Source organism: Streptomyces capitiformicae (genome assembly GCF_002214185.1).
GTDB classification, from domain to species: Bacteria; Actinomycetota; Actinomycetes; order Streptomycetales; family Streptomycetaceae; genus Streptomyces; species Streptomyces capitiformicae.
Genome location: NZ_CP022161.1, coordinates 9336230 through 9564804, shown reverse-complemented (window position 1 = coordinate 9564804; position 228575 = coordinate 9336230). Strand labels below are relative to the sequence as shown.

The window sequence follows — 228575 nt, the reverse complement described above, 5'->3', positions numbered from 1 at the left end:
CGTGGCGGAGACCGCCAGCCGCGCGGCGAGCACCGAGTCGGTGTCGCACCGGGGACCGGTCGTATCGAGCATGGTGGGTCTCTCCGTCAAGGTCGGGCCGTCAAGGTCGGGCCGTCAGGGTCGGGGTCACAGATGCCTGGTGTCTCGGCCGGTTCTCAGGCGGGCCGCTCCGCGCCGGAGCCGGCCGCGGGGAGCGTCAGCGCGGTGAGCACCATGCCCTCGCCCACCAGCCACCGGCCCGTCAGATCCACGGCCCCGCCGTCGGCCGCCCGTATCAGCGCGGGCGGCAGCGGCACGAGGAGCCGGACTGCGAAGGTGCCACGCTCCAGGCCCGCTGTCGCTGTCTCACGGGTGAAGCGCAGCCGGGCGTCCTCGAACCCGAGCGGTTTGCGGGTGAGGGGGAACCACACCTTGTAGACCGCTTCCTTGGCGCTGAACAGCAGCCGGTCCCAGGGGATTTCGGGCGCGGTGCTCGTCAGCCGGGCGAGGTCGGCCCGTTCCTCGGGCAGCGACACCGCGTCGAGGACACCGTCCGGCAGCGGGCCGGCCGGTTCGGCGTCGATACCGAGACCGGCCAGATCACGATCGTGGGCGACCGCGGCCACCCGGTAGCCGTCGCAGTGGGAGATCGCCCCGACCACGCCGGCGGGCCAGTCGGGCGCACCCGAGGGGCCCGGCAGCAGCGGGGCCGCCGTGCAGCCGAGCGCGGCCAGCGACAGGCGGGCGCAGCGGCGGCCCGTGGCGAACTCCCGGCGCCGCTTGTCCACCGCCCGGGCCACCGTCGCGGCCTCCTCCGGGAACAGCGGGGGAGCGGCCAACTCGCCGCGCACCTCGGTCACTTCGACCTGCTCCGGCAGCAGTCGGCGCATCAGCGGCGTCATCGGGTACCTCGCCGGGACACGGCGGCCCGCCGGGGCAGGATCTCCCGCAGCAGCGGATCGGGTCTGCCGCGGGCCTGCCACTCGCGCGGGTAGCCGAGCGACACCTCGCGGTGCGGCACCCCGTCGTGCCAGGTGGTGCGGGGGATGTGCAGATGGCCGTAGACGACGGTGGCCGCCCGGTAGCGGCGGTGCCAGTCGTGGGTGGCGGTGGTGCCGCACCACAGCGCGAACTCGGGGTAGCGCAGCACCCGGGTGGGCTCGCGCACCAGCGGGAAGTGGTTCACCAGGACGGTGGGCAGCTCCGGCGGGCAGGTGTCCAGCCGTTCACGGGTGTACGCGAGGCGGGCCCGGCACCAGGCCGCGCGGTCGGGGTAGGGGTCGCTGTGCAGGAGGAACTCGTCGGTGGCCACGACTCCCGCCTCCTCCGCCCGCGCGAGCGCGTCGGCGGTGCCGGTGGCACCCGGCGGCAGGAACGAGTAGTCGTACAGCAGGAACAGCGGCGCGATCACCACCGGCCCGTCCGGGCCAGGCCACTGGGCGTACGGATCCTCCGGCGTCAACACCCCGAGGGAACGGCACAGTTCGACGAGGGAGCGGTAGCGGGCCTCGCCGCGCAGCCGTACCGGGTCGTCAGGGTGCGTCCACAGTTCGTGGTTGCCGGGCACCCACACGACGCGGGCGAACCGCTCGGCCAGCAGCCGCAGCGCCCACTCGACGTCGGCCGTCAGCTCTCCGATGTCCCCCGCGACGATCAGCCAGTCGGAGGGGTCGGCAGGGTACAGGTCCTGGACGACCGCCCGGTTCTGCTCGTAGGCGACGTGCAGGTCGCTGACCGCGAAGAGCCGGCCGCCCGCGGGGTCGCGTACCGCTTCGCCGTCCGATGTCCGCGGATTCGTGGTGCTGGGCATGCCGAACTCCTCGCTGCGCGTCCGGCGCCTCGATTCGCGTCCGGCGCTCAGATTTATGCCATCGGCCCACCCGTTCCTTCAATGCGTGACCGGCATGCCGGGCCAAGGACAAGGGATTCGCCCAGACTTCCCGCCGTGTGAGGCCTGTGAATTTCAGCGTCCCCGATAGTGGGAAGACGTCCACCTGAGCAGGCAACTGCTCCACAGTCGATCACAGCGGCAACAGCCGATCGCAGAGGCAAAGAGAGAAAAGGGAGTGGAAGCAGCGTGAGCGTGAGCCCCCATGACGACGGCCTGTGGTGCCGGCGGTTCCAACCGGCGCCCGACGCCGCCCACCGCCTGATCTGCTTCCCGCACGCGGGGGGCTCGGCCAGCTACTACGTGCCCGTCGCCACCGCCCTCGCCCCGCACGTCGACGTCGTCGCACTGCAGTACCCGGGCCGCCAGGACCGGCGCAGGGAACCGCTCGTCGACGACATCGGCACCCTCGCGGACCGCGTGCACGAGGCGCTGCGCGGCCAGGACGACCGTCCGCTCACCTTCTTCGGTCACAGCATGGGCGCGCTCCTCGCCTTCGAGGTCGCCCGGAGATGCGAGCGGGACGGCCGCACGGCTCCCGTGCGGCTCTTCGTCTCCGGCCGGCGGGCGCCCTCCCGCCATCGCGACGAGAACGTCCACCTGCGCGACGACGACGGCGTCATCGCCGAGGTCAAGGCCCTGAGCGGCACCGACGACCGGCTGCTCGGCGACGACGAACTCCTCCGCATGATCCTGCCCGCGCTCCGCGGGGACTACCGGGCCGTGGAGACGTACCGCTGCCCGCCCGGCGTCACGGTGGACATCCCGGTCACCGCCCTGGTCGGCGACAGCGACGCCAAGACGACGATCGACGAGGCCCGCGACTGGGAGAAGCACACCACGGCCGACTTCGACCTGCGGATCTTCCCCGGCGGCCACTTCTACCTCAACGACCGCGCCGCGGACGTGCTGAACGTCCTCGACGAGCACTTCGCGGCACGGAGCGTCCCGGACGCAGTCTGACCGGAGCCCTCTGACGGAGCTGTCTGACGGCGCCGCCCGACGGGGCGGCCCGCCACCGACCTCAGGCCACCCCCTGGGGATACACCTCCCCGGCGGGTGGCCCGGCGATCGCGTCCGTCACATCGAACAGCCCCGAGTCCTTCAACGCGGCGATGAGCCCCGGGCGGCCGGACGTCGACATCTTGCGGTAACAGCTCGTCAGATGTTTCTCCACCGCCCGTCTGGAGACCCCGAGGGCATCGGCTATGGCCTGGTTGGTCAGCCCCTGCACCGCCATCTGGGCCACCATCCGTTCCGCCGGCGTCAACTGCGCCAGGGCCGCCCCGTGCGCCGCCGCCCCACGCACCGCCGCCCCGCGCACCGCCTCCGGCCCCAGCATCTCCTGTGCCCGGGACGCGACCCAGGACGCGTCGCACGCGACGGCCAGGTCGTACGCCGCACGCAGCGCCTGCTCCGCCTCGTCCGGCCGGTGCGGGGCCACCGTCTCCGCGAGTCGCAGCTGGACCACCGCCCGCGTGTGCAGATCGGCGGAGGCCTCGAGTACGTCCGCGGCGTCCCGCAGCAGACCCGCTGCCGCCGCCGTCCCCGCCAAGGAGGCCCGCAGCGCCAGCGCGCGGCCCAGGGGCGCCGGGGCGCCCCACTTGCGGGCCCGCTCCAGATACCGCGCGCCCAACTCCTCGGCCCGTTCGGCATCGCCCATGCGCTGGTGCACCCGCGCGGCCAGGTATTCCCAGGGCGCGAACGCGGGATTGCGCCATCCCGACCGCTCCAGGACGTACCCGGCCTCGGTGTAGTGCTCCAGCGCGAGCGCGGGCTCCTCGCGGCGCTCCGCCTCCATGCCCCGCACCAGGGTGCGCAGCCCCTGGAACCAGCAGTTCTCGGCCGGCCCGCGCAGCCGGTCCGGCAGTGCGGCGGCCAGTTCAGGCTGCCGGGTCCGCAGCGCCACCATGATCAGGGCCATCGACGAGAGCGTGGTCATCTCGTCCGCTCCGGCCACCGCGCAGGCCTTGACCGCCCGTGCCTGCGCCTCGGCGAGGCGGCCGTGGGCCACCAGGACGAGCGCCTGCTGGCTGAGGATCACCGACTCCTCCAGCCGTCCGCCCCGTCGCACCGCGTCCTCGAGGGCCGTGTCCAGCCACGGCGACAGCCCCTCCACCGAGTCCGTGCTGACCGCGACCGGCACCGTCAACGGCACCAGGGTGTGCACCTGGGCGGCGGTGGCGGGTGTGTGGTCGAGCACCTGTCTCGCGAGCCGCGCGATCCGGGAGGAGGGGACGTCGGCGGCAGCGGCCGCCGTGTGCAGCAGCGCCGCCACCAGCTCCCGCTCGTCCCCGCGCGCGGTCTCCGGCCGTTCGCCGAGGCGGGCCAGCCGGCCCGCGGCCGAGGCGAGCACCGCCGGATCGTTCTCGCCGAGGTGCTGCAGCCGTGCCTCCAGACGCACCGCCAGCCGGCGTAACCCGGGCGGCAACGCGTCGGCGGGCCCCAGCTCCTGTGCCGTCTGCCGGAGCAGGTCCTCCAGCGACAGCAGACTGGTGCCGATGGCCACGGGAGTGAGCGTCATCAGCGCCTCGGCGCGCGACTGAGGGCCGGACAGCAAGTGGTACGCCTGGGTGATGTGCCGGACCGCGACCGACGGGGCGAAGCTGCGTTCCACGGTCGCCAGTTCCACCAGCAGCCGGGCCCGCTCCTCGCTGCACGGCGGGCTGTCCCGCAGCGCCCGGCGCAGATAGCGGGCGGCGGCCACGGGGTCGCCCCGCAGTACCGCCTCGTCCGCGGCGACCCGCAGCTCCGCCACCGCCTGTTCGTCCAGCAGCGAGGTCACCGCCACCAGATGGGTGGCCACCCGTTCGGGGTCCAGGCCCCGGTAGCGCAGCAGATCGGCGGCCCGCAGATGCAGCCGGTTGCGCTCGCTCAGTGGTGTCGCCTCCTCGATGACCTCGTACGCGGCCCGATGGGCCAGCCGGACCCCCTTGCGGCTCACCAGGGCCAGACGGCGCAGTTCCGCGAGACCGCGACTGCTGTCCACGTCGTCCAGCCCGGCCAGTTCGCCCACCACCCGCGGGTCGGCGTCGTCGCCGAGGACCATCAGCGCCCGGGCCACGGCCAGCGCCCACGGCTGCATCTCACGCAGGCACAGCAGCAGCCGCCGGCGCAGCGCAGGCGGCACCAGCGTCGCCACCTCGGCCGCCTGGGCGGCCGACGGTGCGATGCCCCGGCTCTTGCACTCCTGGAGCAGGGACCTCACATGAAGCGGGTTGCCACGGGTCGCTTCGTGGCAGGCGGCGGAGAACTCCGCTGCGGGCGGAGCGCCGAGGTGCGCCATGATCAGCTTCTGCACCCCCGCCGCGCTGAGGGAGGCCGGGAGCAGGGTGTGCTCGGCGGTCGCGGTGATCGCCCGGACGGCGGGCGGTTCCACCGTCGGCTCCCCCTCGCACACGGTCACGACCACGAGGATCCCCACGGACGTCTCCTGCGACGCCAACTGGACGAACAGGTCCAGCGATCCGTCGTCCGCCCAGTGCAGATCGTCGATGAGCAGCACCAGGGTACGGTCCTGGCTCATGGTCGCCAGCAGGGCCGGCAGGGCGTACTTGGCATTCGCGGTGTGCTGCTGGGGCGCCTCCGGATCACTGGCCAGGAAGGCCAGCGCGGGCCGGGTGGCCGGCGAGCGCCAGCGGCTCGGAGCCGATCTGACGGCCGGCTCCAGCAACTGCCGTACGACGCCCAAGGAGAAGTCGCGTTCGGTGGGCGCCCCGTAGGCACGCATCACCAGGGGACGCCGAGGCGCGGAGCCGGACGGCCGGGCCGCGTACTGGGCGGCCAGTTCCCCGATCTCCGTGAGCAGGGCCGACTTTCCGGTGCCCGGCGGGCCGCTGATCACGATCAGGGACCCGGTGCCCCGTGCGGCGAGCGTCAGGGCCTCAGCGGCGATCTTCAGTTCGTTTTGCCGCTCCAACAACATGACAGCGGCCTCCTTGCACGAATCGGTCCAGCGGTGGGGGGTGGGGTGGAGCGTGGTCATGCGTGCGGGATCAGGGTGCGGCGGTGCGACCGTTCCCGGTCTCGTCCTCGGAGCCGGGCGATCCGGCCACTCGGGACGCGTGGTGCAGAGCGGCCGTTTCACGTGTCACTATCGCCTGGGCGAAACGCCGGGGAGCCGGTGTGGGGCCGAGCCGCCGCAGCGCGCGTTCGATCGCCCCGGCATACCCGGGCACGGGGGAGGCGAAGCGCTGCCGCAGTTCGGCCCAGCTCCTGGTGGAGTCGGTGCCCCAGCGTTCGGCCAGCCGCAGCTCCTCGGTGAACAGGGCCGTCGCACGCGCACCGTTGTCGCACGCCGCATGGGCGAGCGCCGCCAGCGAACGCCAGGCGTAGGGCGCCGGGCTCACCCAGCCGCGGTCCGCCAGCCGGCGGCCGCACTCCTCGGCCTCGGCCAGGGCCTGGTGCGGACGGCCCTGACAGAGCAGCAACTGCGCGCGGGCGTAAAGAAGTTGGGTCCACGGCACACTCAGCTCGACTCCGCGCGGCAGTTCCTCACGGGCCAGCCGGTCGGCCTCGGCGTACCGCTCCTGCGCGACCAGCAGCTGGATCCGTGTCGCCCGCAGCGAGGTCAGCCGGGTGGGATGCCAGAGCGCGGGCGGCACCAGGGAACAACACGCGGCGAGGTCGCGGGCACAGGCGTCCGGGTCACCCGCCCGCAGGCTGAGATCGGCCCGCAGCATCAGGCCCAGCCCCACGAGCGCGGTGCCGCAGCGCCGCCCGGCCGCGGCGAGCGCCCGGTCCAGCGCGTCACGGGCCTCGTCGTGCGCGTCCGCGAGGGACAGCGCCCAGGACGCGACGAGCCGCGGGTACAGAGCCCCGTCCTGCTCCACGGCGAGCAGCCGACGCGCCAGGTCCAGTACGACGGTGGCGTCCTCGCCCTGCTTGGACCGGCCCCAGATGGCCGCGGCGAGCATCGCGGCGGAGTCCTGCGGGCTGGGCGCTTCACGGGGATCCCGCGCGTCCCGACCGGCGCCGGCCGGCCCCAGCTCGGGACGCCCGGGCCCCCGTTCCGCCGTCACCTGCGAGAACAGGGACGATTCCACGACCTCGTCCGCATCCGCCTCGGCCTTCGCGCGGACCTCCGGCGTCCACTCGTTACGGACGTACAGCAGATCCACGGCGGCGACGCGCACCCCCGGACGGGCGCCGGGGCACTTGAGCAGCTCGGCGATCCTGCGGCCCGCCGCCTCGGGGGCGGTCATCGCGTACGCCTGCGCCGCCTCCAGCAGCACTTCGGGGCGCTCCACGTCGTCGAGCGGCTCGGCCAGGGCCCGCTCCAGCAACGCGGCCGCCTCGTCGTACCGGCCCTGTGACCGCAGAGCGCAAGCGGCGCGGCGCAGCACCCATGGCACCCAGGGGTCGCCCAGCGGCATGGCGGTCGCCAGCAGCAGGGCGGACAACCCCTCGTCGTCGGCGCCGTGGCGATGCGCCCAGCGGGCGGCCGAGGCGTGCAGCTGTCTGCGGTCCTCGGCGTCCATGCCGGACAGCGCCCCCACCGTGCAGTTCGTCGGCCGTGGACACGGCGGATCGCCGAAGTCGATCAGGCCCCGCACCCGTAACTCCCGTAGCGCACTGGGCAGTTCGGCCTCGTCAAGGCCCACAAGCGCCGCCACCCGGTCCACCGCGAGCAGCCCCCGGCACACCGTGAGACCACGCAGCAGCGCGAGCGCCCCCGGGGCGAGACTCCTCGTCGACTCGGTGACCCGCTCCCGGTACGCGGTCGCGATCCCGTGGCCGAACGCCGTGCGTAACTCCGAGGCCCGCAGCTCACCGGGCTCCCGGCGCATCTCCTCCAGAGCACGTGTCAACAGCCACGGGTTGCCGCCGCTGAGCCCGGGAGCCTCGTCCCACCACACGTCGTCCGCCGACTCCGCGACGGGCACGTCCGCCGAGCTGCACAGAGCACGTACGTCCGGGGCACTCAGTGGCCCGAGTTCCAGGAGCAGACCCCGGCCGCCCTGGAGCATGGCGGCCTGGTCGATCAGCTCGGCGCACGGGTCGGGGAACTCCCCCCGGGTGCCGGGCACGGTCAGCAGCAGCCCCAGCGGCGCCGTGCCGAGCCGGCGCAGCAGCGTCCCGATGACCTGAAGCGACTCCGGATCCGCCCACTGCACGTCGTCCAGGGCCAACAGGGTGGGACGCCGCGCGGCGTTGAGCAGATCCCGACACCAACCGTGCACCGAGCGCGTGGCGGTGGGCGTCCCCTCCGCCGGAATCCGGGGCAGACGCAACTGCCGTACGAACGCGTAGGCGGCGTGCGCGTACTCCGCCGAGCCCTGCGCGGTCAGTACCTGGACGCCGGCGGTGCGGGCGAAGGCCACGCCGCGGCGCAGCAGGCGGCTGCGGCCGTGGCCCGGAATGCCGTGGAGCACTGTCGCGCCGGGGGTGCCCTCGGCGAGCTCGGCCATGCGGGTCAGCAGTGCCGCCTGCTCGGCGTCGCGCCCGCGCAGCGGAGTCAGACGGTCCTGGGCCGGGGTACCGCTGTACGACAGCGGCCGACGGCCGGGTGCGGCGCTCAGCGTCCCTCACCCCCCGCGAGGCGGGCTCGGCCCGCGGCCGGTTCCCGCAACACGTCCACCAGCTCTTCCCGACGGCTCACGCCGAGCTTCTGGTACGAGTTCGACAGATGGAGCTCGACCGTGCGCCGGGTGATGTACAGGGCGTCGGATATCTCGCGGTTGGAGCGGCCCGCCATGGCCAGCCGTACGACACCGCGTTCACGTTCTGTCAGGGCGTCCCCCGGGTGGCCGGTGCGCCGCCGGGGCCGGCCGCCGGCCTCGGCGAGCCGGAGCCGGATGCCTTCCGCGGCGTCCCCGGCCCCGCACCCGATCATCAGGTCCAGCGCGGTCCGCAGCCGGGGCCGGGCGGCCTTGGCGTCGCCGGCGTCGAGGAGCGCCGATCCCAGGGCGTACTCGGCGCGCGCCCACAACAGACGCGCCCGGGACTCGGCGAACAGGGTGCATGCCTCGTCCAGCAGTCGGTGTCCGGCTCCGCCGGGCGTGGCCAGCCCGCGGCCCAGCAGGGAGAGCGCGGTACCGCGCGGGGTGCCCCAACGCCGGGCGAGCGCGCCGCCCTCGGCGGCGATGCGCCGTGCCTCGTCCGGGCGCCCCAGTTCGCCCAGCAGGTCGGCCGCCTCCAGCCAGCAGGGCAGTACCGTCGGGGCCGCGGGGACCCCCCGTGGTAGGGCCCGGCCACTGGCCCGCAGCGCCACCAGTGCTCCGTTCCGGTCGCCGTGGGCGCGGCGGATCGCGGCCCGGGTCCACCAGTACACGGGGTGGACGTAGAACACCGGCCGCAGTTCGGCGGGGTCGAGCTGGGCGAGCAGGGCCTTGGCGGCGGCGTATCTGCCGCGCTGGGCCAGCGCATAGGCGAAGACGACCGTGGGGGACACGGTGTCCGGTCCGGGGGTGCGCCGCTCCAGCTCCAGGGCCTGGCGGCAGTCGACTTCGGCCGTCGGCAGGTTGCCCGTGTCGCAGTGCACGAGCGCCCGGACGGTCAGCGCCTTGGCCCGGGTCGGGTCGAGTTCCCCGCGCGCCGGGCGGCCGAGGACACGGTCGAGCGCGGCGAGCGCCGCGGTGTTGTCGTCGGTGAGGTGCGCGGTGAGCGCGGACGCGACCAACGACAGCTCGTCCAGCGGGGTGCCCGAGGAGGTGGCGGACGCCGGGAGGGTGAGCTCTGGTGACGGCGAGGGGTGGCCGCTGAGCACGGACAGCGCGGCGTGGGCCGACCGCAGCCAGCGGTTGCCCGGGTCGTCGGGGGTGTCGCCGAGCGGATCGGCCGCTGTGGGAGAGCGCTCTCTGACCCAGCCGAGGGTCTCCTGCCTGAGAGCTCCGCTCAGTAACAAGGCGCCTTCGAGGGCGGCGCGGCGCTCCTCGGGGACGGTGACGGACTGGGGGACGGTGATGGCGTCGGGCACGGTGATGGATTCAGGGAGGGCGGCGGTATCGGGTAGGGCGGCGGTATCGGGGAAGGCGGCGGTATCGGGGAGGGCGGCGGTATGGGGGAGGGCGACGGTCTTCGGAACCGACACGGCCTCGGCGTGGGCCGGGCCGTTCAGGACGTGGCCGAGGAGGCGGGCCGCCTCCTCGCCCCGGCCGAGCGCGACGAGGGTGTTGGCGTACAGCAGGGCGATGGTGGCCAGTTCGTGTCCATCGGTGCTGGTCATCAGCAGCGAGTTCAGATGGGGGAGGGCGATGGCCGGCGCGGTGGCGCACAGGATCTCGGCGAGCCGGTTGCGGATCCGGCGCACCGTGTCGACGTCCTGACCGTCGCCGATCTCCAGCGCATGCGACAGGTAGCGCACGGCACGGGCGGGCGAGTCGGTGTCGAGGGCGGCGCTGTAGAGGGCCTCCAGCATCCAGGGCGCGGCGCCCTGCCGGAGCCGCAGCAGGACATCGGCCACCTGGGTCGGCGGCCGGCCGGCGTCCTCCAGCAGCCGGGCGGCCCGCTGGAGGAGGTGATCGGCTTCGTCCTGCGAGATGCCGTGCTCGAACGGGGAGGTGGGGCCGTAGGACTCTCCGCCGGTGCCGGTGAGGAGCGCGGTGTGGAGGTCGGCGAGGTCGTCCAGGACCCGTCGCGCGGTCGGCAGCGGTATCCGCAGCAGCTCGCTCACCAGCTCCGGGTCGGGAGATCCCAGCGCGGCCACCGCGGACAGCACCGCTGTTTCCGAGCCCGAATACGGGAGGGGAGAGGGCACTGAGACCGTATCCGTTGTCGGCCCGGGCGTCCTGGCCTCGGCGGCACCGCGCGCGTCGGCGAAGACGTGGACGGCGGCCGGGATGCCCAGGGAGTGCTCCACGCACTGGCGTAACAGATCGGGGGCGGGACGTCGGCCCAGCCGCCGGGTGAGGACCTCGGCGGTCTCGCCGTCGGTCAGGGGGGCCAGACAGATCGTCGTCCAGGCGTGCTGGGCGAGCAGTGAGGCCAGGGCGGGGGGTTCGTCGACGGCCGGGGCGGTCGGTGCGGTGACGACCGTCAGCAGGGGAAGTCCATTGGATCTGCGGAGTACGTAGTCCAGGCTTCTCAGGGTTTCCGGGCGGTACCGCTGCGCATCGTCCACGGCGAGCACCACCGGCCCGTGCCGGGAGAGGTCCACGACTTTCTCGTGGAGGCGGCGCGGCGACACGGGGTCGTGCGAGGTGCCGTCGTGCCAGGTGCCGTCGGGCCCGCCGGCGCGCAGTACGCGGGCCCGGGAGGCAGCGGCCGAGCAAAAGGTCCGTAACAAGGCGCTGCGGCCGATGCCGGTGGGCCCGGTGAGCAGCACCGCGGAGGCCGGCCCGGAACAGGCTCGGGGTATGTGGTCGATCAGCGCCGAGAGCGGGGCGGATCTGCCCGCCAGTGGTTCCTCCGGGCCCATGACCGGGGGCGCCGAGGGATGTGCGGGGGAGGCGAGGGGGAGGTTCACGTTGCCACCGAATGATCTGGGGGGGGAAATGGCTCGGTGCTGTGCGAAGAAGTGAAAGGTCGAAGAACTTCTAGGCTTCGGGTAGGTGGTGGAACCGTCCCTCACCAGGCGGTTCCATTCGGCGTCGGGGTGCGCCTTCGCAACCGGGCTTGAAATTCTTCATCTCTCCCATTCCATTCCGATTCCACCGGCAGGGTCAGGGCGGCATTGTTTCCATCTGTATTTCGATGGGTTCCTGTCGCATTCCTGTCGCATTCCTGTCGCAAGCCTGGCGCGGCGGGCGGGTGCGGCCTGGGGAAGCGCTCTCAGGCCGTGAATTAATCTTGAACCATCAAACATGTCCAGTCAATGTGACGCCCTGCCCAACGAATGGATTCGAGCCGATTGAAACGTTTTATTGGCCGATTCCTGCCCGAATTGCTCTGAGTCGCGCTCGGTGGCCGAGGGATCTATCCGCGTAACTCACTCCGCGTCGGCCGCGCTCCGTACCTCGTCCACCAACTCCGCTTGTCGCAGGATGTCCTCCGCCGGCCCTTTGAAGTCGGTTTCGTGCAAAGCATTGCGGGCGAACTCGGCCACCAGTGAGGCGAATTGGTGCCCAGCGGGCAGTGTCCGTTCCTCCACATGGTCCTGCCGCCGCAGCCGCAGCACCGGCCGCAGCGTCGGCGGCGCGGTGAACGCCCGGTCGAGACTGATGCTCCCCTCGCTGCCCCACAGGGTGCACGTACAGCGGTACGAGTGGTCGAAGCCGAACGCCAGTTGACCGGTCCGCCCGTCCGGGTCCCCGACCAGCGCAGCCCCGGCGACATCCACCCCGGTACCGGGATCGACCCGCAGCACCGCGCCGCGCACCCATACCCGCGGCCCCAGATACAAGCTGGCCGCCCGCAACGTGTACACACCGGCGTCCAGGAGCGCGCCCCCGCCCAGCCCCGGGTCGTACCGGATGTCGTCCGCGGCCAGCGGCGGAAACCCGAACTCGGCGGTGACATGCCGGAGTTCACCGATCGCTCCCTCGTCGACAAGGGCCCGTACGGCGTCGTGCTGACCGTGGTGGAGGAACGCGAAGTTCTCCATCAGCAGCCGGTCGGCGGCGTGGGCGGCGGCGACCAGCTCGGCCGCCTCGGACCCGTCGACGCACAGCGGCTTCTCGGCCAGTACGTGCTTGCCCGCCGCCAGCGCCCGCCCGATCCACTCCGCGTGCAGGGCCGGCGGCAGCGGTACGTACACGGCGTCGATGTCGTCGCGGGCCAGCAGCGCGGCATAGCCGGTGACCGCCGCACAGCCGAACCGGCGGGCCACCGCCTCGGCCTTGTCCCGGCTGCGGCTGGCCACCGCGACCAGTCGCACCGACGGGTCGGCGACCAGCGCCGGGATGGTGGTGCGCTGCGCGATGGCCGCGCAGCCGAGCACACCGACGTTCAACACTCGCTCCGCCACGGCCGCGTCCATGTCCATGCCCGTCCGATTCCTTCCGTCCGATGTGCCGGTTGGCACGGTCAGGCCGGTTCACTGTCCCGGCCCTGGAGGCAGGCAGGCCTGCCGGCGAGCTGATCCCCGGCAGGCCTGCCCCATACGCCGATCCGTCGGCTATGCCGATCCGTCGGCTATGCCGATCCGTCGGCTATGCCGATCCGTCGGCTATGCCGATCCCTCGGCTACGCCCCTCCGAACTGCTTGTCGATGAAGTCGAAGAGGTCGTCGTCGCTGGCGGCGCCGAGTCGCTCCTCGACTGCCTGGGCCGAGGCCTCCGCGCCCCCACCCTCGCCGCCGTGGGCGCCGTCCAGGCGGGACAGCAGCCCGCGCAGCCGCTCCGCCAGTGCGGTACGGATCGGGTCGTCGTCGGCGATGTCGCCCAACGCGCCCTCCAGGCGGGTTAGCTCGGCCAGCACCGGCCCCACGGCCGCGGCGGCCGACGGTTCCAGCTCCGCCCGCAGGTGCTCGGCGAGCCCGGCCGGGGTCGGGTAGTCGAACAGCAGGGTGGCCGGCAGCCGCAGCGCGGTGGCGGCATGGAGCCGGTTGCGCAGTTCGACGGCGGTCAGCGAGTCGAACCCCATTTCCAGGAAGCCGCGTTCGGGGTCCACGGCGTCCGAGTCGGCGTAACCGAGGACCGCCGCCGCCTGGTCCCGGACGACGTCCAGCAGCACCGTGAGCCGTTCGCCCGCGGTCAGCTCCGCGAGCCTGTCACGCAGCCGCTCGGCAGGCACGGGACCCGTACCGGCGGCACCGGAACGGCGCTGGGCGGCCGGCTTGACGAGGGACCGCAGCAGGGGCGGGACCTCTCCGTCCGGCGTCCGCAGCCCGGCCGTGTCGAACCGGGCCGGGACCAGCAGGGGCCGGTCGACCGCGACGGCGGCGTCGAACAGGCCGAGTGCCTGCTCCGACGTCATCGGCACCACCCCGCCGCGCGCCATCCGCAGCAGGTCGGCCTCGTCGAGCTTGCCCGTCATCGCCGACCGCTGCTCCCACAGCCCCCATGCCAGCGACTGGGCGGGCAGGCCGTGGGCGCGCCGCTGCCGGGCGAAGGCGTCGAGGAACGCGTTGGCCGCCGCGTAGTTGCCCTGCCCGGAGCCGCCGAAGATGCCGGCCAGCGAGGAGAACACCACGAAGCCGCGCAACTCGCTGTCCCGGGTCAACTCGTGCAGATGCAGCGCGGTGTCGACCTTGGCGGCGAGCACGGTGTCGAGCCGTTCCTGGGTGAGGGAGCCGATGACACCGTCGTCGAGGACACCCGCGGTGTGCACCACGGCGGTGAGCGGGTGCCCGGCGGGCACACCGGCGAGCAGGGCGGCCAGGGCCGCACGGTCCGAGGTGTCACAGGCGACGAGGTCGACCTGGGCGCCGAGCCCGGTCAGTTCGTCGACGAGTTCCCGGGCACCGGGCGCGTCCGGGCCACGACGCCCGGCCAGCAGCAGATGCCGGGCACCGTGCCGGGTGACCAGATGGCGGGCGACAAGACCACCGAGCGCACCGGTGGCGCCGGTGACCAGAACGGTTCCGTCCGGGTCGAGCAGCGCACCCGGCGTGGCATCGGTGAACTCGGTGAACTCGGTCAGCCGCATACGGACCAGCCTCGGCACCCGCGACTCACCCTTGCGCAGCGCGACCTGGGGCTCGTCGTGCCGGGCCGCGGGAAGCAGCGCCCCGTACGACTCCTGCGCACCGTCCCAGTCGAGGAGCACGAACCGCTCCGGGTTCTCGGACTGCGCCGTCCGCACCAGCCCCCAGACGGCCGCGGCCACCGGATCGGGCGCCCGGTCCCCGTCGTGCACGGACATGGCGTGCCGGGTGACCAGCACCAACCGGGTGGCGTTGAACGTGTCCTCGGCGAGCCACCCCTGGAGCAGCCGCAGCACCCGCCCGGTCACCTGCCGCACCGCGGCCGCCGGATCGGCGTCCTCCGCGGGCCCGGCGCAGCCGTCCCCGGGAACCGGTACGGCGGCCAGCACCGTCCCCGGCACGGGCACGTCACCGGCGGCGACGGCACGCGCGAGGGCGGCCAGGTCGGTGTGGTGGGTGGCGGCGATCCCGGTGGTGGTGAGGGCCTGCCCGAGGGCGGGATCGCCGTCACCGTCCAGGACGACGAGACCGCCGATCGCGGCACGGGCCGGGGCATCGGCCGGGGTCACCCATTCCAGCTCGTGCAGATGCCGGGCGGCAGTACGCGCGTCGCCCACCTGCCCGGCGGGCAGCGGACGCAGCGTCAGCCCGGCCACCGTGGCGACGGCCCGGCCCTCCGGGTCGGTGACCCGCAGCGCCACCGTGTCGGGTCCCGCCGGGGCGAGACGCGTCCGCAGTGCGCCGGCACCCGCCGCGTGCAGCCGTACGCCGGACCAGCTGAACGGCATGAGCCCGCCGCCGGACGCGGCGGAGGCGGTCAGCCCGACCGTCTGCAGGGCGGCGTCCAGCAGCGCGGGATGCAGCCCGTATCCGGCCGCGTCGTCGGCGGCCTCGGCAGGCAGCTCGACCTCCGCGTACACCTCCTCCCCGAGCCTCCAGGCGGCGGTCAGCCCCTGGAAGACGGGCCCGTACGCGAAGCCGTTCGCGGCGAACCGGTCGTACAGCTCGTCCACGGCGACCGGCTCGGCACCCCGCGGCGGCCACGGGACCGGCGGGACGTCGTCGACCGGTGCCGTGCCGGGGCCCGCCGGGGTGAGCTGTCCGAGGGCGTGCCGGGTCCAGGGCTCGTCGTCCGCCGCGTCGTCAGGGCGGGAGTGCACGGTCACACCGCGCGCCCCCTGTGCGCCGGGTTCACCGACGGTGACCTGGAGGTGGACGGAGCCGTGTTCGGGCAGGACGAGCGGTGCCTCCAGCGTGAGTTCGTCCACGGTGGCGCAGCCCACCCGGTCGGCGGCCAGCAACGCCAGTTCGAGGAAGGCCGTGCCGGGCAGGATCGCCGTACCGGACACCCTGTGGTCGGTCAGCCAGGGGTGGCTGCCGAGCGACAGCCGCCCGGTGAGCAGATACCCGTCACCGCCGGCGAGCGCGGTGCCCGCGCCCAGCAGCGGATGCGCCCCGTCGGCCAGCCCGGCCGAGGCGAGGTCCGGGGTGCGCGGGGCCGCGTCGAGCCAGTACCGGTCGCGCTGGAAGGCGTACGTCGGCAGCTCGGCCCGGCGCGCCGCCCGCCCGGCGAAGTACCGCGCCCAGTCGGGGCTCACGCCGTACGTGTGCAGTGTGGCGAGGGCCGTGGTCAGCGCCACCTCCTCGGGCCGGTCCCGGCGCAGCAGCGGCGTGGCGACGACGGCGCCGTCCGGGTCGGTGAGGCAGTCACGGGTCATGGCGGTGAGGATCCCGTCGGGACCCAGCTCGACATACGCCGTGACGCCCTGCCGTTCGAGGGTGGCGACGGCGTCGGCGTAACGGACCGTGCCGCGCACATGCCGCACCCAGTAGTCGGCACCCTCCAGCTGCCCGGAGTCGGCGAGTTCACCGGTGAGGTCGCACACGACGGGCAGGGCCGGGGCCGCGTACGTCACCTCGCGGGCGACGGCCGCGAAGCGGTCCAGCATCGGTTCCATGCGCGGTGAGTGGAAGGCGTGCGACACCGTCAGCCGCTTGGTGCGCAGCCCGGCCGCCCGCCACGCCTCGGCCAGCTCCGCCACCGCGTCCTCGTCACCCGAGACGACCACGGACACCGGCCCGTTGACGGCGGCCACGGACACCCGGCCCTCGTACGGGAGCAGCGCCTCGACGACCTCCGCCTCACCGGCCTGGACGGACACCATGGCGCCGCCGTCCGGCAGCTCCTGCATCAGCCGGCCGCGCGCGGCGACCAGCCGGCAGGCGTCACCGAGGTCGAGCACCCCGGCCACATGGGCGGCGGCCAACTCGCCGATCGAGTGACCGACGACGACGTCCGGCCACAGCCCCCAGTGTTCCAGCAGCCGGAACTGGGCCACTTCGAGCGCGAACAGCCCGGCCTGCGTGTAGGCGGTACGGTCCAGCAGCTCGGCCTCCGGAGTGCCGGCCGGGGCGAACAGCACCTCGCGCAACGGCCGTTCGAGCTCACGGTCGAACTCGGCGCACACGGCGTCGAGGGCGTCGGCGAACTCCGGGTACGCCGCGTACAGTTCACGCCCCATCCCCGGCCGCTGGCTGCCCTGCCCGCTGAACAGGAACGCGGTACGTCCACCGCGCCGCCGCTGTCCGCGCACCAGCCCCGGCGCCTCCCGGCCGTCGGCCAACGCCCCGAGCGCGGCGAGGAGTTCCTCCCGGTCCCGGCCGACGACGGCCGCCCGGTGGTCGAACGCGGCCCGCCCCAGGGCGAGCGAGCAGGCGATGTCACCGGGGGCGTCGTCGCCTTCCTGCCGTCGCGGATCGGTGAGGTGGGAGAGCAACCGGGCGGCCTGGGCCCGCAGCGCCTCCGCGCTCCGCCCCGACAACACCCAGGGGACCACGCCGCCGGAGACGACGGTCAGGGGCGCCGCCTCCGACGACGTGGCGTTCTCGGCGGACGGCGTCTCCGACGATGTGGCGTTCTCGGCGGGCGGCGTCTCCGACGATGTGGCGTTCTCGGCGGGCGGCGTCTCCGACGATGTGGCGTTCTCGGCGGGCGGCGTCTCCGACGATGTGGCGTTCTCGGCGGACGGCGTCTCCGGCTGGGCGGGCGGCGCCTGCTCCAGGATCACGTGGGCGTTCGTGCCACTGATGCCGAACGCCGACACCCCGGCCCGGCGCGGCCGGCCGGTGTCCGGCCACTGAACGGGCTCGGACAGCAGGGACACGGCACCCTCCGCCCAGTCGATCTGCGCCGACGGCCGGTCGGCGTGCAGGGTGCGCGGCAGCGTCCCGTGCCGCATCGCCAGCACCATCTTGATCACACCGCCGACACCGGCGGCGGCCTGGCTGTGCCCGATGTTGGACTTCAGCGCGCCGAGCAGCAGCGGCCGGTCCTCGGGACGGTCCTGCCCGTACGTCGCCAGCAGCGCCTGCGCCTCGATCGGGTCGCCCAGCCGGGTACCGGTGCCATGCGCCTCGACGGCGTCCACGTCGGCCGGGGACAGCCCGGCGGCCGCCAGGGCCTGCCGGATGACCCGCTGCTGCGCGGGTCCGCTCGGCGCGGTCAGCCCGTTGCTGGCACCGTCCTGGTTCACCGCGGAACCGGCGAGCACCGCGAGCACCGGGTGACCGTTGCGGCGGGCGTCGGACAGCCGCTCGAGCAGGACCACACCGACCCCCTCGGCCCAGCCGGCGCCGTCGGCGTCGTCGGAGAACGCCTTGCAGCGCCCGTCCGCGGACAGCGCCCGCTGCCTGCTGAACTCGATGAACGTGTCCAGCGAGGAGATCACCGTCACCCCGCCAGCCAACGCCATCGTGCACTCACCCGAACGCAGCGCCTGGGCGGCCATGTGCAGGGCCACCAGCGACGAGGAGCACGCGGTGTCGACGGTGACGGCAGGGCCCTCCAGACCGAAGGTGTAGGCGATCCGCCCGGACGCCACACTGCCGGCGCTGCCCGTCGCCAGATAGCCCTCGAAGTCCTTGGGCGCGTGCTGCACCCGGGAGCCGTAGTCGTGGTAGTTCGAGCCGACGAACACCCCGACCGCACTGCCGCGCAGCACACCCGGATCGACACCGGCCCGCTCGAACGCCTCCCAGGACGTCTCCAGGAGCAGCCGCTGCTGCGGATCGACGGCCAGCGCCTCACGCGGACTCATCCCGAAGAACTCCGGGTCGAAGTGGTGGGCGTCGTACAGGAATCCACCGCCACGGGCGTAGAAGGTCCCCGGGCGGTCCGGATCCGGGTCGTAGGCCCCCTTGAGGTCCCAGCCACGGTCCTCCGGGAACGCCGACACGGCGTCCCGGCCCTCCGCCAGCAACCGCCACAACGCGTCCGGGCTGTCGGCCCCGCCCGGGTAACGGCAGCTCATCGACACGATGACGATCGGATCGTCGTCCGTCGCCACCACCCTCGCGGGAACCGCCGGCGTGGACTCCACTCCGGCATCCGCCTCCCCGAACAGCTCCTGGTGCAGCTTGCGGGCGAGCGCCGTCGCGGTCGGATGGTCGAAGACCAGCGTCACCGGCAGCCGCAGTCCCGTGGCCTCGGCGACGCTGTTGCGCAGCGCCACCGCGGTCAGCGAGTCGAAGCCGAGGTCACGGAAGGCCCGCTCTTCGTCGACGTCCTCGGCACCGGGGAACCCGAGCGCCGACGCCGCCAACGACCGTACGAGACCCAGCAGTTCACGCCGCCGCTCCTCATACGGCAACGCCGCGAGCCGCGCCGTCAGCGTGTTGTGGTCCTCGTCGCCACCCGGCGCGGGCGCGGTGCGCGCGGCCACCGCCGCCCGCACCTCCGGCAGGTCCGCGAGCACCGGCGCGACGGCGTCGGAGTGCGCGAACGCATACGTCTCCCACCGCACATCCGCCACGGCCAGCACGGGCTCGTCGCCCATGACGGCCTGCTCCAGCGCCGTCAGCGCCGACTCCGGGTCCATGGCGGGCATCCCGGTACGCGCCAGCCGTTCCCCCGTCTCACCGGAGGCCAGACCACCACCGCCCCAGGCACCCCAGGCGACCGACGTCGCGGGCAACCCGTCGGCGTGCCGCTGCCGCGCGAGCGCGTCCAGGAACGTGTTGGCGGCGGCGTAACTGCCCTGCCCGGGCCCACCGAGGGTCCCGGCGAGCGAGGAGAACAGCACGAACGCCGACAGATCGAGGTCCCGGGTCAGCTCGTGCAGCAGCAGCGCCGCCGCCACCTTGGGCCGCAGCACCGTCTCGGCCCGCTCGGGCGTGAGCGCGTCCAGCACACCGTCGTCGAGCACCGCGGCCGCGTGCACCACGGCGGTGAGAGGCATGTCCTCCGGTACGGCGGCCAGCAGCGCGGCGAGCTCATCGCGGTCGGCGACATCACAGGCCGCGACGGTCACCCGGGCACCGAGCCCGGTCAGCTCGGCCTCCAACGCGTCCGCCCCGGGCGCCTCCGCACCCCGACGCCCGACCAGCAGCAGATGTACGGCACCGCCGCGGGCGTGGGCCAACCGCCGGGCGACCTGAGCCCCGACGCCCCCGATCCCACCGGTCACCAGCACCGTCCCACTGGGCGCCCAGCCCCCAGGGACCGCGTCGGGCAGCCCGGCCCGCACCAGACGCCGGGCGAGGAGCCCGGAACCCCGTACGGCGACCTGGTCCTCCTCGACCGCACCCGACAGCACGGCCACCAACCGGCCCACGGCACGCTCGTCCAACTCCGCCGGCAGATCGACGAGCCCACCGAAGCGCTGCGGATACTCCAACGCGGCGATCCGGCCAAGCCCCCACGCCTGCGCCTGCGCGGGTGCCACCAGCCGGTCGGCACGCCCAGTGGACACGGCACCCCGCGTGGCGATCCACAACGGCGCCCCGACCCCGGCGTCACCGAGCGCCTGCACCAAGGCGGCGTTCAGGGCGAGCCCGCTGTCGAGCGCACTACCCGGGGTGTACGGGGACTCGTCCAGCGCGAGCAGTGACAGCACACCGACCGGCTGCACCGGATCCCTGTCACCGCTCATGGCGGAACGCACCAGGGAGGCCAGCCCGACCCGGTCGACACCGCCGGACACCTCGACGGTGACGAGGCGGGCACCGTGGGCCGCCAGACCCCGGTAGGCGGAGGCGATGAGGTCGGCGTGAGGGCCGCCCTCGTACTCGCTCGGGACGACGACCAGCCAGTCGCCGGTGAGCTGTGGCGCCTTCGCGCTCCGACCGATCGCTTTCCAGATCACCTTGTAGCGCCAGCCGTCGATCGCCGAGCGGGTGGCTTCCTGCTTGCGCCAGTTCGAGAGCGCGGGCAGGACCTCGGCGAGCGGTTCGCTGCCAGGCAGTTGCAGGGTTTCGGCGAGTGCTTCAAGGTCTTCGCGTTCGACGGCTTCCCAGAAGCGTGCGTCGATCTGCCGGCGGGAGTCGAGAGCCGGGGCTGGGGTGGTCTTCTCCAGCCAGTAGCGGCGGTGTTGGAAGGCGTAGGTGGGGAGGTCGACCGTCTGTGCTTGTTGTCCGTTGAGCGGCGACAACTGCCGTGCGTCCCCCACCAGTTCACTCACACAGGGATCAACGACCCGGAACACCTACCGTTTCGGATCAATAGACCAGAAAGAGCAGTTGGACGGCGACGAGTACGTCGATGACTCCGCACCACTCGGCGAACGTACGGGAGACGACCTTGTCGAGCCGCAGGTGCACGAAGTCCCAGACACCGTGGAAGAACCAGCCGGCCGCCACCAGGTAGCGGCCCAGGTCCGGATCCACCGCGAGCCCGGCCAGCGCGAGCCCGCAGAAGACGAGCGCGCCGAGGGCCTGGACCCCGAAGGTGGGCCGCCCGTGCGGGGTCCCGAGAACTGCGCCCCGGACCAGGACGGCCGCGGCGAGGGCGACGAGGGCCGTCGACGGGGCGACCAGGTCCTGGAAGGGGAGAGCGAACACGAGCACCACCCCGGCTCCGAGCACCGGCCAGGTGGCCTCTGCCTTTCCGATCTGATGGACGACCAGGTAGATCAGAGGCAGCAACGGCAGGGTCTCCGCGAAGCCGCCGACGGCGTCGGCCACGTCCTGCGATCCGGACGCGATCACGTTGAGTGCGACGAATGCGACGGCCAGGGCCGTGGGCCAGCGCCGCTTGAGCATCGTGGCCGCGTGCGGTCCGTCCGCCGTCGCGTGCGGGGCAGGAGTGGACATGGGAACCCTCCATTGGGTACCGGGACGGGGTATCTCTCGGACCCCTTCAGCCTGCGCCCCCGCCAAGCCCGCCAGTAGTGTCGAATCCCCGTGCCCACGCGTGGAGTTGTCACGTCCGCGCATGACATTTGTCATGCGGCCTGGGCCACAATGGCCCGGTGGGGGACGATGCGATCGATCGACGGGCCGCGGGGCTGACGAGCTTCCGGCGCTACACGTGGTGGACCGTGCCGGGCATGACCGTGTGTGTCCTGGCCGTCTTCGTCGGCGCCTGGGTCCTCGACGGTGACGTCCCGCTGTGGGCCCGCGGCCCGGCCGCCGGGGCGCTGGCGGTCGAGGTGTGGGCGAGCGTCGTACTCCTGAGCCGTCGGCTGGCGCTCCTCCCCGTGCCGGACGCCGCGTCTTCCGAACCGCCCCTGGGTCTGCTGATCACCGCCGGCGTGGCCGGAGCCGTGCTCGCGGCCTTCCCCCTGGCCCTGCGCGACTACGGGCTTTGGCCGGTCGCGCCCGCCGTCGTCGTGGCGATCGTCGCCACGTATCTCCCGCCGCGCCGCAGGCGAGGGGTGATCGCGGGCGCCGTGGTCCTCGCGCCGCTGCCCGGGGGAGTGGTCAGTCTGGTCGAGGGGGACGGCGAGTTGGTGTACGCCGCACTGTTCCCGCCCGGGCTGGTCGCCTTCACGGCGTGGGTGACGCTCGGCCCGCTGTGGGCCTGGGACACGGCACGGCGGCTGGACGAGGCACGGCGGCTGGAGGCGGAGCTGGCGGTCAGGGAGGAGCGGCTGCGGTTCGCCGCCGATCTGCACGACATCCAGGGCCACCACCTCCAGGTCATCGCGCTGAAGAGCGAGTTGGCGGCACGGCTGGTCGAGGTGGACCCGGCGCGCGCCGCCACGGAGTTGAAGGAGATACGGCAGCTGTCGGTGGATGCCCTGAGCGACACGCGGGCCGTGGTGCAGGGCTACCGTCGTACGTCGCTGGACGACGAGATCGGCAACGCGACGCGGGTGCTTGCCGCGGCCGGCATCGACGCGAGGACGAACCTCGACCCCGCCGCCGTGACCCCCGGCCTCACGGACTCCGCCCGGCACCTGCTCGGTCGGGTGATGCGGGAGGCCACCACCAACGTGCTCCGGCACAGCCGGGCCGATTACGCCGAGGTCGACTACCGGATCGCGGACGGTTCCGCCCGCCTGCGGGTGATCAACGACGGCGCCGAGGGGCATCCCGCCGGCCTCGACGGCACGGGACTGCGATCGCTCGCCGAGCGGCTGGAGGCGGCGGGCGGCGAGCTGACGTGGCACCAGGACGGCGACCGCTTCGTGGTCGCGGCCGCGCTGCCGGTGAGGCCGCCGGACCTTACGCGGCCATCGGAATCACCGGAGCCGACGCGATCGCCGAAGTCACACATGTCGAGGAGATCCACGCGATCGCCGAGCTCGCCGGTGTCACTGAAGCCCACGGACGGAGCCGCCCGATGATCCGCCTGCTGATCGCCGACGACGAGGACCTGCTCAGAAGCGCCCTGGCCGCCCTGCTCGGGCTGGAGCAGGACCTCACCGTCGTCGCCGAGGCGGCCACCTCGACCGAGGCGGTACGGCTGGCCCACGAGCACCGCCCCGACATCGCCGTCCTGGACCTGGAGATGCCACCCGCCGACGGGCTGCGCGCCGCCGAGGAGATCCAGGCCGAACTGCCCACGCGGATCGTCCTGGTGACCCGGCACGCCCGACCCGCCGTACTGCGCCGGGCCCTGGCCGCCGGTGTGCGGGGCTTCGTCCCCAAGACGACCCCGGCGGCCCGGCTGGCCGAGATCATCCGCGACATCGCCGCCGGCCGACGCTATGTGGACCCGGACATCGCCGCCTCCGCACTGACCGAGGACGACTGCCCGCTCACCGGCCGCGAACTGGAGATCCTGCGCGCCGCGCGCAAAGGCGCCTCGATCGCGGACATCGCCGCGGAGGTCCACCTGGCGTCCGGCACGGTTCGCAACTACCTCTCCTCCGCCATGTCCAAGCTGGGCGTCCCGACCCGGCATGCGGCCGCCCAGCGCGCCTGGGAGCAGGGCTGGATCTGACGTCACTCGTCCGAGGGGCCGATCCGCCGATGTCCCTCATCCGGTGTTCGCCCGCGCCGAGAATCCGGCCATGGAGACTGCTGGGCGGACTCGGCGGGGCGGTGCGGTCCATCTCGTGCTCTCGGTCGGCGGCATGATCGGGGCGGTGTGCCTCGCCGTCCGTTTCGACCTGCGGATCGCCGAGACGCTGGCCGGCTGTTGCCGTCCGTGGGCGGCATGTATCTGTCTTGGGCGACTTTGCGCGCCGAGCGGAAGGAGGCGCGTACCGCCTCCCATGCGGCGCGCTCAACGATCTACGCCGCCGCCGTCGACGGCGGCCGCACCCGAGGGGGCGAGAAGCTGCGCCTGCTCACCAAGGACGGGCTGGCCTCCGCCGCGATCGAGTTGGACCGGGGGCAGGAGGAGATGGGCGGCATGCCCAAGAGCGTGGGCCGCTCGGGCGCCTCGCACGCGATGACGGTCAACGAGACGGCCATCGCGATGATCCGCCCGAAGCCGGACCTTCACCTGGTGGCCGGGCAGCCGGCCGAAGCCATCGCGGCCGCCCAGGCCTGTCGACACGCCCGACGGGATCGGCAGCATCACCTCCTACGCCACCGAGGTCGCCCTCCTGGCGACGGGCACGTGGAGGAACCCCGGCGTGGGAGATGCGTGGGCGGACATCGTCCTCATCGCCCCGGAGGTGGGGCTGCCGCTGCTGTTCATCGAGACCGACAACTGCTTTGAGGACGCCCCCCGGATGGGAGTGTCCAGGGAGCCAGGGAGCGGCGCAGGGCGGCGGTGGTGCTCTGTCCGCCCTGTGTCATCAGGGTGAGCCTTTTTTGCTGTCACGTCGCTGTGGCGGGCCCGGTTTACCAGGCGGGCATCATCGGCGCGGGGTAGTGGTCGCCGGCCGCGCCGTTCGGCAGAGCGAGACGATCAGACCCAGCCCTTCAGGGGTGAAGGTGAGGTGTGCGGCGGCGACGTTCTCGGCCACGCGCTGAACCGTCTGCTCGATCTCCTCGTAGTACAGCCGCAGGTAGTCGGCGACCAAGGCGACCACCAGGCCGTTCTTGCTCCCGAACAGTGAGTAGATGGCGCCTTCAAGGTGTTGCTCGCCGCCGCCTACATCGTCGGCGCTGCCTCGCTCGGCCGGTTGAATCCGCCCTGCGACCCCGCGTCCGAGTGACGAATCAACTCGCCTGGCTGAACGGAGCGTTGGCCGCGGTCACGCCGCCGGGGGCCGCCTCGATCGGGCCAGCGGCACGCTCCTGTCAAGCCACACCGCACCGAACGGACTGCGACCGGCGGGCGACACATCAAGGACCAGCCACCACAGGCGAGTTCGGCCCGTGCACGCCCGCCGGTCTCCAACATCCTGACATTGACGCGAAGAAAGCCGACCCGCTTTCAAGATCTCGTTGGCCCGCCGCAGTTCGGCGTTCTCGGCCCGCAGCCGCTTGATCTCCGTGGCCTCCTCAGACGTCGTGCCGGGCCGCTGACCGGCGTCCACCTCCGTCTTGCGGACCCGCATCCGCACCGTTTCCGCTGCGCCGATGCCCAGCTTCGCCGCGACTGCCTTCATCGCGGCCCACTCGGTCGGATAGTTCGGACGGACCTCCGCGACCATGCGCACCGCACGCTCACGAAGCTCAGCAGGGTGGGGTGGGGGGAAGGACGTGCCACGACTCGATCCTCTCAGGGAATCGAGCCTCCATCAGACCCGGAGCGGTTCAGTCGCGTCATGCCCAGGAGTGACAGACGCCCTCATCACCGCCTCAAGTGCGCCACACTGGAGGGAGGCGTCCGACGCCGTCGCCCAACCCTCCCTGACCGCGGCCCAGTTGCGGGAGATCACTGGTGTACTCGCCTCCCCCTGACCCGGACACCGAACAGCGCATGCGCGCCCACCACGCGCACACCGGGCAGGCCCTGGACGTCCAGGTGGAGCCGGGCGCGGAGTTCTGGGGTTGGGCCGGGCGCACCCTGGGTGCCCCGGCCCGCACCGCCGCCGGGCAACCGGCGTGGCTGCGGTTGGTGTCCTCTCCGGAGGACAAAGCCTCGGGGAAGCTGTGGGACGGCGCCCTCGATGCCCAGCACGCCTTCGGCGACCTCGACGGCTACCGGCCCGCTCTCCAGGCCGTCCACGACGCCGTCGACGACGGCACCGCCTACCGGGCGGAGCGGTCGGTGCGCGTCGACAAGCCGGTCCTGTCCGACGACCCGATCCTCCAGCACGACCTCCAGCTGCCGGACTCCTGGTGGGCCGACCTCGCGGGGACGCTTCAGAAGGTGTCGGCCGTCGACACCGACCGTGTCGCCGTACGACAGCAGTACGTGGGGCGGGCCATCCCCGAGTTCGTGGGCATCCTGGTCCCGGCCGTCTCCCGTTGGACAACAGCCGCTCGCCGCGCGAGCCGCCCACGGCTTCCGCAACCCACCAACCAACGCCCACGCAGACGCTGCGTCACCACCCGCCGAGCCCGAGGCCACATCCACCCCGCCTGAATTCGAAGACTCCGCAAACCTTCCCGCCGGAATTTGTCGTTCGAGGCCCGGCGGAAAGGTCTGCGTTTGGGAATCGCTCCGGCGTTCATCTCTATGCGCGGACGGAGTGCACCGTCGTGTCGCGCGTATTGCGGCTAGATGCTTGATCCGCCGCCGGAGGTGTTGCTCCACCAGGCGCTGTAGGCGTTCAGCGAGTACCGCTTCTGCACGCCGCTGGTCGAAGTGATCTCGAGGCCGAACTGCATCGTTTCGAAGGTGGTGTTGCGCAGGAGGTTCTGCGACGCGGCCCATCGCCAGACCGCCGAGGCGTCGATGGTGCCGGTGTTGCTCTGCTGGGCGGGGATGAGCTGCAGGACGTTCCAGCCGGGATCGGCCTGCCAGACCGACGCGTACCGGACGCCGCCGATGGTCACGTTGGACGCGATCTGCCTTCCCCAGCCGCCTGCCGTCCCCCCGGACCAGCTGGTGAAGACCATGATCTCGTCCTGGTTGCCGGCCGACCAGATGTCGCTCGTCCAGTTCCAGTGGTCACCGCCGGCGACGGGAGTCGACGACGTGTTGTACCAGAAGCCCGCCGAGTTCAACTGCGACAGCGGCGTCTGGGGCCGGACCGAGGTGTTCGGGTAGGACTTGATCCCGCCGCCGGAGTGGTTGGCATCGACGTACCAGGACTTGATGCTGTTGACGGTCAGGCACTGCGTGCCGTGGTTTTCGCCCCAGATGTTGTTGTAGATCGTCCAGGTGCCCTGGGTGTACTGACCCCACCGGTCGCAGGTGGAGTACACCTGGGCCTGCGCCGGAGACGCGAAGCTCAGGAACCCGACGATCACGGCGACGATCAGGGCCAGCCGACCGAACCCGGCCGACTTGCTGCTGATGGATTTACGGGCTTGCCATCTCATGTGTCCCTCCAAGGACGGCGATGGGTTGTTCCGGACCCCCCGGTCTGGTGGCGGACTCTGGCGCCGCGAGGTGTCGCTCGTCGGCGAGTCCGGGCTCGGGACGGCGCGACCCAGCCCCGTCCGAGGTGCTTGCGCAGTTGGCCGACTGACCGGCTTGATGGCCGGCCCTGGGCGAAGTGAAGAACTGCGGGAACGGTGCTCGGTCCCCTTACCTTCCAAGCAACGGGCTTGCCAGACGCAGGGTGCGAAGTGTCGAAGCGCTTGCGTCTGCGGACAGTAATGACGGGGCGTCTGAACAGCAAGACTCTGCGCAGGAAGACACATTTCTTTCACCTGCGGACATCATTGTCGAAGCGCTTCGAAAACTTCGGCCGCGCCCGCCACCTGGCCTTCACGGAACCGCTACTGGCCCTGGTGGATGTGGCGGAAGGTGCCGGGGCACGTGCCGATGTGACGGGTGAAGAACTTCCCGAAGTTGGTGGGGTCGGGAAAACTCAGACGGCGGGCGATGATCGCCACCGGCTCATCCGTGTGCGCCGGCAACCGATGCACCTCCAACGCGACACGGGCATCGATCACATGCTTCACCAGCTGTCCGGTGGCAGCCATGCACGCACGGGCCAGGGTCTTGACCGTTAACCCAGACGGTGCGCGTGCCACCGGTCGTCCCCGGCCGCACATACCGTTGCACCTGTGCAGATCACCATCATCGGCGTCCGGAACATGGCCCGGGGAATCGCCACACGGGCCCCGTCGGGCGGGCACACAGCGACCGTCACCGCCAAGGATCCCGCCAAAGCCGCGCGATGTGCCTCCTCGAGTTGTGCGCCCTCACTGCCCATCCGCCCGCCTCTGGTTTGCCGCCATCCGCGAGGCCACTGCCAAGGCGCCACCGCTGCCATGCCCCAGCCTGCCGACGAGCCCGCCCGGCCGGCCAACCGGTGGCTCACTCTGCCCGAACTGAGCAGTGTGCATCGTGAAGTTGCTGGTCACCGGTCTGGTGTACGCGGGGTTGGGGGTATTCGTGCTGGTCGTTGGTTGATGACTTCGGTGAAGATCATCGGTCTTCGGGCTGCTTCGTGGTTGGTGAGGACCAGCATGGCCCTGACCAGGGAGGTTGCCCATTTCCGGTCGGTGCGGACCTTGCCGAGCGCGCGCCAGTTCGTCAGGAGAGCGAAGCCGTACTCGACCGGCGCCCGGACGGCGGCCAGCGCTGTGTTGGACAATCTCTGGCTGCGGGGCAGCAGCCGGTTGCGGGCCGCCTTGTAACCGCCCGCTGAGTGGGGAGTCGGGAACGTTGGACACGCGAGTCGGTCGCGGCGGGTCGACTGGCGACCGGCAGGGCTGGCCCCGCCCCGACCGGTAGGGCTGGCCCCACCACGGATTCTCGGGCGCACCGGCTCGTGCCGCGCCCTCACCGTTCCTAGCGTTCTTGCATGACGGAAACGCTGCGACCGCGCACCCAACCCCGGTTACTTGATGTCGACGCGCTGCGCGGGTTCGCGCTGTTCGGCATCCTTGTTGTGAACCTTGCGTACTTCGCCTCCGGCTACCCGTTCCATCTTGTCGCCGATCCGGCGCATGGCTCCTGGCTGGACGACTCCGTCGAGTTCGGGGTCCGGTTGCTGTTCGAGATGAAGTTCTACCTCCTGTTCTCGTTCCTGTTCGGCTACAGCTTTACCTTGCAGCTGGCCGCCGCGGGCCGTGCCGGCGCGGACTTCACCGCGCGGTTCGTCCGCCGGCTCGGCGGGCTTTTCGTGCTCGGCGGCCTGCATGCGGTGCTGCTGTTCCAGGGTGACATCCTGACCACCTACGCTCTGCTTGGCCTTGTTCTGCTTGCCGTGCACCGGATCCAGCCGAGGACCGCGGTCATCGCCGCGGGGGCGATCGTCGGTGTCATGGCGGTCGGGATGGCCGTGGCTGCGCTGGCTGGCGTCGAATTGGTTACCGACCAGGGCGCCGCGCTCGCCGGCGGTCGCGTGTCGACCGATGCGCTTGCCGGCGGCCTGGGTTCGGTGATCGGCGAGCACCTGCGCTCGCTGCCGACGATGGCCGGAAGTCTTGCTGTGCAGGGTCCGCTCGCGCTTGCCGCGTTCCTCGTCGGGCTGGCCGCCGGCCGGCGGAAGTTGCTCGCCGACGGGATCGGCAGGCACACGGTCGCGCTGCGCCGACTGGAGCTGGTCGGGTACCCGATCGGGCTCGCCGGCGCGCTGGTGTTCGCGATCGGCGGCGGCACTGTGGGCCTGGCCGGGCTGGCGGCGAGCATCCTGACCGCGCCGTTGCTGGTCGGCGCCTACGTGGCGACCCTGCTACGGGTGTTCGCCACCGCGCGCGGCGGCCGGCTGGCACGGGCGCTCGCGCCAGCCGGCCAGATGGCGCTGTCGAACTATCTCGGTCAGTCTCTGCTGGGCGTGCTGATCTTCACCGGCGTTGGGCTCGGGCTGACCGGAGACACGCCGCCGGCGGTCGTGCCGGTCGTCGCCGTCGGTATCTTCGTGGTCCAACTGGAGCTGAGCCGACGCTGGCTCGCGCGGTACCGGTACGGCCCGGCCGAGTGGGTACTGCGGGCCGTCACGAACGCGGAGCGTCCCCGGATGCGCCGCTGACCTCTGCCGACAAGTCACACACTCCCGACAGAGTCGCTCACTGAGCGGTGTGCGAGCTGAAGTTGCTGGTGACGGGGCTGGTGTGTGTGGGCATCGGGATGCTTGTGCTGGTCGCCGGCAGATGACTTTGGTGAAGATCGTCGGTCATCGGGCGACTTCGCGGTTCGTGAGCACCAGCAAGGCCCGGACCAGGGCGGTCGCCCAGGCGGGGGCGGTGCGTACCTTGCCGAGGACGCGCCAGTTCCTGAGGTGGGCGAAGCCGTGCTCGACGGGTGCCCGGACAGCCGCCAGTGCTGTGTTGGACTGCTTCTGGCCTCGCGTCAGAGGCCGGTTCCGGGCGGCCTTGTAGCCGGTGATCACCGCGGGGTTTCGGTGTCGGGGCCGCTGTCGTCGAGGCCGACGAATCCCAGGTCGGCGATGGCTCCGAGCCCGACTTCCCGCAGTTCCCGGGTGAGCTTGTTGTGCCGGCAGGCGGTGATGTCCGAGGTGCGCCCGGGGCGGGCCGCCGAGATCCACAGCAGCCGGCCCCGGTGGTCGGTGAGGGCGATCACGAGCAGGCCGTGCCATTTGTTCTTGCCGGAGTAGTTGTTCCGGTTTGCTTTCCCGGTTCTGCGCCGGGTGCGAATCACCGATCCGTCCAGCAGTACGATGCCGCCGCCCATCCGGGCGATCCCGCTTGTGGAGCGACGGCTTCAGCTGGCCCCACCGGACAGGTGTAGTCGCTCGTGCCGGGGCCGCTTCGTGCCGTCATTGATCTTCACGAATCGGGTCACTCTCGGGCCGCCACACAGGGGCCGATTGACGACGTCACAGCCAGTCAGACAGCGTCCCGCGCCGGTTGGCGAGATCCAGCCCCGGTCGGCGGGTTTGCGCAACTGCCCTCGAACCGGCTCCACTTTCGCCGGTGTCGTCTCCTGCTGGGACCACTCCCGGACTCCGTTGCCTACCCTTCGCCCATGACCGGCCCACGCAGATGGATCCTCGCGATGGCCGCCGCGCTGATGACGGCGGGCTGCTCCAGTTCCCCGGACGCTGCGCCACCGGCATCGGTCCCGGCCTCGTCCAGCGCATCGACCACACGCCCGAGCGCCACGCCAACCTCGGCCTTCTGCCTTAATCTGTCGACCTTCCAGGTCGGCGTCGTTGCCTACAGCGCCGAAGTGGGTGCGGCGATTGAAGGGGAGCCGTTGGACTTCAAAGAGCTGCGGAGGAAGGCCGCCTTGATCGCCGAGACCGGTGAGCCGATGCAGGCGAGCGCGCCGCCGGACATCGCCGAAGAGTTCCGTACGGTGCTCAAGGCGATCGATACCTCGGCGAGCAATTTGAAATCGGGCGCCAACGCACGTGATGTCCTGGATCCGGTCTACGGTGAGCGCAACCGTCCCGCCTTCGAGGCGGTGAATGTGTGCCTCGGTTCGCACGTCCTTGGTGCCGGTGTCGAGTTCCCCGGCTTCTATAACCGGTTCCTGCCGGTCAGACCGCGGTGAACTGCCAGTGCTGGGATGTGCTCCCGTTGCAGGTGAACTGCACGGCGGGCGTGCGCCGGGCGGTGGCCCCGGCCTTGGGGGACAGGCACTTGCCGCTGACCTGTGCCTGCAGCTGGTTCCAGCCCAGGCCCGCCGGCAGCGCCTTCCAGCGCTGGGCGGAGCCTCCGTTGCAGGGCCACTGCCAGATCTGGGCATTGTCCTGTGTGGAGCCGTTGCTCACATCCAGGCACTTGCCGCTCTTCTTGTTCAGCAACGTGTGGGTGCCGTCGCTATTGGGCACCGACGTCCACTTCTGTCCGTCCCCGTCGTTGCAGGTGTAGAGCTGGAGGATGGCGCCGTCCGTCACGCTTGCGCCGTTGACGTCCAGGCACATGCCGCTCTTGTGGATCACCTTGAAGTAGCTGCCGTCGGCCGCGGCCGCTGCGAGGGTCCGGCCGGCGGCGGCTGCGTTCGTCATCCCCGAGGCGCCCGTCAACAGTGCCGCGGTGGCGGCGAAGACCAGGCCGACGCGTCTGCGCTGGTGGGTCATGGTGGTTCTCCTCTCGTGGGCGGTGCCGCCGGAGCCCGGTCCGCGCTCCGCCCGTTCGCTTGGCATGTACTGTGTCGCCAACGCTGGCGGGACGAGCTGAAAGCGAGCTGACCTCTCGCTGAAACCGCCAGGTCACAAGGGGGTTTCATGCAGGTCCGGCTGCTCGGGCCGCTGGACGTCGTCGTGTAGGGGCAGCCGCGCCCGCTGTCCGGGTTACGGCGCAAGGCGGTCCTCGCGGTGCTCGCGCTGCACGCGGGCGACGTCGTCAGCACCGACCGCCTGATCGAGCTGGCGTGGAGCGGGCGGCCCACCGGGATCAACACCGTGCAGAGCCATGTGTCGTATCTACGCCGGGTTCTCGGCGGCCGTTCGGCGATCACTGCCCGTTTTCCGGGCTATGCGCTGGAGTGGGACACCGACGCGGGCGCCGCCGAGCGGCTCGTGCGCACCGCGCGGCACTCCTCGGACCCCGCCGCCGCTGCCGCGCTGCTGCGGTCCGCGCTGGCGTTGTGGCGGGGGCGGCCGCTGGTGGACGTGGCCGAGGTGCCGTGGCTCGCCGAGCAGTCCGACCGGCTGGCGGAGCTGGAGTCGGAGGCCCGTCGTGCGCTGGCCGACGCCCGCCTGGCACTCGGCGAGCACATGCGGGTACTGCCGCAGCTGCGGGACGCAGCCGCTGACCACCCGTTCGACGAACGGGTCCAGGGGCAACTGGTGCTGGCGCTGTACCGGTCGGGACGCCAGGCCGACGCACTGGTTGTTCTGCGCGAGGTACGCACCCGGCTGGCCACCGAACTCGGCATCGATCCGGGCCCCGCGCTGCGGGAGCTGGAGGCGGCGGTCCTGCGTCAGGACCCTTCGCTGGCGCCGCCGGGATCCGTCGTCGACATCCGAGGCGGTACCGCACCCGTTTCCGGCCAAGCCGCACCCGGCTGCGCGCGGGCCGCATCCGTCTGTGCGCGAGCTGTCTGCGCGCGAGGCGTGTCCAGCGGCCCCAGGCGGCCGCTGGTGGGCCGGGACCGGGAACTGGCCGTCCTGGACGGGCTGTTGGCTGACTCGGCGTCGTCACCCTTCCTGGTGGTCACCCGGGATCCGGGGATCGGCAAGACCCGGCTGCTGACCGAGCTGGCGGGCCGGGCGCATTCGGCGGGCCGGGTGGTCCTGTGGGGCCGGGCGACGGAGTTCGAGCAGCAGGTGCCCTTCGGGATCGTCGCCGACGCGTTCGCCGACCTGGGAGCGCAGAGCCTGCGGGGCCTGTCCGACGATGACGTGGACCTGCTCCGGGGCATTCTGCCCATGCTGCCGCAAGCGGCCGCGGCGGTTGCCGCCCGCGAAGGGCTGGGCGCGGAGCGCTACCGGCTGCACCGCGCCGTACGGGCCCTGCTGGAGGCGCTGGCCGAACCCGCAGGGCTGATGCTCGTCCTCGACGACATGCACGACCAGGGCTCCGCCGAGTTGCTGGACCATCTCCTGCGCCATCCCCCGCGCGGACAGGTACTGGTGACGGTGTCGTACCGGACTCGGCAACTGTCCGGCCGACTACGCCAGGGACTCGGACGGGCCCTGAAGGACGGCCTCGTCGAGACCGTCGACCTGGGCCCGCTCAGCCCCGACGCCGTCGACGCGATGCTGCCCGCCCGGCTGGCCAGCGCGCGGCGACGCGAAATCCACCAGGCGGGCAGGGGAAACCCGTTCTACGTACTCGCGCTGGCCGCCACCAAGAAGGCCGACCCCGACCGGACGGGCGGAGAGGAACTGCCCGCCCAGGTGCGGGCCGCGCTGACCGCCGAGCTCGACGCCCTCGCCGAGACAGAGGTACTGGTGGCCCAGACAGTGGCCGTGGCCGCGGACACCGCCGAACCCGAACTGGTGGCGCGTACGGCCGGCCTGGGCATCGACGACGTACTGAAGGCGCTGGACACCCTCACGGCCCGCGACCTGCTCCGCCCAATCCAGCACACCGACCGGTTCCGGTTCCGCCATCCCCTCGTACGGCGTGTCGTGTATGACACGGCAGGTCCCGGCTGGCGTATCGCGGCCCACGCCCGTGCGGCCGCGGCGCTGCGCGAGCACGGTGCTTCGGCGGCCGAGCGGGCCCACCACGTGGAACGCTCGGCGCGCCGCGGCGACCAGGAGGCCATAGCGGTCCTGCGGGAAGCCGCCTTTGGTGCCCTGCACAGCAGCCCGGCCTCCGCCGCCCGGTGGCTGGCCGCCGCACTGCGCCTGGCGCCCCACGACGGCGAGATGGCGCCGGTCCGGCTGGACCTGCTGGGCCTGCGCGCGCAGGCGCTGGCCCTCACCGGCCAACTGGAGCAGAGCCGCGAGACCATCTACGAACTGCTGCGGCTGCTGCCGGCCGAGGCCGGCGGGGTCCGGGCCTCGCTGGTGAGCCTGTGTGCCTCGAACGAGCGGCTGCTGGGGCGCCACGCCGAGGCCAAGGCACTCCTGGTCACCGAGCTGGCGCACCACCCGCAGCACGACGCCCGCGCCACCGCGACGCTGCTGGTGACCCTGGCCATCGGCCATCGGCCATCGGCCATCGGCCATCGGCTGGAGGCACACCTCGACGACGTGGACTGGCCGGAAAAGGCGTTGGAAGCCGCCCGCCGTACCGGGGTACGCCCGCTGCTGGCGGGCGCGCTGGCGGCACGGGTACTGGCCGATCAGGGGGGCGGCGAGGTCGACCTGGAATCACTGGGCCGGCTGGATGAGGCGGCCACGCTGGTGGACGCGATGCCGGACGGCGAACTGACCCAGTTGCTGTGTTCGGCCGTGTGGCTCGCGACCGCCGAGATCGTCGAGGAACGCTCCATAGCGCGGTTCGGCACCTGCGGCGGGCACTCGACCTCGCGCGCAGCAGCGGCCAGACGCTTCTCGGCGGCCAGATCCGCATCCTGCTGGCCATGGGGCACGGACTGACCGGCAACCTCGGCGAGTCCGCGCAGGACGCACGCGACATGGCCGAACTCTCGGGCTCCCGCCAGTCCGTGGCCACCGTGACGGCCTGGCAGTGCTACCTCGCCGCCCTCCGAGGGGACCTCGACCTGGCGTTGCGGCTCAGCGAGGAGGTCATGGAGGTCACGGGCGGACGCCGGGAGTTCCTCGCCGGCATGGTCTTCGGGCCGCTCGCGTTCGTCGCCCTGCACACGGGTGACCCGCCGACCTGCACCGAGATGCTGACCGGCGCGCTGCACCGCCCCGAGCCGGTCGGCGTCGCGTCGATCGACCGCATGGTGTGGTACAACCTGCTCGCCGAGGCGGCGGCCCTGCTAGGGCGCCCGAACGAGGCGGCGTCCTGGGCCGACCGCGCCCAATCGGAGATCCGTCCTTGGTCGCCACCACGGCGCACAGACCTCGCCCACACGGCACGCGCCCACGCACTATTCTCCACCAGCCCGGCATGTGCCCTCGACCATGCGAAGGCGGCCACAGCACTCTTCACGTCCGTCGGCGACCCGGTCGCAGCCGGCCAGGCCCACCTCCTGGCCGGCCGTGCCCTGAACACCCTCGCCAGACCCCACGAGGCCCGCACGACCTTCAGCAGGGCCCGCACCCTCTTCGACGGCTGCGGCGCCCGCTTCTTCGCCCTCAAGGCCCTGGACGAGGAACATCCTGCCGGGTAGACGGCCCGGCCAGGGCGGCCGGCCACGTGCCTTCGCGACGGCGTACGCCCCTCGGGCTTTATCAGTGAGTCCTGACACCGGTTTGTCGATCGCCGAGCGACGCGCCCGGTGCCGGCGCAGAGTGATATCGCCATCGTCGACCGCCTCACCTTCGGGTGGGAACATCATCGACAGGCGGCACCGAGTCCTGCCCGTCTGGGCATCACCCAGGCCCGGGCCGCAGCCCAGGACACCACCGCCAGCCGACCTCGCACCAGGCACCTTCCGGGTGCCGCATTCGCCGCAAGGGGAGCAGCAGTGAGCCGGCCCGGCAAGCAGCGGCCGGTCAGGGCCTGGCTGATCACCCCCCGCCCTGAACGCCGACCGGTTCGAGAAGGCCAAGGCCTTTCGGTGCCGACGTCGCCTTGGCCGACCCGCAGGACTTTGTCGCCGGCACCGCGCAAGGCCGCCGCTCGTACGACGGCCGCGCGCTTCCTTCGCGCGCAGACGGCCAGCGTGCCGGTTCCGGGGCTGCGGGTGAACTCGCCTGTCACCGCCGGCGGCCTGCACGATCTCAAGGCAGTCCTCTTCCGTCTCCGGCTCACACCCGGAAAATCGCCGTGATCTTCACCGGCGGCCGAGATCGAGTGACGGTTTCCTCCCGCCGACTCGTTCCCAGCGTCCAGCAATGCGCCACGTCCTGACCCGAGGCGGCAACAGGAGGGGGCCCGCACCGACGCAATGCGGGCCCCTGCGAAGCGGGGCGTGAAGGCCACCGCAAAGCCGCTGAGGGGACCGGCCGGTTGGCCAGGAAACTGGGCACCTAGCTGCGGTCCAGCGTCCTGGTGGTGGACGGGGTTGGCTATCAGCCACTGGAACGAGCGGAGGTGAATCTGGTCTTCCAGGTGATCTCCAAGCGCTGTGAGAAGGGCTCGATCATCCTGACCTCGAACAAGACCTTCAGCGAATGGGGCCAGGTCTTCGGCGACGCGGTCCTCGTCGCTGCCATCCTTGACCGCCTCCTGCACCACTGCGATGTGATCTCGATCAACGGCCCGAGCTACCGCCTGAAGAACCGCCTTGTAGGTTCGCAACTCGGATGTCCCTTTCTCATTGCGGGTGGCCCGTGTCTGGCCCATGGGACACCCATGTGAGACGAACGATGGCGTCTTCTGTCCCGTCTCGCTGAGCATGGACAAGTCTCACCGATCTGAGCGAGGCGGCCTCGAGTCTCATGTCCGGTGGCTGTTGTCGAGGGTGCGGTCACCCACAAGGGTGAAGCTTCTCTGCGCGGCCATCCTGCGGCCGGCGGGCACGAAGGCGGTCGATGCCGCCTTGCTGCTGGCTCGGACACGGGTGCCCGAGCCGATGCGGCCTGGCTGGGCGGATGGGTTACGCATGTCGGCCTCGCTGATCCCGCACGCCCGCCTGATGAGCATCGACGCCCGGCTGGAGCACGCCGCGGCCAAGCCGGTGATCGTCCCGGACACGATCGTCGTCGACCACGGCAAGGTCTTCATCTCCGACACCTTCATCGCGGCCTGCCGGACACTGGGCATCTCGCTCCAGCCCGCACGGCCGGCCACCCCGACCGACAAGAGCGTGGTCGAGCGCACCTTCTCCTCGATCAACACCCTGTTCTGCCAGCACGTCGCCGGCTACGTCGGCTCCAACGTCACCCGCCGCGGCCAGGACGTCGAGGCCGTCTGGACCATTGCGGAACTTGCCGACCTCTTCCAGGAGTGGGTTGTCGCCTGCTGGCAAACCCGGCCCCACGACGGGCTGCGCAGCCCGTTCCTGCCCGGCAGGGCCCTGTCGCCGAACGACGTCTACGCGCTGCTGGTCTCCCGCTCGGGACACCTGCCGATCTGCCTGAGCGGGGACGACTACATCGAGCTGCTGCCGGTGGAGTGGCGGAAGATCAACGACTACGGGATCACGATCGACTACCGCACCTACGACTGCTGGGAGTTGGGCCCCTACCGGCGCCAGCCGTCCGGGGTCGACGTTACTGAGTTCGGCATTTCAGGGTGACGATGGTGAGCCGAGATGCGCCTTGTGATGGGTACTGGACCAGCTTGGTCGTATGCGGAGTGCAACTTCGTCGCCGAGCTGCTCTCTCCCTGCTGGAGGGCTCGGCCGGACGCAGGTGGACAACCTTCAGGTTTGGCTCCCAGGACTTCAAGCAGTAGTTCTCACATCCGCGGGGTGCGGGTGAGCAGCCGGTCGATTTCAGCGAGCACGCGGTCCACATGCGGACGCACCTGCGCCTGCAATGCATCGCTCCAGCTCTCCTCGGAGTAGCGGCAGTTGAGATAGAGCTGCCGGGCATGCTCGATGGCGGCGCGGTGCTCGGGCGGGAGCTGGGCGAGGGCCCAGTCGGCGGCGGCGTCCTTCGACTTGATCTGGCCAGTGGCGAGCGTGGTCCAGATGCGGGCGAAGGCCAACAGGACGTTACGGGTGTCGCTGTCCAGGTCGTCGAGCAGGCCGGGGATACCCGCCACGCTCGCCCGGACCAGGTCGGCCTGCGGAACCGGGTCGAGGACCTGCGCAGGGCGCGGGCCGGTAAGGGGGTGGTCGCCGGTCAGCGCCATGGTGATCAGCAGGGCCAGATCGGGCATCGGCTCCGGCTGAGGGACCTCCCCGGCCTCGTACTCGGCGCGCAGCCACTCGCCGTAGAGGAAATCGCCGGTCGGTGGGTACCGCCACGGCCGGACCTCGGACTGGACGACCACAGTGAGCTCGACCGGGCGGACCCTGTTTCGGGAGCCGGAGATCCGCATCAGTCCATCGAGGAGTGTCCGTCGATCCTGCTCGTCCATCCGCCGCCGGGAGACGACCAGCACGTCCACGTCGCTGGCCGGCCTGAGTCCACCGAGCACGGAGGAGCCGTGGAGGTAGGTGCCGATGACATCTTGGCCCAGCACACCGCCGACCAGCCCCACGATCTCCTGAACCTGATTCACTGCACCAGCGTCTCCTGTCATCCTCCCGACTGCACCGCATTATCTGACTTCGGCTGGTCAGGGAGATGTGGGAATGTCGAGAGCGAGGCCGGTTCCGGTAATGAAGCCGTCGAGGGTTTCTGGCCGGTGCTGGAGGCGTTTGAGCCGGTTGCGGACGAGCGTTTCCAGGCGGTCGAGGGCTACGACGGCGAGATTGGCCAGGCTGCGTTTGACGTGTGCCCATACCCCCTCCACGGGGTTGAGGTCGGGCGAGTAGGCGGGCAGCAGGAACACCGTCAGCCACTCACGCTCGGCGATCAGCTCACGCATGGCGTGGGAGACGTGGGTGTTCAGGCGGTCCCACACCAGCACGATCGGCGCCTTGACGAGTTGGTGCGTGCCGTCGATCAGCGCGATGAAGTCGCGTTCGCCCATGCTACGGCGCTTACCCTTGCCGGCAGAATGGGTGCGCAGGCGGTGGCACAGCCGCGTGCGGGAGCCAGGTCGCATAGCGATCAGTCCGGCCACGGACAGGCGTCCCGAGCGCCGCCCGCTCACCGTCACCTGCGGTGTGCGACCGTGCCGGCCCCAGGTGCGTCCTCTGGGCGGCCGTCGGGTGAAGCCTGCCTCGTCCTCGAAGCAGATGTAGCCTCCGCAGGCCGCCCGGGCTCTTTTACCTCGGCCCAGGTCGCCTCCTTCCAGATGGTCACGGCGTTCTCATCACGCTCGGCGACCCGCCGTGCGGGCACCTGCGGGCTGAAGCCGAGCCGGTGCATCAGCCTCGTCGCCCCGGAGACGCTGTAGGAAACGTGGAACTTCCTGCCTATCAGCGTGGCCACCCGCGCCGCCGTCCACACCTGGTCCTCCACCCAGCCATGCGCGGCCGGTCCCTGCTCCAGGTAGGCGGCCAGCTTCTCCAGGCAACGCGGCGACAGACGGCATCTCGATCCACTCGGGCCGCGTGAGGCCAGAGCCTGCGCACCGCCGTCTCGCCACAGCTGGTGCCACTGGTAGGCCGACTTCCGGCTCACCCGCAGGCACCGTGCCACCTCCGGCGGCTTGATCTTCTGCTCGAACAATTCGGCCGCCTGCATCCGTACCGTCTCCCGGCGCTGACGTCCCCCAACGGTCAGCCCGCCCCCATCCGCATACCTCACACACCACGGAATACAACCAACCCCGCAGATGGATCCGGAACTTCAGCAGAGATCACCCTGACGAGCCGAAGTCAGTAAAGGCAATCTCTGGGAGGTCCATTACGACCCCTACGACCTCTCGCACGTCTGGGTACGCGACACCCGGGCCGGAGGATGGGTCACCGTCCCGTGGACCCGGCTGGGCACGGTCTCGGCCCCGTTCGCCGACTTCACCTGGCGCCACGCACGGTCACTCCTGGCCGCGCGGGGAGCGGACACCACCGACGAGGGCGCCATCGCGGCGGCGGTCGAGGATCTGCTGACCCGGGCCGGGGCAGGACCGGACCGGCGGATCGCCGCCCGCACCCGGGCCGCCTCCGCGATCCCCGGCCGCCCGCCCGCAGAGGTCTCACCGGAGACGGTCGAGGAGCCGGAGCATGTCACCGTCCCGCCGGCCGCCACCCCGAAGATGCTGGCCATCGAGTTCGCCCGGTTCATCGGCCTGCCTCTGCCGTCCCGCTACAGCCAGGTCGAGGTCACCAACAAGGTCTGTGATCTGCTCTGCACCCTCGGCTGCCGTCTCGTGCTCATCGACGAACTGCACAATCTCGACATCGGTACGCGGGTTGGCGCCGAGGCATCCGACCAGATCAAGTACCTCTCCGAGCGCATCCCCGCGACCTTCGTCCTGGCCGGTGTCGATGTCGAGGGCACCGGTCTGTTTGCCGGACGGCGCGGCGGACAGATCGCCAGCCGCTACAGCCTCATCCCCACCAGCCCATTCCGCCACAAGACCGAGGAACAGCGCAGCTCTTGGCGATCGCTGGTCGCGACACTGGAGGAATCCCTGCGGCTGCATGCCCACCGGCCGGGCACCTTGCTGAAGCTGAGCAGCTATCTTCACGACCGCACCGGCGGCATGATCGGGAGCCTGTCCCACCTCGTCCGCGAAGCCGCCCTGGACGCCATCCTTGACGGCAGCGAGAGAATCACCCGGGCGTCGCTGGAACGGGTCGACCTGGACGAGAGCGCCGAGCAGCAGAACCTCCCGCGAGCACGCCGGCGCCGGACCCGCATCGAGAAACGGACCGCGTGATCACCCGGCTGCGGGCGCTACCGCTCAGGCCGCCGCCCGTTCACGGCGAGACGATCGGCTCCTACCTTAACCGGCTCGCCGACGCCAACCACCTCACCATCGGTCACCTCTCGTCCCTGATCGGCCCGTCGCGACAGCACCGCCGTGACGACAACCGGGTCGGCTACTGGACCCCGGAGGGGCTGTCGCGGCTCGCCGCCCTGACCAGCCGGAGCCCGGCCTCCCTGATCCACGCGATGCCCCCACTCGGCACAATCGTGAACCCGATCCGGCGGCTGCCGCTGTCCGCCACAGAGGAGGTCATCGAGCCGCGGCGCCGCCCGGCCTGCCGCCCCTGCATGGCCCGCCGCCACGTCCGCGGTCTCGTCATCCGCAGCACACCGCACCATGAAGGCGTCTGCCACCGGCACCGCCGATGGCTCCTCGGAGACGAACAGCACAGACTCACGCGACTGCCTGAGGTTCTCCAAGCCAACCGCCGACATCAGCGGATCGCTCGCAGAGGAACCCACCCCTCCACCGCGCTGGCCTACGTCGGTGCCCGCGACCGCCTGATCAAGTGGTTCACCAACGAAGTCGGCAGCCCGCTGCTTCGGCAGCGTTGGAACCGCCGACTCGACGCGCTGGGCGAGGACCCGTTCGGTGATCCCCACCGTCCCTCCGAAACCCGGATCGAACTGGTCGCCTATCCCGAAGTCGTCGTTCTCACCGGCCTGTTCGCCTCACCGCACTGGCGAAACCACCCCCGGCTGCCGACCGAGACGGCACAACGCTTCGGTATCGCTCCCCAGGAACTCCCGTCGGACCTGGGCCGGAAACGTGACTGAGCGCCTCATGGCCGCGGGGCCCGGGATCGGCTGGGCCGGTGTGTCAGACCCAGCCCTTACGATGCTCAGCTGTGACCGATGACGTGCTCAACTACTGGCAGCCCGGCCCCTTTACGACTTTGGATGCGGCGCAACTCCCGCTCATCGAGGGACTGCCAGACGACCCCGTCGGCATCTGCGCCGCCGTTCAGGGACTGGTCATCCAGCCCACAGACGCCGCGGCGTTAGGGATTCCCGAGGACCGGATCGCAGAGAAGAACATCCGGCCGGTCAACGAACTGATTGCCGCGCTGACTGCCCTGGATCCGGCTCCACTGCACCGGCCTCGAACGCCCGAAAAGCGGGTGATCGGCACCTGCCGGCACTTCGCCACGATCGCCTGCGCGATCCTGCGGGCGCGAGGTGTCGCCTCCCGCGCCCGGTGTGGTTTCGGCACCTACTTCCAGGAAGGGCGCGGCTTCGACCACTGGATCACCGAGTACTGGGACGATGGCCAGCGCCGATGGGTACGCGTCGACACCGAACACCTCGGCAAGAACTTCGTCACTCGCCCAGACGACCTCGCTCCGGGCGAGTTCCTCACGGGCGGCGAGGCATGGGCCCAATACCGAAGCAGCATGATCGATCCGCACACATTCGGGGTGGTCGGCACCGATCACGCCTGGGGTCCGCATGAGATCAGCGGCAACGTCGTCCGCGACCTCGCCGCACTCTGCAAGCAGGAGACACTGAACTGGGACGAGTGGGGCCGCATGACCGCGGCCTACGAGGGCAAGACCGGACCGGACTACGACCAGCTGATCGACGTGGTCGCCGGCGCATGCTCCAAGGACGATCCGTCGGCCTTGATCCGTCTGTCCGCCAACCCGGACCTGGCCGTTCCCCAGCACATCATCGGTTGAGCGAGCTCGGGAACCGACTGGCGGAGGTTCAGTCGACGCCGAGCGCCGCAGTGGCCAACTGCGGCGCGCAGCCACAGGAAACTGCCACCTTGAGTGCGAACCCTGAAAGCAGGCGTCTCACCATCCTGACGATTCCCAGCTCAGGAAGCACCACCCCGCCGTGATCGATGAGACGCGCACTCGGCGCTGGCCGCAGCCCTTCCGGGACGCCTCGTCTCGCCCTCCGTGAGTCGCGACTCAACCTGTCACCCCGCAGGTCAGCGGCCTCACTCCTTCAAGATCTAATGAGACGGGACATCTTCGCGTAGCGCTGAGCGGGGAACCCGAGCGACAGTTGGTTCTTCTGGGTCAGCTCGCGCCGAGCAGGGGAACGCCGTGCCCTCAGGCGCGGGGGTGTGACGCCACTGCCCGAGATCCGCGGACTGTGCACCAGGTCGGCCCGACTTGCCCGATGTGCTCTGGGCTCGCGAGGCCCATGCGCATCAGAGGGCACAGGTAGCTCATGGCCCGTTCAACTCGCCTATGGCTAGCGGGCTTTGTGTGTCCAGGTTCTCTGGCCCGGCTGGGTGGCGACTGCGTATCCCGCATCTCGGATTTCATCAGATGGTGTGGTTCATCTGTGGTTTAGCCGTTTCGCTGATCTTGTCCGCTGATGATCGAGGAGTGCCCGGTTGCCGGCTTGGGGGAACGTGTTCGTGGTCTCCGGCGTGCCTGGCCGCATGCACTGTCCGACCAAGAGAAATGGTTCATCGTGCATTTGACTCCGCATGAGCGGGAGCGCCTGTTGATCCATGTCGCGGCCGACGTTGCGCAAAGGCGCCGCGAGCGCGGGCTGCGCCTCAACTATCCAGAAGTGATGGCTCTGCTGACGGTGCACGTCTTTGAGGCGGCGCGCGACGGCAGGACGGTCAGCGACATCATGGACTCGGGTCGGCAGTTGTTCACCCGTGATGAGGTGATGGACGGCGTCCCGGAGATGATCAAGAACGTCCAGGTGGAGGCCACCTTCCCGGACGGCACCAAGCTGGTCACCATCCACGACCCGATCCCGGAGGGTGCAGAGGAGAGCGAGGACCACTCGGTCCACCCGGGCAAGGTCGAGCACCCCCAGCCGCCCCGCAAGCCAGGCTCCCCGGTCGACTGTGGCGACAGCGGTGACTCGCCTGTGTGTTGCGACGAGGACGACACCGTCTCCCGGTTCGACGCGATCTACTTCAACGTGCACCTCGACGGGGACCAGCAGGGCGTCAGTCTGCAGAGGGACGCCACCTCCTTGCCGGGGCCGGGAAGGACGAAGATCAAGGTGAAGAACGAGTCGGACCGCCCCATTCAGGTCGCCTCCCACTATCACTTCGCCGAGGTCAACCCGGGGCTCAAGGTCGTCAGCATCGAGGTCCCTGCCGGTCAGACAGTCCCGGATGACCGCAGTCTGTGGAACTGCGATGCGGCGAAGGGCCGACGGCTCAACATCGCCGCCGGCACGGCCGTGCGCTTCGAGCCGGGCGACGAGTGCTGTGTGGAACTGGTGCAGATCCAGGGTGATGTCACGGCCGGCGGCAGCAACACCAGCGACCTGACCAAGATCCAGGGACTGCGCGAGGGGATCGTCCGATGAGCAATCAGGGACAAGCCCCCGGCCAGGCGCCGAAGCTGGTGAAGGGCCGGCCGAAGCCGAGCAATGAGCTGATGCGGGCGGATTACACCGCGCTGTACGGGCCGACCACGCGGGACCGGGTCCGGCTCGCCGACACCGACCTCGCTCTGGAGATCGAGGCCGACTGGAGCGGAGGCCCTTCGTACAGCGGCAATGAGATGGTCTTCGGCGGCGGCAAGGTGATCCGCGAGTCGATGGGAATGTCGCACCTCGCCAGGGACGGGAGGGACGGCAAGGGCAAGGCCACGGACCACAGGCCCGTGGACACCGTCATCACGGGCGCGCTGATCCTCGACTGGTGGGGCGTGGTCAAGGCCGACATCGGCATCCGCGACGGCAGGATCGCGGCCATCGGCAAGGCGTACAACCCCGAGACGATGGACAAGATCACGAGCTTCGAGATGCCGGATCGTGGGCCTACGCAGGAAGCCCCGCCGGTGACGCCGACAAACTTCGTCATCGGGCCGAGCACCGAGGTCGTCTCCGGCAACGGGCGGATCCTCACCGCGGGGGGTGTGGACACCCATGTCCACTTCATCTGCCCCGGGGAGATCCACGAGGCGCTGGCTTCGGGTGTGACCACCTTGATCGGCGGCGGCACCGGACCGGCCGAGGGCAGTACCGCCACCACCGTGACCCCGGGCGCATGGCACATCAGGCGGGTCTTCGAGGCGCTGGATGAGTTCCCGGTCAACATCGGCCTGCTCGGCAAGGGCAGCACGATGAACGAGCACGAGCTCAACGCGCAGGTGGACGCCGGTGTCTGCGGCTTCAAGATCCACGAGGACTGGGGCGCCACACCCGCGGTGATCGACCGGGCCCTGGATGTCTGTGAAGAGCGCGGTGTCCAGCTCGCTCTGCACGCCGATTCGCTGAACGAGTCGGGGTTCCTGGAGAGCACGCGGGCGGCCTTCACCGGCGACGGCAGGGACGCCGGGGGCAAGTTCACGAAGAAGAAGGCACGCTCCATCCACATCTTCCATGTCGAAGGTGCCGGCGGCGGTCACGCGCCGGACATGATCGAGCTGGTCAAGGAGCCGAACGTGCTGCCGGCCTCGACCAACCCGACGCGTCCTTTGACGGTCAACACCGTCAAGGAGCACGTCGACATGATGATCGTGTGCCATCACCTCAACCCGGAGATTGAGGCGGACATGGCCTTCGCCGACTCCCGGATCCGGCCGTCCACGATGGCGGCGGAGGACCTCCTCCACGACATGGGTGCCATCTCGATGATGTCCTCGGATGCCCAGGCGATGGGGCGCATCGGCGAGATGATCATGCGTACCTGGCAGACCGCGCACGTCATGAAGGCGCGCTACGGCCCGCTGCCCGAAGACCTGCAGAGCGCGAAAGTCCGAACGATCCGCGAGGACAACGAGGACCACAAGGACAAGCAGCACTCCTTCAACGACCAGCAGCGGCAGCCGAACGACAACTTCCGGGCGCGCCGGTACGTCGCGAAGTACACGATCAACCCGGCGATCACGCACGGCATCGACGGCCACGTCGGCTCCGTGCAGACGGGGAAGCTCGCCGATCTGGTGCTGTGGGAGCCGAAGTTCTTCGGCGTCAAACCGCACATGGTCCTCAAGGGCGGCCAGCTCGCGTACGCGCAGGTCGGCGACGCCAACGCGTCGATCCCAACGCCGCAGCCCTACCAGCCGCGCCCGGTCTGGGGCTCCACCGGCCGCTCCCCGGGACACAACTCGGTGAACTTCACAGCTCCGGGCGTGGCCGGCAACCTGAACGGAGACGGCACCGGCAGTCATCCGGGTCTCGGTCTCGACAAGGACTTCGTGGACATCACCAGCACCCGGCACGTCACGAAGGCCGACATGAAACTGAACGACACCGTGCCCGACAGCCTCGAAGTCGACCACAACAGCTTCGAGGTCACCATCGGCGGCGCGACCACGACCGACACCCGCACCGAACTCAATGGTGCGACCGTGCCGCGCTCCTACGTCACCGAAGTACCCCTGGCACAGCGGTACTTCCTCTTCTGAAACCGCCCCCTGCCCGGCCGCCGGAGCAACAGCACCGCGGCCGGGCCCCCGGGCGGGCAGGCCGCGCCCGCCGACGCTCGACACACCTTCCGACCCTGCGAAAGGCAGCCGCTCACCGATGAGCCGTGCAGCCCTGCTCCTGCTGGCCGACGGCCGCTTCCCCGCCGGCGGGCACGCCCACTCCGGCGGCGTCGAAGCCGCCATCGCCCACCAAGCCGTACACGACACCGACAGCCTTCAGGCATTCTGCCGCGGCCGTCTGCACACCACCGGCCTGACCACGGCCGGCCTGGCCGCCGCAGCCGCCGCCGGAGTCGACCCGCTGCTGCTGGACGCCGCCGCCGACGCACGCACCCCCGCCCCCGCGCTGCGCGCCGTCGCCCGCCGGCTCGGCCGGCAGATGATGCGCGCAGCCCGTGCCACCTTCCCCTCCGAGGAACTGGAACGGCTGGCCGCCGAACGTCCCCAGGGCGCCCACCAGCCGCTCGTGCTGGGCCTCGCCGCCCGGGCCGCCGGGCTCACCCCACTGGACGCCGCCCATGCCGCCGCGTACGAGAACGCCGGCGGCCCGGCCACCGCGGCAGTGCGCCTGCTCAGCCTCGACCCACTCGACGCCTCCGGGCTGCTGGCCCGCCTCAGCCCCGACATCGACGCCGTCGCCGAAGCTGCCGCCCAGGCCGCGGACCGCGTCGCAGTCGAGGGCATCAACGCCCTGCCGTCGGCGTCCTCGCCGCTGCTGGACATCACCGGTGAACAGCACGCCGCCTGGACCATCCGGCTCTTCGCCTCCTGACACCTTCCTCTGCCCCCCTGGAGTTCTTCGTGCACCTCGACCACCCCGATACCATGCCGCAGCGCCACACCCACAGCGCCGAGCCGCTCCGCCCCGACGGCCGCCGAGCCTTCCGGGTCGGCCTGGGCGGGCCCGTCGGCTCCGGCAAAACGGCCAGCGTCGCCGCGCTCTGCCGCACCCTGCGCGAGAGCTGGTCCATCGCCGTCGTCACCAACGACATCTACACCCGCGAGGACGCCGAGTACCTGCTGCGCGAGGCCGTGCTGCCGCCCGAGCGGATCACCGCGGTGGAGACCGGCGCCTGCCCGCACACCGCGATCCGCGACGACATCTCCGCGAACCTCGAAGCCGTCGAACACCTGGAGGAGACCCTCCACCCCCTCGACCTCGTGCTCGTCGAGTCCGGTGGCGACAACCTCACCGCAACCTTCTCCAAGGGCCTCGTCGACGTGCAGATCTTCGTCATCGACGTCTCCAGCGGCGACGACATCCCCCGCAAGGGCGGCCCCGGCATCACCACCGCCGACCTCCTCCTCGTCAACAAAACCGACCTCGCCCCGCACGTCGGCGCCGACCTCGCCACCATGGCCGCCGACGCCAAACGGCAACGCGGCGACCTTCCCGTTATCTTCACCAGCCTCACCTCCGACGGCGGCGTCCGCGAGGTCGCCGACTGGATCACCGCCCACCTCACCGAGTGGCACACCAAGGCAGCCGTATGAACCCCGCCCCACAACTCACCACGGACCAGGCAGCGTTGACCGGACCACTCTCGGGCACCGACGCGCCCACCGGGCACCCGCACGGAGTGCGGGCAACAGCCCGCATCCACGCCACATACAACGGACGCACCACCACCCTTCCGCAGCTACACAGTGACGGCCCGTTCCACCTCCGACGCATGCGCACCGACAAGAACACCGCCAAGGTCGGGATCATCGGCGCGATGAGCGCCCCCCTCGGCGGCGACCGGCTCACCATCGACGTCACCGCCGGGAACCGGGCCGCCCTGGAGATCACGACAGCCGCCGCCACACTCGCCCTGCGCGGCCCCACCACCGCCCCAGCCCACTACGACGTACGGCTCACCGCCGGCGAACACACCAGCCTGCGCTGGCTGCCCCAGCCGCTGATCAGCGCCGTCGGCAGCAACCTCCGGCAGACCTACACCGTCGAACTCGCCACAACCTCCCGGCTGTTACTGCGAGAGGAACAGCTCCTGGGCCGGGCCAACGAGGAAGCGGGCCACCTCGTCAGCCGACTCCTGGTCCACCGCGCCGGAAGACCACTGCTCGACCAGCAGACGGCATACGGGGACCCAGAGCCCGGCTGGGACGGCCCAGCCGTCCTGCACGGACACCGCGCTGTCGGCCAACTCCTACTCGTCAACCCGGAGATGGACACTCCCCGCGACCCCGTCCTCCTCCGCCAGGGCTCCCGGGACGGGTGCGCCGTCCTCACACCGCTGGCCAACGGCCCGGCACTGCTCGCCACCGCCGTCGCACCAACCTCCTCGGCCCTGCGGGAACTCCTCGACGAAGCCCTCGCACACGCCCTCCACAAGTAGCCGCCGCCCCTCGGCCGACGGCCCTCGTCCTCACCGCAGCCACAACCTTCCGCACGGTGCGCCGGCAGCGCTAAAGGACAAGATCGTGAGACAGAAATGCCGCGTCCCTCGAATGAGACGGTGAGTGAAACCCAGGTCACCACGTTGGAACAGGACATTCCGATTGCGGGCCTACACGCCTCAAAGCCATCGAGCGCGAGACCGAAGTCGCCTGATACCTCTACACGTTCATCCGTACGCGACTCTGCACCTCAGCTCGTACGCCGACAGTAGGCCGCGTTGAAGTGCGTCTACATGGCGATCATGGCCACCGGCGACCTCGGCGCGCATCCCTCGATCCCACCGGCAGGGGCCAGGCCCGCTGGACCATGCGCTGGAAGACCGCGCTGAACGCCTTCGACATCACCTTCGACGGTCGACTCTCAGCAGTCCGCCAGTAACCCAACCACCCTGGTCACGCCGTTCATTTGACAGACCCTCACTCGGGCGCGGATAGGGTCGTGATCGTCCGCGAGCGGGGGGCGACGGCGCATCGAAGATGAGGGTCCGCGGGCCTGTCGGCCGCCCCCGCACCTGGCCGGATGCCGTCGCCGGGGACAAAGTCCACTCATCCCGGGACAACGGGCCCCAGTATCGCGAAGATGTCGCGTAGTTTGGGCTTGCTGTTGGCAGCCGTTTGTCGAATGCCTTTCTTGCCGGCCGGTGTGACGGCGGTGGCGTGGTGTTCGGCCTTGCCGACGCCCAGGCCGAGGTATACATCGATGTCGCCGGTGTCGATCACGTGCGGTGTCCTCCGGTCGTACTCGTCCGGCCCTGCCGCGGCACGGATCGCCACTGGGCGGTCTGTCAGTGCCTCCGGAGCCGGTGACACCACCCCCCAGGCCATGCACACGACAAGGGTAGGTAGTCATGAATGCCAGCTCTGAAGGCCAGTAACGCCGTTGTAGGGCTACGAAGACGGTAATGCCGGGGGGAGTGGCTGTTGGGTGGCATAACAGTCGTTGCCCTGCCAGTGGCTCATCGCCCCTTGCGCCAGTGCTCGAAACGCGGCTCGGGCGTGCACTCCAGGCTGTACGAGGGGAGTTCCTCGGCGAGCAGTCTGCGCAGGAACTCGACCATGCCGCAGGGGACGACCTCGCAGGTCTGCGAGCCATGACGGGCGAAGAGCAGGACGGGCCACTTGTCGGGGTCGGGATCGCTGGTCAGCCAGCACAGCATGTCGGCGTGGGACGTGTAGCCCCAAGCGAGGATGTGCTCCGGGTCCAGGTCGAGACCTTCTTGGTCGGCGCCCTCCTCTTCCCAGGTCAGACGAGCGTTCCCCGTCTCGTCCTCGAAGTCGTCGGGGGAGTGCTCGTAGGCCCCGGTGGGAAACGGCCCGAGGATTGCGACCTCGCCGATCTCCTCCTGCGAGCCGATCCCGCCGACGCCGTACACGGCCATGAACTCCATGTAGTCCCGGGGGAACCTGGTCCCCCACCGTGCCTCGGCCGCCTTCCAGTCGATGTCCTCGCCCGCGCCGGGGGGCGGAGGCAGCAGCTGCTGCAGTGCGGTCATCCCCGTTGGTTCTTCCATGCCGGTGCCCCTTCGAACAGGCCTGCGAGAGTCTGGTGCTCCAGTTTCGCAGCGAAGGGGTTCGAGCCGCTGGCGAATTGGTGGGTGATCGAGCGGACCTCGGGCTAGCTGATGCAGCACCGTCGCCTGGCGCGGGACTGCGAAGCCCTCCCGCAGAGTCCCGCACGATGATCCACTGGGCGGTGGCCGCACGTCGTCCTGGCAGACACGGGGGAGCACCTGCTCGACAACCGCCTGAAGGCGCTCGCCGCCGCGGTGCGCGGCATCACCATCGAGATCTGGGCGACTACCCTGCTCCGGCTCCAGCGCGGTGAGCCCTGGTACGAGATCGGCCTCGACGATCCGGACCGGCGCCGCTCGCGTGACCCCGAACCGGTCCAATCGAGCGCATAGGGTGTCGGCATGTCACTGAGCCACATGGTCCTCTCGTCCGGTCGTTCGATCGAGCTCACCGAGCTGCGGATGTCCTCGACCTATCGGGGGATGCTGGAGGGCTACCCGTGCAAGCGCATCAACGACATGAAGGTCAGTGGCCTCCGGCGGGAGGCCGAACGCGCGTTTTCCTTCGCGCCGGTCCATCTCATTGCGCCCTTCCGCGAGTACCCGGACGAGACCGCTGGCCCCTTCGGCCCTGTTGAGGTGCTGCCCTCAGTGGCTCGCATTGGTGTTTTCAGCTCGACAGCGATCGCTTCTGAGCTCGACCCGGTGCTGCGCCAGTGCGCTCTCACCGTGGCCTGGTTCCAGTCCGCCCCGGATGTACCGTCGGGCGAGGACGCTGATCTTGTTCTTCGCAGCATTCGCTGGGAAGAGCTTGCCCAGGACTACGAGCTGTAGTGGAGGCATGGCAGGATCGCGGCCATGTCCCTCGTGCAGCCCGTGAGGGCCGGCTCGGCGACGTCTTGGACGCGCGGATCGGGATGTGCTGCGAACCGCTGAAGCCGAGCCCTCTTCACAGGGGCGAGTCGGCCTGCGTTGTTCCACGTCTCCGCCTCGGCGCCATCCGATGTGCGCGCCACCTCGCTCAGCACCTGGAGGGTCCGGCTCGCCTGCTCCGAGTGGGCTCGGAGCAGGCGAGCCGCCCACTGTTGGGCTTCCTTGCGGCCGGCGCCCGGCCTCGGCCGGGCGGAAGACGCGTACCGGCCGAGGAAACGATGTGGTCGAACTGGAGCGGCAAGAGGCGGGCGAGGAGGTCGTCGGTGACGGGGAACTGCCAACGCCTGGCCGATCACCTGCTGTTGATGCTCACCCCGCGTCCTGCGCAGCCCACCTCGCACCGGGACGCCCGACTGTTCGGCCTGCTGCCACAGGACCAACTGCCCGCAGCCGAGGCACGGCTGCAGGAGACGACCGTCGTCCGCTCGCCCAGCGTCTCGACCCCGACTGCATTCCCGCCCCCTGCGGTGTGCCGCAAGACCTCGCCCACCCACCGCTACGACGTCGCCGCCGTCAGCGCTCTCGCCGGCGGTCGCCTCGGCGCCCGCGTCGACGAAGGCCGCGCCGCCCTTGCTGACACCCCGCCCCGCCCGCGGCCGCCTCAGGGCTGGGAGGTTGGTCCCGAAGCTCAGGGCCGTTCCGTCGCGATGGTCGGTGACGGCGTCAACGACGCGGCCGCGCTCGCCCAGGCCGACCCGGGGGCTCGCCGTGGGCAGCGGCACGGGCGCCGCGATCGAGGCGGGCGGCCCCACCCTCGTCCAAGTGATGTGTGTGCCGCGGCGGACGCCATCCGCCTCGCTCGCCGGACGATGGGTACCATCCGGTCCGACCTGTTCTGGGCGTTCGCCTGCAACGTGGCCGCGCTGCCGCTTGCCGCGGCCGGCCTGCTCAACCCGGTGATCGCCGGGGGCGGCCATGACCTTCTCGTCGGTCTTCGTGGTCGGCAAGCCCCTGCGCCTGCGGACGTTCCGAGCCACCGGCGGTCTGAAGAGGTCCGGGAAAGGTCAGTCCGTGACGACGAGCAGTTCGTTGCGCCCACTGCGCCATCGGATGGTGACAGCCCCGTCGGCGACCGCGACGTCCAGTACGGTGCGGGAGTCGACCCGCTCGGGTGCGGTCAGCTCCGGCAGCCGCAGGGTGTGCAGCGGGCGTCCGGTGTCCGCGTCGAGGACGAGCAGGTCGGCACCGGTGAGGGTGTCGGCGTCCCCGTATCGGAAATCCTTTTGGCGGACGACATATACGCGGCCGTTGGCGATCGCGGGCTCGCCGAACGCCTGGCGGGACGGAGCACGTAGCGTCCACAGCGGGTGTCCGTCCTCGAGGTCGTAGGCACTCAGCACAGTGTTCGAGTCGATGTCGTAGATCTCCGGGTCAAGGTACGAGACCAGGAGTCCGTCGCCCGCGACGGTCGCCCAGGTCTCCCTCACCCGGATCTCGCCCCGCTCAAAGACCCCGGCGCGGCTCACGTCGAGCAGGTCGACGCGCGGGATGAGCCGGTCCGGGTCGAGGGCGACCAGGGTGGCCTCGTCGCCGACGACCAGGTCGTCCGCCAGGGAAGGCCGCTCCCACAGCAGGGCGCCGGTGCGGTCGTCGACGCCGAGCAGGAGTTCGGCGCTCTTCTCGACGTCGGGCGTGGTCGAGGGCTGGCCGGCGTCCTTCTTCGGGGCGCTCAGCGTGTCGCAGCTGACCCGGATCACGGTCAGGTGATCCGGGAACGCGTAGGCCGACAGGATGGGCGTTTCGTCGCAGGAGCGGCGCGGCTTCACGGTCCACAGGGTGCGGCCGTCGAGCTCGGAGAGGGCGCGCAGGCTGCCGCGGACGTCGATGACGACTTGGCCGCGGCCCACGGTCCCGGTCGCGGGGCGACGGCTCTTGGCCCCCGGAATCCGGGTGTGCCACAGCGGCCTGCCCGTCCGCAGGTCGACGGCGGTGAGCTTCCGGTCGGGGAACCAGATCACGACGGTGCGTTCCGACGCCTGGAGCCACGCCCCCGTGACGGTCGTGTCCCGGCGCTCATAACGCCAGTACCGCTCGCCGGTCCGCAGGTTCACCGCCCGCACACCGGAGTCCGTCGACCGCAGCCCCAGTCCGTGCACCAGGACCTCGTCGCCCGGCGTACGCCGGATGACACGCTCGGGCGTGGCCTGGGCGTCGGCCCCGAGCGCGGCGGGGAAGGTGCCCCGCGCGCCGGTCACCAGGTCGGGCTTCTTCTCGGTGGTCGCCGACCGGTCGTACCACTGCGCCAGCAGGACGAACGCGGCGCCGAAGGCCACGACGAGCAACAGCGTGTCCCAGGCCGAGCGGCCCATGCGCACGCGCGCCACGCCACGAATCACCGCAGCCCCCAACCCGGCAGCGCGCCCGATCACCACGACCGGCGGATGAGGGATCCTGCATCACCCACGCACCGCCGGGCAACCCCCGTCCGGTGAGCGTGCACCCGTCGGCGGAGAGGAAGCCGCGCGGGAGATCGATGCGTCCCTTCGTGCCGGAGACCGAGGCGGCCCCTGCGTTCTCGGCCCCGATCGAGCAACTGAGCGTGGCGACGGCCCCGCTGTCGTACCCCAGCACCGCGCCGGTCGTCTCGTCGACGCCTTCCGGTGTGAGGTCGGCCCACGCCTCGACGTGGTCGGGGGCGCCCAGGATCAGGTGTGCGAGCGCAACCGGGTAGACGCCCGCGTCCAGCAGAGCGCCCCCGCCCGCCTGCGGGTGGCGCAGCCGGTGCGTGGGGTCGGCCGGGGCGACGAACCCCAGGTCGGCCTGGACGCATCGCACCTCACCGATCGCGCCCGCGCGGACGAGTGCGGCGACCCGGCGGGCGGCCGGCAGGCAGTACGTCCACATGGCCTCCATCAGGAACAGGCCGCGGGCGCGGGCGAGCGCCACCAACTCGGCGGCCTCGGCCGCGTTGAGGGTGAAGGGCTTCTCGCACAGGACGTGCTTCCCCGCGTCCAGGCACAGCCGGACGGCCGCGTGATGCGCCGCGTGCGGGGTCGCGACGTACACGACGTCGACGTCCGGGTCTCCGGCGAGCCGGGCCCAGCTGTGGTAGGCCCGGGGGACGTCGTGCCGCTCGGCGAACCGCCGCGCCGACGCCTCCGAGCGCGACCCGACCGCGAGCAGTTCCGCGTCGGGCAGCGGCGTCAACTCCTGCGCGAAGGCGGCGGCCATGGCGCCGGTCCCGAGAATGCCCCATCGCACGGTGCCGTACCTCCGTCGTCGGTGCCACGGTCGGCGGCCGACCGGAACGCTGCGAGTCGTACAACTTCCCCGGCCGGTACATCCGGCACTACAACCACCTGCTCTACACCCAGCCGGTGACCACCACCGTCGGCCGGCAGGACGCCACCTTCTACAAGGAGTAGGCCCCGTCCCGTTCACGTTCCGCCTGCGCGTCACTCCAGGGCTTCAGCCCTGGGTGGCGCGCAGGTTCCGTATGCGCTCGTACAACTCCGCGTCGTGCGCGTTGACGATCACCAGGTCGGGCTCGGCGCGGTGGTGGAGTTCGGCGAGGCGGGCGTGGTTGGCGCGGACCTGCTTGAGGTCGTACGCCACGAGTCGTTCCATGACGCGCAGGACGGCCGGCGCGGTGGACGTGCGGTCGAGCGTGCTGCGGTGGAAGAAGGCGTCGCCCGCGTGCAGGATCCAGTGGCTGCCGGCGTCGACCGCGACGCAGGTGTGACCGCGGGTGTGGCCGGGGAGGGGGACGAGGACGATGCCGGGGGCGATCGTGTCGAGTTCCCTGGCCGCCGCGAAGCCCCGCCACCGCTCGCCGCCGGGCCCGTGCTCGACGAACCTCGGCCCGTGTGCCCACTGGGCCGCGCGGTAGCGGAACCGCTCCTGCCGGGACGGAGAGGTGACCGATCCGAGCAACTCGGCCGCTGTGACGTGCACTTGGGCGTGGGGGAAGTCGGACAGACCGCCGATGTGGTCCTGGTCGAGGTGCGTGACGACGATGTGCCGTACGTCGTCCCGGTCGAACCCAAGCCGTTCGACCTGCCGGGCGGCGGTCTCCTCGCGGGCGAGGGCCGGCTTGAGGAGGTGGCGCGTGGGTCCCAGTCGCCGCCCGGGTTCCGCGATGTCGTCGAGGCCGAACCCGGAGTCCACGAGGACGAGGCCGTCGCCGGTCTCGATCAGCAGGACGTGACAGACGATCCGGCCGGCACCGGGCGGGAGCATCGTGCCGCAGTTGAGGTGGTGGACCTTCATGGCCGGAGACTACGGGGCGGACTCCGGTGCCGGGAGACTGCGGGGCGGACTCCGGTGGTGTGACCTGAACCAGCCCCTACTGGTAGGCCATGACGACCAGTTGGGCCCGGTCGCGGGCGCCGAGCTTCGTCATCGCGCGATGGACGTGGGTGCGCACGGTCAGCGGGCTGACGTACCGCTTCTCGGCGATCTCGTCGTTGGAGCGGCCCTCGGCGGCCAGGGCCATGACCTCTCGCTCCGGCGGCGGCGGTGAGCTCGTTCGCGGCGACCTTGTACGTGACGGTCGCGTACGCCGTCGAGCCGTCCTGGCTGACCGCCTGGGCCTGGAACGGGTCGACGGCGTTCGTGACCTGCGAGCCGTCGGCCAGCTCGGCCACGGCCTGCTCGATCGCCTCCTTGTTCTCGGTGGCGGTGACCTTCTCACCGCTCGGCGCGACGAACACGACCCGGGCGGTGGCACCGTCGGCCGTGACGCCCGGGAAGCGCTCCTCCAGCAGGTCGAACGCCTTCTGGGACTCGATGCCCGGCATGGAGAACTCCTCGTCGGAGGCTCCCGGGGCCTTGAGGGCGCCGAAACCGACGGCGCCGACCCGCTACTGAGAACGCAGTACGACGCGGCCGCCGGGTCAGCCCGGGGTATGACCGGAGCCCCGCCTACATGGCGTGCAGGGTGTCGCGCGAGGCCTTCGTGAAGTCCTTCAGCGCCTGCCAGAACGGCGAGTAGCAGGCGTCGAAGCGAGCTGCGGCACCGGTGTCGCCCTCGATCATCGCCGCGATCGATTTGTGAAACGGACTCGTCGAACGCCGGACCTTGTTGGCGAGCTCGGCGACCTCCTCGGGCCCCTCCAGCGAGACGATCCACGTGAGATGCCGCAGGCCCGCGTACTCGTCCCGCTGCTGGTCACGCAACCGCCGCAGCTCCTCGATGTGCTCCGGCCCCAGCCCGCCCTCGGCGTCCCGGCACACGTCGGACACCTTCCAGTGCACATCGTTCAGCCGCTGCGCCTGCTCGATGAAGTCCGCGTACGCCGTCCGCCGGGCCTCCCGCAGCCGCTGCACCCGCTGCGCGTTCGTCGTCGTGTCCGCCTGGATGCGCGCCGCCCGCGCCGTCCCCCGGCTGGTCACCCAGCTGGCCAGCACGGCGGTGCCGGCGGTGAGCGAGGCGATCCAGAACGCGCTGTCAGCCACGGCGGGACCCCAGCGAACGCGCGGTGACCCCGGCCAGGTGGGTCGCGAAGACCTCGCGGGCGTCGGGGGTGAGGGTGCGCAGCGCCACCAACGCCGTGATGACCACGTCGCACAACTCCGACTGGACGTCGTCCCAGGTGTGGGTCGTGCCCTTGCGCGGGTTCTGCCCGGTCGCGCCGATCACCGCCTGGGCGACCTCGCCGACCTCCTCCTGGAGCTTCAACATCCGCAGCAGCAGGCCTTCTTGACCGCCGTGCGGTTGGTCGGCCTCCAGCCAGGCGTGGAGAAGGGTGATGGACTGCCAGAGGCCGTCGGTGTGGGGGGAGTCGGTGTCGGGGAAGTCGGTCAGCTCACTCATGGGCGCAGCCTTCCACGCCCCTGTGACAATGGGCGCTCACTCCTCGAACAACGGGTCCTGCTCCCCCTCCTTCTCCTTCCGCACCCGCTTGATCCGCGCCCCCACGACCAGCGACGTCACCGCGGCCGTACCGGCGAGCGCCACGGGGACCATCCAGCCGCGGTCGACGATGTGATGGAGCGCGTGGTCGAGGGAGAGCCGGCCGGGCCCGGCGATCGCGAGGCCGGCGGCGGCGAGGCCGAGGGTCGCGGCGTACTCGTAGCCGCCGCTCGCGTTGAAGAAGCCGTTGGGGGTGTGCACCGCCGCCGCGCCCGCCATGGCGCCCGCCGCGGCGGCACCGGCCCCGGGCGTCGCGAGCCCGAGGGCGAGCAGGGTGCCGCCGCCCGTCTCGGCCAGCCCGGCCGCGGTGGCGCTCGCCCTGCCGGGGGAGTAGCCGACGGACTCCATGAAGGCGCCGGTCCCCTCGATCCCGCCCCCGCCGAACCAGCCGAACAGCTTCTGCGTCCCGTGCGCGGCGAGTACACCGCCCGCGCCCAGACGGAGCAACAGCAGCCCCAGATCACGTCGGTCGAATGAGGTCATGACCACTCCCGGACAGCCCGTGTGAATGTCCCCTCCCGCGTATCCACCGTCGCACCGATCACACCTGTCCGCCCTGCCCGAGCGGCCGTTCGGGTGGCTGTGCGGTGGCGTACCCCTGGGAACGGTGTGAGGCTGACCGGCATGACGATCGCACCAGCCAAACTCAGTGACCCGACCGTCCGGGCCTTCGTCAACGCGGTGAACGCGAACGACGAGGAGGCGTTCATGACCCTCCTCACCGACGACGCCACGATGTCGGACGACGGCTCCGACCGGAACCTCGCCCAGTGGGCCGACCGGGAGATCTTCTCCTCCCATGGCCACATCGAGGTCCAGCACGAGTCCGACGGCGGTCGCACCATCGTCGCCAACTACCGCAACGACACCTGGGGCGAGATGCGCACCGCCTGGCGCTTCACGGTGGCGGAGGACGGCAGGATCAGCCGCTTCGAGACGGGCCAGGCCTGACTTCCGCTCATATGGCTACAGGGCTTGCCTTCGAGTGCACTCCAACTCCTAACGTCCCTGGGCATGGAGACGAACACGGAGATCAACTCGCACACAAGGCAGCTCGGCCGCAGCGGAATCCAGGTCAGCGCCCTCGGCTTCGGCTGCTGGGCGATCGGCGGTGAGTGGACGGATACCGAGGGGCAGCCGCTGGGCTGGGGCAAGATCGACGACGAGGAGTCCGTACGGGCGATCCACCGCGCCCTCGATCTCGGCGTCACCTTCTTCGACACGGCCGACGTGTACGGCACCGGCCACAGCGAACGTGTCCTCGGCCGCGCCCTCGGCAAGCGCCGCGCGGACGTCGTCGTGGCCACCAAGTGGGGCAACATCTTCGACGAGGCCACCCGCACCCGCACCGGCCAGGACGACACCCCGGCCCACGCCCGCCGCGCCCTGACCGCCTCCCTGGACCGTCTCGGCACCGACCACGTCGACCTCTACCAGCTCCACATCTCCGACGCCGACCCCGAGCGTGCGGCCCAACTCCGTGACGCCTGCGAGGAGTTCGTACGGGAGGGTCTGATCCGGGCGTACGCGTGGAGCACGGACGACCCGGACCGCGCCGCGGTGTTCGCCGAGGGGCCGCACTGCACGGCCGTACAACACCGGCTGAACATCCTCCAGGACGCGCCCGAACTCCTCGCCCTCTGCGCGGAGTCGGACCTGGCGAGCATCAACCGCAGCCCCCTCGCCATGGGCCTGCTCACCGGCAAGCACTCCGCCGGGCGCGCCCTGGAGGCCGGCGACATCCGCAACGCCCCGCCCGCCTGGCTGCCGGGGTTCACCGCGGACGCCGGTGCCGACCCGGAGTGGCTCGGCCGGGTCGAGGCGCTGCGCGAGATCCTCACCAGCGACGGCCGTACGCTCGCACAGGGCGCCCTCGCCTGGATCTGGGCCCGCAGTCCGCACACCGTCCCCATCCCCGGCTTCCGCTCGGTCGCCCAGGCCGAGGAGAACGCGGGCGCCCTCGCGAAAGGGCCGCTCGCCGTGGACCAGGTGGCCGAGGTCGACCGGATCCTGGAGCGGTGAACGGCTCAGTACGGCGGGCAGCCGTCCCGCGCCCGGTGCTTACCTCGCGGTCCCACGCGAGGTCCGCCCCCTTCCGGATCGCGGAACGGCTGCCACCTCCCCCCTCGGTGTGGCCAGCGGAAGCCATCGCCTCCAAGTGTGAAGCTCTCGTGGAGACGAGCCATGAGCATATGCCTGCCACGTGCTCGAATGGCCCGGAGTGAATCCCTCCGTTTGTGCAGATTGAGTAGCCGGGGTCCTGGCGGCGGCTCAGTCACTGATGCGCGCGATGGGCAGATTCGTCCCGCCGATACGCCGTAAACGTGACGTGAGGGGACGTGATGGTGAGACAAAGCCGCCAGCTGGTGCGCCCGTGACGGCCGGCGGTGCGTCCCGCCCGTGACGGCGCCCGGTGCGTCGCGCCTGTGACGGTCGGTGGTGCGTCGCGCTCGTGACGGTCGGTGGTGCGTCGCGCTCGTGACGGTCGGTGGTGCGTCGCGCTCGTGACGGCGCTCGGTGCGTCCCGCCCGTGACGGCCGGCGGTGCGTCGCGCCCGTGACGGCCCGACCTGAGCGACTCCCGCAGTCGCTCAGGCTCGGGTTCACCGAGTGAAGACCGCCCGCGCGATCTCATCGGGGGCGGCGCTCGCCTCGGCGATCAGCTCCCCGGCGGCGGACCAGATCCCCGAACGGCCGGACGTGCGGTCGAAGCCGCCACCGGTCGGACCCGCGAAAGCCGCCGTGGCGACCCACACACCGTGGTCGGCGGCGACCCGGCGGGCGCGCTCGCTGTGAACCTCAGCCTCGTGATCGGCGTGGACAACCCCGGCTACATAGCCGTCGATGCCCAGCGCGGCCGTCTTCACGGCGTGCTCGGGGACGCCGGTGTCGCGGCAGACGGCAAGCCCCAGCCGCCACCCGTCCACCTCGATCACGGCGGGCTCACCGGGCACGAAGCGGACGGCCTCGCCGCCGTGCAGGTAGACCTTCCCATAGGCCACGCGCGCCCCGTCTCCGTCCACAGCCAGGATGCCGATGCGCGGACCCGGCACAGGCGCGCCGACCAGGGCCAGCGTCCCGGTCCCGGCGCACGCGGCGACGATCGGAGCCAGCCGTGCGTCGTCCGGGGAGACCGGCGCCGCGTCCAACTCGTATCCCGTCAGCGACATCTCGGGGAACACCACCACCCGTGCGTCCGCTGCCCGAACCGCCTCCGCGTGGGCCAGTGCGTTGGCCGTCACGTCGTGAGCCGCGCACCTCGGCTGCGCCACCGCGATGCTCAGCGACTGCTCCACCCTGAACCCCCCTCGGCGAATGGCGCGATCATCCCATACAGCGGCCGGCGCGAGCAGTTGCGCCCGCACCGCCGGGTGGCAGGGCGGTTTGGCCGCCCTGCCGGTCCCGACTCTGCCTCAGCCCCGTCCCACGTACGGCATGGTCGTCGCCATGACCGTCGCGAACTGCACGTTCGCCTCCAGCGGCAGCTCCGCCATGTGCCGCACCGTACGGGCCACATCGGCGACGTCCATCACGGGCTCGGGCATCAGGGTCCCGTTCGCCTGGAGCACGCCCTTCCGCATGCGCTCGGTCATGTCGGTCGCCGCGTTGCCGATGTCGATCTGGCCGACCGCGATGTTGTACGGCCGGCCGTCCAGGGAGAGTGACTTGGTCAGGCCCGTCAGAGCGTGCTTGGTCGCGGTGTAGGCGACGGAGTGCGGGCGGGGCGTGTGCGCGGAGATGGAGCCGTTGTTGATGATCCGGCCGCCCTGCGGGTCCTGCTCCTTCATCTGCCGGTACGCCGCCTGAGCGCACAGGAACGCCCCGTTGAGGTTGGTGTCCACGACGTGACGCCAGGCGTCGTACGGCAGCTCCTCGACCGGCACTCCGCCGGGGCCGAACGTGCCCGCGTTGTTGAACAGCAGGTCGAGCCGCCCGAACCGGTCCCGCACGGCGGCGAAGAGCGCCGCCACGTCGTCGGGCTGTGAGACGTCCGTACGGACGCACGGCGCATCCGCCGCCCCGGTCCCCGCCTCGGCCACGGTCTCGGCGAGCTTGTCCTCCCGCCGCCCCGCCAACGCCACCGCCCAGCCGCTGCGCAGCAGCTCCACGGCCACGGCACGCCCGATACCAGAGCTCGCACCTGTCACGATCGCGATCTTCGTTCGCTTGGTCGTCATGGGCTCGCAGCGTAGGGGAGGGGCCGCATCGGGCCGCGTAGACGAGGCCCGCGCAGACGAGGCCCGGCATCCGGAACTCATCCGTCCGACACCCCGCTGTTGTGTATGTGACAGAAGATCGTCGAACCTGGCCACTCCAATGCCAAGGACAACAACCGTCAGGGGAGGGCCAGATGACACCCGCAGCCCAGCACTCACCCGAACTCCGCGCCGCCGCACGGCACTTCGACCGCCGCCGCTTCCTCACCGTCACCGGTGCCGCAGCCGCGCTCGCGTTCGCCACGAACCTTCCGGCGGCGGGCGCCGCGGCCGCCGCCCCACTGGACGCCGCGCGAATCACCGAGAACCCCTTCACCCTCGGCGTGGCCTCCGGCGACCCGCTGCCCGCCTCCGTACTCCTGTGGACCCGGCTCGCGCCCAAACCGTACGAGCCCGACAGCGGTCTGCCCGCCGAACGCGTCGCCGTCCACTGGGAGCTCGCCCACGACGAGAGCTTCCGATGGACCGTCAGACGAGGCACGGCCACCGCCCACCCAGAGTGCCACCACACCGTCCACGTCGAGGTCGGCTATCTGGACCCCGGCCGCGTGTACTACTACCGCTTCCGCGTCGGCACCTGGATCAGCGAGACGGGCCGCACGCGCACCGCCCCCGGACGCGGCGACAAGGGCGGGACGGCCTCCGGGCTCAGCTTCGCCGCCGTCTCCTGCCAGGCGTACTCCGGCGGCTACTACACCCCCTACCAGCACCTCGCGCAGGACGACGTCGACATCGTTTTCCACCTCGGGGACTACCTCTACGAGTACGCGGTGAACTCGGTCGGCGGCAACCGCAAGTACACCGACCGCACCCTCCCCGACCTCTTCAACCGCGAGACGGTCACCCTGGAGGACTACCGCCTGCGGTACGCCCTCTTCAAGAGCGACCCCGACCTGCGGGCCGCCCACGCCGCGCACCCCTTCGTCGTCACCTGGGACGACCACGAGACCGAGAACAACTACGCGGACGACATCCCCGATAACGACGTGCCGCCGGAGGAGTTCCTGCTGCGCCGCGCCGCCGCGTACCGCGCGTACTGGGAGAACCAGCCGCTGCGCACCCCGCAGCAGCCGTCCGGCCCCGACATGAGGCTCTACCGCCGCCTCCACTGGGGCCGCCTCGCCCAGTTCGACATACTCGACACCCGCCAGTACCGCTCCAACCAGGCGCAGGGCGACGGCTGGCAGATACCCGGCCCCGAGTCCGCCGACCCGTCACGCACGATGACCGGCGCCACCCAGGAGCGCTGGCTGCTGGACGGCTGGGCCAAGTCCGACGCCGTCTGGAACGTCGTCCCGCAGCAGGTCACCTTCTCCCAGCGCCGCGACGCCACCGGCGACAACTACAAGGTCTCGATGGACTCCTGGGACGGCTACGCCGCCTCCCGCGAACGCCTCCTCGCCGGCGCCGACGCCGCCGGCATCGAGAACCTCATGGTCCTCACGGGCGACGTCCACCGCGGCTACGCCTACGACATCAAGCGCGACTTCGACGACCGCTCGTCCCGGACGGTCGGCACGGAGCTCGTCGCCACCTCCATCAGCAGCGGCGGCAACGGCTCCGACAAGCCGGCCAACTGGGACACGTACATGACCGCCAACCCGCACATGCGCTTCTACAACGGACTTCGGGGGTATGTCACGGTCGCCCTCGGCCGCACGTCCGCCCGGGCCGACTTCAAAACAGTCCCGTACGTGACGACCACGGGGGCCGGTATCTCCACGGCGGCGTCGTTCGCGGTGGAGGCGGGCAAGCCGGGGCTCACACCGGCGTAGTCACCGTCACCAGCTCGTCGCCCCGACGGTCGTCCTCGCCTGGATGCTCGCCGGGATAGCGGACGCCGACGCGGTCCCGGATCGCGTCGAGCGTCCGCATCACGGCGAGGGTGCCGTCGAGGGGGACGAGGGGGGACTCGGTCTCGCCGGCGCGCAGGGCCCGCATGACCTCGCCGGCCTCGTGGCGGAAGCTGTTGCGGGGGCCGTCCGCCGGGTCCGCGGTGAAGGTCTGCGGCTCGCGGCCGTCTTGGTGCAGGACGAACCGGTCCGGGTAGAAGAAGCCGTTCGGAATGTCGATACGGCCCTGGGAGCCGGTGACGGAGGCGGAGGTCGCCGTACCGCCGACGATGGAGCAGTGCACCGAAGCGATGGCACCGCTCTCCCAAGAGAGCAGTGCTCCTGTTTGGAGATCAACGCCCTCGTCGGAGAGCACCGCTCTCCCTGTGACGTCCGACGGCTCCCCGAGCAGCAACTGCGCGAACGAGACCGGGTACACACCGAGGTCCAGCAGCGCGCCCCCGCCCTGCGCCGGATCCCGCAGCCGGTGCGACGGCGGCAGTATCCCATTCCTCGCCTCCGGCAAGAGGTGCCCGGCAAGCCCGAAGTCGGCCTGCACCGTCCGCACGTCACCGATCGCGCCGTCCCGCACCACCTCGGTGAGCCGCCGGACCAGCGGATTGCAGTACATCCACATGGCCTCCATCAGGAACCGCCCGCGCTCCCGCGCCAGCCCGACGAGTTCCTCCGCCTCCCGCACGTTCAGCGTGAACGGCTTCTCGCACAGCACGTTCCGCCCCGCCTCCAGACACATCCCGGCGGCGGCCCGATGCGCCGAGTGCGGCGTGGCGACGTACACCACATCCACGTCCCCGTCCTCGGCGAGCGCACTCCAGGAGCCGTACGCCCGGGGTATCCCGAACCGCTCCGCGAACGCCTTCGCCGACTCCTCGCTCCGCGAGGCCACCGCCACCACCTCGGCGTCCGGCAGATCGACCAGATCGGCCGTGAAGGCCGCGGCGATGCCCCCGGTCGCCAGAATCCCCCAACGCACACGCCCGTCGTTCGACATTGCCACCCCTGTCCTCCCTGCCCCGGCGGGAATGTGACCCCGCCCACGTCGTAGGAGCTGAGAGCATAGGTGGCGGACTCAACGAAAAGGGAGGGGCACATGCCCGAGGGGCACATACCGGGCTCGGCGGCGGCCGAGCCGCAGCTGGTCGCCCAGCCCGACGCCGTCGACGCGAGGCGTACCTCCGCCCGCCGTACCGGTCTCCTCGTCACCCTCATCCTCGGCGGACTCACCGCCACCCCGCCCCTGGCGATGGACATGTACCTCCCGGCGCTGCCGGAGGTCACCGACTCGCTGCACGCCCCCGCCACCACGGTCCAGCTCACCCTCACCGCGTGCCTCGCCGGTATGGCGCTCGGCCAGTTGCTGATCGGCCCGATGAGTGACCGCTGGGGCCGCCGGCGCCCCCTCCTGCTCGGCCTCGCCGTCTACATCCTGGCCACCGCCCTGTGCGCCCTCGCCCCGAACGTCGAGACCCTCATCGCCTTCCGTCTGGTGCAGGGCCTCGCCGGCTCGGCAGGCATCGTGATCGCGCGGGCCGTCGTACGCGACCTGTACGACGGCGACGAGATGGCCCGCTTCTTCTCGACCCTGATGCTCGTCTCCGGGGCGGCCCCGATCGTGGCGCCGCTGATCGGCGGCCAGATCCTCCGGGTCACGGACTGGCGGGGCGTCTTCGTCGTCCTGACCGTCATCGGCGTCGTACTGCTGGCGATCGTGTGGGTGCGGCTGCCCGAGACGCTGACCCCCGCCGACCGGCACGGCGGCGGCATCGGCGAGACCCTGCACGCGATGCGCGGCCTGCTCACCGACCGGGTCTTCATGGGGTACGTCCTCGCCGGCGGCTTCGCCTTCGCCGCCCTCTTCGCCTACATCAGCGCCTCCCCGTTCGTGATCCAGGAGATCTACGGCGCCTCCCCGCAGACGTTCAGCCTGCTCTTCGGCGTCAACTCCGTCGGCCTCGTCATCGCCGGCCAGATCAACGGCAAGGTCCTGGTCGGCCGGGTCAACCTGGACAAGGTGTTCGCGGCGGGCCTCGCGATCGTCACCCTCGCCGCGACCGCCCTGCTGCTGATGTCCACCGGAGTCTTCGGCGAGGTGGGCCTGGTCCCGGTGGCGGTGGCCCTCTTCGTCCTGATGTCCGCGATGGGCATCGCCCTGCCCAACTCCCAGACGCTCGCCCTGATGCGGGTACGCCGCGCGGCGGGTTCCGCGTCGGCCCTGATGGGTACGTCGTCCTTCCTGATCGGAGCGATAGCGTCCCCCCTGGTCGGCATCGCGGGCGAGGACACCGCCGTCCCCATGGCCGTCGTCCAACTGACCGCGACACTGGTGGCCGCGACCTGCTTCGTGGCACTGTGCCGTCCTTGGAACAGGAGTACGACGGTGGAGGGAGCAGAGAGCTGAGCGCGCCGAGACTGCGCACGGACACCCCGGAACGGGCCGGACTCGACCCCGAGGAACTGCGCCATCTCGTACGAGGGGTGCGCGCGCTGACGGAAGGCGACCGCCCCCGGGCCCCCGCCGCCGTCGTCCTCGCCGGCCGCGGCCCCTTCGTAGCCGTCGAGGAGGCGGCGGGCTGGGCGGTCCGCTACGAGTCCTACGACGAGCGGACGGACACGGGCGTGGAACTGCCGCCCGGCTCCTGGATCCCCGCGAGGCCGGACACGCCCTTCGACCTGGCCTCCCTCACCAAGCTCTTCACCGCCGTGGCGGCGGTCCAGCAACTGGAACGCGGCACCCTCGGCATCGACGCCAAGGTGGCCGCGTACCTCCCCGACTTCACCGGCGCCGCCGAACACGGCCTCACCGTCCGCCATCTCCTCACCCACACCTCCGGGCTCCGCCCCGAACTGCCGCTGTACGACTGCCCGACGCCGGACGCCCGCCTGGCGATGCTCCAGGCGGAGCCCCCGATCGCCCGGCCCGGCACGGCGTACGCCTACTCCGACCTGAACCTCCTGCTCCTCCAGCACGTCCTGGAACGTCTGACGGGCCGGGGCCTGGACGTCCTCATCCGCGACGGCATCACGCACCCCCTGGGCATGACGGCCACGGGCTTCGGCCCCTGCCCGGCCGCGGCGGCCACCGAGGACCAACGCCACCCCTGGGCCAAGGCCGACCGGGGCATGCTCCGGGGCGAGGTCCACGACGAGAACGCCTGGACACTCGGCGGCGTCGCCGGCCATGCGGGCCTCTTCTCCACGGCCCGCGACCTGGCCGTCTTCTGCCGCACGCTCCTGGCGGGCGGCTCCTACGGCCCCGCCCGCATCCTCGGCCCCGACTTCGTCGAACTCCTCCTGACCCCACCGGCCCTCGGCTTCGCCCTCGACCAGCCTTGGTTCATGGGGGAGTTGGCGGGGAGGGGCGCGGCGGGCCACACGGGCTTCACGGGTACGTCCCTGGTGCTGGACCGCGCGACGGACACCTTCCTGGTCCTGCTGACGAACGCGGTGCATCCACGCCGCCGGGATCCGATCAACGCGTTCCGGGCGGCGGCGGGGACGCGGGTGGCTCGGGCGGTGCGGGGGCTCAGAGACCGATGACGTGCAGGCGGTCGCCGCACAGCTTGGTCAGCTGCGGTATGCGCCTCGTGGTCCGCTCCGGGCGCTGGACGCGGATCGTGGCGCGGTCGTCCCTCGTAGAATCACCACGTGAACGCCCCCCTTCCCCCCGCCGACATCCTCCGCACCGCCCTCGTCACCCTCCTCGACGGTCTCCCGCCGAAGGCGGCCGCGCAGGCGGTGGAGCGGCTGATCGTGAACTATCGGGGGCGGACGCCGACGGACGCCCCGGTGCTGCGGGACCGCTCCGACGTCGTGGCGTACGCGGCGTATCGGATGCCGGCGACGTTCGAGGCGGTGTGCTCGGCGCTGGAGGCGTTCGCGGCGGCGGTGCCCGGGTGGGTGCCCGGCGGTCATGTGGACGTCGGGGGCGGTACGGGTGCGGCGACGTGGGCCGTGAACGCGACCTGGGAGGGCGGGCGGCCGGTGACGGTGCTCGACTGGGCGGAGCCGGCGCTGGCGCTGGGGCGGGAGATCGCCGCCGCGAACCCGGAGCTGAAGGCCGCAGAGTGGCAGCGCTCTCGTATCGGATCGGCGCTCACGATCGAGAGCACTGATCTCGTCACCGTCTCGTACGTCCTCGGCGAGCTGACCGACGCCGACCGCACCGCCGTCGTCGACGCCGCCGCGACCGCCGCCCAGGCCGTCGTGATCATCGAGCCCGGCACCCCCGACGGCTACACCCGCGTCATCGAGGCCCGCGACCGCCTCATCGCCGCCGGCTTCCACATCGCCGCCCCCTGCCCACACAGCGCCGCCTGCCCCATCGTCCCCGGCGAGGACTGGTGCCACTTCTCCGCCCGGGTCAGCCGTTCCTCCCTGCACCGGCAGGTCAAGGGCGGCTCCCTGGCGTACGAGGACGAGAAGTTCAGCTACGTCGCCGCCACCCGCTTCCCCCCGACCCCGGCTCCCTCCCGCGTCGTACGCAAACCGCAGATCCGCAAGGGCCAGGTCCTCCTCGACCTCTGCGAAGGCCTCTCCGAGACCGGTCCCGTTCCCGCCCTCACCCGCACCACCGTCACCAAACGCCACGGCCTTCTCTACAGGGCCGCCCGCGACACCGGCTGGGGAGCCGCCTGGCCGCCACCCAGCGGGGACGACGACCAGAGCTGAAGCGGTCTCAGCCCACGGACGGAGGCCGGGGGCAGGAGGGCGGAGGGGCGGGCCGCCCCGCGTACTGGACGCGCCGCCGAGGTGGTGGCCCGTAAATCACTTGCGGCGCGCATGCGTCCTCGGGCTATGTCATCGACCATGACCACGCAGACCACGAAGACCGCGAAGACCGCGAAGACCGCGAAGACCGCGAAGACCGCGAAGACCGCGAAGGCCGCGAAGGCCGCGAAGGCCGCGCAGACCGCGCAGACCACGCAGACCACGCCGTACCTCGAAGAGATAACCCCCGCCAACATCGAGACCGCATTCGACGTCCGCATCCGCCCGGACCAGGAACACCTGGTCGAGCCCGTCGCGAAGTCCCTCGCCGAGGCGTACGTCTACCCCGGCGTCGCCTGGCCCCGCCTCATCCGGGACGGCGACCGCGCCGTCGGCTTTCTCATGGCCTTCCTCGACATCGACTGGAAGGGCGACGGCAGCGGCACCGACATCCGTTCGGGCCTCTGGCGCCTCAACATCGCCGCCGGCGAACAGGGCCGGGGATACGGCCGTTTCGCCGTGGAATCCGTCGCCGCCGAGATCCGCCGCCGTGGCGGCAACCAGCTCTTCGTCACCTGGCACCCCGGCCCGGACGGCCCGGAACAGTTCTACCTCGGCCTCGGCTTCCGCCTGACGGGGGAGACCAGCGGCGGCCAGACGGTGGGCGTGCTGGAGTTGGGCGAGTGATCACCACCAGCCTGGGCTCTCGGTACGAGTTCTGCTGGATGGACCTCAAGACCCGTGACCTCCCCGGCACCGCGGCCTTCTTCTCCGCTGTCCTGGGCTGGCGCTTCGCGGTGGACGAGGAGGACTGGCGCCGGGCCACGAAGATCGCCACCGTGGACGGCCATCGCATCGGCGGCGTGAGTGACCTCGCGAACTCCGTCTATCCGCCGGGGACGCCGCCCCACCTCGCCCACTACCTGGCGGTCGACGACATCGACCGTCGCGTCGAGACGGCCACGGCGCACGGCGCCCGTCTCGTCGTCCCGCCCTTCGACGCCGGTGACCAGGGCCGCATGGCCACGCTCACCGACCCGACGGGCGCCGCCTTCTCCCTCTGGCAGCCGCACCGGTTCACCGGGTGGGAGTTCCCGCCCCACGCCGCCGGTGCCCCGTACCGCATGCTTCTGGCCTGCGAACAGCCGGATCTGGCCCGGCACTTCTACCGCGAGGTGACGGGCACGGACTTCGTCCACGCCGACTTCATCGAAGCCCGTGGACCCGTCGAGACCGCCCCGCAGTGGGAACTCGCGGTCGGCGTCGACGACTTGGACGCCGTAGCCGAACGTGCGCGTGGCCACGGTCGGGGCCGCTTTGCCCAGTCCGGAGAAGGCGGTCGATCCCTGTTGCGACTGAGCAGCCCGGAAGAGCTGACCCTTCTGGTGGTCGGTCTCCGGAACCGCTGAGCAGGCGCGTCCGCCCCGCCCGGCCCCCGGTGAGGCCGGGCGGGGCGGACCCGCTCCTGTTCATGACGTCTCGCCGGTCGTGCCTTCCGAGTGCGTACGTCCTTGCTGTCGTTTCTCCTGGAGCTTGCGCAGCAGTTCGCGCTTCTGGGTCTGAGGGTCGAGGCCGCCGCCGACGCGGCCGTTCGGGTTGCCGCCGCGTAGGGCCTTGCGGCCGAGGTTCCTGCGGGCGCCGCCCACTCCCAGCATGTTTCCTGCTCCACCTCGGGACATCAGCAGTCTCCTCTTGTGACGATACGGTTCGTCTCGCTTTCTGGCTTCATCACTGTCAGGCGAGACGGACCGTCTTGTCAACTGATAAATTCGGGGCATGGCCAAAAAGACCGCCCCCGACTCCACCCGCCGCAGCGAGAAGTCCCGCCGCGCCATCTACGACGCCGCCCTCGCCCTCGTCAGCGAGGTCGGCTACCAGAAGACGACCATCGAGGGCATCGCGGCCCGTGCGGGCGTCGGCAAGCAGACGATCTACCGGTGGTGGTCGTCCAAGGCGGACGTCCTGCTGGAGGCGTTCATCGACCTGAGCGCCCAGGCGGCCGAGGCCGCGGCCCACCCCGAGGCCATCGGGGAGCAGGCGGAGTACGAGATCCCGGACACCGGTGATCTGGAGGCCGATCTCAAGTTGGTCCTGCGGGCCACCGTGGACGAGCTGCTCGACCCCAAGTTCGAGGCCCCCTGGCGGGCTCTGGCCGCCGAGGGGATGGTCAACCAGCGGCTCGGTGCCGAGCTGGTCGGAAAGCTCCTCGAACCCCAACTCCAGTTGTACGTCAAGCGCCTGCGTGCCGCCCAGGAACAAGGCGCCGTACGCCCGGACATCGACCCGCGCATCGCCCTCGAACTCTTCGTCTCGCCCCTGGCTCAGCGGTGGCTCCAGTACGCGGGCCCCATCTCGTACGAGTACGCCCTGCACGGCCTCGCGCCCCGCTGAGCCCGGTCAACTCCCCTTCCTGTCCCGCTCAAGTGTGACCAACCGACCAGAGGGTACTCGGCAGTGGATCGTAAATACCGCCAAAGCATGCAATAGCCCACCATCCCTGTCCCGCTCCGGCATCGCCCCACCTACCCCGGATGGGTGCTCCGGCCCCCCGGAGCGCAGGATGGTGGGAGCATGGGGCATGCTGTCCGCACCACAGCGAGGCGAGGGGACAGATGAGCGCGACGTTCGGCGGCCGGACCGGTCGGCAGGGCAGGATCTCCGAATGGCTGCGCGCCCGCCGCACAGGCCGCCCGCTCCAGGAGACCGCCGACGACGCCGACCGTGAGACGCTGCTGCTCGCCACCGCCGCTGCCGGACTCCCGCTCGCGCCCGCCGCGTACCCCTCGGGCTACCGGTGTTCCTGCGACCGCGTCGGCTGTCCCACCCCCGCCCGGCACCCGGTGTCCTTCGCGTGGCAGACCCAGTCCACCACCGACCGCGCCCAGATCGAGCGTTGGGCCCGGCATCAGCCGCAGGCCAACTTCATCACCGCGACCGGCATGGTCCATGACGTACTCGACGTTCCGCTCACCGCCGGGCGGCAGGCGTTGGAGCGACTGCTCGCCTCCGGGATCGAGGTGGGCCCCGTCGCGGAAGCGGAGTCCGAGGCCGACGACGGACGGCTCCTCTTCTTCACCCTCACCCGCGGTACACCCGAGGACGAGGACGAGTGGTGGCCCTGCGAACTGGACTGCCACCCGGAGACCATGGACGAGCATCCCGGCCTGCGTTGGCACTGCCGCGGGTCCTACGTCCTCGTACCGCCGGCCCGGCTCCCCGGCGACCTCGCTGTCCACTGGGTACGCGGTCCCGAGCACCCGCTGCCGGATCCGCTGAGCCTGCTGGAGATCCTCACCGACGAATGCGCCCGGCACGCGGGCGAGGAGCCGGACCGCACCAACTCGCCCTGGCCCCTGCACGGTTAGGGCCCCCAGAAGCTATTCGCCCTTCGCCCCCGTGAGCCCGCCCACCTGGCTCAGGAACTTCACCTGTCGGTCCGCCGCCGTCTTCGCCGGATCGAGCACCGCCTGGTTGGAGACGAACTCCAACGTCAGCGACTCCTTGGGCTCACCCGTCATCAGCGCCTTCACGGCCGCGTCGTTGACGGGGATGTCGACGCCCTGCGCGGCCGTCTGCTTCTGGTAGTGGCGGGTGGTGAAGAAGACCATCGCCCCGCCGTCCGTGGTGCGCAGCCCGATCGGCGCGTAGTCGCCGTTCGTCAGGGGCTCGTCGATGTACTGGCGTACGATGCCCGGCCGTTCCGCGTTCTGCCGGCGCTCCGCGCGCTCCTCCGAGGTGTACACCCCGTCCGCGAAGACGGCGCTGTCCTCCCTCAGATACGTCACGTACCGGTCGGGCAGTTGAGCGGGGGCGACGGCGAGAGCGGGGTCGTCGGGGGTGACCACCTGGGCGAAGCCGTCCTCGTCCTTCTGGAACTCGGGCATCTCGTCCGCGGCGACGATCGTGAGGAACGACACCTCCCACAGGTCGTCCAGCCCGTCCCGGGTGAACACGAACACCCAACGACCCCCGGAATTGCCCTTGTTGGCGGCGGCGTCGGCCACGAACCAGCGCGGCCAGGCGGCCTTCTCCGGGATCGTGTACTTGACGTCCGTCAACTCCAGCGGCACATGCTCGGGGTTGCCGCTCGGGTTGATCTTCGCGCCGGAGCGGAGCTTGCCGCCGTCGATGTCGGCGAGGGCACCGGTCACCCGGTCGGCGTCCAGGGACTGGTCGTACGCCTTGTCCGCCGCGTTGTACGCGGTGGTGAAGTCCTTCAGCGCACCGGCGGCCTCCGACGGTGTCGCCGTGGCGACGATCTCCAGGTCGCCACGGACCACCACACACCCGCTCGCCGTCAACGACAGCGCGGTCACCGCCGTGGTCACCAGCACGCCGCGGCCGTACGAGCGGAGCCAGGCCGGCCCTCCATGCCTACGAACCGGACGAACCTCACGAAGCCTTCGTGGGCTCCGAACCCCGAGAACCCTGCTCATCAGGAATCTTCACCTTCCCCTTCCCGGAGGCGAACCCTACCGGGGCGAGGAACAGCGCGAGCGTCGGGATCAGATACAGGGGCCAGACCGTGACTTGGAGGATGGTCGGGGCCGGCTGGAAGTTGAACACGCCACCGCCGGCGGCCTGTCCGCCGCGATCAGCCCGTCGTGCAGGATCGCCACCCGGTCCGCGTACGCTGCCGCGAGCGCACCTGGGCGATGGAGGCGCGGCCGGAGAGCCAGGTGACCAGGGCCCCAGATCGTGCAGGACGACCACCACGGCGTCCCCGGCCCGCGCCCGCTCCCGGCACACCCGCAGCACCAGCTCCTGATGGCGCAGGTCCAGCGCGGCGGTCGGCTCGACCAGCATCAGCAGCGGGGCCCGCTGGGCGCGCACCCGGGCCGGCGCGACCCGGGCGCGCTCGCCGCCGCTGAGCGCGGAGAAGGGCCGGACCGCGAACCCGGTGACCTCCGTGACGGCCATCGCCTCCGCCACCGCGGAGTCGTCCTCCTCGTACGCCCCCGGCTGCCGCGCCCAGGGCGCCCTCGAAACAGCTTAGGCTAGCCTTACCTGTCTCCAGTGCCCGGCCGCCGTGTCGTCCGACCAGCGCCCGATGATGTTTCAATGCGGGAGTGACTGACTTCGACGTGCTGCGGGTGTTCTGCGGGCCCGGCGGCGGATACGGCAACGAACTGGGCGTCGTACGTGAGGGATCCGTACTGCCCGACCGCGAGGACCGCCAGGCCTTCGCCGCCGAACTCGGCTTCAGCGAGACCGTGTTCGTGGACGACCCCGAGCGCGGTGTCCTCGACATCTACACCCCCACCCTGCGCCTGCCCTTCGCCGGCCACCCCTGCGTCGGCGCCGCCTGGCTGCTCGACGTGCCCGAACTGGTCACCGAGGCCGGTGTGGTCGGGGCCCGGCTGGACGGGGAGTTCAGCTGGATCGAGGCCCTGCCGGAGTGGGCCCCGCCGCGCACGTTCCGCCAGTACGCCTCCCCGGCCGAGGTCGACGACCTGGAGGTCCCGCCGCCCGGCGAGTGGATCTATGCCTGGGCCTGGGAGGACGAGGCTGCGGGCCGTATCCGCGCGCGGGCCTTCCCGGGCCGCGGCGACGGCATCGACGAGGACGAGGCCACCGGCGCGGCCGCGCTGCAGCTGACCGCACGACTGGGCCGTGCCCTCAATATCGTCCAGGGCACCGGCTCACAGATCCTCACGGCTCCGCAGCCGCACGGGTGGGTGGAGGTCGGCGGCCGGGTGTTCCTGGAGCGCCAGCCGGAGCCCGGCCATGGGCTCACGGGGCTCCCTGGGCTCACGGGGCTCCCTGGGCTCACGCGGTGAGGGGGAACTCCTCGCCCAGCGCCCGGAACACGGCCGTGTTCAGCGTGAACGCCCGCTTGCACTCGCTCACGATGCGCTGCTTCTCCAGGTCGTCCGCCCGCACCCGGTCCAGCAGCTCGCGGTAACCACGCTTGAACGCGGCCGGGTTGGCGATGTCCTCGAAAACATAGAAGCGGACCCCGTCGCCCTTCTTGGCGAAACCCCAGGTCTTCTCGGCCCGGTCGCGGATGATCTGTCCGCCGGAGAGGTCGCCGAGGTAGCGCGTGTAGTGGTGGGCCACATAGCCGCCGGGCCACGTACGCGCGCACTCGGCGACCCGCGCCGCGTACACCTCGGTCGCCGGCAGCGCGGAGAGCGCCGACCGCCAGTGCGGGCCGCGCAGATGCCTCAGGTCCCGCTCCAGCGCCGTCAGCCGCATCAGCTCGGGCTGGATGAACGGCCCGGCGACCGGGTCGTCGGCCAGCGCCCGCGCGCCGCTCTCCAGCGCCTCGTACACGAACCACAGCTGCTCGGTGTAGCGCGCGTAGGCGTCGACGCCGAGTTTGCCGCCCAGCATGTCGCCCATGAACGTCGTGGTCTCCGCCTCCGTGTGCTGCTCGTGGGACGCGGTGCGGATGATCGTGGAGAACGCCGTGACTGCCGTTTCTGACCCCGCGGCGGAGCCGCTATCGGATGCGGTCGACGCGTTCATGAAGGCCTCCGGTGCCGAAGTGGAATGACGAGAACCTGCCCATACTTTCGATGGTTAGGCTTACCTAAGTCAACAGGTTCCCGACTCCCTGTCGGTAAAACCGTACCCCGGATCCCGATCAAGCTCACCTGGATCGGCATGAAAAAGCCCGCCGTCCGGAGGGAGCCGGAGGGCGGGCCGAGGAAGGGTGGGTGGGGAGGCCGGGAAAGGCAGGTCAGCAGGGGTTATGGAAGCGTGAGGATCTCCGCGCCCGTCTCCGTCACGACCAGCGTGTGCTCGAACTGGGCCGTGCGCTTGCGATCCTTGGTCACGACCGTCCAGCCGTCGTCCCACATGTCGTAGTCGTGCGTACCGAGCGTGAGCATCGGCTCGATCGTGAACGTCATCCCCGGCTGGATCACGGTCGTCGCGTGCGGGGAGTCGTAGTGCGGGATGATCAGCCCCGAGTGGAACGACGAGTTGATCCCGTGCCCCGTGAAGTCGCGCACGACCCCGTACCCGAACCGCTTCGCGTACGACTCGATGACCCGCCCGATGATGTTGATCTGCCGGCCGGGCTTGACGGCCTTGATGGCGCGGGCGAGGGACTCACGGGTCCGCTCGACGAGCAGCTTCGACTCCTCATCCACGTCCCCGACGAGGTAGGTGGCGTTGTTGTCCCCATGGACGCCACCGATGTACGCCGTCACATCCAGGTTGACGATGTCGCCGTCGCGCAGCACGGTCGAGTCCGGGATGCCGTGGCAGATGACCTCGTTGATCGACGTGCACAGCGACTTGGGGAACCCGCGGTAGCCGAGGGTCGACGGATAGGCGCCGTGGTCGCACATGTACTCGTGGGCCACCCGGTCCAGCTCGTCCGTGGTGACTCCGGGCGCGATGTGCTTGGCGGCCTCCGCCATCGCCCGCGCCGCGATCCGCCCGGCGATCCGCATCGCCTCGATCGTCTCGGGCGTCTGCACCTCCGGTCCGGTGTACGGAGTCGGGGCGGACTTGCCCACGTACTCGGGTCGGCGGATGTTTGCGGGGACGGAGCGGGTGGGGGAGAGCTTCCCCGGTGCGAGCAGTGACTGGCCAGACATGCCAGCGAGTTTAACCAGCGGCTGTGGGGGACCATGTCGGTGGCGATCGGATACGAATCGGATGCGATCGGTCGGTGAGAGGAGCTCGAGTCATGCCCCTGTTCAAGCGGCGTACGGCCGGCAAGCCCGGCGAGTGGTTCTATTGCCTGGAACACAAGAAGGTCGAAGAGGGCCCCGACTGCCCCGGCAAGGACCGCATGGGCCCCTACGCCACTCCCAAGGAGGCCGCCCAGGCGATGGAAACGGCCCGCGACCGAAACGCCGAGTGGGAAACGGACCCCCGCTGGCACGACGCCCCGGCCTCGGGCCCGGACCCCGACTGACGGAACGGCGACGAGCCGCTTGGCAGTCACGAGCGGTGCGGGGGTGGGAAGGGCTGTGACCCGCAGTCGCCGACGGCGGCCGGCCCTCACATGAGACCCGCACCTGTCGCTTGGCAGTGGGCCATGCTCAGCCGCGGCCACCCCCGGAGCAATCGGTTTTCCCCGCCCCGGGCGGTCACCACCGCGCCGGCGGCGGTGCGGTCAGCTGGTCGGCCAGGCGGGCGAGCCGGTCGCGCAGGCGGCGTCGGCCTCGCCGAGGCGGCAGGGACGGTTCGCCCGCCGCCGCGCTCACCAGATGCTGGACCGTGTCGAGGTCGACGTCCGGGTCGGGCGGTGCCGTCAGCGACTCGTGGGCCAGGACGGCCAGGTCCCGGTCCCCGGTGTCCAGCGCGAGCACCCTCGCCCCGGCGCGCCGCGCGTCGTGCACCCGTTCCAACAGGGCGGCACCCGGCGCGGACGGGGCCACGACCAGCAGGGTCTCGCCGCGTCGGGCCGCCGAGACCCGGCCCAGCCCGACCGCCAGATGTGAAGGGTCAGAGGGGCGCGAGGCATGGCGTACGAGCGTGGGGGACAGCTCCGGCGTGCCGGACCACGCGGCCTCGTCCACCAGGTGCGCCGCGAGATGCCACGGCTCGTACTCGGCGGTGCCCACGAGCAGCAGCCCACCGCCGTACGACACCACGGACCCCCGCAACGCCTCCGCGAACCGCCGGGTGGCCCCCAGCCACTCGGTCCCGGCGAGCATCTCCCGCAACAACGCGACCCGTACGGTGTCCATGCGCCCGCATCCTGCCGCAACCGGCCACTCGTGACCCAGAGTTCACCGGAAATTCGCCCGAGCGGGGCACCCAGGCCGCACCGGGACGACCCGCAAACCACCCAAGGAGCCCCTCGTGCCCCGCACCCCCACCACGACCCAAACCCTCACCACCCCCGACACCAGCGTCCCCTTCCGCGCAGGCACCGACGGCTACGCCAGCTTCCGTATCCCGGCCGTCGTCGCCGCCCCCTCCGGCGCCCTGCTCGCCTTCTGCGAGGGACGGGTCGGCGGCCGGGAGGACTTCGGGAACATCGACATCGTGGTGAAGCGGTCGACGGACGGCGGCCGGACCTGGGGCCCGCTCCAGGTCGCGGCCGAGAACGGCGACGCCCTCGCCGGCAACCCGGCCCCGGTCGTCCTCGACACCGGCCGGATCCTCCTCGTACACGTCCGCAACGCGGCCCTGGCCACCGAGGACGCCATCCGCCGAGGCGTGGTGAGCGCGGCCGACGGCCGGCGGGTCTGGGTGCAGCACAGCGACGACGAGGGGGCGACCTGGTCGAGTCCCAAGGAGATCACCGAGCAGACGAAGAAGGCCGAGTGGCGGTGGTACGCCACCACCCCGGGCCACGCCCTCCAGCTCTCCACCGGCCGCGTCGTCGTCCCCGCCAACCACTCCCTCCCGCCGACCGGGAAGGACAACGGCACGGAGGGCAAGTACAACGGCGGTCACTGTCTGCTCAGCGACGACCGGGGCGCCACCTGGCGCATCGGCTACGTCGACGACAACACCGACGGCTACATCAACGTCAACGAGACCACCGCCACCGAACTCCCCGACGGACGCGTCTACTTCAACACCCGCAACGACTCCCCGGCCCCCGGCACCCGCGCCGACGCGTACTCGCAGGACGGCGGTGAGAGCCTGGTCAAACCGTTCCGGCCGCAGGCGGGCATCACCGGCCCGGTCGTCGAGGGCAGCGTCCTCCAGCTCCGCGATCCCGACCTGCTCCTCCACTCCGGCCCCGCCGACCCCGGCTTCCGCGCCCTGATGGCCGTCCGCGCCAGCACGGACCACGGAGTCACCTGGCGCCTCGCCCACACCGTCGACGGCCTGCCCGCCGCGTACTCCGATCTCGTACGCGTCGACGAGGACACCGTCGGACTGCTCTACGAGACGGGCGACTTCAGCGCGTACGAGACGATCACGTTCCGCCGGATTCCCGTGACCTCCCTCACCTGATCCGGCCGCTCCCGGCCTCCGTCCGCGCACGTAAAGTCAGCCCATGACCTCTACTGACAGTGCACAGACGACCGCCCCCGCCAAGACCCCGGCCAAGGACCCCTTCGACCTGCCCGACGTCTCCGGGCTGGTCGTCGGTGTGCTCGGCGGCACCGGCCCGCAGGGCAAGGGGCTCGCCTACCGTCTCGCCAAGGCGGGGCAGAAGGTGATCATCGGCTCGCGGGCCGCCGACCGCGCGCAGGCCGCCGCCGAGGAACTCGGGCACGGGGTCGAGGGCGCCGACAACGCCGAGACCGCGCGCCGCAGCGACATCGTGATCGTCGCGGTGCCGTGGGACGGCCACGGCAAGACCCTCGAATCCCTGCGTGAGGAACTGGCAGGCAAGCTCGTCGTCGACTGCGTCAACCCGCTCGGTTTCGACAAGAAGGGCGCCTACGCGCTGAAGCCGGAGGAGGGCAGCGCCGCCGAGCAGGCCGCCGCCCTGCTGCCGGACTCCCGCGTCACCGCCGCCTTCCACCACCTCTCCGCCGTCCTTCTCCAGGACCCGGAGATCGAGGAGATCGACACGGACGTCATGGTCCTCGGCGAGGAGCGGGCCGACGTCGAGATCGTCCAGGCGCTGGCGAACCGCATCCCCGGTATGCGCGGCATCTTCTCCGGCCGGCTCCGCAACGCCCACCAGGTCGAGTCCCTGGTCGCCAACCTGATCTCCGTGAACCGCCGCTACAAGGCCCACGCGGGGCTCCGCCTGACCGACGTGTAGCCGATACGCGTACACGTACGGGCATGGGGGACACTGGACGCCGTACCACCCCGTCCGACTGTCCTGTCAGGAGCCGACCCCCATGCCCCGCCTCGCCCTGTACGCCCTCGCCGTCTGCCTGCTCGCAGTCGCCGCTGCCGTGGTCTCCTTCGCCCGGGGCAGCTGGCTGGGTGTGGTGTGGGTGCTGATGGCCGGACTCTCGTCCAACATGACCTGGTACTACGTCCGGCGGGCGAAGCTGGAGCGCGAGGCGGCCTCCGCCACCTCCTCCCCCTCGGTCACAGACTGAGGCGTCACAGACCGAGGCATCACAGACTCAGACACACGTCGCTGTCCTCGCGCCAGAAGCGGTACAGCCGGAAGCCGCAGTCGGCCAGTACGTCCTGCACACCCAGCGCACGCATGAACGCGTCGATCGCGTCCCAGAACGCCTCGTTCACGGTGGGGATGAACAGCACCGCGAACACCAGCAGCAGCCCGAAGGGCGCCAGCGGCTCCACCTGGCGGCGGATCTTGTACGACAGCCAGGGCTCGATCACCCCGTAGCCGTCCAGGCCGGGCACCGGCAGGAAGTTCAGGATCGCCGCCGTGACCTGGAGCAGCGCCAGGAAGGCGAGGGCGAACAGGAACGCCGCCGGCACCCCGTCCGTCACACCGAGCCAGAACGGGGCCGTGCAGACCGCCGCGAACAGCACGTTCGTCAGCGGGCCCGACGCCGAGATCAGGCTGTGCTTCCAGCGGCCCTGGATCCGGCCGCGCTCGATGAAGACCGCGCCGCCGGGCAGACCGATACCACCCATGATCACGAAGATCACCGGCAGCACGATGCTGAGCAGGGCGTGCGTGTACTTCAGCGGGTTGAGCGTGAGATAGCCCTTCGCGCCGATGGAGATGTCACCGCTGTGCAGGGCGGTACGGGCGTGCGCGTACTCGTGCAGACACAGCGAGACGATCCACGCCGAGGTCACGAACAGGAAGACGGCCAGCCCGGGTTGCTCGGAGAACCCGGTCCAGGTGGCCCATCCGGTGACCGCCATGACGGCCACGATCCCCACGAAAACGGGGCTGATCCTCCGGTCGCTCCGGCGGGACGCGGCGGTGGTCATGGGGCTCCTAGGACTCTCGATCGCACTGCTGGACGGACTGGACTGCCCGACGGTACCGGGCGCAAGCCGAAAACGTCTCGCGGGTATCTCCGAGTTCCTAGCAAGGTGGGCATACGAACTCGATGTACCGGACACCGGCACCCGACCCCGACAGAGACAATGGACCCCGTGCGCTACCGCATCCTCGGCACCACCCAAGCCCAGCACGCCGACGGCACCCCCGTCCCGGTCGGAGGCGCCCGGCTGCGCGCCCTGCTGACCGTGCTCGCGCTACGGCCCGGGCGTACGGTGCCCGCCGCCGCGCTGGTCGAGGAGGTGTGGGCGGCCGGTGACCCACCCGCGGACGCGAGCGGCGCGCTCCAGGCGCTGGTAGGGCGGTTGCGCAGGACACTCGGCCCCGACGCGGTGGAGTCCGTGAACGGCGGCTACCGCCTGGCGGCCCGCCCCGACCACGTAGACCTGCACCGTTTCGAACGCCTGGCGTCGGAGGGAGCCCGCGCCCTCGCCGACGGCGACGCCGCCCACGCCGCGGTCGTCCTCGACGACGCCCTCGCCCTGTGGCAGGACCCGCCCCTCGCCGACCTCCCCGACCGCACCGCCGAGGCAGCCCGCTGGGAAACCCGCCGCCTGGACGTCCGCCGCACCCGCCTCACCGCCGCCCTGACCCTCGGCCAAGCCGAGACCGCCCTCCCCGAACTGACCGCCCTGTGCGACACCCACCCCTTGGACGAGCCCCTCCACTCCCTCCGCCTACGCGCCTTACACGCCACGGGCCGCACCGCGGAGGCCCTGGCCGAGTACGAGCGGATACGCCGAGTCCTGGCAGACACCCTGGGCACAGACCCGGGCCCGGACCTAAGAGCACTCCACGCAGAGCTCCTGACACCCGGGGCAGCGCCCCGTGAGGGGCGCGGGGAACCGCGCGAGCAACCAACGACAACCCGCACGCGCCACACAACCCGCACCCCCGAGCTCTCAGGCGAAGCGGGGTCGAAAGGGCAGCCGCCCCTGGGGATGGGAACGGGTAGGGGCGGCGGGGGCGAAAAAGCCCGCCCAGGAAACCTCCCCGCCCGCCTCACCTCCTTCGTAGGCCGAGACGCCGACATCCACACCATCCGAGACGACCTCACCACCACCCGCCTGGTAACCCTCCTCGGCCCCGGCGGCGCCGGAAAGACCCGCCTCTCCCAGGAGGCCGCGGAGGCCGTCGCCCACTCCATGCCGGACGGCGTCTGGCTGGCAGAACTCGCCCCCGTGGACGACCCCGCCAACGTCCCCGAGACCGTCCTCACCGCCCTCGGCGCCCGCGAGACCGTCCTGCGCGGCGCCGGCGCCGAGGAGATGCGCGTCGTGGCCGACCGCCACGACGACCCGCTGTCCCGCCTCACCGAACACTGCGCCAGACGCCGCATGCTGATCGTCCTCGACAACTGCGAACACGTCGTGGCCGCCGCCGCCCACCTCGCCGAGCACCTGCTCCAACGCTGCCCGGCCCTGACCGTGCTCGCCACCAGCCGCGAACCCCTCGGCGTACCGGGCGAGTTGGTACGCCCGGTGGAACCCCTGACGGAACCCCACGCGCTGCGCCTGCTCGCTGACCGGGGCGCCGCCGCCCACCCCGGATTCACCGTCGCCGACGACCCCGAGGCCGCCGCCGAGATCTGCCGCCGCCTCGACGGCCTCCCGCTCGCGATCGAACTGGCGGCGGCACGCCTGCGCATGCTGACGCCCCGCCAGATCGCCGACCGCCTCGACGACCGCTTCCGGCTCCTCACCTCCGGCAGCCGCACCGTCCTCCCCAGACAGCAGACACTGCGTGCCGTCGTCGACTGGTCCTGGGAACTGCTCGACGAGGACGAACGGGACGTCCTGCGGCGGCTGTCGGTCTTCGCCGGCGGCTGCGACCTCCCCGCCGCCGAGGCCGTCTGCGGCCCCGCCGCACTGGACGCGCTCGGCTCGCTCGTCGACAAGTCCCTGGTCGTCGCGGCCCCTTCGCCGGTCTCTTCGGCGAGCGCGGGTGGCGGCGGGATGCGCTACCGGCTCCTGGAGACCGTCGCCGAGTACGCCGGCGAACGCCTCACCGAGGCCGGCACCCGCCCCGCCGCCGAACGCGCGCACCTCACGTACTACCGCGAACTCGTCCGCACCACCGACCCGTTGCTGCGCGGCACGGGACAGCGCGCGGCGATCGACCTCCTGGAGCCGGAGTACGAGAACATCCGCACCGCCCTGCGGCACGCCGTCGCCGGGCGGGACGAGCAGGAGGCGCTCTGTCTGACGCTGTCGCTGGCCTGGTACTGGCAGATGCGCGGCCTGAAGAGCGAGGCCAGGCACTGGTCCAGCCAGGTCAAGGAGCTCGGCCCGAACCCCTTCACGGCACCCGCGCGCCCGGTCCCGGACCTGCCCGACCGTATCGTCGACAGCCCGCCGCCGATGCGCCCCGACATCCTGGCGGAGGCCCGGCGCGCGGCACATCTGCTCCATATGGCCTGCATGGACATGGAGTTGTCGGCCTGGGAGACCCCCGAGGCCAAGGAGAAGCTCCGGGTCATCGCCGACACCTACCGTCCCGGCCAGCCCCAGACCTGCCGCTTCCCGGGTGCCATGTGGTTCTACGCCGTACTGCTGTCCGGCGACATGGAGCGGGTGCGGGCGATCCTCGACGAGAACATCAACACGTCCCGTGAGCTCGGCCTCACCTGGGAGCTGGCGCAGTCCCTGCAACTGCGGGCCAACATCCTCGCCAACCGCGGCGACTGGGTCGGCGACGCCACCCGCGACGCCGACGAGGCGCTGGAGCTCTTCGACCGGCTCGGCGACGCCTGGGGCTCCGCCGAGGCGCTCTCGGCACGCGCCGAGGCCCTGGAACGCCAGGGCCGCTTCGCGCTCGCCGCGGCCACCTACCAGCGGGCCATCGAGTACGCCGAACAACTCGGCGCCTTCGCCCAGTTGACCCTCCTCAGCGTCCGCCTGGCCGCCGTGCTCATCGAGGGCGGCGAAGGCGAGCGCGGTGAGAAGATGCTGGTCGACGTGTTGGCGGACAGGCCCCCCGCCACCAACGAGGCCCTCCCCTCGGCCCTGCTCTGCCTGGCGGTCCGCCTCGGCCGCACCGGACGCGTGGACGAGGCCCGCGAGCAGATCAGGCTGCTGCGTGAGGACTTCGAGGCACACACCTTCGTCCTCTTCGCCGGGTACTTCCTCGGCGTCCAAGGCTGGCTGGAGGCGGTGGCCGGGAACCACGACGAGGCCCTGGACTTCATGCGCCGGGCGATGGAACGGAGCCTGGACCCGCTGGCCCTCCTGGTCACGCCCCATATGCCCGCCATCCATCTCGCCACCGCCGCCCTCGTCCTGTCGAGCGCCGACGGCGGCCGCCGCGCCCTCGACGCGGCCCGCCTTCTCGGCGCCGCCGACGCGCTGCGGCCACCCGGCCACTTCCCCAGTCCGCTGGAGATCGAGACCCGCACCGACGCCGAGGCCGCCACCCGGGCCGCCCTGCCGGACGACGAGACGTACGACAGGGCGTACACCGAGGGCGGCGGCCTCACGGTGGAGGAGGCCGCCGCCCTGATCTGACCGGCAGAGTCCAGCCGTCCGTCAGCTCTTCGTACGGAACTTGTGGATGGCGACCGGTGCCATCACCGCCGTGATGGCCACCGACCATCCGAGCGTCATCCACAGGTCGTGCGCGACCGGCCCGCCCACCATCAGTCCGCGCGCGGTGTCCGCGAGCGTGGACAGCGGGTTGTAGTCGGTGAACGCCTGGAGCCAGCCCGGCATCTGCTGCGTCGGCGCGAAGATCGAGGAGCCGAACTGCAGCGGGAACAGCACCAGGAACCCCATCGCCTGCACGGACTGCGCGCTCTTCATGATCACGCCCAGGGTGAGGAACACCCACATGATCGCCGAGGCGAACACCGTGGACAGGCCCACGGTCGCGAACAGCCCGGGCCAGTTGGTGATGTCGAAACCGACCAGTACGGCGACGATCATCAGCACGGTGGTCGCGAACAGCATCCGCGCGATCTCCACCGAGATCTTCGCGAACAGCACCGAGCCGCGCCCGATCGGCAGTGACCGGAAGCGGTCCATGACACCGCTGTTGAAATCCTGGCAGAAGCCGGTGCCGACGCCCTGGGACAGGGTCATGCTCATCATCGCGATCATGCCGGGGATGACGTACTGCACATACCCGTCCTGACCGCCGCCGAGGGCCTGCCCGATCGAGCCGCCGAAGACGTACACGAACAGGAGCGTGAAGATGACCGGCATCAGCAGCGCGTCGGCCATCGACTCCGGGTCCTGTCGGATCCACAGCAGGTTGCGGCGGACGAGCGCACCGGTGTGACGCAGGTGACCGCGCAGCGGAATGCGGACGTCGTCGGTGGTGGCTGTGGCTGTGGTGGCGCTCATACGGCGACCTCCTCGCGGGTCTCGGCGGGCGTGGCGTCCTGCGGGGTACTGGCCCGGTGGCCGGTGAGGGACAGGAACACCTCGTCCAGGCTGGGCAGTTCGGTACTGATGGAGGAGATCGTGATGCCGCGCGCGGTGACCGCGCCGATCACGGCGGTCAGCTGCTCGTCGCTGAGGATGGGCACCAGGACGTCACCCCGCTCTGCGTCCACGGTGGTGGTGGCGAGCCCGGTGATGCCCAGTTCGTCCAGCTCGCGGGCGAGCGGCCGCAGCCGCACCGGGTCGGCCGGCCGCACCCGCAGCGTCCGTCCGCCGACCTTGGCCTTCAGTTCCTCGATGGCGCCGCCCGCGATGACCTTGCCGCGGTCCACCACGGTCAGCTCGGAGGCGAGTTGTTCGGCCTCTTCCATGTACTGGGTGGTGAGCAGGACGGTGACCCCGTCCCCGACCATCCGCTTGACCTCGTCCCACACCTCGTTGCGGGTGCGCGGGTCGAGCCCGGTCGTCGGTTCGTCGAGATACAGGACGGTCGGCCGCCCGATCATCGACGCGGCGAGGTCGAGCCGCCGCCGCATACCACCGGAGTAGGTGCTCGTCGGGCGCTTGGCGGCCTCGGTGAGGGAGAACCGCTCCAGCAGTTCGTCGGCCCGCGCGCGTGCCTCCTTGCGCGGGAGATCGAGCAGCCGCCCGATCATGTACAGGTTCTCCCAGCCGGGCAGCTTCTCGTCCACGGACGCGTACTGCCCGGTCAGCCCGATCACCCGCCGCAACTGCCGCGGCTGCCGTACGACGTCGTACCCCGCCACGATCGCCTGCCCGGCATCCGGCACGATCAGCGTGGACAGACACCGCACCAGCGTCGTCTTCCCCGCCCCGTTCGGCCCGAGCACCCCCATCACGGTGCCCTCACGCACATCCAGATCGACACCGTCCAGCGCCCTGGTCTCCCCGTAATGCTTGACCAGCCCCCGCACGGTGACAGCGCCCTTCGCGCCGCTGGTTTCCTTGTCGATTCGCGTCATGGGGACGACTCTGCCGGTTGCCACCGACAAACCACCGACATCTCCCCGACAGCCCCGACAGCCCGCCGACGGGGCATGCGCGCGACAGCCGTCCCGGCTTCTCCTCGGCAAGGTCCTGGTCACGGGCATTGCCCGCCCAGGTGCTCGTACACCGTGGGAACGGCGGCAGTCGCGGCATGGATGGTGTGCCCGGTGTACCGCTCGTCGGGCTGGACCGGGAGCAGCGCCGGCAGTACTTCACCGGCTCTCTGTCCAGACCCTCCAGCTTCTCCAGGTGCCTGCGCAGGCAGTTGACCGAGCGAGCGAGGAACTGCGCGTGCACCCACTGCTCGGTCTCGGCCTTGCCGGGCGCCAGAGCCCCAGCGGTGAGACCGAGCCGGGTACGGGCTTCAGCAGCCCTGGCCAGCGCGCGCACCGCCAGGCCATCCCCCTTGGGCAACCCAAGGGTGGCCTTCTCGAGCGCGGGGACCAACAGCGTCAGCTCGTCCCGGAGGAGCATGACCAGGTAGCACGGCACCCGCGACGGCGTGGCGGGCAGTTCCTCCCGGGCAAGCACCAGCGCCGCAGCGTCTGATCTCCGGCAGGCACCAGCGCACCCTGTACCCCTCCGGACAGCCCTCGCTCCACGACGACTCCACCAGGGCGCAGCGCCTACAGCTCTTGAGATGGTCGCCGAATGTCCACCAGTCCGGCCCCTTGGGGGCGGCTGTCCTTGGTGTGTCCCCGGACGTTGCGGCAGTGGTCACAGTCGCTCCCCCTTCGACCTCTTGTTGGCCGCTGCCACGCCCGCACTCAGCGCTTCCATGAGCATGAGCAACCGCAGGTCCCCGGGATCCGCATCCCACTCCCGCCCACCGCCGACCGGCCGCAGCTGCACGTAAGGGCCCTCAAAGCCCATGATCTTGCCGAACCGCTTGGTCCTCATGTACTCGACGGTGTCGCCGAGCTTCGGCCTGTACTCGGTCATCGTCACCGTGCCTCCTCTGCGGGGAGACCGGGCGCCCGATCTGGCATGCGCGTTCCCATCTGCCGGATTCTGTGCGTGGGACAGATGGTGGTGGCAGGCAAGGGCCACAAGTACCCCAGTGAGGGGCAGCGCCTTTGCCGCTCAGATGGCGGAGCACCACTCGGCGAAGTTCGTGAGGCTCTCCGAATCGGCTCGCTTCAATCGACGGATCGTGGCGGCGTCCTCACGGACCCAGGAGTGTTCGCGGGTGTGCTGTGGGGCGATACGGCGGGCGACCGTCAGCGACTCGAAGGCGTCGTCCGCGAGGCCGGACCACAGCTGAGCACGGGCGAGTTCGATGTAGAAGCCTGATCGCCGCTCGGCCGGAAGGCCATTAGGCGGACTCCACTCGCTCGCGATGCCGAGCGCACGCCCGACGTGCTCGTCTCCGAGGCTGACCGCGACGGACACCTCGTGGATGCGTACGGAGTCGGGGCCGAACGCGGTGCCGTAGTACACGCCCTCAGGCACCCGATCGGCCAGGGCGCGAGCCTCATCGAGATGTGTTGCCGCGGCCGAGGCATCGCGTGCGCGTCCGGCGATGACGGCCGCCCGCATGTGGAGCGCGCCCTTCACCGCGATCGAGGGAGCCGCGACGGGTGCCGGGGCCGCGTCGAGGGCCTGTTCCAAGGCGCGCAGTCCGGGGCCATGGGCGCGCGCCGCGAAGAACGTCTCCGTCCGCACGTAGGCGACGGAAGCGGAGAGCAGCGGATCACCGGCTGCGGGAGCGGCCCATCGCATCAGGTCGACCAGACGGGCCGACAGGTCCCGTGCCCCGAACTTGTAGGCAACGGCGTCCGCGGAGCTGGCGGCATCCCGCCATGTTGCGAAACCGCCGCCCGCCCTCCGACTCAACCCTTGCTTCACCTATCGAGATTCGATAGATTTCCATCGTAGCTCGATGGAAGGATGGGGCATGGGAAAGCTGGCAGTGCGCGCGCTGCGCGCCGTGCTCGTGGTGGTGCTCACCGGCACCGTGTTCGTACAGGCATTGATGGTGTGGGCGTTGGTCAGCGGGAGTGACCCGGAGGACGGGTCGCTCCCGCTGACCCCGCTGCGCGTGATCACGATCCTGGGCATCGGGACGGCCCAGGTCGCCCTGGTCTGTGTATGGCGACTGGTAACGATGGTGCGACGCGGAACCGTGTTCTCCCACGCCGCCTTCCGGTACGTGGACGTCATCATCGGCGCGATCGTTGCGGCTGCTCTCGTGTGGTTCGCAGTCACGGCCCTGAATGCGCCCGGCCAGCGGGACGACCCGGGCGTCACCCTCATCATGGGCGGGATTGGCGTGGCCATCCTGGGAGTCGCGCTCATCGTGCTCGTGCTGCGGATGCTGCTCGCCCAGGCCGTCGCCCGCGACGTCGAAGCGGCCCAGATGCAGGCCGAGTTGGACGAGGTGATCTGATGCCGATCGCCGTCGACATCGACGTGATGCTGGCCAGGCGGAAGATGTCCGTGGGTGAACTCGCTGACCGCGTAGGGATCACGCCCGCCAACCTGGCGGTACTCAAGAACGGCCGCGCCAAGGCGGTGCGCTTCGCGACGCTCGCCGCGCTCTGCGAGGTGCTCAAGTGCCAGCCAGGCGACCTGCTGCGCTGGGAGGCCGAGGACACCGCGGGCGAATGAACCGTGCCTGCCGACGCGTCATCGCCGATCCCGCTTGCCTTTGACCAACTCCGCGAGCATCCCGGGGCCGTACCCGGGGAGATCCCGGGCCTGCTGGAGCGTCTGGCCGAGGTGCCCGACCCTCGCGATCCGCGCGGCGTACGGCACGCTCTGGTCGTCATGCTTGCGCTGACCGCGTGCGCGGTTCTGGCCAGAACGACCTCCCTGCTGGCGGTGGGTGAGTGGATCAGCGACGCCCCGCCGTCCGTCCTAGAGCGTCTCGGCATACGGCCCGATCCGCTATTCCCGAAGCGGTGCCTGCCGGCGGAGGCGACGGTGCGTCGGCTGCTGGGCCGCATCGACGGCGACGCGTTGGACCGGGCGGTGGGCCGCTGGCTGCCGACCGGCGCGCTGGGGCCGACGGCCGGCTGCACGCAGTGGCGGTCGACGGCAAGACGCTACGCGGAGCGGCCAGAGCCACGGGCCGCAAGATTCATCTACTCGCCGCCTGCGACCACCTCTCCGGCCTGGCCCTGGCCCAACTCGACGTTGGCGAGAAGACCAACGAGATCACCTGCTTCCAGCCTCTGCTGGAGACCCTCGCCGATCTGGCGGGCGTGGTCGTGACCAGCGACGCCATGCACACCCAGCGCGAGCACGCCAGCTACCTGCTCGGCCGAGGCGCGCAGTACATCGTGATCGCGAAAGGGAACCAGTGCGCCACGAGGCGCTTTGACACATCCCCGCCGCAGGCGGGACAGACTCGAAGGGAGGTCTGCTGGGTCCGATGGCTGGTACCTGCACCACCTGCGGACACCCCCTGCCCAGCCCTCGGAGCAGCCGCAGACAGCCCACAACCTAACGAAGCACTACTACCAGCTGGTCTTCCAGGACAGCTGCCACATCGTCATCATCGTCGCCACATCGATGACGTTCTCCAGACCGGCGATCTCCTCGTTCGCGGCCGTGTACGCCTTGCCCTGCCACAGCGGAATCAGCCGCGCGTCGTCCACGAGGATCTGCTGGGCCTTCTCGAACTCCTCGGACACGGCCCCGCGGTCGCTCTCCGCGCGGGACCGCGGCAGCAGCTCGTCGATGATCTCGGGGGCGTCGTACGGGGTGCCGAGCGCGTTCTGCTCGCCGACGAACGGCGCGATGAAGTTGTCCGCGTCGTTGAAGTCGGGGTTCCAGCCACGCCCGAACACCGGGTACTCGCCCTTCTGGTAGCCCTCGAAGTAGTCCTTCCAGGGCCGGCTCTTCAGGGTGATCGTGAACAGGCCGGATGCCTCGAGCTGTCGCTTGAGCTCCTCGAAGGCCGGCTTGGTCTGCGAGCCGTAGCGGTCGGTGGTGTACCAGAGCGTCAGCGGGACGCGCTCGGTGATGCCCGCTTCCGCGAGGATCTTCTTGGCCTTGTTGGCGCTCGGGTTGCCGTAGTCGTCGAAGAAGCCGGTCGTGTGCCCCACCAGACCCCTGGGGATCATGGAGTACAGCGGCTCGACGGTGTCCTTGTAGATGTTGTGCGCGAGCGCCGGGCGGTCGAGAACCTGGGCGACCGCCTTGCGGACGGCGGGGTTCTTGGCCCAGGTGTCCTTGGCGGGGTTGAAGACCAGGTAGCTGATCTCCGTGGTGGCGTTCTCGACGATCTGGAGGCCCTGTTCATCGTGGTTGGCCTGGATGTCCACGATGTCCTCGGCGCCGAGGCCGCGGTAGATGACATCGATCTCCTTGGCCTTGAGGGCCTTGACCTCCTCGGCCGAGTCCGAGAAGTAGCGGATGGTGATGCCGCTGTTCTTGATGTCCGCTATGCCCTGGTAATTCTCGTTGGTGGTGAGCTCGGCGGTCTCGCCCTCCTTGAAGGAGGACAGGTTGTACGGCCCGGAGCCGGTGATCTTCCCGTCCTCACGGAGCTTGTCCGCGGGGTACTCCTCGGGGTCCACGATCGACATGGCGGGCGTGGTGAGCACGAGCGGGAAGGTGGCGTCGGGCTGGCTGAGGTGGAAGACGACCTCGCGGTCACCCTTCGTCTGCACCCGGGAGAGCGTGGTCAGCAGACCCGCGGGCCCGCCGTTGACATTGATCTTCTTGATCCGGTCGAACGAGTGCTTGACGGCCTTGGCGTCCAGCGTGTGCCCGTTGGAGAACTTCAGGCCCTCGCGCAGCGTGCAGCTGTACGTCGTGCTGTCGTTGTCGGTGAACTCGCAGCTCTCCGCGGCGTCGGGCTCGGGCTCGGTACCGCCGGGCGAGTAGTTCAGGAGGGGCTGGTAGACGTTGCGCATCAGCTCCCAGGAGCTGTCCCAGGCAGCAGCCGGGTCCAGGGTGCTGGGCGGGCTGGTGGTGCCCACGACAATCGGATCCGCGTCTTCGGAGGCGTCCGAGGAGAACACACCACACCCGGCCACCATGGCTATGGACGCGATCGCCGCGAGAGACGGCAGGTATCGGTTCCGGTTGAACACGTGCATGCTCCTCGAAATGCCGTACGCAAGTGGCCGAACGATACCGCAGGCCCCGCCGGTCGCTCCCGCCCGGCTGGCAGTACCCAAGGGCCTGTCCGGCGGACCAGGCCTGGGACGCGGGGTCTGGCACGCACATCTGCGCATTCCAGCCGCCATTGCCTGAAATCGGATTCATCCGCCGGACAGGCCCTTGATCGCCGTTTGTGGCGACTTCGTCAAGCCTATGTGTGGGTTGCGGGCGGGCACCGGTGGTATCCGGTGAAAGAGCCACCGGTGCCCGCCGCAGTGTGTCAGCCGACTCCGGCGTTGAGGAAGATGCCGCCGTCCACCACGAGGGTCTGGCCGGTGATCCAGTCGGACTGCTCGGAGGTGAGGAACGCGGCGGCGCCGCCGATGTCGGAGGGCACCCCGAGCCGGCCGAGCGGGTAGGACGCGGCGGCCTCGGCCTCCCGGCCCTCGTACAGGGCCTGGGCGAACTTGGTCTTCACCACGGCCGGCGCGATGGCGTTGGCCCGCACCTTGGGCGAGAACTCGTGCGCCAGCTGCACGGTCAGGTTGATCATGGCGGCCTTGCTGATGCCGTACGCGGCGATGAACGGCGAGGCCGAGACCCCGGCGACGGAGGCGATGTTGACGATCGCGCCGCCGTTGTCCTTCTGCCAGGCGTGCCAGGTCTTCTGGGCGAAGCCGAGGGCCGAGACGACGTTGGTCTCGAACACCTTGCGCGCCACGTTGAGGTCCATGTCGGCGATCGGGCCGAACACGGGGTTCGTACCGGCGTTGTTGACCAGGAAGTCGACGCGGCCGAAGGCTTCCATGGTGCGCTCCACGGCGAGCGCCTGGTGGGCCTCGTCGTGGGCCTTGCCCGCCACACCGATGACGCGGTCGGCGCCGAGCTTCTCGACGGCCTCCTTGAGGGCGTCCTCGTTGCGGCCCGTGATGCACACCCGGTCGCCGCGCGCGACGAGGGCCTCGGCGATGCCGTAGCCGATGCCGCGGCTGGCGCCGGTGATGAGGGCGACCTTGCCCGAGAGCTCGGGGAGTTCCACCGAAGTCATGTTCCCGATCCTTTAGTTGAGCGGTCCGCCGGCGACGTACAGCACCTGACCGGAGACGAACCCGGCGTCCTCGCCCGTGAAGTAGGCGATCGCTCCGGCGATGTCCTCCGGCCGGCCGACACGCTGGACGGGGATCTGGGTCGCGGCGGCGGCCTGGAAGTCCTCGAAGCCCATGCCGACGCGGGCGGCGGTGGCGGCGGTCATGTCGGTGACGATGAAGCCGGGCGCCACGGCGTTGGCGGTGACGCCGAACTTGCCGAGCTCGATGGCGAGGGTCTTGGTGAAGCCCTGCAGACCGGCCTTGGCGGCGGAGTAGTTGACCTGGCCGCGGTTGCCGAGCGCCGAGGACGAGGAAAGGTTGACGATCCGGCCGAACTTGGCGTCCACCATGTACTTCTGACAGGCCTTCGACATGAGGAAGGCGCCGCGCAGGTGCACGTTCATGACCGTGTCCCAGTCGGACGCGCTCATCTTGAACAGCAGGTTGTCGCGGAGCACACCCGCGTTGTTCACGAGGATCGTAGGCGCGCCCAGCTCCTCGGCGATGCGGGTGACGGCGGCCTCGACCTGGGCCTCGTCGGAGACGTCGCAGCCGACCGCGAGCGCCTTGCCGCCGACGGCGGTGATCTTCTCCACGGTGTCCTTGCACGCGGCCTCGTCGAGGTCGATCACCGCGACGGCACGCCCCTCGGCGGCCAGTCGTACGGCGGTCGCGGCGCCGATGCCACGCGCGGCACCCGTGACCACGGCGACACGCTGCTCAGTGGTGGACATTGCTGGCTCTCCTCGCCCTTTGGGATGCGGCACCGGCGGCCACCCATCGGGTGAGCGACCGCTTAGTACCTTCAGCACACGTGACGCTAGAAGTCCTGGCACCCGGTGTCAACGCTCCACCAGGTGTGATCCCTTACCGCGTCTACGCCGGGGCCTCACTTGACCAGCAGATCGAGCAGCCGCGCGGCCTCCGCCGCCGGGTCCGCGGTGAGCCCAGTGTGCACGGGTCCCGCCTGCACGACCGTCGATCGGGGCGCGACAAGCCAGCGGAACCGCCGCCCGGCGTCGTCGTGGGCGGCCTGCCCCGCCGCCTCGCCCCCGGCGCACACGCCCTCCACGGCGCGCAGCGCGGCCCGCACGCCCGCCACGTCCGCCCCGGGGTCCAGGGCGAGCAGCTTGGCCTCGTCCAGGTGCGTACGGGCGGCCACGAGGGCCCGGGAGCGGCTGTAGACGAGGACGCCCGCGTTGAAGCACTCGCCGCGCTCGATACGCGGTACGACCCGCAGCAGCGCGTACTCGTAGACGTCCTGCCCGGTCGCCCCGGTCCCCAGGAATCGGTCGCTCACTTGATCCCCTCGATGCGTTCGTGAATGCCGGTGGCCCGCGCGAGCAGCGGCTCCGCGTACGCCCGCCGCAGCGCGTCCGGCGTGTCGAAGCCGGGCTCGCCGGCCAGCCACACGTCCGGGATCTCGGCGGTGACCTCGGCGAGCAGTTCCTCGGTGACCAGGGGCGCGAGCTCCGCGGCGGCCGCCGCGACATCGGGGCCGAATCGGGCGAGGGCGTGGTCGGAGGCGTCGTACGGCTTGGCGGCGGAGGCGCGGGCGCCGGGCCAGTGATGGTGCCAGATCATGGTGGCGCCGTGGTCGATGAGCCACAGCTCGCCGTGCCACATCAGCAGGTTGGGGTTGCGCCAGGAGCGGTCGACGTTGTTGATCAGCGCGTCGAACCAGACGATCCGCCCGGCCTCCTCGGGGCTCACCAGGAAGGCGAGCGGATCGAAGCCGATCGCCCGGGTCAGGAAGTCCATGCCGAGGTTGGTGCCGCCGCTGGACTTGAGCAGCTCCTGAACCTGCTCGTCGGGCTCACCGAGGCCGAGGACGGGGTCGAGGTCGACGGTCACGAGGCCGGGGACGCGCAGTCCGAGCCGCCGGGCCAGCTCACCGCAGACGACCTCCGCGACGAGCGTCTTGCGGCCCTGTCCCGCGCCGGTGAACTTCAGGACGTACATTCCGCGGTCGTCGGCCTCGACGAGCCCGGGGAGCGAGCCGCCCTCTCGCAACGGCGCGATGTACCGGGTCGCGCTGACTTCCTTGAGCATCGCCCCAGGTTACTGGTGGTCGCGCGGACCCTCGTGGGGCGACCCGTCGGGTCGGGCCGCCGACCGACAGGTGAACGACAGCTCTGATTAACGCCGTACTCATCCCGGACAGGCCAGGATGTGGCCACTGCCTGAACGTTCAAGCACCTGCTCGTCGTATTCCATGGGCGAACGTGCAAAGCCATTTCGGAAGGAACCGTCAGTATGACCAGCGAAACGATGAAACCCGCTTCGATTCCCGGCCGCCGCACCGTCATGACGGCGGCCGGCGCGGCGGGCCTCGCCGTCGCGCTGACCGCGTGCGGGTCGAGCGACGACTCGTCGAGTTCGTCGGCCTCGGGCGGTGGCAGCGAGCTCGCCAAGACTTCCGACATCCCCGAGGGCGGCGGCAAGATCTTCGAGAGCGAGGGCGTGGTCGTCACCCAGCCGGAGGCCGGCACCTACAAGGCGTTCTCCGCGACCTGCACCCACAAGGGCTGCGCCGTGAAGTCCATCGCCGACGGTGTGATCAACTGCCCCTGCCACAACAGCAAATTCTCCATCACCGACGGCAGTGTGAAGAGCGGCCCGGCGACCAAGCCGCTGCCCGCCAAGGAGATCAGCGTCAGTGGAGAGTCGATCACGCTGGCCTGACGTTCGTCAGGTACTCAACTCCGCCGCCGGGGCCGTCCGAGACAGCCCAGCACCTCGTCAGTGGTCGCGACCGTGGCGACCAACGCGAGGGTGTGGCGGATCATCGCGGGGGTGTAGTCGGCAGGCACCCCCGCGATGGCGTCCCCGGGCACGACGACGGTGTAGCCGAGGTTCACCGCGTCGAACACCGCGTTCGGGACGGCCACGTTGGCCGAGACGCCGGTGACGATCAGGGTGCGGCATCCGAGGTTGCGCAGCAGCGCGTCGACATCGGTGCCCGCCAGCGGGGACAACCCGTGCAGCCGCCGTACGACCAGATCCTCCTCGGCGACCTCGATGGGCGGCGCGACGCGTACGGCCCCGGTGCCCGTCAACTGCCGTACGGGAAGCCGTTCGGCCGCGCGGAACAGACGGGCGTTGCGGTTGGCGCCTCGCCCGTCGGGCCGCCGCTCGGCGACGGCGTGGACGACCTGCACCCCGGTCTCGTGCGCGGCGGCGACCAGCCGCGCCACATTCCCGAGCACCCCCGACGAGCGTACTTCCTCGGCGAGTTCGGGCAGCGCACTGCCCGGCCCGACGACACCCTGCTGACACTCGACGGTGAGCAGCACGGCGACGGCGGGATCGAGCAGCTCGCCCAACTCCCGGAGCCTCTTCGCCCCGCTCGCCCCACTCTCACGTGACGGCATGGCGTCCCCTTGTCGCCGACGGTCGGGCGGGGGAGCGTAACTCCCCTTGCGTATCAACGGAAGACGAACGATGCTCTCCTGACGCCCTGTCAGCCGAGGGGGAGCAGCCATGGCCGTCACTCAGCGCCGGGGCAGGAAGATCATGATGGAGCCCGGTGAGCTGGACGAGTTCCTGGGCGCGCAGCGGACCTGCCGGGTCGCGACGGTCTCAGCCGACGGAGCCCCGCACGTCAGCCCGCTCTGGTTCGTGTGGGACGGCACCTCGCTGTGGCTGTACTCGATCACCCGAAGCAAGCGCTGGGCGGCCCTGCGCCGCGATCCGCGCGTCGCCGTCGTGGTCGACGCCGGCGAGGAGTACGGCGAGCTGCGCGGCGTCGAGCTGTCCGGCACCGTCGAGGTGGTCGGGGAGGTTCCCCGCACGGGCGCCCCGAACCCTGAACTCATCGAGGTGGAGCGGCTGTTCGCCCGCAAGAACTTCGGCCTCGACGAGATGCCGCACGACGGCAGACACGCCTGGCTCCGCCTGACCCCGGACGCGATCGCCTCCTGGGACTTCCGCAAGCTGGTGGGGTTGGCGCCCCTTCAGTGACCTGTACGGGTGATCTGTACGGGTGATCTGTACGGGTGATCTGTACGGGTGTGCCGTCGGTGCAGGACCCATCGACGTTACGGTCCGCACGCCGCCCCGGCCACCTTGAGCGCCGCCACGGCCGCCCTGATCGACGGCCGCCGGTCGGCGTCCGCGCGCCACACCGCGTAGACGCTCCGGTGGACGCGGTGCCGCACCGGCACGGTCCGTACCCCGCCCGGCATCGGGTCGCGGCCCAGGCGGGGCGCGATGCACACACCCAACCCGGCGGCGACCAGGGCGAGTTGGGTGTGGTGCTCACCGGCCCGGTGGGCGATGTGGGGCTCAATGCCGTTGGCGCGCAGCGTGTAGAGCAGCCATTCGTGACAGAACTCGCCCTCGGGCCAGGCCACCCACGCCTCGTCCGCCAACTCCTCCAGATCGATCTCTTCCCGGCCGGCCAGCGTGTGGTCCTCGGGCAGCGCGACCTCCACCGGGTCGTCGAGGATCGAGGCCCGGGCGAGCCCTTCGGGCACGGGCAGCGGCTTGTTGTACCAGTCGAGCACCACGGCCAGGTCCGCGTCGCCCCGGATCACCGCGCCGATGGCGCGCTCCGGTTCCAGCTCCCGCGACCGCACGCGCAGCGCCGGATGGTCGTCCCGCAGCGCACGGAAGACCGCCGGAAGCAGCCCCCGAACGGCGGTCGGGAACGCCGCCAGCCGCAGGTCACCGACGACCTGCCCCCGCTGTGCCTCCAGGTCCGCCTGGGCTAGCTCGACCTGGGACAGGATCCGCGCGGCATGGTCGGCGAGCAGCCGCCCCGCGTCGGTGAGGCGCACCCCCCGACCGTTCTTGGCGAGGAGCTGTTGCCCCACCTCCCGCTCCAGCTTGGTCATCTGCTGAGAGACGGCCGAGGTCGTCACATGCAGCCCTTCGGCCGCGCCACTGACCGAGCCGTGCCGGGCGAGGGCGTCGAGGGTACGCAGGCGCTCCAGATTTAACATGTAAGCAATGCTACGAGATTCAGCTCAGCAAATCTCGCTTGTGCTACGAGATTGTCCGGGAGCATCGTTGCGTGCATGACCGCCATGACCCCCACCCGAGCCCCCGCACACGCCCCCGCACGCCGCCGCGCCACCGTCGACTGGCGACTGCGCTTCGCCTTCCTCGCCCTCGTCTGGGGCTTCAGCTTCCTCCTGATCAAGGTGGGTACGGAGGCCTATGCGCCCTTACAGGTCACCTTCGGTCGACTGCTCTTCGGCACGCTGGTCCTCGCGGCGGTGATGGCGGTCAAGCGGGAGCGGCTGCCGCGCTGCGCCCGCACCTGGGGCCATCTCACGGTGGCGGCCCTTCTCCTCAACGCGCTGCCGTTCTCCCTCTTCGCCTTCGCCGAGCTGACGATCCCGTCCACACTCGCGGGCATCTGCAACGCGACCTCACCCCTGTGGGGCATGGCCCTGTCGCTGGTGGCACTCTCCGAGGACCGCCCGACGAGGGTGCGGGTCGCCGGTCTGGGTCTCGGCTTCCTCGGCGTCCTCACGGTCCTCGGCGCCTGGCAGGGCTTCAACGGCCTGGACGCCACAGGCACCGCGATGGCCCTCCTCGCCTCCCTCAGCTACCCGATCGGCTGGATCTACGTCCGCCGCACCCTGGCCGGCAGCGACCACTCCCACCTCTCCCTCACCGGCACCCAACTCATGCTGGCCACCGCCCAACTCGCCTTCGTCACCCCGCTGTTCACCACCGTGCCGAGCAGCTTCCCGATCCTGCCACTCCTGGCGATCGTCACCCTGGGCGCCCTCGGCACGGGCGTCGCCATGCTCGTCCAGTACGGCCTCGTCTCCGAGATCGGCCCGACGACGGCCCAGATGGTCACGTACTTCATCCCGGTGATCGCCACGGCCGCAGGCGTCGCACTGCTCGGCGAGTCCCTGACCTGGTCGACACCGGTCGGCGCAGCCATCGTCCTGGCGGGCGCGGCCCTCACCCAGGCGAGGCCGCGCACCCGACACCACCTCTGACGGCTACCCACGCCCGGACACCACCTGCCACACCTGCCCGCTCCCGGACACCGCGCCCCTCACGCGTACCCGCCCCCACCGCCGAACACCACGCCACACTCCGCACCGAGTCCCTGACCTGGTGTCAACACCGATCGACGCGACCACCATCCCGACAGACGCATCCCTCACCCAGACAAAGCCGCACACCCGACACCACCCCGACCGCTACCCACACCCGACACCACCCCGACCGCTACCCACGCCCGGACACCACCTGCCACACCTGCCCGCTCGCGGACACCGCCCCTCACACATACCTGTCCCCATCGCCCGACACCGATCCGATCGCCGAGGCGACCGCATCCGCTACCCGCCCGATCTCCTCGTCCGTGAGCGTGGAGATCGTGATCCGGATGCCCTGTGGGGCGTTCATCCGGAAGCGTGCGCCCGGCGCCACGGCCCAGCCGGCGTGCAGGAGTCGGGCGACCGCGCCGGTCTCGTCCGGGACCCGGATCCACACGTTCATCCCGCTGACCCCGCACGCCTCGACCCCCCGTCGCGCGAGCGCGCCGATCAACGCGTCCCGCCGTCTGCTGTACGCCACCGCCACGACCCGCGCGTCCACCGCCCCGCCGGCCCGCAGCCGCACGACGGCCCGCTGCACCAGCCGGCTCACCCAGCCCGGCCCCAGCCGCTGCCGTCCCCGCACCCGGTCGACGGTGGCGGCGTCGCCGGTGAGCACCGCGAGCCGCAGATCGGGGCCGTACGCCTTGGCAACCGACCGCACGAACGCCCAGTGGTGCGTGACCCCGGCCAGTGGATGCAGGGCCTGGTCGACGATCCGATAGCCATGGTCGTCCTCGATGAGCAGGGTCTCGGGATGTTCCCGGAGCACGGACCGCAGGGCACGCGCGCGTGCGGCACTCACCGCCGCTCCGGTCGGGTTCTGCGCCCGGTCGGTGACGACGAGGGCGCACGCCCCGCCTTCCAGAGCCCGTCGTACGTCGCCGGGGAGCGGCCCTTCGTCGTCGACGCCGACCGGGACGACGCGCAGCCCGAGCGCGGGCACGAGGTCGAGCACGCTCCCCCACCCGGGATCCTCGACCGCGACGGCGTCCCCGGGCTTCAGATGGACGGCGAACACCCGCTCGATGGCGTCGAGCGACCCGGAGGTGACGGCGACGGGCCCGTCCGGCACCCCGTCGGCGTCGAGGTCGGCCCGCGCGATCCGCGCCAACTCGGGCTCCACGGGTCCCGCCCCGTAGAGCACCGGCTCGCGGTCGCCCTGCGCGGCGGCGGCCGCGAAAACCTCCGCGAGGGGCGGCAGCAACGCCACATCCGGATTGCCGTCGGCGAGGTCACGCACCCCCTCCGGCACGTCCACCCTGATGTACTCGCGCCCCGTGGTGGCGGGCCTGGGCCGCACCCGACTCCCGCGCCGCCCGGCGGTCTCGATGACCCCGCGCTCGCGCAGCGTGCGATAGGCGGCCGCGACGGTATTCGGATTCACCCCGAGTCGCTCCGCCAACTCCCGCATGGGAGGCAGCAGTTGCCCCGGTTCCAACTCCCCCGCACCCACCGCACGCTCGACGCTCGCCGCAATCTGAGCTGCGCGCCGACCCGTGATCACGTATTCTCCTAGCACAAAACAAATTATGCACTAGTGCAATAGTGACCGCAAGAGACGCAGGAGACAGCAATGCAGGAGATCGCGACGCAGGGGACCCAGCAGCCGACGCCGCCGAGGCCCGCTGCCTACACCCCTACCGACCGCACCGTCCCCACCCGGTCCGCGCAGAAAGCCTCGTACGACAAGGAGCTGGTGCACGCGATACTCGACGAGGGGTACGTCTGCCACCTCGGCTTCGTCCGTGACGGCGCCCCGGTGGTACTGCCCACGCTGTACGGACGGGTCGGCGAGACGCTCTACGTGCACGGCTCGACGGGCTCGCGCCCGCTGCGGATGACGGGCCAGGCCGACCCGGGCCTCCCGGTGTGCCTCACGGTCACGCACGTGGACGCCCTGATCCTGGCCCGCTCGGGCTTCCACCACTCGATCAACTACCGCTCGGTGGTCGTGCACGGCACCGCCCACCAGGTCACCGACCCCGAGGAGCGGCGCATCGCCCTCGATGCCCTCGTGGACCACGTCGTCCCGGGCCGCTCGCGGGACTCCCGGCCCGCCAACGCCAAGGAGTTCGCCGCCACCGCCGTGATCCGGCTCGACCTGAACGAGGTCTCCGCCAAGACCCGCACCGGCGGCGTCAACGACGAGCCCGAGGACCTCACGCTCCCCCACTGGGCCGGCGTCGTCCCCCTCCGGAAGGGTTACGACACCCCGATCCCCGACCCGTCTCTGGCCCCCGGCACCGAACTCCCCGACTACCTCAAGGCCTTGTGATGCTGAAACGCCCCTGAGACGCCCCGCGCAACGACACCGCATGACAACGCCGGCTCACCACCCACGACTTCGGCCAACTGGCCGTCAACGGCCTGCCCGGCGACCCGCCGTACGTCCAGCCCACGCACTTCGTCTACGACCCCGGCGACGGCGACGGCGAGCACGGCACGACGAGGCGGCAAGCCAACACCAACTGAACCGACGGGGCCTATGGCCACCGGCCCGCTGAGCGCGCCACTAAAGGGGCGCGGGGCTGTATCAATGTGCGGCTCCGCCGCGCGGGCACGTGCAACCACACACAACCCGCACCCCGCCAACCCCCAAAGCCCCCAAAGCCCCCAAAGCCCCCAAAGCCCCCACGAGGCTTACCGCCTACTCCTCACCACCAACTCCCGCTCAACCCCCTCCCCGCCGGACGCGACCACCCCCGCCGCCTCCCCGGACCGCTGCGCGACGAACGCCCCCACCAGCACACCCACCCCACCCACAACCTGCGGCGCCGACAGCCGCTCCCCCAGCAACACCCACGCCAGCACCGTCGCGACCACCGCCTCAAGACACGCCACCACCCCCGCCACCTGCGGAGACAACCGCCGCACAGCCACCACCCCGGTGACATAGGCGAGCACCGTGGCGATCAGCACGACCCACGCGAGCAGCAACCAGGCGGCGACCGGCGCCCCATCCATCCGCACGGTGCCGCCCAGCACCGCCCACTCCATGCCCCACGGCCGAGCGACAACAGTGAGCACGGCCGCCCCCACGAGCAGTCCGTACGCGATCACCCCGAGCGGATCCGGCGCCGCCTCCCCCGCCTCGCTCCCCTGGTCGGACAGCACGAAGTACCCGACCTGACAGCAGGCCGCCCCCAGCGCGAGCAGCAACCCCAGCACGTCGAAGCTCAGCCCCGACCACACCTCCACGACACAGGCGAGGCCACCGACCGCAAGGACGACCCCGACGGCGGCGGCCCTCGTCACCGGCCTCCGCTGCACGAACCGCACCCAGCCGAGCACCAGCGCCGGCGCGAGGTACTCGACGAGCAGGGCGACTCCGACGGGTATGCGGGCGATCGAGGCGAAGTAGAAGGCCTGGACACCGGCCACAGCCAACAGCCCGAACCCGGCGAGCAGCGCGGGCCGCCGACGCACCAGCTCCCGGTGGCGCACGGCGAGCGGCAGCATCACCAGCGCGGCGCCCGCGACCCTCAGCCACACCACGTGGAGGGGATCCAGCCCCGCTTCGATGAGCGGCTTGGCCGCGGTACCCGATCCACCGAAGGCCACCGCCGAACCGAGCGCGAGCCCCAGCCCGACGCCCCGCCCCTGACTCCCCTGACTCCCCTGACTCCCCTGAGACGTATGCACCGGCACATGATGACAGGCGTCGACAGGAGCGTCACTCCAGATCACTCCTGTCTCACCGGTCGGACGCCGACCCCGATCGGACGTCACCCAGCTGCTCGATCCGCCGCGCCAGCGCCCCCACGTCGACCCCGGTCCTCCTCAGCACCTCCACGGCCCGCGACGCCGGCACCGCGACGATCACGGCGAGCAGGTCGACCCCATGGACCCGCTCCTCGCCCCGCCGCACGGCACGCTCGTACGCCTGCGCCATGGCCCGCGCCGCCACCGGCGACCAACCCGGTGTGCCGGGGACCCCCGGTACGGCACCGGCATCCTCGACGCCGATCTGCCAACGCAGTCCGTAACCGATGCTGCGCTGCACCAAGTAGCCGAGCAGCCGGGCGACCTGTCGGCCGTCGAAGACCGCGCGCACCTCGGGGTCGGACTCCACAAGCGTGTGCAGCAGATGAGCCGTGTCGATCTGCCGGTCCCCGTCCCGCAGCGCCCGTCTGCGCGCACCGGCGATCACCGAGGCCAGCTCATCGGTGAGCCCGACCTCGAGCTCCGCGTGGTTCGGGCCATGGCCTACGGCCGACTGCCGGGGAATACGGGGTCGCACACCCTCACCCCATCAGCCCCACCGTCGCCCAGTCATCCACGACAGGAAGCATCTTCACGTCCACCACAGGCTGCGTAGGGACGACACTCATCTCCTCCCTGCGGATGAGATCCACTCCTCCTGACGGTTCATCAGTATTGAATGTTCCGGCCCTCACGGCTACGTTCCGCGACACCACCGTCCGAGACGTCCGAGTCGAAGGGGTTGTCGCATGGCCGATGTCAGCGCGGAGGCACGCATCGAGGCTCCCGCCGAGAAGGTCTGGGCCCGGCTCGTCGACTGGTCCGCGTATGGCGAGTGGAACACGACGCACACCGGTTTCCCCAAGGGCGGCCCGGAGACGCTCGAAGTGGGTGGCACCTTCCAGGAGAACCTGAAGCTCATGGGCTTCCCGGCGGAGGTCGAGTGGACCATCGCCGAACTCGAACCCGCCCGGGTGCTGGCCATCCGCGGCAAGGGCCCGATGGCCGTCGACCTCGCCACCCGCTACACGCTCACACCGGACGGCGACGCCACCACGGTCCGCATCGACGGCCGTTTCACCGGCGCTGCCGTCTCCCTGATGGCGGGCAAGCTCAGGGACTCCGCCACGGCCGCCCTCGACGAGTCACTGCGCAAACTGGGCGCCCTGGTGACGTGAGGCGGCCGCACGGCCCTCCCGACCACCACACACGGGAGTGCCCCGCGGAAAAACTCCACGGGGCACTCCACGCTCTACCGCCCGCCGCCCGCCGACCGCCGCCCGCCGACCGCCGACCGCCGACCGTCAGTCCTCGTCGGCGAGGATCAGGTACAGCTTCTTGCGGGCTTCGTTGATCACCGCCAGCGCCTTGTCGCGCTGGTCCTTGCTGCCGGTCTTCCAGACCTGGCCGAACGCCTCCATCAGGCCGAAGCCGGCCGTCCGGATCTCGCTCAGCGCCTCCCAGTCGACCCCTCGTGAGGCCTCTTCCCAGGGGGCGTCGGAACCCTCGTCGGCCGCGGCGCGACCGGCCTCGGTGAGCGAGAACAGCTTCTTGCCGCCCTCGGTCTCGCTGGCGATCAGCCCCTCGTCCTCCAGCAGTTGAAGGGTGGGGTACACCGAGCCGGGGCTGGGCTTCCACGCCCCGCCGCTGCGCTCGGCGATCTCCTGGATCATCTCGTAGCCGTGCATGGGCCTGTCCTTGAGGAGGGCCAGGATCGACGCGCGTACGTCACCTCGCCGTGCCCTTCCCCTGGGTCCGCCTCGCCCTCGTCCACCCCAGGGGCCCGGGCCGAAAGGTCCGAAGCCACCGGGCCCACCATGACCCGGCCCGAAGGGCCCGAAGGCGGCGCGCAGCGCCTCGACGTCACCTCGACCGCGGGAGTGATCCCCACCACGGCGTCCATGCCCACGCTCGAATCCGAAGTCCTGTCCACGGGAACGCATCGCAATCACTCCATTCCATTTTTGATCTGTCGCGATGCTTCAACGATATATCGGAACCTGTCGCCCGGCAAGGCCGCAAAAGAAGTCGTCCCGCACTGCGAGGAGTTCGGGCGCCCCATGCCCAGCAGCTGCGAGCGACAAGGCACGCCGCAGCAGCAGCGGCGCGGCCACACGAACGAGAATCAAACAAGTCAGACGGGGATTGGCTTCGAAGAACCGGTCCAGCCACCCGGAATTGGCCTTGGCCGCGGCCCTCGTCCGCCGTCTAACGTCGCCCCATGCGTATCCGTATCGTCGACGCCTTCACCGACCGCCCCTTCGCCGGCAACCCGGCCGGGGTCCTCCTCCTCGACGCCTTCCCTGACGACGCCTGGCTGCAGAACGTGGCCATGGAGGTCAACCACGCCGAGACCGCGTTCACCCACCCCCTCCCCGAGGGCGCGGAGGCGGACTGGGCGCTGCGCTGGTTCACGCCCGTCGCCGAGGTGGCGATGTGCGGCCACGCCACACTGGCCACCGCGCACGTCCTCAGCACCACGGGCGCCCACGAGGGCCCGGTGCGGTTCGCCACCCGCAGCGGTGTCCTCGTCGCCACGCCCCGGCCGGACGGCTCCCTCACCCTCGACTTCCCGACCGCTCCCCTCACCCCGGTCCCCACTCCGGACGGCGTCGCCGAGGCCCTGGGCGCCGCGCCGCTAGGCGTGTTCGACACCGGCCCCAACGTGGGAGACCTGCTGATCGAGCTGGCCGACGAGAAGACGGTCCGCAGTCTCGACCCCGACCACCGGGCCCTCGGTCGCTTCTCCGAGCGCGGCATCATCGCCACCGCCCGCGCCGCGGACCCCGCCGCCGGCCACGACTACGTCTCCCGCTGCTTCTTCCCGAACGTCGGCATCGACGAGGACCCGGTCACGGGCAGCGCCCACACCGCCCTCGCCCCGTTCTGGTCCGAGCGCCTCGGCAGCCCGGACCTCACCGGCCTCCAGGCCTCCCGCCGCTCGGGCCTCGTCCGCACCGAGCTGCGCGGCGACCGCACCCTGCTGTCCGGCCATGCGGTCACGGTCATCGAGGGCGAGCTGCTCACGCCGTAGGCAGCCAGCCCACCTTCCCGGCCAGCAGCGCGTATCCCACGAACGCCCCGATGTCGAGCAGCGAGTGGGCCACCACGAGCGGGCCCACTCGCCCCCACCGCCGGTAGAGGTAGACGAAGACCACGCCCATCACCATGTTGCCGATGAACCCGCCGATGCCCTGGTAGAGGTGGTACGACCCGCGCAGCACCGAACTGGCCGCCAGCGCGCTCCCCGGCGACCAGCCCAACTGCTGGAGCCGGCGCAGCAGATACCCGACCACGATCACCTCTTCGAGGACCGCGTTCTGGATCGCGGAGAGGATCAGCACCGGGTACTTCCACCACACCTCGGGCAGCGCCTCCGGCACCACCGTGAGGTTGAAGCCGAGCCCGCGGGCCAGCAGATAGAAGGCGATGCCCGTGCTGCCGATCACCGCGGCGATCGCCGCCCCGCGACCGAGGTCGGGCCATGGCTTCGTCCGGTCGAACCCGAGTGCGCGCAGCCCCGAGCCCTCGCGCAGCAGGAAGTGGGCGACCAGTGCGACGGGCACCAGCGCGGTCGTGATCCCGAAGAGCTGCCACGCCAGGTCGAGCCACGGCCGGCCCGGCGCGGCCGAGGCGTTCATCGTGGCCGCCTGGTCCTTCAGCCCTCCCGGTTTCGTGACCGACCCGATGAAACTGATCAGCGCGGACACCCCACTCGCACCGAGCGACAGCCCCAGCACGAGCAGTGTCTCGTCCCTCAGAATCCGTCGGGTCGGCCGCTCCCTCGGCACAGCACCGTCCACAGACTCCGCCTGCCCCTGCACCCACGCCTCCAGTTGTCCGGTCCCGCCGAGGAACCATCATCACCCGCGGCGCTACGGATCTTTCCGGCGGCGTACCTCCAAGGCCTCCCACCTCGGTGCCGGCGCCCCACCGGCGGCGTACGTCAGGGCCCGTCACCCCAGCGGCACCGGCTCCGGCAGTCCCACCGGCCAGGTGTGCACCGACTCCCCGGAGCGCATCAGCTCGCAGTACCGGCGTGTGGTGGCGGCCAGCGCGGCGTCCCGTCCGAGGCCCTTCGCCAGCGCCCGGTGGAACGTTTCGACCTGCCACGATGCCCCATTGACCCGGCGCCGGCAGCGGTCCTCGATCACGCCGAGGTAGAAGTCCCGGTCGACCGGCTCGACACCCCACGCGTCCAGCCCCGCCTCGGCGAGCGGCAACAGTTCGTCCCGTACGAGGTGCACCGCGTCCACCGGCCCCACCCCGCCGTACCGCCCCCGTCGCGGCCACTGCAGCACTGCCTCGATCCCGTGCCGGCACGCCTCATCGAAGTTGGCGGCGGCCACCTCGAACGGCATCCGGGTCCACACCGGCCGCGACTCCTCGGCGAGAGCGCGTACGACCCCGTAGTAGAAGGCCGCGTTGGCGATCACGTCCGTGATGGTCGGCCCGGCGGGCAGCACCCGGTTCTCGACACGCAGGTGCGGGACCCCGTCGGCGATGCCGTACACGGGCCTGTTCCAGCGGTAGATCGTGCCGTTGTGCAGGGTGAGTTCGGCGAGCGAGGGCACACCGCCCGCGTCGAGGACACCGAGCGGATCCTCGTCGTCGCAGATGGGCAGCAGCGCCGGGAAGTAGCGCAGATTCTCCTCGAAGAGTTCGTAGGCCGAAGAGATCCACCGCTCCCCGAACCAGGTGCGCGGCCGCACGCCCTGGGCCTGGAGCTCGGGCGGCCGGGTGTCGGTGGACTGCAGGAACAGCGGTGGCCGCGACTCCCGCCACAGCTCGTGCCCGAAGAGGAACGGTGAGTTGGCACCGATGGCGACCTGCGCGGCGGCGACCGCCTGGGCCGCGTTCCACACATCGGCGAACCGGCCCGGGGTGACCTGGAGGTGCAACTGCACCGAGGTGCAGGCGGCCTCCGGCGCGATCGACTTCGAGGTGCAGACGAGCCGCTCGACGCCGTCGATGTCGAGGGTGAAATCCTCACCGCGGGCGGCGACGATCTGATCGTTGAGCAGCGTGTAGCGGTCACCGGCGGAGAGGTTCGAGGAGACCAGGTCGTCACGATCGAGGGTGGGCAGAATACCGATCATCACGATTCCCGCGTCCACCTCGCCCGCTTTCCGGTCGGCATACGTCAGGGAGGTGCGCAGCTCCTCGGAAAGCTGGTCGAATACCCTGCCGCCCAGCCGGTGTGGAGCTATGTTGACTTCCAGATTGAACATGGCGAGTTCTGTTTGGAAATCTCGGCTCGCTATCCGCTCGAGTACTTGCGCATTCATCATTCTGGGCAGGCCGTCGGCTCCGACGAGGTTCAGTTCGATCTCCACACCCATGAGATTCTTGGGGCGGTCGAACCGCTTCTCCTCCAGCAGCCGCGCCAGTCCCGCCAGGCACTGCCGCAGCTTCTCGCGGTAGACCTGACGGTCGGACAGGCCGAACGACCCCGCCACGACCTTCTCCCCCATCGAAGTGTCCCTCCTCGGATGGGCAGGCCGACGAGCCGGCCACTGCTGTCCCGGGTCCACGGATGATGATGCCCAGGCAGAGCCACCGATAACGTCCCGCACAAGACCTGCGCACGCTAGGCTGAGTGCGGTCATCTCCGACGATATTCACTCGGCGTGCTTCTGGCACATTCACGGGGCATAAATCGGCACGGTTCAGAACGCGCTTTCCGTCTGGCGTCGTTTCGTGAAAAGCGCCGATGCGAACCGGCCGTCCGCTACGCGACGGTAATGCGAGGTCATCGACGAGTACCCACTGAGAACCGGGATGATTCCCGTGTTTCGGTGACCGGATACCGCCTTGCTGTTCATATTCGGGACGGCTAGACGAAACATCACCAGAACACGCATCATATAAACTCCGCAAACGAGGCTGAGAGTCGGCAATCGCGGTCCTCGGTCCTGCCGTCAGGCCACGCACGGCAGACCTTCCCACGCACCCGGACCCCGGGCACCCGTCTCTCCGATCCCCGAGAGCTGACAGCGCCGTCCGCCCCCGCCCTCGCTCCACCGTGCCTGTCGAATGAGAGGCGACCCACCATGCCGCTGCATGTCCCCCCGGCTCCCGCGCCCGCCCTGCGCACCGTCCTCACGGCACTCGGTTCTCCCACCGCCGTCCGCGAGGCGCGAACTCCCTCGCTGCAGAGCGCCCAGGGCCCCGCCACACCCGATCTCCCGTTGCCCGTCCACGTCCTCGACCGGATCACCCCCGAGGGCGCGGGCACCACGCGGCTCGCCGGATGGCGTTTCCTGATCCACTGCCAAGGCCGCGCCGTGGCCGCCGCCGAGACCCGGCTGACCCCCGACGGATGGGCGTTCTCGCATTTCTTCGAGGGTCCGTACATCGCCTCCACCGAGCGCGCCCTGCGCCAGGCCGAGACCATGCAACAGCCCTACCAGCCACGCCTGTTGTCGGTGCCCGAGCTGTACATGCTCACGCTCTGGCTGCACGCCGACCACACCGCCGACGGTGCCGCCGGCCACCCGGCACCGACCGACCTCCTGGTCCCGCTGGCGCCGGCCCCGCCCGGCATCGCGGCCCACCGCCCGCACCGCGTCGCCGATCTGCTCCCCGTCCTGACCACTCGGCTCACACCCGTCCCACTGCTGGGTTCGCCCGCCTGAGTTCAGAACCGCTTCAACCCTCGGTCCGGAACCGTTTCAGCCCTTCGCACCGCCTCGTACCCCGCTGCCGATATACCGGTAGCGGGGTACTCGTTTACCACTGAGGGATATTCCGCTCTTCCGCGCGGCAATACGCTCGTACGAGCCAATCCTCGAGCCCTGCCGACCGGACTAGCCCCATACGACCACTGGGAACCACCCGAAGGGACAGTGCAGTTGGGATGAACCCTCCGCGCGGCTGAAGCGTCATCAACCTGTGAGGAGCGGTGCTGCGAAATGCCTGCGGATTGACGCCCGTAGGGCAACACTGGGACCGGACCGAATAATCACCACGGGGGGCGGTCATGAACGAGGCTTCAAGCCGCGCAACAGACGCGACAGCCAACTCATCACACACGACAGAGCGAAAGATCCCAACAACCATGTGCCAGCACCAGCCACTGTGCCCGACAGCCGCATCCGCCGACCGGGAAGGCGCCCGACTCGTGGCGCACCACCCGGAGCAGGGCTGGAGCCTGCTGTGCAACGGCGTTCTGCTCTTCGAGGACACCGGTGAGCTCCTGCCGGACGGCCAGATCATCGCCCCGCACCGCCCGCTGGGCACCGACAAGGTGATGACGGCCGCCTGAGCCGCACTGCACGTGCGCACAGGGCGGGCGTCCCCGCACAGGACGCACGCCCGGACACATGAGGGGCCGGACCGGAGAAACACTCTCCGACCCGGCCCCGACGCGTACCCGCGGGTGACTACTCTTCGTAGGCGTCCAGCGGCGGGCAGGAGCAGACCAGGTTCCGGTCGCCGAAGGCCTGGTCGATCCGGCGCACCGGCGGCCAGTACTTGTCGGCGGGCGTGACCCCGGCCGGGAAGACGGCGTCCTCACGGCTGTACGCGTGCTCCCACTCCCCGCCGAGCGCCGCCGCCGTGTGCGGGGCGTTCCGCAGCGGGTTGTCGTCCGCGGGCCACTCGCCCGAGCCGACCTTCTCGATCTCCGCGCGAATCGCGATCATCGCATCGCAGAACCGATCCAGCTCGGTCAGGTCCTCCGACTCCGTCGGCTCGATCATCAGCGTCCCGGCCACCGGGAACGACATCGTCGGCGCGTGGAAGCCGTAGTCGATCAGCCGCTTGGCGATGTCGTCGACGCTCACACCCGTCGCCTTCGCCAGCGGCCGCAGGTCGACGATGCACTCGTGCGCGACGAGCCCGCCCGGGCCGGTGTACAGCACCGGGTAGTGCGGCTCCAGTCGCTTGGCGATGTAGTTGGCGCTGAGCACCGCCACCTGCGTGGCCCGCTTGAGCCCCTCACCGCCCATGAGCCGCACATACGCCCACGATATGGGCAGGATGCCCGCGGAACCCCAGGGCGCCGCCGAGATCGGCCCCACACCCGTCTCCGGGCCGGCCGCGGGCTGCAGCGGGTGGTTCGGCAGATACGGCGCCAGGTGCTCGCGCACCGCCACGGGACCGACGCCCGGACCGCCGCCGCCGTGCGGAATGCAGAACGTCTTGTGCAGGTTCAGATGCGAGACGTCACCGCCGAAGCGCCCCGGCTTGGCGAGGCCCACCAGCGCGTTGAGGTTGGCACCGTCGACGTACACCTGCCCGCCCGCGTCGTGCACCTGCGCGCAGATGTCCGCGACGTGCTCCTCGAACACACCGTGCGTCGACGGGTACGTGATCATCAGCACGGCCAGCTCGTCGCTGTACTGCTCGATCTTGGCCCGCAGATCCGCGACGTCGATCTCACCGTCCTCGGCGGTCTTCACGACGACGACCTTCATCCCGGCCATGACGGCGCTCGCGGCGTTCGTCCCGTGCGCCGAGGACGGGATGAGACACACCGTCCGCTGCTCGTCACCGTTGGCACGGTGGTACCCACGTACGGCCAGCAGCCCGGCCAGCTCACCCTGCGAGCCGGCATTCGGCTGCAGCGACACCTTGTCGTAGCCGGTGGCCTCCGCCAGCCGCTCCTCCAGCTCGCGGATGAGGGTGAGGTAGCCCTGTGCCTGCTCGGCGGGCGCGAACGGGTGCAGCTGCCCGAACTCGGGCCAGGTCACCGGCTCCATCTCGGTGGTCGCGTTGAGCTTCATCGTGCAGGAGCCCAGCGGGATCATGCCCCGGTCCAGCGCGTAGTCCCGGTCGGCGAGGCGCCGCAGGTAGCGCAGCATCGCGGTCTCGGACCGGTGCGAGTGGAACACCGGGTGCACGAGGTACTCGTCGGAGCGCAGCAGCGCCTCCGGCAGCGCGTCCTCGACGGCGGCGTCGAGGGCCTCGACGTCCCCCTCCAGCCCGAACGCGGTCCATACGGCGCCCAGCTGCGCCCGCGTGGTGGTCTCGTCACAGGAGATCGACACCTGGTCGACGTCCACGAGGTGCAGGTTCACCCCGTGCTCCCGCGCTGCCGCGACGACCTCGGCGGCCCGCCCCGGCACCCGCACGGTGAGGGTGTCGAAGTAGGCGCCGTGCACGACTTCGACTCCGCCGGCCGTGAGACCGGCGGCCAGGACGGTGGCGTACCGGTGGGTACGCCGCGCGATGGTCCGCAGCCCCTCGGGCCCGTGGTAGACGGCATACATCCCGGCCATCACCGCGAGCAGCACCTGAGCCGTACAGATGTTGCTGGTCGCCTTCTCCCGGCGGATGTGCTGCTCCCGCGTCTGCAGGGCGAGCCGGTACGCCTTGTGCCCGTCCGCGTCCACGGAGACGCCGACGAGCCGCCCGGGCAGGCTGCGCGCGAACTTCTCCCGTACGGCCATGTAGCCCGCGTGCGGCCCACCGAAGCCCATCGGCACACCGAACCGCTGCGTCGTACCGACGGCGATGTCAGCACCCAGCTCACCGGGCGACGCCAGCAATGTGAGGGCGAGGAGATCGGCCGCGACGGTGACGAGCGCTCCGAGCTCATGAGCCTGCTCGATGACCGGCTTGAGATCGCGTACGACACCGGAGGCGCCCGGGTACTGGAGCAGCACGCCGTTGATCTCACGCGAGGCCACGTCGGCCGGAATGCCCTCGCTCAGGTCGGCGACGACGACCTCGACCCCGGTCGGCTCGGCGCGGGTCTCGATCACGGCGATGGTCTGCGGCAGCGCGTCCGCGTCGACCAGGAACAGGCCCTTCTTGTTCTTCCCCATGCGCCGGGACAGCGCCATGGCCTCGGCGGCGGCGGTGCCCTCGTCGAGCAGTGAGGCCCCGGAGGTGGGCAGACCGGTCAGATCGGCGACCATGGTCTGGAAGTTGAGCAGTGCCTCGAGCCGCCCCTGCGAGATCTCCGGCTGATATGGCGTGTAGGCGGTGTACCAGGCCGGATTCTCCATCACGTTCCGCAGAATGACGGGTGGCGTGAACGTCCCGTAGTACCCGAGCCCGATCATCGAGCCGAGCACCTGGTTACGGTCCGCGAGCGAACGCAACTCTGCGAGAACCTCTGCCTCGGTACGCGCGCCCGGCAACTCCAGGGCCTCAGCGTTCTTGATCACATCCGGGACGGCGGCGGCCGTCAACTCGTCGAGCGAGCCGTACCCGACCTGCGCGAGCATCTTGGCCCGGGCCTCGACGTCCGGTCCGATGTGGCGCCGTTCGAAGGGGATTCCCTGTTCAAGCTCCGAGAGCGGCATGCGATGGGCGGTCATTGCGGAGGCCTCCTGGTCTGACGCGACCTTCGAGGGGCACCACGGCACGGGTGCCCGGACGGCCTCCCCCTCTGTCATCTCAACCTGAGAGCTTCACCGGTCCAGGCGCGAACCGGCTTTCACCGTCGGTGAGAGCGGAAGCCGTCGACACCCGCTCTGCTTTCCAGAGTGACCTCGTCCGTGCGGTACGTGGGCCTGAGAGATTCCGGGGAGGATTTGCTCCTTCGGCGCCTCCGATGATGTCCGGAGGACTCTCCCGCACGGGGTCAACAGCCGCTGCCAGCGTATCAGCGCGGTCCATGAACGTGCCTCGAGTGGCCGCCTTTCCCAATGTGCCTTTTCGTAGTGGTGAGAGACGATTTGCAACCCCTTTGCGACCACTTGGAGGGCACGTGCAGACCGACATCGATCCGCGCAACCTGATCGGCCGCAAGGCGTTCGACCGCAAAGGCACCAAGCTCGGCACCGTCGACGAGGTCTACCTCGACGACGCGACCGGCATCCCCGAGTGGGCCGCGATACGCATGGGCCTCTTCGGCCGCGACGCGTTCGTCCCCCTCGAGCCCAGCGAACTCATCGAGGGCACCCTCCGAGTCCCCTTCGACCGCTCCCTCATCAAAGACGCCCCCGACTTCGGCGTAGGCCGCCACCTCTCCCCCGAACAAGAACTCCAGCTCTACCACCACTACGGCCTGGACATAGCCCCTCCACCCCCGCTCAACCACAACTCCACGAACACAACAACCCAGGAGGACCCCTGACCAACCCCCAACACCTAAATCACCAGTCCCACAAGGGGCATCCCCCCCCCCCCCCCCCCCCCCCCCCCCCCCCCGCCCCCCCACCCCCCCCCCCCCCCCCCCCCCCACCCCCCCACCCCGCCAGCCCGCCCGCCCGCCAGCCCGCCAGCCCGCCAGCCCGCCAGCCCGCCAGCCCGCCAGCCCGCCAGCCCGCCAGCCCGCCAGCCCGCCAGCCCGCCAGGACAGCAACTTCTCCCACCTTCCGAGCGTTACCCACCGCGCCGACAGGGCTGCCCCTCTCCCGCCTACCGGGCTTTTCCTCCCGCCCCCACCAGGGCAGCCACCTCGCCCACACACCGGCCTTTATCTCCCGTCCCAGTCAGGGGCTGCTGCGCCTCCTTCGCCCACCAGGCTTTGCCTCCGGGGCCGGTCATGGCTATTGCATCCGCCCACCACCCCACCGGCGGCTTGATTCCCCGCCCACCAGAGCTGCCACCTCCCCCACCGCACCCACCGAGGCCAGGCCTTACCTCCCTCGTCTTCCCATCCCGCCGCAACGGCGCTCAACCGCGACATCGTCGGCCGGCGGTCTACAACGGTCCTCAGCCCTCCGCCCCGGACCCCAACCTCGACTCGCTCTCCACCACTCGCCCGGGCTCCGACGACGACTCCACCGGCCCGCCCGATATCAGCGGCAACGGATCCGCCGGCTCCAGATCAGGGTCCTCGGTTCGAAACGTCCGCACCCGCCCCGGCTCCGACCCGGGCGTCTCGAACCGCACAGTGACCCGCCCGAGCCCACTCCCCTGTACCCACCCATGCCCGTACTCGGCATGCCGCACGTCGCGCCCCGCCCGCCACTGCCGCTCAACAGACACACTCTCCTCAGCCACGGCCTCCTCCACCGCCTCCTCCTCAAGGGGCTCCGGCTCCCCCGCCGCCTGCGCGAACAGATCCTCCTGCGTGTAGTCGGCGAGCCCGCTGACCCCCACCCCGAGCAACCGCACGCCCCCAGTCGTGTCCACGGCCTCCAGCAGCCGCCCCGCGGCCTCCCGCACCACGGCAGGGTCGTCCGTCGGCCCCCGCAACGTCTCCGACCGGGTCAGCGTCGAAAAGTCATACCGCCGCACCTTCAGCACGATGGTCCGCCCCGAGAGCCCGGCCCCCCTCAGCCGCCGCACACACCGATCGGCAAGCCGCTGCACCTCCAGCCGCACCCGAACCCGGTCATGGATGTCCACGTCGTACGTGTCCTCCACCGACACGGACTTCGTGTCCCGCTCGGCCACCACCGCCCGGTCATCGCGCGCCAGCGCCATCGCGTACAGCCCATGCCCATGGGCCTTCCCCAGCAGTCGTACGACCTCGTCCTCTCCCGCCTCCACGATCTCCTCGACGGTCGTGATCCCGGCCCGCCGCAGATGGTCCCCGGTCGCCGGCCCCACCCCCGGCAGGATCCGCACCGACATCGGCCCGAGCAGCGCCCGCTCGGTCCCGGGCTCGATGAGCACAAGACCGTCCGGCTTGGCCTGCTCGGAGGCGATCTTCGCGAGCATCTTGGAGGCAGCGAGCCCCACGGATCCGGTCAGCCCGGTCACCGCCCGAATGTCCGCGCGCAGCTTGGCCCCGACGAGCCGCGCCGACGCCTCGTCCCAAGCCGCACTCCCCGCCTCCAGGTCCACGAACGCCTCGTCCAGGCTGAGCGGCTCCACCAACGGCGACAGCACCCGCAGCAGCCCCATGACCTGCTCGCTGATCGCCCGGTAGAAATCGAAGCGCGGCATCAAATAGGCCGCATTGGGCGCGAGGCGGCGCGCCTGCGCCATCGGCATCGCCGAGTGCACCCCGAACACTCGGGCCTCGTACGAGGCAGTGGCGACCACACCACGCGGCCCGAGCCCACCCACGATGACGGCCTTCCCACGCAGGCTCGGCTTGGATGCCTGCTCCGCCGAGGCGTAGAAGGCATCCATGTCGAGATGCAGAATCGTGGGCGCGGTTCTCACATTTCCGATGCTGCCTTATGCCACTGACAATGCCCCGCTATAGCCGACCCGACAGCAACCGCATACCACCTGGCGCCCCGCTCCGCCAACGGCTCTCAGACAGCCCTGTTACGCCTCCGCGCCAGCTCGTCCGCGGGGTTGTGACCGACCAACGTCTCCCCCGTGTCGACCCGCTCACCATGCAGCTGCGAGAGAGCGCTTTCCACGTCATGCCAGACCACCCCGACAGCGATTCCGAAGATCCCCTGGCCGCCTTGGAGCAGAGCGTGTACCTCGTCGGGCGAGGTGCACTCGTAGACCGTGGCACCGTCGCTCATCAGCGTCATCCGTTCCAGATCGCTGAAGCCCCGCTCCCGGAGGTGCTGGACGGCGGTGCGGATGTTCTGCAGCGACACACCCGTGTCGAGGAACCGTTTCACGATCTTCAGGACGACGACGTCCCGGAAACTGTAGAGCCGCTGCGTCCCCGACCCATGAGCGGGCCGTACGCTCGGCTCCACGAGCCCGGTGCGGGCCCAGTAGTCGAGCTGCCGATAGGTGATGCCGGCGGCCGCGCACGCGGTAGGACCGCGGTAACCGACGTTCTCGTGCGGCTCACGCGCCGCCTCCGCACTGTCCTGCACAGTCGTGGGCCGCTGCGGGACGTAACCGGCCGCGCTGCCGTGAAGCGGGTACGGGCCGTTCTCCCCCAGCTTGCGTCCGGGGGCACTCCCAGCCGTACCGTCGCCGCTGCTTCTCACGCCGACCTCCGTCCTTGACCTGCCTTCTCGACGGTAGGCAGCCACCAAGGGTGCGTCAACGACCGCCACACTCGGCACGCCGAGTGATAATCACCCTGAGAGTGGTTTCCCGTGCCCTTCCGCGGGGAAAGGCTAGCCGAATGCGCTTTCGCCGAGCCGCCCGACTCCGCAATGACTCATGTCATGTGCCGAGTGCTCAGCCTCTCCGATACCTCGGACGAGCCGCCTGACGCCCCACTCGCCTCCGGCAGTCGCCCGACACACCCGCCGCCCGGTTCTTCGCAGGGCGCCCGTGCTCACGAGGGCTCCGACTGATACTTCCCCTCGGTCTGCCTCTTATCCGCCGCAACGGCGATCAGCCGCAAACGCAGACCGGCAACCCACGGCGGCCTCAGCCCCGAGACCGCACCCCGGCCGAGCACACTCACCAACCCTCGGCTCTCGGCGCGGCCGCCCAGATCGCTTCTTCGCCGCGCCCCACAGCCTCACTGACTGTTCGTGCCGAAGTCCTCGGGCGAGATCTGGTCGAGGAACTCGCGGAACTTCTCCACCTCGTCCTCCTGCTCGTCCGGGATCGCGATGCCCGCATCGTCGAGCACCCCGTCGCTACCGAAGATGGGCGTCCCGGTGCGCAGCGCCAGCGCTATGGCGTCGGAAGGCCGAGCACTCACCTCCACCCCGCTGGCGAACACCAGCTCCGCGTAGAAGACGCCCTCACGCAGGTCCGTGATGCGCACTTCCGTGAGCTCCTGACCGACGGCCTCCAGCACGTCCTTGAAAAGGTCGTGGGTCAGCGGTCGCGCGGGGGCCATGCCCTGCTGGGCGAAAGCGATCGCCGTCGCCTCCCCTGGCCCGATCCAGATGGGGAGGTAACGGTCGCCTCCCACTTCACGCAGGAGCACGATCGGTTGGTTGGAGGGCATTTCGACCCGGACACCTACGACATCGAGCTCGTTCACACAGCAACCCTAGGCCGTGCTCGGGATGTTTGGGTAGTCGGGCACAGATCGGCCGACCGATCCGCCACAGGCGAACACCCCGCCTCAGCGGAGTCGCACACCCAGCGCGCTCCGCACGAGCGCGGCGTGCAGCTTGACCGTGAGCCCAGCCAGCTCCCTCGTACGATCCTCCGCATGCGCCCTGGTCTGCGGATTGCGGTGGCGGCGCAGCGGGGCCACGACCTGGTCCACGAGGCCTGCCTCACGGTCGGCTGCGGCTCTCATCACCCTCAGATGCCTCGGCTCGATTCCGAACCGCCCCAGTTCCACCACAAGCGTGGCGATGGTGAGGGTCTCGGCGTCGTACGACCCGTCCGGCAAGGCGGCCACGAGCCCGTACGATTCCCACTCGGCCAGCTGCTCCTCGTCGATCCCGGCGCCGGCCAGCAGCTCGGTACGCCCGATCCTGGCGGCCGCGGGCTCCTCCGGCTCCCCGAAGAGTGCACTCAGACACTCTCCGTCACCGACGTCGCGCTGGCGCCCCACCGCAGGCAGACGCACGTCCTCACCGCGCTCCAGAGCCTCCAGGTGCTCACGGATCACCTTCAGCGGCAGATAGTGGTCCCGCTGCATCCTGAGGACGTGTCCGAGGCGCTCGACATCCTCGGCGCTGAACTTCCGATACCCCGAGGGGGTTCGCTGCGGCTCGATGAGCCCCTCCGACTCCAGGAACCGGATCTTGGAGATCGTGACTTCGGGAAACTCCTCACGCAGCACGTTCAGCACCGTACCGATGCTCATCAGGCCACTGTCCGCGGCGGCGGTGCCGTGGTCGGCACCACCGCTCGTTGTTCGAAGCATGGACCTTCCCTGGAGTCCCCCCGGACGGAGCCCGGGTGAGGGTCAGTAGCCCCGCTGGCTCGCGTAGAAGACCAGCCGGTACTTGCCGATCTGCACCTCGTCACCGTTGTGCAGGGCGACCTGGTCGATCCGCTCACGGTTGACGTAGGTGCCGTTCAGGCTGCCTACGTCGGCGACCGTGAACGAGCCGTCCTGACCGCGGCGGAACTCCACGTGGCGACGCGACACGGTCACGTCGTCGAGGAAGATGTCGCTCTGCGGGTGGCGGCCGGCCGTGGTCAGATCGCCGTCCAGCAGGAAGCGACTGCCCGCGTTCGGACCGCGGCGCACGACGAGGAGTGCCGAGCCGAGCGGCAGCGCGTCGACGGCGGCCTGGGCCTCGGGGGAGAGCGCGGGCAGCTGGGTCTGACCGGTGACCTCGGAGTCGTAGGCCTCGAGGCCGGAGATGGAGATCGTGGAGGTCGTCTCGGACGGACGCTCGGCGGCCGCGCCGGCCCGCAGCGGAGCACCGCAGTTCGAGCAGAAGCGGCTGTTCTCCGCGTTGCGGTTACCGCACCTCGTACATACCAGGGCCGACATCGACGGATCCTCCTGCCGCGGCTGCCCCGCCGGGGCATTGGACGTGTACGGGTCAGAGGCAAACCCTCCACCCGTACTTGAGGTTGACGGTTCCCCGAAACCTATGCGGCCGGACTGGGCAGGGTCAACAGACGGCGCGCCCTGACCTCCGGAAATGTCACCACCCGGACCAGCGACCTGGTCGCGGAACAGTGGGCGGTCACCGCCCTGCCCTTCCGCTTCCGATGGCTGCGCGCGGTGGCGGGAGGTCGCGTTGTCGCTGCCCTCTCGCGCGCTCTTGCCGAACAACTTCGCAAACAACTTCACGGGCGATTCCCCTTGACCGAAACAGACCCGCCCGTGGGGCAGGACGAACCCTGACTGAACACACCGGCCGACCCGGACATCCTCACAACGTCCGTTTCCACCAGACAGTTTCCACCACGCACCACCCATTCGGTGCGCCGACCCCCCGCAACCTCATGCCCTCGCCGGACGGCCCCTATGCACCTGCGGTTCACTGGGAGGACGACCGAGCGTAGTCAGGCTGCTTCGCGGCCCGCAAGGCGTCCACGACGATCTTGTCCGCCCGCTCCACGGCCACGGTGGCCTGCTCCTTCTCCAGTGTCTGCACCACGCCTCCGGGGATGTTCAGTGCGGGCTCGAGGTCCTGCGGGTTGCCGATGACCTTGAAACGAAAGGGCTGGGTGATCTTGTTCCCGTCGACACTGATTCCGTCGCCGGAATCGGTCAGGTAAGTGTTGGCGACGACGCGTACGCCGTTCACCTGGATCGCCTCCGCGCCGGCCGCGCGCAGCTCCTGGATCGCGTCGAGCAACATGTCCGCCTCGACCGTCCCCTTCGTGTCGTTGATCGTCAATGTGATGCCGGGCCCCTGCGCGGCCACCGTGCCCGCCAGAATGCCGAGTTGCCGTTCCTTCTCGACCGTCTGCTTGCGTGCCTCCTCGGCCTGGTCCGAGCTGTTCTCCAACTCGGTGCGCTGGTCTTCGAGACCCTGCTTCTCCTCCTCCAGACGCTGAGTACGGTCATCCAGTTCATCGAGGATGCGTACGAGATCTTCCTGACGTGCCCCGCGCAGGGCGCTGTCGTCGTTGTTGGAGGCGACCTGGACGGCCAGGCCGAAGCCGAGGCCGAACAGCAGGAGGGCCACGATGAGTTGGGCGCGCGTGAAGCGCGGCGGCCACAGCCCTTGAGCCAACCGCTGCCGTCCGGTGGGCTTGCTCTCTTCCTCCCGCACCGCCTCGCCGGGCTCCTCGGCGGCCACCGGAGGCACCTCTTGGGGAAGTTCCCTGCGCAGCCGAGTCGTCGGGGTGTCGTCCTTCTCGCTCATCGGCCTCACGCCCGGAACACGTGCCGACGGATCGCCGCGGCGTTGGAGAAGATACGGATACCGAGGACGACCACGACACCAGTGGACAGCTGTGCTCCGACGCCCAACTTGTCACCCAGGAACACGATCAGGGCGGCCACGACGACGTTCGACAGGAACGACACCACAAAGACCTTGTCGTCGAAGATGCCGTCCAGCATCGCGCGCAGACCGCCGAAGACGGCGTCGAGCGCCGCCACGACGGCGATGGGGAGATACGGCTCGACCACCGCCGGTACCTCGGGCCGGACCAACAGTCCGGCCACGACTCCGAGGACGAGGCCCAGTACGGCGATCACGATGTGCCCTTCTCTGTGCTCGGTTCTGCTGTTCGTACGATCACGCTCGGCGCGGCCGGCACCGTGATGTCGCTCTCGACGGAGATGCTTGTCCGGATTCCGAAGTTCTCTTGGAGGGCGTGAAGGTACAGCCCGTCGGGGCTGTTCTGGAACCTGGTACTCAGCCGCTGCCCGTCCCCCACCGCGAGGACCGTGTAGGGCGGCGCCAGCGGCTTGTTGTCGACCAGTATCGCGTCGCCCGCGGCCCTGATCGCCGACAGCGCGGTGAGGCGCTGCCCGTTGATCGAAACCGCCTCGGCGCCCGACTGCCACAGCCCGTTGACGACCCGCTGCATGTCCCGGTCACGCACCCGCCCGGTGTCCGAGAATCCGGACGTCTCACGCGGATCGCCGTCACCGCCCTGGCTGGCGTCCTTGGAGTCGTTGACGACGAGCTTCACGCCTGGGCCGTGCACTTCGACGGCGCCCGCCAGGATGCCCACCAGCTCGCTCTGGTCACTCCCGCCGTTGTCCTTGAGGGCCTCCCGCTGCCGTGCGCTCACGTCGTCGCGGAGTCCGTCGACGGTGTCCTCGAGCTCGTCGGCGGCCGCGGTCTCCTGCTGAATGCGATCGACGAGTTCCTCGCGCTCCTTGGCGACCACAGGAGCGCTGACACGCGCCTGTGCCGCGCCCACCGTCACCACGAGGGCGGCGAGCACCAGGCCGGCCGCGAGCCCCAGCTTCGCCCGCACCGTTTTCGGCATGCCTTCCACGCCTGCGGCCTTCTTGCGAGCGGCGGCCTCGGCGTATCCGTCGTCGAGGCTGTGGTCCATGACGTTGGTGAGCAGCGACATGGAGGCGTCCGGACGCGACGGGCGCGTGGGTGTGCTCCGAACGGGGGGCTGCTGCGGCATGCCGCACATCGTCGCACGTCGCGGCCACTACCACCGAATGGCCCCAGCCGCGTGCCGGACAGGCCCCGTTGGGGGCACTTGTCCGGCACGCACGCGTGAGGGACGATTCAGCGTCCGGCGCTGTCCACGACCGCCGACCACTCGTCGAGCAGGGCCTGCGCCGAGGCGTCGTCAGGCCCTTCCGCCCACAGATGTGTGACGGCCTCGGCCGGATCCGGCAGAACCATCACCCACCGCCCATCGGTCTCCACGACCCGCACCCCATCGGTCGTGTCGACAAAACGATCCCCAGCCGCCTCCACGACCCGCCGCATCACGAGCCCCTTGACGGCCCACGGAGTCGCAAGATCCCGCTTCAGGACATGCGCCCGCGGAATCCGCGCGTCGATCTGGCTGAGCGTGAGCTGCGTCCTCGCCACGAGCCCGATAAGCCGCACAAAGGCCGCAGTACCGTCGAAGACGCTGCTGAACTCCGGCACGATGAACCCACCGCGCCCGTCCCCGCCGAAGATCGTCGTCTCGTCCCGACCGACCCGCGTCAGGTCGTCCGGCGAGGTGGTCGTCCACTCGACCTGCGTGCCGTGATAGGCCGCGACCTGCTCGGCGATACGCGTAGTGGTCACCGGCAGCGCCACCCGCCCGCTCCTCCGCTCGGCAGCCACCAGATCGAGCATGACCAGCAGGGCCCGGTCGTCCTCGACGATGCGCCCCTTCTCGTCGACGAGCGACAGCCGTTCACCGACGGGGTCGAACCGCACACCGAACGCGGCCCGCGACGACGCCACGATCTCGCCCAGCCGCACCAGCCCCGACCGCCGCATATCGGCCGTCTCCGTCGGCCTCGACTCATCAAGGCCGGGGTTGATCGTCAACGAATCGACGCCCAGCTTCCCGAGCAGACTCGGCAGCACAAGCCCGGCACTGCCGTTGGACGCGTCCACGACGACCTTGAGCCCCGACTCAGCGATTCCTGTCGTGTCGACATTCCGCAACAACGAGCCGGTGTACGAATCGAAGACACTGGCCGGGAAGTGCAGATCCCCGATCTCCCCCGGGAACGCGCGCCGGTACTCCTGCCGCGCGAACACCCGGTCCAGCTTCCGCTGACTGGCCTGCGAGAGATCCGCCCCCTGCCCATCGAAAAACATGATGTCGACAGAGTCCGGAACCCCGGGCGTGGTCCGGATCATGATCCCGCCGGCACTGCCCCGCGCGGTCTGCTGCCGAGCCACCGGCAGCGGTACGTTCTCGAGATCCCGTACGTCGATGGCGCTGGCCTGGAGCGCCGAGATAACCGCCCGCTTCAGCGCACGCGCGCCTCGGGAGTGGTCGCGGGCGGTGGTGACCGTGGAGCCCTTCTTGAGCGTTGTCGCGTACGCCCCGGCCAGCCGCACGGCCAGCTCTGGGGTGATCTCGACATTGAGGATCCCGGACACCCCACGGGCACCGAACAGATGCGCCTGCCCACGGGACTCCCAGATCACCGACGTGTTGACGAAAGCACCGGCCTCGATCGTCTTGAAGGGATAGACGCGTACGTTCCCCTGGATGATCGATTCTTCTCCGACGAGGCACTCGTCACCGATCACCGCGCCGTCCTCGATCCGCGCGGCCCGCATGATGTCGGTGTTCTTTCCGACCACACAGCCACGGAGATTGCTGTGCTGGCCGATGTAGACATTGTCGTGAACAACGGCCTTGTGCAGAAAAGCCCCGCTCTTCACGACCACATTCGAGCCCACGACGGTGTGCTCACGGATTTCGACACCGGCCTCGACCTTGGCGTAGTCGCCGATGTACAGAGGCCCGCGCAGCACCGCGTCGGGATGCACTTCGGCGCCCTCGGCGATCCAGACGCCCGGCGAGAGTTCGAACCCGTCGAGCTCGACGTCGACCTTGCCCTCCAGGACATCGGCCTGCGCCTTCACATAACTCTCGTGCGTACCGACGTCCTCCCAGTAGCCCTCGGCGACAAAGCCGTAGACCGGCTTACCCTCCTTCATGAGCTGCGGGAAGACATCGCCGGACCAGTCGACGGGAACGTCGGCCTCGACGTAGTCGAAGACTTCGGGCTCCATCACATAGATGCCCGTGTTCACGGTGTCCGAGAAGACCTGCCCCCAGGTCGGCTTCTCCAGGAACCGCTCGACTCTTCCCTCTTCGTCCACGATAGTGATGCCGAATTCCAGCGGATTCGGCACACGCGTCAGGCATACAGTGACCAGCGCACCCTTTTCCTTGTGGAAATTGATGAGCTCGGTGAGGTCGAAGTCGGTCAGGGCATCACCGGAGATGACGAGGAAAGCGTCGTCCTTCAGCGCTTCCTCGGCGTTCTTGACGCTCCCAGCAGTACCGAGTGGCTTCTCCTCATTGGCATAGGTGAGCTCCATCCCGAGCTCCTCGCCGTCCCCGAAGTAGTTCTTGACGAGTGACGCCAGGAACTGGACAGTTACGACGGTCTCATTGAGCCCATGCCTTTTGAGCAGCCTCAGCACGTGCTCCATGATCGGGCGGTTCGCCACGGGCAGGAGCGGCTTGGGCATGCTCGAGGTCATGGGGCGAAGGCGTGTGCCCTCGCCTCCGGCCATCACGACGGCCTTCATGTCGGAAGCGTCCTCCTTGAAGAGACGACGGTCTAGCCGACTTCACCCGTCCAGATTGTCCCGCACTTTTCCGACGCGGGCCATCGAGCCACTAACAGCCGCCCAATCAGGCGGGCTCAATCGGCCATGGCGTCCGCCCTGACAAGTCGGCGGACCTGAACCACGTAGAGGATTCCTGCCCACCAGTACAGCGTTGTACCCCATCCAGCGAACGCCCATCCGAAAATAGCAGCGAGTGACGAGATCCATCCACTTCCGTCACTGAGCAACAGCAACGGGAAGGCATACATCAGGTTGAAGGTAGCCGCCTTCCCAAGGAAGTTCACCTGCGGCGGCGGATAGCCGTGTCGCCTGAGGATGCCCACCATCACCAGCAGAACCAGCTCTCGCAAGAGCAGTACAGCGGTCAACCAAAGTGGCAGAATCTCGCGCCACGTGAGACCCACCAAAGTCGACAGAATGTAGAGCCTGTCGGCTGCGGGATCGAGGAGCCGGCCAAGGCTGCTGATCTGGTTCCAGCGCCGGGCCAGCTTGCCGTCCAGATAGTCACTGACGCCGCTCAGGGCGAGCACAAGGAGCGCCCAGCCGTCGGCCTTCGGGCCGCCGAACTCGGGCCAGAGAATCAGCCACAGGAAGACGGGCACGCCAACGAGCCGCGCCATGCTGAGGATGTTCGGGATGGTGAGGACCCGGTCCGTCTGAACCCGTGTCTCCTGGACCTCCACCCGGGGGCCTCCTGTGCGAAATGAGCCAACGATGCTCCCTGACCTTACCTCAACGCAAAAAAGCTCTGGCTCTTGGGCGTCGCACCCAAGAGCCAGAGCTCTAAAAGGAGTTCGGCGGTGTCCTACTCTCCCACAGGGTCCCCCCTGCAGTACCATCGGCGCTGTAAGGCTTAGCTTCCGGGTTCGGAATGTGTGTCGGACCGTTGGCCGTCGGCGCCATTCTCGACGGTGCCGGGGCCGGCGTACTGAGTCCCGTCCTGGCGATCGGCACCTTCCTCGCCTCGCTGCCCCTGCTGAGGATGACGGTGGCCAGTGGCGAGGCCGCCGACGAACCGCAGCCCGGACGCGTGCCGACGGCCTGAAGACACCGTCCCGACCTCGCGGAACAGCCGCTGCCCCTGTCCGATGTCAGGGGCAGCGGCTGCCTGTGCGTTGAGGACCGGTTGCCTTGGCCACGGGGCGCAGACGCTGCTCCGGCGAAGAGATGACGCGCCGGACCGGAGGTCTACGACCGGCCCTTCACCGCGGATCGGGCACCTTCCGGCCGGCCGACGTCCGCGGCTCATCGCCGGGTAACGGCGACAAGGGCGAGGCCGGCCCGTTCCGCCCTGCTGTCAGCTCTTCGGCAGGGGCACGAGTTCCATTCGGCCTCCGGCGAGAGCGACGACGGCGGAGACCAGGGCCTGCAGACAGGTGAGCTCGGCTTCCTCGTCGGGCAGTGAGAGATGCTGCGCCGAGAGGCCGTCGAAGCCGGCCAGGAAGAACCGGGCGAGGGTCTCCGCCGGCTGGGCGAGCTGGTGACCGGTGCGCTCGGCCGCCTCGGTCACCAGCTTCGCCGTCACGGCCGTCACCTCGCCGTAGTGGCCCTCGAGGGCCTCCTGCAGCCGTGGTGTCCGGAGCGCGAACATGGACAGTTCGGTGAGCAGCTGGTGGGCGGTGGGCTGCTCGCGCACGGTCTGCCACAGGGCGGCGGCGAGTGTCGCGACCGTCTCCTCGAAGCCGGCGTCCGCGGGCGCCGCCCGTTCGACCTGTGCGATCAGATCATGGGTGAGCTGCTCCATGACGGCCCGGTACAGATCTTCCTTGGTGCCGAAGGTGTAGTGCACCGTTGCCTGGGCCACGCCCAGCTCGGCCGCGATGGCGCGGGTGCTTCCGGCGGCCACGCCCTCCCTCGTCATGAGGTCGATGGCGGCCTTGATCAGCTGAGGACGGCGCTCTGCCGCGGATACGTGAGCCATGCAGACATCATAGCGACTTAGTCCAGTGAATGAATCGTTCGATCAGGTCACGTTTCCGGCACTCCTTCTGCGGCTGAGGTCGCGGGGGTCGGTCTCTGCCGTGCTCGCGGCAACGAGGTGGCCGGCCTCGGCCGCGATCTGCTCACGGAGAAGGGCTACGAGCACCGCCTGAGCTCGCCCGTGGAGAACGGCTCCACAGCCAAAGCAGCGCTATCAGGGACGCGATGGACGGCCTCGCCGCGACCGTGAACGGCTGCTGGGCCTGACGCGAACGTGCGCCGCGGGCGCGGATGCCCGGGGCGCACGTTCGGTGTGAATGCCTCCCCTGGAGGACCCTCGACACCCGCGGTCTGCGGCGCGAGGACGCGATGACAGGCCGGTACGGCACCGTGAGGCTGCGTCGGCCCGGTCGGTCTGCAGACCGACCGGGGGACGGCTGCTTTCCGCGCGGCCGAGGAGCGGCTCCGCCATGCGTCCGCTCGCCTGGATGGCATCCCGCCAGGCCGACGCCGCCACATGAGCCAAGCCGGCTTCGCGCAGCGCGAGGTACCCGTCGTCGCTGACTCGAACCGGTGCCTCTCCCAGTTGGTCACGAGTCTTGGCATAAGGTGCGGTCGAGTTGATGTTCGGACCGTTCATCCATGCTGAGCAAAGGGCCGGTCAGTCATGCCGTTCACGGTGCCGCAGGCGGTGATACGCCGAACTGAAGGCTGGCTTGTCCGGCGGGGTGCACCCACGATGATCGAGGGATACGGCTTCGTCGATCACGTGCTCCCCCGCATGCTGCCGTCGCTGGCCTTCGTGGCGCTGGCCAGCCTGGCCTGGCTCGTCCCGCTCAGATCCGCGGGCTCGCACGGGTGGATCCTCCTCGGTGGCGTCGCCGTGATGACGCTGGCCGCGTGGGGCACAAGTACCGTTCTCGTCCGGCGGCTTCCCCGTTTCTCGCGCAGAGCCGCCATCGCGTTCCTCGCCGCGTACGCCACGATGCCCGTCGCCGTACCTCTGTTGCAGCTCGCCGTCGACGGAGCCGTCACACCGCCGGGCGGCAACGTGGTCGGGCTGCTGGGTTTCGTGATCTTCTTCGCCGCCGCGTTCGTCGCCACACTTCTGGCCACCACCTACGGTCTCGGCACACTGCTGCGTCGGGCGGTCCGCCACTCGGTCTTCGACCTGCGCAACAGCGTGCACCTGCTGGGCCGGGCGCTGCCCGCGTTGCTCTTCGTCACGCTCTTCCTGTTCTTCACCGGCGAGTTGTGGCAGGCCATGAACCGGCTGGCGTGGTGGCGGGTCGTACTCGTCGTCGTGCTGTTCGCCGCGATCACCGTGCTTGCCGCCGCTGCCCGCCTGCGTGACGAGATCGGCCGGGTCGAGCAGGACCTCAGCCGGCCCACGCTCGCGGCGGCGTGCCGGGACACTCCCTTGGCCGGTGTGCGGGTCGAGCAGCTGGCGCCCGACGGTCAACTGCCTGCAATGCCGCGAACGCGATGGCCAAGGCGCTGTACGGTGACGCGTCCGGCCGCCCCGAGGAGGAACACAACGTCGTCTGGCGCTACTTCACGGACCCCTCCGCGCGGGAAGCTGTTCCCGGCCGAGGACCGTGACCGTGCGGCCGCGCGGCGGTGGCGGATCTGCGTGCCACGCTCGCCCGCCGCCCGGACGACGCGCGGCTGGCGGGGCTCGTACGCCGGCTCCGCGCCCGGAGAGAGGAGTTCTCGGCGCTGTGGGACACCCACGACGTCGCCGTACGCCGCGCCGACGTCAAGCGCTTCCTGCATCCGGTCGTCGGCCCGCTGGAGCTGGACTGCGAGGTACTGATGATCCCGGAGCGCGACCGGCGGCTGGTCGTCCACACCGCCCGCCCGGGCAGCGAGTCCTACGAGCGGCTGGCGCTGCTGCGCGTGGTCGGCGTCCAGGACCTGACCCGTGGCTGAAGCCGCCACGCCGGGTTCGCCGACGCCGCGGCAGAAACACAGCTCCGGCCGCGGCCGGTCACCAGCGACGCCCGCCGCTCCCTGCACAAGGGCGACATCGACGGGCCAGGCAGGGCAGCCCCTGCCGAGCGCCGGTGTCGGAGGACTGGTCAGACACCCCATGTCGTTTGGTGTCAAGCGGCATGGGGTGGGGCGTGGTGCGACCAGGCGGTCGCTTCGTCGTAGTGGGTACGGGTTTTGAGGCAGCCCTGCGGGTCAGAGCAGTTCCGAGATCGGATTCCCTCCCCGCCTGAAGGACTCTGCCGAGAATTCCGCGAATCGGGGTGTCAGGCCGCGACGGCGGCGGTGCGGACGCAACAGCGGGCCCAACCCGCCACCTCCTCATCACGGGCCAGGGTGTGGATGGCGTTGACCTTCTCCTGGGTGGACACCGGCTTGGCCACTTGATGCCCGACCCGTCGCTTGGCCGCATCCGGAGTCCACCGACGGCGGCCGGTTGCCTCGTCCCGTGGTGGGTGCGCCAGTGTCGAACCGCTCGTCCTCGGCCGCGACGTTCGCCAGCGTGCGATGGTTGTCAGAGCGGGAGCAAGCCCTGCTTCCTTCTTACGGCGCGGGCCAGTGGCCGATTGCCGGGGTGCGGTCGCCGATGTCTTCGGTGACGCAGGTGTTGCGCTGGCGTCCGAGGTAGGTGATGGAGCTGTTGATGACGTCGCCGTCCTTGAGGAAGAGGCCGCCGTGGTGCATGCCGTTGCCGGGCGGGGAGCCGGCCAGGAGGAGGTCTCCGGGGAGCAGCCGGACGCGTTCGGAGGCGTAGGCGACGAGGGTGGCCATGTCGAAGATCCAGTCGCTGACGGGCCAGTCCTGCATCACTTCACCGTTGACGCTCAGGGTGATGCGCACGGTGTCGTCGATGTGCACGAAGGCGGCGGGTACGACGAAGGGGCCGGCGGGCTTGAAGGTGGGCTGGTGCTTGGCGATCCAGTCGTAGCCCCAGGGGATGTCGGTGCGGCGGAAGAGGTCGACGGTGCCGAGGTCGTTGACCATGGTGTACCCGGCGATCAGACTCTTGGCCTCCTCGACGGTGGCGTAGCGCGCGGTCCTGCCGATGACGCCGGCGATCTCCAGTTCCCAGTCGGGCTGGTTGCCGAGCGGGGGCAGCAGGACGGGGTCGTCGGCACCGGTGAGGGAGGAGTGCAGGCCGGCCCACAGGAAGGGGACGCCCTCCTCGGCCCGCTTCTCCATGAAGGTGTAGTTGCGTTGGAAGAAGTCCTCGTCGCTTTCACCGTCCAGCCGGTTGTGCTGGTTGAACTCGTTCTTCGTCAGCATCTGGGCGGAGTGGGTCCTGTTGTTGGCGCCCGCGCACAGCAGGTTGGGGTGCGCCAGGGGCGGCAGGATCCGCAGGCCGTCCAGGTGGAGCTGAGGGTCGGCGGTGTCGCTGAGAGAGAACAGCCGGTCGAAGTTGCGCTCCCAGTCGTCGAAGATCGCGTGGGTGTCGGTGAAGTGGGCCGACACGTCGATGACGCGGGCGTCCGGCAGGACCAGGGCGGGGAAGACACGGGTGTCCTGGGCGAGGGTGGCGATTCCGAACGTGTCCTCGCGTAGTCCCGTGGCGGGGTTGATGTCGGCGGGAGTCTGAACCATGGTTGTTCCTCTTTCTTCCTGCGGGCCGTGAGGGGAGGGCGCGTGCGGTGCCAGGGCCCACGCGCAGGCGCGGCGCGGTGTGGTGCGTGGGATCGTCAGGTGGTGATGTCGCCGACTTCGAGTCCTTCGAGCTCCTTCACGTAGGCCAAGCAGAAGGGCAGGCTGAAGCCGCCGGCGAGGCTCAGGGCGAAGTTGAACACCAGGAAGGGGTGAGCGCCCTCGGCGACCAGCCACCGCAGGTCCCGGCCTACCAGGGCAGCTGCCTCCTGAGGCGTCAGCCCGTAGGAGGCCAGGAAGTCTTCCGGGCCGGTGGTGAAGGCGTCTGTGTTCCCGGCGTCGCGGTAGACATCGAAAAGGACCTTGTTGACCGCGTACCGGTTCACCGGGCGCCTCCGTTGAGGGTCTGCTCGTTCCACTCCAGGAATCCGGTCGGCAGCTGGGTGGGGCCGTAGGTCAGCTCCGACCAGTCGGGGCGGCGTTCACCGACCATGCCGAGGGCGAAGATGTAGTCGAGGAAGCCGGGCGTGCCGTTGCCGAAGCTGTAGAGGTGCTCGAACGTGGACTCGGCGACGAGTTCGTCGATGTCCCCGTGGTGCAGCCGGTGCCAGGTGCTCTTGTCCCAGTCGGTCAGAGGCTGCTGGGCGAAGCTGAGCATGGTGGGGCTGCCGATGCTGTTGGTCATGTGGCCGCTGGTGACCACTGCGACCCGGGTGTCCGCGTCGAAGGTCTCGATCAACTCCCGTACAGCCAGGCCGAGTTCGTGGAAGCGTCGGCCGGGCGGGATGGGCGGGACCATGACATTGGTGAACAGGGGGATGACGGGGGTGTCCTGTTCGGGGCGAAGCAGCGACAAGGGCACCACGAAGCCGTGGTCGATGGTGAACTCGTTGGAGTAGGACAGGTCGAAATGGCCCTCGACGCCCTTGTTCAGCAGATGCCTGGCCAGGGCGCCCTCGATCTCGACGTCGTAGTCCTCCAGGCCGAAGGCATCCCGTTCGTGAGGGAAGGGCCCGGTGGCGCGCTGTGCCTTGCCGATCAGGAACTGCGGCATGTTGTCCATGAACCACTGGTTCAGGTGGTCGCCCGCGACCATGACGATGACGTCCGGGCGCGCGGCGGCCAGGCGTTCGCGCAGCAGGGCGAAGGCGTCCAGGGTGCGTATCTCTCCCTCGTGGAGAGTCTCCCGGCGGTTGCGGGTTGCGGGTTGCGGGTTGCGGGTCGCGGGGATCGTGGGGGTCGTGCGGGACGCACATCACTTCGACGAGCCGGGCCATAGAAGCCTTCCGGAAACAGGGGGATGGGTGCCCTTCGGTGCTCTTCGGCGGCCTGGGCCAGGCCGGTTACCCAGAGAGCAGGCGGAGGCGAGGACGTGGCCGGGGGTCCTGCGGCGGGGGGCCACGGCGCTAGGCTAGGCATCCTTCAACTGATAAGGGAATGCGATATTTCCTATGCCCGATATCGGTGGTGCCGATAGTGAAGTACGGTGTCCGTCGTGACCCGGAACATGGACTTCAACCTGCTCAGGGCCCTACAAGCCCTGCTGGAGGAGCGCAGTGTGACGCGCGCTGCCGAGCGGCTCGGCCTCAGCCAGCCAGCCGTCAGCGGAGCCCTGAGCAAACTGCGCCGCCACTACGACGACGAGCTGCTCACCCGGGTCGGCAACAGCTACCAGCTCACCGCCCTGGCCCAGCAGTTGCTGGAGTACGCGGCGGGTGCGGCGGCGATGGCGGACCGGGTCTTCTCCCTCCAGGCGGACTTCGACCCGGCCACCTCCGAGCGAGCATTCACCGTGGCCGTCTCCGACTACACCGCCACCGTACTGGGCCAGTCCCTCTCCCGGCTGCTGAACGAACGTGCCCCGAGAGCACAGCTGCACCTGCAGCAGCTGGCCCCGGACGTCATGGACCGGGCACCGGAGTCGTTGCGCTCCCTGGACGCCGTTGTGCTGCCGCACAGCCTGCTGACCGACGTGCCCTACCAGGACCTTCTGCGCGATGAGTGGGTCTGTGTCACCGCCCAGGACAACACGGCCGTGGGTGAGGAACTGACGGTGGAAGATCTCAACGAGCTGCCGTGGGTGTTCTCGTTCCGCCGTCGCACCGCCCTGACCACCGCCATGCGGGAACTGCGCATCCACGGCGTCGAACCGCGACCCCAGATCGTCATCGAGAGCTATGCCGCACTGCCCTCGTTCCTGATCGGCACCAACCGGATCGCGCTCATCCAACGCCGCCTCACCGCGAACACCACCCTGCGAGTCCTGCCGTGCCCCGTTCAGCTGGCCCCCCTGCTGCTGGCCCTGTGGTGGCACCCCTCGCACACCGCCGACGCGGGGCACCAATGGCTGCGCCAGCTCTTCGCCGACGCGGAGGCCGTCGCCGGCCACCCGGCATGAAGCGCATCCGTGCCGCCGATACGCACATCACAACTTGCGATGCATCAGGCAGTTCCCACCACACGGTTCGTCGTCCACAGTCGGGACAAGCCCCGAACCGAGCAGCTGACCCGTTGAGGTGTTGACCGGGCTTCCCCTCCCTTTCCACCTTTCTTCCTCTCTGGAGGCGCGCAGTGCCGCACGCCCGTTTCACCCTCCCCATCGAGCTGGGCCTGCCCGAGCTACGCTCGTCGGGCTCCGCAGCCTCCCTCGTCGCCCGCCTGGCCGCCGGAACGATCATCCTTGGCCACGGCCTGGAAAAGCTCGCAGATCCCCAGGGATTCCAGGGACTGCTGCGGAACTACCTGGGCATCGCCGCTCCCGAGGTACTGGGCTGGCTGGTCGTCGTGGGTGAACCGCTCGCCGGCCTGGCCCTCGTCGTGGGCCTGCTCTCGCGCGCCGTGGCTGTGGTGATGACCTTCCACATCGGGCTGGCCATAGCCATGGTCGCGCGCACCACCGGCTTCCTGACCCCGCACGACGGGCGCGAGGCCCTGGGCGCCGGTTACGAGTTCCACATCCTGCTCGTCGCCCTGCTCTTCGTGGTGCTGTCGACCGGCCCCGGCCCGCTGTCTCTCGACCGCCTCCTCGGCCTGGAGCCCCACCCCGGGCAGACGGGCCGGCTCACCCCCACACAGGTGGCCGCCGCCTACGCTCTGGCCTGCGCGGTGGTGTGCACTGTCCTGGCCGTGGTGGTGAACGGGTCCCTCATCGGGATGCCGTCGGGGGAGGGCCGCAACACCCTCCACCACGCTTTCACCGGACTGGTCGCTGGACTGCTGGCCGGCTTCGCCGCCCTGTTCGTCCACCAGAAGCGCACCGCTCGTACAGCGCCGGACACCGCACGGACGAGCCCGCTGCCCGCCGCGGTGAAGGCTGCACTCACCGGCGGCGTCGCAGGAGCCGTCATGAGCGCCCTGATCAACCACCTGCTCATCGGAATGCCCGCAGCCCCCGACCAGAACACCGCCAACCACGCCATCACCGCCCTGATCAGTGGCTTCCTCTCCGCCTTCGTGGGGCTCCTGTTCCACCAGCGATCCTCAGCGCACGCCACCGGCACCACCGAGCGCGAAGCCGGACCCTCTTCCCGCGCCGTGACGGGGAAGAACACCGCACCCTAGTGATGGCCGAGAGTGGCGTCCGTGCCGGTGTCCAGCATGGTGTGCACCGGATTGGTCCGTCGGCGTCAGCCCTTCCGCGGCCCGTTCATGTCGAAGGACTGTGAGAGCGAGAAACTGACGCCTCGCCGGATGAGGGCGGCTCCCTGGCGGCGTTCGGCCTCGTCGAGGATGTTCAGAGTGCCCAGGACGTCGTCCTCGCCCCAGCGGCCCCAGTTGGAGAAGCGTGAGGTGGCCGCGGCCATCGCGGCTTCGGGGTTCGATCGGTCGATCTGGACGGTCATGTGTGGTGCTCCTTGGCGGCTGCTGGCCTCTCGGACATGCTCGAGGCGCGAAGACCGGCGTCCGGGGCCGCTGGGCAGCCTGTTCCGTGACGGAAGCGGTGGAGGAAAAGGGCTCAGAGAGCCCGGTGTCATGAGTGCTTGGCGAAAGCGAGAGCCTGCGCTCCGGCGTATTCAGCGCGGGAGCCCAACTCGGCCTCGATGCGCAGCAGACGGTTCCACTTGGCGGTGCGCTCGGAGCGGGTGGTCGAGCCGACCTTGATCTGGCCGGTTCGCCAGCCGACGGCCAGGTCCGCGAGCCAGTCGTCCTCGGTCTCACCGGACCGGGCGGACAGCACGGTCCCATAACCGGCGGCGTGTGCGCTGCGGACGACGGTGCGGGCGGCGTCCAGCGTGCCGGTCTGGTTCGGCTTGACCAGCACGGCGTTCGCGACCCCCTGGTTGATGCCGCGGCCGAGTCGGTCCAGGTCGGTGACGAAGAGGTCGTCCCCCAGCAGTTGCCGTCCCGCGAGCCGCCTGCTCGCCAGTGACCACCCGTCCCAGTCGTCCTCGGCCAGGGCGTCCTCCAAGGAGACGATCGGGTAACCGGCACACCAGTCGGCCAGCTCTTCCACCAGCGCGGCCGAGGTCAGCTCGCGATCCTCCGCGGCGAGCCGGTAGGAGCCGTCCTCTTGCTGGAACTGGGTGGCCGCGATGTCGATGGCGATGCCGACGTCGTCGCCGGGACGTAGTCCAGCCCGTTCGATGCCCTGGACAAGCATGTCCAGCGCCGTACGGTTGCTGGGCAGGACGGGACCCAGGCCCCCCTCGTCGGCGACGAGGGCAACGGGAAGGCCCCGTTCGGCCAGGATGTCCGCAGTGCCGGCTCGCACGCGGGAAGCCCAGGAGATGGCCTGCGCGAAGGCAGTCGCTCCCAGGGGCACGGCGAGGAAATCTTGCACGTCGAGAGCACGCCCCGCATGCGCGCCACCCGAAATGATGTTGATCATCGGCAGCGGGAGCAGGGGAGTGGTGCCGGGTTCGGCGATGGCCTCGTACAGCGAGACGCGCCGGGCATCGGCGGCTGCACGTGCCGCCGCCACGGACACGGCCAGAACCGCGTTGGAGCCCAGACGCCCGAGGTCGGCGGTTCCGTCCAGGGTGCGCAGGGTGGTGTCGAGTTGCCGTTGGTCGGTGGCGTCCAGACCGCGTACGGCGTCGGCGATCTCGCCGGTCACGTTCGCCACGGCGCGGCTGACGCCGTTGCCGCCGTAGCGGGCGTCGCCGTCACGGAGTTCCCTGGCCTCATGCCGGCCGGTGGAGGCACCCGAGGGCACCGTCGTTGTGCCTCGGCCGCCGCCCGCCAGGGCGACTTCGCATCCGACAGTGGGCTTGCCGCGGGAGTCGAGTGCCTCCCAGGCGAACAAGCAGGTGATGAGGGTGTCGTTCACTTCAGGTACTCCCAGGCATCGGTGACGAGTGCAGGCGGGTGGTGCAGGAGGTCGCGGCCAAGTGCGCGGGCGCGGTCACGCGTCTCCGCGTCGAGGTAAGCGGCGGGACTCTTGCCGTCGACCCGAGCGAGAACGACACAGGCGGTCTGCCGAACGAGCTGGGCGGGGTCGAGGGAGACCACCGCGTGAGTCTCGGTGAGCAGGGTGCGGAGGAAGATCTGTGCCGCCTCGGCGTACGACGCTGCGTAACGAGGCTCGTTGAGCGTCTTGAGCAGCAGGTGGCCGATGGCCCAGGCGGGGTCGAAGGTCGGGTCACCGACGTGTGCGACCTCCCAGTCGATCACCCACACGCCGCCCCCGGCGGGGTCAGCGAGCACGTTCTTGGGCGTGTAGTCGCCATGCACCAGGCAAGTTCGCGCGTCAGCCATGACGGCGACGGTCTCGTCGATCGGCTCGGCCAGGTCTCGATGACGCTCGCGGACGGCTTGATGGAAGGGATCTACGCGCAGTTGCCTGAACACCGTCAGGTCCGCGAATTCGGCTACCAAGAGCGGATCCTGGGCGGTCGTACGCTGCCAGGTGCCGAGCACACGGCCCAGTCGTTCGGCGACTGACAGGCTTACGGCGCCGGCGAAGAGGTCGTCCCGCCAGGTGTGCCAGCTGTGGGGCGCACGCTCGATCACCAGATACCCGTCGCTCAGATCGTGCACCTGCGGCACCGACGTCGGGGTGAGACGACCGGCCAGGCGCAGTGCGCGGCCCTCGGTGTCCAGACGCGCCGTGTCGGCGGTCCACGACTGGGCCACGCGCAGCTGACTCAGGGCACGTTTGACCACGACATCGAGGCCAGGACCGGTGGCGGCGAAGACGTCGTTGGAGACGCCGCCCGTCAGCGGCCGGATGGTCAGGGCGGAGTCCGCAGCGGCGAGACCGCGACGCACGAGGTGTTCGGTGAGTGCCATCGCTTGTTCGGCGCTGGTGCTCTGGACGGTCATGAACGGTTCTCCAGGGCCGTGCGCAGTGTGGGACTGTCCAGGACCGCGGGGTTGACGACGGTCGCGGGTGTGCGCCCGAGCAGCACATCGGCCGCGTTGGTGGCCGCCTTCCTCGCCAGCTCGGCCAGGGAGCCGTCGGACGAGAAGGCGACGTGCGGGGTGACCACCACGTTGTCGCGGCGGCGCAGCGGATGGTCCATGGGCAGTGGTTCGGGATCGGTGACATCGAGGCCGGCACCGGCGATGCCGCCACGGCCCAGGGCCGAAACCAGCGCCTGGGTGTCCACCAGCGGTCCCCGCGCGGTGTTCAGCAGGACGGCCGTCGGCTTCATCGCGGCGAGTTCGGCGGCACCGATCAGGCCCCGCGTGTCCTCGGTAAGCGGACAGTGCAGCGAGACCACGTCAGCCTCACGCAACAGCTCCTCCAGTGAGGAGGCGTTGCGCACGCCATCGGGGACCCCGCCTGACCGCCGCCGCAGGGCCACCACGTCCATGCCGAGTGCCTGCGCGCGGGGGATCAGGGCCCGCCCTATGGTGCCCAGGCCGACCAGGCCGAGAACCTTGCCCCGCAGCCGCGTCGGAGCCGGTACGGCGCTCCCGTCCCATTCGCCGCCGCTGATCTGCCGTGCCAGGGGGAGAAGACGCCTGGACAGGGCCAGGAGCAGCAGCAGGGTGTGGTCCGCGACTTCCTCGGAGCAGTAGTCCGGGACGTTGCTGACGATCATGCCGAGCCGTGTCGCGTGGCCGACGTCGATGTTGTCCACGCCCACGCCGTAGCGGGCTACCGTGCGGCAGTTCGGCGCGGCGTCCAGGACCTCCCGGGACACCTTCGCGAAGCAGGTCAGGATCGCGTCGGCGTCCTTGGCCAGCCGGATCAGTTCCGCGCTCTCACCGGTTTCGGCGACGATCAGTTCGGCGTCCACCGGGGCGAGTACGCCAGTCTCGACGTCCAGCGTCGGCCAGGCATGGTCGGTGACGAGCACCTTGAACGTGCTCACGGTCGGCTCCAGGGCTGAAGGTCGCGGGGCTTGGTGCCGGCGACGACGCGGTTCCGGGTTTCACCGAGCAACTCGACGCTGGTGGTGACGGTGTCACCCGGCTGAAGGGGCCGGTGGAAGTCATCACCGTGCCGACCCCACATCTCCGCCAGGACCTGTCGTTCGCCTTCGACTGGCAGCGGCCCCCCATGCGTACCCGCCTGAGACAGCTCGTCGTCTCGGCCGCATCCGCCTGGGCAGGTGCCGGACCCCAGCAGGTCTCCCGGGCGGATCCACGTGCCCCGCGAGGCGTAGGCGGCGAGGGCTTCGAAGCTCCAGGCCATGGTGTCCAGTCGGTCGCTGCCGAGGAGCTCGCCGTTGACGCGAACCTCCATGGTCAGGTCGAACGACGCTCCCGAGCGTCGCTCTCGCAGCACGTCGACGGTGACGAAGAAGCCGCCGAGCGCCGTGGCGGTGTCCTTGCCCTTGGCCGGACCGAGCCGCATCCGCATTTCGTGGAACTGCACGTCCCGCGCCGAGAAGTCGTTCAGCACCACGAAACCGGCGATGTGCGACGCGGCCTCTTCGACGCTCAGGTCACTGCCGGCCGCTCCGACGACGGCCGCCGCCTCCAGCTCGTAGTCGAACCGCTGCGCCCCGGGAGGTACAGGCACGTCGTCGTGCGGACCGATCGTCGCGTACGGGTGGGAGAAGTAGAACGTCGGTATCTCCCAGAACTCCGGGGGGGTGCCCCCGGACGGATCCAGGGTTTTCACGATGCCGGCGGTGTGTTCGGGGAATATCGAGAAGTCCCGTACGGTGGGCGGATCCAGCGGGGCCATCAGGTCGGCCGTGGTCAGGGGGGTGACCCGGAGCCTGGTCCGCAGGGCGGTGGCTGCCGTGTCAGCCAGGCGACCGTCCTCGGCGAGCAAGGCCGGCAGCTCACTGTGCGCGGGTAGATCGACCAGATGGTCCTCGGCATCCAGGACGGCGAGCCGTGGGCCCCGCTGCGTCCGGTGGCGGGCAAACCGCATCACGCCTCCTTGTGCGACTCTGAGCGCTGATGCTAGGGAGGCCGCGAGACGGGCGGAAATACACAGTGTGATTGGCTGGCATAAACGCTGCGTATACATCTGCGCCAGGGACGGCACGGGTGCGCGCTACATGTCGTGAGCCGTGGCGGCCCGTGCCGCAGTACCAGTGAGCAGGTGATGAGCGATGAAGCTCGGCCAAGTGGACCTCAACCTCCTCGTCGTCCTCGACGCCCTGCTGCGTGAGCAGAACGTGACCCGGGCGGCGGAGAGGCTGCACATGACCCAGCCGGCCACCAGCACCGCTCTTGCCAGGCTCAGGAAGGTGCTGGGTGACCCGCTGCTCGTGAAACAGGGGCGGCACATGCAGCTGACGCCGCGGGCCGAGACGCTCATTGAGCCGGTACGCAGCGTGCTGGCCACGATCGAGCAGACCATCGTGAGGCCGCCTGGCTTTGATCCCGCCCGCGACAGCCGGGTGTTCGCCATGACAGCCAGTGACTACATCGGCGTCGTGCTGATCAGACCGTTGCTGAGTGCCCTTGCCAGCCTGGCACCGCACCTCCGACTCGATCTCGGGCCGATCAGCGAGCGATACCTCACCGCACTGCAGCGGGACGAGATGGACCTGGCCGTCCTGCCCGACCGGCTCGTCGCCGACGACGACCTCGCGGACTGCTCCCGGATGCCCGTGATCGAGGACCGGTTCGTCGGCGCCGTCTGGAAGGAACACCCCCGGGCCGAAAAACGGCTCACCGCTGAGCTCCTCGCGGCTCACCCCTACCTGGCCTACCAGCCGCCCGGGGGCAACAGTCTGGTGGAGGAAGATCTGGACGCAGCCTCGGTGCAGCGCCGGACCGAGGCCACCGCCAGCACCTTCACGGCCATGCCGTTCATGCTCGCGGAGACAGAACTCATCGCGATCATCCCGGAACGCCTCGGGCGCAGGGTCGCGGACGGGGCGGACATCGTCCTGCTTGAGACCGACATCGACCTCCAGCCGCTGCGCCAGTCCGCCTACTGGCACTCCAGGCGCGACGCCGACCCCGGGCACCGCTGGCTGCGCGAACAACTGCTGGCCGTCGCCCATGCACAGACGGCGGTCGCACCCTGTGACGTGCCCAGACGCGACGGCCGCGGCACAGGTCCAGCGATACCTCGTATTCACAGCGTTTATTTCCGCCCGCCCCGGCATCGTCACTAGCGTCACCGGCGGATGCGAAGGAGAACGCAGTGAAGCGCTGGGTGGAAGGTCATGCCCTCGGCACCTTCTCGAACGGTCAGGACCGGTACGCCGGTCTGATCGTCGGGGACCAGGTGATACGTCTCGACCGTTTCGGACTCGTGGACCCTCCGGTGACGGTCAGAGCGCTTCTGGAGCATTGGGATGCCGTTCGCCCCAGACTGCCGGAGATAGCGGCGACGGCTGGTGAGGCCTCCGCGCAGCCGCTGGCGCAGGTGCGTGTTCACGCTCCTGTCGAGCCGCGTCAGATCATCCAGGCCGGCGCCAACTACCGATCCCACGTTGCCGAGATCATCGTCTCCGGCCGTGCCGCCGACGACCCGCGCTCCGACGACGAACTGCGCCGCGCGGCAGAGGAGATGATGGACGAGCGGGCCCGCACCGGAAGCCCGTTCTTCTTCACCGGTATGGCATCCGCCCTGTGCGGCCCCGACGACGACGTCATCCTGCCGGACGAGGCGCACCAGGTCGACTGGGAAGTCGAACTGACCGTCGTCATCGGCAGAACCGCCCGGCGCGTGCCGCCCGAGAAAGCCATGGACCATGTCGCCGGATACACCGTCTGCAACGACATCAGCGCCCGTGACCTCCAGTTCCCCGCCGAACACCGTGCCCTGGGCGGCGACTGGCTCCGGTCCAAGAACCGACCGACCTTCCTGCCGTGCGGACCGTTCGTCGTACCGGCCGACCTCATCGCCGATCACCGCCAGTTGCAGTTGACGCTCGACCTCAACGGCGAGCGCAAACAGCAGGACACCGCAGCCAACCTCCTCTTCGACGTGCCTACATTGATCGCCGAGGCCTCGGCGGCCACGACGCTCCACCCGGGCGACCTGGTCCTCACGGGCAGCCCCGCGGGCAACGCAGGCCGCTGGAAGCGCTGGCTGCGCCCCGGCGATGTACTGGAGGCCGCGATCACCGGGCTCGGCGGCCAGCGCAACACCTGCGTGGCGGAGAAGGTGTGACCACGCCGTGGGTGAGACGCGACGTGTGCGCGACCTCGTCGTACGCAAGAAGCGTCCAGCCGGCGCCCGTACCGTGGAAGTCCTGCTGTCGGATCCGGACGGCGGAAGGCTGCCCAAGTGGCCGCCGGGAGCACATATCGACCTGCTGCTGCCCAACCGGCTGATCCGTTCGTACTCCCTGGCCGGAGAGCCTTCCGATGCCGACTGGCGCCTGTTGATCAGGTGCCCGCCGCCCGTGGACGAGCGGGGCGCGGCCGCCTCGGCTTCCGTGTACGTGCGGGACGTCCTCGCCGCCGGAGACCGGGTGAGAGCACGTGGGCCGTACGACCGCTTCCGGCTGGCAGGAGCAAGCGCCTATCTGTTCCTGGCCTCGGGTGCGGGGATCGCACCGCTCCTGCCGATGGCTCGCTTGATCGGCACGGCCCGCGTCTACCCGTGGTCCCTGATCCATGTCGACCGTGGGTCGGGCAACGGGGCACTGCGCAAAGAGGTGCTCGCCCTGGGGCCGCCTGCCTCGGTCAGCGATGGCCTGGATATCGACGCGACGCTCAGTGCGGCCGCAGCTGGGACCGCGGTGTACGTCTGCGGGCCGGACCACTTCGTGGCCGCGGTGGAGAAGGCCGCGCAGCAGACTCCACGCATACAGGTGAACAGGCAGCGCTTCGACGCGGCGGCACTCCGTGAGGGCGCCGGTCGCCCCTGCGACATCGTGCTGGCACGGCGTCACGAACAGGTCCACGTCGAGGCGGGCACTCCCATCCTGACCGCGCTGCTCGACGCCGGCGTCGACGTGCCGTACGCCTGTGGCGCCGGAATCTGCGGTGCATGCGCCGTGCGGGTTGTCGAGGGACGGATCGACCACCGCGATTCCGTACTCAGCAGGTCGGAACGCGACGCGGGAAATTTGATCATCACCTGTGTCTCGCGTGCGGCAGACGACGGGATCGTCCTCGACTTGTGACGCCCCCACGGGCCCGGAATCGGGTGAGGGCAGCGATCTATTCGAATTCCCGCATGCCAGCAATAGAGGACAACTATTTCCGCGGTGTTACCGCTTGCTTCTAACGTCGCGTCAACACAAATTCCCTGCGCAACACCGCCGTCAGGCGGGGAGTGGAGAACCCTGATGGGAGAGATCGCCAAACTCGGTTACGTGGGAGTCGAATCCCCCGACCACGAGGAGTGGCGCACCTGGGCCCCGAAGGTGCTCGGATGCATGCTCGGTCCCGACGGGGCGGACGGCGCCGTACGCGTCAAGATCGACGATGCCGATTACCGGATCTCCGTGCACCCCGGCACGGAGCACAGGTTCGCTTACGCGGGCTGGGAAGTCCTGAACCACCGCGACCTGGACACCGCCGTGAAGCGGCTGGAGAACGCCGGCGTCAAGACCGAAGTCGCCGACCAGGCGACCACCGAAGCACGCGGCGTGGACCGGCTGGTGCACTTCGAAGACCCCTTCGGCCAGCGCCTGGAGCTGTACTGCTACCAGGACTCCGGCTACCGCGACTGGGACCCGCCCCGGCCGCACGCCGGGTTCGTCACCGGCGACCAGGGCCTTGGCCACGTCGTCTTCGCCGTGCCCGACGCCCGCAAGGCGGTGGACTTCTACGTCGACGCCATGGGCTTCCTCACCAGCGACATCATCACGCTCAAGGAGCCGCTGGGACAGATGTGGTTCCTCCGGGCCAACCCGCGCCACCACAGCGTCGCTCTGCTCGAAGTGCCCAACTCGCTCGGCCTGCACCACGTCTACCTGGAATCCCGCAGCCTGGACGACGTCGGTTACTCCTACTACGACGTCCTGGGCGGGGACGAGAACCCCGACCTGCTGATGAACCTCGGACGCCACATCGGGGACCAGACAGTGTCCTTCTACATCCACTCGCCGGCCGGCTTCTTCATCGAGTACGGCTGGGACGGCCTGGCCATCGACGACCTGGAGCGCAGGTCGCCGCACTTCATCAATCTGCGCAAGGGCAAGCGGCCAGAGATGTGGGGACACAAGTTCCGCTTCCAGCCCAACGAGACGGTCAAGCCCTACCTGTCCTGACGAGGAGGTCCGAGGGGGCACTCACCTTCGGGCCCCAGCACCACGAACGCGAACACTCGCGTTTGACGACGAATCGGCTCGGAGGGAGCACGACGATGCCCGCAGTCAGCACCGTACTTGTTGTGGGAGGTGGTACAGCAGGTACCGCCGCCGCGATCCTGCTCGCCGAGGCGGGCGTCGCCGTCGACCTCGTCGAACTCAAACCCGACATCACCGCCCTGGGATCGGGTATCACCCTGCAGGGCAACGCGCTGAGGGTGCTGCGGCGGCTCGGAGTATGGGAGGACGTGAAACGCGGGGGGCACTCGCACAATCAGCTCGCCCTGCGCGCAGCCGGTGCCGCGGCTGGCGTCATCGTCAAGCTCGACGTCGATCGGACCGGTGGGCCGGACCTGCCCGCCACCGTCGGCATGTACCGTCCCGCGCTGGCACGCATCCTCATGGATCGCGTGGTGGCGATGGGAGTGAAGGTCCGCACAGGTACGACGTTCGCCGACCTCACGCAGGACAGCACGGGAGTGACCGTAGAGTTCACCGACGGCTCGACCGGACGTTATGACCTGGTGGTCGGCGCCGACGGGATCCGCTCCGCGACGCGGCAGGCGCTGGGGATCGACGCGGACATCCAGGGGGAGAGCCTTGGCGCGTGGCGAGTCATCGTGCCCCGCCCGGCTTCGGTCAGCCACACCGAGCTCTACTACGGCGGACCCTCTTACATCTCCGGCTACTGCCCGATCAACGACCGGGCCATGTACGCCTATTTCACCGAGATCGCGCAGGACCGCATGCGGACGACCCCGGAGGAAAAGCTCGCCATCGTGCGCGGATTCGCCGAGCACTATCACGGTCCTTGGGACGAGATCAGGGAAACACTGACCGACCCTTCCGCCATCCACTACACCTGGTTCGAGTCCCACCTGCTCGACGGGCCCTGGCACCAGGGCCGCGTGCTCCTCATAGGCGACGCGGCCCACGCCTGCCCGCCCACCCTCGCTCAGGGAGCCGCCATGGCCCTGGAGGATGCGCACGTGCTGACAGACATACTGGTGAACAGAGACCGGGTGAGTGACGAGGTGCTGGAGTCGTTCACGATGCGCCGACTGCCCAGGACCAGGGCCATCGTGAAAGCCTCCCGGCAGATCGTGCGCTGGACACTGGCCCGGGACCCGGGCGACGTACCCGCCTTGCAGGCTCAGATCGCCGCGCTGGTGACGGAACCTGCCTGAGAAGCTGTCACCGGCCTGTACGGGGGGAATTCGCGTATCGACCTTGCGCCTGAGCGGTGCACGACCTTGTTCGTTGGTGTGGTTATCTGAGGCCGAAGCCGCCGACGGCCAGGCAGGCTCCGTCGGGGATGTCGGCGAGGCGCCTCGTCGGCGCTTGGGCGGGCCTTGTCCATGGGCGAGAGGGCCTTTCTGCTGGTTCGGGTGCCCGGCGGCGCGGGGCGCGTGATTCGGTTTCCTGGCGCACGGCGTCCGAGACCGGCTCGGCGCCGCTGTGCGCGGTGAGGCCGCCGTCGATCGGGGTCTCCACGGCGTTCACACAGATCGTGCGGGGCCCGTGTGCACGGCCCGCCGCCCGGCGACCAGCAGCCCGAGCGCGATTGCCGCGGTGGTCAGGCCCAGCAGGCCCACGGCACCGGCCAGCGTGCCGACCACCGACTCGACGGCGAGCAGCACCAGCGGGCACACGAAACAGCCACCGAAGTAGGCAGATGTCCACAGCCCCGTGCCCCGGCCGCGGTCCTCGTACTTCAGCCGGGACATGGCACTGGTGAGGAGCGCCGGCAACAGCATTCCCGTACCCAGGCAGTTGATCACTGCACCGACGGCCATCAGCGGGATGCTGTCGGCGAGGAACATCACCCCGAAGCCGGCCGTGCAAACCGCGAAGATGACGGGCAGCATCGGGTCGGGGGAGCGCTTCAGCCGGGCGAAGGTGATCGCTCCGGCCACCGTGGCGGCGCTCGCGCCCGCGGTTGCCAGACCAATGACACCGGTGTTCTCCACACCGAGGTCATCGAGCAGGTACGACATCTCCGCGGGAACGGTGTAGAACACCATCGCCCCGAAGAAGGTAAGGGCGCAGATGCCCGTCATCTGCCGCCAAGGGAAGGGGCGATGGGCCGCCGGGAGACCTTCCACGGCTGTCTTTGGGACCTCGCGCACCGTCGGGCCGGGCAGGGCGAAGGCCAGCACCGGGGCGAGCAGCAGGCTCACCGCGTACACCCAGAACGGGACCCGCCAGCCCGCCGCACCGGCAGCACCTCCGAGCACGAAGAACGCCGTGGCGGACGCGGAGGCGCACATGGTCTGCAGGGCGAGGTACTTCACCCGCCGCCGGCCGGAGTAGTAGTCGCCGATCAGGGTGGTGCAGCAGGTCATGATGGCAGCCTCGGCGACGCCGACCAGGGCGCGGCTGGCAATGATCGCGCCCAGCGAGTCCAGCCAGAGCGGTGCGGTGCCGAACAGCGCGTACAGGACGGTCGCCACCAGCAGCAGACGCTTGCGGCCCACGCGGTCCACGATCACTCCGGCGAACGGTGCCAGCAGCGCAAGTGCCAGTGCCGGAATGGTCAGCGCGAGGGGCACGAGCGCCGTGGCGCCGGGGGTCGAGGCGAAGTGGTCCTGCATTTTCGGCAGCACAGGAGCGATCAGTACCGCCCCCAGCACGGGCAGACAGCTGCCCGCCATCAGCGCGCTCACCCGAAGCAGGTGTGCCGGGCCCGACACACTCACGCACGGCGGGGCCAACTCGCCGATCGCGGCGGAGGGCAAGGGAACGGAAGCAGGCATGGCAACTCCCAGGGACGGTGTGTGCAGTGGGCATGCCGTACAGGCGCGGGCGGCGTTCGGCATGCTGGGAGGACGTCACGCCGACGCAGAACGGGGACGCGGCGTGCAGGTGGGACGACTATGCGGCCTCGGGGGCCCGCCGCCCACCCTCCGTGCGATCGGTATGCCCGATCCGGCTCATCCGCGCGACCGATGCGGTGTCGTGGCCTTGAGCAGGTCGGGTTGTGCCGGCGGAGTCCGGTCCGTTCAGGGACGGGGACGGCTTCGGGGACGACGGCGTCCGGTCGGGAGGGGTACCGGCTCGGGGCCGGGGATGACGGTGTTGCGGACGGAGCCGAGGACGTCCGCGGTGAGGGTGACGGTGTCGCCCGGCTTCAGCGGCGGCGGGATCCGCTCGCCGCGGATGCCCCACAGTTCGGCCAGGCAGCCGCCGTTGCCGCAGGTGCCCGAGCCGAGCACGTCGCCGGCTCGGACGACGGTTCCGCGTGAGGCGTAGGCGATCATCTCCTCGAAGGTCCAGCTCATGTTGGACAGCAGGTCCTTGCCGACGACCTCGCCGTTGATCTCCGAGGTCAGGGCGAGGCGCAGGAAGCCGTCGGCGTCCCGGTACGGCTCCAGCTCGTCCGGGGTCACGAGGTGGGGGCCGAGGGTGGTGGCGGTGTCCTTGCCCTTGCAGGGGCCGAGTCCGACCTGCATTTCGTGGACCTGGAGGTCACGGGCCGACCAGTCATTGAACAGGGTGTATCCGGCGATGTGGTCGCGCGCTTGCTCGGGCGTCAGGTCACGGCCCTCGCGGCCGATGACGACCGCGACCTCGAGTTCGAAGTCCAGCACCTTGCTGCCGGGCGGATACGGGACGTCGTCGCGCGCGCCGATCAGGGCTTGGGGGTTGGTGAAGTAGAAGGTGGGTGCGTCGTACCACGCCTCGGGTACGCCGCGGTCCCCGGAGCGCCGTACGCCCTCGATGTGCTCTTCGAAGGTGTAGAAGTCGCGCACGGACGGCGGTTCCAGGGGCGGAAGCAGCCTTACGGCGTCCAGCGGGACCGGGTCCGCGGTGGGTGGGAGGTCCGTTGCCGCTCGCGGGAGGCCGGAGCGGATCAGGTCGAGCAGTGTCGTGCCGTCGGGGAAGGGACGTATGGCGGCACCGTCCAGCACGCCGCAGTGGCGGCGGCCCTGATACTCGTATGTGGCGAAGCGCATGGGGGCTCCAAGGGGCTGGGCCGGGGCGCGGCGGGCACTCAGGGCAATGAGCGGGGGCATCGCCGCGCCCCCGGAGTAGGGAGGATCAGACCGGCGGGGCGATGAAGCAGCCGCGGTCGGGGTCGTTGAAGGACTCCTTGGCGACCAGTTCGTTCACGGGGTTGGCCGTGCCCCACTGGTCGGAGACCTCGTCGGTGGAGAAGTCGTAGACGTGGGGGTGCCAGGTGTCCTCGTCCAGCTGCTCCAGCTCGGTGGTGTACTCGACGGTGTTGCCGTGCGGGTCGTGGAAGTAGGAGAAGGTGTTGTCGCCCGCGTAGTGGCGGCCGGGGCCCCAGACCTTGTGCACCCCGGCGCGCAGCAGTCGGCCGGTGCCGCGCATGTACTCGTCGATGCCGCGCATCTCGAAGGAGATGTGGTGCAGGGAGGTGTGCGGGCCCTGGGCGATGGCCATGGAGTGGTGCTGGGAGCTGATCCGCATGAAATGCATGGCCTCGCCCATCTTGGGGTGCCAGAGGGTGTCGGAGAGCCGGAAGCCGAGGTGGTGCTCGTACCACTCCTTGGTGGCGCCCAGGTCGGGGGAGTTGATGACGACGTGCGACAGCTTGACCGGGATCGACTCCTTCTCCTCGATCTTGCGGTGCTGTCGTGCGGCGACGTCGGCGGAGACCTCGATGGTGCGGCCGTCGATGTCGAAGAAGCGGAAGCCGTAGCCGCCGCCGGGGGTGTCGACCTTGCCCGGCTGGGAGATCAACTGCACGCCGCCGGCGAGGAGTTGCTCGGCGAGGGTGTCGACGTCGGCCGGGCTGGCGGCGCCGTAGGAGATGAGGTCAAGGCGCTTGTCCTCGGCCTTGCGCAGGCGCACGATGTACTGCTCGGGGCTGCCCTCGGCGGCGAGGAAGGAGATGCCGGAGTCCTCGGCGACCTTGGTCAGGCCCCAGATGCCGGCGTAGAAGTCGAGTTGTTGGTCGTAGTCGGGAACGGCGAGGTCGACATGCCTCAGGTGGGTGAGCAGACGCTCGGTCATGAGTGGGGCTCCTGTTCGAGTGGCCTCAGGTGAGGCGCAGCAGCGATGCCGCGTTGGCACCGCGAATGGCGTGGAAGTCGGGGTCGGGCAGGTGAGCGGCGCGCAGGGCGGCCAGTGGGTCGTCGGCCCCCATGTCGAAGGGGAAGTCGGAACCGAGCAGCACCCGGTCGGCGCCCGCGATCCGGATCAGCTCGCGCAGGACGGACGGGTCGTGGACGAGCGAGTCGAAGTACAGCCGCTTGAGGTAGCTGCTGGGTGGGCGGGCGCAGCCCCTGGCATCGGGACGGACCCGCCAGGCGTGGTCGGAGCGGCCGATGTGGGTGGGCAGATAGCCGCCCCCGTGCGCGGCGATCAGCTTCAGCTCCGGGTGGCGGTCCAGGACGCCGGAGAAGATCAGGTGGGAGAGCGCGACGGCGTTCTCGGTGGGCTGGCCGACGGTGTTGGACAGGTACCACTGGTCCAGGCGTTCGTCGAGGGTGCAGCCGTAGGGGTGCAGGAACAGCACCGCCCCGGTCTCCTCCGCGCGGCTCCAGAAGGGTTCGTATGCGGGGTCCGACAGTTCGCGGCCGGGTGCGTGCGAGGAGATCTCGACACCCGACAGGCCCTGCTCCAAGGCGTGTTCGAGAGCCTCGACGGCCAGGTGCGGGTGCTGGAGCGGGACCAGCCCGAGGCCGCGCAGCCGCTCCGGTGCCTGCGCGCAGTGTGCCGCGACACCGGTGTTGGCCAGCTCCCACACGGTGCGGGCCAGCTCCTCGTCCGCCCAGTAGTGGTAGTCGGGGACGGGAGACACAAGCTGTATGTCGACACCGCAGGCGTCCATCGCGGCCAGGCGGGCTGTGGCGTCGGTCAGCATGGGGATGCGTTCACGGATCATGGGCCCACTGACGGCCTGGGCCTTTGGGCCGGTGCGGCGGGCCTCCAGAGCGCGGGCGGCGGCGCGTTCCGGCCACCCGGCGACGGCCTCCTCCAGCTCGGGGAGTACGACGTGGGCGTGGACGTCGACAGTCAAAGGGCGCGCAGCGCTTCCTTGGAAGGGCGGTGGTGGGAGACGGGTGGGCGGTGTCACGGCAGTTCCGTCAGCATGGTCATCGTGCGGCCGATCAGACCGGGCACGTCGGCGTCGCGTACCCCGTCCAGCTGCCACCGGCAGATCTGGACGGCGCCGTCCACGACCAGCCGGACTCGGGGGATGCGCCGCTCGTAGTAGGCCGTGAGCAGTTCGTCGTCCCAGTCGTCGCGGCCGGCGAGCAGCTCCGCCAGGACCAGGGCGTCCTCCAGGGACATCGCCGCGCCCTGGGCGAGAGTGGGCGGGCAGCTGTGCGCGGTGTCACCGACGAGCACGACGCGGCCGCGGTGCCAGGAGCCCTCGACCAGATGCCGGGTGAACACCGTGTAGTTGACTTTCTTCGGATCGGTGATGGACGCGCGGATCTCGTCCCAGGCACCGCCGTACGGCTCGGCGAGACGCCGCATCTCCTCGGCGTAGGCGTCGGGGACGAGGCTCGCGCGTTCCCGCTGGGGTTCCACCAGGTACGCGTAGAGGGAGTCCGGGCCGGTGGGACAGTAGCCGGCGATGTAACAGGGTCCGCCGTAAGCGAGGTCAGTGCGCTCGACACGTGCGGGACGAGGGGCGCAGACGCGCCAGATCCCCATGCCGACGGGTTCGGGCCGCTCGCTCATGCCGATCATGGCGCGGGTCGCGGAGTGCAGTCCGTCGGCGGCGACGACCAGGTCGTACCGGCCCGACGTGCCGTCGCTGAAGGTGACGTCGACACCTGCGGCGTCCTGTTCCAGCTGCTGGACGGTGGTGCCGAGCCGGACCCGGGCACCGGATCTTCGGACCGCGTCGATGAGGATGCGCTGGAGGTCCGCCCGCTGCATGCCGACAACCGCGGGCAGGTCCCCTCCGCCGGTGCGGTGATGCGCGTCGACGTGCAGTACCGTCCCGTCGGGAGCGGTGATGCCGAGCGCGTCGAACCCGAAGCCGTGCTTCTCGACCTCCTCCCACACGCCGATCTCGCGCAGGACGCGCAGGGCGTTGCCTTGAGTGGTGATTCCGGAGCCGTGGACGTTCCAGTCGGCCCTGGCTTCGACGAGGTCGACGCCGATGCCGGCTTTGCGCAGCAGGACGGTCAGGCCGTTTCCTGCGGTGCCGCCGCCGACGACGAGGACGGTGCGAGTGTCGGTCATGGGAACTCCCTTGTTCCTCTGGCTGCGCGATCCAGCCACTTCACGGCGATCGCGCCGATCCAGCTACTTGACGGCGATCGGGTTGACGGGGGAGCCGACGGCTCCGGTGATGGGCAGGGGTGCGGCGGTGAGCCAGAACTCGTACACGCCGTCGTCCGCGCAGTCCGCGGCGAGCGCGTCGAGGTCCCACATCTCGCCGACCAGCAGGCCCATGTTGGGGATGACGACCTGGTGCAGCGGCTGGAAGGCGCACTCGAACTCGTTGGGCCGGACCTCGAAGCCCCAGGTGTCGGTGGCGATCGCGGCGATCTCGCTCGTGTGCAGCCAGCCGGCGGTGGTGAAGGACAGGCCGGGTGCGTCACCGCCCGCGTAGTCGCCCCAGCCCTCACGGCGCACCCGGGCCAGCTGCCCGGTGCGCACGAGGACGATGTCACCCCGGCCGACGATGACGCCGTGTGCCTCGGCCGTGGCCGTCAGATGCTCCTCGGTGATGGCGAAGCCGTCGGGCAGCTCTCCCCCACTGTCGGCTCCGCTCGAGCGGGAGGTGCCCCCACCGACGCCGAAGACCCGTCCCACGTCGAGGAGGACGCCGCGCCCGGCGACGTGCGGGGCCATGTGCTCGATGCCGGTGACGAGGTCACCGTCGGCGGTGACGACCTTCTGCGCGTCGCGTCCGTTCCACGCCTTGCCGTGGTCGAAGACGTGGCCGAGTCCGTCCCACTGGGTGGAACACTGCAGCGGCATCGTGATGAGGTCGTCGGCGCCGCCGATGCCGTGCGGGGAGCCCTGGTTGCCGAGGGCGGCGTCGGTGCCGGTCATCAGCATGGTGTGGATGGGGTTGGTGCGCCTGCGCCAGCCCTTCTGCGGGCCGTTCATGTCGAAGCGCTGCGAGAGAGAGAAACTCACCCCGCGCCGGCCCAGGGCCATACCCTCGCGGCGTTTCGCCTCGTCGAGGAAGTTGAGGGTGCCGAGCACGTCGTCCTCGCCCCAGCGTCCCCAGTTCGAGTACGCCTTCGCGGCCCCGGCGATCGCGCCCTCGGGATCGCGCCGGTCCAGGCTCACGCCGGTGTCCCCGCCACACAACGGGTGCGCTGCACACCGAGCCCGGTGATGGAGCCCTCCATGACGTCGCCGCCCTGCAGCAGGCGCCCCCAGTGGATGCCGTTGCCGGCCGGACTGCCCGTGAGCACCAGGTCACCGGGCAGCAGCCGGGCAGCCTGGGAGATGTACGACACCAGCCGGGCGATGCCGAAGAGCATGTCCTTGGTGGACTCGTCCTGCATGGTGTCGCCGTTCAGCTTCAGCGTGACCCGCAGGTCACCGGGGTCCGCGACGGACTCGGCGGGGACGATCCAGGGGCCGAGCGGGGTGAAGCCGGGAGCGTTCTTGCTGCGCAGCCAGTCGGTGCCGATGCCGGGCATGTCCTGGCGGAAGACGGAGGCGCGATCGGTGAGATCGTTGGCGATCGTGTAGCCGGCGACGTACTCCAGGGCCTCCTCCACCAAGACCCGGTGGGCGGGCCTGGCGATCACGGCCGCCAGCTCCAGTTCCCAGTCCGGCTGTGCGGCCCATGCGGGGAGCACCACGTCGTCGTACGGGCCGGTGATCGCGCTCGGCAGACCGATGAACACATACGGCAGGTCCTCGCGCGCCCGCCGGTCCATGACCTCCGCGAACTTTGTCCGCGCCTCCTCGACCGTGCGGGGGTCGTCGGGGGAGCGGTGGGCGACGGCCAGATCGATCACGTGCTGCCGGTAGTTGGCGCCGGACTGGAACACCTGCCGTGGCTCCACCGGGGCATGCACCCGCAGGCCGTCCAGCGGCAGCCAGTCGCCGGCCGTGTCCGCGGCCAGAGTGCGCAGACGGGGCAGCACCTCATCCCAGCCCTCCAGCAGCGCGCGCACGGTGAGCTCCGGCGCGCCCAGAGCGGCACGCAGGTCAAGCACGCGGCGGCCCGGCACGACCAGAGCGGGGAACGGATCCCGGCCCTGTGCGCTGACGGTGCCGAGCGCGAAGGAGCCGGAGAAGGCCGGCGAATCAACATCACGTTTCACGGATGTGTCCTCTCGGTGGCGGTGCGACTAATCTGGCCGCACCGCATCCCATTGGGGAAATCGATTCGCCGGATGAAGCCCATCGGCGGCACCGATGAGCTTCTCGTCTCTCGTCTCTCGCCTTGCGGCGGGTGACCAGCCCTCGGGAGCGCCATGCACCTGGCCAGCCTCGACCTCAATCTCCTGGTTGCTCTGCGCGCTCTGCTGGAGGAACGCAACGTCACCAGGGCCGGACAGCGCATCGGGCTCAGCCAGCCCGCGATGAGCGGCGCCCTCGCGCGACTGCGCCGGCATTTCGACGACGAACTCCTCTTCAGGACCGGCAACAACTACGAGCTGACCGCCCTCGGCCAGGCGCTGCTGGACCGCACGGCCAGGGCCTGCGACATGGCGGAACGGGTCTTCAGCAGCCAGGCCGAATTCGACCCGGCCGAGGACCGCCACGAATTCAAGATCATCATTTCGGACTACGCGGTGACGGTCTTCGGCACCGAACTGACCCGCACCATTCACGCGGAGGCGCCCGGGGTCCGGCTCCACTTCGAGCTGACTCCCGCCACGGTCACCGAGGAGACAGCCGCACTGCTGAGCACCACCGACGGGCTACTGCTGCCGCACGGCTTCATCAGCGGTTACCCGGCGGTCGACGTCTTCCAGGACCGCTGGGTCTTCGTGGTCTCACAGGACAATACGGAGGTGGGCGACGAACTCACACCGAACGACCTGACCCGGCTGCCCTGGGTGACATACCGGCGGCTGTACGACACAACATCCACGCGACAGCTGAGCATGCTCGGCATCGAGCCCCGCTCGGAGGTCTCCGCCGACACCTTCCAGGCACTGTGCTTCCTCGTCGCCGGAACCGGGAGAATCGCTCTCGTCCAGGCCAGGCTCGCCGAGCGGCTGCGGGACGCCGCAGGCATTCGGATCATGGAGCCGCCGCACGGCACGATGCCCCTCCACGAAGCTCTCTGGTGGCACCCCGTCCACACCCACGACGCGGCGCACACGTGGCTTCGCGAGACCATCGCGCGGGTCGCGAAACGGATGGCAGAGCGCTCACAGGAGGGGTGACCGGGCTTTCCCTCAGGGCACCGACGGCCTCGGCTCGCCTTCCTCACCTGCGAAAACGCGGAGCTGTAGGGCGAGCGTGGAGTAGTAGCCCACCAGGGTCGTCAGCTCGAACAGGCCGCGCTCACCGATCGCCGACACCGCCGCGTTGTACTCGTCGTCGCCCAGGCTGCCGGAGCGCAGCAGGGCGGCCGTGGTCCGCAGCGCGATGCTCTCGTCGGGATCGGTCAGGGCCGGCAGCGCACCGGAGCGCAGGGAGCCGAGCTCCTCCTCGGTCAGACCGCAGGCACGCCCCACGGCCTCGTGCGCCTCTCGTTCGAAAGCGCTGCCCCAGTGAGCGGCGACGAGGAGCACGGCCATCTCCCGGACACGGTCGCTGAGCGAGGACCGATAGCGCACCGCCGCACCCACGGCCTGCACAGCGGCGCCGACCGGAGGGCTGAGAAGCATCGCGTTGAACGGTCCCCGAAGCCGTCCTTCGCTGTCGGTGAGGGCGAAGAGCTGGGGACCGGCGGCACGTGGGCCTCCGGATATGGCCTGGTAGACCGCGGCCTGTTCCTCGGTCAGATCGCCGGGGAGAAACCCTGCAAGGCGCGCGACCATCGTCGCTCCCTTCGTTCGACGACGGGGAACTATAGCCCGCTGTGGCCCGCGCGCCTCACACAGCGATTCCGTCAGCCCTCACGGCGCAGAGCGGCCGGCGTCGTACCGAAGTGGGCGCGGACCACTCGGCTCAGGTGCTCCTGGTGGGAGAAGCCGCACGCCGCCGCAACCTGCGCGATGGGCATGGAACCCGCGCGCAGCAGGCGGGCGGCCTGCTCCACACGCACGCGCACGAGGTACCGGTGGGGAGGGCACCCGACGCGGGCCTTGAAACGCCGGGCGAACTGGCTGACGCCGAGACCCGCGGCCGAGGCGAGGTCCTCCAGCGACAGCGGCTCGGAAAGCCGGGCGTCGATGAGCTCCCGAACGGCCGCGAACTGCCGGTCGGTGAGCCCCACCTGCCGCCCCGCCCGCTCGCCGACCCTCCCCCAGCCTCCGGCCGGGGGTGCCCCCAGCCGCACGCTGTGGCGACGGGCCAGCTGGGCCGCGGTCATGAGCGCGAGCTGATCCGCGTAGGCGCCGGCACTGGGCTCCCAGCGCCGTACAACACCGTCGAGGGCCAGAACCAGCTGCTCCAGGAGCGGATCCGTGGTGCCGAACTCCTCCTCCAGCCGTACCGGCCGTCCACCCTCTGCGGTCGCTTGGAGGACCGCGTCCGACAGGTAGACATGCACGGTGTTCAGATAACCGCCGAGTTCCACGTCCAGCTCCGTCTCGGCCGGATGCAGGAACAGACCGCCGGGCGGCACCTGCCGCGCGGCCGTCAACCCGCGGCGTCCCCTGCGGACGGTGACGGGCCCGTCCAGATGCAGGATCACCAGGTGGCTGCCGGCTCCCTGAAAGGCATCCCGGTACGGCAGCTCCCGCTGCGTCGACACATACAGCCCCTCCCAGCCCAGACCCGCACTCGTGCGGACGGGACGCACCCCTGGCCGAACCAGTATTCCGTGGGTGTCACCGAGTCCCATCTCGCTCATGCGGCCCTCCTTCGCGGCACAGTCTCGCTGCCTTCCGTACGGGCGGGCAAGCACGGACCAGGCGGCGGCCGACGCCGTTTCTGTGCAAAGCGATGCCGAGATTGTGCAGGAACACCGGTGCACGGCCTCGAATACTGCGACAGACCCCCTGACCCCCGCAGCACGGAGAGCAGCTTCATGAGGAGTTTTGTGCACACGGCCAGCCCGAGCCGGGTGGTCTTCGGCGCGGGAACACTCCCGCAGGTCCGCGATGAGGCCGAACGGCTCGGCGGGTCCCGGGTACTGCTCCTCTCCGACGGATCACCGGTCCTGCGCAAGGACACCGAACGCCTCCGTGAAGTCCTCGGCGACCTGGTGGTGGCCGAGTTCGACGGCGCGGCCATGCACACCCCCGTCGAGGTGACCGAACAGGCCCTGGACCTCCTGCGCGACCAGCGGGTGGACTGCCTCGTGGCCATCGGCGGCGGCTCGACGACCGGCCTCGCGAAGGCGCTGGCGGTCCGCACGGACCTGCCCCAGATCATCGTGCCGACCACCTATGCCGGTTCCGAGGTCACCCCCGTGCTCGGCGAGACAGCGGACGGCCGCAAGGTCACCCGGTCCTCACCCGCGATCCTGCCGAACACCGTCGTATACGACGTCGAGCTCACCCTCGCTCTCCCCATCGCCATGTCCGTGACCAGTGGCATCAACGCCCTGGCCCACGCCGTGGAAGCCCTCTACTCGCCGGACGCCGACCCCGTCACCGACGCCATGGCCCTGGAAGCGGTCGCCGCCATCGGCCGAGCCCTCCCCACCCTCCACGACAACCCCTCGGACATGGCGGCACGCGCGGAGCTGCTGCAGGCGGCATGGCTGTCCGGCAACTGCCTCGGCGCCGTCGGCATGGGACTGCACCACAAGCTCTGCCACACACTGGGCGGCACCTTCGGCCTGCCGCACGCCGAGACCCACACCGTGATCCTCCCGCACGCCATGGCCTACAACGCACCCGCCGCCGAACAGACGATGGAACGCATCGCGCACGCCCTGGGCGCGCCCGACGCCCCCACCGGCGTCTTCGACCTGATCCGCCAGGTCGGCGGCCCGACGTCACTACGGGATCTCGGCATGGCCGAGGCCGACCTGGACCGCGCGGCGGAACTGGCCACCGCACAGCCGTATCCGAACCCGCGCGAACTGACCCGCACCGGCCTCGCCGACCTGTTGCGGGACGCCTGGCACGGCCACCGCCCGCAGGCGGCGGCCGAGTCCGTTCCCGACCTGCGCGCGCTGACCGACGAGGTCGCGGCCAGCTTCGACGGCTGCACGAACCCGCGTCTCAGGCAACTGCTCACCGATCTCGCCCGCACCCTGCACGCCTACACGATCCGCAACGACCTGACCCCCAACGAATGGCAGCGGGCCATCGACTTCCTCACCGAAGCCGGCCACATCACCACCGACACACGGCAGGAGTTCATCCTCCTCTCCGACACCCTCGGTGTGTCCAGCGTCGTCGATGCCCTCGCCAACTCCCGTACACCCGACACCACTTCCTCCGCGATCCTCGGACCCTTCTACGTCGCCGGGCCGCCCGCCGCCGAACACGGCACAGACATCGCAGGAGACTTCACGGGCACGCCGATGTGGGCGGACATCACAGTGACCGACCAGGACGGGAAACCGGTCGCCGACGCCGTCGTGGACGTCTGGCAGTCCAACGAAGACGGCTTCTACGACGTCCAACTCCCTGACCTGGACGGGCCGGTACTGCGCGCCCGGTTCACCACCGGCGCCGACGGGCGGTTCACGTTCTGGTCGATCCTGCCGTCCGCATACCCGATCCCGGACGACGGCCCGGTCGGCAAGATGCTCTACACCGTCGGACGCCACCCCTACCGTGCACCGCACGTGCACTTCCTGATCAACGCCCCCGGACACCAGCCGCTGATCACCCAGCTGTTCGTCCGGGGCGGAGCCTACCTCGACGGAGCCCCCGGCCAGCGCGACGCGGTCTTCGGCGTCAAGGACGACCTGATCACGGACTTCGTCCGGCAAACCGGCCCCACACCCGACGGCCGACCTGTCGACGGCGAGTGGCGCCAACTCGCTTTCACCTTCCGCATCGCCAGTCTCGGGCACTGAGCGCCCATCCCCTGACGGATTTCCACAGATCTTCACGGAGACAGCATGAGCACGCCTGAAAGCTACGACACCGATGTTCTCGTCGTCGGCAGCGGACCCGCCGGCGGAACCGCCGCCCTGCTGCTGGCCACCTACGGTGTGCGCACCCACCTGGTCACCAAGTACGGATGGCTCGCCGACACCCCACGGGCCCACATCACCAACCAGCGCGCCATGGAGGTCTTCCGCGACCTCGGCATCGAGCAAGAGGCCCTGGAGAAGGGCACACCGAGCCACCTGATGGGCGACACCGTCTTCGCCACCTCACTCCTGGGCGAGGAGATCGGCCGCATCCGCACCTGGGGCACCGGCGACGAGAGCCTGACCGAATACGCCTCCCAGAGCCCCTGCCAGATGATCGACCTCCCGCAGACCTACCTGGAGCCCATCCTCCTGGCAGGCGCCGCCAAGCGCGGCGCCGTGGTCCGGCTCAACACAGAACTCGTCGACTTCGAACAGGACGCGCACGGCGTGACCGCACGCCTGCGCGACCGGCCCAGCGGCACTGAACACACCGTCCGCGCCCGCTACATGATCGGCGCCGACGGCGGCCGCAGCATCGTCGCGCAGAAGCTGGGGCTGCCCATGGAGGGGCAGATGGGCAAGGCCGGCAGCATGAACATCGTCTTCAGAGCCGACCTCGGACAGTACGTCGAACACCGTCCCAGCGTCCTGTACTGGATCATGCGCCCGGGCGCCGACGTCGGAGGCATCGGCATGGGCCTGCTGCGCATGGTCCGACCCTGGAACGAGTGGCTCATCGTCTGGGGCTACGACATCGACAACCCCCCGCCCGCGCTCACCGACGAAGCCGCGGCAGCGATCGTCCGCGACCTCGTGGGTGACGACGAACTCGACGTGCAGATCGACAGCGCCTCCCTGTGGACCGTCAACCACGCCTACGCCACCCGGCTCCACGCCGGCCGCGTCTTCTGTGCCGGGGACGCCGTCCACCGGCATCCGCCGTCCAACGGCCTCGGCTCCAACACCTCCGTCCAGGACTCCTACAACCTGGCGTGGAAGCTGGCGACCGTCCTCAAGGGACACGCCGGGCCCGAGCTGCTGGACACCTACTCCGACGAACGAGCCCCCGTCGCCCAGCAGATCGTCGAACGCGCCAACCTCTCCCGGGACCAGTTCCTGCCCCTGTTCGAGGCCCTCGGCGTCGTCGGCGGCGACGAGGAGGGCATCACCAAAGCGCTGCACGCGGCCCGGCAGCCGGACGCCGACGGGGCGAAGAAGCGGCGGGCCATCCGCGAGGCGATCGAACTGAAGCACTACGAGTTCAACGCCCACGGCATCGAGCACAACCAGCGCTACAAGTCGGCCGCCGTCATCCCCGACGGCACCGCCGAAACGATCACCCGCGACAACGAACTCTTCGGACGCCCGACCTCCCGCCCCGGCGCGAAACTGCCGCACGCCTGGCTCGTGGACCACAGGGGCGGGCGCATCTCGACGCTCGACCTGGTCGGCAGGGGCAGGTTCTCCATCGTCACCGGCCTGGCCGGAGCCCCGTGGGCCGACGCCGCCGACACCCTGGCCCGGGAACTCGGTCTCGACCTGCGCACCGTCGTCATCGACCGCGACGCGCACGACGCGTACGGCGAGTGGAGCCGCCGCGCCGAGATCGACGAGGAGGGTGCGCTGCTCGTCCGCCCCGACGGATACGTGGCCTGGCGCCGGCCGGACGGCGCCGCCGACATCACCGAGGCGACCCGACTGCTGCGGGAGGCGCTGACCATGGTGCTCCGCCGACCCGCATGACGTGCAGCACACGCTGCATGACCTTCGCCCACCTGGCGGCGTCTGCTCCTGACCCGCTCGCCTCACCGTGGGAGCTTCGCTGTGCGTTCGGGGTGGGCCGAAACGTGATGTACCGCATCGCGGTGTGAGACGAGATGCCGAACAGGCGCATCAGGCGAAGCGGGTCGTCGACCTCGAACGCCTCGTCGCGGATCCGGTCCTGCCGCAGCGTCGGCATCGTGAGTCCGGTGGACCGGAAGAGGTTGCTGAAGGTGGTGCCGATGGGCGAGTGAGTGGTGTCCACCGCGGTAGCGGACGATGCTTCGGTAGGTGCGGCCGGTGTACTCCCATTTGCCCTCTCCGCGCACGATCAAGGGGAGAGAGCTCAACCACCACAAAACACAACCAATCGGAACGCCCGCAATCAAGAAGAGGAAGACCGGCCCTCTCCGGGCCCCACGGCGATCAACTCGCGCTCTCCCCAGCACAACGTAGCCGCCACCATCGCCCATGCCCCACAACCAACGACGCAGATCACGGGGCCCGCGTGGCCCGCAGCGCGCCCCCGCCAACCAAGAAACACCGCGCCACACCCCCTCCGTACGCGAGAATGAACACGAGTCAGCCCCTCACGCATGCCGAGGAACCGCGCGATGACCGCCAGTCCCACCGCAACAGAACACACCGGGCGTCTGGCCCTGCGCACCGACCAACAAGAGGGCCTCGCCAACACAATCCGCCACCTACGCCGCCCGCGCACCCGCGGACACGCCGTCTCGGCCTGCGGCACCGGCAAGACCCTCTTCGCACTGCGCGTCGCCGAAGAACTCGGAGTGCGACACCTGGCAGTGGCAGTACCCAGCCTGGACCTGGTCGCGCAGTGGGCGGCAGCGGCTCGCGCGGACGGCCGCCAGGAGCCGATGATCACGGTCTCCTCGCTGCGCGCCGAATCACACCCGCTCCTCGCCGAAGCCAAGGTCGACTCGGCCAACGCGGGGAGTACCTGGCCTACTGGCTCGCCCGCCACCCCAAAGCAACGGTCTTCTTCACCTACGACTCGCTGTCCAAGATCGAAGAAGCCCAACACTCCGCGATCTTCCCCGCCCCCGTCTTCGGCCTGCTCATCGTGGACGAAGCACACGCCACGGCCGGCACCTGGGAGAAGAGCTGGACCGCGCTGCACGACAACGAACGCATCCCTGCCGAGCGCCGCCTCTACCTCACCGCCACCCCCTATGTATGGGAAGCCCCACGCCTGACCGAGCCGCCCACCACCAGGGCGCAGCCCAAGCGCACAGCCGCCACAGCACCGCCCTGGGACGACCCGGCACTGCTGGCCACCATGGACCAGCCGCAGATCTTCGGCCCCCGCCTGCACACCTACTCCCACGCCGACGCCATCGATGACGGCGTCCTGGCCGACTACCAACTCGTCGTCCCCACCGTCACCGACACTGAACTGCACACCGCGCTCACCGACCCGGAAGCCGGGCCCACCGCGCGCCGCACCACAGCCCTGCACGTGGCCATCCTCAAAGCCATGCGCGAGCAGGACCTACGGCACGTGTTCGTCTACTTCCAGCAGATCGCCGACGCCGCCGACTTTGCCCGCCAGTTCGCCCACACCCTGCGCACCCTCCCCGACGAACTGCGCCCCGACTGGGCGGACGACGTCGTCGTGCAGTCCATCGACGGCACCCACAGCCCCCGCCGGCGCGCCGACATCATCGCCCGCTTCACCGACGCCGACCGGGCCGTGCTGGCCAACGCCAAAGTCCTTGGCGAAGGGGTCGACCTGCCGGCCGTCGACGCCGTCGTCTTCGCCGACCGCACCGCCAGCGTCCGCCGCATCGTCCAGGCCCTGGGCCGTGCCCTGCGCAAACCACCCACCGCCACGACGAAGACGGCCAGCTTCGTTGTCCCCGCCTACATCCCGCCCGGTGCCGACCCCACCGACCTCCTCGGCACCCCCTACGAAGCCCTCTGGCTGGTCACCTCTGCCCTGCGCCACCACGACCAGACCATCGCCGCCCGCGCCCCCCGCGCCAAGAACCAGCACCCCGCCCGCGACTCCCACACCTACATCACCCGCCGCTTCCGCTTCGACCACACCCTCGACCCCACCGCGATCGCCCGCGCCCTGGACCTGCTCGTCTGGCCCTCCCACGGCGCCGTCCTGTCCGCCCCCCGCCGCGCCGGCCTAGCCGCCGCCATCCGCTACCAAAGCGAACACAGCCACCTGCGCGTGAGCGCCGACTACGAGGACGCCTACGGCTACCGGCTGGGGCAATTCATCACCGGCCAGCGCACCGCCTACCAGGCAGGCGCCCTCGATCCCGAATGGATCGCCGAGCTCGAGGATCTCGGCATGATCTGGGACGACCACGAGGCCACCTGGCAAGGCCACCTGGCCACCGTCGAGACCTTCCACGCCGAACACGGCCACCTTGCCATCCCCACCCAACTACCCGGCGGCCAATTCCTTGCCGACCAGCGCGCCCTGGCCCGAAAGGACCGCCTCACCCCCGACCGCGACAACCAGCTCACAGCCCTCGACCCAGACTGGAAACTCCCCTACGGCCCCGACTGGCATCGCAAGTACCATCTGCTGCGCCGCCACCTGGAAGCCGGCAACCACCCCAGCACGCTGCGCCGCGACACGGTCATCCACGGAGTGAAGGCGGGCAGCTGGCTGCACCGCCAGCTCACCAGCTGGCCCGACCTCGACCCCGGCCGGTGCGACCTGCTCGCCCGCATCGGAATCACCCCCGGCCGCGCCCTCCTGGACCAAGAGCACGCCGCGGGCAGGCCGAGCACATCGCGGCGGCGCACGTTCGCACAGACCACCGAGATCCTCGGGCTCTTCGTGGCACGGTGGGGACGCACCCCCGGGGCCCGAGAGTGGATCGAGGTGGACGGCGACCGTGCCATGATCGGCCCCTGGTTCGCCAAGGTCCGCACCAAGCTGAACGCTGATCAACTACCCTCAGCGCAAGAAGAGTTGGTGTCCGCTACCCTTGCCCAGCACGGCGTCGATCTGGTCCGTGCTCCCGGGACCATCGGGCCATCAAACGGCTGAGGTTTGGCCGCTGAGCTCAGTGCGACAGCAGACGCGTTTCATGTGCTCCCGGGTCCCATCTCCGGTAAGCGGGGGAGTGGCAGAACTCGAATACTCCAAAGTTTGGGAGACAAGGAAGCAGCGGCACACAGGATTGGCACGGCTCGACGTTCTAGTTGTAACTGACGAGCCGTCACCAAGCACCCAGTCGGATAGAGCAACGACCGCCGACCCTTGCTGCTAGCTGAATTAACCTGCACCCCGGTCATGTTGGACTTGAAAGCGAAGGTAAGTCGGGGAGGAGGCACGATCGCGGAGCGATCGGGACAACGCCACCGACGCGCACGGCAACCACCACTCCGCCGGACGCGAGCGCGACGTCCCCTGGGTGGCCATCACCCCCGTCGTCCACGCCATCCGCGCACTGGAGCGCATGGTCGAATGCGGCGAGCTGCTGTTCGCCCACGCCGTGCACGGCGCCATGGCCGGCCCCAGCACCGGCTCCCTGCGCTCACCCGCCCTGCGCGTGAGGATCGAGGACTTCGTCACCTGGGCAAACGCCGAAGCCGCCCGCCACCGCGTGCCCGGCGAAGTGATCCCGCCCGACCCGCACGGAGCGGTCGGCACAAGGCGCTTCCGCCGCACCCTGGCCTGGCACGTCGCCCGCCGCCCTGGCGGGCTCGTCGCTCTCGCCATCCAGTACGGCCACCTACGCACCGCGCTGGTCTCCGAAGGCTATGCCGCGCGCAGCCGCGACGGCATCCACGAACTGATCGACATCGAAACCGTCCGCGCCGTCGCCGACACCGTCGCCGACCTCAACGACGACCTCCAGTCAGGCGGCGGCCTCTCCGGCCCGGCCGCCCGGCGCGCCATCAAGGCCACCGCCCGCGCCCCGCGCTTCGAGGGCACCGTCATCAACGCCACCACCGCCCGCCGCCTCCTCGCCAACGACGACGCCATGCTGTACGACAACCCGCAGGCGCTCCTGCTGTGCCACTACAAGCGGGAACAGGCCCTGTGCCACCGCACCGGCGTCCGCGATTCCCCACGGCTCGATCACTGCATGCCCGGCTGCGGCAACATCGTCCGCACCGACCACCACGCCACATCACTGCGCGACCGCGCCGACACCCTCGACAGACAGGCCACGCACGTGCCCCAGCCGATCAGTGAACGGCTACGCGACCACGCCGACCGCCTACGCGGCATCGCCGACACCCATGACCGCACCCGGATCACCCTGAAGGACCCCACCCCGTGAGCGGAACAGCAGACGAGCGCGACCGCATCCGCGCCGCCATGGACCGCATCCTGACCGGCCGACCCGAGCGCTCCAACGGAGCCCTGACCATCGTGGCCCTCGCCATCGAGGCCGGCGTCCCCCGCAACGCCCTCACCCAGCGCCACCTCGACCTGAAGAACGAGTTCTACGCCAAGGTCAAAGAACGCGGACAACCCACCGACGCCGAGACCCGGCTCCGCAAGCAAGTCGTACGGCTCAAGGAACTCCGCGAGAAGGACAAAGCCGAACTCGAACAACTCCGCGCCGACGTTCAAGGTCTGGTCCGGGTGGTCAACCAACTGACCTTGGAAAACCGGCAGCTGCGCGGACTGCTGTCAGCTCCCGACCCGGCCGTCCATGTCCTTCCCGTCCACTCCCGTATCCGCCTACCGTTCCGAGCAGCTCGGCAGGATCGCCACCGCTACGGCCGGCACTGCGGCCAGGACCAGCCAGGGCACGGCGGCCGGGAGGCCCAGATCGAGCAGGGAGCCCGTCGCCGAGCTGCCGATAAGGACGATCAGGCCGGAGACGGAGGACAGCGCGCCGGTGTAGAGGCCGATGCGGCCGTCCTCGGCGAGGTCGGGCACCCAGGCGCGGTCGGCGGGGACGACCAGCATCTGGCCGAGGGTGAGCAGGACGACGTACCCGGCGGCGGGCAACAACCCGGCCACCCCGTCCAGTCGGCGGGCCGACGGGCACGACCCCGAAACCGGCCGCGATGAGCAGCAGCCCGCCGATCATTGAGCGGCGCAGGCCGAGCCGGTCACCTGCCCAGCGTGTGATGGACAGGTGGGCACAGACGACCAGCAGGGAGGACAGGGCGAACAACCAGGAAAGGGCTGCCTGGGAGCCGGTCGCGCGCTGTACCTCGTCCGGCAGAGCGAGGTACAGCTGGTTGTAGGCGAGCAGGTGGTCCGGGTTATGTCACCCTCCTCCCTCTCGACCGAAATAATGACGTCCCCGATGGCCACCCGCTCGGTGGTAAGCCGGAAGAAGCCCTGGGCGGGCGGTTCCACCCGCAACGACGCCTAGAACGCCGGGTCGACCCGGGACGGATCACAGGAAACCTGGGGCGCGCTATACGGCTTCGCCTTCACTGAGCCGTGTCGCAAGCCGACGGCGGCCGAGCAGCAACCCGCCGGCCGTCAGAGCCGAGGCGAGGCCGAGGAGGCCGACGGCGTGGGCCAGGCTGCCGGTGGCCGACTCCAGGGCGATCAGGACGAGCGGGCAGACGAACTCGCCCGCGAAGAACGCGGCCGTCCACAGTCCGGTGCCGCGGCCTCGGTCGGCGTAGTCAAGCCGGGACATCGCGATGGTGAGCAGTGAGGGCAGCAGGATTCCGGTGCCCAGGCAGTTGAGTACGGCACCGGCGATCACCACCAGCGGGCTGCTCGCCAGGGCGATCACCACGAATCCGGCCGCGCACAGGGCGAAGACCAGGGGCAGCCTGCCGGCAGGGTTGCCCGCTAGTTTGGTGAAGGCGATGGACCCCGCCACGGTGGCGGCGCTGGCGAGGGCGGTGGCCAGGCCGATGACGCCGGTGGACTTCACGCCCAGGTCGTCGAGCAGGTAGGACATCTCGACGGGCACGGTGTAGAAGACCATCGCGCCGAACACCGTGAGCGTGCAGATGCCCGCCAGCCGTCGCACGGGGAATGGCTTCTTCTCGGCCGCTGGCTCTTGGGGCACCCCCGCGCTCTCGGGCCGGGGCTTGGACAGGGTGGCGGCCATGGCGGGGGCCAGCAGCAGACCTATGGCGTACACCCAGAAGGGCGCGCGCCAGCCCGCTGAGCCGGCGGCGCCGCCGATGACGAAGAACGCGGTGGCGGAGACGGAGGCGCACATGGTCTGCAGGGCGAGGTAGCGGTCGCGCACGGACCCTGTGTAGTAGTCGCCGATCAGCGTGGTGCAGCAGGTCATGATGGCTGCCTCGGTGATGCCGACCAGCACCCGGCTGACCAGGATGGCGTCGAGCGAGTCCAGCCACAGCGGGGCGGTACCGAGCAGCGCGTACAGCGCCGTCGCCCAGACGAGCAGGCGAACGCGGCCGAGGCGGTCCACGATGACGCCCGCGAAGGGGGCCAGCAGTGCCAGCGCGAGCGCCGGGATGGTCAGGACGACGGGGACGAGGGTCTTGGCGCCGGGTACGGCATCGAAGTGTTCCTGCATCTTCGGCAGGACCGGCGCGATCAGGACGGCGCCCAGCACTGGCAGACAGCTGCCGGCCATCAGCAGCGTGGCGCGCAGTGGGCCCGCGTTCGCGGCGCTCGGGTGGGTCTTGTCGGTTGGCGCGGGCAGGGAAACGGATCTGGACATGCCGGACTCCACGTGTGGTGGCAGGGTGGGGCGCCGTGGCGTGGGCGTGGCTGTGCCGCGCCGTGGGGCGCCGATGCACCCGAGGGATCGCGCCCAGGAACAGCGCACGTCAGGAACTGCCCCGACTATGAGCCAGCCCACTCCCGTCGCCTAGCCTTCGCGCCATCGAACTGCCGGATCCCCTCATCCGCTCAGCGGATGGTCTGCTGTTTCTTGGCCGCCGCCACGCGCGCCGCGGTCTCCCGCAGCCAGATGTGCGCGGCGTCGCGGGTGTGCAGGGGATGCCACCACAGCGCCTCCTGCAGCGGTACGGACTCGTAGGGCGGTTTCATGATCCGTACCGGTGCGGTTCCACGGAGGCGTTCGGCGAGGAGTGCGGGGATGAGGGCGATGCGACGCGTGCCGGCCACCAGGAAGGGAAGCGTCGTGAAGCTGCCGACGGAGACGTCCACCCGTGGTTCGATGCCGAGCATCCCGAGCTGGCGGACCGCCGGTGAGTCGTAGGCGCGCAGGTACGTCACCCACGGCAGCCGCGCCACGTCCTCACGGGTGAGGTGATCACCCACCTCGCGGTTGTCCTCGGCGACGAGGAAGACCCAACCGTCCTGGAACAGCTCGGTGGCGGGGAAGTCGCTGATGATGCCATGCGGCATGATCATGCCGTCGACGGTGCTCAGCAGCGCGCCCGGCTCCTCACTGATGCCGTTCGGGATCTGCACGAAGCGCACGCGGATGCCAGGGGCCTCACGGTCGAAGGCGCGGGCAAGGTCGGCCCCGAAGACGGTCACCGCGTAGTCGGTGGCGGCGAGGGTGAATTCCCTTGACTCTGCGGTCGGATCGAAGTCGGCCTGACTGGTGAAGAGGCGTTCCAACAGGCCGCAGGTCGCCATGGTGCGATCGAGAAGGACCTCGCCCAGGGCCGTCAGCTCGTAGTGACCGCCGACGCGGGCGAGCAGCTCGTCGTCGAAGTGCCGGCGCAGCTTGGCCAGAGCGGCGCTCATCGCGGGCTGACTCAGGCCGATGCGCCGACCGGCCCGCGTCACATTGCGCTCCTCCAACAGGGCGCGCAGGGCGACGACCAGGTTGAGATCAAGACTTGCCAGGTTCACGGCGCGCTCCAGCAAAGACGACGACGATCCCGCCCCCATCAGCAGGACGGATGATCGGATCCACATAATCAATTTCTCAGATCGGGTGAGGTGCGGCCACATTAGTCCCATCGCAATCAGGAGGACACGTCCGTGAAACCCGCAGCCACGTCAGTCCTTTTCACCGGTCCCTTCGCTCTCGGCCGCCTCTCCGCCCCCGACGGGGTCCCGTTTCCCGCCCTGGTAATGCCGGACGGCCGCGCTCTCGACCTGCGCACCGCCTTCGGTGAACAGGTGGTTACGATCCGCACGCTCCTGGAGAGCTGGGACGAGGAAATGCCCCGTCTGCGCGCCCTCGCGGCGGGCGAGAGGGCTGCTTGGCAGCCGCGGGAGGGCCTGCGCGTGCACGCCCCGGTCGAGCCCCGGCAGATCTTCCCGCTCGGCCTGCAGCGCCCCCGATGTGTCGAGGAGTGCGCGTGAACCGGCATGATCCCGAGGGCGCGATCGCGGAGGCCGCCAAGAAGTACTCGAACTGGGGGCGTTGGGGCGAGGACGACGTCCTCGGCACCCTGAACTTCCTCGACGAGGCCAAGCGGCGCGAGGGTGCCGCTCTGGTGCGGCGGGGCGCGAGCTTCTCGCTGTCGCAGTCCTTCGACATGAACGGCCCGCAGAAGGGCTGGCGGCGTCGGACCAACCCGGTGCACACCATGCTCGACACCGGCACCGACGCCGCCCTCGGCAACCAGGGCTTCCCGCACGGCATCGGCGGCGCCGACGACGTGATCGCGATGCCGCTGCAGTGCTCGACCCAGTGGGACGGGCTCGGGCACATCTTCGACCACGGCAAGGCGTGGAACGGGCGGGCGGCCGAGAAGGTCGTCACCTCCGACGGCGACCTGGTCACCGGGATCGAGCACATGGCGCCGTACGTCGCCGGGCGCGGCGTTCTCCTGGACGCCGGACGGGTGATCGGTGACCGTGGGGGCACCTCCCGCTCGAGCGCAGCCGAGAGTGGGGGAGAGTTGCCCGACGGGTTCGCGATCGCCGAGGAGCATCTGACCGCGACCGCCACGGCGCACGGGGTGACCGTCGGACGTGGTGACATCGTCCTCGTCCGCACCGGTCACCTCGCCCGCGCCCGGCGCGACGGCTGGGGCGACTACGCGGGAGGGCCGGCGCCCGGCCTCTCCTTCACCAGCGCCGGCTGGCTGCACGGCACGGAGATCGCCGCCATTGCCACCGACACTTGGGGCTTCGAGGTGCGGCCCAATGAGTTCGAGGGCGCCTTCCAGCCGCTGCACCACATCGCCATCCCCAACATGGGTCTGCTGGTCGGCGAGATGTGGGACCTCGACACGCTCGCCGCGGACTGCGCGGACGACGGCGTCTACGAGTTCTGGCTCACCGCGGCACCCCTGCCCATCACCGGAGCCGTCGGCTCACCCGTCAACCCCATCGCCGTCAAGTAACCCACGGGACAAGGGAGTTCCCATGACCACAGCCCGTAGAGTCCTCGTCATCGGCGGCGGCTCCGCCGGCAACTCGGTGACGATCCTGCTCAGGCGCGCCGGCCTCACCGTCGACCTCATCGAGGCCAAGCCCGACTGGAACGCCACCACCGGCTCCGGGATCACCGTCCAGGGCAATGCCCTGCGTGTCCTGCGTGAACTGGGTGTCTGGGAGCAGGTGGAAGCCTCCTGCTTCCCCTTCGGCTCGCTGGGCATCACCGACCTGGGCGGCACCCTCCTGCACGTCTTCGAGGACATCAAGACCGGTGGGGAGGACCTGCCCGCCACCGTTGGCATGCAGCGCCCCGAGCTCCAGCAGATCCTCATCGACGCGGTCCGCGCCTCCGGCGCCACCGTCCGTCTGGGCACCACCGCTGAGAACCTGGAGCAGGACGCCGACGGAGTCTCGGTGCGGTTCAGCGACGGCACGAACGGTCGCTACGACCTGGTCATCGGCGCCGACGGCCTCAACTCGGCCACTCGCGCGGCCATCGGCATCACGGCCGAACCCGAACCCACAGGCCAGGCGATCTGGCGCACCCCCGCACCGCGCCCTGCCGACGTCACCCGCACCGACCTGACGTTCGGCGGCCCCGCGTACACCGCAGGGTACTGCCCGACCAGCGAGACCACTCTCTACGCCTACGTCGTCGAGGCATGCCGCAGCCGTGACGCGGTCCCGCCGGAGTCGTACGCGGACGAGATGCGCCGCCTCGCCGACCATTACGGCGGTGTCTGGCCCGAGATCGCCAAGCACATCACCGACCCAGCGAAGATCAACTACACCTGGTACCACCGGTTGCTGGTCGAGGGCTCCTGGCACCGCGGCCGGATCGTCCTGATCGGCGATGCCGTCCACTGCTGCCCGCCCAGCCTCGCGCAGGGGGCGGCCATGTCGCTCGAGGATGCCCTCGTCCTCGCCGAGCTGCTCACGAGCGGACGGGACTGGGACGACGAGCTGTTCCATGCCTACTACGAGCGTCGCATTCCCCGGGTGCGGACAGTCGTCGACGCGTCCGTGCAGCTCGGCCAGTGGCAGCTGGACGCAGTGCACGGCGACATGTCGGGGCTGATCGGCCGGTCCATGACCTTCCTCAAGGCGCTCCCCTGATGCGACTCACCGTAGATGTGCACGCGCACGTCCTGCTGCCCAAGGTCGAGGCCGTGGTAGCCGGCCGGTCCAGACCCGCGGCGGCCCAGGAGGTCGAGGCCCGCCGCCAGGGACCGGTCGCCCTGGCCGTCAACGGGACGATGCTGCGCGAGCCCAGGTCGCGGCCGACCGACGTGTCCGCCCGACTGGCCGCCATGGACGCGCAGGGCGTGGACGTGCAGGGCGTGGACGTGCAGCTGGTCAGTCCCTCGCCATCGCACTACCACTACTGGGCGGACGAGAAACGGAACGAGGAGATCTCCAGCCACGTAACGGGACGCGAACTGTCGGACACGGTCTACGAGACTTTCTGGTCACGAGTGGAGAAGACGGGCACGCTCGTCTTCCTGCACTCCTGGCTGCACCCTCGACGAACGTCTCGACCAGTGGTACCTGTCCGACACTGTCGGCCAGCTGACCGAGAACACTGTCGCCCTCTCGCACCTCATCTTCTCGGGGGTGTTGGCCCGCGCCCCGAGCTGAAGCTGACAGCCGCGCAAGGGGGCGGCTGTCTCCCTACGCACATCGGCCGATCCGACCACGCCTGGACAGCCCGTTCCGACGTGGGCGCGGGCTGCGCCCGCCTGCATCACTGCCGCAGACGCCGACCGGGTCCTCCTGGGCTCCGACTACCCCTTCGACATGGGCACCGACGACCCCGTCGGCGCTCTGCGTGCCGCCCCCTGCCTGACGCCGACTTCGACGCCGTGCGCGGCGGCAACGCGGCCGCGCTGCTCAACCTCACCTGAGAGGACACCCACGATGAACCGCCTGCTCACCCATCTGCGGCACGTTGACCTCGCCGTGCCCGATTACGACAAGCAACTCGACTTCTACGGCGGCGTATGGGGCCTGACCAAGGTCGCCGAGGACTCCGGTGTCTCCTTCCTGGCCGCCGAGGGCTCCCCCGAGAACTACGTCGTCCGGCTGCGCAAGGCTGACGAGAAGCGGCTCGACCTGATCTCCTACGGTGCGGCTTCACCGCAGGACGTGGACACCCTCGCCGAGCGGCTGCTGGCCGGCGGAGTGCAACTGGTCTCCCAGCCGGGCAAGGCGGACACCCCCGGCGGCGGTTACGGCTTCCGCTTCTTCGACGTCGATGGGCGCACCATCGAGGTCTCGGCGGACGTCGAGGTGCGACAGCATCGCAAGATCGAGGAGAGGGAGTCGATTCCGGTCAAGCTGTCGCACGTCGTCCTCAATTCGCCGGACCTGAACAAAACCCGGGAGTGGTACGAGACTCACCTCGGTTTCCGTCTCTCCGACACTCTCTGGCATCCCCGCATGGGCGAGGCCATGCACTTCATGCGGATCAGCAACCAGCACCACTCGATGGCCATCGCGCAGGGCCCGCACACCTCGCTGCACCACGTCTCCTTCGAGATGCGCGGCATCGACGAGTACCTGCGCGGCTCCGGCCGGGTCATCCGTGCGGGCTTCAGGAAGCTCTGGGGCCCGGGGCGGCACACGGCCGGCGACAACACGTTCACCTACTTCCTCGATCCGCACGGCAACACCGTCGAGTACACGACGGAGCTGGAGGTCCTGGACGAGGACACCTGGCACCCGCACGTCTACGACTTCTCCGATCCCGACATCGCCGACCAGTGGGGGACGGCCAACCCGATGAACGAACTCGTCGCCAAGGAGTCGTTCAACGACGTCGACCGCGGCGTGTTCGTCGCCCCGCCCGTCTGATCCCGAGCTCCGGGGGCGCGGTGGCCCTGTCAACTGCCCTGACGCTCCACGCCGCGCCCCCGGCCCACCACCCGAAGACCGCGTAGTCCCGGTAGTCCCGAAGCCTGGAGCCGCACATGCGCTTCGCCGCGTACGAACACCAACACCAGCGCCGTGTCGCCGTCGTCGGCGAGGACGGCCGGCTGCACCCGGTCCCCGGCGAGTGCACGCTCACCGAACTGATCGCGTCCGGCGGTCTGTGCGAGGCAGGCACAGTGGCCCTTGAAGCTCCGGCCGGCCCCCATGTCTCCGAGGTGCGGCTGCTCCCCCCGCTCCAGCCGCCCACCGTGCGCGACTTCGTCACCTTCGAGGAACACGTCGAGGGTGTACGACGGTCTGTCGACGGGGCCTCCGGGGTGCCCGAGCAGTGGTACGCGGCCCCGACCTTCTACTTCACCCAACCCGTACGCAGTGTGCGGCCCGCACGAAGACATTCCCATGCCGCCGGGTTCGAGCGTGCTCGACTTCGAACTCGAAGTCGCCGTCGTGATCGGCAAGGAGGGCCGCGACCTCACCCCCGAGCAGGCCCGCGACCACATCGTCGGCTACACCATCTTCAACGACTGGTCCGCCCGCGACCTGCAGTCCGCCGAGATGAAGGTCGGCCTCGGCCCCTGCAAGGGCAAGGACACCGCCACCACCCTCGGCCCGTACCTGGTCACCACCGACGAGCTGGAGAAGTACCGGGACGAGGACGGCTTCCTGCGCCTCGCCCTGACCGCCTTCGTAAACGGTGAGCTGGTCGGCGAGGACCTGCTGTCCAACATGAGCTGGACGTTCGAGGAGATGGTCGCCTACGCCTCGCGCGGCACCTGGGTGCGCCCCGGTGACGTCCTCGGCTCGGGCACCTGCGGCAACGGCGGCTGCCTCGCCGAGCTATGGGGCGTACGGGGCAGACAGGACCCACCGCCGCTCAAGCCCGGCGACACGGTCACCCTCACCGTCGAGGGCATGGGCAGCGTCTCCAACACCGTGGTGGCAGGCGCCGATGCGGTGCCGCTCCCGCCCGCACGGCGCCGATCGCGGGAGCGGCCATGACCGACCTTCACTCGAAACGGCTGCTGGGCAAGGTCGTCGTGGTCACCGGCGCGGCTCGCGGACAGGGCGCCACGGAAGCTGATGCACTGACCCGCGAAGGCGCGCGGGTGATCGCCACCGATGTGAGGGAGGCTCCCGGCTGCCGGCGCCTCGACGTCACCAGCGGGAAAGACTGGACGGAGCTCGCCGCCGACCTGCGCGAGGCGTACGGGCAGGTGCACGGCCTGGTCAACAACGCCGGCGTCACCTGGCGGGCCCGGCTCGGCGACGTACGTCCCGAGGACTTCGACCGCGTTCACGCCGTCAACGTCACCGGCCCGCTGCTGGGCATGCAGCACCTCGCGCCGCTGATGCCGCCCGGCTCCTCGATCGTGAACGTCGGCTCCTCCGCCGCACTCACCGCCCACTACCCGGTGGCGTACACGGCGAGCAAGTGGGCGCTGCGCGGCCTGTCGAAGACCGCCACGCTGGAGCTCGGCCCCCGAGGCATCCGCGTCAACACGATTCACCCGGGCTACATCGACACCGAGATGACCGCCTCCGACGCCCCTGCCTTCCGGGAGGCCAACATCCGCGAGACTCCGCTCGGCCGCACCGGCTCCGTGGACGAGGTCACCCCGCTGGTCGTGTTCCTGCTGTCGGACGAGTCGTCGTTCATCACCGGAGCCGAGATCCCCATCGACGGGGGCCTCACCGCACACGGCGGCGTCAAGTCCGTCTCTGACGCACTGCGATCGGAGGCACCGTGAAACGTCTCGACGGCACGATGGCCCTGATCCCCGGCGTCGCGTGCGGCCAGGGCCAGGCCGCGGCGATCTGCTCGCCGACGACCACCCACATGCGGCACGTCGCCCGCGACATCCCTCCGCCGACCGGCGCCAACCTTGTCGTCCGCGGCGGCTGGTCCGCCGTCCTGCACGGCGTCAACCCATGAAGGGACCCTGCACATGAACAAAGTCCGCGGCAGCGCCGCTGAGGCGATCGCCGACATCCCCGACGGCGCCTCGCTCGCCGTCGGCGGCTTCGGCCTCAGCGGGGTTCCGGAGATCCTCATCCGCGCCCTGTACGCGCAGGGCGCGGGCGGTCTGAAAGTCGTCTCCAACAACTGCGGGGTCGATGGCCGCGGCCTCGGTGTTCTCCTAGCCGCGGGCCGCATCGCCCGGGTGACCGGCTCCTACGTGGGCGAGAACAAGGAGTTCGCCCGCCAGTACCTGTCCGGGGAGTTGGAGGTCGAACTCGTCCCGCAGGGCACGCTCGCCGAGCGGCTGCGCGCGGGAGGCGCCGGCATTCCGGCCTTCTACACCCCGGCCGGTGTCGGCACCCAGGTCGCCCGGGGCGGACTGCCCTGGCGGTACGCCCAGGACGGTTCGGTCGCGGTGGCCTCGCCGCCCAAGGAGACCCGCGATTTCGCGGGCCGCGCGTACGTCCTGGAACACGGCATCACCACCGACTTCGCCCTGGTACGGGCCTGGCGCGGCGACCGCCACGGAAACCTGGTCTTCCGCAAGGCCGCCGCCAACTTCAACCCGTCGGCCGCCATGGCCGGGCGGATCACCGTCGCCGAGGTCGAGGGGCTCGTCGAACCGGGTGAGCTCAGCCCCGACGAGATCCACCTGCCAGGTGTGTTCGTACAGCGCGTCGTGGCGCTCACCGCCGCAGAGGCTACCGACAAGCAGATAGAGAAAAGGACCGTACGTTCATGAGCTGGACCCGCGACCAGATGGCCGCCCGCGCCGCCGCCGAACTCACCGACGGCTCCTACGTCAACCTCGGCATCGGCCTGCCCACCCTCGTCCCCGGCCACCTCCCGCCCGGTGTCCACGTCGTCCTGCACTCCGAGAACGGCATCCTCGGCACCGGCCCCTACCCCACCGACGACGAGGTCGACCCCGACCTCATCAACGCCGGCAAGGAGACCGTCACCGTCCTGCCCGGCGCTTCCTTCTTCGACTCCGCCCTGTCCTTCGGCATGATCCGCGGCGGCCACATCGACACCGCCGTCCTCGGCGCCATGCAGGTCTCCGCCCACGGTGATCTCGCCAACTGGATGATCCCCGGCAAGATGGTCAAGGGCATGGGCGGCGCCATGGACCTCGTCCACGGGGCCCGCCGCGTCATCGTCCTCATGGAGCACACCGCCAAGGACGGCTCACCGAAGATCGTCGAGGAGTGCACCCTGCCACTCACCGGCGAACGGTGCGTCCACCGGATCATCACCGACCTCGGCGTCCTCGATGTCACGGACGACGGCCTCGCCCTGGTGGAGACCGCGCCCGGCGTCACCGTGCAGGACATCACCACCCGCACCAACGCACCGCTCCTGTTGGAGTCCGCACACGTCGCCTGCTGACAACAGCGTGTCCCCTCCCCTGGCTCAAGGAGCCCTGATGACCCTCTTTATCACCGACGCCGACGTCAGAGCCGCCTTCGACTGGGCCGACGCCATCGCCGCGCTCCGCAGCGCTTACAGTGCGCCACCCGACGAGACGCGCTTCCCCTCGCGCACGATGGCTCGCGGAGACGGCCTGTGGCTGCGCACGCTCAGCGGTGTGCCCGGCGACGGTGGCCCCATGGGCGCCAAGTTGATCGCCGCCTCGCTGCGGCATCGGCGCGCCTCGTATCTGATCCCGCTGTTCGATCAGGAGAGCGTGGAGCTGACCGCGCTCCTGGACGGCCACTCGATCACGGGTTTCCGTACGGCGGCCACTTCGGCGCTCGCCGCCGACCTGCTGGCCCCCGCCGGCCCGCTGCACGTCGCTGTGATCGGCTCGGGCTTCGAGGCGCAGAACCACGTCCGGGCTCTGGCGGCGATACGCACCCTGTCGTCCGTCACCGTGTTCAGCCCCAACCCGGCCAGCCGCACCCGGTTCACCCAGGAGCTCGCGGATCTGGGGCTGCCGCTCGCCCCCGTGGAGAGCGCTGAGGCAGCCATTGCTGACGCCGACCTGGTGATCTGCGCGGCCCGGTCCCGCGACGAGCAGCCGACACTGCGGGAGGCACCGGCCGGGGCGACCGTTGTGTCGATCGGGTCCACCCTGCCCGAGCAGCGCGAGCTGGCGACCGAGGTGATCGCCCGCGCCAAGGTGATCGTCGCCGACATGGTCGAGGAGGTCGCCCATGACACGGGAGATCTGATCGCTGCCAAGGAGGCGGGCGTCGACTTCGCCGGGAAGGTGGTCTCGCTCGCCGACGTCGTCTCCGGCCGCACGACCGGCCGGCCGGCACACGACCCGGACGCGGTCGTGATCTACAAGTCCGTCGGCTCGGCCGCGCAGGACCTCGCCGTCGCCGCGATGTGCACCCGGCGGGCCGCCGAACTGTCCCTGGGCACCAAGCTGCCCGTCACCATCTCCCCGGTCTCGAAGTGAGCAACCCCGTGAGCAGCCCAGTGCGCCGAGAACTCGACGATCCGTCCCTGCTGAAGACCGCCGCGTACGTCGACGGCACCTGGATCACCACCACCGACTCCTTCCCCGTGCACAACCCGTCCACCGGCGACCTGCTGGCCGAGGTACCGCTCCTCGACGCCGCGCAGACCGCCGCGGCCATCGACGCGGCGCACCGCGCGCTGCCGGCATGGCGGGCACGCCCGGCCAAGGAGCGGTCCCGGCTCCTGCGGCGCTGGTTCGACCTGGTCACCGCACATGCGGAGGACCTCGCCCGGCTGATCGTCTTGGAAGAGGGCAAGCCCTACGCCGAAGCCCTGGGCGAGGTCGCGTATGCCGCCTCGTTCCTGGAGTGGTTCGCCGAGGAGGCCAAGCGCATACGGGGCGACGTCATGGAGGCGCCGGAAGCCTCGCGCAGGATCGTCGTCCTCAGGGAGCCGGTCGGCGTGTGCGCGGCGATCACCCCGTGGAACTTCCCCGCCGCGATGATCACCCGCAAGGCGGGTCCCGCGCTGGCCGCGGGCTGCACCATGGTCCTCAAGCCCGCCGAGCAGACCCCGCTGACCGCCCTCGCGCTCGCCGAACTGGCCGACCGTGCGGGCATCCCGGCGGGCGTGTTCAACGTGGTCACCGGCGACCCGCGCGAGATCGGCCCCGAGCTCACGGGCAACCCGCTCGTTCGCAAGATCACCTTCACCGGTTCCACCGAGGTCGGCCGACTCCTGCTGGCCCAGTCGGCGCAGACAGTGAAGAAGACGTCCATGGAGCTTGGCGGCAACGCACCCGTCCTCGTCTTCGACGACGCCGATCTCGACGAGGCCGTCGAAGGCCTGATCGCCACCAAGTACCGCAACACCGGCCAGGCGTGCATCAGCGCCAACCGCGTCTACGTACAGGACGGCATCTACGACGCGTTTGCGAAGAAGCTGGCCGCGCGGGTCGCCGCCCTCGCCGTCGGCGACGGCTTCGACGCCGACGTCCAGCAGGGCCCGCTCATCGACGAGGACGCGGTGGCAAAGGTCGAGTCCCACGTCGCCGATGCCGTCGCCCACGGCGCCACCGTGTTGCACGGCGGCAAGCCCCACGCGCGCGGCGGCCTCTTCTACGAGCCGACCGTCCTGACCGGCGTCACCGCCGAGATGGCCGTCACCCACGAGGAGACCTTCGGCCCGGTGACCCCGCTGGTGCGGTTCACCGACGAGAGCGACGCGATCCGCATGGCCAACGACACCGAATTCGGCCTCGCCGCCTACCTGTTCGCCAAGGACGCCGAGCGCATCTGGCGCGTCGGCGCCGCCCTGGAGGCGGGCATGGTCGGCATCAACACCGGCCTGATCTCCAACGAGACCGCCCCCTTCGGTGGCATCAAGCAGTCGGGCATCGGCCGCGAAGGCTCGGTCTACGGCCTCGACGAGTTCCTGGAGCTCAAGTACCTCGCCTGGGAAGGCGCGAAAACCCCCCAACCCTGATCACCGAACAAGGAGCACTCCACCATGGCCCGTTACACCCGCGCCGAAGCCCGCGACTGGGCGCGCGAGAACCTCGTCGGCGTCGTCAACTGCACCATCCCGTCCTTCACCGGCGACCTGAAGAACATCAACGAAAAGGCGATCCGCCACGACACTCGGCGCGCCATCGAGCACGGCTTCATGGGCACCCTCGGCGTCTCGGAAGTCGCCATCCAGCTCCCCGAGTACCTCGACTTCCTGCGCATCATCAAGGACGAGGCCGGCGACCGGCTGCTGCTCACCCATCACGCCAGCTGGAGCACGCTGGAGCAGAACCTCGAGGCCGTGAAGGGGGCGGAGGAGGCGGGCGCCGAGCTGGTGCTGCTGTCGTACCCGCCGAACTTCTACCCCGAGTCCGAGCAGGAGATCTACGACTACACCAAGGCCGTCTGCGACGCGACGAACCTCGGCGTCATGCTCTTCCCCATGTATCTGTGGGGCTTCAGCCCCCGCATCCACCCCTCCGACATCCCCGTACGCCTCATCCGCCGTCTGATCGACGACTGCCCCAACATCGTTGCGATCAAGGCGGAGGGCGGCTTCCCCAGCATCCAGAGCGTCATCGAATGCCACCGGCACTTCGGCGACGAGGTGGTCATCTCCATGCCGATCGAGGGCGAGCTGATCCCGCTGTCCCAGATCATGCCGATCCAGTTCTCCGCCACCAGCGACCACGAGTACTACGGCCCGATGATCCCGCGCGTCTTCCAGCTGCTGCGTGAGAGCAAGTACGACGACGCCGCAGACATCTACTGGCAACTGCACCCCGCCCGCAAGATCAAGGGAGGGCTGGCCCCGGCGCTGCACGGCGGGGCGTTCATCAACCGGCAGGCGTGGAAGTTCCAGGGCTGGCTCCAGGGCTACAACGGCGGCCCGCTGCGCCAGCCCACCCAGCGCATCCACGACGCGCAGATGACCGCCCTGCGCAAGGGCCTGATCGACGCCGGCCTGGAACCGAGCATGGACCCGTTCCGCGAGTTCTTCATCGGCCGCAACCCGGCCTGAGACGCCGTCGGCCCGCCGCGACGACGTAGTGACATAAAGTCGGCGGCGGGGACGAAGGCTGCTCGACGACGCGGTGCGGTGCACCGGTCGGTGCACCGGCGAGGAGGTCCCCGGGGGCCGGCAGGCCCAGCAGCTCAAGCAGGTCCTCGCCCGCTGCCCCGCCCTCGACCGACCTACCGGACAGGTCCGCGCCCTCGCCGAATCGATGAACGACCGCCGGACCAGGAACTCGGTCAATGGACAGAGCCCGTGCAACGCCACAAGGGGCCGGTGGGCATCGGGTGGGCGGCCTCGGCGCGCAGGCCGTCGAGCATGAAGGCGATGCTGCGGCGCCATGCGTCGGGGGCCGGCGTCCTGCGCCGCCTTGGTGAGCAAGGCAGTGGTGGCGAAGATCTTCTAACCCCTTTCCAGCGGGACGATCTGATCGGGCAGCTCGGGCCACCGCCCTCAGCCCCCGCAGGACCGCCGACTGTGGAAAACGAGGTGGGCCGACGAGCGTGCGGGTGCCGTGTCGGGCAGCCTTGCGGGCGGCGCTACCGCCGTTGGCGTAGGTGATGTCCACCAGCTTCGTGCCCGCCGCAGGGGCGGTGACGCCGGTGAACGTGGGGGTAGTGGCGGTGGTGGTGTCCTCGTACGTGGAGCCGGTGGCCTCGGTGCCGGAGACGGTGAGCAGGGCCGCGTCGTTGGCGGGGACGGAGGTGGTGTAGCCGGTGGTGAACGAGCTGGCGTCGGTACGGGTCCAGGCGTTGCGTACGCCGGCGGATGCCGAGGTCAGGTCCAGGTCGGCCCAGCGGACGGTGGTGTTCGCGGCGGAGCCGGTGCGGTGAACAGCAGCACCGCGCGCTTGCCGGTGCCGGAGAGCACCTTGCCGTACACCTGCAGGCCCCGGGTGTCCTCGGCGACCTTGTCGCCCGGCAGACCGCGCGAGTCCTGGTCGACGGCGAGGACCTCGGGGTTGGTGAAGATGTCGCGCGAATCCGTGCTCGGTGTTGCCGGTACGCGCGAGCAGATCGTCGTCGAAGTGGCGGCGCAGCCGGGCCAAGGCCGCGCTCATCGCCGGCTGACTGAGCCCGACGCGATGCCCGGCACGGGTGACGTTGTGCTCCTCCAACAAAGCCCGCAGGGGCAGGGCGGGGTTGAGATCGAGGCCGAAGAGAGAACACGACACCCAGAACGAGGCCGCTGCGGCTGCGGCATGTGCGCAGAGGACCAAAGAACGTGCGCCGGTGTCGCGATGAGGAACCGGCGCTCACGGCTTCGCGTCGGCTGGGTTCAGGACTCGATGTGTTTCCGCAGAGCGGCCACAAGCGTTCCCACCTGGTCGGTTCTGGCCGCGGCCCCAAAGATGTAGAGATCGGGCCGCAGTACAAGAACCTGTATCCCGTTCTCCTTCATGAAGTCGGAGTAGACCCCTCCAACATCGATGACCTCGTCCTCACCGACGACCGAATCAGACGTCAGGGTCACGAAGGACGTATCCACGCTGTGGAGGAATGCCAACGCGGCAGCACCCAGGAATTCCCGGGGATCTCCCGCCACGCTGATAATGCGGAAACCCAGCGTCGGCAGCAACGCGTCCAGGTGGGCTTGGACACCCTCACGTTCCACGAACCCCTGCGGCGACATCTTTCCGGAGAGCGCCGCCTGGTCGGGGTCGTGCGGCTTCAGCCCGGTCTCCAGCGGGAACTGGTTTCCGGCGGGCGGTGCCTGGCGGCCGGAGCGATATGCCTCGTCGCGCGCAGCGGCCTCGTCCGTGTCCACGACGAAGGTCGTGTCACCGATGGCCTTCGAGGTCTCGATCCAGATCCTGCTGTGGGGAAGCCGCTCATCCTCGTAGCTGTTGAGGAACGCGTCCGGTGCGAGGCCCCGCAGCACGAGGTCCAGCTTCCAGCTCAGATTCCTGGCGTCGCGTATGCCGGTGCGCATTCCCATCCCCATATGGGGAGGCATGGTGTGTGCCGCGTCGCCTGCCAGGAAGACGTTGCCCTGACGGAACTTCTTGGCGAGCCGCGCTTCGAACGCGTAGAAGGTCTGGCTCAGGACCTCGACGTCGTTCGCGGTCAGTCCCCACCGGCCGAGGACCTCCCAGCGCAACTGCTCGCTCTCGAAGTGGGCGCGGTCCTCGTCCGGGAGCAAGGCCCAGCCGAACCGCCTCCGGCTCTTGCCCATGGGCAGGGCCGCGATGTCACGTTCCGGGTCCATGACCATCCACAGATCGTGGTTGCCGAGGGCGAAGGTGCCCTCGCCGATGGTCACCGGGTGCTGGGAGAAGTCGACGTTGGAAGCGACATCGCAGTTGGCCCAGGTCCCCTCGAACCCGAAGTCGTGGCGCTCGATCCCCAGGATCTCGCGCACCCGGCTGTTCGCGCCGTCTGCGGCGATCGCGTACGTGGCGGTGAGCCGGACGATCTCCCCGGTGCCGCGACGCCGGCCGTCATCGCCGATCTCCTGTCGCTCGGCCTGGATCTCGACCCTGCCGCCGAGGTCTCGTAGGTCCACCACCTCGAATCCTCGGCGCAGTTCGACCGACGGGCAGTCGGCGACTGCGCCGTCGAGCGCCGCTTCGAGGTTGGGCTGCCAGGACTGGTAGTCAGTCCCGTAGGCGATGGAATCGTCGAAGGGGGAGGGCGCCTCGGCCAGCGGCTGACCCTGGCCGTTGATGACATGGACGCAGTACAGCGGGGTGTAGTCGTCGAAGCTCTCCCGTGCTCCGACGGCGTCGAGTAGACGCAGCACCTCCTGGTCGATGTGCGTGGCACGTGGGCCCTCATAGAGGTTCGGGTGCCGCTCCAGGACTACGACCCGGTGGCCGGCGCGGCCGAGGAGTGCTGCCGCGCACTGTCCTACCGGCCCGTAGCCGATGATCGCGACGTCGAAGTCGCCAGTGGAGAGTTTCGTCACTTGGGATCAGCTCCGTGAGAATGCTGGAGACCGTATTACGGCCGCGTTCTGGTGTCGGTATGTCTCGTGGAAGGGGACGGCGCGGTCCGGGGCCACGCGGGAAAGGCAGGTCGGACCGGGTCAGCGGTTGTGGCCGACCGCGTTCTGGAGACGGACGGGCACCCGGTCGAAGCTCCCGCCCACCAGGCCCAGGTCGTTGTGGGGCTCGCCGGCGAGCTCGATGTACGTCGTCCTGGCCAGGATCTCCTCCAGGACGACCGTCATCTCCAGGCGGGCCAGCGGGGCGCCGATGCACTTGTGGACACCGTGCCCGAAAGCCGAGGTGGCGGTTCGGACTCCGGTCGAGGTCGAACTCGTCGGCGTCCTCGAAGACCTCGGGGTCACGGTTGGCGGCGGCGAAGTTCAGCCCGACGGAGCAGGCCCGCGGAATGGCGCGGCCGTGCAGTTCCATGTCGGTGGCGGACAGCCGGCCGAGTTCGTGCAGGGGCAGGTCGAGCCGGAGCGTCTCCTCCACGGCACGCGGGATCAGATCGGGCCGCGACCGCAGTGTCTCCTGCAGTCGGGGAACGGTGGCCACCCGGAAGATCGCCGCCCCGAGTGCCTTCGCGATGGTGAAGAACCCGGCGGCGATCATCTGGACCCCGATCTCGGCGACCTGTCCGTCGGTGAGGGCGGCGCCGTCGATCTCGGCGGTGAGGGCACCGCTGATCATGTCCTCGTCGGGGATCGAGCGGTGCGGTGCGGCGCTGCGCCACGACAGCGCCGATATGTCGCGCGAAGACGCCGAACACGGCCTCGGCTCGCGTCCCGCCTCGTCGGGCAGGTGGAGCAGCGCCGCCAGGGCCTGCGTCGGCAGAGGCCTGCAGTGCGCAGGGACCACGTCGGCCTCCCCGGCGGCGAGCAGCGACTCGATGTGCTCGACGGCGTAGCGCCGGATGAGCGGCTCCAGCGCGGCATGCGGTTCGGCCGGACGTAGTGGCTGAGCATGCGCCGGAACGGAGTGTGCTCGGGCGGGTTCAACGTGATGGGGATCTGGTCGCCGAGCGACACCCCGATGAACGGGGTGACCGAGGGATCGCTGCGGAAGCGCGCCGTGTCCAGAGCTACGGCGGTGACGTCCGTGTACCGGGTCAGGGTCGCGTGTACCTCGAGGGCGTCGCTGAAAGCGACCGGGCACTCGCGGCGCAGACGAGCGTATTTCGCGTATCGCTCGGGCGAGCGGAGTCCGCCACCGCGGGAGCGGCCTTCCCGGTCCTCCTCCGGATACCAGTCCGGCTCGACATGCACCTCTGCGTCGGGCGACATGTGATCCTCTCCTCAGGCAGCTCGCGTGGTGGCGGGCCGGGCCCGCCGGTCGACGCTCAGTCGGTCTGGAAGGGGCCGTAGTGGAGCTTGCGGTCGCGTGGCTCGGCGACGCAGCGGTTGCGCTGTCTGCCGAGGTAGGTGATCTCGCTGTCGATCACGTCGCCGTCCTTGAGGAAGCGGCCGTGGTGCTTGCCGTTGCCGGGGGGTGAGCCCAGGAAGATGATGTCGCCGGGGAGGAGGTTGACCCGCTCGGAGGCGTAGGACACGAACTGGTTCGGGGCGAAGATGACGTCGTTGGTCGGCCAGTCCTGCATCACCTGCCCGCTGACCTTCAACGTCGTGCGGATGGTGTCGTCCAGGGTGAAGAACTGAGCGGGGACGACGAGCGGGCCGGCGACCTTGAAGGACGGCTGGTGCTTGCTCATCCAGTCGTAGCCCCAGGGGATGTCGGTGCGCCGGAAGATGTCGATGGTGCCGAGGTCGTTGACGATGGTGTAACCGGCGATCATGTCCGTCGCCTCGTCGGGGGTGACGTTGCGTCCGGTGCGGCCGACGACCACGCCCAGTTCCAGTTCCCAGTCGGGCTCGTCACCCAGGGCCGGCAGGATCACGTCGTCGTTGGCGCCGGTCAGCGAGGAGTGCAGGCCCGCCCAGAGGAACGGCATGCCTTCCCGGGACCGGCGCTCCATCAACTCGTAGTTCCGCTGGAAGAACTCCTCGTCCGTCTCTCCGGGCTTGCGGTTGTGCTGGTTGAACTCGTTCTTGGTCAGCATCTGCGCCGAGTGCGTCTTGTAGTTGGCGCCCGCGCCGAGGAGGTTGGGGTGGCTGAGCGGCGGCAACGGCCGCAGGCTCGCCAGCGGCCTCGTGGTACGGGAGGCGTCGGCCCACAGGTTGCCGACCAGCTGGAGGTTGCGGCCCCAGTCGTCGAACACCTCGTGCAGATCACGGAAGCGGTCCGACAGGTCGGTGACCGTGCCGTCGGCGCCCACCAGGGCGGGGAAGCTGCGTTCTCCGTCGGCGAAGGTGCCCAAGGCGAACGTGTCCGCGCGCAGCCCGGTGGCGGGGTCGACGGCGTACTCGGGGGCGCGGCTGGCCGGAGTGGTGTCGGTCATGGCGATCAGGTCTCCAGGTCGGTGGCGTCGAGGCCCTCGAGCTGCTCGATGTAGGCGTCGGCGAACGGATGGGTGAAGCCGCCGTTAAGGCGCAGGGCGTAGTTGAAGAGCAGGAAGGGGTGGACGCCGAGCAGGTAGAGCCCGCGGATGTCGTTCGCCGTGAAAGCGGCACGCTCCTCGTCTGTGAGGTCACGACCGGCGAAAGCGGTGTCCGGCTCCGACCTCAGCGTCTCCGCCAGGTCACCGTCGGCGGCGATCTCCCACAGGAGGCGGTTGGCGGCGTAGCTCACGCGACGTTCACCTCCGCCCGCGGAACTGCGATGCCGGCACCCCAGGCGAGGAATCCGGCGGGAGGGCCGAACCTGCTCGCGATCATCTCGGCGTAGGCGGGCACCTCACCGCCGACGGCGCCGAGCGCGAACAGGTAGTCCAGGAAACCCGGCGTTCCGTTGCCGACCGCGGCGAGGGCCTCGAACGTGCTCTCCTCCAGCAGAGTCTCGGTGTCGCCGGCCAGGAGCTGCGACCACACCCGCCGGTCCCAGGCGTTCTCGGGCTCGGTGACGAAGTCCATCATCTGCGGTCCGCCGATCGCATTGGTCAGGTGACCGCTGGCGATGATCGCCACCCGGAGGTTCGAGGGGTGCGCCTCGATCATCTCCACGACGGCGGCACCGAGGTCGAAGAAGCGGCGCCCTGTGGCCACTGGCGGGGCCATGACGTTGGTGAAGATCGGGACGACCGGCAGGTCCTGCTCCGGCCGCAGGAACTGCAGCGGCACGGTGAACCCGTGGTCAAGGAGGAAGTCATCGCTGTAGGAGAAGTCGATGCTCCGCTGGAACCCCTGCCGCAGCAAGTGGCGTGCCATGTCACCTTCGAGCGCGGAGTCCCACGCGGGCAGGCCGAACATCTGCTGCTCGTGCGGGAACGGGCCCCGCGCCCGGGCCGCCTTCCCGATGAGGAAGGTCGGCATGTTGTCGTAGAACCACTGGTTGAAGTGGTCGCCGGACACCACGACCAGAACGTCGGGCTGCGCCGCCGCCAGCTGCTCGCGCAGCACGGCGTATTCGGCGATCGTCCGCCGCAGCGGCTCGGGCGCCGCCGGTCCCTCGGCGACGACTCGGGAAAACGTCGGATCGTGCGGCACACACAGCACCTGCACTACGGAAGCCATGGATCACCTTTCACCACCGCGTCGCCCGGACCGTGCGGCGATGGACGACGGTTCGAAGAAGTTCGACCATCTTGATCAGGGGGAACTCCAGGCAGGAATAGGCAGCTGGTTATACGACGCATTGAAGCGGTGGATATTGAGCCCTCCACCTGCGGGAATCGCGCTACGGCCTTGGCACGCCGTGTGTGCTCGCAGATGATGACGCGCGAGGCAGCGCAGAGTCGCGAGGCCGGACGGCGGACGGAGAGATGCAGTGTCCAAAGAACCATCGGCGCGCGGGGCCGGAGAGGGATACGGCCCCGAGCCGTTCCTCCAGGTGCTGCGCAGCCAGGACCTCGTCACCCTGCCGGTACTGCGCGCGCTACTGATCGAGCGCAGCGTCACCCGCGCGGGAGAGACCGTCGGTCTGAGCCAGCCGGCGACCAGCGCCGTGCTTGCGCGGCTGCGCCGACGGTTCGGGGACCAGCTGCTGGTACGCGTGGGCCGGCAGTACGAGCTCACACCGCTCGCGGCCAGCCTCCTGTCCAGGCTGGAGACGGCCACCGAGGCACTGGAGCGTCTCTTCGGCGACGAGTTCGACCCCGGCACCACCACCCGGCGGTTCACCCTGGCGGTCTCCGACTACGTGGTCGCCGTGATGTCCGAGGAGCTCAACCGGATCCTCGCCACGGAGGCTCCCAGAGCCACACTGGACATCCAGCAGTTGACTGCCGCAGCCCATCTCGACGCCGACACCCTGATCCGGCACGCCGATGGCGTGGTCCTGCCGCACGAGCTGGTCCAGGGATATCCCGGCCAGCCGTTGCTGGAGGACCGCTGGGTGGGCATCGTCGCCAACAGCAACACCGTCGTCGGCACGGAGCTGACCCTCGAACACCTGGCCACCCTGCCCTGGGTCAGCCCGCTCAGCCGAATGGACCCCGGGTCGGCCACCGAGCCGCTGCGCCGGCTGCGGTCACTCGGCATCGATCCGCAGATCGAGGTGACAACCGACAGTTTCGTCTCAGTGCCGTTCCTCGTCGCGGGCAGCAACCGGATTGCGTTCCTGCACGAGCGGCTGGCGCACCGGCTCACGCCCATCGTCGCCGTCCGCGTCCTGCCCAGTCCCGTGGACGTCAGCGTCGCGCTCTCGCTGCGGTGGCACCACCGGCTGACCGAAGATCCAGGGCACCTCTGGTTCCGCGGTGTACTGCAGCGGGCCGCCCAACAAGCGATGAGCGCCGCTGACTGATGAACAGGCGCCCTCACAGTGAGCCTTTTCCAACCTGATGTTGCAGGTCACGGGGCTGGCGTGGGACGGGGCGGGGTGCTCGGGCTGGCCGGGTCCTTGATCGACAGTATGTGATGGTCCGCCAGCAGGAGGATTGCGCCGGCACCTGGATCGTGCTGCTCTTTCGTGTGTCCTACCAGAGGGTGCCCGGTCCCGCGATGACCCAGTTGGCGGCGACAGGCTTGACCCAGAAGCTCAATGCCACCTCGATTATCTGTGCGCGGTAGGTGATCTCAACGTAGAAATGGCTGCCGGTGTCGCCCCAGTGGAAGTCTGCGAGATTAAGTTCGCCGAGCCAGGACAGATCCTGCTCCCACTCGTCGGCAGCAGGGCTTCTGCTCGCCTCGTCCCCATCGGCGCTTGCTTCGACGGACCCGGTCCACAGCGACTTGAGCACAGGACGGACCGCGCTGTGGTCGATGAGCTGTTCGGCCTCAGGGATCCTCCCGGCTCGGAGCAGGCTGAAGTAGCGGCGAACGACAGCTTCGACGTCCGCCTTGGCAGGGTGCTCCGTCCAGGTCCTCACCGCGAGATCATACGAGTTCGGTGACTGCCTCAGTCTGAGCTGGCCAGTTGGAGGGTGAGGACGGCTTGGACGATGTTCGTGATCCGGGTCGTTGAACAGCGGAGTTTGCCAAGGAGCCGCCAGGACTTGAGGGTAGCGATGGCTTGTTCGACCAGTGCCCGGATCTTGGCCTGGGACCGGTTGACGGCCTGCTGGCCAGTGGACAACTTCTCCCAGCGGCCTCGGAAAGGGTGACGCACCGTCCCGCCTGCGCCCAGGTAGCCCTTGTCCGCCCAGCAGGCGATGCCGGCCTGGGCAGAGCGTCGATGACGCCGTGCTCGCGTGCGGCCCGTACATCGTGGACCGCTCCGGCCAGGGCCGGTGAAGCCCACAGCAGTCAACCCCTCGGATCGGCTATGACCTGCACGTTCATGCCGTGCTTCTTGAGTTTGCCCGAGAAGAAGGGCCGGTCGGCGGCGATCCGGTCGATCGGTAGAAGTGTCCCGTCCAGGATCAGGTACGCCTTCATCGACGCGGCCTGTACTGCTTCGGCGAGCGTGGGGGCGAGGGTGGCCAGGAGTTCGACGGCCTCGGTGATGTACCGGTAGACAGTGGTGGTGCCGATCCCGAAACCGGCTGCGAGCTGGGCGTAGGGCTGGCCATTGCGGAGGTGGGCGAGGGTGAGCAGGGCCTGTCGGCCCGCGCTCAGGCGCCGCCACCGGGTCCCGAGAGTGCGCCGGCGTTCCTTCAGACGGGCGACGAGGAAGCGCAGGGCAGAGCTGGACACGTTGACGCCGGACGGGTAGACAAGCATGCGAAGCCTCTGGTGGAGACGGTTCTCTTGGTCGATAACCCATCTACCAGGGGTTTCATCCGCCTGTCAGGCCAACTGGCCATCCCGCGCGGGAGGTTGGAAAAGGCTCAGTGTCTGCCTGTCTGAGTATGTTCCCAGCGGTGGGAGGAGTAGACGCCGTTTCTCTCTCGCTCTCGGAACGTTGTGGGAGGCTGCCGTGCTACAGGAGCTGCAGGACGTCATCAACGGCACCTCTGCCGAGGTCGGTGTGCCGACGTCGCTGACGGACACTCGCTTGAATTCTCTCGTTTTCGGACCTTACGACGATGCCGAGATCGATTCGGTGCGTCGGCAGGCGCTGCTTCTGCGGTCGACGCCCGAGTGTGTACGCGAGTGGTTCGGCCGCTACGGCATCGACACGGCGACGGCCCCGGTGCGTATTCCGGCGGACCCGGAACGCGAGCTGGCCAGTCGGGTCGTGGTCCCCGCCCGCCGGGCGTCGAGTCCGCCTGTCGACGAGTTCACCCACTGAACGGATTCCATGAACTGGCGGCATGCGCTCAACACGCAGAACTTGACAGGGAAGCGAAGCGGAAGGTGTGCTCCGGATCGAAGCGGCTGCGTATCGCGCTGATCAGCCGCCGCAGCCCGCCGTCCGCCGTCCGCCGTCCTGGCGATGGCCTCCCGGACGGAGAGCCGACTGAACCGCGGTAGAGATCGTCTTATAGGGCCGCCTTATAAGCCACATCGGGATTGAGTCTTGGACGCGCTGCCCGGCCCGCTGCTGCAATCGGCCTATGACGAACCAGAACCACCGCCTCGCCCTCGCCCCCGGTGACGGCCTCCGGGCCGAGGTCCTGCCGCCCGCCCGGCGATGGCCGAAGGCGCCCGTCCCCTTCTACGGCGGCACCGCCTGGTTCCTGCCGTCCGGCGGCGCCTGCGACAAGGCGAAGGACGAGTCGTTGTGAGCCGATACCGACGGCGGTGAGAGTGCCCGGACTTTCCGCGGCGTGGCCGTGGCAAATCGCACCGCCCTGGCGGCTCGTGCTCGCTCGCCCCCCTTGCCGCAACCCCACACATCCCGCACGCCTGAACACGCTCCGAGAGAAGGCCCGGCCTGCCATGACCGCCGTAGCGCACCGCAGCGAGCACGACCTGCTCGGTTATCGCGACGTCCCCGCCGAGGGGTACTGGGGCATCCACACCCTGCGCGCCCGGGAGAACTTCGCCATCACAGGCACGCCGATTGCCGCCTGCCCGCATCTGATCGACGCTCTGGCCGCCGTGAAGGAGGCCGCCGCCCTGGCGAACGAGGAACTCGGCCTGCTGGATCCGAGGAAGGCGGCCGCCATTGTGGAGGCGTGCCGTGAGATCCGTGAGGGCAAGCTGCACGACCAGTTCGTCGTCGACGCGATCCAGGGCGGCGCTGGCACCTCCACCAACATGAACGCCGACGAGGTCGTGGCGAACCGGGCGCTGGAGCTGCTGGGGCACGCCAGGGGCCGGTACGAGCACCTGCACCCCAACGAGGACGTCAACCTCGGCCAGTCGACCAACGACGTCTACCCGACCGCGGTCAAGATCGCGACGGTGTTCGCGGTGCACGGCCTGCTCAGGGCCATGCTCGTACTCCAGGACGCCTTCGCCGCGAAGGCGGTCGAGTTCCGGAACATCCTCAAGATGGGCCGCACCCAGCTCCAGGACGCGGTCCCGATGACACTCGGTCAGGAGTTCTCGGCGTACGCGGTCATGATCGAGGAGGACCGCAGCCGGCTCTCCGAGGCCGTGGAACTCATTCAGGAGATCAACCTCGGTGCCACCGCGATCGGCACCGGCCTCAACGCCCCCGCCGGCTACGCCGAGGCCGCCCGCCGCCACCTCGCCGCCATCACCGGACTGCCGCTGGTCACCGCCGCCAACCTGGTGGAGGCCACCCAGGACTGCGGCGCGTTCGTCCAGATGTCCGGTGTACTCAAGCGGATCGCGGTCAAGCTCTCCAAGAGCTGCAACGACCTGCGCCTGCTGTCCTCCGGGCCGCGCGCCGGGCTCGGCGAGATCAACCTGCCGCCCGTACAGGCCGGTTCGTCGATCATGCCGGGCAAGGTCAACCCGGTGATCCCCGAGGTCGTCAACCAGGTCGCCTTCGAGGTGATCGGCAACGACGTCACCGTCACCATGGCCGCCGAGGCCGGGCAGCTCCAGCTCAACGCCTTCGAGCCGATCATCTGGCACTCCCTCTCGAAGAGCATCACGCACCTGCAGCGCGCGTGCCTGGCGCTGGCCGAGCGGTGCGTCGCGGGGATCACGGCCAACACCCAGGCGCTGCGGGCGGCGGTGGAGAACTCGATCGGCCTGGTCACCGCCCTCAACCCGTACATCGGCTACGAGGCGGCGACCGGCATCGCCCAGGAGGCCCTGGCCACCGGACGCGGGGTCGCCGAACTCGTCCTGGACAAGGGCCTGTTGCCCGCCGGCGCCCTCGCCGAGCTGCTGTGTCCCGAGGCCGTCGCGGGACCCGGTCAGGCCCTGGTGTGACGTGATCAAGCGCGACCCCGACTGACGTTCCCCCCAACTACCCGTAAGGGAGCAGGAATTCGCCATGTCCCTACCCCTCCATGCCCAGACGCGGCCTGTCCCCGAGGCCGCGGTGCTTCAAGGGCTTCCCCCGGTGCGTGAGGTGAGCGCCGCGGAAGTGGCCGCCCGGATATCCGGCGGTCCCCGTCTCGTCGTCCTCGACGACGATCCGACCGGCACCCAGACGGTCGCCGACGTGCCCGTACTGACGTCCTGGTCGGTGGACGACCTGCGCTGGGCGCTGCGCCAGGACAGCGCCGTCTTCTTCGTCCTCACCAACACCCGCAGCCTGCCTGCTGAGGACGCCGCCGCCCGCAACCGCGAAGTGGTCCGCGCCCTGCACGCGGCCGCCGCGGCCGAGGGCACCGGCTACGTCCTGGCCAGCCGCGGCGACTCCACGCTGCGCGGCCACTTCCCGCTGGAGACCGACGTCCTCGCCGAGGAGCTGACCGAGCTGGGCGCAGGTGCCCCGGACGGTATGGTACTGGTCCCCGCCTACATCGAGGCGGGCCGGCTGACCGTCGGCGCGAAGCACTGGATGCGGACCGCTGACGGGCTGCTTCCGGTCGGGATGAGCGAGTTCGCCCGCGACGCCACCTTCGGCTATCGCAGCTCCTCGCTGCCCGAGTGGGTCGAGGAGAAGACGGGCGGACGCATCCCCGCGGACAAGGTCCTGCGCGTCACTCTCGATGACCTGCGCGGCGGCGGCCCGGCGCACACGGCGCGGCTGCTGTCCTCGCTGCGCGGCGGACGGGTGGCCGTGGTCGACGCGGTGTGCGACGACGACCTGCGGGTGCTCGCCCTGGCCCTCGCCGAGGCGGAGCAGGACGGCACGCGGCTGCTGTACCGGGTCGGGCCGTCCTTCGTCAGGGCCCGCGCCGGACAAGCCGGACGGGCACCGCTCACCCCCGCCGAACTGCGCCCGCTGCGCAGCAACGCCGCGCCGCACGGTCTCATCGTCGTGGGGTCCCATGTGGCGCTGACGACACGGCAGTTGGACCGGCTGCGGGAGCGAGGCGGGATCACCGAGTACGAACTCGACGTGGCCCTGCTGCTGGACGAGGAGCGGCGTGACGCCCACATCGCTGAGGTCTCGGCCGCGGCCGCCGGCGCGCTGGACTCGGCCGACGCCGTGATCCGCACCTCTCGCACGCTGGTGACGGGTGCCGACGCGGACGACAGTCTGGCGATCTCCCGCAAGGTCTCCGCCGCGCTCGTTCAGGCCGTGCGCCAGGTCAGCGCCGCCCGGCGGCCCGCTTTCGTCGTCGCCAAGGGCGGTATCACCTCCAGCGACACCGCCACCCACGGCCTTGAGATCCGCCGTGCCTGGGCCCGGGGCACGCTGCTGCCGGGCATCGTCTCGCTCTGGGAGCCCGTGGACGGCCCCGCCGCCGGCATCCCCTACATCGTCTTCGCCGGGAACGTCGGGGGCGCCGACGCCCTCGCCGACGCCCTCGACCTGCTCAGGAGTGCCTGATGCTGCTGCACGGAACCGATGCCCTGAAGGAGGCCGCGGCCGCCGGTCACGCCCTGCCCGCCTTCGTCGCCTACAACCTGGAGACCGTCCAGGGCATCACGGCCGCCGCCGAGGCAGCCGGAGGGCCGGTGATCATCCAGGCGGGCTCCAGTCCCTTCAAGCACGCCGGCCGCGAGGCCCTGATGCGGCTGGCGCTGGACGCCGCCGCGCGCTCCACGGCCCCTTGCGGAGTGCACCTCGACCACAGCCGGGACCTGGACGAGATCACCGCCTGCCTCGAGGCGGGCTACACGTCCGTCATGATCGACGGCTCCCACCTGCCGTTCGCCGAGAACATCGCGCTGACGAAGGAGGCGGTCCGCCGGGCCCGCGACCACGGCGCCTGGGTGGAGGCCGAACTCGGTGCCCTCCCCGGCGACGAGGACGTCTCCACCGACGCCGTCGCGCACACCGCGGCGATGACGGACCCGCGGCAGGCGGCCGAATTCGTGGCCGCGACGGGCGTGGACGCACTCGCCGTCGCCGTCGGCAACGTCCACGGCTTCACCCAGCACCCGGTGCGCCTGGACCTGGAGCGGCTGGCCGCGATCCACGAGGCCGTAACCGTCCCGCTCGTCCTGCACGGCGCCAGCGGTCTGCCCGTCGAGGAGCTGCACGGCGCCCTCGCCCGAGGCGTCGCCAAGGTCAACGTCAACGCCGAACTGCGCCGCGCCTACCTGGAGGCCACCCGCACGGCCCTCCCGTCCGCGCTGCCCGGCGCCGACGTCGTCTCCCTGTGGGCGGCGGGCCGCGACGCGGTCCGCCGCGCCGCCCTGGACGTCATCGGCCGCCTGAGCCCCCGCACCGAGGGGGCTGACACATGACCTGAACGCGGCCCCGCCCGCCTGGAGCCCACCGCACCGACGGACACAAGACCGTCGTCCCCCCTCCAGCCGTGCGCGCTGCGCGCACTTCGCACCGCTCTGCCCCGCACTCTCGTGCCCTCCTGGGCACGCGGGCCGACAACACACCCTGTTGGAGACATCATGTCCACCACTGCCTCGATCGCCATACTGCACACCAGCCTGCTGTTCGTCGACGCCGATTCGGTCATCAACGAGTACCTCTCGGAACTCGCGCCGGACGCCAAGGTCCTGCACTTCGTCGACAGCGACGTGCTCGCCGCCGTGGTGCGCGACGGTGGGGTCTCACCTGCCAGCACGCAGCGCATGGTGCACCTGGCCCAGGCCGCGGAGTCCGCGGGGGCCGACGTCATCTTCTCCGCCTGCTCCTCGGTCGGTCCGGCCATCGACGTGGCCCGACGCCTGGTCTCCGTCCCGATCGTCAAGATCGACGACGCGATGACCGCGTCAGCGGTCGAGACCGCGGGCGCCATCGGCGTCCTGGCGACGGTCCCTACGACACTGCCCCCGACCCGTGCCCTCGTCGAGGAGAAGGCCAGGGCGGCCGGCCGCGACATCACCGTCCAGGAGCAGCTGTGCGAGGGCGCTTTCCCGGTGCTGATGTCCGGTGACCGCGACCGCCACGACGCGATAGTGCTGGACGGGGCACGGGCGCTGGCCACCGAGGTCGACGTGATCGTGCTGGCCCAGGCGTCCATGGCACGGCTGGCTCCCGCGATCGCCGAAGCCGTCGGCAAGCCCGTGCTCTCCAGCCCGCGCAGCGGAACGGAGAACGCGGTGCATGTGCTGCACGAGCAGACGGCTGAACCTGCCCATGCCACAGCGAGGGCCTGGGAGACCACGCAATGGCAGGGAGGCTGCGGAGCGAGGTGATTTGGAGCACTGACCGTGGCCGTCCCCGGCCGGAACACGAGGAGCCAACATGCCGAGGTTCGCAGCGAACCTGTCCATGATGTACAACGAGCACGATTTCCTCGACCGCTTCGCCGCGGCCTCATCTGATGGCTTCCAGGGCGTCGAGTACCTCTTCCCCTATGCGTACGACGCCGCCGAGCTGCGCCGCCGGCTCGACGACCGCGGCTTGGAGCAGGTGCTCTTCAACGCGCCTCCCGGAGCGTGGGAGTCCGGGGAGCGCGGGACGGCGGCGCTGCCCGGACGCGAGGCGGAGACGCGTTCCGGGGTCGACCGGGCGCTGGAGTACGCGGCGGCACTGGACTGCCCGCGGGTACACCTGATGGCCGGACTGGTACGACCGGACGCGACACCCGGCGAGCGGGCCGAGCACCGCGACACCTACCTGACCAACCTGGCGTGGGCCGCGGAACGGGCCGATGCGGCGGGCGTCGACATCCTGATCGAGCCGATCAACGGCCGCGACATGCCCGGATACTTCCTGAGCACCCAGGCCGAGGCCCACGCCGTGGTGCAGGAGGTGGGAGCCTCCCATCTCAAGGTGCAGCTCGACCTCTACCACTGCCAGATCGTCGAGGGCGACCTCACCACGACACTGCGCCGCGACCTGCCGACCGGCCGGGTCGGTCATCTGCAGATCGCGGGCGTGCCCGACCGGGGTGAGCCCGACCAGGGGGAGTTCAACGTCCGCCACCTGCTCGACGTGGTCGACGAGCTGGGCTTCGACGGGTGGATTGGCTGCGAGTACCGCCCCCGCGCCGGCACGAGCGAAGGTCTTGGCTGGCTCGACGACTACCGCAGCCACCGAGCAGAAAGCGCACGAGGCTGAGCGGTACGGCCTCGACCCCGACCTGGTCACCTTGGCCAAACCTCCACCACACAACTCCTCACCGCCGCCCCGGCCGCCCGGGCCGCCGCCCATGAGGCCGTCGCCCGCATCGGCGGCGGCCGAGCGGGCGCCCGAGGCACCATCGACGTCCACGACCCGAGCCTCCTCGGCACCGTCACGGTGTCCGGGCCGGGCGCCGGGCGCATCGAGACCGCCTACGCCCTGCTCTCGGACATCATCGCCATCCGCCGACGCCACGCCGACGACTACGTCGCGCCCACGTGCCCCGTTCTGAAGGAGACTCACCGTGTCTGACACCGTCGTACCCCCCAGCATCGAACTCGGCGCCGACACGGCGCCCGTGCACAACCCCTACACCGGCGAGGTCATCGCCTCGGTCCCCACCGTCGACGCAGGCGCCATCGGCGGCATCCTGCAGCAGGCCAGGTGCGGGCGCCGCACCGCCGCCGCGCTGTCCCGCGCCTCCAGAGCCGCGGTCCTGGAACGCGCCGCCCGCCTGATCGAGCAGCGCGCCGAGTCCTTCGCCCAGCTGATCGTCAGCGAGGCCGGCAAGACCATCACCCAGGCACGCAAGGAAGTCTCCCGCGCCGTCAACACCCTCTCGCTGTCCGGAGCCGAGGCACGGCGCAACGCCGGCGAGGTCATCCCCTTCGACTCCCACGAGGGCTCCGAGAAACGGCAGGGCTGGTTCACCCGCGAACCGCTGGGCGTCATCGCCGCCATCACCCCCTTCAACGACCCCCTCAACCTCGTCGCCCACAAACTCGGCCCGGCCATCGCTGGCGGCAACGCCGTCATCCTCAAACCCTCCGCGCTCACACCGCTGTCCGCCCTGCGGCTGGTCGACACCCTCATCGAGGCCGGCCTGCCCGAGGAGATCGTCACCGTCGTCAACGGCGACGCCGACATCGCCGCCGCGATCGTGGCCGCCCCCGACGTGCGCATGGTGTCCTTCACCGGCGGATTCGCCACCGGCGAGGCCATCGCCCGCACCGCCGGCCTCAAGAAGCTCGCCATGGACCTGGGCGGCAACGCCCCGGTCATCGTCATGGACGACGCCGACCTCGACGAAGCCGTCGCCTCCTGTGTCTCGGGCGCTTTCTGGGCCGCCGGCCAGAACTGCATCGGCACCCAGCGCATCCTCATCGCCGGCGAGGTCTACGAGCGCTTCCGCGACGCCTTCGTCGCCCGCACCAGGCTGCTGCGCGTCGGCGATCCACTCGACGAGCGCACCGACGTCGGCCCCATGATCACCCCGCAGGCGGCGGCCGCCACCCGGGCCAAGGTCGACACGGCGGTGGCCCAGGGCGCGGTACTGCTGTGCGGCAACACCGTCACCGGTTCGCTGTACGCGCCGGCAGTCCTGGAAGACGTCCCGCCGGCCTGCTCGATCTGGCAGGAGGAGGTGTTCGCCCCGGTCGTCGTACTCCAGCCGTTCACGTCCTTCGAGGACGCCATCGAGCAGGCCAACGCCATCGACTACAGCCTCCACGCCGGCATCTTCACCGCGCGCCTGGACCGCGCCCTGACCGCGGCCCGGCTGCTGGAAGCAGGCGGAGTGATGATCAACGACTCCTCCGACTACCGCTTCGACGCCATGCCGTTCGGCGGGTTCAAGTACGGCAGCATGGGCCGCGAAGGCGTGCGCTTCGCCTTCGAGGAGATGACCCAGCCCAAGGTCGTCTGCATCAACCACATCACCGAAGGGGTGCGATGACCGCCTTCCGCACCGACCGCTACTTACTGGGCAGCGGCGAGGCCGGAGGAATCGTCAGATCTGTGGATGGTGCGCAGCTGACTGTCTGTAAGTAGCAGCCTCATGGATTCAGTTGGAACGATCGCCTGACGCCCTGACAGCAGAAGGGTGCCTCCCACCTGGGGTGATCTGGACTGTCTAGATCAAGAAGACCGCGAGGGAGAGGCACCCGACGGGCGAAGAATGCCGGCTGGGATCATCGGCTTGCCGTGCGGGCCGGCGCCAAGAACCAGATCGGCCGTGCGGGCGTGGTGCTGCTGCGGAAGGTCGCCGACCGCGTCGGCCTTGGCCACTGCCTTGAATGCGGCGTTGCCGAGGGCACCGGTCCGGGCCGGCGGGACCGGGGCACGGCGCTGGTTCAGCCGGCCCGCGCAATCATGCTCGGTGCGACGAACATCTCGGAGGCCGAGCACTCCAGTACCACTGGCGGGCAGTGTTCAGCCAGCCGGTCTCAAAGAGCACTTCGCGCCGTGCTCCGGCGGCGATCGACGCCCCCCGTCGCGGGCCCGGATCGAGCGCGCCCGCGCCGCGATACGCCGCGTGGTGTGGACGCTGCTCACCCTGCGACTCGGCGGCTCCTCCTGGATCTCGGTGTGCGGCCGCGAGTTGGCCAACTGGTACGTCCTGGACCTGGACGCGACCGTCGTCACCTGCACCAGCCGCAGGGAAGACGCGGCGGGCACCTTCAAGGGCAGCTTCGGTCACATGCCGCTGAGTGCGTGGTGGCCGACACCCGTGAGCGCGTCGCCATGCCGCTGCGGCCGGGCACCGCCCCGGCCAACGACGTTACCGACCACAAGGCGGTCCCGGCCTCGGCGTTTCGGCGGCTCCGGCCGCCGCTGTGGTCGAAGCTGCTGGTACGGATCGGGACGGCGCGGCCTCCAAGCCACGCCCTGCTCGCTCATCGGGGAGCCGACGAAATGCGGCACGCCGGGGGGCGACGGAATGCACGGGTCGGGTGTGGCTGGGCGAGACAGTTGTCATCAAGCGCTTCCAGTGGCTTGCACTTCAGCGCTCCGTTGAGCGCGGTGGTTGTCACCATCTGGGCGCTGAAGTTTTTCACCTTCTAAGGTCAGGGTCGCCATCCGCGCTCACGCCAGACGGCGCAAGCGCAGATGGCGATGCCGGCCACCGTAGGGGTTCGGATGCCGGAGCGGCCCGCCTGAAATAGTCGAGGGGAATCGCCTCCGGCACGAAGGGCTCGCCGTTCGCTTCCCCGCGACCCGGGCTCGCTCCCGTGCGGCAGAGTCTTTGACCCGTAGCAACGTGTTGAGTGCTGCCTAGTGGGTGTCCATCCCCAGGCGGGTGGCGTCCTGGTCGCTGGCGGGCAGGTTGGCGCCGGTAGAGACGCCGGCGTTGTTGATCAGGACAGCGACGTCGCCGGTGGCCGGGACAGCGGCGGCGACGGAGGCTGGGTCGGTGATGTGGAGCGCGATCGGCTTGGCACCAGGCAGTTCGACCTGGTCGGGGTTGCGTGCTGCGGCGTAGACGGCAGCGCCGCGGCTGAGCAGTTCGGCGGCGAGGGCGCGGCCATGTGGTTGGCTCCGGTGACGAGGGCGGTGCTGGCGCGCAGGTCCACGGAAGGCTCCTGGTGCAGGTTGAGGTGGCGGGGGATGGGGGTGCCGGTCAGGCCGGCAGCTGGTTCAGCTTGCGGATCTGCCGGTCGAAGGCCCGGGAGGGGACAAGGCGGCGGAGGGCACTGACGCGTCCGGCGGTCGGTCCGGCGGGGTAGCGGAGCTTCGGCTTCGGGTCGGTCGCCGCGGCGACGATCGCCTTGGCGACGGTAGCGGGATCGTCGCCGTCCTTCATCGCCGCGGCCATCACGCCCTCGAAGACCTGCCGCTGCTGCTCGTAGACCGGCAGAGGCGTGGCGGGTTGTGGGGAGTTGGCCTCGAACGCGGTCCTGGTCACGGCGGGTTCGACGAGCAGTACGCGGACGCCGTGCTGGCGGACCTCGTGATCCATGGACTCGGAGTAGCCCTCGACGGCGTGCTTGGACGCGGCGTAGGCGGCCATGTACGGCGCGGGGACGAACCCGAGGACGGACGAGATGTTGATGATCCGGCCGCGGCCCTGGGCGCGCATGTGCGGCAGGACCGCCTTGGTCATGCGGATCAGGCCGAAGACGTTGATGTCGAACAGCTGCTGGTCCTGGGTAAGGGAGCGTTCCTCGCCGGCGCCGGCGGAGCCGATGCCGGCGTTGTTGACCAGGACGTCGATCCGCCCGAACTTCTCGATCACGCGGTCGACCGCGCGGGCGACCGAGGTGTCGCTGGCCACGTCGAGGTCGAGGAACGTCACGCCGTCGCGGTGGGCTTCCCCGGAGGTTCGGCGGCTCGTTCCGACGACCTCAAATCCTGCGTCGACGAGCGCGAGCGCGGCCGCCTTGCCGATGCCTGACGATGCTCCGGTCACGAGTGCTACCGGCCGGTTTGTGGTCATGTTGGGGTCTCCTCAGCGATTGGATTACGACCGTAATGCAATTACTCTAGGATGGGAGTCTGCAAGCGGCAAGCGGCCCCCTGGGCGGAGCGACGAGGAGGAGTGCGTGGCGCGCTACACGAAAGATCACAAGCAGGCGACGCGGCAGCGGATCATCGACGCGGCCGGCCGCCGGTTCAAGAAGGACGGCATCGACGGTTCCGGGATCTCAACGCTGATGTCGGACGCGGGGCTGACCAACGGCGCCTTCTACGCCCACTTCGCCTCCAAGGAGGACCTCGTCGCGAACGCCGTCGCCGACCAGTTGGGCATGCAGAACGCCAGCCTTGAAACGCTGGCGCATGGCCGCGCCGGGCTCGAACAGTTCGTCCGCGCGTACCTGTCCCCCGGACACCGCGACGACCCCGAGAACGGCTGCCCCACCGCCGCCCTGCTCGACGAGATCGGACGCTGCACGGACGCGACCAAGCAGGCGTTCACCGGGGGCATGCTGGCCGTTATCGACGACATCGCAGCCCGGCTGGCACCCGACAACCCTCCCTCGGCACGCGCGCAGGCGCTCAGCGTCTTCGCCATGATGGTCGGGACGCTGCAACTCTCCCGCGCCCTGGCCGACCCCAAGCTCGCCGACGACGTCCTCGACCAGGGCGTCCACAACGCCCTCGCGCTGCTCGACGCCTCACCTGTGCGGTAGCCCGCTCTCCGCCTCGTGGACGAGCCTGGCTGCCCCACGGAAGGCGGCGCACAGGCGCTGCTGCCCACCAGAACCCACCGCGGCATGATGAAGTACCCCGCGCGAGACCTGGCTGCCAGCCACAGATGACGGACACCGCGCCCAGGCGACAACCATTCCGCTCAGTCACATCCCCGCGACCTTCACGGTCTTCCCCATCACACTCGAAGTCTTCGCCACCAGCCGGTTCCCACTCCGGGAACCGGCCGCGACCACCCGTACCGACGACGTCGGCGTACGGCGGTTCAGCGGGAATCTCCACACCTCTGCGCGGGATCGTCACCTCGCAGTGGCTGCGTTTCACCAGGTCAGCGCACGTCGGTTGGCCTCATCTCCAACAGCTGTCCCCGAGCCGGCGCCGGGTGCGCCGGGTGCGCTGGGTGACCGGCTGGGCCGTCAACGCCACGGTCGAGCAGGCCATCGCGCTGCTGCCGGCGAAGGTGTGGACGGCCGCGCTGCGGCAGGACGGCAAGGTCCACGCGACCAAGGGACCCGCGGCGACATGGTTTCTTACCCGGTCGCCGAGTTGACCGGCCTGCGCGACCTGAGCGGCTGGTCGACCGGGATTCGGCTGGCTTCGCTCTTCTCTGTGGTCAACCGCGGATATGGCCGAAGGCTTCTTGCGCCTAGTCGGATGCGGTTCTCCAGGCTTGTCAGTCGCGGATGGATCCCGTGCAGTGAGATCACCAGGGTCGAAGCTGCCGGTGGCTTTCTGCTTGTGGTGCGCACCGTTGCCCTTACGGTGCTTCGCACGCTCGGCCGGACCATGCCGTCGGGCCGGCCGCCACGTTCCGCTGCCGCCTGCGCGAGGCGCTGGAGAACTGGCGGTGCGCTTCGCCACCCACCGCCTGCGGGCCGCGGGCGCGCGGAGGGCCCCTCTTCGATCTGGGGCTCTTGGTGCGCCCGCCTGCCTTCCACGCGGCGACGCCGAGCAGTACGGATGGGACCGGCGGCAGCCGCCGGTCCCATCGCCACATACCCCGTCGCTGAGCCGCATTTCTGCCACAGCGTGGTCCTCAGGGCATCGAGGACATGTGTCTGCTGGGCAGGTTGCCCTCGCGAGAGGTCCCGACGCCGATCGTGCCCTGCGGCGTGGGCGTTACGACACGGTCAGGTAGATCTTGCGCACGGTTTCGATGGTCTTCCAGACACCGACGTAGCCCGGCTTCATGACAAAGCTGTCGCCTGCCTTGTAGATCACCGGCTCGCCGCCTTCCGGCGTGAGTTCGGCGACGCCGGAAAGGATGTGGCAGAACTCGAAGGTCTCGCCCTTGACCGAGCGCGTCTCGCCGGGTGTGGCTTCCCAGACACCCGTGTTGATCGTTCCCTCACGGGCGGTGTCCTGGGCCCAGGTCTTGTACGTCGGGTCGCCGGAGATCAGGCGTTCCGGCAGCGGGCCGGACTCGCTGGGTGCGAAGGAGGGATCGGTGTCGATGGTCTTCAGGAGCGACATGCTTTTTCCTCTGTTGGTGTCGGGAGCTATGCGAATCGAGAACGGGCATACCAGGCGTCACCGGGTCGAGTTCGACCCGGCTGAACGTGCATCTGGGAGCAGGGCCTGACGGCTGCGCTCCACGGTCACGGCGCGCAGCAGGTCGGCGAGCCTCCCGGCACGCAGCAGGCCTGTGTGCTGAGCAGTTGGGCCACGCGCGGTCGGCGGCGGGGACCTCCTTGGCTTCCGGTGCTGCCCAGGCCGGCTGTCGGGTCAGCGGATGCGGTCCAGCGTCTTGTAGTAGGCGCCGGCGAAGGGCAGGAACCAGGCGGTGCCGTTGTAGAGGGGGATGCGGGGCGGGGCGATGTCGCGGACGGGGCTGGCCTCGGGGTGGCCGTCCATCACCTCGGCCATGACGTGGCCCATGTGGGTGGCCATCTGCACGCCGTGGCCGGCGTATCCCATGGAGTAGTAGACGCCGTCCTCGCTCTGCCCGGCGTGCACGATGCGGTCCATGGCGAAGCCGACGGAGCCGCCCCACACGTACTCGATCTTCGTGCGGGAGAGCTGGGGGAAGATCTCGCACATCTCACGGAACAGAACCTGTCCGCTCTTTTTGTCCGAGGTGGGGTCGGAGGGTGCGAAGCGTGCGCGGCCGCCGAACAGCAGCCGGTTGTCCGGGGTGAGCCGGAAGTAGTGGCAGACCTTGTTGGAGTCGACGATGAGGCGGGCCTTGGGGATGATGTCCCGGGCGAGCTCCTCGCCCAGCGGCTCGGTGACGATGATGAAGCTGCCCACGCAGACCTGCTGGCGGCGCAGCCGGGGGAAGTTCTTGTCGGTGTAGGCGTCGGTGGCCATCATGACCTGCCCGGCACGGATCACACCGCGCTCGGTGCTGACCTCGAACCGGCCGGCGGCGGTACGCCGCACGCCGATGGCCGCGTTGCGCTCGTGGATCTCGACACCGGTGCGCTCGCACGCCTCGGCCATACCGCGCACGAAGCGGCCCACGTGCAGTGCGGCGCTGAACGGGTCGAGCAGGCCGCCGTGGTAGGCGTCGGAGCCGATCTCGGAACGCAGCTCGGACTTGCCGATCAGCGTCGTCTCGTGTCCGAAGTACTTCGCCAGGTCGCGCTGCTGGGCCTTCTTGCTCTCGAAGTGCGCGGGGCGGGAGGCCACGCCCAGGCGTCCGACGCGACGGAACTGGCAGTCGATGGACTCCTCGTTCACGAGCCGCTCGACGGTGTCCACGGCCTCGCCGTAGGAGTTGTAGATCTCGCGGGCCCGCTCGGGGCCGTACCGGCGGATGGCCTGGCCCACGCCGATGGTGAAGCCCAGGTTGGCCATGCCGCCGTTGCGGGCGGAGGCACCGGAGCCGATCTGTCCCTTCTCGACGAGGGTGACACGGGCGCCCTTGCGGGCGGAGTGCAGAGCGGTGGACAGACCCGTCAGGCCGGCGCCGACGACCACCAGGTCGGTGTCCTCGGTCAGCGGCTTGCCGGACCGGTCGGGAAACGCCCCAGCGGTTTCTATCCAGTAGGGAATCGTTTTCATGTCGGGTCCTTAGCGGGGAGTTTCGAAGAGGGGGCGGGGCGCGGCCGGGCACCACCAGAAGCCCGGCGACGGGGCCGCGGTCGCTGATCAGCGGGGGCTCGATCCGATCAGCGGCACAAAGCGGTTGCGGGACGCGGGCCAGGAGGGCCGGCCTCGCGCAGTGGGCGCGGGATCAGGTCGACGACCAGGCCGACGCGGGCCGGCCCCCGCAGGCCGTCGTGCGCCTGCCGTCGGCGTCATCGGCGCGGGGACCCTCCCCCGCCGGACGACGAGGAGGTCCTCGCCTTCCGGGCCGAGCGAGCCGTTGGCGGTCATGTGCAGCAGGTGCCGCTGAGCGGTGGCGGCGGTGGTCATACCGTCTCGCCTCCAGGGTTGGCGACCCCTGCCGTGTTCTCGACCGAGAGCAGGGAGCCCTGTCGTCCGGAGCCGATCCAGCGGACCAGGGCCACCAGGCCGAGGGCGAGGATGGCGAAGGCGGTGAGGAGCGCGCTGACCGCGGTGACGCTGGGGTCGATCTCGAAGGTGAGGGAGTTGTAGACCCGCACCGGCAGGGTGACCGTGTCGACGGAGGAGAGGAACTGGGAGATGTAGAACTCGTCGAAGCTGGTGATGAAGGAGAAGATCGCCGCTGCGATCATGCCGGGTGCGGCCAGGGGGAAGGTGATGCGCCGGGCGATCGTGAGCCGGCCCGCGCCCATGCTGGCCGCGGCGTCCTCCAGGCGTTCGTCGATGCCGCGCAGGGTCGCGATCAGGATCAGCACCGCGATCGGCGATACTTGCTTCCCACCTGGTGCTACTTCCTCTGGAACCTCTAGATCCCAGTCTCCAGGTGTCCACGATCAAGGGGAAGCTTCAGCCTGCTGGATGCCCCAACTCCTGGACGCGGTCCGCCGCCACACCCGCTGACCACCGGCCGGAACCGGCCAGGCGTCTTGCGCAGCGCGCGGCGGCCGCGGCTCCGGCCGCGCCAGGAACCTCGCAAGAGCACCGGCGTTTTCACTCTTCAGGGGCCGCTGTCGACGCCACGCCTCGCCAGACGAGTGGCAGCAGTCCTGCCGCCAGGGCGGTCTTGAGCGCGTCGGTGATGAGGAACGGGGTGACTCCCAAAGCGATGGCCTGTTGGGCGCCGAGGTTCAGGTCCATGGCCAGCCCCACGATTCCCGCCAGGTAGATGACTGCATTGCCCAACGTCATCAGCCCGGCGGTTCCCAGGACGCCGCGGTCGATGCCGCGGCGGGCGAGTTCGCCGACGAGGGCGGCGGCGAGGACGAAACCGACGACATAGCCGAAGCTGGGGCCGCCCAGACCATGGGTGTGGTTGGCGAACCAGGGCACTCCGGCGGCGCCAGCGGCGAGATAGAGCAGCATGGCCGACGCCCCGCGAACGGCACCGAGCGCGGTGCCGACCAGCAGGACCGCGAGGGTCTGGAGGGTGAAGGGCACGGGGCTGAGCGGTGTGTGCAGGGAGACCTGGGCGCAGAGGCCGGTGAGGCCCGCGCCGCCGACGACGAGAAGAGCGTCCCGCAGGAGGGCGGATCCGGGGACTAGGTCGGCAAGGACTCCGGGATGGGCGCTCGGTCGCAGGGAGGCGGTCGTGGTGGTCATGTCGGTACGGATCCGTTCTCGGTGGGGTGGGAGCGCGGGGCGGGCAACAGGGTGATCAGCCCGCCCACGCCCTCGACGGTGAGATGCGGGCGCTGCTCCGAGGACAGTGTGGTGAAGTGGTTCGCCGCGTGGATGCCGGTGGTCACCGCGATGCCGATAGCCCCGGCACGCCGGGCCATCGCCATCTCCAGTTCCGGGTCGTCTCCAACGACGGCGAGGTGTTGCGGGGCGACGCCCAGTCGGCGCGCGGCGCAGCGCAGGCCGGTGAGTGAGGGCTTGCCCACGACCTGTTCGGTGACGCCCGTGACACTGCTGACCATGGCGCAGATGGCCCGGGATGTGCCCAGTGCTCGACCGTCGGCGCTGGCGAAGAACACCGACTGTGAGCTGCTGTACAGGGTGGCGCCTCCGAAGACGGCGTGGCAGGCGGCTTCCAGGTCGTCCATCGTGAACTCGCGGTACCAGCCGACGAGCACGGCGTCGGCTTCCGGCTTGCCCTTGGGCTCGACGATCTCGATGCCGGCTTGGCGAAGCGGCTCCTTCAGGCCGTCGCCGCCGAGCACCAGCGCGCTGCGGTGTCCCATGGCCAGGAAGTGGTCGACGGCGCTGGTCGCCGGAGTGAGCATGGCGTCGTCCGGCAGGTCGAAACCGATGCGGCGCAGCGTCTCGGCGTAGGCCTCCGGGGTGCGGGCGGTGCCGTTGGTGAAGGTGACCCAGGGCAGGCCGCGGGCGGTGAGGTCGGCCGTGAGTTCCAGGGCTCCAGGGAGGGGGGTGAGCCCGTGGTTGCGTCGGTCGCCCAGGACGAGCGTGCCGTCCATGTCGAAGACGACGCCCCGGACGGCCCGCAGACGGCCAGTCAGGTCGTCGGTCTCATCAGCCGTTTCGGCGGTCACGCGGGCGGCAGCCTCGTCAGACGGGTCGGCGGTCACGGTGCAGCTCCAGTCGGAAGTCGGGCCGGTCGAGGATCAGTTCGGGTGTCGCCGGGCGTGTCCGTAGGCCTTGGAGCAGGTCGAGCACCGGTTTGACGTCGGGGTTGTAGTGCCGTCGGGCCGGACCGGCGGCCACCATGGCGTCCACCTGCTCGGCGGGCATGGTGGCCCGCAGCAGCAGTTCTTCGTCGCTGATGCCGCGCGGGAGGCGCCGACGCAGTTCGGCGACGGTGGGCGGGGGCGGTTCGGCGGCGAGTTCCTTCGCCCGGGGCCGTCCCAGGATGCGGTCGGCGACCTGCGGGTCCACGGGGGCGGTGGGGCGGCCGAAGCTGCCCAGCACGTACCGGATCACCGGGTCGGAGACGTTCTCGTAGCGTTCGGTGCCGATCACGTTGTAGAGGGCCTGGGTGCACACCATCTGCGGGAAGGGGGTGACCATGATGGGGTGGCCGAGTTCGGCGCGGACGCGGGTCACCTCCTCGATGACCGCGTCGAAGCGGTCGCTGAAACCGAGTTCGTCGAGCTGCCGGTGCAGGGTGGTCATGACCCCGCCTGCGACCTGGTGGCGCATGAACGCGGCGTCGTAGTCCCGGGGACCGCCGACGGGCAGCCCCTCGGCCGCCGCCATGCCGTCGAAGTAGTCGGCGACCACGCCCAGCAGCCGGTCGTCGACGTCCACGGTGTGGCCGATTTCGCGCAGATTGGCCACGACCTGCTGGGCGTTGGGCAGGGACGTGCCGCCAGCAAGAGCCCCGCAGGCTACCTGCAGGGCCTGTACGCCCAGGTCGGCAGCCTTGAGGTAGGTCAGGCCCGGCAGACCGATCGTGCAGTGGGAGTGCAGCTCCAGCGGTGTGCCGACGAGCTTGCCCAGGACGGCCGGGATCAGTGTGGCGGCGCGTTCCGACGTCAGCAGCCCGCCAGGATCCTTGATGTAGACCCGGTCGATGTCCGGGCAGGCGGCCATCTGCGCCGCGAGCGAGGCGTAGTGGGCGTCGTCGTGGACGTCGCTGACAGTGAAGGTCAGTGCTCCGACGATCTCGGTGGCCCCAGCTGCTCGGATCATGCGCGCGGACTCGCGTACGGCGTCCATGTCGTGCATGGGGTCCAGGACGACGTACCGGGTGACCCCGTTGGCCACCAGCCGGTCGTAGACCAGTTGCATGAACTCGGGGTGGGCGACTTCCCAGGAGATGAAGCGCAGCCCGGTGCCGATGAACTGCAGAGGGGTGTTCGGCATGGCGCGGTGCGTCAGCCGTATCCGCTCCCACGGGTCCTCGCGGTGGGTGCGCACCGCCATGCCCATGTGGGTGCTGGAGGTGTAGTCGAGGGCGCGGAAGCCGACCCGGTCCAGGACCGGCGCGATCTGGAGGATCTTGCCGGTGTCGAGTCCGGTGGCGCTCCACAGGCTCTGGTTGCCGTCGCGCAGCGACACGTCGACGAGCTGGATGTCAGCCACGGCTGCCTCCTGCCGGGTGGTCGCGCAGGAAGCGGGTGAACCATGCGGTGTCCACGCCGCCCTCGGCGAACTCGGCCTCCGCCAGCACCTCTTGGTGCAGCGGGATGTTGGTGCTGACCCCGTCGACGGCACACCGGGCGAGGGCGGCGCGCAGCCGTGCCAGCGCGTCGGCGCGGTCCCGGCCGTGGACGATCAGCTTCGCGAGCAGCGAGTCGTAGTACGGCGGTACGCTCGCACCCGCCTGGAGATGTGTGTCGATCCGGATGCCGTCACCGAGCGGCCAGACCGCCTCGGTCACCGTGCCGGGGCTTGGCTGGAAGTCGCGGGCCCAGTCCTCGGCGTTGATCCGGCACTCGATGGCGTGTCCCGTGAAGGACACGTCCGCTTGCCCGAAGGAGAGCGATCGCCCCTCGGCGACGGCGAGTTGCTCCGCGACGAGATCGAGTCCGGTGATGGCCTCGGTGACCGGGTGCTCGACCTGGATGCGGGCGTTCATCTCCAGGAAGTAGAAGGTGCCCCGGTCGACGTCGACCAGGAACTCGACCGTGCCCAGGCCCCGGTACTCCAGATGCTTGCCGAGGGCCACCGCGGCACGGTGCATCTCCTCGCGCAGGGCCGGGTCGAGAGCGGGCGCGGGCGCCTCTTCGATCAACTTCTGGTAGCGGCGCTGCACGGAGCAGTCGCGGGTGCCGAGGTGGACGACGTTCTCGCCGTCCGCGATGAGCTGGACCTCCACATGCCGCCCGGTGGCGACGAAGCGTTCGAGGTAGACGCGGGGGTCACCGAAGGCGGCGCCCGCCTCGGCGACGGCCAGATCGACGGTGGCGGACAGATCCGCCGGATCATGCACCTGCTTCATGCCCCGGCCGCCGCCACCGCCGACCGCCTTGATCAGCAGGGGGAAGCCGATCTCCGCGGCAAGCCGGGCCGCGTCGGCTGTGTCCTCCAGCGCCCCGCCGGGTACCACTGGCAGACCGGCCGCCACGGCATGCCGACGGGCCTCCAACTTGTCGCCCACTGAGGCGAGTTGTTCCACCGTGGGGCCGATGAAGACGATCCCGGCCTCAGTGCAGGCCCGGGCCAGCCGCTGGTTCTCGGAGAGGAAGCCGTACCCGGGATGGATGGCGTCGGCGCCGGCGGTTTTCGCCGCCGTGAGGACGGCGTCCACGTCCAGGTAGCTGGCCGAGGGTGGGGCGGGGCCGAGGCGCACCACCCGGTCGGCCAGCCGGGCCGGTATGGAGTCGAGGTCGGCGTCGGAGGCGGCGAGCACCGCCTCGATGCCGAGCCGTCTGCACGTACGGATGATGCGCAGGGCGATCTCACCCCGGTTGGCGATCAGAACGCGTCGCAGGATCACGGCGCCACCCCTGTCGCCAGTGGGTCGATGAACATGAGCACGGCACCCTGCTCGGCGAACTCGCCGTCCCCCAAGACGATTTCGGCCACTGTGCCGGAGGCCTCCGCGTACACGGAGTTCATCAGTTTCATCGTCTCGACGATCCCGACGACCGTGGTCTCGGTGACCTCGTCCCCGATCTCGACGAAGGGTGCCGCGCCGGGTTTCGGCGCCCGGTAGAAAGCACCGGGCAGAGGTGTACGGACCCCGGTCAGGCCCTCGCGGGCGGGCTCAGTCTGCCTGTCCGCAGCTGCCACGCCCTGGACCGCGGGTACTTGTCGGTCATCGACCAGCACCGGTTCGGCTGTCGTGCGTGCGGACTGTGTCCACGCGCCGTCGTCGCCACGGCAAAGCGACAGTTCGAACCGACCCGTACGCAGATGGAGGCGGTCGACCTCCATGCCGTCGATGATCCGCAGGATGTCCTGGACGTCCTCGCCGGTCAGGTTCACTTCGTACTCCCACCGGGGCCGGAGCCCGCGCCGCCGAGCAGCGACAGCACGTGGTCGAACGCCCTGGCCTTCGGCGAGGCCGTCGGGGCCTTCTCCCGGCTCGCCCAGACGGTTTCGGGGCGGCTTTGGAGCAGGTAGATGTTGTGGCCGGGGGCGAGGTTGCGGGAGATCGCCCACTCGATGTCCTGTGGTGCCCCGTAGTGGGACTCGACCTGCCGGCCGAGCGTCACGAGTTCGTGGATCTCCTCGTCGGACAGACAGGGTTCGTCCCGGAGGTATTCCGGTACGTCCTCCTCCAGCACCCCGGAGCCGCTCGGGTCCATCCGGTGCTGTCGCAGCTTGGCCGAGACGGTGCGGGAGCAGATGTCTCCGGTGACCTTGCCGACCACGTACTTGTCGGGTGTCACGTCACCGCTGACGAGAGCGGACCCCAGGCCCCAGGACGCTTCCAGGGCGACGACCGAGCGGTCGCCGGTGAGCGGGCTGCGGGTGAACATGACGCCGGCGCAGCGCGGGTCGATCATGCGCTGGACGACGACGGCCATGGCGAGGTCGTGTTCCGGCAGGCCGAGGCGACGCCGGTAGCTGACCGACTCGACGCTGTAGAGGCTGGCCCAGCAGCGGCGGACGTTCTCGACAAGGGCGTCCTCGCCGCGCACCCACAGGTAGGTGTCCTGGAGGCCGGCGAAGCTGGCGTCCTCCGCGTCTTCGCTGGTGGCGCTGGAGCGTACGGCGACGGGGGCGGGCTCACCCGGGGTGTCGGACTCGCTGTCCAGGTCGCGGTAGTGGCCGCGGATCGCCGCCGCCACCTCTTCGGGCAGTTCGGCCGCCTCGATGCGCTCCCTGACGGGTGTGACCACGCGGGTGATCGCCTCGGTGTCCTCGGAGTCCAGCGCCTCGATGGCGGTGCGGATCTCGCCGTCCGGGTCGAGGGCGCCGAGGAAGGCATCGAAGGCCGTGGTGGTGACGACGTAGCCGGGCGGTACGGGGGCGCCGGCGAAGGTGAGTTCGCCGAGGCTCGCGCCCTTGCCGCCGACCGTGGGCCGGTCCGTCAGCCGCAGTTCCGCGAACCGGCGGACATGAGGTGAGGTGTTCATTGTCGTGCTCCCCACGCTCAGTCGAGGATGGTGACGATGCCGCGGTCGCCGTCCACGCGCAGCCGCTGGCCGGTGGTGATCCGCTTGGTGGCGTGGCCTGTGCCGACGACGGCGGGCAGCCCGTACTCACGGGCCACGATCGCCGCGTGCGACATGGTGCCGCCGATGTCCGAGACGGCGGCCGCGATCTTGCCGAAGACCGGGCCCCAGCTGGGCGCGGTCACCGGACAAACCAGCACCTCGCCCTCCCGTACCTGGCCGATGTCGTTGGCGCTGAGCAGCACCCGGGCGGTGCCCTCGACGACGCCCGGCGAGGCGGCGAAGCCGCGCACCTCGTGATCGCCGTCCGCGGTCGGTGTGGACCAGGCCTGGATGGTCTCGGCGGTGATGCCCCACAGCATGCGGACCGCCGGGTCGTTGAGTACCTCGGGGACCGGTCCCAGCGCGGGCGGCGGGGACCAGCCCGCGAGGGCTTCCAGCATCCGCTTGCGCTCAGCGACCGTCTCGCGCACGTGTGCCGAGCCCACCGGCTTGCTCCCGGCCGCCCAGGCGAGCATCACGTCGGTCAGGGCCTGGCCGACCTCGGTGTGGTTCAGCTGGAAGACGTCCTCGGCGTCGGCCAGGACCCCGTGGTCATGGAGCAGCTCACCGAACTCGCGGACCTTGGCGAAGAACTTGGTGGTGAAGTAGTGCTCGCAGTAGAAGTTGTGGTCCTCGACGAAGGGGAAGACCACCCGGGCCAGGCCCAGCATCTGGTCGAAGGCGGCCTGCTCCTCCTCTCCGGCCAGCAGGGAGCGATACTCCTGGGCGATGCGCTCGCGCTCGGCCGTGAGCTGTTCGGTGGGGCGGTCGAGCAGCTCGCCCCTCCTGGCCTGGTCGACATAGCCGGGCAGCGCCGCGAACGGCACCGTGAGGTCGTCGTTCCAGCTGCGGTGGTGATGGTAGAAACCGGCGCCGGTCGACATGTTGAACCACGGCTCGCGCACGGCGTCCATCGCCTCCAGCCAGCTCCGGCCGCCGTCCCCGCGGGCGGCGAGCGCGGCCAGCACCTTGTCGGGCTCGCAGCCCTCGACGAAGAGATCGTCGACGCCGTACTCGACCGCCAGCTTCGCCAGCTTCTTCAGCTCGTCGTCCGGGCGGTAGAGGATGACGTCGATCCCCGCGACCATGCGGGCCACGTCCTGGTCGGGGATCTCCGGGAACGACGTCTTGCAGAACTCGAAGAACACGACGTAGGCGCCGTAGCCGAGCATCAGAAACTCGGAGTGGTGGTGCCACATCTTGGAGTACAGGTCGATCAGCCGGTGGTAGTTCTCCCGGACGTAGTGGTTCTGGGCCACGCCCTTGGCCTGGAACACGACCTCCGGGTCCTCGAACTCGGGCAGCCGGGGCACCTCGATCCGTTGCACCTCGTCGATCAGCGCGGTGATGCGGGCGACCCAGCCCTGGTAGAGGTCGTCCCAGTTCTCGTAGTAGTACCCAGCCCGCTCGCTGAACTCCGCGAGCCTGTGCTGGATCTCCTCGGGGTCGGTGACCGGGTTGGCGGTGATGTAGACCCGGCCGTTGACGATGCGGTGCTCGATGCCGAGCGTGGTGGGGAAGACGAACATGCGCGCGGTGTTCGCGCCGATAGCGGTGTAGGGCGCCTCGGCAGTGATGGCGTCGAACGCGGGCATCGGCTCGGGGAAGTGCATCGCGTTGTAGAACCAGAACCGCTGGTCGTCCCCGGGCTGGAACCGGGTGTAGTACGGGTACATCGACGCCCAGCCTTCGGCGCCCGCGACATCGGTCAGTTCCGAGGGCAGTGGGAAGCGGGGGGCGGTTCTGTCATCGTTCACGGGGCTCTCCAGGGTGTGCGGCTCAGGCGGTAGGGAGCGGGGTTCCGAGGGTGGTGCGGCTCAGACGGTGGCGGTGGCCAAGGGGTAGTCGCGCTGGGTACGGGCGTAGCGGGCGAGGGCGTCGAGCGCGCGCGGGTCGGCGACCGCGCTCGGGTCGGCCGCCTGTTCGACGGGGGTGCCGAGCAGGATGCGGCGCGCCGGCACCTCGAGCTTCTTGCCGGTCAGGGTGGTCGGGACGGCCGGGACCTGGATGATGCGGTCCGGTACGTGGCGGGGGCTGTACTCGCGGCGGAGTCGGTCCCGGATCGTCTGCCGGAGGCCGGCGTCGAGGGTGACACCGTCGGTCAGGGCGACGAACAGCGGCATGAAGAACTTCTCGTCCGGCAGGTCGAGGCTGACCACCAGGGCTCCCGTGACCTGCTCGAGGGCTTCGACGACCCGGTAGATCTCCGCGGTGCCGATGCGCACGCCCTGCCGGTTGAGGGTGGCGTCGGCGCGGCCGAGTACGAAGCAGCCGCCGCGAGCGTTGACCTTGAAGAAGTCGCCGTGTCGCCAGGCGCCCGGGAAGTCCTCGAAGTACGTACGGCGGTACCGCTCGTCGCCGTCCGGGCCCCAGAACGTGACCGGCATGGACGGCAGCGGCTCCGTGATCACCAGCTCGCCGACCTCGTCCACGACCTGGCGGCCGTGCTCGTCGTAGGCGTACGCGGCGACCCCCAGCGAGCGTGCCTGCATCTCGCCGGCGTAAACGGGCAGGGTGGGCACACCGCCGACGAAGCCGGTGCAGCAGTCGGTGCCGCCGCTGCCGGTGGCGATCCACAGGTCCGCCTTGACGTTGCCGTAGAACCAGGCGGTGCACTGGGGCGACACCGGTGAGCCGGCGGGCATGACCGTGCGCAGGGCGGACAGGTCATACCGTTCGCCAGGGACGATGCCGGCCTTGGTCATGAGGTCGACGTAGGCGGGGCTGGCGCCGAAGAAGGTGGTCCGGGTGTCCTGCGCGATCCGCCACAGCACGTCCGGCTCCGGGTGGGCGGGGTTGCCGTCGTAGAGCACCGGGCAGGCGCCGACCAGCAGGGAGCTGATCAGGAAGTTCCACATCATCCAGCCGGTGGTGGTGAAGAAGAGCGGCCGGTCGCCCTCGCGCAGGTCCATGTGGAAGGTCTGCAGCTTCAGCTGCTCCAGCAGGATGCCGCCGTGCCCGTGGACGATCGCCTTGGGCAGTCCGGTCGTACCGGAGGAGAAGAGCACCCACAGCGGGTGGTCGAAGGGGACGTGCTCGAATTCGAAGTCTTCGGCGGGAACGGGCGGGTGGTCGAGGACCTCGTCCCAGCGCAGGCCGCCGACGGCCGGCGGCTCGTCCCCGTCGTCGAGGACGGGGAGGTGGATCACGTGCTCCAGGCCGGGAAGCGCGTCGGCGATGCGGCGCACCTCGTCCCGGCGGTCGAAGGTCTTTCCGCCGTAGCGGTAGCCGTCGACGCAGAAGAGGACCTTCGGCCTGAGCTGGCCGAACCGGTCGATGACGCCTCGCGACCCGAAGTCGGGGGAAGCGCTCGCCCATACGGCCCCGATGGCCGTCGTCGCGAGCATCGCGATCGCGGCCTGAGGCACGTTCGGCAGATATCCGCAGACCCGGTCGCCGGGGCGTACGCCGAGCGCCCGCAACCGGGTCGCCAGGACGCGCACCCGGCCCGCGAAGTCCTCCCACGGAAGGCCGACGGGAGCGGCGCTCTCGGAGCCGAACACCACGGCGTCGGTGCCCGACCGTTCGTTTCGCAGTACGTGCTCGGCGTAGTTCAGCCGCGCCCCGGGAAACCACCGCGCCCCCGGCATGTCCCGGCCGTCGAGCACCGAGGAGTACGGGGTCGTCGACCGGATGCCGAAGTAGTCCCACAGGGCGCCCCAGAATCCCTCCAGGTCGGTGACGGACCAGTTCCACAGCTCGTCGTAGCCGTCGAACCGCAGCCCCCGTTCCCGGGACAGCCAGTCCGCGAACCGCGTGACATTGGCCTCCGCGACCCGCCGCGGGCCGGGCGTCCACAGCAGCTCGCCTTCGGCCACCACGGCGGCCCTGCCGGCTGCGCCGTGTGCCCGACCAGTGGCAGGGAAGCCCCCTGCTGTCTCGACGGTCATGTCGCCTCCTCGCGTCATCGGAGGAACGGTCTCCGACGAGCCGGGACGCAAGCAACAGTTCCCTGCTAGCTTTTCACCTAGTGAAATCCACTCTCCATCTTCGCAGGTGAGGGTCGTCTCATGCGGCAGTACCAGGTGAAAACGATCAGCTCTCTCGAGCGCGGCCTACAGGTGCTGAAGGCCCTGGAGGCGATGCGTGCCGCCAGCCTGCACGACCTGCACCAGGTCACCGGCATCCCCAAAGCCACCCTGATCCGCATCCTCCACACCTGCAACCAGGAGGGCCTGGTCTGGCAGCGGCTCGCCGACGGGGCGTTCGTCGCGAGCCTCAGACCGCAGCGGGCCCCCTACAACGACGCCGAGTGGCTTGGCGAGCTGGCGTCGTCGGTCCTGGAAGAGCTGTGCGAGCGCGTGATGTGGCCGTCGGTGCTGACCGTGCCCCGGTTGGACTACATGGAGACGATCGACACGAACAGCCCCAAGGCGTATTTCGACGAGGTGGTCCCCGTGGCGCCCATCGGTTTCCGTTCGCACATGCTGCTCGGCGCCTCGGGCCGGGCCTACATCGCCTTCTGCGCCGAGCGGGAGCGGGAGGCGGTCCTGCGCCGCCTGCGCGAGCACGACGCTCCGGGCAACGCGTACGCCCACGATCCGGGCTGGCTGCGGCGTCTGCTGGCGACCACCCGGTCCCGTGGATACAGCGTGCGCGCACCGGAGTACGACTTCGACGGTCGCAACTCGATCGCCGTGCCCATCCGCCTGCACGGGGAGGTCCTGGGATGCGTCAACGTGACCTGGCGCAAGACGGTCATGTCCGCGCAGGAAGTGGCGCGGCGCCACCTGGACGACCTGCGGGCCGCGGTGCACCGGATCGAAGAGCGGGCTTCGGCGGCCGTCCCGCAACGACACGGGCCCGGCGGCGACGAGATCTGAAGACAAGGAAAAAGACCATACGCCGTCTTCCAGTCTCCACCAGCCACCGGAAAGGCTCTGCGCCAGGCCCCTGTGGAGCAGCCGAGTGATCCCTGTGATACTCACGCGGGCTGACGCAGTGGCGGCTCTTGAAGGCGCGGGCGAAGTGTGAGGCGTCCTTGAAGCCGACCGCGCAGACGATGTCCGTGACACTCCGGCCCGTCTGGACCGGGTCTGCGAGCAGCCGGGCGGCGATGTCGATCCGCTGCTGCGCACCGAACAGCAGCAGCACCCTGTCACGGGCAGTCGTCCCCGATCTCGCCGCAGGTCCGCGCCCGCTCGACCGAGCGTCGTATCAGATCCTCGTGCCGCTCGCTGACCTCGGCGCTCCAGAAACACGGGCCTGGTGATCGCCGTGGTGGTGCTCGCCGCGTCCGTGCACGACAACTCCGCAGACATCGCCCTGCTGGACAAGGTCCCCGCCGACACCGACACCACGCAGAAGGCCCTGGTCGACCAAGGCTCCGAGAACGCCGTCGTCGCGCACGGGCAGAAGGTGGGCATCGAGGTGGAGATTGTCGAGCGGAACCCGGCCCGGACCGGGTTCGTGCCGATCCCCAAACGGTGGATCGTGGAGCGCGCCTACGGGATCAGGTTGCGGTAGGTCCGCAGGAGGTCCGAGGCCAGAGGAAGCTGTCCGCGTGGGGTGCGAGCATGCAGCGCCCTGGGCCCGGAGGGGTTGACCCTCATGAGGTCGAGGGCAACGAGGCACCGTATATTTTGGGCCCGAACCATTCTGATGTCTCATGGCTTCTCAGGCGGCCCGAAGGAGCGTGCTCATGCCCGGCCATCGATCCATCGCCGAAGTCGAGAAACTGGCAGCGGCCAGGCTCGGCGGTATCCCCGTCCGGCATGACCAGATGGCAGTTGTCGCCAACATCTATCGCGCCGCCTCGGCGGTGCGGCAGCACCTGGAGAACTCCGTGCTGCGCGGAGTCGACCTGACCTGGACCGCCTTCGTGGTGCTCTGGGTCGTCTGGATCTGGGGCGAGCCGGAGACGCGGCACGTGGCCGAAGAAGCCGGGATTTCCAAGGGCACGCTCACGGGGGTTGCCCGGACGTTGGAAAGACGAGGGCTTGTGCAGCGAGCAGACCATCCCACCGACGGGAGGCTGGTGCTCCTGAGTCTGACCGCCGAAGGGGCGGAGCTGATGCAGCGCCTCTTTCCGGCGTTCAACGAGGAGGAATCCTTCGTCACCGGGCGGCTCAGCGACGCGGACTGCCAGACCGTCGCCGACGGACTGCGCCGGGTGGTGCTGCAGGTGGAGGAGAACGGCGAGAAGCGCCGTCAGGATCTGTTGGGCGGTGCCGCCCCCGCGCCACGCCGCAGCGGCCGCCGCAAGGCCTGAGCCGCGACAGCCCGGACGAGGGAGCCCGGCTCGCTACAGCTCGAATTGCTCGTCTGCGAAGGCACCAGGCAGCTGGGGCGGCACCGGCGACACCTCGGTCCAGATGATCTTGCCCGTTGGCGTGTACCGGGTTCCCCACCGCTGCGTGAGTTGCGCGACCAGGAACAGTCCTCGGCCGCCCTCGTCCTCCATCGCGGCCCGCCGCAGGTGGGGCGAGGTGTGGCCGCCGTCGGAGACCTCGACGATGAGGCCACGTTCCCGAATGAGCCGGAGACACACCGGAGCGCCGCCGTAGCGGATGGCGTTGGTGACCAGTTCGCTGACGACGAGCTCGACGACGAACGACGCGGCTTCGTCGACTCCCCACACGGCCAGCTGGTTGCAGGCCAGCGACCGCGCTCGTGCGACTTCTCCTGGGTCGGAGGCCACATCCCACATCGCCACCAGACTGTCGGCCAGGGCGTGGACGCGGAGCAGCAGCAGTGCGGCGTCGTCCTCGGGGGGCTGGGGCAGGAGTCTGGTCATGACCCTGTCGCATGTCTTGTCCAGTTGGCCGTCCGCGGGCCCGGCGAGTGCGGTGCACAGAGCGCGAACTCCCGCGTCGATGTCCGTCTGACGGTTTTCGACGAGTCCGTCGGTGTAGAGAGCGAGCGTGGCGCCTTCCGGCAGCTCGATGTCGGCGCATTCGAACGGCAGGCCGCCAAGGCCGAGGGGCGGTCCGGCGGGAAGGTTCACCAGCTCGGCGTGTCCGTCGGGGGTGACGAGCACGGGCGGCAGGTGGCCCGCCCGCGCCATGACGCAGTGCCGGGAGACCGGATCATAGATCGCGTACAGGCAGGTGACGCCCAGCGCCTGGTCCTCGCCCTCGGCGGGCCCGGAAGGCGGGGCGCCGGTCCGTGCCACGAGGTCGTCGAGACGGGCGAGCAGTTCGTCCGGCGCGAGGTCGAGCGCCGCGAGCGCCGCGACGGTGGTGCGCACCCGGCCCATGGTGGCGGCCGCGCCCGTGCCGTGTCCGGCGACGTCCCCCACCACCAGCCCGACGCGTGCCCCGGAGAGGGGGATGACGTCGTACCAGTCCCCTCCGACGCCGGCGGGCCCGGCCGCGGGCAGATAGCGGTGAGCGACCTCCACACCCGGCTGCTGGGGCAGGGCGCGCGGGAGTAGATCACGCTGGAGCGTGAGCGCGGTCGCATGTTCTCGGGTGTAGCGGCGGGCGTTGTCCAGGCAGACCGCGGTGCGGGAGACGAGCTCTTCGGCGAGCTGGATCTCCTCGTGCTCGAAGGGGTCGGCGTGTCGGGAGCGTGCGAAGACCACGACGCCCAGGGTGGCGCCACGGGCCTTGAGGGGAAGGGCGAGCGCATGGGTGGCCGCGTCGGTGGCCGGCGCGTTCTCGGCCAGGCACCGCAGGCGGACGGCATCCAGCGCAACGTACGCGGTGTCCTCGGCTGCGGCGGGATCGGCGCGGGCCACCCGGCACAGAGCGGGGCGGGTGCCGGCGCGCTGCGGTTCCTGCCCGTCCAGGACCGGTTCGAAGACGTCCACGGTGACGGCCTCGGCGAACTCAGGGACCACAAGTTCCGCCAAATCGCCGGCCGTGCGCCGGATGTCCAGGGTCCTTCCGATACTGCCGCTCGCCCGGCTGAGCAAGGCGAGACGCCGGCGCGCCACATAGCGGTCGGTGATATCGAGGCTGGCCTCACAGACTCCGAGCGGCCGGCCGTCCTCGTCCTGAAGCCGGAAGTAGGAACACGACCAGACGCGTTCATGATGGGGGTCCAGGTGAGTGGTGCTGCGGTAGCGGACGTCGATCACGGGTGCGCCGGTGCGGGCTACGCTCTGGACGATCTCTTCGACGCTCGTGGCTGTCCCCTCCCCCTCCTCCAACACCTCACCCTGCGGCAGGATGTCCTTCAGGAACCTGTCGGCAGCGTCCTCCAGCGGGGTTCCGAACTGCCTTTCGATCGCGGTGTTGATCCAGCGCACCCGGGCGTCCGTGTCGTAGACCACCAACTGGACGGGCGCTTCCCGGTCGAGTCCTTCGAGCATGGCTCGACCGACGGCCTCCCGATGCGCCAGCTCGGCGTCCATGGCCGTCAGCAGCCACCCGGTCGCGCCCGCCCCCAGGACGAGCGGGGTGAGAGACAAGGAGACGGACACCGGGCTGCCGTCACCGCGGCGGACCCGCCGAGGGCCGAGCGACCATGCCGCACCACCGCCACCGGCGGCCGAGACGCCGACACCCGTCTCGGTATCGGCCAGGACGGCGTCGGCGGACCGGCCGAGGACTTCTTCGGACGCCAGGCCGAACAGTGCCTCGGCTTCCCGGCTCCACCCGGTGAACCGCAGGTGCTGGTCCAGCACCGCGGTCGCGCCGACGGGCGTCGGGACAGCCGAGGAAAACCTGCCGTGCGGCTGGACTGGCTGGTCACGCCCTTTGAAAATGCTCGTCATCGCCGCTCCTGAAGTGGGTGCAGGAGAGCTTCGGCTCATTCAATGTACCGCCGGTCGCCCTCGATGACGCCTGCGCGCGATGGGCAGCGAGGAGCCGGCGCAAGGCGTCGAGGCTCTCCTCGGTGCGCTCCCGGGCCCCGGACGTGACCTGGTGGAAGACCATGCCTTCCAGGGCCGCGAAGACGATCTCCGTCATCTCCTGCGACACGTCGAAGCAGGCCAGTGCCTCGCGGACGGCATCGCGGTAGGCGTCGTAGAGCAGGTCGACGTGGTGGCGCAGCTCCGGCCGCCGGCTGGATTCGAGCTTCAGCTCGTACTGGAAGGCCTGGACGTCGGGGTCGGCCGCGATGAAGTCGGCGAGGGTCGCGGCGAAGTCCTCGAGCCTTCCGCTGGCGGGCACCAGCGAGGAGGTCTCGATGCTCCGGGTGACGCACCACCGCAGCGCCTCTTCGAGCAGCGTGTCGCGCGAACCGAAGTGGTGGGCGACCAGTCCGTGCGTGACACCGGCCTCGGCTGCGACGGCACGGTAGGTCAGTTTCCGCAGGCCGCCACGGGCCACCACCCTGACCGCCGCTTCCAGGAGGGCCCCCCGCCCTTCGCCGTAACCGGGCCGGGCCTCCTGGCCGATTTCTCCGTCTGTTTCCGCCTCGGCAGTCACTCGCCCTCCCCGCCCCCTGTCTGACCGTCCCCCGAGGCAATCTATCCTATTGACAAGTTATCCAGATGGATAGATTCTCGCTGCAGCGCACGTCTCCCCTCTCCACTGGAGTTCCCATGGCCATCCCCGAAGGACTGAGCACCACCCCGTTCGCTCCCCGCTACGCGGACCACGTCGAGGAGTGGATCGACGTCTATGGCAACGCCGTACCGCTGGCCATTGGTGATCCGGCCGAGGAGTACGAGGCCATCCGCACCGCTGTCGGGGCCTCGGAGTACTCGATGCTCTACAAGTGGCACGTCGAGGGTGAGGAGGCGGTCGCCACCGTGGACGCCGTCTTCTCGCGCAGCGTCAAGGGGCTGGGTGCCGGACGCATCGCCTACGGGGTCGTGGTCGACGACGACGGGATGATGCTGGACGACGTGACCGTGGCCGTCCTCGCGCCCGACCACGTCGTCGTCACCGGCGGCAACCCGGCCACCCAGCAGTCGCTGGCCGCGCACGCCCCCGCCGGGACCACGGTCACCGAGCGCCGCGACGAGTCCGCCGTCCTGACCTTGCAGGGCCCGCGCAGCCGCGATGTCCTCCAGCGCCTCACCCACGTCGACGTGTCCAACGCCGCGTTCCCCTACTACACCTTCCTGCACGACGCCCTCATCGCGGGCATTCCCGCACAGGTCAGTCGGCTCGGGTTCACCGCCGAGCTCGGCTACGAGATCCAGGTCCCGCGGGAGCGCGCGCTCGAGCTATGGGACGCGGTCTTCGAGGCCGGCGCCGACCTGGGTATCAGGGCCTTCGGCGCGATCGCCCTGCTGACCTGCCGCACCGAGGCCGGAATGATCATGGGGGAGCTGGAGTACGACCACACCGTCACCCCGTTCGAGTGTCGGATGGGCTGGGCGCTCGACTTCGACAAAGGCCCCTTCCAGGGCCGGGACGCGCTGCTGGCCAAGAAGGACAGCGTCACCGGCCGCGTCGTCAGCGTCGTCGTCGACGCCGCGCCGGAGGCCGCCGAGGGCGCCCGGCTGGAGCTGGACGGCCGGGACATCGGCCACGTGACGATGGCGCTGCCCTCACCCGCCCTCGACGGCGCCACCCTCGGCCTGGCCCGAGTGCACCGCGACGCAGTGAAGTCCGGCACCGCGCTGACCGCCGTCGCCGCCGACGGCTCCAAGGCCGACGCCACGGTCCGGCCCACCCCCGTGTACGACCCCGAGCGCGCCCGCGTGCGGGCCTGACCCGACGGAGATCCTGACGTGCAACGCTACATTCTCACGCTCCGCTGCCCCGACCAGCCGGGCATCGTCCACGCACTCGCCGCGGGCATCGCGGAGGCCGAGGGCAATATCCTGGAGAGCGCCCAGTTCTCCGATCCCGGCACCGGTGTCTTCACCATCCGGATGTGCCTGGAGACCCCCGAGGCCGACACCGAGAAACTGCGGGACGAACTTGCGCTGCGGCTGGCCCGCTTCGACCCGGTGCTGACCGTCCGACCCGAGGAGCAGCGCCGCCGGGTGCTGCTGATGGTGTCGAAGTTCGACCACTGCCTGGTCGACCTGCTCTACCGCTGGGACCTGGGCGAACTACCCGTCGACATCCCGTTGATCGTCTCCAACCACCCGGACCTGGAACCGGTCGCGAAGCGGTACGGCATCCCCTTCGTCCACCTCCCCGTCACCCGCGACACCAAGCCCGAGGCGGAGGCCGAGCTGCTGCGGCTGGTGGCCGAGCACCAGGTCGACTTCGTGGTGCTCGCCCGCTACATGCAGGTCCTCTCCGACGACCTGTGCCGCAAGCTGTCCGGGAGAGTCATCAACATCCACCACTCGTTCCTGCCGGGCTTCAAGGGCGCCAAGCCCTACCACCAGGCCCACGACCGGGGCGTCAAACTCATCGGCGCCACCGCCCACTTCGTCACCGCCGACCTGGACGAGGGCCCGATCATCGAGCAGGACGTCGTCCGCGTCGGACACCGCCACACCGCGCCCGAACTCGTGGCGATCGGCCGGGACGTCGAGCGAATAGTGCTGGCCCGGGCGGTCCGGCTGCACGCGGAGGACCGCGTCGTCCTCACCGGCTCCCGCACCGTCGTCTTCTCCTGACAGCACCGAGAGGCCCGTACGACATGACCACCGCAACGCTGCTCGACGGGAAGGCCGCGGCAGCCGACACCAAACGTGAACTCGCCGAACGGGTGGAGATACTGAAGAGCCGGGGCATCGCTCCGGGGCTGGGCACCATCCTGGTCGGCGACGACCCCGCCAGCCACTCCTACGTCGGCGGCAAGCACCGCGACTGCGCCCAGGTCGGCATCGCGTCGATCCGGGTGGAGCTGCCCGGCACGGCCACCCAGGCCGACGTCGAGGCCGCCGTGCTCAAGCTCAACGCCGACCCGGCCTGCACCGGTTTCATCGTCCAGCTGCCGCTGCCGGCCCACATCGACACCCACGCCGTGCTGGAGCTCATCGACCCGGCCAAGGACGCCGACGGGCTCCACCCCGCCAACCTGGGCCGACTCGTGCTGGGCATGCCGGGGCCACTGCCCTGCACCCCACGCGGCATCATCGACCTGCTGCGGCGCAACCACGTGCCCATCACCGGACAGCAGTTCTGCGTCATCGGCTGCGGACTCACCGTCGGCCGCCCGCTCGGCCTGATGCTGACCCGCAGCACCGAGCACGCCACGGTGACCCTGTGCCACGAGGCCACCCAGGACATCGCTGCCCACGCCCGCGTCGCCGACGTGGTCGTGGCCGCGGCCGGCGTGGCACATCTGGTCAAGCCCGACTGGATCAAGCCGGGCGCCACCGTCCTGTCCGTGGGCATCACCCGGACCGTCGAAGGCATCCTCGGAGACGTCCACCCGGACGTCGACCAAATCGCCGGCTCCTTCGCGCCGCCGGTCGGCGGAGTGGGGCCGATGACCCGGGCCATGCTGCTGACCAACATCGTCGAGGCGGCCGAGCGCGGCTGACGTACACGGCTCGGGGCCGGTACCGCTCAAGCGGTACCGGCCCCGGCGTACCCGAGCCGCAGCACCTGCGCTCCGATCAGGATGCCCGCAACTGACCCTGTCGTCCGCCTGCTCGCGCGAAACCATCCGCCGCGCGACCTGTCGGCATGGTGAACCAGGCCCCCGAGGGCGGCATCAGCGGGCGAATTGTTCCACCGGGTCCCCCTCGTAGTTCCAGGGCCACGGCGTCACCAGCACGCCGACCGCGGAGAAGACCGGGTCCGCATCGCCGCTGCGGCCCGCGCGGACCAGGGCGTAGGCGAGCGTTCCCAGGTCCGCGACGGCGGCCGCGTGACGCAGGTGACCAGGTTGCAGCCAGTGGGCCATGCCGTGGTCCAGCAGTCGTGCGGTGTGCGGCTGCGACCAGTACCGGCTCACCCCCAGCGCCTGGATACCGCCGCTGCTTCTTTCGCGGTGGTACTGCCGCACAGCCGCAGTCAGGGGCAGGCATGCCGTCGGCGCGTCCCAGGGCATGACCGCGACGGCATCGTCGAGAAAGTCCCGCAGCGCGGCCTGGCTGCCCTGCTCCTCCGGAGACAGATGTCCCAGGATCTGCAGGTACGCCTCCCGGTGCCAAAGATCACGGGCGTGTATCTCCCGCCAGACGGGAGAAAGCTCAGAGCTCGGCCGGCCCAGAAGTCGCAGCGCCGCCAGCGCGGCCACCCACGGGGTCGGATCTGCCGGGGCGGCCTCGGTGGCAGCGCGGCAGATCGCCAGGGCGCCCCGCGGATCGGTCGCCAGTTCGGACCAGGTGGCCAGTACCAGGGCGTCGGGGTCGCGGGGCCGGCGTTCGCGCCAGGTCCGGGCCAGCGCGGGCGCGGCCTGCGCGAGGACCCCGACCCGGTGGCAGCGGCGGTCCCAGTCGTCACCGGTGTTCCGCAGGAGCCGCTCCATCTGGGCGATGGCGAGGTCCTGCGGTCCTGGTCCGCGGGCGGCGACGATGCCTCTCAGCACGCGGCCCAGCGGAACGTCGTCGAGTTCGGGGGCGAGGCGGGGTGCCTGTCGCTTGGGGCCGAAGAGAGCCATGTCCTCGTCAGTGTCCGTGGTGGGCGGCGTCAACCAGTGCGTCGAACAGGACCTGCTGGGCCGGGTCCTGGTCCGCGGTGTCCTCGGGGTGCCACTGCACCGCCGCGAACCACCCCGGGTGTCCGGGCAGTTCGAGTCCCTCCACCGTGCCGTCGGCGGCCCGCGCGGTGACCGTGAGCCCGACGCCGATGCGGTCGACTCGCTGATGGTGGTAGCAGGAGACCTCCGTCTTCTCGGCGCCGGTGGCCTGTGCGAGCAGGGTGCCGCGCTGGATCGCGACCGGGTGCACGATATGCCGGTGCTCGCGGTCCGCGCCGCCCATGTCCTGTTCCAGGCTGCCGCCGAGGGCGACGTTCACCACCTGCAGGCCGCGGCAGATCGCGAGCAGGGGCAGTCCCAAGTCCAGTGTCCGGCGGGCGACTTCGAGGTCGAACACGTCCTGGAGGTCGTCGACGTCATAGACGCTGTCATGGGTGTCGGTGGCGCCGTAGCGGTGCGGGGCCAGGTCCCCGCCGCCCGGAAGCAGCACGCCGTCGAAGCGGGCGAGCCGTTTGGCCACGTCGGCTGCGGCCGGATCGGCGGGGTGGATGCTCACCGGCTCGCCCCCGGCCCGCCACACTGCCTCGACCAGCGCGCGGGCGTTGACCTCGGCGGCGTAACGGAGCGCGGACGTGGTGGCGGCGAACCGGGCCGGGATCGCGATCAGGGGTCGCGGGTGCGTACGGGTCACAGCTGGATCCAGGTGGTCTTCAGTTCGGTGTACTTCTCGATGGCGTGGGCGGACTTGTCGCGGCCGTTGCCCGATTGCTTCATGCCGCCGAAGGGGACGGTCAGGTCGCCCTCCTCGTAGCAGTTGACCCAGACCGTCCCGGCCTTGAGCGCGCGCGAGACCTTGTGGGCGGTGGTCAGGTCGGAGGTCCACAGGCCGGCGGCGAGGCCGTACTCGGTGGCGTTGGCGAGCCGTACCGCCTCGTCGAGGTCGTCGAAGGCCAGGACGGACAGGACCGGGCCGAAGATCTCCTCGCGGGCCAGCCGCATGCCGGGGTCGACCCGGTCGAACACGGTGGGCCGCAGGTAGCTGCCGCCGGTCTCAGCCAGGGTCCGGCCCCCGCCCACGCGCAGCCGGGCGCCTTCGTCCAGGCCGGAGGCGACATGCTCCAGAACCCTGCCGAGGTGGCTGTCGCCGACCAGTGCGCCCATCTCGGTGGCCGGATCGAGCGGGTCGCCCACCCGCAGCTCGCGCGCCCGCGCCACGACGGCCTCGGTGACCTGTTCGGCGATGGAGGAGTGGACCAGCAGCCGGGAGGGGGCGGTGCACATCTCGCCCTGGTTGAAGAAGATGCCCCAGGCCGCGGTCGCCGCGGCCTTCTCCAGGTCGGGGGCGTCGGGCAGCACGATGTTCGGCGACTTGCCTCCGAGTTCGAGCCAGACGCGCTTGAGGTTGGAGTCTGCGGCGTAGCGCAGGAAGTGGCGGCCGACGGCGGTGGAGCCGGTGAAGGCCAGGACATCGACGTCGGGGTGAAGGCCGAGCGCCCGGCCAGCCACCGGCCCGTCACCGGTCACGACGTTGAGGACGCCCGGCGGCAGTCCGGCGTCGGTGGCGGCGCGGCCGAGCAGGAGGGCGGACAGCGGCGAGGACTCCGACGGCTTCAGGACGACCGTGCAGCCGGCGGCGAGCGCGGGAGCGACTTTCCAACTCGCCAGGGTGAGGGGGAAGTTCCATGGCACGACGGCACCGACGACACCGGTCGGCTCTCGGGTGATGAGAGCGAGCGCGTCCGGTGCGGTGTGCGGGGACTCGTCGGTGAGCTTGTCGGCGAGCTGCCCGTACCAGCGGAAGGTGTTGATCGCGGCGCGCAGCTCGATGGCGTACGCGTCCGTGATCGGTTTGCCCATCTCCAGGCTCACGGTCAGTGCCAGTTCCTCGCGCCGTTCCTCCAGCAGCTCGGCGATCCGCAGCAGGATCCGGCCGCGCTCGGCGGGCGCCAGGTGCGGCCACGGCCCTGTGTCGAAGGCGCGGCGCGCCGCCGCGACCGCGAGATCGACCTCCGCCTCCCCCGCGTCGGCGACCTGGACCAGGCTCTGGCCGTCGCGCGGGGAGATCACGGCGAATGATCCACCGTCACCGGCTTCGCTCCTGCCGTCGATGTGGTGCTGCGTGGGCAGGTCGAGTTCCTTGGCGCGGCGCAGCAGTTCCTCGTGGGTGGCGTTCAGCACACGCTCTCCCTCTCCGTCTCATCCGTTTCGTTTGGCGAAAACAACTCACGCGCTCCGGCAGAAGGCCGGATACGGCCGGGGCGCAGGCTCCGGCCGTATCGGTGAGGCAAAGCGGTGTTCAGTCGGCGGTCTGTGTCCGGGACCGCGTCAGCCGGGCGGCGACGACGCCGAGGATCAGCACCACCGGAACGGTGAGCTGGAGCCATATGGCCGTCGTCTGGTCACCGCCGATCAGCGTCGTGAAGTTGGCGATGATGAGCCAGATGGCACCGGCGATGCCGAGGGCGCCCAGGACGGGGGCGATCAGGGTGTTCCAGGGGCGGGTGTCGGCGCTTGAGCGGCGGAAGAACACGACGACCGAGACCGAGGTCAGGAAGTACAGCAGCATGATGCCGAGGACCGCGACCCCGCTGAACCAGGAGAAGAGGGTCAGCACCGGGTCCTTGCCCAGGACCGCGAACGGCACCACGAGCAGCACCGCGACCGCGGTCTGCACGGTGCCCGCCACCCAGGGCGAGTGACGCCGGTTGAGGGCGGTCAGACCGTGCGGCAGGAGCCCTTCGCGGCCGAGGGAGAACAGGTAGCGGTTGGCGGAGTTGTGGAAGGCCAGGAGGCCGGCGAACAGGGAGGTGGCCAGCAGGATCGGCAGCACGTCGTTGACCCAGCCGCCGAACTGGGTGGCGATCGGCGCGAAGACGAAGGCCGCGGCGTCGCCGCTCTCCAGGGCCTTGCCCGCCTCGGCCGCGGCCTGGGACGCACCGTGCGCGGAGACCAGCATCCATGAGGTGAAGGCGAAGAAGCCGGTGATCACCGCGACGGACACGTAGGTGGCCCGGGGGACGGTCTTGCGGGGTTCGCGGGCCTCCTCGCCATAGATGGCGGTGGCCTCGAAGCCGAACATCGACGCCACGGCGAACATCAGGGCCACGCCGGGAGCGCCCTGCAGCGCGGCGGACGGCGAGAAGCTCTCCGTGAGACCGAGCCCCTCGGGGCCGCCACCCGTGAAGAGGGTCACGAGGGCGAAGGCGATCAGGATGCTGAACTCGGCGAGCACGAAGACGGCGAGGATCTTGGCGCCCATCTCGATGCCGGAGGCGCCGAGAACCTGCACGATCGCCATGGTGACCAGCGCCCAGACCCACCACGCCACGTGGGCCCCGGTGTACTGCTCGACAAGGCCGCTCATGATGCTTCCGTACAGCCCGTACATGCATGCCTGGACGGCGCAGTAGGCGAAGAGCGCGACAGCGGCGCTGCCGGAGCCGGCCGAGCGGCCGAGCCCTTTGCCGATGTAGGTGTAGAAGGCTCCGGCGTCCACGACGTGGCGGCCCATGGCGACGAATCCGACGGAGAACAGCAGGATGATGACGCCGGCCGCGAGGTAGGCGGCCGGAGCGCCGGCGCCGTTGCCGATGGCGATGGCGATGGGCACGGCCCCGGCGATGCCGGTCAGCGGCGCCTGGGCGGAGAGAACGAAGAAGAGGATGCCGAGGACACCGAGAGAGTTGGGCTTGAGTCTGCCTGCTATGGATGCATCATCAGCGGTCTGCGTCGCGACCGCGGTCTGACTGTCCACTCGAATCACCTGCCGGGGAACGGGGAGGGCGGAAGTTTGTTTTAGGCCAAACGAGTTGCCCCATGGTGAGCTGGAACTATCCGTTTGACAAGGGGTTGCGGTGAGATCCTTCTGCGGACGCGGAGGTCTTTACAGGACCGTGACTCAGGCGGCGGGCCGGTCGGCCGTGCCCCGGCGTACGAGCCGCACGACGACCGACTTCGAGGCAGGGGTGTTGCTGAGGTCGGCGGTGCTGTCCAGGGGTACCAGGACGTTGGTCTCGGGGAAGTACGCGGCGCAGCAGCCACGGGCGGTCGGGTAGGACACGACCCGGAAGTCGGGTGCCACACGTTCGGCGCCGTCGGGGTACTCGCCGACCAGGTCGACCCGGTCGGCATCGGCCAGCTGGAGAGCGGCCAGGTCGTCGGGGTGGACGAAGACCACCCGGCGCCCTCCGTGGATGCCGCGGTAGCGGTCGTCGAGGCCGTAGAGGGTGGTGTTGTACTGGTCGTGGGAGCGGATCGTCTGCAGGAGGAGCCGTCCCTCAGGCACGCGCAGTATGGTCATCGGATTGACGGTGAAGCGGGCCTTGCCGGTCGCGGTCGGGAAGTGCCGGTCGTCCCGTGGCCCGTGCGGCAGGACGAACCCGCCCGGATGGCGTACGCGCCGGTTGAAGTCCTCGAAGCCGGGGACGACCCGGGCGATGCGGTCACGGATCAGGTCGTAGTCCTCCGCCATGGCTCGCCAGGGGACGCTTGGCGGCTCACCGCGAGCGGCGAGCACCCGCTCGGCCAGTTCGCAGACGATCGCCGTCTCCGAGCGCAGCTCGGGCGAGGCGGGTGCCAGCGTGCCCCGGGAGGCGTGCACCGAGCTCATCGAGTCCTCGACGGTGACGAACTGCGGTCCGCCGCCGCGCAGGTCGGCCTCGGTGCGGCCGAGCGCGGGAAGGATCAGCGCCCGGCGGCCCGTGACCAGGTGGGAGCGGTTGAGCTTGGTGGAGACCTGCACCGTCAGGGCCGTACGGCGCAGGGCCTGCTCGGTGACCGCGGTGTCCGGGGTGGCCGAGACGAAGTTGCCGCCCATGGCGAAGAAGACCTTCACCCTGCCGTCGCGCATGGCGCGGATGGTGTCGACCACGTCAAGCCCGTGGTGACGCGGCATGGGCCGGCCGAACTCCTTCTCCAGCGCGTCCAGGAAGTCGTCCGCGGGCTTCTCGTAGATCCCCATGGTGCGGTCGCCCTGGACGTTGGAGTGGCCGCGCACCGGGCAGACCCCGGCACCGGGGCGGCCGATGTTGCCGCGCAGGAGGAGGAAGTTGACCACCTCGCGGATGGTCGGTACGGAGTGCTTGTGCTGGGTCAGGCCCATCGCCCAGCACACCACGATCTTCCGGGCCTTCAGCACGCGCTGGTGGATCCGCTCGATCTGCTCGCGCTCCAGGCCCGTGGCCTGAAGGACTTCCGCCCAGGGCGTGGCGCGCACGTCGGCCGCGAACTCCTCGAACCCGTCGGTGTGCTCCTCGACGAACGCACGGTCCACCACCGTGCCCGGGGCCCGGTCCTCGGCCTCCAGCAGAAGCCGGTTCAGGGCCCGGAACAGGGCGAGGTCGCCGCCGAGGCGGATCTGTGCGAACTCGTCCGCCAGCGCGGTGCCCCGGCCGATCATCCCTGAGGGCCGCTGAGGGTTCCTGAAGCGCAGCAGGCCGGCCTCGGGCAGCGGGTTGACCGCTACGACGTGCCCCCCGCCCCGCTTCGTCCGCTCCAGGGCGGAGAGCATGCGGGGATGGTTTGTCCCCGGGTTCTGGCCCACGACGAGGACCAGGTCCGCCTGGTGCAGGTCGTCGAGCGAGACGCTTCCCTTGCCGATCCCGATGGTCTCGGACAGGGCCACGCCGGAGGACTCGTGGCACATGTTCGAGCAGTCGGGCAGGTTGTTGGTGCCCAGTGCGCGCACGAACAGCTGGTAGACGAACGCCGCCTCGTTGCTGGTACGCCCCGAGGTGTAGAAGGACGCCTCGTCCGGCGAGTCCAGCGCGGCCAGTTCCCCGGCCACGATGTCGTACGCCTGTTCCCAGGTCACCGGCGTGTAGTGCCGCGCCCCGGGTGCCAGGTACATGGGGTGGGTGAGCCTGCCCTGCTGGCCCAGCCAGTAGTCGCTGCGCTCCAGCAGCTCCGCCACGCTGTGCTCGGCGAAGAAGGCCGGGGTGACGCGGCGCAGTGTGGCCTCCTCGGCCACCGCCTTGGCGCCGTTCTCGCAGAACTCGGCGGCGTGCCGGTGGTCGCCCTCCGGCCAGGCGCAGCCGGGGCAGTCGAACCCGGTCTTCTGGTTGACGCTCAGCAGGGTCAGCAGGGTCCGCTTGGCGCCCATCTGGCGGCCGCCGTGCCGCAGCGACTGGACGACGGCCGGGATGCCGGCCGCGTACTCCTTGGGCGGACCGACGGTCAGACCGCTGTCGCCGGGGTCGTTCTCCGGTGGCCCGGACGCCATCGGTGACATGCCGCGTTCCCGTCTACTCGTGCACCGTGATGGCCTGGAGCGGACAGACCTCGGCGGCCTCGTACAGCTCCTCGGCGCTTGCCTCGTCCACGTCGGCCACGTAGACGTCCGTCGCCTGCGATCGCAGGGACAGGCGTCCCTCGTCGTCCAGCGCGAACAGGTCGGGGGCGGCGTACACGCACTGGCCGTGGTCCTGGCACTTGTTGAGGTCGACTTCGACCTTCATGACGGCTCCTGTCTCTCGGAGGGGTCGGGGGATCAGAGGAAACGGACGGGGAGGTGGGTGATGGTGCGCAGGAACTCGGTGTGGGCGTAGGCGGGCTCACCCGCCAACTCGACACCGGAGAACCGGTTGACGATCGAGCTGAAGACGATGTCGGCCTCGGCGCGGGCCAGGACCTGGCCGGCGCAGCCGTGCATGCCGGAGCCGAAGGCAAGGTGCTGGCTGGCGGCGAGGGGGCGGGTGTGGTCGAAGGTGTCGGGGTCGGTGAAGACCTCGGGGTCGCGGTTGGCGGAGGCGATGAGCAGGGCCAGCGCCTCTCCGGCCGGTACGGCGGTGTCGCCGATGACCGTGTCCTGCGTGGTCAGGCGCACCACCATCGACTCGGGTGTGTCGATGCGCAGGATCTCGTTGATGATGCCGGGCCGCGCCTCCGGCTCGTCCCGGTAGGCGGCGAACAGCTCGGGCCGCTGCGTCATCAGCCAGATGCCGTGATTGATCAGGTGCTTGACGTCGAGGTGGCCCACGGCGAAGAACAGGAAGATGGTGTAGACGACCTCTTCCTCGGTCATCTTGCCCTCGTCCTGCGCGGCGATGAAGGCGTCGATCAGTCCCTCGCCGGGGTGTGCCCGCTTGTCGGCCACGAGCCGGCGGATGTGCTCGGCGAACCAGGCGAACGCCTCCGTCGTGGCGCGGGCCTCCTCGTCGTTGCCGCCGGGGCCGAGGCTCAGTCCGATCTCGTAGGTCTTGCGCTGGATGGTGTCCATCTCGGTCGGCTCGATGCCGAAGATGTGGCAGGTGGTCTCGAAGGTGCACTTCAGGGAGAGGCCGTCGGCCGCGTCCAGGGTGCCGTCGCCCTTCTCGACCTCGTCGAGCACGGCCTCCACGGAGGCGCGCATCACCTTGGACCACTCCTCGACGGCCTTGGGTGTGAACCAGCGGTTGGTGATCCGCCGCAGCCGCGTGTGGTCGGGGGCGTCCTTGCCGAGCATGGTGTGGTGGATCGGGTCGGCGACCCCGAAGTCGAGCTGCTCCACGCTCAGGCTGGGGTTGCGGATCAGCCGGGCGACGTCCTCGTAGCGGGAGACGACGTACAGGCCGACCGGATGCCGGTAGACAGGGTGATCCTGCCGCAGCCGCGCGTAGTACGGGTACGGGTCCGCACGGAAGCCTGGGTCGCGGAAGGGCAGCAGGTCCTCGGTGGCGGACGCGGGTCCTGCGGTGGTGACGGTCACGGCGTGGCACTCCTCGTATCGGGCGCGAGGCGGAGGGGGAGCTGGGGAGTGGAAGAAGGAGGGGCGAACCAAGGGCCCCGTACCGCCGAGAATTATCCAGCCGGATAATTTCGTCAATACTTCGCGGGCACGTAATCAACTCTTTACGCCGCCGGAAACGGACGAGCCCCCGTCGCCAGGCGACGGGGGCTCGTCCTGACCTGCTGTTATGCAGGGATTGGCAGGGGGCGACTACTCTGCGTCTCCCGGCTGCCGGGTCAGCAATGACCGCAGTTCCTTCAGCGCGGCCTCGGTGACGTCCGGCTCGTCGAGGACCAGCTGGTGCAGCACGAGACCCTCCAGGGCGGCGAAGACAAGCCGGGTCAGGGCAGGGCTGGTGCCGTCGGGCAGGCTGCGGGACAGCTCCCTCTCCGTGGCCTGGAAGTACTCGTCGTACAGCGCGCGGATCTGCGGCAGCAGCTCGGGCCTGCGTCGGGATTCGAGCATGAGCTCGTACTGGAACGTCTGCATGGCCGGCTCGCGGGTGACCATGTCCGCCAGTCCCGCCGCGAAGTCCGCGATGTCGCCCGTGCCGGGTTCCAGGGAGCTCGTACTCGCGCTGGTGCGCACCGCGTGTTCGAGGGCTGCCTCGATCAGCGCGTCCCGCGAGCCGAAGTGGTGCACCACGAGCCCGTGCGTGACACCCGCCTCCTCCGCGACGGCGCGATAGGTGAGCTTGCGCAGCCCGCCGCGGGCCACCACGCGCACGGCCGCGTTGAGCAGGGCCTCACGGCCGGTCCCGTAGTCCACGCGCTTGCGGGGCCTGACGGCTGGCTTCTCGGCGGAATCGCTCATGAGCGCGACCCTACCCGTATGCGGGGACCGGCAGACCGTCGCAGGGGCGTCAACGCTTCGGCGGGCGGATGCCGCGGAACTCCCAGTCGCCGCCGAGCGCGGTGGACAGCACTTCCTCCGACTCGGTGGGCTGGGCGCCGACGTCGGTGCGGACGGGAGTGGGGCCGGTGACGATGTGGTTGGTGAGTCTGCCGAGGCCCTCCACCTCGACCTCGACGACGTCTCCGGGCTGGACGGGGCGGGAATTGGCCGGGGTGCCGGACAGCAGTACGTCTCCCGGGTACAGGGTGATCGTGCGGGCGATGTCGGCGACGAGGTAGTGCATGTCCCACTTCATCTCGTCCGTCGTACCGTCCTGGACGACCTCCCCGTTGACGTACGTGCGCAGGGCCTTGCCGTGGAAGTCCCAATCGGTGACCAGGCCGGGGCCGAGGGGGCAGAGGGTGTCGGAGCCCTTGACGCGGAGCATGGAGCCGGCGTCGGTGTCGCGGAAGTCGTGCAGGCCGTAGTCGTTGGCGATGGTGTAGCCGACGATGTACTCGCCCGCTTCGGCCGGGGAGATGTTGCGCGCGGTCTTCCCGATGACGATGGCGACCTCGCCCTCGTAGTTGAGCCACTTGCAGCCCTCGGGACGGACGATGGCGCCCTTGTGGGAGTTGAGGGCCGAGGTCGGCTTGTGGAAGTAGGTGGGCGTCTCGGGGAGGTCGATCTGGAACTCGTCGACGCGGCTGCGGTGGTTGAGGTGGACGGCGACGACCTTGGAGGGGACGACCGGGGGCAGGTGCTGCGCGTCGTCGGTCTTCACGCGGCGGCCGTCCCCGGCGACGAGTTCGTCACCGTCGACGGTGACCTGGACGGCGGCGCCGTCGAGGAGGATGCGGCGGTACTCGGGCATGTCACGGACTCCTAGATACGGCTGTGGGGGGTGCGCGGGGTGGGCAGGCCGGTTCCGGTCCAGCCGTCGGCGGGGCGGTCGAACCAGAGGTGGACCTGGCCGGTGCCGATCGAGTTCTCGTACTCGCCGTACTGGCGGGCCGTGGCGACGCAGGCGCGCTCGCCGAGGGCACCGGCCATCATCAGGTAGTGGAAGAACTTCGCCTCCGGCTTGTACTTCCAGAACGCGTCCATCGTGTCGAGGACCTTGTCGTGACGGCCCTCCTTGAACCAGGCGATCCGCTCGAAGTCCGCCTCGCGGGCCTCGGGCGTGAAGATGTGCACCGGGTCGCTGGACTCGTGGTCGCGCAGCTCACGCAACGGCCAGAAAGTGTGCGAGAGGGCACCGGAGGCGATCAGCAGCACGCGTCGCCCCGGAGTGGCGGCGATGCCGTCGGCCAGGGCGCGGCCGAGGCGCAGGTGGTCCTCCATGTCGCCGGTCTGGCAGACGCCGA

204 protein-coding genes, 1 rRNA gene, 27 pseudogenes and 1 riboswitch (2 of these 233 running past the window's edge) are annotated in these 228575 nt (G+C 70.1%); of the genes and pseudogenes, 102 read left to right on the top strand and 130 right to left on the bottom strand.

The genetic code is table 11. The features are described 5' to 3' along the window. From CES90_RS42955 to CES90_RS42945, 3 genes are all read right to left on the bottom strand, one after another. Positions 1-72, bottom strand: partial view of an NDP-hexose 2,3-dehydratase family protein gene (locus CES90_RS42955; RefSeq protein WP_189788397.1) — the 5' end (the start) only. Its footprint begins 1344 nt before the window's first position; only the first 72 of its 1416 coding nucleotides appear in the window; it begins with the start codon at positions 70-72; its stop codon lies beyond the left edge, outside the window. 83 nt (positions 73-155) lie between these two features. Beyond that, the gene (locus CES90_RS42950; RefSeq protein ID WP_189788396.1) at positions 156-881 is read right to left on the bottom strand and encodes a 4'-phosphopantetheinyl transferase family protein; all 726 of its coding nucleotides are present in this window, start codon (positions 879-881) and stop codon (positions 156-158) included. Next, positions 878-1789, bottom strand: coding sequence for a metallophosphoesterase family protein (locus CES90_RS42945; RefSeq protein ID WP_189788395.1), 912 nt, complete (start codon positions 1787-1789; stop codon positions 878-880). Before CES90_RS42945 ends, CES90_RS42950 begins: the two co-directional genes overlap by 4 nt. Positions 1790-2056: 267 nt before the next feature. Here CES90_RS42945 and CES90_RS42940 point away from each other — a divergent pair, with 267 nt between their 5' ends. Continuing rightward, a complete protein-coding gene (locus CES90_RS42940; protein ID WP_189788394.1) occupies positions 2057-2830 on the top strand; it encodes a thioesterase II family protein in 774 nt (257 codons plus the stop codon). A 61-nt stretch (positions 2831-2891) separates the two neighbouring features. On the opposite strand, the gene CES90_RS51485 is transcribed toward CES90_RS42940, so the two are convergent. The 6 genes and pseudogenes from CES90_RS51485 to CES90_RS42910 all read right to left on the bottom strand — a co-directional run bounded on the left by CES90_RS51485 (position 2892) and on the right by CES90_RS42910 (position 21422). After that, positions 2892-5852: an AAA family ATPase gene (locus CES90_RS51485; RefSeq protein WP_189788393.1), complete on the bottom strand. Its 2961-nt coding sequence runs from the start codon at positions 5850-5852 to the stop codon at positions 2892-2894. A gap of 10 nt (positions 5853-5862) precedes the next feature. Further along, on the bottom strand, positions 5863-8319 hold the full coding sequence (locus tag CES90_RS50670) for an ATP-binding protein (protein WP_268257084.1): 2457 nt from the start codon (positions 8317-8319) through the stop codon (positions 5863-5865). 65 nt (positions 8320-8384) lie between these two features. Continuing rightward, on the bottom strand, positions 8385-11273 hold the full coding sequence (locus CES90_RS42925) for a LuxR family transcriptional regulator (protein ID WP_189788392.1): 2889 nt from the start codon (positions 11271-11273) through the stop codon (positions 8385-8387). A 462-nt stretch (positions 11274-11735) separates the two neighbouring features. Next, positions 11736-12731: a Gfo/Idh/MocA family protein gene (locus CES90_RS42920; RefSeq protein WP_229914490.1), complete on the bottom strand. Its 996-nt coding sequence runs from the start codon at positions 12729-12731 to the stop codon at positions 11736-11738. Positions 12732-12931: 200 nt separating this feature from the next. After that, positions 12932-20746 (bottom strand): annotated as a pseudogene (locus tag CES90_RS42915) (SDR family NAD(P)-dependent oxidoreductase); the annotation flags it as partial. An 82-nt stretch (positions 20747-20828) separates the two neighbouring features. Then, on the bottom strand, positions 20829-21422 hold the full coding sequence (locus CES90_RS42910; protein WP_189788408.1) for a hypothetical protein: 594 nt from the start codon (positions 21420-21422) through the stop codon (positions 20829-20831). Between the two features lie 158 nt (positions 21423-21580). Between CES90_RS42910 and CES90_RS42905 the strand changes: the two genes are divergently transcribed. The 3 genes from CES90_RS42905 to CES90_RS42895 all read left to right on the top strand — a co-directional run bounded on the left by CES90_RS42905 (position 21581) and on the right by CES90_RS42895 (position 24225). Then, the gene (locus tag CES90_RS42905; protein WP_229914494.1) at positions 21581-22900 is read left to right on the top strand and encodes a sensor histidine kinase; all 1320 of its coding nucleotides are present in this window, start codon (positions 21581-21583) and stop codon (positions 22898-22900) included. After that, positions 22897-23499 carry a response regulator transcription factor gene (locus tag CES90_RS42900; protein WP_189788409.1) on the top strand — a complete coding sequence of 201 codons (603 nt, stop codon included), beginning with the start codon at positions 22897-22899 and terminating at the stop codon, positions 23497-23499. Before CES90_RS42905 ends, CES90_RS42900 begins: the two co-directional genes overlap by 4 nt. Positions 23500-23715: 216 nt before the next feature. Next, complete coding sequence (locus tag CES90_RS42895; RefSeq protein WP_189788410.1) at positions 23716-24225, top strand: hypothetical protein; 510 nt, start codon at positions 23716-23718, stop codon at positions 24223-24225. A gap of 139 nt (positions 24226-24364) precedes the next feature. Here the strand turns inward: CES90_RS42895 and CES90_RS52235 are convergent, their stop codons facing one another. Together CES90_RS52235 and CES90_RS50665 are read right to left on the bottom strand one after the other, a co-directional pair. Beyond that, complete coding sequence (locus CES90_RS52235; protein WP_373313628.1) at positions 24365-24541, bottom strand: hypothetical protein; 177 nt, start codon at positions 24539-24541, stop codon at positions 24365-24367. A gap of 324 nt (positions 24542-24865) precedes the next feature. Next, positions 24866-25108 (bottom strand): annotated as a pseudogene (locus tag CES90_RS50665) (IS3-like element ISMyma3 family transposase); the annotation flags it as partial. A 230-nt stretch (positions 25109-25338) separates the two neighbouring features. Here CES90_RS50665 and CES90_RS42880 point away from each other — a divergent pair. After that, positions 25339-25986 (top strand): hypothetical protein, encoded by a 648-nt coding sequence (locus CES90_RS42880; RefSeq protein WP_229914495.1) that lies wholly within the window; start codon positions 25339-25341, stop codon positions 25984-25986. A gap of 134 nt (positions 25987-26120) precedes the next feature. Here the strand turns inward: CES90_RS42880 and CES90_RS42875 are convergent, their stop codons facing one another. From CES90_RS42875 to CES90_RS42865, 3 genes are all read right to left on the bottom strand, one after another. Further along, on the bottom strand, positions 26121-26888 hold the full coding sequence (locus tag CES90_RS42875; RefSeq protein ID WP_189788412.1) for a glycoside hydrolase family 12 protein: 768 nt from the start codon (positions 26886-26888) through the stop codon (positions 26121-26123). A gap of 402 nt (positions 26889-27290) precedes the next feature. Further along, positions 27291-27497 (bottom strand): helix-turn-helix domain-containing protein, encoded by a 207-nt coding sequence (locus CES90_RS42870; RefSeq protein ID WP_373313629.1) that lies wholly within the window; start codon positions 27495-27497, stop codon positions 27291-27293. Positions 27498-27877: 380 nt separating this feature from the next. Further along, the gene (locus tag CES90_RS42865; protein ID WP_229914496.1) at positions 27878-28114 is read right to left on the bottom strand and encodes a hypothetical protein; all 237 of its coding nucleotides are present in this window, start codon (positions 28112-28114) and stop codon (positions 27878-27880) included. Between the two features lie 210 nt (positions 28115-28324). On the opposite strand from CES90_RS42865, the gene CES90_RS42860 reads away from it, so the two are divergent. Further along, positions 28325-29494 carry a DUF418 domain-containing protein gene (locus tag CES90_RS42860; RefSeq protein WP_189788414.1) on the top strand — a complete coding sequence of 390 codons (1170 nt, stop codon included), beginning with the start codon at positions 28325-28327 and terminating at the stop codon, positions 29492-29494. Between the two features lie 144 nt (positions 29495-29638). Here CES90_RS42860 and CES90_RS51480 read toward each other — a convergent pair whose 3' ends face one another. After that, a complete protein-coding gene (locus CES90_RS51480; RefSeq protein ID WP_268257086.1) occupies positions 29639-29854 on the bottom strand; it encodes a transposase family protein in 216 nt (71 codons plus the stop codon). Further along, positions 29851-30156 (bottom strand): transposase family protein, encoded by a 306-nt coding sequence (locus CES90_RS51475; protein ID WP_268257087.1) that lies wholly within the window; start codon positions 30154-30156, stop codon positions 29851-29853. Before CES90_RS51475 ends, CES90_RS51480 begins: the two co-directional genes overlap by 4 nt. A gap of 294 nt (positions 30157-30450) precedes the next feature. Here CES90_RS51475 and CES90_RS42850 point away from each other — a divergent pair, with 294 nt between their 5' ends. Then, positions 30451-30981 carry a hypothetical protein gene (locus tag CES90_RS42850; protein WP_189788415.1) on the top strand — a complete coding sequence of 177 codons (531 nt, stop codon included), beginning with the start codon at positions 30451-30453 and terminating at the stop codon, positions 30979-30981. Here the strand turns inward: CES90_RS42850 and CES90_RS42845 are convergent. Next, positions 30968-31510: an RICIN domain-containing protein gene (locus CES90_RS42845; RefSeq protein WP_189788416.1), complete on the bottom strand. Its 543-nt coding sequence runs from the start codon at positions 31508-31510 to the stop codon at positions 30968-30970. The two genes, CES90_RS42850 and CES90_RS42845, sit on opposite strands and share 14 nt — an antisense overlap. A 237-nt stretch (positions 31511-31747) precedes the next feature. Here CES90_RS42845 and CES90_RS42840 point away from each other — a divergent pair, with 237 nt between their 5' ends. From CES90_RS42840 to CES90_RS42825, 4 genes and pseudogenes are all read left to right on the top strand, one after another. Then, entirely contained in the window at positions 31748-34426 is a 2679-nt protein-coding gene (locus CES90_RS42840) for an AfsR/SARP family transcriptional regulator (protein WP_189788417.1), read from the top strand. Beyond that, positions 34411-35130 carry a hypothetical protein gene (locus tag CES90_RS42835; protein WP_189788418.1) on the top strand — a complete coding sequence of 240 codons (720 nt, stop codon included), beginning with the start codon at positions 34411-34413 and terminating at the stop codon, positions 35128-35130. Before CES90_RS42840 ends, CES90_RS42835 begins: the two co-directional genes overlap by 16 nt. A 758-nt stretch (positions 35131-35888) precedes the next feature. After that, positions 35889-36263 (top strand): annotated as a pseudogene (locus tag CES90_RS42830) (ATP-binding protein); the annotation flags it as partial. Positions 36264-36387: 124 nt separating this feature from the next. Further along, positions 36388-37113: pseudogene (locus CES90_RS42825) on the top strand (integrase); the annotation flags it as partial. Positions 37114-37304: 191 nt separating this feature from the next. On the opposite strand, the gene CES90_RS42820 reads toward CES90_RS42825, so the two are convergent. The 3 genes from CES90_RS42820 to CES90_RS42805 form a co-directional block, all read right to left on the bottom strand. Continuing rightward, a complete protein-coding gene (locus CES90_RS42820) occupies positions 37305-38075 on the bottom strand; it encodes an aminoglycoside adenylyltransferase family protein (RefSeq protein WP_189788419.1) in 771 nt (256 codons plus the stop codon). Positions 38076-38132: 57 nt separating this feature from the next. Further along, positions 38133-39211 (bottom strand): IS630 family transposase gene (locus CES90_RS52525; protein WP_444545343.1). Its coding sequence is split into 2 segments (ribosomal slippage): positions 38133-38710 and positions 38710-39211, totalling 1080 coding nucleotides; the frame shifts between segments, so codons are not numbered across the junction. A gap of 108 nt (positions 39212-39319) precedes the next feature. After that, the gene (locus tag CES90_RS42805; RefSeq protein WP_189788420.1) at positions 39320-39670 is read right to left on the bottom strand and encodes a hypothetical protein; all 351 of its coding nucleotides are present in this window, start codon (positions 39668-39670) and stop codon (positions 39320-39322) included. Here CES90_RS42805 and CES90_RS42800 point away from each other — a divergent pair. The 9 genes and pseudogenes from CES90_RS42800 (at position 39660) to CES90_RS42765 (ending at position 48038) form a co-directional block, all read left to right on the top strand. After that, entirely contained in the window at positions 39660-40286 is a 627-nt protein-coding gene (locus CES90_RS42800; RefSeq protein ID WP_229914498.1) for a TniB family NTP-binding protein, read from the top strand. The two genes, CES90_RS42805 and CES90_RS42800, sit on opposite strands and share 11 nt — an antisense overlap. Then, positions 40283-41113, top strand: coding sequence for a TniQ family protein (locus CES90_RS42795; protein ID WP_189788421.1), 831 nt, complete (start codon positions 40283-40285; stop codon positions 41111-41113). Before CES90_RS42800 ends, CES90_RS42795 begins: the two co-directional genes overlap by 4 nt. Positions 41114-41184: 71 nt before the next feature. Further along, entirely contained in the window at positions 41185-42015 is an 831-nt protein-coding gene (locus tag CES90_RS42790; RefSeq protein WP_189788422.1) for a transglutaminase-like domain-containing protein, read from the top strand. A 751-nt stretch (positions 42016-42766) separates the two neighbouring features. Next, positions 42767-43063: pseudogene (locus CES90_RS50660) on the top strand (urease subunit gamma); the annotation flags it as partial. Positions 43064-43180: 117 nt separating this feature from the next. Next, the gene (locus CES90_RS42785; RefSeq protein ID WP_232791433.1) at positions 43181-43630 is read left to right on the top strand and encodes an urease subunit beta; all 450 of its coding nucleotides are present in this window, start codon (positions 43181-43183) and stop codon (positions 43628-43630) included. A 71-nt stretch (positions 43631-43701) separates the two neighbouring features. Then, positions 43702-45678 (top strand): urease subunit alpha, encoded by a 1977-nt coding sequence (locus tag CES90_RS42780; protein ID WP_189788433.1) that lies wholly within the window; start codon positions 43702-43704, stop codon positions 45676-45678. A 118-nt stretch (positions 45679-45796) separates the two neighbouring features. Next, a complete protein-coding gene (locus CES90_RS42775; RefSeq protein WP_189788423.1) occupies positions 45797-46471 on the top strand; it encodes an urease accessory protein UreF in 675 nt (224 codons plus the stop codon). Between the two features lie 29 nt (positions 46472-46500). Continuing rightward, complete coding sequence (ureG, locus tag CES90_RS42770) at positions 46501-47193, top strand: urease accessory protein UreG (RefSeq protein ID WP_189788424.1); 693 nt, start codon at positions 46501-46503, stop codon at positions 47191-47193. Between the two features lie 179 nt (positions 47194-47372). After that, positions 47373-48038: an urease accessory protein UreD gene (locus CES90_RS42765; RefSeq protein ID WP_229914500.1), complete on the top strand. Its 666-nt coding sequence runs from the start codon at positions 47373-47375 to the stop codon at positions 48036-48038. 628 nt (positions 48039-48666) lie between these two features. Here CES90_RS42765 and CES90_RS42760 read toward each other — a convergent pair. After that, positions 48667-48819, bottom strand: a pseudogene (locus tag CES90_RS42760) (IS110 family transposase); the annotation flags it as partial. A 236-nt stretch (positions 48820-49055) separates the two neighbouring features. Then, positions 49056-49610: an SMI1/KNR4 family protein gene (locus CES90_RS42755; protein WP_189788426.1), complete on the bottom strand. Its 555-nt coding sequence runs from the start codon at positions 49608-49610 to the stop codon at positions 49056-49058. 402 nt (positions 49611-50012) lie between these two features. Here CES90_RS42755 and CES90_RS42750 point away from each other — a divergent pair, with 402 nt between their 5' ends. Both CES90_RS42750 and CES90_RS50655 read left to right on the top strand, forming a co-directional pair. Further along, on the top strand, positions 50013-50444 hold the full coding sequence (locus tag CES90_RS42750) for a hypothetical protein (RefSeq protein WP_189788427.1): 432 nt from the start codon (positions 50013-50015) through the stop codon (positions 50442-50444). Between the two features lie 722 nt (positions 50445-51166). Continuing rightward, positions 51167-51518 (top strand): annotated as a pseudogene (locus CES90_RS50655) (heavy metal translocating P-type ATPase); the annotation flags it as partial. A 29-nt stretch (positions 51519-51547) separates the two neighbouring features. On the opposite strand, the gene CES90_RS42745 reads toward CES90_RS50655, so the two are convergent. Beyond that, positions 51548-52816 carry an outer membrane protein assembly factor BamB family protein gene (locus tag CES90_RS42745; protein ID WP_208921578.1) on the bottom strand — a complete coding sequence of 423 codons (1269 nt, stop codon included), beginning with the start codon at positions 52814-52816 and terminating at the stop codon, positions 51548-51550. A gap of 145 nt (positions 52817-52961) precedes the next feature. Further along, positions 52962-53714 (bottom strand): annotated as a pseudogene (locus tag CES90_RS50650) (Gfo/Idh/MocA family protein); the annotation flags it as partial. A gap of 83 nt (positions 53715-53797) precedes the next feature. Between CES90_RS50650 and CES90_RS52230 the strand changes: the two are divergent. Further along, positions 53798-53908: pseudogene (locus CES90_RS52230) on the top strand (AbfB domain-containing protein); the annotation flags it as partial. A gap of 43 nt (positions 53909-53951) precedes the next feature. On the opposite strand, the gene CES90_RS42735 reads toward CES90_RS52230, so the two are convergent. From CES90_RS42735 to CES90_RS42710, 6 genes and pseudogenes are all read right to left on the bottom strand, one after another. Continuing rightward, positions 53952-54752: an MBL fold metallo-hydrolase gene (locus CES90_RS42735; RefSeq protein ID WP_189788358.1), complete on the bottom strand. Its 801-nt coding sequence runs from the start codon at positions 54750-54752 to the stop codon at positions 53952-53954. Between the two features lie 76 nt (positions 54753-54828). Beyond that, a pseudogene (locus tag CES90_RS42730) lies at positions 54829-54990 on the bottom strand (helix-turn-helix domain-containing protein); the annotation flags it as partial. A gap of 1 nt (position 54991) precedes the next feature. Continuing rightward, positions 54992-55342, bottom strand: a pseudogene (locus tag CES90_RS42725) (MMPL family transporter); the annotation flags it as partial. A gap of 64 nt (positions 55343-55406) precedes the next feature. Then, the gene (locus tag CES90_RS42720) at positions 55407-55940 is read right to left on the bottom strand and encodes a hypothetical protein (protein ID WP_189788359.1); all 534 of its coding nucleotides are present in this window, start codon (positions 55938-55940) and stop codon (positions 55407-55409) included. Further along, positions 55933-56298 (bottom strand): MazG-like family protein, encoded by a 366-nt coding sequence (locus CES90_RS42715; RefSeq protein ID WP_189788360.1) that lies wholly within the window; start codon positions 56296-56298, stop codon positions 55933-55935. The genes CES90_RS42720 and CES90_RS42715 overlap by 8 nt, the downstream gene beginning before the upstream one ends. A gap of 36 nt (positions 56299-56334) precedes the next feature. Further along, the gene (locus tag CES90_RS42710; protein ID WP_189788361.1) at positions 56335-56880 is read right to left on the bottom strand and encodes a DoxX family membrane protein; all 546 of its coding nucleotides are present in this window, start codon (positions 56878-56880) and stop codon (positions 56335-56337) included. A gap of 141 nt (positions 56881-57021) precedes the next feature. Here CES90_RS42710 and CES90_RS42705 point away from each other — a divergent pair, with 141 nt between their 5' ends. After that, positions 57022-57348, top strand: a complete 327-nt coding sequence (locus CES90_RS42705; RefSeq protein ID WP_189788362.1) for a nuclear transport factor 2-like protein — start codon at positions 57022-57024, stop codon at positions 57346-57348. A 63-nt stretch (positions 57349-57411) separates the two neighbouring features. Beyond that, positions 57412-58419 (top strand): aldo/keto reductase, encoded by a 1008-nt coding sequence (locus CES90_RS42700; protein ID WP_189788363.1) that lies wholly within the window; start codon positions 57412-57414, stop codon positions 58417-58419. 580 nt (positions 58420-58999) lie between these two features. Here CES90_RS42700 and CES90_RS42695 read toward each other — a convergent pair. Both CES90_RS42695 and CES90_RS42690 read right to left on the bottom strand, forming a co-directional pair. After that, complete coding sequence (locus CES90_RS42695) at positions 59000-59692, bottom strand: carbon-nitrogen hydrolase family protein (protein ID WP_189788364.1); 693 nt, start codon at positions 59690-59692, stop codon at positions 59000-59002. A 117-nt stretch (positions 59693-59809) separates the two neighbouring features. Continuing rightward, positions 59810-60574, bottom strand: coding sequence for an SDR family oxidoreductase (locus tag CES90_RS42690; protein ID WP_189788365.1), 765 nt, complete (start codon positions 60572-60574; stop codon positions 59810-59812). A gap of 173 nt (positions 60575-60747) precedes the next feature. Between CES90_RS42690 and CES90_RS42685 the strand changes: the two genes are divergently transcribed. Further along, positions 60748-62388, top strand: a complete 1641-nt coding sequence (locus CES90_RS42685) for an alkaline phosphatase D family protein (RefSeq protein WP_189788366.1) — start codon at positions 60748-60750, stop codon at positions 62386-62388. Here the strand turns inward: CES90_RS42685 and CES90_RS42680 are convergent. Beyond that, entirely contained in the window at positions 62375-63457 is a 1083-nt protein-coding gene (locus CES90_RS42680) for a Gfo/Idh/MocA family protein (RefSeq protein ID WP_189788389.1), read from the bottom strand. The genes CES90_RS42685 and CES90_RS42680 overlap by 14 nt on opposite strands. Before the next feature lie 99 nt (positions 63458-63556). On the opposite strand from CES90_RS42680, the gene CES90_RS42675 reads away from it, so the two are divergent. From CES90_RS42675 to CES90_RS42655, 5 genes are all read left to right on the top strand, one after another. Further along, positions 63557-64864 carry a multidrug effflux MFS transporter gene (locus CES90_RS42675; RefSeq protein WP_189788367.1) on the top strand — a complete coding sequence of 436 codons (1308 nt, stop codon included), beginning with the start codon at positions 63557-63559 and terminating at the stop codon, positions 64862-64864. Continuing rightward, positions 64816-66003, top strand: coding sequence for a serine hydrolase domain-containing protein (locus tag CES90_RS42670; RefSeq protein ID WP_189788368.1), 1188 nt, complete (start codon positions 64816-64818; stop codon positions 66001-66003). Before CES90_RS42675 ends, CES90_RS42670 begins: the two co-directional genes overlap by 49 nt. 108 nt (positions 66004-66111) lie before the next feature. Further along, a complete protein-coding gene (locus CES90_RS42665; RefSeq protein WP_189788369.1) occupies positions 66112-67134 on the top strand; it encodes a small ribosomal subunit Rsm22 family protein in 1023 nt (340 codons plus the stop codon). A gap of 138 nt (positions 67135-67272) precedes the next feature. Next, positions 67273-67860 (top strand): GNAT family N-acetyltransferase, encoded by a 588-nt coding sequence (locus CES90_RS42660; protein ID WP_189788370.1) that lies wholly within the window; start codon positions 67273-67275, stop codon positions 67858-67860. Further along, the gene (locus tag CES90_RS42655; RefSeq protein ID WP_308437945.1) at positions 67857-68582 is read left to right on the top strand and encodes a VOC family protein; all 726 of its coding nucleotides are present in this window, start codon (positions 67857-67859) and stop codon (positions 68580-68582) included. Before CES90_RS42660 ends, CES90_RS42655 begins: the two co-directional genes overlap by 4 nt. 60 nt (positions 68583-68642) lie before the next feature. On the opposite strand, the gene CES90_RS42650 is transcribed toward CES90_RS42655, so the two are convergent. Further along, positions 68643-68828: a DUF6243 family protein gene (locus tag CES90_RS42650; RefSeq protein ID WP_229914486.1), complete on the bottom strand. Its 186-nt coding sequence runs from the start codon at positions 68826-68828 to the stop codon at positions 68643-68645. A 121-nt stretch (positions 68829-68949) separates the two neighbouring features. On the opposite strand from CES90_RS42650, the gene CES90_RS42645 reads away from it, so the two are divergent. Continuing rightward, positions 68950-69564 carry a TetR/AcrR family transcriptional regulator gene (locus CES90_RS42645; RefSeq protein ID WP_189788372.1) on the top strand — a complete coding sequence of 205 codons (615 nt, stop codon included), beginning with the start codon at positions 68950-68952 and terminating at the stop codon, positions 69562-69564. A gap of 221 nt (positions 69565-69785) precedes the next feature. Next, positions 69786-70538, top strand: coding sequence for a bifunctional DNA primase/polymerase (locus tag CES90_RS42640; RefSeq protein WP_189788373.1), 753 nt, complete (start codon positions 69786-69788; stop codon positions 70536-70538). Positions 70539-70550: 12 nt separating this feature from the next. Here CES90_RS42640 and CES90_RS42635 read toward each other — a convergent pair whose 3' ends face one another. The 3 genes and pseudogenes from CES90_RS42635 to CES90_RS42625 form a co-directional block, all read right to left on the bottom strand. Next, a complete protein-coding gene (locus CES90_RS42635; RefSeq protein WP_189788374.1) occupies positions 70551-71609 on the bottom strand; it encodes a hypothetical protein in 1059 nt (352 codons plus the stop codon). Then, positions 71566-71742, bottom strand: a pseudogene (locus CES90_RS42630) (iron transporter); the annotation flags it as partial. The gene CES90_RS42635 and the pseudogene CES90_RS42630, both read right to left, overlap by 44 nt. A gap of 2 nt (positions 71743-71744) precedes the next feature. After that, a pseudogene (locus CES90_RS42625) lies at positions 71745-72162 on the bottom strand (hypothetical protein); the annotation flags it as partial. Positions 72163-72242: 80 nt separating this feature from the next. Here CES90_RS42625 and CES90_RS42620 point away from each other — a divergent pair. Then, the gene (locus CES90_RS42620) at positions 72243-72953 is read left to right on the top strand and encodes a PhzF family phenazine biosynthesis protein (protein ID WP_189788375.1); all 711 of its coding nucleotides are present in this window, start codon (positions 72243-72245) and stop codon (positions 72951-72953) included. Here the strand turns inward: CES90_RS42620 and CES90_RS42615 are convergent. Next, on the bottom strand, positions 72943-73569 hold the full coding sequence (locus CES90_RS42615) for a biliverdin-producing heme oxygenase (RefSeq protein ID WP_232791432.1): 627 nt from the start codon (positions 73567-73569) through the stop codon (positions 72943-72945). The two genes, CES90_RS42620 and CES90_RS42615, sit on opposite strands and share 11 nt — an antisense overlap. On the opposite strand from CES90_RS42615, the gene CES90_RS50645 reads away from it, so the two are divergent. Continuing rightward, on the top strand, positions 73517-73672 hold the full coding sequence (locus CES90_RS50645; protein ID WP_229914489.1) for a hypothetical protein: 156 nt from the start codon (positions 73517-73519) through the stop codon (positions 73670-73672). The two genes, CES90_RS42615 and CES90_RS50645, sit on opposite strands and share 53 nt — an antisense overlap. A gap of 196 nt (positions 73673-73868) precedes the next feature. Here the strand turns inward: CES90_RS50645 and map are convergent, their stop codons facing one another. Beyond that, on the bottom strand, positions 73869-74726 hold the full coding sequence (gene map / locus CES90_RS42610) for a type I methionyl aminopeptidase (protein WP_189788377.1): 858 nt from the start codon (positions 74724-74726) through the stop codon (positions 73869-73871). Between the two features lie 92 nt (positions 74727-74818). On the opposite strand from map, the gene CES90_RS42605 reads away from it, so the two are divergent. Further along, entirely contained in the window at positions 74819-75049 is a 231-nt protein-coding gene (locus tag CES90_RS42605) for a hypothetical protein (protein ID WP_189788378.1), read from the top strand. A 175-nt stretch (positions 75050-75224) separates the two neighbouring features. Here the strand turns inward: CES90_RS42605 and CES90_RS42600 are convergent, their stop codons facing one another. Beyond that, a complete protein-coding gene (locus CES90_RS42600) occupies positions 75225-75827 on the bottom strand; it encodes a hypothetical protein (RefSeq protein ID WP_189788379.1) in 603 nt (200 codons plus the stop codon). A 115-nt stretch (positions 75828-75942) separates the two neighbouring features. Between CES90_RS42600 and CES90_RS42595 the strand changes: the two genes are divergently transcribed. The 3 genes from CES90_RS42595 (at position 75943) to CES90_RS42585 (ending at position 78104) form a co-directional block, all read left to right on the top strand. Then, complete coding sequence (locus CES90_RS42595) at positions 75943-77052, top strand: sialidase family protein (protein ID WP_189788380.1); 1110 nt, start codon at positions 75943-75945, stop codon at positions 77050-77052. Between the two features lie 43 nt (positions 77053-77095). Next, positions 77096-77815: an NADPH-dependent F420 reductase gene (gene npdG / locus CES90_RS42590; RefSeq protein ID WP_189788381.1), complete on the top strand. Its 720-nt coding sequence runs from the start codon at positions 77096-77098 to the stop codon at positions 77813-77815. An 82-nt stretch (positions 77816-77897) separates the two neighbouring features. Continuing rightward, positions 77898-78104, top strand: a complete 207-nt coding sequence (locus tag CES90_RS42585; protein WP_189788382.1) for a hypothetical protein — start codon at positions 77898-77900, stop codon at positions 78102-78104. Between the two features lie 19 nt (positions 78105-78123). Here CES90_RS42585 and CES90_RS42580 read toward each other — a convergent pair whose 3' ends face one another. Continuing rightward, positions 78124-78921, bottom strand: a complete 798-nt coding sequence (locus CES90_RS42580; protein WP_189788383.1) for a site-2 protease family protein — start codon at positions 78919-78921, stop codon at positions 78124-78126. A 159-nt stretch (positions 78922-79080) separates the two neighbouring features. Between CES90_RS42580 and CES90_RS42575 the strand changes: the two genes are divergently transcribed. Continuing rightward, positions 79081-82497: an AfsR/SARP family transcriptional regulator gene (locus tag CES90_RS42575; protein WP_189788384.1), complete on the top strand. Its 3417-nt coding sequence runs from the start codon at positions 79081-79083 to the stop codon at positions 82495-82497. A 21-nt stretch (positions 82498-82518) separates the two neighbouring features. Here CES90_RS42575 and CES90_RS42570 read toward each other — a convergent pair whose 3' ends face one another. From CES90_RS42570 to CES90_RS42555, 5 genes and pseudogenes are all read right to left on the bottom strand, one after another. After that, positions 82519-83334 carry an ABC transporter permease gene (locus tag CES90_RS42570; protein ID WP_189788385.1) on the bottom strand — a complete coding sequence of 272 codons (816 nt, stop codon included), beginning with the start codon at positions 83332-83334 and terminating at the stop codon, positions 82519-82521. Beyond that, positions 83331-84356 (bottom strand): ATP-binding cassette domain-containing protein, encoded by a 1026-nt coding sequence (locus CES90_RS42565; protein ID WP_189788386.1) that lies wholly within the window; start codon positions 84354-84356, stop codon positions 83331-83333. Before CES90_RS42565 ends, CES90_RS42570 begins: the two co-directional genes overlap by 4 nt. Continuing rightward, positions 84241-84915: a DUF6415 family natural product biosynthesis protein gene (locus CES90_RS52225; RefSeq protein WP_408646665.1), complete on the bottom strand. Its 675-nt coding sequence runs from the start codon at positions 84913-84915 to the stop codon at positions 84241-84243. The genes CES90_RS42565 and CES90_RS52225 overlap by 116 nt, the downstream gene beginning before the upstream one ends. A gap of 183 nt (positions 84916-85098) precedes the next feature. Continuing rightward, positions 85099-85323 (bottom strand): hypothetical protein, encoded by a 225-nt coding sequence (locus CES90_RS42560; RefSeq protein ID WP_189788387.1) that lies wholly within the window; start codon positions 85321-85323, stop codon positions 85099-85101. Between the two features lie 141 nt (positions 85324-85464). Beyond that, positions 85465-86175, bottom strand: a pseudogene (locus tag CES90_RS42555) (transcriptional regulator); the annotation flags it as partial. A 103-nt stretch (positions 86176-86278) separates the two neighbouring features. Here CES90_RS42555 and CES90_RS42550 point away from each other — a divergent pair. The 4 genes and pseudogenes from CES90_RS42550 to CES90_RS51760 all read left to right on the top strand — a co-directional run. Beyond that, complete coding sequence (locus tag CES90_RS42550; protein WP_189788388.1) at positions 86279-86770, top strand: DUF2975 domain-containing protein; 492 nt, start codon at positions 86279-86281, stop codon at positions 86768-86770. After that, entirely contained in the window at positions 86770-86991 is a 222-nt protein-coding gene (locus tag CES90_RS42545) for a helix-turn-helix domain-containing protein (RefSeq protein ID WP_054237256.1), read from the top strand. Before CES90_RS42550 ends, CES90_RS42545 begins: the two co-directional genes overlap by 1 nt. Positions 86992-86994: 3 nt before the next feature. Further along, a pseudogene (locus tag CES90_RS50640) lies at positions 86995-87309 on the top strand (transposase family protein); the annotation flags it as partial. Further along, positions 87213-87641, top strand: a pseudogene (locus CES90_RS51760) (transposase); the annotation flags it as partial. The pseudogenes CES90_RS50640 and CES90_RS51760, both read left to right, overlap by 97 nt. A 201-nt stretch (positions 87642-87842) precedes the next feature. Here the strand turns inward: CES90_RS51760 and CES90_RS42535 are convergent. The 5 genes from CES90_RS42535 to CES90_RS42515 form a co-directional block, all read right to left on the bottom strand. Next, entirely contained in the window at positions 87843-89426 is a 1584-nt protein-coding gene (locus CES90_RS42535; protein ID WP_189788355.1) for an ABC transporter substrate-binding protein, read from the bottom strand. A 290-nt stretch (positions 89427-89716) separates the two neighbouring features. Then, on the bottom strand, positions 89717-90484 hold the full coding sequence (locus CES90_RS42530) for an SDR family oxidoreductase (RefSeq protein ID WP_189788354.1): 768 nt from the start codon (positions 90482-90484) through the stop codon (positions 89717-89719). 12 nt (positions 90485-90496) lie between these two features. Beyond that, positions 90497-91258 carry a 3-oxoacyl-ACP reductase FabG gene (gene fabG / locus CES90_RS42525; protein ID WP_189788353.1) on the bottom strand — a complete coding sequence of 254 codons (762 nt, stop codon included), beginning with the start codon at positions 91256-91258 and terminating at the stop codon, positions 90497-90499. Between the two features lie 155 nt (positions 91259-91413). Next, entirely contained in the window at positions 91414-91824 is a 411-nt protein-coding gene (locus CES90_RS42520) for a DUF3037 domain-containing protein (protein WP_189788352.1), read from the bottom strand. Next, positions 91821-92576, bottom strand: a complete 756-nt coding sequence (locus CES90_RS42515; protein WP_189788351.1) for a HipA family kinase — start codon at positions 92574-92576, stop codon at positions 91821-91823. The genes CES90_RS42520 and CES90_RS42515 overlap by 4 nt, the downstream gene beginning before the upstream one ends. Positions 92577-92780: 204 nt before the next feature. Between CES90_RS42515 and CES90_RS42510 the strand changes: the two genes are divergently transcribed. Next, positions 92781-93209, top strand: a complete 429-nt coding sequence (locus CES90_RS42510) for a Rieske (2Fe-2S) protein (protein WP_189788350.1) — start codon at positions 92781-92783, stop codon at positions 93207-93209. A gap of 14 nt (positions 93210-93223) precedes the next feature. On the opposite strand, the gene CES90_RS42505 is transcribed toward CES90_RS42510, so the two are convergent. After that, positions 93224-93898 (bottom strand): cysteine hydrolase, encoded by a 675-nt coding sequence (locus tag CES90_RS42505; RefSeq protein ID WP_189788349.1) that lies wholly within the window; start codon positions 93896-93898, stop codon positions 93224-93226. A 109-nt stretch (positions 93899-94007) separates the two neighbouring features. On the opposite strand from CES90_RS42505, the gene CES90_RS42500 reads away from it, so the two are divergent. Continuing rightward, positions 94008-94487, top strand: coding sequence for a pyridoxamine 5'-phosphate oxidase family protein (locus CES90_RS42500; RefSeq protein ID WP_189788348.1), 480 nt, complete (start codon positions 94008-94010; stop codon positions 94485-94487). Between the two features lie 77 nt (positions 94488-94564). Here the strand turns inward: CES90_RS42500 and CES90_RS42495 are convergent, their stop codons facing one another. Continuing rightward, on the bottom strand, positions 94565-95470 hold the full coding sequence (locus tag CES90_RS42495) for a LysR family transcriptional regulator (protein ID WP_189788347.1): 906 nt from the start codon (positions 95468-95470) through the stop codon (positions 94565-94567). 75 nt (positions 95471-95545) lie between these two features. Here CES90_RS42495 and CES90_RS42490 point away from each other — a divergent pair, with 75 nt between their 5' ends. Further along, on the top strand, positions 95546-96487 hold the full coding sequence (locus CES90_RS42490) for a DMT family transporter (protein WP_189788346.1): 942 nt from the start codon (positions 95546-95548) through the stop codon (positions 96485-96487). 289 nt (positions 96488-96776) lie between these two features. Here the strand turns inward: CES90_RS42490 and CES90_RS42485 are convergent, their stop codons facing one another. Then, on the bottom strand, positions 96777-98114 hold the full coding sequence (locus CES90_RS42485) for an aminotransferase class I/II-fold pyridoxal phosphate-dependent enzyme (RefSeq protein WP_189788345.1): 1338 nt from the start codon (positions 98112-98114) through the stop codon (positions 96777-96779). 54 nt (positions 98115-98168) lie between these two features. On the opposite strand from CES90_RS42485, the gene CES90_RS42480 reads away from it, so the two are divergent. Beyond that, positions 98169-98870, top strand: a complete 702-nt coding sequence (locus CES90_RS42480) for a pyridoxamine 5'-phosphate oxidase family protein (RefSeq protein WP_189788344.1) — start codon at positions 98169-98171, stop codon at positions 98868-98870. A 44-nt stretch (positions 98871-98914) separates the two neighbouring features. Continuing rightward, positions 98915-99025 (top strand): annotated as a pseudogene (locus CES90_RS50630) (FMN-binding negative transcriptional regulator); the annotation flags it as partial. A 210-nt stretch (positions 99026-99235) separates the two neighbouring features. Here CES90_RS50630 and CES90_RS42475 read toward each other — a convergent pair. Further along, on the bottom strand, positions 99236-100243 hold the full coding sequence (locus tag CES90_RS42475; protein ID WP_189788356.1) for an EamA family transporter: 1008 nt from the start codon (positions 100241-100243) through the stop codon (positions 99236-99238). Between the two features lie 46 nt (positions 100244-100289). Further along, the gene (locus tag CES90_RS42470; RefSeq protein ID WP_189788343.1) at positions 100290-100835 is read right to left on the bottom strand and encodes a Clp protease N-terminal domain-containing protein; all 546 of its coding nucleotides are present in this window, start codon (positions 100833-100835) and stop codon (positions 100290-100292) included. 211 nt (positions 100836-101046) lie between these two features. Between CES90_RS42470 and CES90_RS42465 the strand changes: the two genes are divergently transcribed. Next, positions 101047-101475, top strand: a complete 429-nt coding sequence (locus CES90_RS42465) for a type II toxin-antitoxin system Rv0910 family toxin (RefSeq protein WP_189788342.1) — start codon at positions 101047-101049, stop codon at positions 101473-101475. A 126-nt stretch (positions 101476-101601) separates the two neighbouring features. Here CES90_RS42465 and CES90_RS42460 read toward each other — a convergent pair whose 3' ends face one another. Beyond that, positions 101602-102240: a PadR family transcriptional regulator gene (locus CES90_RS42460; protein WP_189788341.1), complete on the bottom strand. Its 639-nt coding sequence runs from the start codon at positions 102238-102240 to the stop codon at positions 101602-101604. Positions 102241-102518: 278 nt separating this feature from the next. Here CES90_RS42460 and CES90_RS42455 point away from each other — a divergent pair, with 278 nt between their 5' ends. Further along, a complete protein-coding gene (locus CES90_RS42455) occupies positions 102519-103331 on the top strand; it encodes a PhzF family phenazine biosynthesis protein (RefSeq protein ID WP_189788340.1) in 813 nt (270 codons plus the stop codon). Here the strand turns inward: CES90_RS42455 and CES90_RS42450 are convergent. Together CES90_RS42450 and CES90_RS42445 are read right to left on the bottom strand one after the other, a co-directional pair. Continuing rightward, positions 103321-104121 carry a CPBP family intramembrane glutamic endopeptidase gene (locus CES90_RS42450; RefSeq protein ID WP_189788339.1) on the bottom strand — a complete coding sequence of 267 codons (801 nt, stop codon included), beginning with the start codon at positions 104119-104121 and terminating at the stop codon, positions 103321-103323. The two genes, CES90_RS42455 and CES90_RS42450, sit on opposite strands and share 11 nt — an antisense overlap. A gap of 132 nt (positions 104122-104253) precedes the next feature. After that, on the bottom strand, positions 104254-105771 hold the full coding sequence (locus tag CES90_RS42445) for a glutamate--cysteine ligase (protein ID WP_189788338.1): 1518 nt from the start codon (positions 105769-105771) through the stop codon (positions 104254-104256). A gap of 579 nt (positions 105772-106350) precedes the next feature. Here CES90_RS42445 and CES90_RS42440 point away from each other — a divergent pair. Further along, complete coding sequence (locus CES90_RS42440; RefSeq protein ID WP_189788337.1) at positions 106351-106935, top strand: hypothetical protein; 585 nt, start codon at positions 106351-106353, stop codon at positions 106933-106935. A gap of 422 nt (positions 106936-107357) precedes the next feature. After that, on the top strand, positions 107358-107564 hold the full coding sequence (locus CES90_RS42435; RefSeq protein WP_189788336.1) for a DUF5999 family protein: 207 nt from the start codon (positions 107358-107360) through the stop codon (positions 107562-107564). A gap of 118 nt (positions 107565-107682) precedes the next feature. Here CES90_RS42435 and gcvP read toward each other — a convergent pair whose 3' ends face one another. Further along, entirely contained in the window at positions 107683-110568 is a 2886-nt protein-coding gene (gcvP, locus tag CES90_RS42430; RefSeq protein WP_189788335.1) for an aminomethyl-transferring glycine dehydrogenase, read from the bottom strand. Positions 110569-110741: 173 nt separating this feature from the next. After that, positions 110742-110837, bottom strand: a riboswitch (glycine riboswitch). A 123-nt stretch (positions 110838-110960) separates the two neighbouring features. On the opposite strand from gcvP, the gene CES90_RS42425 reads away from it, so the two are divergent. After that, entirely contained in the window at positions 110961-111329 is a 369-nt protein-coding gene (locus CES90_RS42425) for a PRC-barrel domain-containing protein (protein WP_149828865.1), read from the top strand. A gap of 581 nt (positions 111330-111910) precedes the next feature. On the opposite strand, the gene CES90_RS42420 is transcribed toward CES90_RS42425, so the two are convergent. From CES90_RS42420 to CES90_RS42360, 13 genes are all read right to left on the bottom strand, one after another. Beyond that, a complete protein-coding gene (locus tag CES90_RS42420; RefSeq protein ID WP_189788334.1) occupies positions 111911-113314 on the bottom strand; it encodes a DNA polymerase IV in 1404 nt (467 codons plus the stop codon). 95 nt (positions 113315-113409) lie between these two features. Then, entirely contained in the window at positions 113410-114054 is a 645-nt protein-coding gene (locus CES90_RS42415) for a MerR family transcriptional regulator (protein ID WP_189788333.1), read from the bottom strand. 485 nt (positions 114055-114539) lie between these two features. Next, on the bottom strand, positions 114540-115013 hold the full coding sequence (locus CES90_RS42410; RefSeq protein WP_005475662.1) for a bifunctional nuclease family protein: 474 nt from the start codon (positions 115011-115013) through the stop codon (positions 114540-114542). An 84-nt stretch (positions 115014-115097) separates the two neighbouring features. After that, entirely contained in the window at positions 115098-115853 is a 756-nt protein-coding gene (ftsR, locus tag CES90_RS42405) for a transcriptional regulator FtsR (RefSeq protein ID WP_189788332.1), read from the bottom strand. Between the two features lie 42 nt (positions 115854-115895). Beyond that, complete coding sequence (locus CES90_RS42400; RefSeq protein ID WP_189788331.1) at positions 115896-116867, bottom strand: FHA domain-containing protein; 972 nt, start codon at positions 116865-116867, stop codon at positions 115896-115898. Between the two features lie 61 nt (positions 116868-116928). After that, complete coding sequence (locus CES90_RS42395; RefSeq protein WP_189788330.1) at positions 116929-117762, bottom strand: DUF881 domain-containing protein; 834 nt, start codon at positions 117760-117762, stop codon at positions 116929-116931. 5 nt (positions 117763-117767) lie between these two features. After that, a complete protein-coding gene (locus tag CES90_RS42390; RefSeq protein WP_009343209.1) occupies positions 117768-118100 on the bottom strand; it encodes a small basic family protein in 333 nt (110 codons plus the stop codon). After that, entirely contained in the window at positions 118097-119002 is a 906-nt protein-coding gene (locus CES90_RS42385; RefSeq protein WP_189788329.1) for a DUF881 domain-containing protein, read from the bottom strand. Before CES90_RS42385 ends, CES90_RS42390 begins: the two co-directional genes overlap by 4 nt. A gap of 98 nt (positions 119003-119100) precedes the next feature. After that, entirely contained in the window at positions 119101-121596 is a 2496-nt protein-coding gene (locus tag CES90_RS42380) for a mannose-1-phosphate guanyltransferase (protein ID WP_189788328.1), read from the bottom strand. Positions 121597-121712: 116 nt separating this feature from the next. Next, a complete protein-coding gene (locus CES90_RS42375; RefSeq protein WP_189788327.1) occupies positions 121713-122321 on the bottom strand; it encodes a CDP-alcohol phosphatidyltransferase family protein in 609 nt (202 codons plus the stop codon). Positions 122322-122430: 109 nt separating this feature from the next. Continuing rightward, positions 122431-122542, bottom strand: a 5S ribosomal RNA gene (gene rrf, locus CES90_RS52520). Between the two features lie 393 nt (positions 122543-122935). Beyond that, positions 122936-123559, bottom strand: a complete 624-nt coding sequence (locus tag CES90_RS42365) for a TetR/AcrR family transcriptional regulator (RefSeq protein WP_189788240.1) — start codon at positions 123557-123559, stop codon at positions 122936-122938. A gap of 660 nt (positions 123560-124219) precedes the next feature. Then, positions 124220-125020 carry a hypothetical protein gene (locus CES90_RS42360; RefSeq protein ID WP_189788241.1) on the bottom strand — a complete coding sequence of 267 codons (801 nt, stop codon included), beginning with the start codon at positions 125018-125020 and terminating at the stop codon, positions 124220-124222. 23 nt (positions 125021-125043) lie between these two features. On the opposite strand from CES90_RS42360, the gene CES90_RS52515 reads away from it, so the two are divergent. Both CES90_RS52515 and CES90_RS42355 read left to right on the top strand, forming a co-directional pair. Beyond that, complete coding sequence (locus tag CES90_RS52515; protein ID WP_444545341.1) at positions 125044-125160, top strand: MmyB family transcriptional regulator; 117 nt, start codon at positions 125044-125046, stop codon at positions 125158-125160. A gap of 18 nt (positions 125161-125178) precedes the next feature. Then, entirely contained in the window at positions 125179-125490 is a 312-nt protein-coding gene (locus CES90_RS42355; RefSeq protein WP_444545342.1) for an MmyB family transcriptional regulator, read from the top strand. Positions 125491-125816: 326 nt separating this feature from the next. Here CES90_RS42355 and CES90_RS51755 read toward each other — a convergent pair whose 3' ends face one another. From CES90_RS51755 to CES90_RS42335, 4 genes are all read right to left on the bottom strand, one after another. Next, positions 125817-126014, bottom strand: a complete 198-nt coding sequence (locus tag CES90_RS51755) for a DUF6192 family protein (protein WP_332836439.1) — start codon at positions 126012-126014, stop codon at positions 125817-125819. A 79-nt stretch (positions 126015-126093) separates the two neighbouring features. Then, the gene (locus CES90_RS42345; RefSeq protein WP_189788242.1) at positions 126094-127131 is read right to left on the bottom strand and encodes a fumarylacetoacetate hydrolase family protein; all 1038 of its coding nucleotides are present in this window, start codon (positions 127129-127131) and stop codon (positions 126094-126096) included. A gap of 95 nt (positions 127132-127226) precedes the next feature. Then, positions 127227-127514 carry a hypothetical protein gene (locus tag CES90_RS42340; RefSeq protein ID WP_189788243.1) on the bottom strand — a complete coding sequence of 96 codons (288 nt, stop codon included), beginning with the start codon at positions 127512-127514 and terminating at the stop codon, positions 127227-127229. Then, entirely contained in the window at positions 127511-128284 is a 774-nt protein-coding gene (locus CES90_RS42335; RefSeq protein WP_268257079.1) for a DODA-type extradiol aromatic ring-opening family dioxygenase, read from the bottom strand. The genes CES90_RS42340 and CES90_RS42335 overlap by 4 nt, the downstream gene beginning before the upstream one ends. 339 nt (positions 128285-128623) lie before the next feature. Here CES90_RS42335 and CES90_RS42330 point away from each other — a divergent pair, with 339 nt between their 5' ends. Both CES90_RS42330 and CES90_RS42325 read left to right on the top strand, forming a co-directional pair. Further along, entirely contained in the window at positions 128624-129526 is a 903-nt protein-coding gene (locus CES90_RS42330; RefSeq protein ID WP_208921577.1) for a LysR family transcriptional regulator, read from the top strand. Positions 129527-129699: 173 nt separating this feature from the next. Beyond that, positions 129700-130689 carry a DoxX family protein gene (locus CES90_RS42325; RefSeq protein WP_189788244.1) on the top strand — a complete coding sequence of 330 codons (990 nt, stop codon included), beginning with the start codon at positions 129700-129702 and terminating at the stop codon, positions 130687-130689. Positions 130690-130691: 2 nt separating this feature from the next. Here CES90_RS42325 and CES90_RS42320 read toward each other — a convergent pair. From CES90_RS42320 to CES90_RS42300, 5 genes and pseudogenes are all read right to left on the bottom strand, one after another. Further along, a pseudogene (locus CES90_RS42320) lies at positions 130692-130970 on the bottom strand (cyclase family protein); the annotation flags it as partial. A 128-nt stretch (positions 130971-131098) separates the two neighbouring features. After that, a complete protein-coding gene (gene eno / locus CES90_RS42315; RefSeq protein ID WP_189788245.1) occupies positions 131099-132397 on the bottom strand; it encodes a phosphopyruvate hydratase in 1299 nt (432 codons plus the stop codon). Next, positions 132394-133392, bottom strand: a complete 999-nt coding sequence (locus CES90_RS42310) for a phosphotransferase family protein (RefSeq protein ID WP_189788246.1) — start codon at positions 133390-133392, stop codon at positions 132394-132396. The genes eno and CES90_RS42310 overlap by 4 nt, the downstream gene beginning before the upstream one ends. Continuing rightward, positions 133389-134390 (bottom strand): C-terminal binding protein, encoded by a 1002-nt coding sequence (locus CES90_RS42305; RefSeq protein ID WP_189788247.1) that lies wholly within the window; start codon positions 134388-134390, stop codon positions 133389-133391. The genes CES90_RS42310 and CES90_RS42305 overlap by 4 nt, the downstream gene beginning before the upstream one ends. After that, positions 134387-135403 (bottom strand): fumarylacetoacetate hydrolase family protein, encoded by a 1017-nt coding sequence (locus CES90_RS42300; protein ID WP_189788248.1) that lies wholly within the window; start codon positions 135401-135403, stop codon positions 134387-134389. The genes CES90_RS42305 and CES90_RS42300 overlap by 4 nt, the downstream gene beginning before the upstream one ends. 184 nt (positions 135404-135587) lie before the next feature. Between CES90_RS42300 and CES90_RS42295 the strand changes: the two genes are divergently transcribed. The 5 genes from CES90_RS42295 (at position 135588) to CES90_RS42275 (ending at position 140887) form a co-directional block, all read left to right on the top strand. Beyond that, positions 135588-136604: a LysR family transcriptional regulator gene (locus CES90_RS42295; protein WP_189788249.1), complete on the top strand. Its 1017-nt coding sequence runs from the start codon at positions 135588-135590 to the stop codon at positions 136602-136604. 29 nt (positions 136605-136633) lie between these two features. Continuing rightward, positions 136634-137608: a fumarylacetoacetate hydrolase family protein gene (locus tag CES90_RS42290; RefSeq protein WP_189788250.1), complete on the top strand. Its 975-nt coding sequence runs from the start codon at positions 136634-136636 to the stop codon at positions 137606-137608. Between the two features lie 7 nt (positions 137609-137615). Beyond that, on the top strand, positions 137616-138569 hold the full coding sequence (locus tag CES90_RS42285) for a flavin reductase family protein (protein WP_189788251.1): 954 nt from the start codon (positions 137616-137618) through the stop codon (positions 138567-138569). Positions 138570-138734: 165 nt separating this feature from the next. Then, positions 138735-139661, top strand: a complete 927-nt coding sequence (locus CES90_RS42280; protein ID WP_189788252.1) for a VOC family protein — start codon at positions 138735-138737, stop codon at positions 139659-139661. Positions 139662-139756: 95 nt separating this feature from the next. Then, positions 139757-140887, top strand: coding sequence for an FAD-dependent monooxygenase (locus CES90_RS42275; protein WP_189788253.1), 1131 nt, complete (start codon positions 139757-139759; stop codon positions 140885-140887). A gap of 312 nt (positions 140888-141199) precedes the next feature. On the opposite strand, the gene CES90_RS42270 is transcribed toward CES90_RS42275, so the two are convergent. From CES90_RS42270 to CES90_RS42240, 7 genes are all read right to left on the bottom strand, one after another. Continuing rightward, positions 141200-142456 (bottom strand): MFS transporter, encoded by a 1257-nt coding sequence (locus tag CES90_RS42270; RefSeq protein ID WP_189788254.1) that lies wholly within the window; start codon positions 142454-142456, stop codon positions 141200-141202. 246 nt (positions 142457-142702) lie between these two features. Then, entirely contained in the window at positions 142703-143656 is a 954-nt protein-coding gene (locus CES90_RS42265) for a fumarylacetoacetate hydrolase family protein (protein WP_189788255.1), read from the bottom strand. An 85-nt stretch (positions 143657-143741) separates the two neighbouring features. After that, on the bottom strand, positions 143742-144680 hold the full coding sequence (locus CES90_RS42260; protein ID WP_189788256.1) for a VOC family protein: 939 nt from the start codon (positions 144678-144680) through the stop codon (positions 143742-143744). Between the two features lie 25 nt (positions 144681-144705). Further along, positions 144706-145689, bottom strand: coding sequence for an amidohydrolase family protein (locus CES90_RS42255; RefSeq protein WP_229914478.1), 984 nt, complete (start codon positions 145687-145689; stop codon positions 144706-144708). A 53-nt stretch (positions 145690-145742) separates the two neighbouring features. After that, positions 145743-146870 (bottom strand): FAD-dependent oxidoreductase, encoded by a 1128-nt coding sequence (locus CES90_RS42250; protein ID WP_189788258.1) that lies wholly within the window; start codon positions 146868-146870, stop codon positions 145743-145745. A gap of 63 nt (positions 146871-146933) precedes the next feature. Beyond that, positions 146934-147932 carry a cyclase family protein gene (locus CES90_RS42245; protein WP_189788259.1) on the bottom strand — a complete coding sequence of 333 codons (999 nt, stop codon included), beginning with the start codon at positions 147930-147932 and terminating at the stop codon, positions 146934-146936. After that, positions 147929-148924 carry a fumarylacetoacetate hydrolase family protein gene (locus CES90_RS42240; protein WP_189788260.1) on the bottom strand — a complete coding sequence of 332 codons (996 nt, stop codon included), beginning with the start codon at positions 148922-148924 and terminating at the stop codon, positions 147929-147931. The genes CES90_RS42245 and CES90_RS42240 overlap by 4 nt, the downstream gene beginning before the upstream one ends. Positions 148925-149077: 153 nt before the next feature. Between CES90_RS42240 and CES90_RS42235 the strand changes: the two genes are divergently transcribed. Continuing rightward, positions 149078-149998 carry a LysR family transcriptional regulator gene (locus CES90_RS42235; RefSeq protein ID WP_189788261.1) on the top strand — a complete coding sequence of 307 codons (921 nt, stop codon included), beginning with the start codon at positions 149078-149080 and terminating at the stop codon, positions 149996-149998. A gap of 12 nt (positions 149999-150010) precedes the next feature. Here the strand turns inward: CES90_RS42235 and CES90_RS42230 are convergent, their stop codons facing one another. Continuing rightward, a complete protein-coding gene (locus CES90_RS42230; RefSeq protein WP_189788262.1) occupies positions 150011-150598 on the bottom strand; it encodes a carboxymuconolactone decarboxylase family protein in 588 nt (195 codons plus the stop codon). A 71-nt stretch (positions 150599-150669) separates the two neighbouring features. Beyond that, positions 150670-151575 (bottom strand): AraC family transcriptional regulator, encoded by a 906-nt coding sequence (locus tag CES90_RS42225; protein ID WP_189788263.1) that lies wholly within the window; start codon positions 151573-151575, stop codon positions 150670-150672. 177 nt (positions 151576-151752) lie between these two features. Between CES90_RS42225 and CES90_RS42220 the strand changes: the two genes are divergently transcribed. The 5 genes and pseudogenes from CES90_RS42220 to CES90_RS50615 all read left to right on the top strand — a co-directional run bounded on the left by CES90_RS42220 (position 151753) and on the right by CES90_RS50615 (position 159809). After that, the gene (locus CES90_RS42220; RefSeq protein WP_189788264.1) at positions 151753-153702 is read left to right on the top strand and encodes a maleylacetate reductase and hydroxyquinol 1,2-dioxygenase domain-containing protein; all 1950 of its coding nucleotides are present in this window, start codon (positions 151753-151755) and stop codon (positions 153700-153702) included. 45 nt (positions 153703-153747) lie between these two features. Continuing rightward, positions 153748-155508, top strand: a complete 1761-nt coding sequence (locus tag CES90_RS42215) for an FAD-dependent oxidoreductase (RefSeq protein ID WP_189788265.1) — start codon at positions 153748-153750, stop codon at positions 155506-155508. 614 nt (positions 155509-156122) lie between these two features. Further along, positions 156123-156320 (top strand): annotated as a pseudogene (locus CES90_RS51470) (DEAD/DEAH box helicase family protein); the annotation flags it as partial. Between the two features lie 47 nt (positions 156321-156367). After that, entirely contained in the window at positions 156368-158566 is a 2199-nt protein-coding gene (locus CES90_RS50620; protein ID WP_268257078.1) for a helicase associated domain-containing protein, read from the top strand. 367 nt (positions 158567-158933) lie between these two features. After that, complete coding sequence (locus CES90_RS50615; protein ID WP_232791368.1) at positions 158934-159809, top strand: hypothetical protein; 876 nt, start codon at positions 158934-158936, stop codon at positions 159807-159809. Between the two features lie 407 nt (positions 159810-160216). Here the strand turns inward: CES90_RS50615 and CES90_RS50610 are convergent. From CES90_RS50610 to CES90_RS42190, 3 genes and pseudogenes are all read right to left on the bottom strand, one after another. Next, positions 160217-160742: pseudogene (locus CES90_RS50610) on the bottom strand (MFS transporter); the annotation flags it as partial. Between the two features lie 165 nt (positions 160743-160907). Next, positions 160908-162146 carry an MFS transporter gene (locus CES90_RS42195; RefSeq protein WP_189787536.1) on the bottom strand — a complete coding sequence of 413 codons (1239 nt, stop codon included), beginning with the start codon at positions 162144-162146 and terminating at the stop codon, positions 160908-160910. 191 nt (positions 162147-162337) lie between these two features. Next, the gene (locus tag CES90_RS42190; protein WP_189787535.1) at positions 162338-163255 is read right to left on the bottom strand and encodes a LysR family transcriptional regulator; all 918 of its coding nucleotides are present in this window, start codon (positions 163253-163255) and stop codon (positions 162338-162340) included. A 132-nt stretch (positions 163256-163387) separates the two neighbouring features. Between CES90_RS42190 and CES90_RS42185 the strand changes: the two genes are divergently transcribed. The 13 genes and pseudogenes from CES90_RS42185 to CES90_RS42125 all read left to right on the top strand — a co-directional run bounded on the left by CES90_RS42185 (position 163388) and on the right by CES90_RS42125 (position 174566). Next, the gene (locus tag CES90_RS42185; protein WP_229914371.1) at positions 163388-163714 is read left to right on the top strand and encodes a hypothetical protein; all 327 of its coding nucleotides are present in this window, start codon (positions 163388-163390) and stop codon (positions 163712-163714) included. After that, a complete protein-coding gene (locus tag CES90_RS42180; RefSeq protein WP_373313593.1) occupies positions 163693-164703 on the top strand; it encodes a cyclase family protein in 1011 nt (336 codons plus the stop codon). Before CES90_RS42185 ends, CES90_RS42180 begins: the two co-directional genes overlap by 22 nt. Positions 164704-164725: 22 nt before the next feature. After that, positions 164726-165853 (top strand): FAD-dependent oxidoreductase, encoded by a 1128-nt coding sequence (locus tag CES90_RS42175; RefSeq protein ID WP_189787533.1) that lies wholly within the window; start codon positions 164726-164728, stop codon positions 165851-165853. Further along, a pseudogene (locus CES90_RS42170) lies at positions 165853-166641 on the top strand (amidohydrolase family protein). The gene CES90_RS42175 and the pseudogene CES90_RS42170 overlap by 1 nt, the downstream one beginning before the upstream one ends. Positions 166642-166654: 13 nt before the next feature. After that, positions 166655-167590, top strand: a complete 936-nt coding sequence (locus CES90_RS42165) for a VOC family protein (protein WP_189787532.1) — start codon at positions 166655-166657, stop codon at positions 167588-167590. A 116-nt stretch (positions 167591-167706) separates the two neighbouring features. Continuing rightward, positions 167707-168667 (top strand): annotated as a pseudogene (locus CES90_RS42160) (fumarylacetoacetate hydrolase family protein). Next, positions 168664-169416: an SDR family NAD(P)-dependent oxidoreductase gene (locus tag CES90_RS42155; protein ID WP_189787531.1), complete on the top strand. Its 753-nt coding sequence runs from the start codon at positions 168664-168666 to the stop codon at positions 169414-169416. Before CES90_RS42160 ends, CES90_RS42155 begins: the two are co-directional and overlap by 4 nt. Continuing rightward, a complete protein-coding gene (locus CES90_RS42150) occupies positions 169413-169601 on the top strand; it encodes a hypothetical protein (RefSeq protein ID WP_189787530.1) in 189 nt (62 codons plus the stop codon). Before CES90_RS42155 ends, CES90_RS42150 begins: the two co-directional genes overlap by 4 nt. A gap of 13 nt (positions 169602-169614) precedes the next feature. Continuing rightward, positions 169615-170370, top strand: a complete 756-nt coding sequence (locus CES90_RS42145; protein ID WP_189787529.1) for a CoA transferase subunit A — start codon at positions 169615-169617, stop codon at positions 170368-170370. Beyond that, positions 170367-171017 carry a CoA transferase subunit B gene (locus tag CES90_RS42140; protein ID WP_189787528.1) on the top strand — a complete coding sequence of 217 codons (651 nt, stop codon included), beginning with the start codon at positions 170367-170369 and terminating at the stop codon, positions 171015-171017. Before CES90_RS42145 ends, CES90_RS42140 begins: the two co-directional genes overlap by 4 nt. A 37-nt stretch (positions 171018-171054) precedes the next feature. After that, entirely contained in the window at positions 171055-172035 is a 981-nt protein-coding gene (locus tag CES90_RS42135; RefSeq protein WP_189787527.1) for an ornithine cyclodeaminase family protein, read from the top strand. Between the two features lie 8 nt (positions 172036-172043). After that, positions 172044-173522 (top strand): NAD-dependent succinate-semialdehyde dehydrogenase, encoded by a 1479-nt coding sequence (locus CES90_RS42130; RefSeq protein WP_269801979.1) that lies wholly within the window; start codon positions 172044-172046, stop codon positions 173520-173522. 24 nt (positions 173523-173546) lie between these two features. After that, positions 173547-174566, top strand: a complete 1020-nt coding sequence (locus tag CES90_RS42125) for a dihydrodipicolinate synthase family protein (protein ID WP_189787526.1) — start codon at positions 173547-173549, stop codon at positions 174564-174566. Here CES90_RS42125 and CES90_RS52220 read toward each other — a convergent pair. Continuing rightward, positions 174544-175131, bottom strand: a complete 588-nt coding sequence (locus CES90_RS52220) for a hypothetical protein (protein WP_373313595.1) — start codon at positions 175129-175131, stop codon at positions 174544-174546. The genes CES90_RS42125 and CES90_RS52220 overlap by 23 nt on opposite strands. Here CES90_RS52220 and CES90_RS50605 point away from each other — a divergent pair. Next, on the top strand, positions 175121-175273 hold the full coding sequence (locus tag CES90_RS50605) for a hypothetical protein (RefSeq protein ID WP_229914375.1): 153 nt from the start codon (positions 175121-175123) through the stop codon (positions 175271-175273). The two genes, CES90_RS52220 and CES90_RS50605, sit on opposite strands and share 11 nt — an antisense overlap. A 17-nt stretch (positions 175274-175290) precedes the next feature. Here CES90_RS50605 and CES90_RS52215 read toward each other — a convergent pair. The 5 genes and pseudogenes from CES90_RS52215 to CES90_RS52210 form a co-directional block, all read right to left on the bottom strand. Further along, positions 175291-175575: pseudogene (locus tag CES90_RS52215) on the bottom strand (hypothetical protein); the annotation flags it as partial. Beyond that, positions 175558-175734 (bottom strand): annotated as a pseudogene (locus CES90_RS42115) (LysR family transcriptional regulator); the annotation flags it as partial. The pseudogenes CES90_RS42115 and CES90_RS52215, both read right to left, overlap by 18 nt. A 104-nt stretch (positions 175735-175838) precedes the next feature. Continuing rightward, on the bottom strand, positions 175839-177467 hold the full coding sequence (locus CES90_RS42110; RefSeq protein WP_189787525.1) for a bifunctional 3-(3-hydroxy-phenyl)propionate/3-hydroxycinnamic acid hydroxylase: 1629 nt from the start codon (positions 177465-177467) through the stop codon (positions 175839-175841). A 120-nt stretch (positions 177468-177587) separates the two neighbouring features. Then, a complete protein-coding gene (locus tag CES90_RS42105) occupies positions 177588-177851 on the bottom strand; it encodes a cytochrome P450 (protein ID WP_189787524.1) in 264 nt (87 codons plus the stop codon). A 13-nt stretch (positions 177852-177864) separates the two neighbouring features. Continuing rightward, positions 177865-178113: pseudogene (locus tag CES90_RS52210) on the bottom strand (hypothetical protein); the annotation flags it as partial. Here CES90_RS52210 and CES90_RS50595 point away from each other — a divergent pair. Then, positions 178037-178396: a hypothetical protein gene (locus CES90_RS50595; protein WP_229914370.1), complete on the top strand. Its 360-nt coding sequence runs from the start codon at positions 178037-178039 to the stop codon at positions 178394-178396. The pseudogene CES90_RS52210 and the gene CES90_RS50595 sit on opposite strands and share 77 nt — an antisense overlap. Positions 178397-178828: 432 nt before the next feature. Here CES90_RS50595 and CES90_RS42095 read toward each other — a convergent pair whose 3' ends face one another. Genes CES90_RS42095 through CES90_RS42085 form a run of 3 tightly spaced genes read right to left on the bottom strand, consistent with a single transcriptional unit; the run spans position 178829 to position 181055 of the window. Next, on the bottom strand, positions 178829-179884 hold the full coding sequence (locus CES90_RS42095) for a fumarylacetoacetate hydrolase family protein (RefSeq protein ID WP_189787523.1): 1056 nt from the start codon (positions 179882-179884) through the stop codon (positions 178829-178831). Positions 179885-179889: 5 nt separating this feature from the next. Then, positions 179890-180174 carry a hypothetical protein gene (locus tag CES90_RS42090; RefSeq protein WP_189787522.1) on the bottom strand — a complete coding sequence of 95 codons (285 nt, stop codon included), beginning with the start codon at positions 180172-180174 and terminating at the stop codon, positions 179890-179892. Further along, on the bottom strand, positions 180171-181055 hold the full coding sequence (locus tag CES90_RS42085; protein ID WP_189787521.1) for a DODA-type extradiol aromatic ring-opening family dioxygenase: 885 nt from the start codon (positions 181053-181055) through the stop codon (positions 180171-180173). Before CES90_RS42085 ends, CES90_RS42090 begins: the two co-directional genes overlap by 4 nt. Before the next feature lie 253 nt (positions 181056-181308). Between CES90_RS42085 and CES90_RS42080 the strand changes: the two genes are divergently transcribed. Continuing rightward, entirely contained in the window at positions 181309-182286 is a 978-nt protein-coding gene (locus CES90_RS42080) for a LysR family transcriptional regulator (protein ID WP_189787520.1), read from the top strand. 172 nt (positions 182287-182458) lie between these two features. Here CES90_RS42080 and CES90_RS42075 read toward each other — a convergent pair whose 3' ends face one another. Next, positions 182459-182851, bottom strand: a complete 393-nt coding sequence (locus tag CES90_RS42075; RefSeq protein ID WP_189787519.1) for a hypothetical protein — start codon at positions 182849-182851, stop codon at positions 182459-182461. Between the two features lie 29 nt (positions 182852-182880). Next, positions 182881-183644: pseudogene (locus tag CES90_RS42070) on the bottom strand (IS5 family transposase). A gap of 196 nt (positions 183645-183840) precedes the next feature. Here CES90_RS42070 and CES90_RS42065 point away from each other — a divergent pair. The 9 genes from CES90_RS42065 (at position 183841) to CES90_RS42025 (ending at position 192055) form a co-directional block, all read left to right on the top strand. Then, positions 183841-184155, top strand: coding sequence for a hypothetical protein (locus tag CES90_RS42065; RefSeq protein ID WP_189787518.1), 315 nt, complete (start codon positions 183841-183843; stop codon positions 184153-184155). Positions 184156-184420: 265 nt separating this feature from the next. Beyond that, on the top strand, positions 184421-184591 hold the full coding sequence (locus CES90_RS42060; RefSeq protein ID WP_189787561.1) for a hypothetical protein: 171 nt from the start codon (positions 184421-184423) through the stop codon (positions 184589-184591). A gap of 154 nt (positions 184592-184745) precedes the next feature. Beyond that, positions 184746-186158, top strand: coding sequence for an aspartate ammonia-lyase (gene aspA / locus CES90_RS42055; protein ID WP_189787517.1), 1413 nt, complete (start codon positions 184746-184748; stop codon positions 186156-186158). Between the two features lie 64 nt (positions 186159-186222). Next, the gene (locus tag CES90_RS42050; RefSeq protein WP_232791367.1) at positions 186223-187674 is read left to right on the top strand and encodes a four-carbon acid sugar kinase family protein; all 1452 of its coding nucleotides are present in this window, start codon (positions 186223-186225) and stop codon (positions 187672-187674) included. After that, on the top strand, positions 187674-188537 hold the full coding sequence (locus CES90_RS42045) for a class II fructose-bisphosphate aldolase (RefSeq protein ID WP_189787516.1): 864 nt from the start codon (positions 187674-187676) through the stop codon (positions 188535-188537). The genes CES90_RS42050 and CES90_RS42045 overlap by 1 nt, the downstream gene beginning before the upstream one ends. A gap of 162 nt (positions 188538-188699) precedes the next feature. Next, positions 188700-189449 carry an aspartate/glutamate racemase family protein gene (locus CES90_RS42040; RefSeq protein WP_189787515.1) on the top strand — a complete coding sequence of 250 codons (750 nt, stop codon included), beginning with the start codon at positions 188700-188702 and terminating at the stop codon, positions 189447-189449. A gap of 49 nt (positions 189450-189498) precedes the next feature. Continuing rightward, positions 189499-190317 (top strand): 2-oxo-tetronate isomerase, encoded by an 819-nt coding sequence (gene otnI, locus CES90_RS42035; protein WP_189787514.1) that lies wholly within the window; start codon positions 189499-189501, stop codon positions 190315-190317. Positions 190318-190497: 180 nt separating this feature from the next. Next, entirely contained in the window at positions 190498-190632 is a 135-nt protein-coding gene (locus CES90_RS51465; protein ID WP_268257064.1) for a hypothetical protein, read from the top strand. Next, on the top strand, positions 190625-192055 hold the full coding sequence (locus CES90_RS42025; protein ID WP_189787513.1) for an aldehyde dehydrogenase family protein: 1431 nt from the start codon (positions 190625-190627) through the stop codon (positions 192053-192055). Before CES90_RS51465 ends, CES90_RS42025 begins: the two co-directional genes overlap by 8 nt. Positions 192056-193720: 1665 nt before the next feature. On the opposite strand, the gene CES90_RS42020 is transcribed toward CES90_RS42025, so the two are convergent. Further along, positions 193721-194536 (bottom strand): oxidoreductase, encoded by an 816-nt coding sequence (locus tag CES90_RS42020; RefSeq protein ID WP_189787512.1) that lies wholly within the window; start codon positions 194534-194536, stop codon positions 193721-193723. A 106-nt stretch (positions 194537-194642) separates the two neighbouring features. On the opposite strand from CES90_RS42020, the gene CES90_RS42015 reads away from it, so the two are divergent. After that, positions 194643-195230: a TetR/AcrR family transcriptional regulator gene (locus CES90_RS42015; RefSeq protein WP_189787511.1), complete on the top strand. Its 588-nt coding sequence runs from the start codon at positions 194643-194645 to the stop codon at positions 195228-195230. A 410-nt stretch (positions 195231-195640) separates the two neighbouring features. Beyond that, positions 195641-195799, top strand: a complete 159-nt coding sequence (locus CES90_RS42010) for a hypothetical protein (RefSeq protein ID WP_189787510.1) — start codon at positions 195641-195643, stop codon at positions 195797-195799. Between the two features lie 569 nt (positions 195800-196368). On the opposite strand, the gene CES90_RS42005 is transcribed toward CES90_RS42010, so the two are convergent. The 11 genes from CES90_RS42005 to CES90_RS41955 form a co-directional block, all read right to left on the bottom strand. Beyond that, positions 196369-196722, bottom strand: coding sequence for a cupin domain-containing protein (locus tag CES90_RS42005; protein WP_189787509.1), 354 nt, complete (start codon positions 196720-196722; stop codon positions 196369-196371). A 252-nt stretch (positions 196723-196974) separates the two neighbouring features. Further along, positions 196975-198255 (bottom strand): NAD(P)/FAD-dependent oxidoreductase, encoded by a 1281-nt coding sequence (locus CES90_RS42000; protein ID WP_189787508.1) that lies wholly within the window; start codon positions 198253-198255, stop codon positions 196975-196977. 350 nt (positions 198256-198605) lie between these two features. Continuing rightward, positions 198606-199016, bottom strand: a complete 411-nt coding sequence (locus tag CES90_RS41995; RefSeq protein WP_232791366.1) for an ABC transporter permease — start codon at positions 199014-199016, stop codon at positions 198606-198608. A gap of 235 nt (positions 199017-199251) precedes the next feature. Next, entirely contained in the window at positions 199252-199860 is a 609-nt protein-coding gene (locus CES90_RS41990; RefSeq protein ID WP_189786195.1) for a biotin transporter BioY, read from the bottom strand. Further along, positions 199857-200789, bottom strand: coding sequence for an HAD-IIA family hydrolase (locus CES90_RS41985; RefSeq protein ID WP_229914197.1), 933 nt, complete (start codon positions 200787-200789; stop codon positions 199857-199859). Before CES90_RS41985 ends, CES90_RS41990 begins: the two co-directional genes overlap by 4 nt. After that, a complete protein-coding gene (locus tag CES90_RS41980; protein ID WP_189786196.1) occupies positions 200770-202245 on the bottom strand; it encodes a biotin carboxyl carrier protein in 1476 nt (491 codons plus the stop codon). The genes CES90_RS41985 and CES90_RS41980 overlap by 20 nt, the downstream gene beginning before the upstream one ends. Continuing rightward, complete coding sequence (locus tag CES90_RS41975; protein WP_189786197.1) at positions 202238-203602, bottom strand: acetyl-CoA carboxylase biotin carboxylase subunit; 1365 nt, start codon at positions 203600-203602, stop codon at positions 202238-202240. The genes CES90_RS41980 and CES90_RS41975 overlap by 8 nt, the downstream gene beginning before the upstream one ends. Further along, entirely contained in the window at positions 203599-204093 is a 495-nt protein-coding gene (locus CES90_RS41970; protein WP_189786198.1) for an acetyl-CoA carboxylase biotin carboxyl carrier protein, read from the bottom strand. The genes CES90_RS41975 and CES90_RS41970 overlap by 4 nt, the downstream gene beginning before the upstream one ends. Beyond that, positions 204090-205190, bottom strand: coding sequence for a PEP/pyruvate-binding domain-containing protein (locus CES90_RS41965; RefSeq protein WP_189786199.1), 1101 nt, complete (start codon positions 205188-205190; stop codon positions 204090-204092). Before CES90_RS41965 ends, CES90_RS41970 begins: the two co-directional genes overlap by 4 nt. 17 nt (positions 205191-205207) lie before the next feature. Beyond that, the gene (locus tag CES90_RS41960) at positions 205208-207028 is read right to left on the bottom strand and encodes a PEP-utilizing enzyme (RefSeq protein ID WP_189786200.1); all 1821 of its coding nucleotides are present in this window, start codon (positions 207026-207028) and stop codon (positions 205208-205210) included. A 60-nt stretch (positions 207029-207088) separates the two neighbouring features. Continuing rightward, the gene (locus CES90_RS41955; RefSeq protein WP_189786201.1) at positions 207089-209161 is read right to left on the bottom strand and encodes an acetoacetate--CoA ligase; all 2073 of its coding nucleotides are present in this window, start codon (positions 209159-209161) and stop codon (positions 207089-207091) included. A 120-nt stretch (positions 209162-209281) separates the two neighbouring features. On the opposite strand from CES90_RS41955, the gene CES90_RS41950 reads away from it, so the two are divergent. Further along, positions 209282-210094 (top strand): IclR family transcriptional regulator domain-containing protein, encoded by an 813-nt coding sequence (locus CES90_RS41950; RefSeq protein WP_189786202.1) that lies wholly within the window; start codon positions 209282-209284, stop codon positions 210092-210094. Between the two features lie 103 nt (positions 210095-210197). Here the strand turns inward: CES90_RS41950 and CES90_RS52205 are convergent. Then, a pseudogene (locus tag CES90_RS52205) lies at positions 210198-210365 on the bottom strand (helix-turn-helix domain-containing protein); the annotation flags it as partial. Between the two features lie 114 nt (positions 210366-210479). Between CES90_RS52205 and CES90_RS41945 the strand changes: the two are divergent. Beyond that, the gene (locus tag CES90_RS41945) at positions 210480-210737 is read left to right on the top strand and encodes a hypothetical protein (RefSeq protein ID WP_189786203.1); all 258 of its coding nucleotides are present in this window, start codon (positions 210480-210482) and stop codon (positions 210735-210737) included. A gap of 175 nt (positions 210738-210912) precedes the next feature. Beyond that, positions 210913-211482, top strand: coding sequence for a MarR family winged helix-turn-helix transcriptional regulator (locus CES90_RS41940; RefSeq protein WP_189786204.1), 570 nt, complete (start codon positions 210913-210915; stop codon positions 211480-211482). Positions 211483-211515: 33 nt separating this feature from the next. Here CES90_RS41940 and CES90_RS41935 read toward each other — a convergent pair whose 3' ends face one another. Together CES90_RS41935 and CES90_RS41930 are read right to left on the bottom strand one after the other, a co-directional pair. After that, on the bottom strand, positions 211516-213933 hold the full coding sequence (locus CES90_RS41935) for a SpoIIE family protein phosphatase (RefSeq protein ID WP_189786205.1): 2418 nt from the start codon (positions 213931-213933) through the stop codon (positions 211516-211518). Further along, on the bottom strand, positions 213908-214591 hold the full coding sequence (locus tag CES90_RS41930; protein WP_189786206.1) for a TetR/AcrR family transcriptional regulator: 684 nt from the start codon (positions 214589-214591) through the stop codon (positions 213908-213910). Before CES90_RS41930 ends, CES90_RS41935 begins: the two co-directional genes overlap by 26 nt. Positions 214592-214707: 116 nt before the next feature. Between CES90_RS41930 and CES90_RS41925 the strand changes: the two genes are divergently transcribed. The 3 genes from CES90_RS41925 to CES90_RS41915 are packed head-to-tail and all read left to right on the top strand — an operon-like array spanning position 214708 to position 217565. Further along, positions 214708-215829, top strand: coding sequence for an aminomethyltransferase family protein (locus CES90_RS41925; protein WP_189786207.1), 1122 nt, complete (start codon positions 214708-214710; stop codon positions 215827-215829). An 18-nt stretch (positions 215830-215847) separates the two neighbouring features. Continuing rightward, on the top strand, positions 215848-216693 hold the full coding sequence (purU, locus tag CES90_RS41920; RefSeq protein ID WP_189786208.1) for a formyltetrahydrofolate deformylase: 846 nt from the start codon (positions 215848-215850) through the stop codon (positions 216691-216693). 23 nt (positions 216694-216716) lie between these two features. Continuing rightward, complete coding sequence (locus CES90_RS41915; RefSeq protein WP_189786209.1) at positions 216717-217565, top strand: bifunctional methylenetetrahydrofolate dehydrogenase/methenyltetrahydrofolate cyclohydrolase; 849 nt, start codon at positions 216717-216719, stop codon at positions 217563-217565. Positions 217566-217739: 174 nt separating this feature from the next. Here the strand turns inward: CES90_RS41915 and CES90_RS41910 are convergent, their stop codons facing one another. The 10 genes from CES90_RS41910 to CES90_RS41865 form a co-directional block, all read right to left on the bottom strand. Continuing rightward, the gene (locus CES90_RS41910; RefSeq protein ID WP_189786210.1) at positions 217740-218630 is read right to left on the bottom strand and encodes a hypothetical protein; all 891 of its coding nucleotides are present in this window, start codon (positions 218628-218630) and stop codon (positions 217740-217742) included. Between the two features lie 7 nt (positions 218631-218637). Then, positions 218638-219360 carry a gamma-glutamyl-gamma-aminobutyrate hydrolase family protein gene (locus tag CES90_RS41905; RefSeq protein WP_229914198.1) on the bottom strand — a complete coding sequence of 241 codons (723 nt, stop codon included), beginning with the start codon at positions 219358-219360 and terminating at the stop codon, positions 218638-218640. After that, entirely contained in the window at positions 219357-220847 is a 1491-nt protein-coding gene (locus CES90_RS41900) for an aldehyde dehydrogenase (protein ID WP_189786211.1), read from the bottom strand. The genes CES90_RS41905 and CES90_RS41900 overlap by 4 nt, the downstream gene beginning before the upstream one ends. A gap of 118 nt (positions 220848-220965) precedes the next feature. Next, on the bottom strand, positions 220966-222423 hold the full coding sequence (locus CES90_RS41895; RefSeq protein WP_189786212.1) for an APC family permease: 1458 nt from the start codon (positions 222421-222423) through the stop codon (positions 220966-220968). Between the two features lie 144 nt (positions 222424-222567). Beyond that, complete coding sequence (locus CES90_RS41890; RefSeq protein WP_189786285.1) at positions 222568-224889, bottom strand: FdhF/YdeP family oxidoreductase; 2322 nt, start codon at positions 224887-224889, stop codon at positions 222568-222570. Positions 224890-224911: 22 nt separating this feature from the next. Next, a complete protein-coding gene (locus CES90_RS41885; RefSeq protein ID WP_189786213.1) occupies positions 224912-225124 on the bottom strand; it encodes a ferredoxin in 213 nt (70 codons plus the stop codon). Between the two features lie 32 nt (positions 225125-225156). Continuing rightward, positions 225157-226353 (bottom strand): cytochrome P450, encoded by a 1197-nt coding sequence (locus CES90_RS41880; RefSeq protein WP_189786214.1) that lies wholly within the window; start codon positions 226351-226353, stop codon positions 225157-225159. 231 nt (positions 226354-226584) lie between these two features. Beyond that, positions 226585-227187 (bottom strand): TetR/AcrR family transcriptional regulator, encoded by a 603-nt coding sequence (locus CES90_RS41875; RefSeq protein ID WP_189786215.1) that lies wholly within the window; start codon positions 227185-227187, stop codon positions 226585-226587. 49 nt (positions 227188-227236) lie between these two features. Then, entirely contained in the window at positions 227237-228082 is an 846-nt protein-coding gene (locus CES90_RS41870; RefSeq protein WP_189786216.1) for a fumarylacetoacetate hydrolase family protein, read from the bottom strand. An 11-nt stretch (positions 228083-228093) separates the two neighbouring features. Beyond that, positions 228094-228575 carry the 3' portion of a 3,4-dihydroxyphenylacetate 2,3-dioxygenase gene (locus tag CES90_RS41865; RefSeq protein WP_189786217.1) on the bottom strand. The gene runs 445 nt beyond the window's last position, so the window shows 482 of its 927 coding nt (coding positions 446-927); its start codon lies beyond the right edge, outside the window; it ends in the stop codon at positions 228094-228096.

What these genes read in the sequence shown, in the direction of transcription:
- CES90_RS42950 (WP_189788396.1), bottom strand. Translation starts at nt 881, where the DNA reads ATGACGCCGCTGATGCGCCGACTGCTGCCGGAGCAGGTCGAAGTGACC.
- CES90_RS42945 (WP_189788395.1), bottom strand. Translation starts at nt 1,789, where the DNA reads ATGCCCAGCACCACGAATCCGCGGACATCGGACGGCGAAGCGGTACGC.
- CES90_RS51485 (WP_189788393.1), bottom strand. Translation starts at nt 5,852, where the DNA reads ATGACCACGCTCCACCCCACCCCCCACCGCTGGACCGATTCGTGCAAG.
- CES90_RS42920 (WP_229914490.1), bottom strand. Translation starts at nt 12,731, where the DNA reads ATGGACATGGACGCGGCCGTGGCGGAGCGAGTGTTGAACGTCGGTGTG.
- CES90_RS42910 (WP_189788408.1), bottom strand. Translation starts at nt 21,422, where the DNA reads ATGTCCACTCCTGCCCCGCACGCGACGGCGGACGGACCGCACGCGGCC.
- CES90_RS42900 (WP_189788409.1), top strand. Translation starts at nt 22,897, where the DNA reads ATGATCCGCCTGCTGATCGCCGACGACGAGGACCTGCTCAGAAGCGCC.
- CES90_RS42895 (WP_189788410.1), top strand. Translation starts at nt 23,716, where the DNA reads ATGTATCTGTCTTGGGCGACTTTGCGCGCCGAGCGGAAGGAGGCGCGT.
- CES90_RS42875 (WP_189788412.1), bottom strand. Translation starts at nt 26,888, where the DNA reads ATGAGATGGCAAGCCCGTAAATCCATCAGCAGCAAGTCGGCCGGGTTC.
- CES90_RS42870 (WP_373313629.1), bottom strand. Translation starts at nt 27,497, where the DNA reads ATGGCTGCCACCGGACAGCTGGTGAAGCATGTGATCGATGCCCGTGTC.
- CES90_RS42860 (WP_189788414.1), top strand. Translation starts at nt 28,325, where the DNA reads ATGACGGAAACGCTGCGACCGCGCACCCAACCCCGGTTACTTGATGTC.
- CES90_RS51475 (WP_268257087.1), bottom strand. Translation starts at nt 30,156, where the DNA reads ATGGGCGGCGGCATCGTACTGCTGGACGGATCGGTGATTCGCACCCGG.
- CES90_RS42850 (WP_189788415.1), top strand. Translation starts at nt 30,451, where the DNA reads ATGACCGGCCCACGCAGATGGATCCTCGCGATGGCCGCCGCGCTGATG.
- CES90_RS42845 (WP_189788416.1), bottom strand. Translation starts at nt 31,510, where the DNA reads ATGACCCACCAGCGCAGACGCGTCGGCCTGGTCTTCGCCGCCACCGCG.
- CES90_RS42835 (WP_189788418.1), top strand. Translation starts at nt 34,411, where the DNA reads ATGGGGCACGGACTGACCGGCAACCTCGGCGAGTCCGCGCAGGACGCA.
- CES90_RS42800 (WP_229914498.1), top strand. Translation starts at nt 39,660, where the DNA reads ATGCTGGCCATCGAGTTCGCCCGGTTCATCGGCCTGCCTCTGCCGTCC.
- CES90_RS42805 (WP_189788420.1), bottom strand. Translation starts at nt 39,670, where the DNA reads ATGGCCAGCATCTTCGGGGTGGCGGCCGGCGGGACGGTGACATGCTCC.
- CES90_RS42780 (WP_189788433.1), top strand. Translation starts at nt 43,702, where the DNA reads ATGCGGGCGGATTACACCGCGCTGTACGGGCCGACCACGCGGGACCGG.
- CES90_RS42775 (WP_189788423.1), top strand. Translation starts at nt 45,797, where the DNA reads ATGAGCCGTGCAGCCCTGCTCCTGCTGGCCGACGGCCGCTTCCCCGCC.
- CES90_RS42765 (WP_229914500.1), top strand. Translation starts at nt 47,373, where the DNA reads ATGCGCACCGACAAGAACACCGCCAAGGTCGGGATCATCGGCGCGATG.
- CES90_RS42755 (WP_189788426.1), bottom strand. Translation starts at nt 49,610, where the DNA reads ATGGAAGAACCAACGGGGATGACCGCACTGCAGCAGCTGCTGCCTCCG.
- CES90_RS42750 (WP_189788427.1), top strand. Translation starts at nt 50,013, where the DNA reads ATGTCACTGAGCCACATGGTCCTCTCGTCCGGTCGTTCGATCGAGCTC.
- CES90_RS42735 (WP_189788358.1), bottom strand. Translation starts at nt 54,752, where the DNA reads ATGAAGGTCCACCACCTCAACTGCGGCACGATGCTCCCGCCCGGTGCC.
- CES90_RS42715 (WP_189788360.1), bottom strand. Translation starts at nt 56,298, where the DNA reads ATGAGTGAGCTGACCGACTTCCCCGACACCGACTCCCCCCACACCGAC.
- CES90_RS42710 (WP_189788361.1), bottom strand. Translation starts at nt 56,880, where the DNA reads ATGACCTCATTCGACCGACGTGATCTGGGGCTGCTGTTGCTCCGTCTG.
- CES90_RS42705 (WP_189788362.1), top strand. Translation starts at nt 57,022, where the DNA reads ATGACGATCGCACCAGCCAAACTCAGTGACCCGACCGTCCGGGCCTTC.
- CES90_RS42700 (WP_189788363.1), top strand. Translation starts at nt 57,412, where the DNA reads ATGGAGACGAACACGGAGATCAACTCGCACACAAGGCAGCTCGGCCGC.
- CES90_RS42690 (WP_189788365.1), bottom strand. Translation starts at nt 60,574, where the DNA reads ATGACGACCAAGCGAACGAAGATCGCGATCGTGACAGGTGCGAGCTCT.
- CES90_RS42685 (WP_189788366.1), top strand. Translation starts at nt 60,748, where the DNA reads ATGACACCCGCAGCCCAGCACTCACCCGAACTCCGCGCCGCCGCACGG.
- CES90_RS42680 (WP_189788389.1), bottom strand. Translation starts at nt 63,457, where the DNA reads ATGTCGAACGACGGGCGTGTGCGTTGGGGGATTCTGGCGACCGGGGGC.
- CES90_RS42675 (WP_189788367.1), top strand. Translation starts at nt 63,557, where the DNA reads ATGCCCGAGGGGCACATACCGGGCTCGGCGGCGGCCGAGCCGCAGCTG.
- CES90_RS42660 (WP_189788370.1), top strand. Translation starts at nt 67,273, where the DNA reads ATGACCACGCAGACCACGAAGACCGCGAAGACCGCGAAGACCGCGAAG.
- CES90_RS42650 (WP_229914486.1), bottom strand. Translation starts at nt 68,828, where the DNA reads ATGCTGGGAGTGGGCGGCGCCCGCAGGAACCTCGGCCGCAAGGCCCTA.
- CES90_RS42645 (WP_189788372.1), top strand. Translation starts at nt 68,950, where the DNA reads ATGGCCAAAAAGACCGCCCCCGACTCCACCCGCCGCAGCGAGAAGTCC.
- CES90_RS42640 (WP_189788373.1), top strand. Translation starts at nt 69,786, where the DNA reads ATGAGCGCGACGTTCGGCGGCCGGACCGGTCGGCAGGGCAGGATCTCC.
- CES90_RS42635 (WP_189788374.1), bottom strand. Translation starts at nt 71,609, where the DNA reads ATGAGCAGGGTTCTCGGGGTTCGGAGCCCACGAAGGCTTCGTGAGGTT.
- CES90_RS50645 (WP_229914489.1), top strand. Translation starts at nt 73,517, where the DNA reads ATGAACGTCGTGGTCTCCGCCTCCGTGTGCTGCTCGTGGGACGCGGTG.
- map (WP_189788377.1), bottom strand. Translation starts at nt 74,726, where the DNA reads ATGTCTGGCCAGTCACTGCTCGCACCGGGGAAGCTCTCCCCCACCCGC.
- CES90_RS42605 (WP_189788378.1), top strand. Translation starts at nt 74,819, where the DNA reads ATGCCCCTGTTCAAGCGGCGTACGGCCGGCAAGCCCGGCGAGTGGTTC.
- CES90_RS42600 (WP_189788379.1), bottom strand. Translation starts at nt 75,827, where the DNA reads ATGGACACCGTACGGGTCGCGTTGTTGCGGGAGATGCTCGCCGGGACC.
- npdG (WP_189788381.1), top strand. Translation starts at nt 77,096, where the DNA reads ATGACCTCTACTGACAGTGCACAGACGACCGCCCCCGCCAAGACCCCG.
- CES90_RS42585 (WP_189788382.1), top strand. Translation starts at nt 77,898, where the DNA reads ATGCCCCGCCTCGCCCTGTACGCCCTCGCCGTCTGCCTGCTCGCAGTC.
- CES90_RS42580 (WP_189788383.1), bottom strand. Translation starts at nt 78,921, where the DNA reads ATGACCACCGCCGCGTCCCGCCGGAGCGACCGGAGGATCAGCCCCGTT.
- CES90_RS42575 (WP_189788384.1), top strand. Translation starts at nt 79,081, where the DNA reads ATGGACCCCGTGCGCTACCGCATCCTCGGCACCACCCAAGCCCAGCAC.
- CES90_RS42570 (WP_189788385.1), bottom strand. Translation starts at nt 83,334, where the DNA reads ATGAGCGCCACCACAGCCACAGCCACCACCGACGACGTCCGCATTCCG.
- CES90_RS42565 (WP_189788386.1), bottom strand. Translation starts at nt 84,356, where the DNA reads ATGACGCGAATCGACAAGGAAACCAGCGGCGCGAAGGGCGCTGTCACC.
- CES90_RS42560 (WP_189788387.1), bottom strand. Translation starts at nt 85,323, where the DNA reads ATGACCGAGTACAGGCCGAAGCTCGGCGACACCGTCGAGTACATGAGG.
- CES90_RS42550 (WP_189788388.1), top strand. Translation starts at nt 86,279, where the DNA reads ATGGGAAAGCTGGCAGTGCGCGCGCTGCGCGCCGTGCTCGTGGTGGTG.
- CES90_RS42545 (WP_054237256.1), top strand. Translation starts at nt 86,770, where the DNA reads ATGCCGATCGCCGTCGACATCGACGTGATGCTGGCCAGGCGGAAGATG.
- CES90_RS42530 (WP_189788354.1), bottom strand. Translation starts at nt 90,484, where the DNA reads ATGACTTCGGTGGAACTCCCCGAGCTCTCGGGCAAGGTCGCCCTCATC.
- fabG (WP_189788353.1), bottom strand. Translation starts at nt 91,258, where the DNA reads ATGTCCACCACTGAGCAGCGTGTCGCCGTGGTCACGGGTGCCGCGCGT.
- CES90_RS42515 (WP_189788351.1), bottom strand. Translation starts at nt 92,576, where the DNA reads ATGCTCAAGGAAGTCAGCGCGACCCGGTACATCGCGCCGTTGCGAGAG.
- CES90_RS42510 (WP_189788350.1), top strand. Translation starts at nt 92,781, where the DNA reads ATGACCAGCGAAACGATGAAACCCGCTTCGATTCCCGGCCGCCGCACC.
- CES90_RS42505 (WP_189788349.1), bottom strand. Translation starts at nt 93,898, where the DNA reads ATGCCGTCACGTGAGAGTGGGGCGAGCGGGGCGAAGAGGCTCCGGGAG.
- CES90_RS42500 (WP_189788348.1), top strand. Translation starts at nt 94,008, where the DNA reads ATGGCCGTCACTCAGCGCCGGGGCAGGAAGATCATGATGGAGCCCGGT.
- CES90_RS42495 (WP_189788347.1), bottom strand. Translation starts at nt 95,470, where the DNA reads ATGTTAAATCTGGAGCGCCTGCGTACCCTCGACGCCCTCGCCCGGCAC.
- CES90_RS42490 (WP_189788346.1), top strand. Translation starts at nt 95,546, where the DNA reads ATGACCGCCATGACCCCCACCCGAGCCCCCGCACACGCCCCCGCACGC.
- CES90_RS42480 (WP_189788344.1), top strand. Translation starts at nt 98,169, where the DNA reads ATGCAGGAGATCGCGACGCAGGGGACCCAGCAGCCGACGCCGCCGAGG.
- CES90_RS42465 (WP_189788342.1), top strand. Translation starts at nt 101,047, where the DNA reads ATGGCCGATGTCAGCGCGGAGGCACGCATCGAGGCTCCCGCCGAGAAG.
- CES90_RS42460 (WP_189788341.1), bottom strand. Translation starts at nt 102,240, where the DNA reads ATGCGTTCCCGTGGACAGGACTTCGGATTCGAGCGTGGGCATGGACGC.
- CES90_RS42455 (WP_189788340.1), top strand. Translation starts at nt 102,519, where the DNA reads ATGCGTATCCGTATCGTCGACGCCTTCACCGACCGCCCCTTCGCCGGC.
- CES90_RS42445 (WP_189788338.1), bottom strand. Translation starts at nt 105,771, where the DNA reads ATGGGGGAGAAGGTCGTGGCGGGGTCGTTCGGCCTGTCCGACCGTCAG.
- CES90_RS42440 (WP_189788337.1), top strand. Translation starts at nt 106,351, where the DNA reads ATGCCGCTGCATGTCCCCCCGGCTCCCGCGCCCGCCCTGCGCACCGTC.
- CES90_RS42435 (WP_189788336.1), top strand. Translation starts at nt 107,358, where the DNA reads ATGTGCCAGCACCAGCCACTGTGCCCGACAGCCGCATCCGCCGACCGG.
- gcvP (WP_189788335.1), bottom strand. Translation starts at nt 110,568, where the DNA reads ATGACCGCCCATCGCATGCCGCTCTCGGAGCTTGAACAGGGAATCCCC.
- ftsR (WP_189788332.1), bottom strand. Translation starts at nt 115,853, where the DNA reads ATGCTTCGAACAACGAGCGGTGGTGCCGACCACGGCACCGCCGCCGCG.
- CES90_RS42400 (WP_189788331.1), bottom strand. Translation starts at nt 116,867, where the DNA reads ATGGGTGGTGCGTGGTGGAAACTGTCTGGTGGAAACGGACGTTGTGAG.
- CES90_RS42395 (WP_189788330.1), bottom strand. Translation starts at nt 117,762, where the DNA reads ATGAGCGAGAAGGACGACACCCCGACGACTCGGCTGCGCAGGGAACTT.
- CES90_RS42385 (WP_189788329.1), bottom strand. Translation starts at nt 119,002, where the DNA reads ATGTGCGGCATGCCGCAGCAGCCCCCCGTTCGGAGCACACCCACGCGC.
- CES90_RS42380 (WP_189788328.1), bottom strand. Translation starts at nt 121,596, where the DNA reads ATGAAGGCCGTCGTGATGGCCGGAGGCGAGGGCACACGCCTTCGCCCC.
- CES90_RS42365 (WP_189788240.1), bottom strand. Translation starts at nt 123,559, where the DNA reads ATGGCTCACGTATCCGCGGCAGAGCGCCGTCCTCAGCTGATCAAGGCC.
- CES90_RS52515 (WP_444545341.1), top strand. Translation starts at nt 125,044, where the DNA reads ATGGCCAAGGCGCTGTACGGTGACGCGTCCGGCCGCCCCGAGGAGGAA.
- CES90_RS42345 (WP_189788242.1), bottom strand. Translation starts at nt 127,131, where the DNA reads ATGGTTCAGACTCCCGCCGACATCAACCCCGCCACGGGACTACGCGAG.
- CES90_RS42310 (WP_189788246.1), bottom strand. Translation starts at nt 133,392, where the DNA reads ATGACCGTCCAGAGCACCAGCGCCGAACAAGCGATGGCACTCACCGAA.
- CES90_RS42300 (WP_189788248.1), bottom strand. Translation starts at nt 135,403, where the DNA reads ATGCGGTTTGCCCGCCACCGGACGCAGCGGGGCCCACGGCTCGCCGTC.
- CES90_RS42295 (WP_189788249.1), top strand. Translation starts at nt 135,588, where the DNA reads ATGAAGCTCGGCCAAGTGGACCTCAACCTCCTCGTCGTCCTCGACGCC.
- CES90_RS42280 (WP_189788252.1), top strand. Translation starts at nt 138,735, where the DNA reads ATGGGAGAGATCGCCAAACTCGGTTACGTGGGAGTCGAATCCCCCGAC.
- CES90_RS42275 (WP_189788253.1), top strand. Translation starts at nt 139,757, where the DNA reads ATGCCCGCAGTCAGCACCGTACTTGTTGTGGGAGGTGGTACAGCAGGT.
- CES90_RS42270 (WP_189788254.1), bottom strand. Translation starts at nt 142,456, where the DNA reads ATGCCTGCTTCCGTTCCCTTGCCCTCCGCCGCGATCGGCGAGTTGGCC.
- CES90_RS42265 (WP_189788255.1), bottom strand. Translation starts at nt 143,656, where the DNA reads ATGCGCTTCGCCACATACGAGTATCAGGGCCGCCGCCACTGCGGCGTG.
- CES90_RS42260 (WP_189788256.1), bottom strand. Translation starts at nt 144,680, where the DNA reads ATGACCGAGCGTCTGCTCACCCACCTGAGGCATGTCGACCTCGCCGTT.
- CES90_RS42250 (WP_189788258.1), bottom strand. Translation starts at nt 146,870, where the DNA reads ATGACCGACACTCGCACCGTCCTCGTCGTCGGCGGCGGCACCGCAGGA.
- CES90_RS42235 (WP_189788261.1), top strand. Translation starts at nt 149,078, where the DNA reads ATGCACCTGGCCAGCCTCGACCTCAATCTCCTGGTTGCTCTGCGCGCT.
- CES90_RS42230 (WP_189788262.1), bottom strand. Translation starts at nt 150,598, where the DNA reads ATGGTCGCGCGCCTTGCAGGGTTTCTCCCCGGCGATCTGACCGAGGAA.
- CES90_RS42225 (WP_189788263.1), bottom strand. Translation starts at nt 151,575, where the DNA reads ATGAGCGAGATGGGACTCGGTGACACCCACGGAATACTGGTTCGGCCA.
- CES90_RS42220 (WP_189788264.1), top strand. Translation starts at nt 151,753, where the DNA reads ATGAGGAGTTTTGTGCACACGGCCAGCCCGAGCCGGGTGGTCTTCGGC.
- CES90_RS42215 (WP_189788265.1), top strand. Translation starts at nt 153,748, where the DNA reads ATGAGCACGCCTGAAAGCTACGACACCGATGTTCTCGTCGTCGGCAGC.
- CES90_RS42195 (WP_189787536.1), bottom strand. Translation starts at nt 162,146, where the DNA reads ATGTCCAGATCCGTTTCCCTGCCCGCGCCAACCGACAAGACCCACCCG.
- CES90_RS42180 (WP_373313593.1), top strand. Translation starts at nt 163,693, where the DNA reads ATGTGTCGAGGAGTGCGCGTGAACCGGCATGATCCCGAGGGCGCGATC.
- CES90_RS42175 (WP_189787533.1), top strand. Translation starts at nt 164,726, where the DNA reads ATGACCACAGCCCGTAGAGTCCTCGTCATCGGCGGCGGCTCCGCCGGC.
- CES90_RS42165 (WP_189787532.1), top strand. Translation starts at nt 166,655, where the DNA reads ATGAACCGCCTGCTCACCCATCTGCGGCACGTTGACCTCGCCGTGCCC.
- CES90_RS42155 (WP_189787531.1), top strand. Translation starts at nt 168,664, where the DNA reads ATGACCGACCTTCACTCGAAACGGCTGCTGGGCAAGGTCGTCGTGGTC.
- CES90_RS42145 (WP_189787529.1), top strand. Translation starts at nt 169,615, where the DNA reads ATGAACAAAGTCCGCGGCAGCGCCGCTGAGGCGATCGCCGACATCCCC.
- CES90_RS42140 (WP_189787528.1), top strand. Translation starts at nt 170,367, where the DNA reads ATGAGCTGGACCCGCGACCAGATGGCCGCCCGCGCCGCCGCCGAACTC.
- CES90_RS42135 (WP_189787527.1), top strand. Translation starts at nt 171,055, where the DNA reads ATGACCCTCTTTATCACCGACGCCGACGTCAGAGCCGCCTTCGACTGG.
- CES90_RS42125 (WP_189787526.1), top strand. Translation starts at nt 173,547, where the DNA reads ATGGCCCGTTACACCCGCGCCGAAGCCCGCGACTGGGCGCGCGAGAAC.
- CES90_RS50605 (WP_229914375.1), top strand. Translation starts at nt 175,121, where the DNA reads ATGTCCACCAGCTTCGTGCCCGCCGCAGGGGCGGTGACGCCGGTGAAC.
- CES90_RS42095 (WP_189787523.1), bottom strand. Translation starts at nt 179,884, where the DNA reads ATGACCGACACCACTCCGGCCAGCCGCGCCCCCGAGTACGCCGTCGAC.
- CES90_RS42085 (WP_189787521.1), bottom strand. Translation starts at nt 181,055, where the DNA reads ATGGCTTCCGTAGTGCAGGTGCTGTGTGTGCCGCACGATCCGACGTTT.
- CES90_RS42060 (WP_189787561.1), top strand. Translation starts at nt 184,421, where the DNA reads ATGACGAACCAGAACCACCGCCTCGCCCTCGCCCCCGGTGACGGCCTC.
- aspA (WP_189787517.1), top strand. Translation starts at nt 184,746, where the DNA reads ATGACCGCCGTAGCGCACCGCAGCGAGCACGACCTGCTCGGTTATCGC.
- CES90_RS42050 (WP_232791367.1), top strand. Translation starts at nt 186,223, where the DNA reads ATGTCCCTACCCCTCCATGCCCAGACGCGGCCTGTCCCCGAGGCCGCG.
- CES90_RS42045 (WP_189787516.1), top strand. Translation starts at nt 187,674, where the DNA reads ATGCTGCTGCACGGAACCGATGCCCTGAAGGAGGCCGCGGCCGCCGGT.
- CES90_RS42040 (WP_189787515.1), top strand. Translation starts at nt 188,700, where the DNA reads ATGTCCACCACTGCCTCGATCGCCATACTGCACACCAGCCTGCTGTTC.
- otnI (WP_189787514.1), top strand. Translation starts at nt 189,499, where the DNA reads ATGCCGAGGTTCGCAGCGAACCTGTCCATGATGTACAACGAGCACGAT.
- CES90_RS42020 (WP_189787512.1), bottom strand. Translation starts at nt 194,536, where the DNA reads ATGACCACAAACCGGCCGGTAGCACTCGTGACCGGAGCATCGTCAGGC.
- CES90_RS42005 (WP_189787509.1), bottom strand. Translation starts at nt 196,722, where the DNA reads ATGTCGCTCCTGAAGACCATCGACACCGATCCCTCCTTCGCACCCAGC.
- CES90_RS42000 (WP_189787508.1), bottom strand. Translation starts at nt 198,255, where the DNA reads ATGAAAACGATTCCCTACTGGATAGAAACCGCTGGGGCGTTTCCCGAC.
- CES90_RS41990 (WP_189786195.1), bottom strand. Translation starts at nt 199,860, where the DNA reads ATGACCACCACGACCGCCTCCCTGCGACCGAGCGCCCATCCCGGAGTC.
- CES90_RS41965 (WP_189786199.1), bottom strand. Translation starts at nt 205,190, where the DNA reads ATGAACACCTCACCTCATGTCCGCCGGTTCGCGGAACTGCGGCTGACG.
- CES90_RS41955 (WP_189786201.1), bottom strand. Translation starts at nt 209,161, where the DNA reads ATGACCGTCGAGACAGCAGGGGGCTTCCCTGCCACTGGTCGGGCACAC.
- CES90_RS41950 (WP_189786202.1), top strand. Translation starts at nt 209,282, where the DNA reads ATGCGGCAGTACCAGGTGAAAACGATCAGCTCTCTCGAGCGCGGCCTA.
- CES90_RS41940 (WP_189786204.1), top strand. Translation starts at nt 210,913, where the DNA reads ATGCCCGGCCATCGATCCATCGCCGAAGTCGAGAAACTGGCAGCGGCC.
- CES90_RS41935 (WP_189786205.1), bottom strand. Translation starts at nt 213,933, where the DNA reads ATGACGAGCATTTTCAAAGGGCGTGACCAGCCAGTCCAGCCGCACGGC.
- CES90_RS41925 (WP_189786207.1), top strand. Translation starts at nt 214,708, where the DNA reads ATGGCCATCCCCGAAGGACTGAGCACCACCCCGTTCGCTCCCCGCTAC.
- CES90_RS41915 (WP_189786209.1), top strand. Translation starts at nt 216,717, where the DNA reads ATGACCACCGCAACGCTGCTCGACGGGAAGGCCGCGGCAGCCGACACC.
- CES90_RS41910 (WP_189786210.1), bottom strand. Translation starts at nt 218,630, where the DNA reads ATGGCTCTCTTCGGCCCCAAGCGACAGGCACCCCGCCTCGCCCCCGAA.
- CES90_RS41890 (WP_189786285.1), bottom strand. Translation starts at nt 224,889, where the DNA reads ATGGCGTCCGGGCCACCGGAGAACGACCCCGGCGACAGCGGTCTGACC.
- CES90_RS41885 (WP_189786213.1), bottom strand. Translation starts at nt 225,124, where the DNA reads ATGAAGGTCGAAGTCGACCTCAACAAGTGCCAGGACCACGGCCAGTGC.
- CES90_RS41875 (WP_189786215.1), bottom strand. Translation starts at nt 227,187, where the DNA reads ATGAGCGATTCCGCCGAGAAGCCAGCCGTCAGGCCCCGCAAGCGCGTG.
- CES90_RS41870 (WP_189786216.1), bottom strand. Translation starts at nt 228,082, where the DNA reads ATGCCCGAGTACCGCCGCATCCTCCTCGACGGCGCCGCCGTCCAGGTC.